This window comes from Saccharopolyspora tripterygii, from assembly GCF_054778355.1.
In genome coordinates this window covers 663,349-833,729 of record NZ_BAAGZP010000008.1, presented here as the reverse complement: position 1 = coordinate 833,729, position 170,381 = coordinate 663,349, and the positions used below count along the sequence as shown (strand labels likewise).

The following is a 170,381-nucleotide window of genomic DNA, read 5'->3' as shown; positions in this document are numbered from 1 at the left end:
CTTCCAGCTTGCACTTCAACAAGCGATCAAAGGTGTCACACATCCCTTCAGCAGCCCCAGTCAGGGGTTAGGATCTCGATGTTGTCGACGTCGCTGACGTCTTTGACCCAGCAATCACGCAAGTACTGCACTCTCGCCTGCTTGACGGGGCTTCCCAACGACGGGTGGAAGTCCACAAATAACTGGAGCGTCAGGTCACGCCCCCACGCCCAGCTCTTGACGTAGCCATCCGTTCGGTCCACCAACGCGGTAGCGCCACCGGTCCGCTCGACTATCGGCCGACACCCATGATCCGAACAGAGTCGAGCCCGAAGGCCCATTTACCACTCAAAAGTGTTGCACCACATGCCCAATACACCGCTCGGACGGCTGACGGCACCTGTTGAAATTTCGTCGCCCGCGTATCAATAGTCCCTTGGTGTCAGTTACCGGACGTCCTACCAAGCCGACGTCGGAGGCTGATCAGAACTGCTACCCCGCCCAAAGCAGTCAATGACCACTCGGGCGCGCTTCCGAGCCTTGTTGCAAACGTGACCCCAGAGCTGAGCGGTACCCGCGCCACGAGGTGCTCAGCAATGAATTGGCCAGTGGTCCACGTTTGCGAGCCATCGGGTTGGACCACCGCGCTCACACCGCTCGTGGACGCCACGACAACTGCGCGGCCGTGTTCGACCGCACGCAAGCTCGACATCGCCAACTGCTGGTAGGTCATCTCCGTGCGCCCGAACCACGCGTTGTTCGTCGGCACCGCGAGAAGCTGCGCACCTTCCCGCACAGCCTCCCTGAGCACGTAGTCGTAGGCAACTTCATAGCAAGTGGCGAGCCCGAGTCGCGTCGAGGACATGTCGAGGACACCCGGCTGGTCACCCCGCTGCATATCCTGCGAAAAGTTCTCGACGAAAGGTGTCACAGCGCCGGCGACCGGCCGTAACGGGATGAACTCCGAGAACGGCACCAACTGCTGCTTGGCGTATTCATCGATCGCTCCGACCCCTGGCACCCAGCGAATCATCCGGTTGCTGAGACCGCTCCTGTTGTCGGAGGCGATACCACCGACCGCCAGTGGAGCGTCCAACTCATCGGCAATACGGTCGAGCTGTCTGTCGTCACGAGTAGGACCGAAAGCGTTAGAGGATTCGGGGAAGATCACCATATCCGGTTTCGGGAGTCGCCCCGCGCCAACGTCGTCGACGAGCCGTTCGGCCTCGGTGATGTGATTGGCTCGCACCTCAGCGCTCTCGTCCATGAGCCCGACGCCGAGGTCAGGGGCATTGCCCTGAACGATCGCGACATTGACGGTTCGACCTTCGCTTCCCGTTGCCATCAACGGGAACGACGCCGCACCGGCCACAACCGGAATCGTGGCCGCCGCAACTGCGCCACCCCACGACGAGGTAGGACCCCGGAAGCGCAACAAGAACGCGGCAAGTCCGAAGCCGACGAGTGCGACGGCAAAGCCCACCAACGCCACTCCACCCAATGCAGCCAGCGGCAAGAACACACCTTCCGACTGCGTGAACCCGATTCGCCCCCACGGAAAACCCCCGAACGGCAGTCGCGACCGCAACGCTTCGGAACCCACCACCAGGGCGGCCATCCACACCGGCGCACCAGGCATGCGGCGAACCCAGCAGATGCCTGCCCCAGCGAGTCCGAAAAAGAACGACTCAAGGGCAACCACGCCGAACCACGGCCATACCCCGAACTCGGGTCCAAGGAAGTCGTAGAACCACTTCAGCAACGGCAGCAGGTAGGAGCTCCCGAACACGATGCCCAGGGCGAATCCGCCCCGCGCTCGGCACCCGTTCATGCCCAAGGCCAGCAAAGTGAACGACAACGGCGCAAGCCACCACAAGGCCCGCGGGGGAGTCGCCGCATACAACACAGCGCCCCCACCAGCGACGATGATTGCGCGACTCCAGACCGAATTGAAGATCGCCTCCGGCCAACTCCGGCCGCTCGTCGCCGTCCCCGGGTTCCGTTCTTCCCGTAGAAAGCCCGTAGGGAGTCGGAGCACGGGTTACCCCAGCAACGTCTGGTCGAGTTTCAGCGCTGGCCCCATCGCCACGGCTCTTCGTTCCGACCAACGTAGCCAAAGGACGCCACCGAGTTGCACAGTCGATGCCGCCCCGGTCAGAACGACGGGGCCCACCTCGAACCATGACCAGTCATAGGCAAAAGCCACAACCAGCCCCACCACGAAAAACGCCGCCGTTCGGAACAGCACTAACATGAGTTGGCGAGAGCTCATCGACTTTCCCGGCCTCTCGATCTTCTTCGGATTAAACAGGCGTCCTCGCGGATCAATGGCCTGCTCGACACAACGCCTACAACGCCCGTTCCCGTTGCTCGAGTTCAACCGCGTGGCGCATCGTGCAGCGGCCTCGCTTGCGGTCGCCAGCGAGGCCGTAGGCGTGGGCCACGGCGACCCATCGGCGCCAGTCCTGCGGACCGGCTTCCAGTTCCGTCTGCTTCTCGTCGAACCAGGCGTCGGCCGCCTCCCTCTCGACCCGTCCCGAGGGCCGACACGGCAAATGCGAGACGTCCGGCAGCTCGTCCTCGGCGTAGAGCCGCCGCGCCAGCCGCTCAGAGCTCGCACCGAATCTCAACTGATCGACGACCAGCACTGCCCCGAGCACAGGCAGCACAAAGACAGCCAACCCCAAGACAACGAACACCGGCTGTCCACTGACGATCATGACGACCGCCCGGCCAGCCATCAGCATCAAATAGGCGAGCAACAAGGCCGCCAGCACGAACGCGGACGTCCGAGGCTTCAGAATCCAGGCTGGGCTCGACGATCTCACGTGGCGACTACCTTTCACGTCGACAAGGAATCCGCATGTCTGTGCAGATCAACCCGAGAGCCGATACTACGCACTCTAGTACTGCTGTAACCGTACCCCGCAGCCGATAGTCCGGGACTCGAGTTCGAGACCACAGGTGGTGCACACCGTCGGCTCTCTTCCGCAAACCGCTATCGTGGCGGTACGCCACAGCACTGGTCCCCCAAGATCAGACGACACGGACCCGTCGCCCCGATTCGAACGCAGGCAGGCGCAAATGACACCACCGGCTGTCGGACTGATCAGCGGTGCGGTCTTGGTGGCCGCTACTGCGCCAGGCCTGCTCCGCAGATATCACGGAATGCTCGCCGCACCTGCCCTCGGCCTGATCGCATGGCTCGGTGCCGCCGGTGCCTCGCTCACCATGCTGCTCGCCGCGGGCCCACTGGCCCTGCTCGATGCGCACTTGTGGCTCGCCGCGCGCACCCAGCCATTCAGCGGGCCCCTACTAGCAGGGTGCATCGGCATGCTGCACCGACCGGGTACCGCGGCACTCACCGCCACGGTCGCGGCAACGGCGGCCGTGGTCTACCTGGCCTTCATACTCGCCCGGAACCGGTCCAAGCTGCGTAACCAGACACGTCTCTACTCGCGCACCGTCGAGCGACTTGGTCGCCACGACGCTCGCCTTGGCGCAATCGTCGTTCCCTATCCGAAACCGGTCTGCTTCTGCCTGTCCGAGGCGACGCCCCCAATCGTGATCAGCTCAGGTGCGTTGCAGACTCTCACCACCCGCGAGCTTGAAGCCGTGCTGAGCCATGAACGGGCGCACCTTTCCAGGCATCATCACGCGTTGACCTCGTTGGCATTGGGACTCTCCAGGGCAGTCCCCCTTCCCCTCTTCCGCGCGTTGCCCGAGCAGATCGAGCTGCTGCTCGAGCGACAGGCCGACGAACGCGCGAGCAAGTTGTGCGGGCGAGACCAGGTGGCCTCCGCCCTGTCGCGGATGATCGACCACGGCACGATGCCAGGCACTGCCCTGGGCGCCACCGGCGGAAGCATGGATACCCGGATGTCCTACCTGCTCGATCCGGACAACTCCCCACATCTGCGTGCTCATACGCTGGTGTCCTGGTTCCTCATCGCCGTGGTCACGGCCTTCGGCCCTGTGACCGTGCTGACTCTGGCCTGCGAACTGAGCCTGGCCCCATAAGTACGGCCAAGCCTCAACGGCGACACGTTTCCTGCATCCTCGACCTCGCGAGACTAACGCTGCCCACGTGCACCAATTTGAGCGAATCGAAGTTGAGTTTTCGGTGTACCGTAACTCCATGCCCGGTGCAACGAAAGGTCACTTGCATGCGCGAGAGAACTACCTGCGGGCGATCTACGACTTGACTGAGTGTGGCCGCAAGGTGACGACGACGGTCCTGGCTCGGGAGCTTGGAGTCAGCCCGTCCTCAGCCAGTGGCATGGTGAGCAAGTTGCGCGAGCGGGGATTCGTCGAGCATGCGCCGTACGGATCCATTTCGATGACGCGCTTGGGAATGAGCTCAACGCTGACTGTGCTGCGGCGCCGCGTTCTCATTGAGCAGTACTTGGTAGGCGAACTGGATTGTTCCAGAGAACGCGCGTATGCCGACGCCGTCGCGTTGGAGCGTGCGGCTTCCCAAACGTTGATCAGCCGGATGGCTCAGCACCTCGGCGAGCACCTCCCCAGGGCATGAAGCCTGCACCATCCCTCCTGCAAGCCTCGTGGAGCCTCAATGAGCACGACCCAAGAACCGACCACCGAAACCGCGCCCGACGCCGTCAGTGACGTGCTCGCGAGGGGGCGCGTGCGTGGCGTGGTGGCGATGCTCGGCCCGGCCTTCATTGCCGCGATCGCCTATGTCGACCCGGGAAACTTCTCCACCAACATCAGCGCCGGGGCCGAGTTCGGCTACGCACTGGTCTGGGTGGTGGTGTTGGCGAACCTGATGGCGATGCCCGTGCAGTTCCTATCCGCCAAAATCGGCATCGTCACCGGCAAGACCCTGCCCGAAGTGTGCCGTGACAGGTACCCGGCCCCGATCCGATGGGTCTTATGGCTGCAGGCCGAGATCGTCGCCATGGCGACCGACGTCGCCGAGTTCGTCGGCGCCGCGCTGGGGCTCTACCTGCTGTTCGGGGTCCCCATGCTTCCTGCGGCGCTGATCACGGCCGTGGTCGCGTTCATCGTTCTCGGCTTGCAGGCCCGCGGCTATCGACCGTTCGAACGAGCTATCGCAGCGATGCTGCTGCTCATCATCGGGGGCTTCACCTACGAACTTCTGCACATCGGACCCGACGCGGGCCAAGCATTCGCCGGCCTCGTACCGACGCTCCCAGGCACAGGCAGCGCCTACCTCGCCGTGGGGATCATCGGCGCCACCGTCATGCCCCACGTCGTCTACCTGCACTCAGCGTTGACGAGCCGCCGCGTTTCCTGCTCTGACGACGCAGACCGAAGAAGAGTCATCCGGTTCGAGCGCTGGGACGTCATCGTCGCTCTCGGCCTGGCCGGAGCCATCAACCTCACCATGCTCATGGTCGCGGCGAAGCTGTTCCACGGAAGCGGCAACACCGACGTCGGGAGCATCGAAGGCGCCCACGCGGGGCTCGCCACGCTCGCGGGAGGCTCCGCGGCTTTGATCTTCGCCGTGGCGCTGCTGGCCTCTGGGATCTCCTCGTCCAGCGTCGGCACCTTCGCCGGCCAGGTCGTCATGGCGGGGTTCCTGAACCTCCGGATTCCGCTGGTCCTGCGCCGACTGATCACCATGCTGCCCGCGATCCTCGTGATAGCCCTAGGCATGAACGCCACCGACGTCCTGAACTTCAGCCAGGTCGTCCTCAGCTTCGGCGTCCCGTTCGCGCTGCTACCGCTCCTGCTCATCACCCGGGACTCGGCCATCATGGGCTCTTTCACCAATTCCCGGAGGATGACGGCGCTCATGACCGTCATCACATCCGTGATCGTGAGCCTGAACGGCTATCTGCTCTACGACCAGTTCCTCGGCTAATTTCCTCGCGACCGCACCGTCAGCTCAACGCGCTTGCCCGTAGGACGTGCGTCGGCCCGTGCACTGCCGAACGGCATTATTGTAAATACATTGCGATGTGCGCATGCGTTTAGTTGCGGAGCGGGGAAGGCGCACGATGAGCCGCGGGCACGGGCACGGAACAGCAGCCGTCCGCGCTGGCGCGCGGTATCTGCCCCAGTTGCGGATCGCGCTGGGGCTCACGGCCACATTCCTCATCGTTGAGGTAGTTACGGCGGTCGTCACGGGGTCGCTCGCCCTGCTCTCCGACGCCGGGCACATGCTCACCGACGTCGCCGGCCTCGGCATGGAACTTGCAGCGATCTCAGCGGCCAATCGTGACCAGCGTTCGAGTGGCCACACCTTCGGCCTGCACCGACTCGAAATCCTCGCCGCACTGGCCAACGCCGTCCTCCTGACCGGCGTGGGGATCTACGTGCTGTGGGAGGCCATCGACCGCCTCGCCAATCCGGTCGAGGTGCCATCTGTCCCGCTGCTCGTGGTGGCCGACATTGGTCTCATCGTCAATCTTGCGGCCTTCGGGCTGCTGCGGGCCGGCGCCGACCAGAGCCTCAACCTGCGTGGCGCCTACCTCGAAGTGGTCGCCGACATGTTTACTTCCCTCGGCGTGCTGGCGGGCGGTTTCTTGATGATGGCCACCGAGTGGACATGGGTCGACCCGATGATCGGCGCCGTGGTCGGACTCTTCGCCGTGCCTCGCGCCATCCGACTCGGCCTCCAGGCAGCTGCGGGTACTCGTCCAAGCCGCCCCTTCGCACGTAGACGTCGAGGCGTTGCGGGCGGATCTGGCGAACATCCCCGACGTGCAAGAGATCCGCGACCTGCACGTGTGGACGCTGACATCCGAGATGGAAGTAGCCTCAGCACACCTCTCCGTCAACCGAGGAAGCGATCATCACGCCGTGCTCGACCGTGCCCAAAGAGTCTTGCGCCAGGACTACGCCATCCCGCACCCGACTGTTCAGATCGAACCGGCCGATCATCGCAACTACCCAGGAGCCGAGTGGTGATCAAACTGCGAAACGAAGCGCACTGCGGCGTTCGGCCTCGCACTATCCCAGCGCTGCTGCGGTAAAGCTTGCACTGTTCGGCGTCGCTCTCGCCATTGGAACAGCAGCTTGTCGCGCTTCCGGGACGGGACTCTCCTACTCACCCAGTATCGGTTCCACTTCACCGGTCGCTGCCCAAACCGTGACGGGCGGGCGAACTGGACGACACCGAAGCGCACCCATCTGGTCACCGCTGGCGCTTTCGGTCTTCCGCACAACCCGATTTTCCCGCGGCCATCGCGACATGGGGGCTTCCTACCTCACATTTGCCGCACCCAAGCCCACAACACGGATGAACGAAGCGTTCCGGCCCCGGCCCAGACTGACCGGACCGACCCGCCATCACTGCTGCGCACCGTTGTTCTGCAGCCACGCCAACGGGTTGACCTTGCGACTGTCGGCGTCCCACACCTCGAAATGCAGGTGCGGTCCCGTCGATTGGCCGCGGTTTCCCACTTCGGCGATGGCATCGCCCGCATCGACGCGTTCGCCTTCGGTGACCAACGCCCGATTGATGTGCCCGTAGACAGTGATCGTGCCGTCATCGTGCTGTAACCGGACCCACAGGCCGAATCCACTGGCGGGCCCGGCCTCGAGGACGGTGCCGCGCTTAACGGCGCGGATCGGGGTGCCGATGCTGTTCGCGATGTCGAGTCCGTAGTGCGTCAGTCCCCAACGAGCGCCGGGCTTCGAGGTCACACGGCCCTCCACCGGCCACACCACCCGGTTGCGTCGCGCCTCGCGTTCGGCTGCTTCTCGTTGCCGGGCCGCTTCTGCCTCCGCCTCTGCACGCTGCTCACCGAGGCGGACACTCTTGTTGAGGTCGGCCAGTTCCTCTGACACCGGTCGCTCCGTCGGTTGCGGAGCGGACAGCAGCCTCGAAGACTCGGACGCACCCGCCTGACGCTCCCCCTCTCCGAAGGCAACATGGCTGATCGACGCAAGCGGAGTGACCATGTCGTCAGCACCGCCCCCAGCGTGTTCCGCCGCTTGCGCCTCGTGTGCTGTGGACAGGCTCGCAGCGGCTACGGCGCCCCCCAAAACGGCAAAAAACGTCGCGTAGACCCGAACCGAGCTCGATGGCCTCGACCCAGCAGCTGATTCTTCACCCGCACGTTCAGACTGACCTCCGCGAAGCGAACGCGAGTGACCGGCAAGCAGGCCGGGCTCGGGGACGCTGTGACTTGACCGACGCTGATTCACGTACTGCCTTCCGAGTGATACAGGCGTTGTGCCTAGGCATGCGAAGCCACCGAGTTGCGACGCCGCATTGACAACAGCAGCGGTATCCGCCCATCCCTGCCTCTGGCAGGCGAGCTCCCCAGAGCCCCGACGCGCTGCTCAGGCGGAGAACCGAGCCACCCGATGGACCGCAGTCGACATCAGCAAAGCCGCATCGCTGCTGCCTCCGCACGCTGAACACAACCGCCCTCGCTCTTGTGACGGCGTGGCAAGTATTCGCCACGCACGTGATCCCTACTTGGTGACCCTCCGTCAAACGGCATAGCGCTCGACACCCGCAGACCACTCGTACGGCCCCCGAAACCGTTACCGAGCGCAACCCGCGGAAGGTTGCGGCAAGATTACGGCATCGCCGACGGCGTGTCTACTGCCACCCCTAGTAGACAGCTCATATTGTCTACTTTGGACTCTATTCCGAGGCAAGGCGCGCCTTTGCCGTCAGGCAATACATGCCGGCGTGGAAAACGCCAATGCCACGCATTGGCCACACACATCCGGGCGCACTGATACGCCGACCTCGACAGGCAGCGCAAGATCGACTACGAGGTCGCGGGAATCACACTGCGCAGGCCAGCCATTATGGAGCGACAAAAGCTGCTGCTGATGTGCGGCGTGCCACACGCGTGTGTAGAACTTCGTGGTCGGGGAACCAATATCCCGCCCCGGGGGCAGCACCGCGCGTTCCTCGCGCTAGCTGCACGTTTCAATGATCAGGATTGGCTGATTGGGATGGCACACCCAGGCGAAGACGCTTAGGTGACCAGTTCCGGGTGATCACCGTGTGTTCTAAGATCGGCCGCGCCACCACACTGCCGCAGCCACGACCACGGGCACTGCGGCCGCGGCGATCGCGAAAACACCGGCGAGGTGCTGGTGTGCGAGCACGTCGCGGAGCCACGGCAGGCCCAGCCCGCGGTAGTAGGGCTCGCCGATCGCCCTATCCGATTGCGTCAGGGAACCACCCAGGCCCGCGAGGAACACGGCTGTGCCGCCCAGAACCAACACCCTGCTTGCCTGGGAGGCTGCCCTGGGTACGGGGTCAAGTCCCCAGACCGACCAGAACAGCAGGCAACCGAGCAGCAGGAAGCCGCCACGCAGAGCCGGCTGGAGCCAGAACTCGTAGATCGCGGTTTCCAGCCAGCCCGAGAAGTACACGACGGAAAATAAGCCCGCCAGCACCGCGGCTGCGATGAGCGGGTTCGCCAGTGTTCGCACCAACGCTGTGCTTCGGATGATTCGCGCCCACTCTCGCGGCCCGGGCGCGGTGGCGTTATCGGAACGCAGTGTTCGCTGAAGGAGTGTCAGCGGGGCCGCCGCCATCAGCAACGCGGGGGCGACGACGGCCAGCAGCACCCAGCCTCCCATTTGGGCGCTGGGCAGTGCAGGCATGTAGCGGCCGATTCCCGACGAGGTCGCGAGCATCACCGTGGCACACCCCGCCAGCCACAACAGTGTGCGAACACCTGACCATGCCTCGCCTCGCTGGCGCAGGCGGCGCACCGCCAGCAGGTAGAGCACCGCCGCCACGACCGCGAAAACCCCGTAGATCAAGTCGAAACGCCAGTCCAGGACCAGATTCGCCAACGTCGGCGGCCCGTCGAGGTTGTAGCCGATCAACTCTTCGGTGCGCGAGGCGACGCCGGATTCTCCACCGGGCGGCGGTGTGCGCCCCAGCGCCACCGCGACCGCGACGGTGGCGAGCATCAACAGCACCTCGATCGACCCCAGCCGCAGCAGGCCCGCCGCCGAGCCGTCACTGGTTACCGCCTCTACGGCCCGGGATCGCTGGCGGTATCCCACGACGCCGAGCACCACCAACGCCGCTGACTTGCTCAGGATGAGCAGTCCGTAGTTCGTGCTCACCACAGCCGACGGCGTGATCCGGGTGGCCGCGTTGATCACTCCTGAACCGGCCATCGCGATCCAGCACACCAGCGCCAGACTCGAGAATCGTCGGGTGACCAAGCCCAGGTGAGCGCCTCGACGGGCAGCGTGCGCGAGCAGGGCCACCAGCCCGCCGACCCACAACGAGGCCGCCACGAGGTGATACAGCAGACTACTGGTGGCGATGTCATGAGCGCCGCTGGCCGAGTGCCCCGTGGCCACCACCGGCAACAGCCCAGCCACAGCGCACAGCAGCACCGCCGCAGTGCCCGTCCAGGACAAGGCCACCCGGCAGCCGATGGCCACCACGAGCGCGATCCCAGCGGTGAGAAGCCACGACTTGGCTTGTTCGATCGCGTCGATCAAACCGAACAACACCGCCGGGTCGGCCAACTCCAGCAGCGGGCGACCCGAGGCGTCAGCCGCCAGCAACGGCGCCACCCACAGGGCCGCGACACACCACAGCGCGGCCGACCAACCGGCGGCGCGTACCGCGGCGTAGCCATCCGCGGAGATCACCCCGGATCGTCCCGGTGGGATGGCGAAGACCGCCAACCACAGCGAGCCGAGGCACACCACGGCTCCGAGATCAGCGAGTACCCGCGCCACTGGAAGTCCGTAACGCACCAGCGCACCGGGATCGGGCAGACCGTAGATCGCATACGCGTCACCGGCGAACACGCCGGTCAGCACTATTCCCAGCAGGACGGCGAGGACACCGGCAGTGACTACCAGCGCACCGAGATCACGCGAGCGAGTCGACCCCCGCGATGAGGAAGGCGCGGTCCGGTTCGAGGTGGCGCCACGAGGTGTCTCCGTGCTGCCTCCCTGCGCGGTATCGGGACCCGATGATGGTTGCGACATGGCCCTACATCTCCGAAGAAAAGAACTGGTCTGGTCAGATCGGGAGGGTGAACCCGGCGATCGGGATGCGGAGCCACGCCAGCATCGCGCCCCACAAGCCGCTCAGGAGCAACGCTCCGACGGTGATCAGCAGGACTCCGCCGGTGATCTGAACTGCTCGCACGTTGCGGCGCAGCCAGGAAGTCATCGTCATCGCCCAGCCGGCTCCGGCCGCCAGCGCTAGAAACGGCAGTCCGAGCCCTGTGGCGTAGGCGATGACCAGCATCACTCCCCGCACGGTGGTGTCGGTTCCGGCGGCCAACGCGATCACACCCGTCAACGTCGGCCCCAGGCACGGCGTCCAGCCCAGCCCGAAGATCGCACCGAGCACGGGTGCTCCCGCGAGTCCGGCGCGGGGAAGACGATGCACGCGGTACTCGCGCTGCAACGCGGGAACGAGGCCCACAAACGCCAGGCCCATCACGATCGTGACCGCCCCGCCGATGCGTTGCAGCAGAAGTTCGTTGCGCAGCAACGCATCCGAGACACCCAGAACCACCACGGCCGCCAAGGCGAACACCACGGTGAAACCCGCCACGAACAAACCGGTCGCCAAAACCAGCCGGCCCCGCCCCGTGCGGCTTTCATACTCGCCGTCAGCACCGTCGGCGTGTCCCGTGCCGGCCAGTCCTGCCAAGTACGCCAGGTAGCCCGGCACGAGAGGCAGTGCACAGGGTGAGGCGAACGAAATGGTGCCCGCCAGCAGCGACACCAAGACGGCCAGCAACACCGGCCCGTTAATCACGAACTCGGTCATGGCTGAACCGGCTCCTCACTGGCAACACGCTGCACGACAGGAAGCAGGTCCTTCTCCAGCACGGCGGTCAAGAAGATCGCAGCCACGCGATGACGCCGGTCGAGTACTACGGTCGCCGGGACCACGCTGCGCGGAAAGCCCGCCAGAGCCAGCAGAGAGCGTCCAGCAGAATCGAAGATCGAGGGAAACGTGACTGCGAAGTTGCGCACGAAGTCCTGGGCGGCGCTGCGGTCATCCCGCACGTTGATACCGAGGAAGGCAACTCCCGAATCCTTGGTCTGGGCATAGACCCGTTCCAGTTCATCGGCCTCACCTCGACAGGGTCCGCACCAGGAGCCCCACACGTTGAGGACGACGACCTGCCCCGGAAAGTCCGAGACCGCCACGGGGCGCTGCGGATCGAGCACGCCGGGGCCCGACAGGTCACCGATGTGACCCCGGGTTCCGGGCGGGTCGTAGGTGATCCGGGTCTGTCCACCGGGGCTGACGAATGCGAACGTGGACCCGCGATCGGGCTGAGACTGACGCCCACAGGCCGCCGGGGTAAGGAGCCCCGCACCCAGCCCCGCCAGCAGGGCTCGCCGTCGAATCGGTACCGTAAGCACCGTTCAACTATGCGGTCTAGGTGATGGTGAGGTCACGGCGGGGTCCGCCGAAGGACTTCCACCTCCGACAGATCGGGGTCAGCAACGAGAGGTGACAGACATGAGCTCACGCCGCCCCGGCAGCCCTCATCGACGGCCGCTGTGGCTGCACCGGCTCGGTGCCGTGGCAACGCTGCTCATCCTCGGGGTCCTCACCACGCAGGCCCCTGCCTTCGCGCACGCGAGCCTGACCGGCAGCGATCCAGCCCAAGGGGCAACGCTGCCTCAGCCGCCCGCCTCGGCTCGGCTCACCCTCAGCGACCCAGTTGATCCCCAGTTCGTCAGCGTTGCCCTCACCGATCAGGACGGCGGCCACCCCCAGCTGCCCGCGCCGAGCGTGGCCCAGAACGAAGTGACCCAGGCCCTGCCCGAACTGGCCAACGGTGGTTACACGCTGGCCTACCGCATCGTCTCCGCCGACGGCCACCCCGTGACCGGCCAACTCCAGTTCACCGTGAGCGCCAACACCGCAGCCCCCGTCACGGGTGCACCACCGGTTCCGCAGCCGCAGCCGGCTTCCTCCCAGCCCGAGGGTGCCTCGTGGGGACTCTGGACGGCAGGAGTGGCCGGTGTCGCCGTGCTGATCGCCGGAATCGTCATCACGATGCGCCGCTTGGGACGAGACGACTAGCAGGCAAACCGTTCGATCACCGCCGTACGCGAGGAGTGATTGTAGTGAAGGCACGCAACGGCGATCTGCAAACAGCCGTCCTCGATGTGCTGTGGGCTGTGCAGGACGAACTCACCGTGCGCCAAGTCCAGCAGAGCCTGCTCGCGACCCGAGAGCTGGCCTACAACACGGTGTTGACCGTCCTGGACACACTGTTCAAGAAAGGGCACATTAAGCGTCGACTCGTTGGCCGTGCCTTCGTCTACTGGCCGACCGATTCCCGGGAGGCCCACACCGCCGAGGTGATGGCGCGCGCGTTGAGCAGAAGCGGCGACCGCTCCGCCGCGCTGTTGCACTTCGTCGGCCAGATCAGCGAAGAGGACCTCGCTGTACTGAGGACGGCCCTGGTGGACACCGATGAGGACGGAATGGACTCATATGCCCACCCGCGATGGGCTTGTTGAGCGGCGCGCTGCTGGTCCGCATCACCGCATCAACCTTGCTGCTGCGCGCCTTGGTGCGCATGGTCACCCACAGGCTCCCCGGCCCTGCGTTGGGAGCCACCGGCGGCAACCTCACCACCCGCATGACCTACCTGCTGCACCCCGCCACTGCTGCACACATCGGCCCGTCGGCGATGGTGCTCTCCCCCGCAGTGGCACTGGCCATCGCCCTCGGCCCCACCGCCCTGCTCACCCTGGCCTGCCAACTGAGCTGGGCCCCCTAGCCCCAGGCCACCCATCGAAACCCGGGACACCACCACATGACCAAGAACCTGAAGATCACCCTCGCCGTAATCGCCGCCGCGATCATCAGCTTCGGCCTCCTGCTGGCCTTCACCAACGGAAGTTCCACGCAGTCGGCCACCCCCGAGAGCCCTCAACCACAGGCCGCACCGGCCGAGATGCTCGTTCGCCCAGACAGTCACCGCTTGTCCACCTCCCCGGACGGCAAGGTCACGCTGGTCGAATTCCTCGACTTCGAGTGCGAAGCGTGCAAGGCGATGTTCCCGGTCGTCGAACAGCTGCGGCACGAGTACGGCGACCGCATCACCGTCGTCGCCCGCTACTTCCCGCTGCCCGGCCACCCGAACTCGGGACCAGCCGCCCTGGCGGTCGAGGCCGCCGCACAACAGGGCGCGATGGAGCCGATGTACCGCAAGATGTATGAAACCCAGGAGCAGTGGAGCCACAAGAACGTCTCCCAAGCAGAGACGTTCGTCGGATACGCCCGCGAACTCGAACTCGACATCAACCGCTTCCAGCAGGCTGTGAACGACCCCGCCACCATCGATCGCGTCCAGCGAGACCTCGACGACGGCACCGCCCTCGGCGTGCAAGGCACCCCGACCTTGTTCCTCAACGGACACCAGTTGCCGTCGATGCCCTCCTACGACGAGCTCAAGTCCCGGATCGACGCCGCCCTGGCCAGGTAACCATGTCTACGCCACCATCTAGCTCATCAGCCACAGTGGACACTTCCCGTGCCGACGCAGCCTCCCGCGCACTGCCCTACGTGCTCACCATCGGCGGGGGCATTGGATTTCTCGCCGCCTTCATCCTCACCATCGAAAAGATCGCGCTGCTGAAAAACCCCGGCTACACGCCGACATGCAGCATCAACCCCATCTTCTCCTGCGGGTCGATCATGTCGACCCCGCAGGCCGAAGTCTTCGGGTTCCCCAACCCGCTGATCGGCATCGGCGGCTTCGCCGTCGTCACCACCATCGGCGTCGCCAGCCTCGCAGGCACCCGCTTTCCCCGCTGGTTCTGGCTCGGCCTGCTCGCCGGCACCACCTTCGGCGTCGTGTTCGTGCACTGGCTCATCGCCCAAAGCCTCTACAGCATCCAAGCCCTGTGCCCCTACTGCATGATCGTCTGGGCCGTCACCATCCCGATCTTCTGGTGCACGGCACTCAACACCGCCCAACACACCCTCCCGCCGTCATCCGGCATACACGCGGCAGCGAAGAAACTGGCCCAGTACCACACCGCGATCCTCACAGTGTGGTATTTCGCCCTCGCCACCCTGGTGCTGCAAGCCTTTTGGACGTACTGGAGGACACTCCTCTGAACCGGCGTCCGGCCGTCGTGGTGTCACCGAAGACCTTCCGGCCCATGAGGCACATCTCACAGGTCACGGGTGGATTCAACGGACTGCCAGGGCGTAGGAGGTAAGCGCGGCGACGATCAGACCCGTGACGGCCAGCACGATGACGCTGGGCAGGGTGTTACCGAGGCTGAACGCCACACCCGGGTTAAAGGCCAGGCGCAACTGCAGCACGCCCAGGTCGATGACGCGTCCGTCGGCGAGGGTTCGTGCCGCTTGGACTTTGAGGCCCAGATCGCCCACGGCCAGCACCAGCGCCGTGCCGGTAAGGGCCAGCCGGGTCCGGCTGGCCCTCATTCCGCTGCTGGCGGCGGTGGTCATGTCCGGGCTCCGACGGCGGTGCGCACGGTGCCCGCCCGCGGTTGGGTGGCCGCAGCCAGGGGCCGGGCACGGCCAGCGCGCACACCGTTGCCGATGACGACAACTTCTGCCAGCTCGTGCACGGCGACCACCGCGGCCAGTCCCAGCACACCGAACAGCGCCAACGGCATCAGCACTGTGATCAGCGCCAGCGACAGGCCGACGTTTTGCAGCATGACCCTGCGCGCACGGCGGGCATGCTCCAGGGCTTGAGGCAGGTGGCGCAGGTCCTCGCCCATCAGGGCGACGTCGGCGGTTTCGATGGCCACGTCGGTGCCCATCGCGCCCATCGCGATCCCGAGGTCGGCGGTGGCCAGGGCGGGGGCGTCGTTGACGCCGTCGCCAACCATCGCCGTGGGGCGCTGGCCGCGCAGGGCCTCGATGCGGCGGGCCTTGTCCTCCGGGCGTAGTTCGGCGTGCACGTCGGTGATACCGGCCTCGGCCGCCAGGGCAGCGGCGGTGGCGTGGTTGTCCCCGGTGAGCATCGCGACCTGATAGCCGTCGGACCGCAGCCGGTCGACGACCTCGCGGGCCTCCGGCCGCAGCTCGTCGCGCACGGCGATCGCCCCGATCAGCGTCCCGTCGCGCTCGACGAGAACCGCGGTGGCACCGGCCTGCTGCATCCCCTGCACCTCGTCGACGAGCGACCCGGCATCGAGCCAGCCGGGCCGTCCCAGCCGGGCGGTGGACCCGTTGAGGGTGCCAGTCAGACCGGCTCCGGTGACCGCCTCGACCTCGCTGGCCGGGGTCACCTCGTCGACGGCGGCCAGGATCGCCCTGGCCAGGGGGTGTTCGCTGCGGGCCTCCAGCGCCGCGGCCACGGCGAGGACCTGGTCGCGGGTGGCGCCGTTGGTGGTGGCGACGTCGATGACGGCGGGCTGGTTGCGGGTCAGGGTGCCGGTCTTGTCCAGCGCAATCCCCCGCAGCCTGCCTAGCCCTTCCAGCGCCGCGCCGCCCTTGACCAGCACGCCGAGCTTGCTGGCGGCACCGACCGCGGCCACCACGGTCACCGGCACCGAGATCGCCAGCGCGCACGGCGAGGCGGCCACCAGCACCACCAGGGCCCGCTCGATCCACGTGACCGGATCACCGAGCAGGCTGCCCACCACGGCGATGAGCGCGGCGGCGATCATGATGCCGGGTACGAGTGGTTTGGCGATGCGGTCGGCCAGGCGCTGGCTGGCGCCCTTGCGGGACTGCTCGGCCTCGACGATCCGCACGATCCGGGCCAGCGAGTTGTCCTCAGCGGTCGTGGTGACCTCGACTTCGAGCACTCCGGTGCCGTTGATGGATCCGGCGAACACCTCGTCGTCGGGCCCGGCCTCCACCGGCACCGACTCGCCGGTGATGGCCGAGAGGTCCAGGGCGGTGCGGCCGGTGCGGATGACGCCGTCGGTGGCGATCCGCTCCCCGGGCTTGACGAGCATCGTGTCGCCGACCCGCAGCTCCGACGGCGCGATAACCTGTTCGGCGCTGTCGCGGAGCACGGTGGCCTGCTCGGGCACCAACGCCAGCAGGGACCGCAGGCCCCGACGGGTGCGGGCCAGCGAGTACTCCTCCAACCCTTCGCTGATGGAGAACAAGAACGCCAGCATCGCGGCTTCGCCGACCTCGCCCAGGATCACCGCGCCGACCGCGGCGATGGTCATCAGCGTGCCGACACCGATCTTGCCCTTGACCAGCTGCTTGAGCGTTCCTGGCACGAAGGTGTAGGCCCCGGCGGCCAGCGCCAGCCACTCCAGAACACTCGCGACGACGTCAGACGTTCCGGTCCAGCTGATGATCCACGCTGCCAGCAACAGGACACCGGACACCGCGGCGGCCTGCAACTCGAAGACCTGCCACAACCGCTCCGGTCCCCGCTCCTCAGCCTCCTCACCGGTGCGGGGCTCATCCCCGCCGCAGCCGCAGGCGTCACTCATCGCACGACCTCCTCGTTCTCGACGGTCCCGGACTTGGGGCCGGTGCCGTAGGTCGGGCACAACGCCACCGCGCTGCCAGTGGCCGCCAGTAGCGTCTCGGCCGATGCCAGCAGGTCCAGCAGCTCCGGACGCGCCAGTGCGTAGAACATCTGACGGCCCTCGGGGCGGCCGACAACGAGGCCGCAGTCCCGCAGGCAGGCCACGTGAGCCGACACCGTCGACTGCGCCAAGCCCAGCGCGTCGACCAGATCAGCCACCCGGGCCTCCCCGCCGGCCAGGCGCTGCACAATCGCCAGTCGGGTCGCATCCGAGAGGCTGTGGAACAACGCCACCGCCGGAGTCACATCCGGACTGGCGGCATTCGACGTGGGGCACACCCCCGTGCTATTCATCGCCATTACCCGATAATAAACTGACTTGGACGATGAATCGAGAGTGACGGTCACCATGCTGATGAACCGGATCGAAACCGCCCTGGTCAACTCCCCGCCCCGACGGTGGCTGCAGCGCTACGAAGCCCGCGTCCTGATCAACCTCGGCGGGCGCGTGCCCGGGGGCCGGGTTGCCGAACTGGGCTGCGGCCCCGGCTACGGCACCCGGCTCATCCTCGACCGGTTCGGCGCCGCCGAGGTCCACGCCGTCGACCTCGACACCGCCATGATCAACCGAGCGCGCAAGCGACTGGCCCGCCACACCGGCCGGGTCCAGCTCGCCCAGGGCAGCGCCGCCGACCTGCACACCGCCTTCACACCCTTCGGCGGCGGCGAGGACGTCAGCTACGACGCGGTGTTCGACTTCGCGATCATCCACCACATCCCCCGCTGGCGCGACGCCCTGGCCGAAGTCGCCCGCGTGCTCAAACCCGGTGGCAGGTTCTACTTCGATGAGGTCACGGCCACCGCACTGGCACGGCGTAGCTACCGGCTGCTGTTCGACCACCCGACGGACGACCGGTTCACCGCTGGGGAATTCCTCGCCGAACTTCCCCGCCACGGCCTGAACGTGTCCGAGAACTGGGGCACCTACATCGGCGGCGATTACCTGCTCGGCGTCGCGTGCCGAGACTGAGCGCTTCTGCGGCCAGTCCGGCGAAACCCCGGGCGTGCAAGTTGGGGCCTTAGCCCCGTCTAGCCCACTGCGGACAGGCCGAGGATTGACGAGGTGGCCACGCCCGCGGCGACGGCGAGCACGACGCCGGCGAATGCCCGGCGGACGGTGAGCGTCGGCAGCCGACCTGCCAACCGCGCCGCGACCAGCGACACGAGCATCGCGCTGCGTCGCCCAGGTTCGCGATCTAGCTATCTCGCTCCGCCTGGCTGCACAGCATCGAACACGACCGGCCCTTCCTGATCATGGGCGTAACCAGCCCCAATGACGAAGGCACACGGACACAACTCCGAGACTGGGCTGCACCAGGCGTCGACCTCGTCATCGACGAGCACCGGCTACGCGACCGACGCCGTCCCTGGACGCCATCGCGCCGACGTCCTGCAGATCCCATCGCAACCATTGCCGCGCGACCCCGACGACGCGGTCACCGTGCTGCGCCGTACCGGAGCCCGCCGTGCCCTGATCCTCACCAAGCACGGCGACGTACCGAGCGCGTCGCTCGTCGCCGATGTATGGATTGACCGGCTGTTGATCCTCACACGCGATCCTGAGAAGCCATCCCTCATCCCGGTCGGTGACACCGTCTCTGCAGTACCGAAGGGATGGGCGCTGGACGCGCTAACCCCAGTTTCCGGAGGAATCATCACGGAGTACCGGCGTGCGATTTCTGCATGATGTCATCGCGGCTCTCTGAGCCCGGCGCTGACCGCCTCTCAGCGGGTTCCGCTCTGTTGACCGACCTTCGTTGCCGGGCGGCAAGTGGATCATTGAGCTGAGCGACGTACGAGCTCTCCCCGAGGAACAGGCAGGACCTTCCAGACCACAAGCCCGCCGTGCTTTGCGGCGTAGTGTTCCGCAGTTGCTCGATCTCCGAACCGTACCTCCTGAGGTCGCCGAACGTGCACGATCTTGACCGCCATCAGGACCTCCTTTCTGACCGGACATTGGATCTCGCCCAGATACTCGCACACTAGTTCGATCGATCCGCAGCGAGCCCATGGCACGTAAGACGCGTGAGCTCACAACTCGGCACGAACGGTTGGCGTGCGGCTGATACCCGATCCCGATCATTGCTACCTACCCCTCAGGGGCCGGGGCAAGTGACCAGCACGAGCGGGGGATGGCCGAGGCAGGCAGGCCACCCCCACCCCGCTCAGATCACGACAGCCTCAGAGGCCGTTGCGACTCCTCTTGTTTCGGATGTGTGCCGGTCACGCAGAGAGGGCCATGTCCGGGGTGGCGCTGCTGTCGAACTCTCCCCGGGTGACGCCATCCAGGAAGGCGTCGACCTCGGCTTCGGTAAACAGAAGCTCTACATCAGCCATGGAGGGCTCCGACACAACGCTGCGGAAGGTATACATCCCGTCCGCGCGGCGCGTCATCGTCATGCAGAGGCCGGCGGTCACCCCGGAGCGCACGCCGGACAAGAAGGCGTCGAACTGCGCCTCGGTGAACACTAGACGCAGGTCGTTGGGTGCCCCAAAAGCCGTCTTGTCATCGCGGAGTTCGACCCACCCGTCCCGGCGGGCGACACGCACACACTCCTGGTTCGCGTGACTGGCACTCGCCTTGCGGAAGTCGCGTTCAGCGAAGGCTGGCGGCGTGCTGGTCATCAGCGGCTCTCTCCTCGAATGCTCACTTCCTGAAGTCCTGGAGGACCGACTTCAAGAACTTGCGGGTCTCCTCAAACCGTAGCGCGGCGTTGGAGACACGAGCCCAGGCCGCTTCATGCGCAGCGAGGGCCTTCTTGTCATCGAGATAGCGAATCTCCCCCTCGCCCTCGACATACACCAGCTCAAGCGGCCCAGCCGCACCAGGAGAGGGCACGTGGATCATCGTGAACGGGCTCTTGATCGGTGAGCGTTGCCCAGCCGGCGGACCGAAGGGCATGACCTGAAGCATGACGTTCGGCCGTTTCGACAGCTTGATCAAGTAATCGGTTTGCTCCCGCATGACCTCGGCGTCGCCACAGGTTCGCCGCAGGCAGGACTCGGAGAGCACGAATTGCACGCCCGGCGGTTCAGACTTGTCCAGGATGTCCTGTCGTGCCAGGCGGGCCGCGATCCGGTCTTCCAACGAGACATCATCGCTTCCTGGTTGTTCAGCATGCTGCGCACGAACGTAGGGCTCGCACTGCAGCAGCCCCGGAACGACCTCAACCTGAGCCGAACGGATCTGGTCGGCGTGCTTCTCCAAGTCCACGAGCAGCCGGAGATCCTCTGAGTACGCACGATTGTGGCCAGTGCTCCAAAAGCCACGCTTGTGGTTGTCGCGGCGCAGCTCCAGTAGGGACTCCTTGTAACCCTCGTCCTCGAAGCCCAGCTTGTCAGCGAGCATGACCAGATCACCGGGCGAGATGCTGCCACCACCGTTGATCAACAACGCGATACGAGACTGACTCGTCTCAATAAGCTTGGCTGCTTCGCCTTGCGAGATACCCGCACGCTCGACCATGTGCGCGATCTCCCGCCCAAGCAGCAGCTTCTTGGCGGTGCGAACCGTCGCCGGCATGGGCATGGACCTCCGAGTCGACCCTGATTACGAAGCACTTCGACCACAAAACTCGATCAGATACATGGTAAGGCGAGCCGTCACCCGAATGGAGCCCCGCCCACGGCTTGCTAACCAAGCTTTCATCTAGCATGCTTTGTTCTGCAAAGCTTACAAGTCGTCGGCTAGATCCAGAGGCTACAGGCTATTGAGGTGAGCATGTTCGCCAGTCCCGCACGGCCCTCGAACAAGCCCGTGAACACGGAAGACGTCCCGGCCAGGGATGCCATAGGGCGCCCGCGGCTGGTATCGAGTTACCGCCGAGGTGACCAGGTTGTCCTCGTGACCCCGCCGGGAGAAGCCGGCATCTTGTGTCCTGCTGCCGCTCGGACATTGGCCGACCGGCTGTACGCGTACGCAGATGCCATCGATTCCAGAACGCCCGGCCGTGTCCTCCGCTTTCCCCACCGTTGAGTCCAGCTCAAGCCGACCTCCTTCCAATTCGGCTTGAGCAGATGAGGACGGGCGGCGCTGCGTCGAGTCCCCAATCCCGCAGCGACTCCGCGCGCCGCCCGTTTCCTCCTCCGATGAGAGGTCTTTCGATGACTACGTCAGCTACACGGCGGTTTGGAACTTCAACCGAATCCGCCTCTACCGAACTCGATCTCGCTGCCGAGGCAACCTTCTTCAGCGAACTCCTTAAATGGCCTGTGAGCATCGACGTCACGCACAAGCGACTAGTCGTAAGAACCGGCGACGTACTCGACGCGCTCGTCCTCCCACGAACCCTCGCCGAGCCGGTGGCACTGGAGCTGTCGTCCAGCCTTATGACAGGGCCTGTGAGCAGAGATGAGAGCAGCGGCTGGTGGACCTTCATCACCGAGCCTTGCCAACGGCAGAGCGCGGAACTCCCCCACGAACTTCGTGTCAAGCGGGTGCACGCCATCCCGCCCCGCGGGCAACTCGTGATTCCACCAGTCACGGAGTCTGCATCGTGGTGGCAACAGCCCCAACCGGGCCGGCTCCTGCCGCCCTGGTCGGCAGTCGTCGCAATCGCCCGCAGGGTCATCGATAGGGGCAGTAACCCCTGATCCAAACACGTCTTCGGCGCGTCCCGAAGGCCTCGATGCCCAGTCGTCTACCGACGGCTGCTTAGCCGTCCTGTTCGATCCGCTGCCTCTTCGGCAGTCCCCGAACGGATCTGGCAGGACTCCGCCACGACGGCACCAGAGAGACCCCGAACTCGACCGGCGCCATCGTGGCACCCGGCCCGGCGGGCGGGCGGGTACCCCTTCGACCGCCTGCCCGCTGGGTTCCACGACTTTCCAAACTGGCTCACCACCAGATCGGAGTTGATCGACATTGTCCACGGCTGTGAGCCGTTTTTCAGCACGGCAGCCCGGTACTGATCGGGCGCCGTCGACCTCGCCGTCAGGGCACACGTGCATCAGCTGGGGAATCGTCCCGAACACTGGCGGCTGGGCCGAGTGCCGATGCGGCCACGTCTGGCCACCGGCCGTTCGGCGCCAGGGTGGCGATCAGCAATGAGCGTGCCCAGCACCAAACAGCCTGGATCCGCTCCTGCGACTAGCCACAAGCAGCGCTCCGTGGTTGGCGCTCCGATCATCTTCCTGGCCGACCCATGGCAGGACTGGAAACGCCATTACGCCCGGTTGCGCAACAATAAAGTGGTCAATCTCTGGGGTGGAGGGCGCCCGGTGGCCTTGGCCATGTGTGGGCTGCTCGGGCAGGCCGGAACCGATGTTCGCCACGCTGAGGACTGTGGCGGCTGTAAGCGTGCCCGCGACGCGGCGATATCCGCCACCGTTCAGAACTAGCGACTCTGTTCAACCGTGTTGCGTCTGGCCCCGTCGAACCCACCTACGACCGTGACGCATACTTGTCGCTCCTCACCGATTCTTCTGTAGGGACTGCAGAACTGGCATCGCTGCTACCTGTTCAGCACTCAGTTCCTTCCAATCGAGCCCGCTAGGCCGGCGCTGCGGCCCGCAGGCGATCACCTCGTCAGTCGTGACGATCAAGTCAACGCTGAAGTCGTGACGTGCCTCGGGAATGTCCTCGTCGATCACCTGGAGGGGATGCACGGTGGTGACGATCGTTGTGTCGGAACCGATCAGGCCAGCCTGCGAAAGCAGGGCGACTTCGATATCTGAGTACCCAGCACCTTTTCCGAGCCGGACACCATGCCGGTTGACTGCGACGCTTCCGCACACGATCAAGTCGACCGGCTGCAGCTCGTCCAAGCCGACATTGCGTGCGACTGACGGTGCGGTCCGGCTGGAAGCAGCTTCCTCGGCTGGGACTGCCAACTCTTCAAGATCGAGCAAGTAGAACGGCTGTGGCGGCGCGAGCTTGGGGGCTGCCATGTAGACCACCTTGCCCTCACGCAAGGCGCGAACGCGAGCGGGGAGCTGCGCTTTGTCCGGCACCGCCTTGACCACGTCGGCTGCCTTCCACGCAGGGAGTGCGGCGAGCTTATCAGCGGCACGTTCAGCACCGATGAAGTTCGGAATTCGCCCGTGCGCACTGCCCTCGCCAGCGACGACATCCTGCTGGTGCAGCAGGTTCCATACCTGCCGCCGGATGGCACCCTTGCGCACGTCCACCTCAGTCGTGATCATTGTGGACTCCTCGTCACGCTGTGGTCATCAGAGAGAACAGCCGATCATAGATATCTTGGACGACAGGCTCGCCGCGCCAACGGCGCAGCTTGCGCACAGTGTCGGAGACGATGTTCAACCCGCCGCCACCCCGGGTGGTCTCTAGGACGTCGATGGCATCGTGCAGGCTCGCCGCAGCCGCATCGAGGTCACGCTGGTGCAGGTGAGCGAGGCTGAGGTTGCCTAAGACGATCGCCCGGGACTTGCTCTGCTTGGTCATAGCTTGAGCTGCTGTTTCCAGGATGCGTTGGGCACGGCGGTGGTCGCCCAAAAACAGATAGCAGGATCCGGCCAATCGGTCGAACTGGGTCTCGGAGAAGAGATGCACCGCATCGTCGGTCGCTTTCACGATGCTGAGGCTGCTCTCCGCGGTGGTCAGTGCTGACTCGCACCGCCGTGTGTCGCCGAGCATGGCGTGGGCCTCGGCCGAGTGCAGCTGTGCCAGGCCGGTCAGGACATTGCTGGCCGAGCGCGTGACCTCGGCAGTCTGCTCGGTCAGCCGTAGCCCTTCGACGGGATCGCGCTCGCCGTAGAGCGCAAGATAGCTCGTGCGCAGCAGCGCATGCCCTTCGGCAGTCGGGCTGTCGATCTCGCGGGCCGCAGCGATCGCCTGCTCGAAGTAGTGCCGCGCGGTCCGGTGATCGCGACGCTGGGTGGCATCCCACACCAGCTGTCCCATCAACGTCGCAGCCGTGGTCTCAGCTGCGAAGAGGTCGCGCTGCAAGGCGCCGTCGCCGCCGTTGCGGGCAAGGAAGCCTATTTGACCGAGAGCCTGGCCGGTATCGGCCAGCAGGGATGTCGACGGCATCCGATCATACCGCTCGTCCAGGCCACGGACTTCCTGCCGCAAACTCTCCACGGTGACCAGATCAGTGCTGCTTGGGTTGCGGAGGGCATGCCCAACCCGTCCCCGGCTCGGATGCTCATTCGGGCCGGCTTCCGGAGCGAGGAGGTCAATCAACTCGGTGGGCGAAACGCCGAGCGCACGAGCGAGTCGGGGTTGCTTGCGCGGCGGAGGGGTGACCTCTCCGGACTCCCATCGATAGATCGTCGACCGATCGGTTCCCAAGCCAACAGCGGCGGCAAGCTCCTCCTGAGTCATCCCCATCGCGCGGCGCTGCCGCGCAAGACGTACCCGTTTGCCCGACATATACCCGCGCCCCCAATCGATCGGTGCAACCCCATGATCCTCGTCGGATTTTCGCAGTTCAAGAGCCATCTTGGCGGTACGCCAATCCACATCTAGAAAAGGTCCAGGCCGATGGCCGCGGAATCTCACCACGCAAGCACGCGATGCGGTGGCGTGCTTCGCGTGCGGGCTGGACGCTGCTGACTGCTTTGCCGAGGACGAACACCACCCATTGAAGCTCCTAGCCATCGGCGGAGACGCGGTACGCGGAGATGCTCCGGTCACCGGGTCGACGCCGATGTGCTCCATGCGGCGGGCGGAGTGCCCGTAGTTCCACACCGGACCGGTCGCGGTGCGGGTGGCCGTCCCGACCTAGCTCGCGAGCTTTCACGAGCGACCCGAGCGGTCGACGAACCCGGTCACCCCGTCGGCCGCCAGCCGATCCCACGCCGACCGCTGGGTGGTGGCGGTACCGAGCAACAGCGTCGGCACCGCGGCCGCAACGGCGCCAGGCAGGGTGTCGCGAAGCTGCGCGAGCTGGTCGGCGTTGATCGCCCCGAGGTCGTAGAGCTGGGCAAGTGGTCTCGGGCAGTGGGTACGGCTCACCCGCTTCTGATCAGCATTCAGCATTCGGTGATGTAACCGTCCAAGCCTCAAGCCAGGACGGGGCCAAGATCCGCGAATCGAAGATGAGGCTACGAACCATTTTGCCGCCCGATAGGGTCATGGCGTGATCGCCCTTGCCGAGTCCGTGAAATGGACCGAGGTCGTCAGCGCCGTGTCGGCAGCCGCTTCGGCGGCCCTCGCAATCGCGGCTGCGCTTGTGGCCTACTTCGCAGGCCGGGCGGCTTGGCGTAGCTACGGGGTGCAACGGAAACAGCTCCAACGCCTCGAAGAAGATCGACTAAACGACCTTGCGTCAAAATTTGGCGTATGGGTTGAATATGACGAATCCGACGCCAGTCACAAATTGTACTGCCACAATGGCGGAGCGCAGCCGGTATATGGCGTGTACATCACATACGATCTCAAAGATCCGTGCGACTACGATGAGGTTTGGTGCTCCAAACACCTTGTCCCTGAGCCCAGGACGGGCTTGTCAGGTGATTATTTTCTTGGTGACCTCGGCCCGACACAGGAACCGCGGCTGCTCAGCCACGTGACGGACGCGATACGCGAAGGAATCGAATATTGGGCGGACGTCGCGACTGAGAGGCGGAAATCCACTATATTTCCGGTCACAACCTGGGACGCGTATAAGGTGATTGAGATTACCGTGACGTTCACAGATGCCAAAGGTGTGTCATGGGAACGCAAGGGCGGTCATTTACGAATTGATTACGAGGTCCAATAAGTCAGCCTCGACGCGGAACCGCTCTTCGTCTTCCCGCAGATGCGCGCAAGCGTCGTGAGTTCGACGCTTGTCGAGCTGTGTTCCTGAGTAGCTGCATAGCAGCTCGGCGGGCTGGAGCTCCCGCGCTCGTGCAATCGACTGTATCCATCCAATCTCGCCAGCATAGGCGCAGGCCACAGGTCTTCACGCAGCAACCATGCATCATCCGTGCAGCGATTTTGCTCTGGTTCATCGTGCATACCACCGGTTGACTACCAGCTGAGCACCCACCGAGCGGACACCGACCGCTCGGCCAAGAGCGGTGCTCGGACCTGAATAAGGGGCTCGCTGCTTACGAGGAGACATTGTGACGCTCCCCCAGCGATTCGTGGGCGAATGCGCGCCGCGATCCCGTTGCGTAGACCGTCGGCTCGCACCGCGTGCCATCCCGCACCGCCCGGCCGGTGCAAGCGCGCCGCCCTCCGCGCATCGAGCGATCTGGAGGAACCGGTGCTGATGAGACGACTGCTGACGACCCGCCGTCGCTGGCTCGTACGTAGCGAGAACACACACGTGCACGACCGCATCCCTTGCCGGGATGGGCGTGGACAACGCGCGCAGATCACCGTCCACGAGCTGCCAAGCGGGAAGGTACGGGTCGAGTTTCCAGCGCATGGTCCCGTCGTCGTGCAACCGCTCGACGTTGGGCGTCTGCGTCGAGCGCTCCGGTCAGCCGCCGTGCCGCGTGAAGCGACCACGGGTTCCCCGCAAAGCAGCTTCAGCGCATAGGTCCTCCCGAGCTTCCACACCGCCGCCGGCTTCGCAGCCGCAGCACACAGGCCGCGGTGGGGGTGAAGCGCGCCCCGACCCTCACCTCCACCGCGCACCATCGATCAAGGAATCCGGAGTATGAGCGCCACCATCAACACTGCTTCCTCGCACTCACACCAGATCGAAACGTTTGCAGCTCCGGGAAAGCCCGGCATTGACCGTCATCCTCGCCATGCCGTCGTGATCGCCTCGGGCGGGCTCGATTCGACCGTGCTGGCCTATTGGCTCCATGCCCGCGGAACCCAGGTGAGCCTCGTGTCCTTCGACTACGGCCAGCGTCATCGAGTCGAACTGCGCTACGCGGCGGCAACTGCGTCGGCCCTGGCAACGCCTCACGAGGTGGTCGACCTCTCCGCGCTGGGGCGCGTGCTCCGCGGATCGGCGTTGACCGACTCTGGCGTAGGGGTCCCGGAGGGTCACTATACCGACGAGTCGATGCGGGCGACCGTGGTTCCCAACCGCAACGCCATCATGCTCGACATCGCGGTGGCACTGGCGGTGGTCACGCAGGCCGACGCGGTCGCGTTCGGTGCTCACGCCGGCGATCACCCGATCTACCCGGACTGCCGGAAGCGCTTTGTCAGGAGCTTCGCCCAAACGGCGAGCATCGCGAACGAAGGCTATCTCTCCAGCGACTTCCAGCTGGTCGCCCCGTTCCTGGCCAGCACCAAGGCCGACATCGTAAAGCTGGGCGCCACCCTCGGCGTTCCGTTCGAGCAGACGTGGTCTTGCTACCGCGGCGGCGCGCATCAGTGCGGCACGTGCGGAACCTGCACGGAGCGCCGAGAAGCGTTCCGTGACGTAGGCATGACCGACCCGACGACCTACGCCGAGGGGTGCACGTGATGACGATCGACAACCAGCCAAACCGTGCCGAAGGACCTGAGCGGGGCCGTCTTTCCCGTCCCGACGCGCGTGTGCTGGGGTGCGCGTCTGCCTCAGAGGATGGTGGGATCGTGCCCGCCACTCAGGCGAAGCCGACTTTAGCGCATTTGGCGACCGCAACACCAGCGGCCAATCCTGCGGCTCCGCAGTCGCACTCGTTGATGCCGCTGTTGAGCGAGAAGCATCTCCGTCGGGCGCTACGCCAATGCGGGCGGCGTTCGTCCAGCGCTGGGGCCGACGGGATGACCTGGGCTGGCCTTCGACGGCAGGCAGGAGAAGCACTTCCGGCTCTCGCCGCGCAACTCGCTGCAGGAACGTGGCGCCCTGGCCCGCTTCGAGAACTGACGATTCCCACCTACACCGGAAAATCCATGCCGACTGTGATCCCCCCGGTGGTGGATCGCCTCGTGCACCGAGCGGTGCGGAACGCGGTAGAGCCGGTGCTCGAAGCACGGGCCTTCGATGACTGGGTCTCGGGCTACCGGCCACGGCGGAACCGCAATACGGCACTGCGCCAAGCTGCGGAATTTCTCGCCGGCGGGTACCGATGCGTGACCGACATCGACGCCGCCAAGGTCTCCGAGGGAGTCGGTATAGATGAAGCGGTGGGATGGTTCGCCGAGTACGTCTACGACGGCACGTTCCTCCGCCTGCTCCACACCGTGCTCACCGGGTTGCCCAATCCCGTGGCGCCAGGGTCAGGGCTTGCACCGCTTCTGATCAACCTTCGTCTGTCGCAAGTAGATAGAAAACTCTCAGGGCTTCGGGTCGTGCGGTTCGCCGACAACTACTGCGCTTTCGTCGAAACGGTGGCGGACGCTGAAGGAGCCTTCCGGTGCATCAGCGACGCCATGGCCGCAGTACGCCTGGAACCCAACTCGACCAAGAGCCGCATTCGGCGCAAGTCCAATGCCGAAGATCTCTTCTTGATCGATGGATAGCGCCATGAGTCTCGATTGGATCGAAATCCCGGGCGGCACCTGCTTATTCGGAGACCAAGCACGCCCCGTCACGGTGCCCACGCTGCTGTGGACACGCACGCCGATCACTCAAGCGCAGCTAGGCGACGGCCCGCACCAGCAACGTCCGGCCACCGATATCGACCAGGCCACGTCTGCTCACATCGCGTGTCAGCTCGGAGGGAGACTACCCCGCTCAGTGGAGTGGGAATGGATGGCCTCCGGCGCCAAGCGGCGAGTGTGGCCATGGGGCAACGCGCCCTGGAGTCCGGATTTGGCCAACCTCCAGGCCTCAGGACATGAGGGCACAACCGACGTGACCGCCCATTCAGACGGTGCAACACCCGACGGGATGCTCGACGTGGCAGGAAACGTCTGGGAATGGACCGCCAGCTCCACCATGGGCGACGGATTCGTGATCCGCGGTGGCTCCTACGCCTCGCCAACCCTGTACACCCGGTGCACTTTCCTCAACTCCGCCCCGGCCGAACTCCGTTCTCCCGGCATCGGGTTCAGGGTGGTCCGCGAACCATGACCCCACCCGTACCTGCCGAACGCGGCTTGATCATCGCAGGCTGCTCACGGCGAAAGAAGCCGACAGCGGAACCCATACCTGCCCTGGATCTCTACGAGGGTGGCTGCATACCCGGACTTCGGGGTCGTCTCGGAGACGACACCCGATTCCGCCAGCGGATTCGGATCATCTCGGCGCTCTACGGCTTGCTCCACGCCGACTCGCCCGTCGTGACCTACGACCGCCGCCTGACCAACTTGGCCGACGCCGATGTCCTGCGCCAGCGCGTAGCTCCACATCTCGACGGTCAGTTGGCTGCCGTAACCCACGTGTTGGCAATCGTCGAACCCCTCTACCTCTTCGCCCTTAAGCCCGTGGTGCAGCACCTCGACGCGATCCGCCTGTACTGGATCGCTGCCCCGCGGGATTGGCATCGCGCCACAGCCGTCCTCGACACCTGGGGGTGGACATGACCTCCTCGCTCAACAACACCTTGCTCCACCGCGGAAACGACCACACGAGCCACACCCGAGAGTTCGAGCGGACCACCGGAGTCTCCTGGCATCACCCCGTTCCCGCCAATTGGGTCGGCGGTCGGCGCCTGTCGGTCGTCCTTCCCGCACGCAACGTTGCCTACTGTCTGCCGAAGGTTCTCGACGCGCTGCAGGCTCAGACGTATGGGCGCCGCTTCGAGGTGATCGTCGTCGACGACGCCTCGACCGACGCAACCGCGACGGTCATCGCCACGCATCCGGCCGTCACCACAGGGCTACGGCTTCCCACCTGCTGCGGCGCGGCCACCGCCCGCAACCTGGGCACCTACCTCGCCCAAGGAGAAACGGTGCTCTATGTCGATGCCGACATGCTCCTGCCGCCCGGGACGGTGGCTGACCTCGGGGCTCGGGCCACCGACCACGCCGTTCTCACCGGATTCCGCCACAACCTGCGGTACGGCGTTGTTCCGGACGCCGGCCCGGAGCTTGCCGCGGACCACCGGGTCACCTGGCAACCACCGGTGAACACCCCTTTGCTTTACAGCGGCGTCATCCTGCGAGAACCCATCGACGGCCGGCCGCTGGAGCACACCCTCGACTTTCGCGATTTGGGGCATGGGCGGATCTACTACGACTGGGATCTGCCTCGCATGGTCGTCACTGCGCTGCTGGCCGTGCCCCGCACCCCGGTCCTGGACGTCGGCGGATTCGACCCAGAGTTCGGGCGCATTGGCTGGGGCATGGAGGACACCCATCTTGGCGCCAGCCTCATCGCCGCCGGGCTCCTGGTGATCCCGCTGCGCCAAGCAGTCGGATTCCATCTCGATCCGCCCGACGCCGCCGAGCAATGGCAGCACAAACTCAGCACCTGGCACGCCACCCTGGCCCGCTATCGCGCCCTGCTTGCTGAGCCAGCCCGCTCCGGACGGAGCACCGCGTTCACCGCCTCGATGAACTCCCTGTTGCACTCCTGCGAGGTTTTGCGATGACAACCGTTCAGCACACCGCGGCCACCGCCACGACGCATCGAGTCTTCGCCACCGGTGCGTGCGGTCATACCCGCTACGTCCATGACCCGTTGACCGGGCTGACACACAGCACCGAGGACTTGATCGCCCTCGGGCGAGCCCGCTTGCCCGGGAGCTCGGTGGCGCGTTGGCCCACCATCCACCCCGGCGAGTTGGACCGTGACGTTCCAGTCAGCGTGTGCTGGTCCCCGCTGGTGCGCTGCAATCTCGCCTGCCCCCACTGCCTGGATGACAAGGCTGTCCCCGAACTCGCCCGAAAGGATCGGCAGCGGATCGCCACCGTGCTCGGCGAGTCCGGCATCTTGGCCGTGGACCTCTCCGGAGGAGAGCCGCTGCTGCTGCGCGACCTCGGCGACCTCGCGGCAACACTGACTAGCGCCGGATGCGCGGTGAGCGTGACCACCAACGGCTGGCATCTGCAGCGGCGTGCCGAAGTACTGGCCGGACAGGTCGACGCCGTGCGGGTCAGCCTGGACGGTCCCGAAGCAGATTTCCATGACCGCTGGCGCGGAGCGGGGAGCTTTCACCGCGCTGTCGCCGGCGTCCGAGCCACTGTCGCCCACGGCATCCCCACGCAGCTGCAAAGCGTCCTGATGGCCTCCACTCGCGGCACTGCACAGCGCATGGTCGATCTCGCTGCGGACCTAGGGGTCGAAGCGGTGACCTTCCTGCAGATGCTTCCGATCGGCGAGGGCACCGCGCTGGCCGGAGCCGAACAACTCACCGATGAGGAAGCCGCCGCCACCGTCGCCGACCTCGACATCCCCGAGGCCGTCACTGTCCGACTGCGGACCCGCGACGACGCAGGGGGCTTCACGGTCGTCCGAGCCGACGGGCGCGTGTGGCGCAACGACCCGACTGCCGACGGCATCACCACCCTGCGCACCTTCACCAACCCCTCCGACTTGGCCCTGACCGGGAGGGATGGTTCGGCATGAGTATGAGCAACCCCTCGGCCGCTCCAGAGCGCGTCTTCGAGCACCACCGACTGTGGCGGATGCACAACTCCATGATGCTGCAGGCGTGCGACCTGCTGGCCACCGCAGCTGGTCAACTCACCACCAGCGCCGGCATGGACAAGGTCAGCGCGGTAATCGGTATTGCACACGGCGGGACCACTCCTGCCCACCGCATCGCCGCGCGCCTGGACGTGCAGGCACACATCATCCGCGCCAGCCACAACACCACCGACGCGCCGTACAGCCCGGCAACCGGCACCGTGACCTGCGACCTCGGCTCCTGGCAACCCAGCCCGCCCACGCACCTCGCGGGAACCGTGCTGGTGGTCGACGACATCTGCGGCACCGGAGCCACTTTCGCCGCCGTCCTCGATGCCCTCCGACGCCGGGCCGAACCCGACACCCGGTTCCTCACCTGCGCCCTGTGCCGCAACCGCGGCGCCCCCACCCCGCCCGACCTCTACTGCTGGGACGTCGCCGACTGGGTCGCCTTCCCGTGGGAGGAGATACCCGCAGACCCCTCGACCACACCACTCCCACCTCCGAAGCAGGTGATCACGCGTGACTGAAGCACACGACCAACCTCCGCTGACCGTGGCGTTCCTGCTCGCGTCCTACACACCGAACGCAGCGGCAGGCATGGAACGCGCCACCGCGGCCTTGGCGCAGGGCCTGCGCCAGCTCGGCCACCGCGCGATCATCCTCACCGCCGCCGAGCAGCCGGAACTCGACCCGGACGTCATCCAGCTCAACACCCTCGCCGCCTCGTTCCCATGCGACGACGACGCATTGCGCTGGGCCATCCACCAGGCAGGTGACCGGCTGCACCGAGAGATCACCGCCACGTTCGATGCGCACGAGGTCGACGTCTCGGTGTACGTGGACGCTCTGTGGGGCCTGGGGCGGGTGGCCGTCCAGCATCGAGCGCGTTCGGTCCTTGCCACCCACGTCATCGGGCATGACGAGGACCTGGCCGTCGCGTTGGCCAGCGTCGAGCACGTCGTCGCCCCATCGAGCACGGTGCTCGACCAAGCCCGCGAGCGGGGCTACGACACCGATGGGTGGTGGGTGATCCCCAATGGCCTACTGCACGAGCATCCATGCCCGGACGAGGCGGCTCGGGAGACGCTGCGCAGGCAAGCCCCTATCCGCGTACTGGGGCGTCTCGGGCCGGAGAAGAACATCCCAGCTCTGGTTAACGAGGCACGATCGCTCGAACGTCCGGCCGAAGTTGTGGTCACCGATGCCGGGTTCGAGACCGCACCCGGCGCCCAAGGCGACGAGTGGTCCCGGTGTAAGCACGCCGCAGCGCACAGCCCCTGGGTGTACCTGCGATCAGGCGGTATCAGCTGGGCGCAGGTGCCCGACTGGCTTGCCGAGGCAGCCGTGGTAATCGTGCCCTCCCTGCGGGAATCCTTCGGCCTCGTCGCATTGGAGGCCATGTCGGTGGGCACGCCCGTGGTTTGCTTCGAAATCGACCACCTGCCCTCCCTCGTGGGCACTGGCCCCGAGGCCGGCGGCGTGGTCGTTCCGCGAGCACGTGGTGAACACGCCCTGTGGAAGGCTGCCGAGGACCTGCTGGGTGATCCGGTACGCTACCGGCACCTGTCCAGGGCTGCGTACTACCGGACGAGGGACTTCCAGCCCACCACAGTCGCCGAGTTGTTTGTAAAGGCGGTGCGGTGATGCCTGCTCAAGTCCCATTGTTGCTGGTCGACGGCCACAATCTGCTCTGGAGAGCAGCCTTCGGGTTTCCCGCGGAGATCCGCTCGCGGGACAAAACCCGTGACCTCACCGCCCCCTTCGGCTTCTTCGCCCTGCTACGGGTCGCGATCCGCGACGAGCTAACGGCGGCCCCCGAGGTGATCGTGATCTTCGATGGTGAGCACGGCTCGGTCGAACGCCAGGACTCCGATGCCGACTACAAGGCAAACAGGGAGCTCGACGACGGTGCGCGCAAGGCCCTGGAAGCGATCCCGGTAGTCCAGCGTGGACTCGACCTCTACGGCATCCCGTGGATCGAGATCGAGACCGCCGAAGCCGACGACGTCATCGCCACCCTCATCGCACACACGCGTGACCGACCCGCATGGATCTTCTCCACCGACCGCGACTACTACCAGCTGCTCGATGAGCAGGTCCGAGTGCTCAACACGGCGATGCACCCCGGCAAGAGGCACATCGGCCCCGACGACGTGATCGCCCGCTACGGCGTAGGTCCAGCGCAATGGCCCTACTTCTGCGCGCTGAAAGGCGATCCCGCCGACAACATTCCCGGCGTTCGCGGCATCGGCGCAGCCACCGCTGCCCGTCTTCTCGACGGTGGACTCAGCCTTGATGACCTGCCGGCCTCCGGTCGGCTCACCGGCGCCAAGGGGAAGCTCGTCGAGCAGCAGTGGCAGCAGGTCTTGGCCTGGCATGACCTCATCCGCATGCGCACCGATCTGCCGTTGCCGCTGGAGCCCACCGGTGACGCTAGCGCTGAGTTGCCCAAGCCAGCCGAAGTGATCGAGAAGCTGGAGCTGTGGTGATCGACTCAAACCCCGCAACCAGCCCGGCGTCCGTGCTCACGGTCATGGCCCACCCTGACGACGCCGAGCTGTGGGCCGGCGGAACGCTCGCTCATCTCGCTCAGGCAGGCACTGCCGTAATCATCGCGGTGCCCGAACATGCCGATGCCACGCGCAACGCGGAAGCTGCTGCAGCCGCACACGTGCTGGGGGCCACGTACCAGCCGTACCCGGCCGTCAATGCGAACACGCTGCACAATCTGCTCGACGCGACTCGTCCCGAGATCGTCATCACGCATCCGCTGGAGGACGTGCATCCCGATCATCGGCACCTGGCGGCCACGCTGACCGCGGCACTGCCCGAGATCGTGATCGCGACCGGCTTCCCACGCCGGGTCTACACCAGCGATACCTACAACGGGCTCACCGTTGACGGTCCGATCGCCGCACACCGCATCATCGACGTCACCGAAACCTGGAACATCAAGATGCGGGCGCTCGCCGCGCATGCCTCACAGCCCATCGCCGAGCATTTTGGTCCGATGGCCGAAACCCTGGGCCGTCTGTGGGGAAGCCGCATTGGCACCCGTTATGGCGAGAATTTCGCCCCGCTACCCGTTCTCGGCCGCATCCCAGCAGCCACCACGCTCTGACTCACCACAGCCACTCCTGGGGACATCACTATGGATATCACCGGGCAGACGCGCGTCCTCGACGAAGGCGTCTACCAATACAGCACTTTGACCACCACCGACCAGCTGGAACGCATCACGAGAGTGGTCTCCTCCGGAGCGCTCAGCGCCATCGCCGGAGACCAGGTCAGCGAGTTCGAGCAGCACGTCGCCGGGCACCTCGGCCGCCACGGCGCAGTCGCCACCGCTTCTGCCACGGCAGCCCTCGAACTCCTCCTGGAGTGCCTTCCCCAGCGCGAACACGATGAACGGGTCGTCATCCCCGAGGTCTGTTGGATCTCGGTCCCCACCGCCGTCCTTCGCAGCGGCCGAACACCGATCATCGCCCCCGCAACCAACGACCTCACCCCGCACTGGGAACAGATCGAAGCCCTACTTGATGAACGCACCACTGCGGTGATCCTTGCCCACCTCCGAGGCCGCCCAGCCCCGGACACCCAGCGCATCGCCGACGAGCTCACCCAGCGCGGCATCACGCTGATCGAGGACTGCGCCCAAGCCTGGGGTACCACCCTCTACAAACAGCCAGTCGGGCATCACGGCCTGGCAGCGGTGTTCTCGACCGAAACCCACAAACTCGTTGCCACCGGCGAAGGCGGGGTCATCGCCACGGACGACCGCCACCTACTGCACGCAATGCGGGCCGTCGGCGGCAATACCCGCCTCGCTCTCCCCGACACGGTCCAAGGCCGAGGCAACGTCCGAATGAGCGAGATCACCGCAGCGAGCGCTCTGCCCCAGCTCAACTACCTCGATGACCTGCGGCAAGTCCTGCGCCCACTCCAGGATGCGCTGATCGACCGGATCGAGGACGTGGCGATAACACGCAGCATCCTCCCCATCTCGGTCGAGCAGTCGCCCAGCCTCGGTGCCGACGCATCGAACGGATCACTCGTCGGCGTCTGGCTCCCCACCCCTCGTCACGCCCACCGCGTCGCCGACCAGCTGTTCCGGTCGGGCATCCGTCACTGGTGGCCAGGACCTGGTGACCCTCACCTGGCCCAGAACTGGCCGAGCACGCCGACCACGTCCCTCGGTCACGTCGTCGAGCCGGCCTGCTACCTCGACATCCAAATCCCCGTGCTCGACGAATCCCACCATCCGGCGTTCCTCGATCTGATCACCTCCGCCCTGCGTCTGACCGAAGACGAATGCGAGACCGCATGATCGGCCGCCATCAGCCGCCCCTGCACTGCGCAATCATCGGATGCGGCCAGGTCGCACAGGAATACCTCTCCACGCTCCAGCACACCGCCGACCTCACGATCACCGCGTGCGCTGACATCGATCGCAGCGCCGCAGACGCGTTCGCTGAGCGCCACAGAATCCCCAAAGCCGACGGCCCCAACGACATCCTCGCTACGACCGACATCGACGTCGCCGTCATCCTCACCCCGCCGGCAACCCACGTCGACCTCGCCTGCCGTGCGCTCGACGCCGGAGCCCACGTCTATGTCGAAAAGCCGCTCGGCCTCACCGCCGCCGATTCCGAGCTGCTGCTTCGCACCGCATCCATTAAAGGACTTCTCGTGGGCGCCGCGCCCGACACGGTGCTCGCCCCACCCGCGCGCGCAGCCGGCCACGCGTTGGCCACCGACGTCATCGGCACCCCCCTTGCTGCCGATGCAGCACTACTGGCACCGGGACCCGAAAGGTGGCACCCGGCACCACAACCGTTCTATGCCTCCGGCGCCGGCCCGCTTGGAGACATGGGCCCGTACTACCTGGCCATGCTGACCTACCTGCTTGGCCCCATCGACTACGTCGAAGCCACCACGACCTCGACCCGCAGCGAACGCACTATCCGAACCGGCCCTCAGGTCGGCAACACGTTCCGAGCGGACTCCCCGACCCACGTAGTCACGCTCCTGCGCACCCGCAGCCAAGCCCTCATCACGCTGACCACGAGTTTCGACATCACCGCCACTGCACGCCCGCACGTGGAGATCTACGGCACCGAAGGCTCGCTCGTGCTACCAGACCCCAACTTCCACGACGGCCCCGTGCGCTACCGCCGCCGCGGAGAACAGGACTGGCAGGAGCTTCCGCAGGATGCCGCGGCCGGCCCCACCGGCCGCGGACTCGGAGTGCTGGACCTCATCGACTCCATCCGCAACGACGCCTCGGACTGCCGCAGCGGCCACCGCGCTCACCACGTCGTCGAGATCATCGAAGCCATCGAGTTCGCAAGCACGAGCGGACATCCCGCCGAGCTCCGACTGCTACGAGAGGAGCGGGGTGCGAGCCTACGCTGACATCTCCACAGCGTGGCAACGGTTGGCCACCTACCTCGGCGCAGGCTTTCGCCCCGAACTCACGCACTTCACAACGTTGCGGACGTTCCTCGACACCGAGTGGGGACGCCTCGGGGATGCCTTCTACAAACAGAGCGTGGGGTACCTCTACGACTTGACCCACTTCCACTACATGGGAGTCAAAGACCCGTTCTTCGCCTTCCTACTGGAATTCGCACGCGAACACAGCATCACCGATGTCGCGGACGTCGGATGCGGAATCGCGCTGGACACCCAAGCTCTACTGCAGGCCGATCTCGACGTGCACGGCTACGACCTGGATAACCCGTGCTTGGACTACGCACGCTGGCGGCTGAATTGCGATCTCGACGAAGCCCACCGCATCCACGCACTTGACCAGCTCCCCGCCCGACGCCATCAGCTCGCCTACGCCGTCGACGTTCTCGGACACGCTGAGGACCCGACGGATCTGATCGAGCTGCTGTTCACTACAGCGGACTACGTCTTCCTCAACCTCGCCCCCCACGATCCGGACCATCGCTACGGCAGAGCTGACCTACACCCGGTCTTGGACCACCAACGCGTCCTTGCCGACCTAAGGAAACATGGCGACCTCATTCGCCTGGGCACACAACCGCCCAACGTCCTCACTGTCTGGTGCTCGCACTACCAGCGACAGCTGCGTACTCACGCAACGCCGACTCCAATCAGGTGAATCCCGTGGACGTGGCCACTGCTTCGGCGCAGGTCAGCTCAGCGCGTTCCGCATTGGTGCAGCATTCGTGCAGCAATTCTGCTCTGGTTAGCAAGGTTGCGGACCGGTTGACTTCCATTTGGTTGCGGCGAGGTGCACCCGGCCGGTTTCCCCCCACCCCGACACCTCGCCGCAGCCAGTCCCCGTCAAAGCCAACCGCTGAACCGGTGCCGCCACGTTATGAACGCCAACCACCATCCAGCAGCTACGCCATTCCCCGCAGAGGTCGATGCACTGCTCACCGCCGTCGCGCGGGATGGTTTCACCTTGCGCTACTGCAACGGAACGCGTCAGCCGACGCTGATCGTCGGCACCTATGACTGGGGGACCTTCGTTGACCTCTTCGTCATACGGGATATCGACGACGTCATCAGCGCCCGGGTACCTGCCACCGAGGTTCGCGACATCTTCGAAGCCGAGGTGATGGTCTGGCTCTACGCAGGCGATACTGAGAAGTCACTTCGCGCGCTGCTCGAACTGCCTCACCCTGACCATCCCGAAGCGCCGACAGGCCGCGCGCCTGCACCAGCCTCACTGCACGTTCCAGCCGCCAGGCAGTCGCCGGTGAGCATCCGCCCTCCATCCGAGTTGGCCGCCCGAGCCCGGCAGATACGCCTCGGGGCTTCGCTGCTCGCCAACACAACCAAAATTCCCAAGTGAACTGGGGTGGAATTCGTGAGCTACCGAATCGGTAAGAGCTTCTCCTTCGACGCTGCGCATTGCCTGCCGAGCCTGCCACCCGAGCACAAGTGCTCCCGCCTCCATGGGCACACCTACACCGTGGAAGTCGTGCTCTCAGCGGCGAACTTGGATCCACCGGGGTTCGTCACGGACTTCGGCGAGTTGCGTCCGCTCCGCCACTACCTCGACGCCACGCTAGATCACCAACACCTGAACAAGGTCCTCGACGTCGAACCGACCAGCGAGAACTTGGCCTGCCACATCGCCCATTGGTTCCAAGAGAACGTCGAGCCGACGATCCCTGCGCGTCTGGACACGGTACGCGTATACGAGAGCGCCACCAGTTGGGCCGAGTACGAGGTGCCACGGCCATGACAGCTATGAACGACGCGCTCACCCGCCCGCTGCTCGTGGCAGAACATTTCGGCCCCACGCTCCAAGGGGAAGGGCCGTCTACCGGGAAACCAGCCCTGTTCATCAGGCTCTCACGCTGCAACTTGTCCTGCCCCGGGTGCGACACCCCGTATACCTGGGACTGGACGCGTTTCAACCCACGCCTGGAAGGCAAGAAAATCACAGCGAAGGCCCTACACCGTTGGGCTATGAGCTACAAGACCGACCTAGTCGTCATCACCGGCGGCGAGCCGTTGCTCCAGCAGGATGCGCTCCAGCCTCTTGTTCGGTCTTTAGCAATCGCAGGGCGCCGGATTGAGATCGAGACCAAACGAACAATCACTCCGGATCCTGACATAATCGAATATGTCAGCCAGTTCAACGTGTCGCCGAAAACCGCATCCTTCGCGGGAAGCGATGCAACGCGCCTACACCGGATCAACCCCGATGCTCTTCGCAACTTCGCTTCTTCCCAAAAGGCCGTCTTCAAATTCGCCGTGTCGAGCGCAGAAGACCTGGACGAAATATCGCTCCATGCCGCCGAATTCGGCCTTGAACCCGTGTGGATCATGCCCGAAGGGACGACGCCCGAAGTAGTCCTGGGACGGATGCCCTGGCTTGCAGAGGAAGCGATCAGACGGGACTGGAATCTGTCTGGCCGACTGCACATCCTCCTGTGGGGCGACCAACGCGGCCGGTGATCAGTTCCCGGACTCAGCCCGGTCGAAGGTACTCCTGGCCACCTCTCGACAAACCGGAGACAGCCGTGAGTCAGCGCTGTCCGTAGAACTCGGCTCGTGACACTCACCGCACTAAATCGCAGCTGCGAGTGACGACCTCGCAGTTGCAGCGGGCACTTATCTCACCCCCGCTGTTCGACCTGACTGTCCGTCGACTCGGAGAGCAAGGGGCCAGGCGGTCCGTCCATCCTCGACGGACCACACCTGATCTACCGCGTGAAGGAAGGTCAAAGCTTCGCCGTTCTGTCTGCCCGATGTGGCACCGCTCAACGGCTCTTCAATCGTCGAACGGGCCGAGTCGTAGCAGCATGGAAGCGGATTAGGCGATCCGGACCCTCCCCCACCGGGTCCACTGGAAACGTAGGCGTGCCTACCCCAGTGACCGGTCGGCAACAGACACAGGTCAGCGTCGAGGTTCTGCGAAAGTCGCTCCACCTCGCACTCCTTTCGCGCAGAGAGCGAGTGGCCGGCCTCGCTCCACCACACCCACCACGAGATCAGGGTCTCGTTGTCCCCGTAATCCTGCGACTGCACAAAGCTGACATGCTCGGACGGATGTCCAGGATCCAAGTTGCAGCAATGAACGTTTTCCACTTGGGTTAAGGCTGTGTGGGTGTCGCTGCGGACGGCGTTGACCAGCCGGGTCGCCAGCCGTGGGCTGGAACGGACCTTGCGGAGGATCTTCCAGGACTTGAGCTGGGCGTTCGCGCGTTCGCCCGGCCCGCGTAGCCGGGCGTGCGCTGTGTTGACGGCCTTTTCGTTGGCCGACAGCCGCCGACGACGATCGCCGGTCTCGGGGTCTCGCGGTGGACGGCGGTACGGAACTTCGACATTCGCCTCCGCGCCGCGATAGGCGCTATCGGCGATCACCCGAACCCCAGCGTGTGCGAGTGCGGCGAGCAGGCCGTGTTCACGGGCCGCACCCATGTCGTGCCGCGCACCCGGCAGAGCAGGCGAGGTCCAGATCAACCGCCCGGCCGGATCCGCGAGGACCTGCACGTTGAGCCCGTGTCTCTTCTGTTTTCCGGAGTAGAACGGGCGATCCCGACCACCGCTCATACCGACCCGGTCGATCCGCAGCAGGGTTCCGTCGAGAAGAATCACGAACGCCTTCCGCCTGGCGGTTTCGACTGCCTCCGCCAGGGGCGAGGTCATCGTGGCGAGCACGTCGAGAGCTTCGCGGATATAGCGGAACACCGTCGCAAGCCCGATCCCGAAGCCACCCGCGAGGTCGGCGTAGGTCTCACCTTTACACAGGTAGGCCAACACCAACAACGCCTGCTGGCCAGCGTCCAGGCGCCGCCACCGAGTCCGGCGTACCCGCCTTTCCTGGCGTAACGCCTCGGCCAGCATCGTGAGCGAGCGACTGGACACCGACATCGACGACGGGTAAGAAAGCACCGAAGCTCCTGGTGGGACAGAGTTGATCTAGACAATCACTCGTCTACCAGGAGCTTCTTCATTCCCCACACCCACCCTCACCAGCACCGCAACCCTGCTAAGCCAAGTGGAAAACGCTCGCTGGAGCCAGCACGCAGCCTGCCACGACACCATACTTGACCTGTGGTTCGGCCCCGAAAGCTACGCCGAGCCCAAAGACCAAGCGCGCTGGCGACAACGACGCGCCACCGAAGTCTGCGCCACCTGCCCAGTACGCACCGACTGCCTGGCCGAAGAACTCATCCGCCCCATCAGCGAACAACACGGAATCCGCGGCTGACTCACACCCCGCGCACGCGAACGACTCCTGGCCCGATGGCGCCATTCCGGACACATACCCAGATACCGTCCACCCGACGGGATCGAAACCGTACGCCAACTACTGGAAAGGCATGAACTAGATCCGCTCCTGGGTATACCCTTTGAAAACTTTTCGTTCGGAATTGTCCTCAGGTAGTCCGCCGTCTCCAATGGCGTGGTGGCCTGTGCGAGCAGGTACGAATTGCGAGGGGTCGATTGGCGGCTGTGCTCTCGGCACAGTGAACCTTGCCCCTAGGTAATAGGGAATCAGATCTTCCAAGCGAGAGCTGCCTGCGGCCGATCTCGCCTTCAGGGAGACGTGGTGAACGCGTGTAAGGTGAGGAGCGCCTCACGTCTATTAAGCCGATCGAGGCGCGTGAGGCGCGATCCAGGTTAGCTATTTGTCGCGTTCAGGTCTTCTTGTTCCCCAAGGGCGGAGCAGCCGAGCCAGTTGTCACCTTGCGGTGCGCTGTCGGTAAACAAAGTATAGGTGAATCGCCGTTGGCCATCGACGATCGCCGTAGAGGTTACCCTAGAAGTTAGATTGTACATTACGTAGCGCACGCGACCATCTGGCTGAACACTTGATTTGCCACGAGTAATGGTCTGCTCGAAACACGCTCCGAAACCGTATTCGGTATCTGGATAGACTGGGTGAACACTGCCCGTTGACGCCGGATGTGCAATGTGGATAACACCTGATAATTCATCCCCACATAAAAGATTCACTTCCCCTTCTTCGCCGGAAGCCGTATAAACCAGCGCGCCTACCCAGCCATTTCCAACATAGTCAGGATCGTGATCAAAAGCATCGATACACTGCATCGGTGCTGGATCTGACGGTGGCGGGGCCGCTGCCGCCGGAGTCAAGATGCTCCCTGCAAGAAGAAGCACCGCCGTGCCGATTGCAGACCCCCAGGGCAAGAATTTACGATTCAAAACAACTCCAAAAGGAAATTTCGGACTTTTAATAGAATAGAATGCGCCGACCAATAAACGCACGACTCAAGCTATAGGGCCAGCCAACGATGGGCAACCATTTCAGCGGAGGTTCACCTATTCAGACCAAGGTGATCGGCGATGTTGCAAAATGTGCGAAGGGATGCGTCTGAGTTCGAAGTGAGTGCTGCAGTCGGCGTGGCAAAAATAAGTCGAGTTGATCGATGAACTGCCGAGGGGTATCAACCTGGTATAGACCTACGAGCGTAGGTCAAAGAGTTGGTCACAGAACGGGTCGGGCTGGCGGCGAGCGTGATCGCCCCAAGGCGAGAGAGCTCCGCTTTCGAGATTTCTCATCAACCTGGAAAGATTGGCCCTACCGGTAGGGATATCGAGATCAACGCCGATCACCTTGGGATTATCGGAGGTTGTGAAATATAGTCGCGCCCAGTTGAATTCACTTTGCTCACTCCAGGAAAACCCAGCGAGTCGGGTCTTGTTCTCCGGAGGTAGAGCTGCTGGTTCGCCAACAGCACCAAGAACGGTGGCGCGTAGAGCGTCGCTCGCTGTGTCCAATACAGGGTCATCGAGGAAATCACTGGCGTCGAGCACAGGGGCGCCATGTAGATCTCCAACGCTTGTCAGCGACTCGAATCGGTTTCGATCGTGCCTGCGAATGCTTTCTGAGCGCCTGATAATCCAAGCTACATCCTCGTAGCCAAGAGGCCGATCAGCTCCTTCGGAAACAGGGATGGCCAACGCGTACCGCCATGCGAGCTGGTTGTGCGGAGTCAGTCCGATCCAGAGGCTCTCATGAGTACCTCGGACAACCGCACAGATGGTTGTACCTACACCCTGAACGAGGTTCATGGTTGCTGAGCCGAGGTCGCGAACCAGCTCCAAGTAGGCCGTGTCCTGGTGCAGGGTTGGTCTCGTCATGCCAGTCCAGTCCTATCTTCCGCTATCATCGCTCACCTCGTAACGCTCCAGGTTTGCAACCTTACCTAGCGCAGCGGGTTCTGTGAGCTGAGTTCGAAGATGCAAAGCGAAGAGCGGACTGCGGCTGCGTCTCAAACCCTATTTGAGCAGCCCCATCTCGACATAGGCGTGCCAGTGCACACCGAGGTGCAGCTAGCGATCGGGATCACGCATACAGGACAAGGCGCTTCACGGTTGGAACCCGCTCCGGTGTCGGCAGGAGTGGTGGGAACTTCACGGCACCGAGCGGGAGATGAGGGGTATGGATCAACAGCGACGCTGGGGCTTGTTGGCCTGCTGCTGCAGTAGCCATTCGCGCGCGTGGGCCAGGAGGTCGTTGTCGTCGCGCCAGCCCTCGGGGTTGACAGGGATTCGGGCGACGATGCGGCGGTTACCCCACGTTGCCCCGAGGCCGATGCCGCGCAGTACGACCATGTGCACGTCGCCCGGTTCCCACCGGAACGTCCACCCGCCCTCTTCCACCCACGAGGTGGGGTGCAGAACCATGCGCGCTCTCCTGGTCACGAAAAGGCAGGGGCTTCCCTCGGGGGCCTGGTGTTCGGGGGAATCACCAGGCCCCCAAGGGGTGCCCCGTCGACGTGGTGTGACTGCGCGTCGACGGGACACTGAACGTTTTCCACTTGGCGTGGTGGGGTCGTGGCGCTGGTGAGGCTGGGTGCGGGGAGAGAAGAAGCTCCTGGTAGACGAGTGGATTGACTAGATCAACTCTGTCTCTACCAGGAGCTTCGAGGTGCTTTCTTACCCGTCGTCGATGTCGGTGTCCAGTCGTTCGCTGACGATGCTGGCCGAGGCGTTACGCCGTGAACGGCGAGTACGGCGGACCCGCTGGCGGCGCCTGGACGCTGGCCAGCAGGCCCTGTTGGTGCTGGCCTACCTGCGCAAAGGCGAGACTTACGCCGATCTTGCGGGCGGGTTCGGGATCGGGCTGGCGACGGTGTTCCGCTATATCCGCGAAGCCCTCGACGTGCTCGCCGCGATGGCGGTGTCCCTGGCTGAGGCGGTCGAGGTCGCGCGGCGGAAGGCGTTCGTCATCGTCGACGGCACCTTGCTGCGGACCGACCGGGTGGGCATGACCGGCGGCAGAGATCGCCCGTTTTACTCCGGAAAACAGAAGAGACACGGGCTGAACGTGCAGGTCGTGGCGGATCCGGCGGGCCGGTTGATCTGGACCTCGCCGGCGTTGCCGGGTGCGCGGCATGACATGGGACCGGCGCGTGAACACCGTCTGCTCGACGCACTCGAACACGCCGGAGTACGAGTGATCGCCGACAACGCCTACCGCGGAGCCGGATCGAATGTCGAAGTGCCGCACCGCCGTCCGCCTCGTGATCCCGACACCGGCGAGCGTCATCGGCGGTTGTCGGGAAACGAGAAGGCTGTCAACACAGCACACGCCCGGCTACGCGGCGCCGGCGAACGAGCGAACGCCCAGCTCAAATCCTGGAAAATCCTCCGCAAGATCCGCTCCAGCCCCCGGCAAGCGACCCGACTCGTCGACGCCATCGGCAGCCTCATCCACGCAGGTTGAACCCAAGTGGAAAACGTTCAATGATCTGGTTCACTCAGCTGCGGAGCATCCGGCAACGCATCCAGCCAAGTGCACTCCTCGGGTGAAAGCGTGAAGGTCGCTGAGCACTGGTCATCGGTCATGGCGAGGAGCATATCGGGGCGATCCGACACTTCTGGGTCAGCGAAAGCACTTCGCCATGGACATCCTGCTCATCGAACACCATTAGCATCAGCGGGCTCACGAGGGCTCCGTAAACCAAGTTGGGTTGGGGACCAGCCCGGCGCGACCTAGTTGCTGAACGCTTGAAACAGTCGGCCGGACCATCAATCGACTACTATCTGTCCACGTGCCATGACGAGGTGTGGCTGTCCCAGCACAGCGAGATCGGAACGTGGGTCGCCCTCGACTGCGATGATGTCAGCGCTGTAACCGGGGGCGAGGCTGCCCACGTTGCGCAGGCCGAGCGCCTCTGCAGCTGTCGTTGTGGCCATTTCGATGATCTCGTCTCGGGAGAACCCGAGGTATTCGTAGAGTCCGAGCGCTTCGGCGTAGCCGGTGAAGGTCGACCCGCGTAGGCCGGCGTCTGTGCCGGGGATCATGGGGACACCGAGGTCGCGCATCCAGCGCACGCGCTTAACGATTTGTTCGGCTCGGTCTGGGCCGAGCCGTTCGAGGAAGGCGCGCCAGTGCGGTGGCCAGGCGAGACACGCGTGGATTCCGCGCTCTGCCATGGTTTTGGCGACGTCGTCACGGGTTTCGTACCCACCGCCGTTGGTCATCCACGTGCAGTGCTCGATGGTGCTGACCCCTGCATCGACCGCTGCAGCGATGGCTTCGGTGCCGTGAGCGTGAGCTGCCGCCGGCAGCCCCGCGCTACTTGCTTCCGAGACCGCGAGGTGAAGCTGTTCTCCGGTGAACTGCGAGGCCCACATCGGCGGCGATGTCGGCGTGATCTGTCCGCCCGAGGCCATGATTTTGATCAGGTCAGCGCCACGGTCGGCGGAGTCACGAATACGTGCTCGGATGGCATCCTCGCCATCGACCTCGCCCCCGAAGAAGTGGCAGTGCCCGCTCGGGGGTGTGAGAGGTGCACCGGCCGCAAGGATGCGGGGTCCGGCGAGGGTGCCACGCTCGATCGCGTCGCGCACGTGGAAGACGAGACCGCCGCGGTCTCCGAGGTCGCGCAATGTCGTGACGCCGCTCCGCGCGGCGGCCTGGGCTCTGCCGACCATGGCCAGCAGAAGTTCGGTGTCATCCGAGTCGAGATAGTGCTGCAGCGGCTCACTGCTGGCGTCTAGGGCGAGGTGCACGTGACAGTTGATCAGCCCTGGTAGCACGGTGTGCTTGGCGTATTCGTGCAAGACGGCCTCATTGGAGGCTTGTCGGCTGACCTCGTCGCGGTGTCCGAGGGCCACGATCCGGTCATCGTCGACGAGTACCGCACCATTGGGCACGGATTGACCTGCTCGTCCGGTCAGGATCGTGTCCGCCGTGATCAATCGCTGCACGAATGAGCCTCCGTCAGGGTTGTTGGTTCAGAGTGCGCGGGCGAGTGCCAAGAGCTCGTTAATTTCCCCGTCGACCTCGTTCGGGCTGACGCCAGTTGGTGCGGCCACGAGGATCGCTGATCTCGTGCTCGGCTCGTCGCCTGCGAGTTGACGTTGAATGGCGACTTTGACCGTCTCGGCCTGCTCGTGCGCGGGACGATCAGTGTCATATCCGGCGTCGGCGAGGTGTGGGCTGAGTTGGACCATCCCGTCGCGAATTTCGACTACGCGGCGCCAGAAGCGACGGTGCAAGCGTGCCGGCACGATCTCGTCGCGATGGTTGTTCTTGCTCGCTTCGAGTTCATCGTTTGGGAATGCAGTGTGAAGGCACTGCCACAGCGGCCGAAGGGCATGGAACTGGCGGCGCCGTCGGAGCCAGAGTCGCGCGGCTGCCCAGCGAGCAGAAAGCCCGACGAAGCAGACGCCGAGAACGAAAGCCAGGATCCCGAGGGGAACCAGCAAGTTCACGGCAGTTTCGAGCTGAGTCGGTACGTCGCCACCCGACCAGCGGATCACGACGAAGGTTCCTCGGATCGCCGCGGCCACGGCCAAGCACGAGAACCCCACTGCAGCGACCCGAAATCCCCACCGGGCGCGTGGCGCCGACTCGGCAGCGTATTGGGTTGCCCAGTAGGCAGTTCGTCCTGCTGCGTAAGCGAAGTACAGCGAGCCGGCAAAGTAGAAGACAGCCACGCCGTGTTCGGTCATGTCGGCAGGCAATCGCCCTGTCTGAGAAAAGACGGTCTCTCGTAGCGCTGTGGGTGTCGCCAGCATGGCCAGTGTCATCACGACCGACGTGCCCGCAAGTACGACAGCCTCGCCCCAGGCTTTACGGACGGCTCCCTGCCCCACAGCCGAGAACAGGAAGAACAGCATCAGGCAGAACCAGGAGCCGTTGAGCGCGAGGTTGTAGATCAGCTTGCTGGCACTCTCCGAGACGATCTCGCTGAGGCCGACTAGCGTCCCGAATACCCGCAACAAAATCCAAGCAACCACGGCCCGGAGCGCGAGATCACCGGGTTCTCGTAGCAGCCGGTAGCCAAACCATCCCAGTGCCAACAGCAGTGCGACCGTTACGGGACTCATAGCCAGTCCTGCCGATCGCCGAGGGAGCGCTGGGCTCGACGAGCTCGCGGTGAGCTACCAGGGCTGGTGACTGCACTGACTACCGCGGCGCGTTCGAGCAAGAGAGTCGCGACGGTTTCGGCGTCGCGTTCCTGATCTGTGTCGTAGTGCGTTCGACGCAGCGCTCGGCGCAGGAGATCCGGCGGGACGTCCGGGAGAAGTTCTGCCCACACCGCGTCATCGCCGTCATCGGAGCTATGCCCTGCGAGAAGGTGTCCCAGTTCGTGCGCGATGATGTGCTGCTGATGCAGCACCGTCGTCTCCTGCTGATAGATGATGTAGTCGGCGCTGCTGGTCCGAAGCCACAACCCGAAGGGGCCAGGGACTTCGAGGCGAATGGCAAGGAGCCGGATGGTGAGGCCACGGTGCTCGCCAAGCCTCTGGCACACCTCGGTCATGTCGATCGGATGGCTGATGTCCAGAATGGATAGCTCCGCGCGAAGCTGCTGACGGAGCCTCCGTTCCCTCCCTTTCGGAGTGAACATGTCCTCACCTCCGATCGTTGGTCCAACCATGACGGCAGCCAACACGCGCACGCTAGCGATTCACTCGGACGTGTGCCCCTCGTCCTTGGTGCGGTGCTCTTCGAACTCCATGTACCGCAGCACGTTCCGCAAGCCCTCCGGCGTCAGGTTCTTGGCTCGGAAAGCCAGTTCCCGCACGTTGTTGTCTCCCAGCTTCGCGAGAAGCTCGTACTGGACGTTGAGCTCCTCACCTCGTGGGGTGTTGGAGAAGTAGTCCAGCGGTACATCGAAGAACTCGGCGAGGGCTTCCACGACCGCGTACCCAGGCTCACTTTCTCCCTTGAGCAGCTGGTAGAGGTACGCGCGGGAGATCTTGCGCCCCCGATGCGTCAGCGCCTCGGCGACTTCCCGAGGCGTGTATGTGTCGCCGGATTCGGATCGAACGCTATCGAAGAGGCGACGCAATTTGATCGCAAACGTCTCCTGCCGCGACTCGCCGCCCTCGGCCTCCATGATCACACCTCCTCCGAGCAGTAGCGAGTCCACTATAACGGAACGCCGGGGTACTTGTGCAATCGTCAGTCTGTTCCAGTTGACGACGATTCTGCCGATGTTTACATTCGAGCCAGCGAGTCCACTATAGCGGACTTGAGGAAGCTCCATACCGCTGATCTGGGGAAACAAGATCCGCGATGACCCTTCTGTCCGGCTCGGGCACCCCAGCGCACTTCCAATATCAATTTCCGTCGGGGGGCGGCATGCGAAATGTAACCACGGGAGATACGGAACTTTCTAGGCCAGGAAAGCGTTGCTCGACATCCACTATCCGGAGCTCGTTTTCCGAGCGAAACGATCATTTGTTGACACGGATTGTCAACCTGTCAACTCTGGCCTTCCACGCCCTCCTGGTCCCACAGTGGACATACCAGCAACGAAGGCCCGTTTTTGCTCCCTGTAGGACCGAAACCCGTTGGGAGTTATCCGTCCTGAACAACCAGGTGGTTCACACACGCCGTCAGGAGGACGTCATGGTCATCGAAGGTCCGAAACCCTGCCCACTGTGCCAGCATCGTGCGTTGGACAAACTCACCGGCTTGGCCGACCGGTGGGGGTGGGAGTCGAAAGCTCCGGAGCTGCTGCGAGAAGCCCGTCAGGCCGCGCTGTTGCTGATCGACCTCGACCGGTTCAAGCAGATCAACGATGTGTGGGGGCATCAAGCGGGGGACCACGCCCTAGTCAGGACAGCTCAGATCGTTCGTGACGCCGTCGACGAGGACGCGCTCGTCGGCCGGTACGGCAGCTACGGCGGTGACGAGTTTCTTGTGCTGCTACCGACCGGCAGCGATCACGCGGTACAGGTTGCGGAGACGATCCGCTCCGGGGTACGGGCCATAGTGACGGCCGTGACCTCGACGTCAGGTGAGCCTGCGACGTTGGCAGGAATGACGGTTTCGGTGGGCGTGGCAGTACGTGGCCCTACCGACGGATGGGATCTCTCTAGTCTGATCTCATCGGCTGACGGTGCCTTGCAGCAGGCCAAGCGCACCGGGCGAGACCGGGTGTGTGTCGCCAACCGGGCCGCGGCTGCTCCCACGAGTTCGCTTCGGGTCCCTGCGGCACGGTCGCACTCCGTCGCGCCAGAGGGGCGAGAGAAACAGCTGGTCGAGGTCTGTCGCGTGATGCGCGGGCGTTGGACGCCGGATGTGCTCATGGCGCTGTGGTCAGGACCGCACTGCTACGACGAGCTCCTTGACCGCCTTCGCAACGCCTCTACTTCGGACGGTGTCTGCGGGCGTGATCACCGCATACCGGCGAGCACCCTCGTTCGCACGCTTCGTCGCCTCGACCGCAGTGGCCTGATCCAGTGCACCGGGGCAGGGCTCGCGGCGTGCTACGAACTCAGTCCGCTGGCCTACGAGCTGGCGGCTGCCGTTGCTCCCTATGGCTCGTTGTCGAGCCAGCAGCGTGTGCACCCCTCAGAGCGCGCCGAACGCCCCTTGGTACAGGCCGGCTGAACACGACCTGCTCACCACGTTCCAGCAATCCCCCGCAGGCCATCTCCCGAATCTTGGAGGTCTCATGCCCCTCCGTGAGTCAGCCGGTCATGACACCGTCGGCGCCGGCGATCAGCATCACGACAATGTTCGCCCCGATGAGGCACGGTCCCAACGGCACAGTCGAGAGCGGTCGGCTGACCGTTCGCAGGCCGAGATGGATCAGTGCCGCGGCGAGCCAGGCCACCAACAATCCGCTGAACAACGCTGGCCAGCTGAACCAAGCGAGTACGGCTGCCCACGGCGCCGCGAGTTTGACGTCTCCGCCGCCCAAGCCGCTGGGGACCAGTACGTAGATCAGCGCGAAGAACACCAGGCACCCTGCCGCGCCCACGCCGGCGCGCACCAAAGGCTCCAGATCGGCGGTAAGCAGTGTGCCTGCCGCAACAGCGCTGCCGACCAACGCGGCCAGGATCGCGATCAGGCGGTTGGGCAATCGCTGGGTGAGGGCATCTTCCCAGGCCAGAGGCACCGCGACGACAGCGAAGGCCGCGGCCACGACGATATTGACTGGAGCGTGGAGTCGCCAGATCAGCAACCAGAGCACGCCGAAGGCGATCGCGAAGAGACCGGTTACCGATCCTCGGCGATTGCGCTGCCGCGTTGGCGGCGTTCCCGCCAGGCTGATGAGCACGCTGAGGAGTCCGCCGAGGCTTGCCCACAACAAAGCGACCAGCGCGGGGTGGAGCACGATGTCCCCCTCATCGACCATGGCTCCGGACGTGATCAAGCGTCGATGGTGCTGGTGTCGCCTGCAACTGCAGCAAGCTGGCGAGGCCGCCGGATACCTCGTGGGGTCGGCATTGTCTCCGTCGCCACGGTCGTTCTTCTCCCACTGATGGCGGGCTGCGAGCAAGCGGCGGACGCGCCTGCTCCTGCCACCGATGAGGTCGTGTCTCCCCCGGCCACGACCTCATCGCCCGCCGATCTCGCCGCTGCCCGAGCACGGGAGGTCTACATGCAGATGTGGCAGGCCATGGGCCAAGCCGCGGAAACCTCGGATTGGCGGTCGCCCGCATTGGCCGAGTATGCGACAGGCGATGCGCTGAGCACGCTGAGCCGCAGCTTGTATGCCGACCATGTCAACAAGCTCGTGACGCGTGGGCGTCCGGCGAACCATCCGACGGTGTCCTCGGTCGAGCCGCCCGGTAATCCGCGCACCGTGATGCTCTCCGACTGCGGAGATTCAGCGAACTGGCTCAAGTACCGGAGCGGTACTGATCAGTTGGCCGACGAGACCGGCGGTGGACGTCGATCCATCACCGCGGAGGTGGTCACGCAGCCTGATGGCAGCTGGCGGGTGTCCCGGTTTTCCGTGCAGGGGGTGGGGACATGTTAGGCAGGACCACCCTGGTCACCACCGCGGTCTCCGCATGCCTGATCGCCGGTGCAGGCACGGCGCTGGCAGGTGACGGATGGGGCAATGTCGAGTGTGGCCAGACCGACTACGCCGGCTGCCAGCTCGGCGCCGGGAGCGGCGGTGAACCCAGTGCCCCGTCGAAGCCGAACCAGCCTGGTTCCGGCAGCGGATCCGAGGACGACGGTGGCGAGGCTTCGCAGGACTCGCCTCCGAAGCCTCCGCAAGGAGATGTGATCGCGGGGGATCGGCCTCCGCTGGCCGACTGCCACTACGTTCCCAGCGATTACCAACCACCGAGCCAGGGCACGACTCCCATCTCCTTCGAGGACTCGGGCGGCGGTGCGGTCACCGTTAGGCCAGCCGTGCACCGCTCCCGCATCGCCCCGGCTTCACCGCGACCGGCGCAGCAGCAGCCGCGACCGTCGGGACAGTGGTACGTGTTTCAGTGCTCTGGTGAAGGGTGGGCTGATGGGCTCTTCCGGCCCCCGGTGTGGATCCCAGGTGGTCAGCAGCCGGGTCCGTCTCCGGAGCAGCTCGCGCAACAGGCATACAGCCAGTTGCGGTTGCCCTCTCCGCAGATCCAGGCATCTCCTGCCGACACGCAGCTGGTTCAGTTGCCGACGTGGCTGTGGCTGGATCGTGGGCAGTGGCAGCCCCAGACCGCCACGGCCTCGGTGCCGGGTGTCTCGGTGACGGCGACCGCCTCCCCGAGCTCGGTGCGGTGGTCGATGGGTGATGGCTCGACGGTGAGCTGTCCAGGTCCGGGAACACCGTTCCCGCCGGACACCGATCCCCGCGCCACCTCGCCGGACTGTGGCCACACCTACCGGCAGAGTTCCCAGGCGCATCAGAGCCACGCGTATCCGATCGAGGCAACGGTGACATGGACGGTCACCTGGTCCGGCCCAACCGGAGGCGGGACGCTGCCGGACCTGACCACCACGTCTATAGCGTCGTTCGAGGTGGCCGAGTCCCAAGCGTTGAACAACGCTCCCAATTAGCAGCAGAAAATCCACTATAGACAATTCAAACTTCGAAACTACCTATTTTCTCCCAATTCTGCGGAATCGGGGTGCAGGTACCGGCATGTTTGGAGACGCCTTATGGCTACTTCTACGGCGACGTCCTCCGGGACACAGAGCCCGTCGCGATCCTGGGCCGGACGCAGACCCGGGGAAACCTCCCGCTTGGCCCACGGCCCCCGGCGGCGTGTGCCTTACCTGGTGCTCGGTGTGTTGCTGGTTGTGATCTGTGTGGCGGGGTCGGTGATCACTGTGCTGCAGGTGGGCAAACGGGAACCGGTTCTGAGCCTGGCGCATCCGGTGCAGGCCGGCCACGTCCTGGCACCGTCGGACCTGCGAGAGGTCACCGTGTCCACGGATGCTGGGTCCGAGCTCGTGTTGGCGAGCCAGTCCTCCAGCGTGCTGGGGCGCCCGATGGCGTATGCGCTGCCCGCCGGCACGTTTCTGACTCGTTCTGTTCTCGGGCGCCCGCAGGTGCCTGCGGCGGGGCAGGCGATTGTGGCGGTGGCGGCCAAACCGGGGCAAATGCCGCCGCAGCTGGCACGCGGGACCGCAGTGTCGGTGATCGTCTCTCCTGGCTCGCAGGGCAGCGGTTCGGCTTCGCAGGGCGGGGTCTCTGGTGGCCCGTGGCCGGCGGTGGTCGTCGGTGTTGAGCCTGCGGGCAGTGACCAATCGACGGTGGTGTCGCTGCAGTTGCCCGCCGCTAGCGCGCGACAGGTCGCCGCGGTGCCACCCGGTGAGTTGTCGCTGGTCGCGGTCGCGGCAGGAGGGGGTCAGTGATGTTGATCGGACTGTGCTCGGTGAAGGGCTCGCCTGGCGTGACGACCGCGGCGTTGGCGATGGCCGCGCGGTGGCCTGTCGGCGAAGCGAGCGTGCTGGAGGCCGATCCGTCTGGCGGTGATCTCAGTGCCCGGTTCTGCCTGCCGACCTCGCCGGGGTTGGTGTCGCTGGCCGCGGCAGCCCGACGCCAGACCGCGGCCGACGTGGTAACCGACCACGTTCAGCGGTTGACTGGGGGGCTGCCGGTCGTGGTGGGACCGGTCTCTGCCGAACAGGCGCGAGCGGCGCTGTCAGCTTTGACCTCCCGTGGTCGTCCGGTATTTCAGGCTGCCGCCGGTGCCCCGGACTCGACGGTGTTGGTGGATGCGGGACGGTTGGAGCCGTCCTCGCCTGCGTTGCCGCTGGTGCGCGGTGCCGATGCGCTGGTGGTCATGGCGCGACCTCTGGCCGACGAGCTTTCACATCTGGCATCGCTGCTCAAGCCGATGGCGTCCTGGGCTCGCACGCCGGGGTTGGTGCTCGTTGGCGAGGGATACAGCAACCGGGACACGGAACGAGAGCTGGGTGTTCCGGTCATGGCCAGACTCCCCCATGACCGTTCGGGCGCGTCGATGCTGTGTGGCCATCCGCGGGGCCGCACACCGGATCGCTCTGCGCTCGGGCAGGCCTGTGCCCGGCTTGCCCGCACTGTGATCGACCACATCCAGGCCCACCGCACTAGTGATGCCGAGGCCGCGGTGCGGGCCACGAGCAACGGGCAGGTGTTGTGATGACCAGCGCAGAGCACGACACGGTGCACGAAACCCACCCCGCGGCTTCTGCATTGCGGGCCCGGGTGCGCACCGCGGTCTCGGAAGGTCTGGCCGAATGCGTCCGGCACGACGAACAAGCCGGGCGCCCACCACCAGATCAGGCAGCGCGGCGCAGTCTGGCCGAACAACTGGCTGCTGAGGCTGCCGACGCCTACGCCCACGAGGAGCTAACCCGTCCGAGCGGGGCCGGACTGGTGCCCGACGAGGTCGAACGCCAGGTTGTCACCTCGGTGTTGGATGAGGTGTTCGGCATGGGCGGCCTGCAGCCGCTGCTGGCCAACCCTGACGTCGAAAACATCAACGTCAACGGCGCCGATCGCGTTTTCGTGCGCTACGCCGACGGGCGACGTGCCCAGCTGCCGCCGGTAGCCGATTCCGACGAGGAACTGATCGGTCTGGTGCGCTCGCTCGCGGCACGTTCCGGGGTTGAGGAGCGCCGGTTTGACAGGGGCTCGCCCGGGGTGAACGTGGAGTTGCCGGACGGGTCGCGGATGTTCGCAGTTATGGCCGTGACCGGCCGCCCCTCGGTGTCCATCCGCCGGCACCGGTTCCAACAGGTCACCCTTGCCCAGCTCCGCTCGCTGGGCACGATCGATTCCGGGCTGGAAGCGCTGCTGTCCGCGATGGTGCGCGCCCGGTTCAACGTGCTCGTCGTCGGCGGCACCGCGATCGGGAAAACGACGATGCTACGAGGCTTGGCCTCGGCGATCCCGGCAGCCGAGCGACTGATCACCATCGAGGACAACTTCGAAATCGGCCTTGATCGCGACCCGGCACACCCGGATGTGATCGCGATGCAAGCCCGCGAAGCCAACGTCGAAGGCGAGGGAGCGATCTCGCAGGCCGAGCTGGTGCGGTGGGCGCTGCGCATGTCGCCGGACCGGGTCATCGTCGGCGAGGTTCGCGGCGCCGAACTCGTGCCCATGGCCAACGCGATGTCGCAAGGCAATGACGGCTCGATGGCCACCCTGCATGCCTCCACCTCCCGCGGGGCGTTCACCAAGCTGGCCACCTACGCCGCCCAGAGCCCGGAACGGTTGGGGCTGGAGGCAACGAACCTCCTGGTGTCCTCCGCGTTGCACTTCGTGGTGCACCTGGCCGAAGCCCGCGACGACAAGACCCGGGTGGTCTCCTCGATCCGCGAAGTCGTCGACGCCGACGACACACAGATCATCTCCAACGAGGTCTACCGCCCCGATCCCTCCGGCCGAGCTGTGCCCGGTGTGCCGCTGCGCAGTGAAACGGTGGAACGGCTCGCCGAGGCCGGTTTCGACGCGGACGTGCTGGAGCGTGGCGAAGGGTGGTGGCGGCCATGATCACCTCCGCCCTACTGGCCGCGCTGTGCGGGCTCGGCATGGCTCTCGGCTCGCTGCTCCTCTTCTGCGGCTTCCACAAGCACGTCCCCGAGGCGACCACCACGCCGTCACGATGGCGAGAACGCTTTCGTCAGCTCCGGGATCAGGCCTCGGCCCGGCGCGCAGTGATCAGCCTTGCCGCCGGGCTGCTGGCGGTCCTCGTCACTGACTGGGCGATCGGGGGCGTGCTGACCGCCGCGGCCGTGTACTCGCTGCCGCAGGTGCTGGGCCGGGACACCGAGCAGGCCCGTCGCCTCGCCCGAATCGAAGCGATCGCTGCCTGGACCGAGATGCTGCGCGACACCCTTTCTGCGGCAGCAGGTTTAGAACAAGCGATCCAAGCAACAGCCGATACCGCACCAGCGGCGATCAGCGACGACATCCGCGAGCTGGCGATGCGCATCGAGCGCGGCGACAAGCTCCCTGACGCTCTGGAAGGGTTGGCATCCGATCTGTCGGACCCCACGGGTGATCTGGTGGTCTCCGCGTTGGTGCTGGCCTGTCAGCGCCAAGCCCGCCAGCTCGCCGACCTGCTCGGCGAGCTGGCGATCGAGGCCCGAGAACAGGTGTCCATGCGGCTGCGGGTCGAAGCCGGCCGAGCACGCACCCGCACGAGCGTGCGCGTCATCGTGGCCACCACGCTGGCCTTCGCCGCCGGACTAGTCCTGCTCAACCGCGGTTACCTCGACCCGTACGACGGTGCAGTCGGGCAGACCATGCTCCTGGCCGTTGGGGCTCTGTTCGCCGTCGCGTTCGCTTGGCTGGCTCGCATCGCCCGCCTGCAAGAACCCGAACGCTTCCTCACCCGGCCCTCGGCCGCTGGGGCGCGAACGGAGGTGCGCTCGTGATCACCATTCTCGTTGTTCTCGCCGCCGGATTCGGTGTCGGTCTGTGGGCACTGGTGGTGTGGTTGCTGCCTCCGGCACCGTCGCTGGCCAGTGCTCTGGCCGCCAGCCGCGCACCGCAAGCGGGCAAGCCCACGTTCGTCGATACGGATGCTGGCGGGTGGGTTGCGCGGTGGGGCCGCCCCGCGGTGCGGCCTGTGGCCGCACTGGGCCTGCCCAGTCCCCGTCAGCGGCGTGATCTGCTCGTGCTCGAACGGGCACCGGAAGCGCTGTTGGCGGAAAAGGGTGTGCTGGCCGTCGCCGGTGTGGTGCTGCCCGGCCTGCTCCCACTGCTGCTGTGGGCGATCGGTGTGCCCCTGCCGTGGCAGGTTCCCGTCGTAGCCTGCCTGGCCTGTGGGATCGGCGGGTTCTTCCTTCCTGACCTGGATCTACGGCAACAAGCCCAGCGCAGGCGCACAGCGTTTCGTCACGCACTCGGCGCCTACCTGAACCTCGTGCGGGTGTCCCTGGCAGGGGGCGCCGGGGTCGACGGAGCGCTTACCGACGCCGCCGAGATCGGCCAGGGGTGGGCCTTCGGGCGGATCCGTCGTGCGCTGACCACAGCACGCATGACCCGGGCGACGCCGTGGGAGACGTTGCGGCAGCTCGGCGAGGAGCTGGAGGTGCGCGAACTGATCGAGCTGTCGTCCTCGGTGTCACTGGCCGGCACCGAAGGCGCGAAAGTGCGCGCTTCCCTGGCGGCCAAGGCCGCTGCCATGCGCACCCACGAACTCACCGAAGCCGAAGGCCAGGCGCAAGCCGACACCGAGCGGATGTCGTTGCCGGTGATCTGTCTGTTCGCCGGGTTCTTGCTGTTCATCGCCTACCCAGCCGTAGCCACCGTGCTCGGGTCTCTCTAAAGCACGAAGGAGAATCGCTGATGCTGACCTACATCGAGCTTGTCGTCGCCACCACCCGGGCGCGCATCGCCGAAATCCGGGCTGATGAGCGCGGGTATTCCACCGAAACCGTTCTGGTCACCGCGTTGCTGGTGGCCGGGGCCATCGCCGTGCTCGCAATCATCGTCGCCGCGGTCACCCGCAAGGCCAACGAGATCGGGGGCAACATGTGATGGCCGCACACCATTTCCACCCGCTACGCGCACGGATGCGGGGATGTCGCCAGGACGAACGGGGATCGGTCACCGCCGAGCTGGTGCTGGCCGTCCCGGCGTTGCTGCTGCTGATCCTGCTGATCGCGCAGTTCGCGATCTGGGCGCACGCCACCCACATCGCCCAAGCCGCCGCCTCACAGGCACTGTCAGCCGCCCGTGTGCACCGAGCCAGCAGCGCAGACGGCCAAGCCGAAGCCCAGTCGGTGCTCGGACAACTTGGTGCAGGACCACTAATTGGCCCGCACGCCGACGTGAATCGCGGTCCATACCAGTCCACTGTGGAGATTACCGGGCAGGCTGCGACGGTTGTGCCGTTCCTGGACTTGCCGGTGCGGGGCCACGCGGCCGGGCCGAGTGAACGGTTCGTCACCCCGGGAGGAAACGAATGACACCTCTGCGGTTGAAGCGCGACGAACGAGGTTCGGTGGCCACCGAACTGACCCTGCTGGTGCCCTTCTTGATCGTCCTGCTGCTGTTCGTGGTCTTCTGCGGGCGCCTGGCGGACTCGCGGCTTCGCGTCAACGACGCCGCCAATCAAGCCGTCCGCGCGGTGACGCTGGCCCGCAGCACCAGCCAAGCCCACAGTGCCGCGCATGCCACCGCGCAGGCCGCACTCAGTCAGTCCGGGGTTCGCTGCCAGAACCTCGTAGTCTCCGCCCGGCTCGCCGGCCTGCAGCCCGGAAGCACGGTCACCGTGACCCTGACGTGCACTATCGGGCTCTCCGATCTGGCGATGTTGGGGGTCCCGGGAACCACCGCGGCGACCTCCACCGCCTCCTCGGTCGTGGACCAGTGGCGCGGAACTGATCGCGGAGGTTCCTGATGCGCACTCGGTGGCGAGCCCTCGCCGGTGACGAGCACGGCCGGGTCACGGCATTCGTCGTCGTCATCACCACGGCCTGTCTGCTGTTCGCCGGTCTCGTGCTCGACGGCGGACTCGCCCTGGCTGCCAAGACTCAGGCGATCGGCCACGCCCAACAAGCCGCCCGCGCTGGAGCCCAGGAGCTGGACCTCGACGCCTACCGCGCTGGCGGCCAGCCTCAGCTTGACCCGGAGGCGGCGCCAACCGCGGCTCGCCGCTATCTCGGCGCCGTGGGCGCCACGGGCACCGTGACCGCAGATGCCACCACGGTCCGTGTGCACGTCGATGCCCAGCAACGCACTCAGATCTTGAGGCTGATCGGGCTCAGCGAGATCCCTGTGTCCGCCGAAGGCCAGGCTCGACCCGATCAAGGAATAGAGGGAGGCGCCGGATGAGGATTCTCGCCTGCCTCGCTGTGCGACTGCTGCGGCTTGTCGTCGCGCTGGCCGCATTCGCGGCACTGGCAGCTCTATTCCTCGGTGTGCCCTGGGGGCTCGTGACCTTCATCGGCTGGCCTCTCCCCGACCACCTTCCGACCAGCGGTGAGATCGAAGCCGCGCTGCTCAACCCGCTGTCGGTCACCCTGTTACTGGACATGCTGACCTTCATCGCCTGGCCAGCATGGCTGGTGTTCGCCGTCGACGTGGCGCGCTGTATCCCGGACGCGGTGCGCGGCGTTCGTCCGCCCGCAATCGGCCCGGTCCATGCTGTGGCCGGGCTCCTTGTCGCCACCGCGGTACTCGGATTGCTCCCACGGCCCCAGGTCGCCGCCGAATCCGCAACCGCGACGCCAGTGCAACCCACCGCAGCCATTACCGTCCTCGATCCCGTGACTGAGGCTGTGTCTGCCGTCGACTTCATTCCGCAAAGCCCTGTGCAGAACAGGAATTCAGCGAGCGCACGAGGCACGGTGAGGGTGCAGCCCCCGCACGACGGGGTCTACGACAGCCTATGGCGCATCGCCGAACGCGAACTCGGCGACGGCCACCGCTGGACCGAACTGTTCGCCCTCAACCAAGGCCGCCCACAACCCGACGGCGCCACACTCACCGACCCGCACCTCGTCCGCCCCGGCTGGATCCTGCACCTGCCCAACGCAGCCGATGAAGACACACCGCCTCCACAGCTGACTCCACCAGCACAAAACCCGACGATTCCCGCGGCACCCCTACCTGCACATCCGCCAGACGAGCCAGCCCCGGGCCGACCACACACCTCGGACAACTCCGTCGCCCCAGCTGCCTCCACCGCGATCACGCTCGCCAGCGGCGGGTTGGTGGCCGCCACACTGGCCGCCGCGGTCTCCCTGGGAGTGCTCACGCGACAACGCCGAAGGATGCGCACCTACAAGCCCGGCAGCGGCGACCGCACCCCCATGCCCGCTCCCGCACCAGCGGTGCACGCATTACGCCTGGCCCACGACCACGCCCCCCTCAGCGACGAGCCCTCCGATCCTGGCCCCATCACACTCCCCGTCCGCACTCCCAACGTAGGCCTCGACCCTGTCGAGGCCGATCCGACTCACTCCGTTGCGGACGTGGACGTGGGCGTCCGCGACGGCCGCGCATATGCGCTCGATCTTGCCGCTCTCCATGGGCTGGGGCTCACCGGCGCGGGCGCCCAGGCCACCGCCCGGTCCCTGCTCGTGCACCTGCTGGCCACTACCAGCGCGACCGTGCTGATCCCCGACCACGACGCCCGGGCACTGCTCGGCGACGAGGCACCCGAATCACCCCGGTTGCACACCACTACCGGCGTGGAGGATGCCGTCACCGCACTCGCCAACGGCAGTACCACCCGCACCACTCATCCCCCAAGCACCGAGCTCACGCAGGTGCTCGTTGCCAGCGTCGACCAGCCTCACCCACGCCTCCAAGCCGTCCTCGACACAGGAACGCCCAGCGGCGCCGCAGCAATTCTGCTCGGCCACTGGCCCGCCGGCGCGACGGTGCGCGTCCGCACCGACGGAGCAGTCACCGCCACCAGCCCCGCGGTCGCCGAACTTCGCGGTGCACAGCTATTCCATCTCGATGCCACCGACACCCGCGACCTCCTCAACTTGCTCACCGAAACCACGACCAGTCCGCCCCCGAGCCGCCCCGAGCCCAGCGACGAGGCTGAGCTGACCGGTTACGACCCCATCGACGAAAACGAACGTGACCCCGACACCGAACCCCTTCCGCTGGCCTCGACACCAGCCAGCAACCCGCGATACGGGGACCCCGGTGATGCCGACCGACCTGCTGGCAATCAACTCGCTGACACCGATCCTGCCCACGGACAACCGAAACAGCCCTTGTTCCTAGCTGTTTTGGGCCCGCCCACTCTCACCTGGCGCAGACCAGAGACACCCACCCGGAACCTCACAGCAGAGCTCGCGCCCAAACACAAAGCACTGATCACTTACCTCGCGCTACACCCCCGCGGCACCACCCGCGCATCCGTGCGCGAAGCACTCTGGCCCGAAGCCCGCGGACGACGCCCGTACAACGCCTTCTACGCCGCACTCTCCCAAATCCGCAAAACCCTCGCCGAGGCCACGGATGATCAAGCCGCCGACCTCATCGTCCAGCACGACGAACACGTTGCCCTCAACACCGAGCTCGTCGAGGTCGACTACTGGCAGCTAAACCAGGCCGAGCATGACCGACACATCGCCAGCACCGACGAGCAGCGCTTCGCCGCCTGGTTTCGCATCACCGCGCTCTACACCGGCGCCATTGCCGACGGCATGTCAGCACTCTGGCTCGACGGCCCGCGGGAAGCCGCCCACCGCACCGTCCTCGACGCCCTTGCCGGCATGGCCGCCCACTACCGCAGCCACGACCCCCACAAGCAACTCCAACTGCTCGAACACGCCAGGCTGCTCAACCCGGAGAACGAAGACATCTACCGCGACATCATGCGAGTGCAAGCCGAACTCGGCCTCACCGACTCCATCAGCCGCACCCTCCACCTGCTCACCACCACCCTCGCCGAGATGGGCGAGCGACCCGACCCCAGCACCCTCGCGCTTGCGCGCGCTCTCCAAGTGCGACAACACCGCGAAGCCAGTTGAATCGAACGCCGCCGTTGAGGCGCAGATCGCACCAAGCTTGAATCTCGAATTCTCCTGGACCATCTTCGAGATCCAAGCCCCAATTGGTCAGTGCAGATGCAGCGAGGATCAATAAGAAAACCCATCGTCACCTTTCAGGTATCACCCGTCTGATATGATCTCTGCGTTTCAGACAGCGGCTATCCGCCGACACATTCTCAGTCAGGAACAAGAAGGCCCTTCCACCTGGAGGGGCCTTCGTTATGCTGCACATGACGATTTTCTCGAACCGTCATGGCGAGGTTGCTCACTCCCCACCTTGCGTGCTCGCAAATGGTTCAGTGGCGTTGCACGGCAGCGACTCACGACCAGCCCTCCCGCCTCCGCGAGTGATCAAATCGGTTTGGCTACGCCCCACGCCCGCCCATACACCTATTCATGCGCCCGCCCATGCCCCCACTCATCTACCCGATAAACGAGAAACCGGCCCCCACCGCGTTTTTCCTAGTCAGAGCGACGCTAGCCCTTCCTGAAACCGCCCAGCCTCGGTACCCCACGGGAACCTGTTGACGACTGGGAAGGCATGAAAATGGAGGAGAAGCGTGAACTATTCACTGTTAGTGGCATCGATCCATGAGCTCCAACTATGAACGACCTCCTATTTTGACAACCACTACTTCTGCGAATGGTGGAATCCATCCCAGGCTGACAAGGCTCGGAAACTCCCCTCATCCCGCATGCGACCTCTCCATTTCGCCAACTACCCTTTGCGGCGAACCGAAAATTCGAATTCGGACAATATTTCCCAAAGAATCCCATCTGAAACTGTTGCAGCACCGGCAGAGCCGGCGTTACGGTATATTCTCCGGACCACGGAGAGTTCCGGTGAGGAAGAAGTAATCGCGGGTAGGGATTCGCACCCCGTTTGCCCGCAGCCGCAAACAGTGGAAGGAATTTTTATGACGAGTGTGTCTGTCGAAGCGTGGTCGCACGGTAACGGGTATTTGACCGTCGATACGCAAGAGTGGATCAATGACCGCGGCGAGTACGCCGATGACCTCACCGATGACTTGCGTGGATGGATGGAGGCCAACGGCCACGCGCACCCGCACGCTGACGCCATCACCGCATGGATCAGCGCGCGCACGGGCGAGACTCCGACCGGCCTGCATGGAGACGGCCAGCTGTGGGCGCACAACCTCGTTAACTTCTCTGATCACCTTCTTGATGATCTCGGATTCGTAGTGTTGTCGGCAGTTGAGTTCGGCGACCTGATGATCATTGTGAGTGATCACGGCGGGCGCTACGTCGCGCCGACTGTTTATCGCTCCGCTGTGGATGCCCTGGAAGAGTGGGCGGACTACTCGAACGCCGAGGGCGAATGCGCCAACGGGCACCGGTGGTGCACGCACAACACCGTGGACTTGCACGCCTGGGACGGCGCCGACATGCGCACGTACCGCGTGCTTGACCTGGTCCGCGTGCCCTTCGACGACCGCACTCGCGGCTATGTCGCGTGCCCGACCTGCGGCAAGGCTGTGCGGTTCACCTGCCGGTTCTAAGTCCGTGCGGCCGGCCCGCGCCGCATGTCCCGCACGCTGCGGCCGGCTGCGCCTCCCCCTCCTTTTCTCTGCGTTTTTTCAGCTTCTGCGAGGTGTGCTGTGTTCGTGCTGTCCGCCAACGGCGAAATGATCTCCACCGACTACGACGACACCGATTCCTCGGTGATCACATTCGAGAACGCCGACGACACCGGGTGGCGGTGCCAGGCATGCGGCGAGTCCCTGACCGAGGAAACCGACGGCTACACCGACGAGTCCGGCTCGCTGATCTGCGATGCCTATGACCCGTATGAAGACCCCGAGATTGATGAGGCGGAGTCCGCGGCGGATTTCCGCGAAAGTCCGCACCGACCCCAGCGGGTGGCCCTGTCGTGGGCCAACGGCGCCACGATCCACACCGATCCGGGCGAAGATTCGATCACGGTCACGATCAGCGTCGGCGACCCGCGCGGGGCGTTTGCCTTCACGGTGCGCCGCGTCCCGGATGAGGCGATGGACAACGGCGGCCGGTTGATCATGCACACCCCGTACCCAGGTGAGCCCCTGCCACACGTCGAGCTCACCACCGCCCACACCGGAACTTACTGGGTCGGCTGACTTTCCCGGGGTGCCCGCCCATCGACGGCGGGCACCCCGCTTCCCCAAGAACGAGGAGGAACCGAGACATGAGCACTCGTCGCCACCAGACGACATCGGCGAATACACCCACGAACGCGCCCGGTAGCCGCCAGTCCGTCACGCAGGCACACGCTAGTGAACACGCCCTGCCTGACGACTGGTGGACGGCCGGCGGGTACGACACCGAGGACGGGCGCATTGAGTACGACTGGAACCAGAGGTATTGGCGCGCAATCCTTCTGGACAGTTCCAGCGTCGTATTTCCGACTGAAGCAGAAGCGGTCGCCCATCTGAAAGAACACGGCCCCATCGTCGTCCGCAGCTTTCTCCGCTGCCGCTCTTAGCCGGGTGTTGGTCGGCCCAGCGCGACCAGCGGTGATCACCGGCTCCCGAACGTGCTTACCGCCACCTGCTGATGCCTGTTCATGCGTCACAGCGATGCCCTAGGCGCCTCAGTCAACCGCACCACGTAATTGCAAAAGCAAACGCACCGCGCAGTCATCGGCTCAGGCCGGCTCTAATCACTGTCGACAACCACACAGCGCGAGCACGCACGGAGGTTGTCCGCTGAGCTCTGTGAGCTACCCTAACCACGCCCTCCTTCCAAGAAGGGCAGCCCTTTCACAGGGTTTGCGGTAGGCCGGCGGACCGTGCGAACACCCTCCGGGTGGGTCCGCCGGCCCCTTTACGTTCTGGGCTTCCAAACCGCTCGCGCCGCGCACCGAACGCCATTCGTGCGCTCACGCAACTCGGCCTCTAGCTTCGCCTCTCCTCTCGCGTTTTCTACCTGGATCCCAGCCATGCAAACGCACTGTGAAAACCCGTATCGAACCGTGATCTCCATGGCCGGAGCGGTTCGTCAGAGTTCCGAGGACGCCACGGAGTGGCAACTACGGCGCCTTGCCGCCGACCTGGCGCGTGCGGTCTTCGATCTTGACGCGCGAATGCGGGCCGGTTTGACGTCTCCCAGCGCCTGGCATCCGCCTTTCGAATACCCCGATACGTCGGCTGAACAAGCCCAGAACGACCCCTAAGCCCACTCCACTCCGAGAAACCTCACTCAAAGCTAATTCTCCAAAGTCACCCCCCTCGCATTCTCTGCTGAGGAACGAGTGCACATCCTCACATGAGAAAGGAATCCCCATGGCACGAAACGTCAATCCGGCAGAAAATCACCGGGCTCCCGACCAGCATGCCACCGACATCGCTCAGGCGGTTGACGTCGCGTGGAACAAATCCAACCACTCCGGTCGACGCGACGTCGCCCTTTCGGTCGTGTCTGCGCTAGCCCTCCTCAACCAGCGCAACCCCAATAGTTCCGATCTCGCCGAACACCTGTGCGCGCAAAACGCCGAGGAATTTGCTAAGACACTGCGGGAGATCTACACCGCAGTCATCAACTCTCGCCCAGACCTCACTCACCTCATCTTTCCCCTCATGCAGTGGGTTTTCGATGACCCCGAACCTGCTTTGCAGCGCGCCGCAAAGCAGGTGGGGGACGCCGCGCTACACGCGAGGCAGCTCGATCTCACAGGCTTCGAACGTCGTTACGACACAGACCTACTCGGCGTGGTGCTCACGCTGCTCAAGTCCGACAGCGCAGGCAAGGCGAACGCACAGATTTACACCCCTATGCCGCTCGCGGACATGATGGCGCGAATGACCCCGCCCGAGGAGCACTCTTCGGTGTGCGACCCCGCCGTAGGTACCGGTGGGCTCCTCCGCGCAGCCTCGCAGGCAATGCGCGAGCTCGACCGCGACCCGACGACGGTGACCTGGTACGGCGCCGACGTTGACGACCTCGCGATCGCGGCGTGCGCAGTCAACAGCCTGATCTGGGGGCTGGGCCCGTGCATCGTCCTGTGCGTAGCCAACACGCTCTCGGAAGGCGACTGGGCACGCCGGGCCGAGGCTCAACGAGCCGAGGTCCTACAAGTCTCCGAGCGCATCCGCCACCACAAGCTGATGATCCACGCAGTCCGAGCCGCACAACAACTCACCGACCTCACAACCGACAAGCGTCACGGTGGTCAGTAGTGCAGTACATGCTGACTCCGTGCTTGGACAGGCCAGCGCTGGCCCCAGGCCGGTCGCGCACGGAGTCACCCGCAGTCACGAATCCGGCCGACTATCGACATCGCTGATTGTCAGGGCTGTGTGCGATAACAGGGGACGTGACCGAGAGTCCAGCGCACCGAGGCACTAAACGGCATGCGCGGGTGCGTCATAACCCGCAGGCGCCGCTCCTTTGGGTCGGCGATACGGACGACTGGAGGACCGCGCGCGGGGCGAACGTGACGCTCGTCTGCCCGGATCGACATTGCAACGTTGAGCTGGTTGCCGTCGAGAACACCCACTACCGGCACAACCCTCGGTTCTTCCGGTTCAAGTCGAAAGAAGCCGTATGCGATCACTGGCCGGCGCGAAGCCGCGGCGGCCCGGAAACCGCGCAACACGATTGGGTGAAGGCGCGGCTGGCTAGCATCGTCCGGCACCTCGGTTACCAAGCGACTCCCGAACACTGGCACACCAGAGCAGACGTCTTCGTGCATGACCCAGCGTTTTGCCTGGAGGTTCAGCTGCGACCAACGCAGTTCGGGTCACGAACAGCGAGCCGCCAGGCCAAAGGCACGGACGTCTGCTGGTTCATCTGCGATGGCCTAGACAGCCGTGCAGCCACCCAAGCGCTGTTTCACGGCCGCGGCGTGCGTTTTAGGATCCTCGATCACAAGACGCGCCGACCGATCGAGCCGTGGGCTAGCAAAGACAGCCACCTTGAGCTCAACCGACGCGCAATCATCCAGGTCTTCGGAACAGTTGGGCGCGCGCCAAGGCGAGGACAGGAACCCGACCCGACTACGGTTCGCGCAAACGTCGCTTGGTTCACCACTGGCCCTATGGATGGCTACCAGTTCCTCAAAGAAGTTCTCGCTGGACAACGGCGCTGGTACCCGGCCCGGTCCATCGGGCACACCACCGGGCTGTGGGTGCGGGAATCGGACATTGCCAGGTACCAGGACTTCCTTGAGCGAAACGAAGCCCACCACAAAGAGCAAGGCCGTGAGCCAGTCAGTGATGGTCGCAACGAGCTTTCTACAGCACCTGCTGAGCCAGGCAATGCACATGCAAGCGACCCGGTGGTCAGTACCGAGGCAATCAAGCCGCCACACGAGATTCCCCATTCTGAAGAACCCGATATCTTTCCAAACCTGAAGCCCAGCGAGCCACCGGGTAGCGAAATACCACCCTCCCACGCGTCAAGCACGCAGCCGAGGCCGTCAAGCACTCAGCCGCGGCGACGGCGCTGGTGGCAACTCTGGCGCCGTTCCAAGTAGCACATGTCCTGCCGCATTGATCATTATCCAAGGCGGTCAAGCCGCGGACGAACTCTGGATAGCCACAGGCTTGTCGTTTCGTCTCCATTGCTGTGCCGTTCGTGCGACGCCGCGGGCAAGCAAGTGATCGCCGACCAGCAGACCGCGCTACAGTCGGCACCATGGCACTGTGGAGCGGACTTGCCACATCCGGCCTCCCAGCGCTCTAAGGAGCGAGCCAACGGCAGCGTCACGGGGTAGACACCCGGTGGCGCTACGCCGGGTGTTCCGGCGTAGCGCCACCCTTGCACGTCGCCGAGGGCCATCCGTGCCCTGATGCGGCGCTTCGGTCTCGGCTCGCCGGTACGATATCGGCCGCCTGTCGTCCCGGAGCTTCGCGGTGGACGGAGCCCCAAGTGCATCTCGATCAGCCTTGATCGAGCATTTGCATTGTTCCGTTTGCTGCGATCACCAGAGGTGTTCGTTTGCCAGGGTTGCGCCAGCGGTGAGGGTTTCGAGTTTCGCCCAGGCGATGTCGGCTGCGACGGGGTGGAAGGTGGCGAAGGTGGACAGGCCGCAGTCGGTGCCGGCGATGACTCGTTGCTTTCCAACGAGGTTGGCGTAACGGATGATGCGTTGGGCAACGAGTTCGGGGTGTTCGATGTAGTTCGTGCAGGTGTCGATCACGCCGGGGATGATGATTTTGTCGTCGGGCAGGATTGTTGTTTCGAACACGCTCCACTCGTGTGCGTGTCGGGGGTTGGCGGCTTCGAAGACAAGGGCGCCGACGTTGGCCTGCAGGACGATGTCGATGATGTCGGCCAGGGCGACGTCGTGGTGGTGCGGGCCGGCGTAGTTGCCCCAGCAGAGGTGAAGTCTGACCTGCTGCGGGTCGACGGTGCGCAGGGCGTGGTTGAGGGCTTCGACGTGGATGGCGATGCGGTTGCGGAAGGCTTCGAGGTCGAGGTGTGTGTATTGCGCGTGGCGGCCCATGGCGAGGTCGGGGGCGTCGATCTGGACGGTCAGACCTGCGCGGGTGATGGCCTGGTATTCCTCGGCCATGGCGTCGGCCAGGGCGTAGAGGTATTCGTCGTCGGTGTTGTAGTGCTGGTTATCGAGGAACAGGGAGATGACGCCGGGTGAGGCTGCGGGGATCACGCCGCCGGTGACGTTGGTGTCGCTGAGGGCGTCGTTGAGGTTGGTCAAGTCGGTTTGCAGTTCGTCGTGGCCGATGTATTTGACCGGGCCGGTGCAGGCGGGCATTCCTGTGACCATCCCGTCGAGGGCGGTCTCAGCCAATCCGGGGTAGTCATCAAGGTCGGCGAGCGAGAGTGCGGCGGCTTCGCCGTCGAAGCCGGAGAGGCGTTCCTTGACGTAGGTGGAGTAGCCGATCTTGCTCATTTCGCCGTCGCTGGCGATGTCCACGCCGACGTTGTGTTGGCGGGCGACGATGTCGAAGACCGCCTGTCTGACGAGGTCGGGCAGTTGGGTGGTCTCGGTGTCGTTGAGGCACTGGGTTTCGCGGCGGCTGATGATGGCTGCGAGTTCGTCGGGCCGGGGCAAGCTGCCGGTGTGGGTGGTGAGGATCCGGTCGTTGCTGCGGTGCATGGTGCTTCTCCTTCTACCGGTGGCCGGAGGCCGGCACTGTGGTTGGTGCTCGGTCCGGAGATGTGGGGTGGCGGGCTGTGGCCAGGACTGCCAGGGCTGCTGCAGCGTTGATCGTGAGGAACAGGGCGAGAGTGGGCAGCGGGCTGCCGGTTGCGGTGGTCATCGCTGCTGCGGCGAGCGGGCCGAAGCTGGAGATCGTGCTGCCGAGTTGGTAGGTGGCGGAGAGGGCGGAGTAGCGGGTTTCTGCGGGGAACCGTTCGGCGAGGAACGCTGCGAGGGTTCCGTAGACCGCTCCGTGCCCGAGACTCATCGCCAGCACGTAAGTGCCCACGGTGACCAGCTCGTTTCCGGTGGGCAGCCAGAACAGGCCCGGGAAGATCGCGGTGGCCGCCAGTGCGTAGCCGGTGATGAGTACGCGTCGGCGTCCTATGCGATCGGAGACGTATCCGGCGAGGGGAACGGTGCCGCATTGCAGCGCCGCGGCGATCATCAGTCCGGTGAGGACGGTGGTGTCGTCGACACCGCTTTTGGTGGTGCTATTGAGCAAGTAGACCGTGAAGATGGTGACGGTGATGCCGTGTCCGAGTGCGGCGGCGGTTCCGGTGAGCATCACGCGTGGATTGGCGCGGATGGCCTGCAGAAGTGGGATGGAGGCGGTGTTTCCGGTCGCCTTCACCTGTTGGAAGGCGGGGGTTTCGGTGAGGCCGAGGCGCACGACGAGTCCGACGGCGATCAACAGGAGCGAGGCCAGGAAGGGTATGCGCCAGCCCCATGTCAGGAAAGCGTCATGGGGCAGCCAGGAGGCGGTGCCGAAGGCGAGGGTTCCGGCGAGAAATCCTGCTGGAAAGCCGGTTTGGGGCCAGCTCGTGAACCAGCCGCGGCGGTGGGGAGGTGCGTTTTCGGCGGCGATCAGGATAGCGCCGCCCCATTCTCCGCCGATTCCGATGCCTTGCAGCACTCGGAGAGCGACCAGCAGGACGGGGGCCCAGATGCCGATCTGGTCGTGGGTGGGCAACAGGCCGATCGCGGTGGTGGCCAGGCCCATGGTCATCAGTGTGGTCACGAGCATGGCCTTGCGGCCCAGGCGGTCGCCGAAATGACCGATGATCAAGCCGCCAAGGGGGCGGGCCACGAATCCAGCCGCGTAGGTGGCGAAGGCCGATAGAGTTTCGGCGGCCGGTGATTGGCCGGGGAAAAACAGCGGGCCGAGGACGAGTGCTGCGGCCGTCGAGTAGAGGTAGAAGTCGTACCATTCGATGGCTGTGCCCACGGCGCTGGCCCACAGCACGCGACGGATGTTGCGGCGGTTTTCCGGTGGTGGCTGTCCCGGTGATGCTTCGACGCTCACGGTGTCTTCTCCCCACTCGTTGTGAGAACGTCAATGAGCTCTGCAAGTCCGTGGATCACGTGATCGGCTCCAGCGCGGGAGAGAGCTGGTGCGGGGCGGTAGCCGCCCGCGAAGCCGACTGCGATGGCACCGGCGCGGCGCGCTGCCTGGACGTCGTGTTCGGTGTCGCCGACGTAGAACACGCGGCGGCTTCGGCGGTGTGCGGTGAATTGGCGGAGCACGATCGCCTTGTCGCCGGCACCACCGCAGACGAGCTCGAGGTGTTCGGCCAGCTGCAGCCGCGCCAGGTCGGACAGGACGAGCTCGGTGCTTGCCGCGCTGACGACACCGACGAGGCTCCCGTGTTGCACCAGGAAGTCCAGCAGTCCCTTCGCCCCGTGCTGCAGTGGCGCCGGTGAGGCGAGCATGAACTCGTTCCACTGGTTGGTCGCCGAGGCGACCTGACTCTCGTTCACGCCGAGTTCGCGAAACAGCTGTTCCAACGGCAACGTGAACCGCGCCGCGAACTCCCGCACGCCCGGTGCTGGCAGCCGCCTGCTGCGCAGCACCGCTGCCGCTGCGAGTGCGGCGCGTTCGATGTCATCGACCACGGTGCCGTTCCAGTCGAACAACACGACCGGCGCCTCACGGCCCCTAGCAGCGGAAATCCCCGTCATGGCCAGTAACGGTAGGAGCGTGTTGAAAATCCGAACCGTCTCGGAGGTGAACGACGGAGTAAATATTCTCTACAGCGCTGAAGCTCGCTATGTAACTTCTTTTCACCGTGCTTACGGTGCGGGCATGCAGGTCAGCGGATTCGTTCTCGATGCCTCAACTGAGGCCGGTCTTTCCGATGTCGTCGTCACAGACGGGCGTCAGTGGGCCAGAACAGACCAGAATGGACACTTCACTCTCCCCTCGTCGCTCGCGCGACACGTCTGGGTGCGTGTGCCGCGCGGCTGGAACACCACCCAATGGTGGAGCAGTCGCTCCGCGGAGCTGACATTCCGGTTACACCGGCAAGAACAGCCGTCGCTGCCGATGCGCTTCGCGCACCTCACCGATACCCATGTGTCCACTTTGGCCGGCGATCCATCCGACGCGGTCGAACTCGCGGTACGCCATGGCGACGGCACCGACACCGCCGCAGCACTGGACCGCACACTTCAGCAAGCATCAGACAGCGGCGCCGGCTTCGCCGTGATCACCGGGGATCTCACCGACCACGGGACCGCAGCCGAGTTTGACCACGTCCACACCACCATCTCCCGCGCTCCCCTACCGGTCTATGTCATTCCCGGCAACCACGATCACTACGGGCACCGACACGAACCGCGCGACACCGATTCACCGCTGGGCGGTGGGTTTCTGGGCGATGCCACGGTGGAGCGCTACGAAGAAGAGCTAGGGCCGCGGTGGTGGTCCCGCACCATCGCCGGCATGCACGTGATCGCGCTGGACTGGTTCAGCGCCTGGTGCGGAATCGACGATCAACTGCAGCTGGAGTTCCTCGCCGCCGACCTCGCGCGCGTCGAGCCCAACACTCCGGTATTGGTGCTCACCCACGACCAGCTGCCGACCTCGTGGCTGCGGCACCTGCACGCATCCGCACAGCACCTGCGATTGATTGGCGTGTTGTCGGGCCACTGGCACGCACCGAAAGTCATCGTCGACCAGGGGTGCGCGCACGTCAGCACCGGACCTGCAGGCTTCGGTGGCCTGGACTGGTCGCCTCCGCAGCTGCGCCTCCTCGACTGGGACGGCACCAGCCTGACCCCGCACACCCCCACACCGGTAACCAACCCGGGCTCGGACCCTGTGGTGACACCACCGGCTGACGCTCGGCACCAGAGCTTGGCTGTGGGAACGGGGCAGCATCTCGGTCGCATCACCTGCGCCAAGAACCGCTGGATCGTGCCCAGCTATGACGACACCACACAGCGCAACTACCTGTCCGCGATCGATGTCGACGGCACCCTGCACTGGCACCACAGCCTCGGCACCACACCGCTGACCGGCCTCACCAGCAACGACGACCAGATCATCGCGGCCAGCGTCTCCGGCCTGATCACCTGCGTCTCCCCCGACGGTTCGGTGCTGTGGACTTACCAACTCGGCAGCCACCTCCACAACCGCCTGCACAACGCACCCATCACCACCGACAACGGCATGGTCGTGACCGGCAACCTGGCCGACCTGGCGGCCCTGTCCATCAGTACAGGCGAACCCCACTGGCACCGGGACGACCTCGGGCCTGTGGACACGCTGCTGACCTACGGCATCGGAACCGCAACCGACGACACCGTGATCCTGCCCTTCGGTGGCCCGTACAGGGGCATGACCTCTCTTGAGATCGCCACCGGAACCGTGCGGTGGGCCGACGACAGCGGCACACCTCTCCCGCTCAGTGACGTTGTGCCGGTCGGCGTCGGCGATGCCTTGCTCGTGCGCAGCGGGCCCACGATCGAGCGCTTCCACCTGGAAACCGGCCAAATCCGCTGGCGCACGCCGCTGCAGGGCCGGTTCTCCACCGCCGCACCGCACCACGACGGGCACACCATCACCCTCGTCTCAGGCGACGGGATCGTGCATCGGCTCGATATCGACACCGGCATCATCAGCGCTCGCACTCCGATCCCGGCAACGCGACCAGCGCATGGCCCCTATCGCACCACCGGAACCGGCGCACCGACTGCACCGGTGCACTGCGCTCGGGGACTGGTCATCGTGCTCATCGACGGGTCGGTCTGGCAACTCCCAGAACACGGCCAGCCCACCATGCTCACTGATCTCAACCGCACGGTGACCACGCAGCCCGCCGTGCTCGGCGACCGACTCGCCATCCTCGACACCCGCGGCACCGTGCACATCGTGTCCCTGTGACCTGGAGATCCCATGACCAGCCTTGCCCACGACACCGCGCCCGCCCGCGGAGCGGTGACCACCCACATTCGGGCCCAACTGCCCGACTTCACCCCCAGCGGACGACGCATCGCCGAGGCCGTCCTGGACAATCCCCACGGCATCGTCCACCTCACCGTCACCGATCTCGCCGACCACACCAACACCTCGGTCGCCACTGTCGTGCGGTTCTGCCAAGACATCGGGCTGCGCGGCTTCCAGGACCTCAAAATCCGTCTCGCCAGCGAATCCGCACCGCCGGCCCAAGGCATCTACGACGACGTCACCGGCAACGACACGCCACCGGTCGTGCTCAACAAGGTCATCCACAGCACCGCCCGGGCCATCACCGAAGCGGCCAGCACCCTCGATAGCGACGCTTTCACTCACGCCGTCGAGCGCCTCAGCACGGCACATCGAGTGCTCTTCGCCGCGGTCGGCACCTCACCGCTGGCCCAGGACGCCGCCTACCGGTTCCGCACCATCGGCATGCACACCGAAGCCCCCACCGACACCCACGTCCAGCACGTCACCGCCGGCCTGCTCGATGCCGGCGACGTGTGCCTGACCATCAGCCACACCGGCCAAACACAAGAAACACTGGCCACCACCAGCGCAGCGAAAAACGCCGGCGCCAGCGTCATCGCGATCACCAGTTTCTACCGCTCCCCCTTGACCAAACTCGCCGATCTCGCCCTCATCGCCGGTTCACGCGAAACCAACTTCCGCATCGAAGCCACGACCAGCCGCTTGCTGCACACCACCGTGCTCGACGCACTCCACGTCGCCTACACCCTCACCAATCCCGAACGCGCAGCACACGTCCAACAGCGCAGCACCGACATCATCACCGAACACCGCATCTGAATGCGCTACCAGCGCTGAGCAGATGACGCAAACAGCGACTTTTCAAATGGTGAACACACGGTTAATGTCACTCGACGAGACCATTGATGCAGTCAATTCTGCGCGGATGTGTCGACCAAGTCACGGTCAGTCCGGGGGCGGACCCAGTACCCACAATCCGATTGGGTCATCGCGTTCAGCTCTACTGCAAAAGACGCAGTCATGTTCATGCTGATGCTGATGCTGGCTCCGCGGGCCGTCGACGCTGGATGAACTCATCATCAACCCGCGAGGTGTAATTTCGTGGACGATTTAGATGAAATGCTGGCTCAGCAACAGCAGTACTACCGCGAGCGGGCGCGTGACTACGACACGTGGATCAATAATTACCTGCTTCCAGCAGAGACAAAGTTCGAGGAACTGGTCAACTCTTCCCCACTCACCGGGGACATTCTCGAAATGGCATGCGGGAGCGGGTACTGGACCGAGCGGATCAGCCGCGTTGCCCACCATGTGACCGCACTCGACGGTTCGCAGGAAATGCTCGACATCGTCGACGGACGAGAGCTGCCCAACGTCAGCACCGTGCACGCGGACCTGTTTAACTGGAATCCACCCACCCAGTGGGACGGGATCTTCTTCGCGAACTGGCTCGCGCATGTCCCCGACGCACGCTTCGAACAATTCTGGAGAACCGTCTCAGCGGCTCTGCTGCCGACGGGCACGGTCGTGATCATGGACGTCGCACCCGCCGAGAAGTTCATTGAAGAAGAGATCGTGGACGACTCCTCGTTGCCAATTGCCCGGCGACGACTCAAGGATGGACGCAGGTTCGACATCGTCAAGAAGTACTGGGAACCCGAGGAATTGCTCGACCGGATCAGCCCACTTGGGTTCACCGGAAAAGCCACGCCTGTGGGCCAGGAAGCCGGCCGCGGATTTGTTTGGTACGAACTGGAGAAGCGAAATGAGCTCTAGCCTCCGAAACTACAACCCGCAACGCACCTACGACTCGGCAGCCCGCGACTACGATCGCACCTCGGTGGATTTCTGGCGCTTCAGCGCCCTCCGGACGGTCGACAAGGTCGCATTGACTACCGGCGATCACGTCCTAGACGTCGCCTGCGGTCCGGGCCCGGTTGCCCTGAAGGCCGCCGAGCAAGTCGGGCCAACAGGACACGTCGTCGGTCTCGACATCTCCGAAGAGATGCTCTCCCTCGCTCGCGCACACGCTGCAGAGGACGATCTGACCAACATCGAGTTTCATCAGCAGACCATGGACCACCCACTCTGCGCCGAAAACTCGAAAGACGCAGCCACGTGCGTATTCGGAATCTTCTTCGCCGAAGACGTTGGGCACACCGCGAGCCTGATGTGGTCCGCCCTCAAACCAGGAGGCCGACTCGCGATCACAACACTCGGCCGGAAGTTCTTCTCCCCGATGTACGAAGCCTTCATCACTGCGGCCCTCCGCGAGAATCCCAGTCTCGAAACGAACGTCCCATGGGAAAACACCGCGGACCCCGAACGGCTGCACCGAATGCTGACCGAGGTCGGAATACCAGGTGTCCGGGTGGAGCACGAAGTCGCACCACTGCGACTCCGGCACCCGGATGACTGGTGGCGGATCGTCATGGGAACCGGCATCAAACGCCTCACCATGGACCTCGACGGCCCCGCGCTCGCACGCGTCCACGCGGCAAACATCGAGTTCATCAAACGCCAAGGAATCGACACGCTAGAGCTCGGAGTCAACTACGCAACTGCGATCAAGCAGTAGCAAATCCGCGGTGTGCACGTCGCCGTATCCTGTACCAAGGTGCGGTAATCCGACGTATAACACGCACCAGTATCGACGCCACGTCGGAAGCCACCGAAACCAAACTGTGAGCCTTCGCCTGGGCCTCGGCAAAAGTAGCAGGTGCCAGTGTCAACTTTGGAGAAACAACGAGGAGGGTCGGGACTGCCCGGCCCTCCTCGCAAACTACCGGCGCTATAGCGATCCCAGCGCCGCAGCACGCCGCGCGCTGCGCGCTGCGCGCTGCCGACATTGTCCCGCCATGCTGGTGTTGATGTTCAGGTCTGACAGCAAGATCAATTGGTATTTCATTTTCACTATTGTCTCTGGGACAGCCGACGTTGTGCCACCTCATGCGAGAGTACTTCCAGCAGCGACACCATCTGGTAGCGGCTGTGTGGCGGCACGGTCTGCGACGCGTCGATGTGCCCGCCCGAGATCGCCTGACCTGTGCGGGCGCGCAGCGACGCCGCCGCATCGTTCATGGCCTTTTGCGCGGCTCGTACCTGGCGGTCCTTCTCCGTCTCCCGCGCCATGGCCTGGAGCGTAAGAGAACCAGCTGACCACCGCTCGACGTCCAACTGGCAGCACGTTATCGAGTGCACAGCCGTGGTGCGGACTGCTGCTGGTAGAACCCGATGGGGTCGACGGCTTGGTTGCCGACGTCAATCTGGAAGTGCAGGTGTGGCCCTGTGGATTCACCTCGATTGCCAACCTCGGCGACCGACTGACCTGCGTTGATGTGCTGGCCGGTTTGAACGAGGTTCCGGTGGTTGTGCCCGTAGGTGGTGATCACATTGTTCGCGTGCTCGATGCGGATCCAGAGCCCATAGCCGGTGGCTGGTCCGGCGTCGATGACGGTGCCGTCTGCGGCGGCGACGATCGGTGTCCCGATAGGTGCGGCCATGTCCTGCCCGCGGTGAGATTCTCCGCCGCGTGGTCCGAACCCCGAGCTACACGTCCCGTTCGTGGGCACCACCCACCCACTCTGTTGAGGTGCGTTCTGTTGCGCCGCTTTGTAGGCATCCGCTTGGTCGAGGACTTTGCGTACGTACCAGTCGGCGTTGTTATAGGTGAAGATCGCGCGGTAGAGGTCGCGGCCGTCCCCGGCGCCGGAGTCGCAGAGGTACGCGGCGGCGGCGTAGATCGCGTCGTGCGGGTTGTACCGCGAAGGTGGTGCGCTGCCACCTGGCGGGGGCGGGTGTTCCGCGATGACTGAGTTGAAAGTGGGTTGGAGGAACTGCATCGGTCCTCCGGCGTGGGCGAAGTTTTCTCCGCTGTGGACCCCCTCGACGTCCAGGCGTCCGTGGTCGGTTTCGATTTTGCCGATGGCGGCGAGGATGCTCCAGTCCAGTCCTGGGCAGGCCGGGGCGGCTTGTTGGTAGAGCGTGAGGTAGTTGCCGGGGATGTCGGCGAGTGCGGCGAGGCTGGGTTGGCTGTTGACGGCGGAGTTGCCTGCGCCGAGCACGGCGACGACTCCGGACACGGCAGCCGCGATGATGGCGATCAGGGTGACGAATGCACCAATTGCGGAGGCCGCGATTTTGGCCATGCACGGATCACCTCTTCGGGCTCCAGGTCAGCTCGCTGTGTTGCCAGGGCGGCATCGGCGCTGGGGGACTCAAGCGCGGAACGGGGCTGGGGTCAGTGCCGCTGGTGTCCATGGAGCTGGTCGTTGCTTCCAAGTGAGGCCAGGCCGAGAGAAGGTTGATCAGCCGATGGCGGCCGGCGTCGGTGTGATTCAGGGGAAGCCACATCTCGTGACCCGGGCTGCCGGCTGCGCGAAGGTGTTCGGCGGTGGTGGTGGCTATCGGTAGCTCGTCCCGCCGTGGATCAGTGCGCAGGTGCTCGGCGACATGTCGTCGCGCATGCGCCTCCCGGGCTTCGGTAGCGAAGACCGCGAGCAACGGGGTGACGATGTGGGTCGCGGTGGCGAGACTGATGTAACCGGGCAGTTTTGCGACGAACCGGCTGAGTTGATAGCTACCCGTGTCCCATTCAAGAAACCATTCGATCTCCCGGCCGGCCTCGTGCCAGCGGCCGTAGCCGTCGGGGCGCACGTGGTCGCCGAAGTGCCGGCCACAGCGGGCTTCGGACCACCACTCGGTCACGGCCTGGTCCTGGGTGGTGTCAGCGAGCGCGTCGGATAGCAGGGCGGTGAAGAAGCTGTTGACGCCCATGAGGTGGGCCAGCCGCAAGCTGTAGGCGATGCCAACTGAGCGTTCGGGGCGGAACTTCAGGTCCTTGGGGTCGATGCCATCTTCGTGGGCCAGTAGGTGGGCGCCGGTGGTGTCGAGGACGTAGTGCATGGGGGCTCGGCCGCGGCCGATGTAGGGCTGGAAGCGGTCCAGCACCCGCCAGGTGTAGAGCTTCTGCAACCGGTGATTGGCCGCACGGCGAGATCTGCCGAAGGCGATGGCCGCGATTTGTGGGGAGGTCAGCACCCGGTGCTCGGCCAGGACCCGAGCCAGCCACCGGTCGCGGGTGGTGAGGTGGGCGGCGACTTGGGCTTGATGCTCGGCAGAGGCCGCGAAGCGCAGGCTCGGCCGTTGTGGGATCGGGGCGCGCAGGTCGCGTTGCTGGTGATGTGTGAACACGATCGTTCCTCCTCTGGGATGCCCCGGGCATAAGGAAGGGCGGTCCTCCGAGATGCGAGGACCGCCCTAGGGCCTTGTGAGGTCAGGCCGCTCGGCGTGCGCGGCGCGGGTCTGTGCCGGTGGTTCTTGCCTGCTCGCGGGTATCTTCGACTCTGGATGCCAATGGGCGGGCGTGGGCCGCCGCGGCTTTGCGGACGGCTTTGGACCGCCCAGGAATGGCCGGCGGCAGTGGTTGGGTCGTCACTGTGAAGGGCTGGGTCTCCTCGCCGCCCACGACCAGCCGCGCGGTGGCGTGGTAGACGCCGAGGTGTGCGAGGTCGTGTTCTGAGACTCGCGGCGCGGTGTGGCGGGCGAGTTCACGAGCGTCCTGGGGGGATGCGGTGAAGAACACCTTGCTGCGGGCGTTGGTGGAGATGCCTTCCTTGAGGTCCTTGGGAAGCTGGCCTAGGTGCTGGTGGGCCAACGTCATGCTCAGTCGGTAGCCGCGGGCTTCGGCGAGCATGTCTTCCATCGCATAAGGCAGGTTCAGGAAGTTGTGCGCTTCGTCGACATAGAGTCCGGCGTCGCGGCGTTCGCGCTGGGGCATTGCGGCGCGGGCGGTGGTGGCCTGCCAGACCCGCGCCACGATCAGCGATCCGAGCAGCCGCGTGGTGTCTTCCCCGAGGCTTCCTTTGGGAATGCGCACCAGGCACAGACCACCATCCAAGATCGCATCCAAACCCACTGTGGATGGACCTGCGGCGACTGCCTTGACCACGAACGGCCGCAACAAGAAGGCGCGGAGTTTGTTCAGCAGCGGTGCGGTCGCCTGGGCGCGAGCCGCATCGGAGAGCTGGTCATACCAGTCCCAGAACCCTCGCAGTGTCGGGTCGTCGGACACGCGATCGCGGTGCCGAGCCCGCGTGGCTGGGTCGGTGAGCAGTTGCGGCAGGGTCGCGAGCGTGGGCGTGTCCGTGGCAGCCCGCAGGGTCAGGCATGCTGCGCGGAGGATGTCCTCGGTGCGCGGCCCCCAGGCCGAGGCGAACACCCGGGAGAAAACCGACACCAGGTTGTCGACTGCGGATTCCTTCGGCCCCTCTAGGGGGTTCAGGCACGGGTTCGGCCCGCGGGAGTCGGCGTCGAAGAGCACCACCTTGTCGGCGGCGTGTTCGGGAAGCCGCTGCAGGACGTCGGTGATCAGATCACCCTTGGGGTCGATGACCACTGCCCCGCGCCCGTATTCGGCGTCGGCGAGGATCATCCTCGCCAGGATCGTCGACTTTCCTGACCCGGTGGCGCCGAGGACGTGCAAGTGGTGTCGGGCGTCGGAGACCCGCAGGCCCACAGGGCGCGCGTAGCCGGTATCGGAGATTCCGACTGGGCGGATCAGCTCTCCTTCCGTGGGCGTGTTCGGCGGGGGTGGCACCGCCCGCGCTCCGGCGCGGGCCAAGCCCGGTAGTGCCTCGTCGGTGGGCAGGTGGGACACGGCCGCCAGTTCCGGCACCGACAGCAGGTCACCCCGGCGCAGGCGGCGAAATGCCAAGGTGCGCACGGGGTTGCGCAACCGTCGACGGCGGTAGTGGTTGTGCTCGGTGAACCCCGAGAAAGCGGACGCGATGGCGTGGGCGCGGCCCCGCACCTGCTCCCGCACCCGTGCGACCTGCTCGCCCGGAGTCTCGATCGGCACCGTCGTGGCCACCACGTACCGGATGAGCGTTTCCCACTGCGCCCCGCGCTGTTTACCGACGATGGCGCGGTTCTGTGCTTGGAACTCCAGGGATGTCTGCGGGTCCAGCTTCGGCTGGCTGCCCGACGGTTTCGCACCCGAGGGGCCTGGCGTGAGCAAGTCGAGCAGCCGGCCTGCCAGGTGGGTGGAGCGTCCGGCGTTGAGGTGACGGGCGGCTCGCCGCGCCTGCTTGACCCGACGACCGGTGACCGGACGAGTCACGACCTGCACACACGCGGTGTCGTGCACACCGAGTCCCACCGGAGCGCCCAGTAAGGCACGGATGGGGTCGGCGTCGAAGTCGGTTCGGATGGGCAATGCTTCCGACCGGGCCAGGCGCAGCGTGCCGGCAGTGACCAATTGCCTGCGACCCTCGGCCGGGGCCGCGGGCACCGGCGGGTCGGCTTCGTCGGTGGAGGTGTGCGCGCCCGGCCAGGCGGCTTCGACCGCCCGTTCCACCATGCCCGGGGGCACCGCGCCCGGCACCCACAGCCGGATCTGCACCCCGTCATGGCCGAATACATACTCCCAGGTCAGATGCGGTTGTCCGGTCGTCAGGCGATGCACCATCGGACGGACGAGCCCGACCAGGTTCGACCACACCGCTTCGGCACCCTCCGGGTCGACGGTAGGAGGCGCCAGAATGGTGATTACCCGGGACCGTTCGTGCAGCGCGTCCTGGCAGCGGAGGAACCACCACCCCCGCAGCAGCCCCAGCCCGGTTGCCACGAGCACGATCGCAGGGGCCGCGATCAACCCCCCGGTCTGCAGCCACGACCCCACCTGGTCCAGCACAGTCTGAATCGCGCCCCACGGATCGGTCACCAACCTCCCGAGTGGACTGTCTATGACGGACGGACTTGCGACATCCATGCGAAAAAATCTCCTTACTGTCAGGAGAGGTCATTGGACTCGTTACGCTCACGCGGCGTGCTCTTCAGACTCCGGATAAACGCGACGGCGAGCGGACGGGGCGCTGGTGATCGGACGAACTGCCGCGTCTCCGCGAGTGCGGCGGTATGCATCGACTTCGGTCTGCCACTCCGAAAACCGACGTCCGGCAAGCTTCTTCAGGAACCGTGGGATGTTGTTCGCGGGAACGCCGACCAGGTGCGGCCCGAGCACCGCGAGCAGGTCCGAGGCGTCCTGGGACGACCAGCCCGATTCGGCGATGGCTTCGGCGTTCGGGAAGACATCGGCCACGCGATCCACCTCGGGGTCCAGCAGCGCGTCCTGCGTCCCGCCATAGGAGTAGACCCACAGGAAGTTCTCAGGCGGGTCGGGCTCCACAATCGTCTTGAACCGCCGAACTTCCTTGGTGTAAGCGTAGAAATTGGTCTCCGGACATGCCCGCATGATGCGCAGCCAGGACTCCAGGTACGGGGTGCTGAAGAAGTCACCGGAGTCGTGGATTCTGATCCAGCTACAGCGAAATTTCGGTGCAGCCAGCTCGGCGAGCATGACCTGTTCCCATCCGGCCAGGTCGTCGAGCACGAACCGCAGATTCGACTCGTGCTTAGCCCGCACCGCAGGCCAGGTGTACGTGCCGTGGCGGGCGTAACAGACCTGTCGGCAAATCCCCGCGCTGGGGCAGGTGTTGTAGGTGCGACCATCGGCCAGGCGTCCGGCCCAGGCGGGCAAGGACCAGTTGTGCACACCGATGGCCCGCATTTCCCGATTCTGAGTCAGCAACCGTCGCGGGCGACCGACAGAAGACGTTTCTGACGGGACGTGGGCAGATGAAGACATACGCGTCCTCCATGGAAATAGGGACAATTCACGAAACGCGATGACATTCCATAGTGGATCGACAGATAAGGAAGGGTCTCGCGTTTACGCCGGATCGTCGTCCCAGTGAGGCTGGGGCGTGCCGTCGGACTGGAGTCGGCCGGAACGTCGGTGCCAGCGGCGCCTGCGGTAGCAGTCGAGGTTGACAACCTTGGTGTGGGCGCCGTCGGCGTCGACAGTGACGAGCTGGGCGTGCTCGACGTCCCGTTGGCGACGGACGTAGCGCACGCACGCGTGGATCAGTGCACGTATACCGAAGGCGACCACGCCACCGACGAGGTACCCAGCGATCACAATCACCACACAGGTACCCAGCTCACGGCCACCAATCCGGCCGCCAGCGCGAAGACAGGGAGTAAGTCGCGGACGAGGCTGCCCACGAACGAGCAGAAGGTGCCCCTGGTCGACTACCGCGGTGGCAAGCTGTGAAGACACGAAAGATTCCTCCAAGAGTCAGTCAAGAAGAAGGTCTTGCGAGCTCCCGATATCGCCCAATTCGCCTGCCTTGTTGGAGGATTCAGACAGCGAGGCCAGTTCGGCAGGGTCGGTTGTGATCAAGTTGTGCTCGCCGTCGGAGGCGATGGCCTGCATGGCGACCCGCTGAGTCCCCGTCGACAAAAGGCCCTGCCCGGTGCCAGCCGACAGCAGGAACTGCCGTTCGCCTTCCGACAGCGCGAAGGTACGGACGATGTCGTCGATGGCTTGCGGCGCCTGGTGCAGCAGGATCTGGGTGGCGGCGTTGGCAATGACAGCCTTGCCGAGATCCGTACCGAGGACATCGCCGACGTCCTGGGTTGCCACGGTGAGCCCGGCCCAGTGTTTGCGGGCGGATTTGGCCATGCGCCAGAGGAATTCGGCTCCGGCCTGTTGCTGCATGAGCAGCCAGGCTTCGTCGACCACGCACAGCCTTGGCCGACGGGTGGCGGGGCTGGACACCCGTCGCCACACCGCGTCCAGGGTGAGCAGGGTGCCGGCGGGTTTGAGTTCGTCGGGCAGGTTCCGCAGCGAGAACACCAGCAAGTGGCCCTCCGGCGGTGCGGTAGTGGGCCCGTCGAACAGCCCGCGGAAGGCGCCGTCGGTGAACGGGTGCAACCGGGCGGCTAGTTCGCCTGCGGTGTCACCGCCGAGGTGGGCAAGGGAGGCGCGCAGGTCGGACAGCAGCGGTGCGGGCCGGGTCCAGGTACGGGCGTCGTCGGCGACGATGCCGGCCTGCTGGTAAGTGGCGGTGACCGCCTGGTCCAGCACCGCCCGTTCGTCCGCGGACAACGGCTGACCGAACAGGACGGACAACAATGTGTGGACGAACAGACTGCGGCGGGTGACCGCATCGGCGGGTGCGGAGCGGCGCCCATCCGGACGGACATGGATCGGCAGATCCAGCGGATTGAGGTGAATGCCCTCGGCACCCAGTGGGAAATAGGTCCCGCCGACCGCGCCGGCCAGGCGCGCGTACTCGTCCTCGGGATCGATGATGGCGATCTCGACCTCCCGGTACAGGCTGCGGAGCGCTTCAAGCTTGACCAGGTAGCTCTTGCCTGCTCCGGAGCGGCCGAGGATGACCGAGTTGTAGTTCTCGCAGGCGAACCGGTCCCAGTGCACCAGCCCCTGGGAGCCGAGGTTCCAGCCGTAGAGCACCCCGGCTGCGGTCGACGCGGAGGTGACATCCGGCGGCGGAAGATCCGGGCTGGTGAACGGAAACGCCGCGCTCAACGCCGCGGTATCGAAGGTGCGGGTCATGCCGATCCGGTCCAGCCCCATCGGCAATGCCGTGATCCATCCCTGCAGGCTGCGGTAGGTGGTGGGCTTGGCGTCCATGAGCAGCGACGCGGTCAACGCGCGCAATGCGCCGATCTCCTCGACCAACTCGTCCTCGGAGGCAGCGTGCACCGTGAGGTACAACCCGAGGCGGAACAGACGGCCTTCGCCGCGGGCAAGCCGGTCGGAGAGGTCGTAGGCGTCCTCGGTCGCCGCCTCCACCTCCGGGTCCTGCAACCGGCCGTGGGCCGCAGAGTGCCGACGGCCGGATTCGAGCTTGCCGAGCTGCTTGCGCAACCGATCGGCCGCGATGCGCGGGTCAATCGGATCGATGTGCAACGACACGTCCAACCGGCCCGGATAGGTCAGCAACGGCTGCAACCAGCCCGGGTGCACTTCGCGCGGGTAACCGGTGACCGCGAACGAAGCGACCCAGTCCTGACCGATCTGCAGGTGCCGCGGGTGCACCTCGATCGCGTCCGGCGCGAAGGCACTCGCCGCCCCGGGTTGCTCGCAACGCTCCTTGGCAGTGATCACGAGAAATCCTCCTCGGTATCGAGGCCCCAGTCCGAGCCGATGGGCGTGGTGATGACCTCGCCGGCGCCCGCCATCTCCGCCGACGGCGGGAGCAGGCTGTCCGGGTTGGTGGCCGACGAGAGCACTGCCGTGGCCTGGGCGGCGTCCAGCGGGGTCACGCTGATGCCCGCGGGCGAGAGCAGTTCGGTGGCCTCGCTCATCCGCCGCAGCAGCCGGGATGCCGCCGCCTTGCGCGCTCCGTCCGACGGCTGATCACTGCCGCTACGCGGACGACCAAAGCGGCGGCGCCGGGCCAACGAGTCCTGGCCGGTGGTGCGCAGCGGTTCGCGGACGACCAACAGGATCTGACGGCGCAGCAGGTCTGCTTGTGCTCCGAGCTGGGCCAGGTAGTCGGCGTGATCCAGCGCCGCGGACTCCAGCGCCTGGTGCGGCAACCCCGCCGCACGCTCGCGCAGCTCCGCGATCTGGCCGGACAGGTCCAGCCGCTGGGCGCGGACGAGGATCTGCACGCTCGCGCCGAGGCTGTGCAAGTACCGGCCGAACGCCGCGGTCAACGCTTCCTGCTCGGCCGGGGTCCGCAACGAAAAGTTCACCGTCGAACACGCGGCCACCAGGCCCACGCCGTCGTCGCCGAGATCGACGATGCCGGCTTCGGCGATCCCTTGGGCGGGCAGGTCGAGCCCGCCCGCGGCGACGGCTTCGTGGCCGTGGGCCACCCCGGACAGCCACTCCGGCACCTCGGCGGGGGCCTGCCCTGCCGCGACCCGTCGACGCGGTTGGAGGCGCTGCCGCAACGCGGCCAGCAGCAGGCGATCCAGTGTCACACCGTCGCGGCGCACCACGGCCAGCGCGGTCACCGCGACCCCGATCGGGACCGCGACGGCGACGTAGGCGATCACCGGGATCACGGCGCGGGTGGCTTGCCAGCCGCCGTAGAGCACCAGGCCCGTCAGTGCCATTACCGCCACCTGCCGGGCGGTGAAGCCGGCCATAATCCGGTCCTCGCGGTCGACGTCGGCGGGAATCCGCGCGCTCACGTCCGGTCACCTCCTTTCCTTCCAGTGCTGGGCCGGGGCGGGTGGAGCTTCGGCAGGTTCAGCGGCAACTCCTGCTGACGCGGCCCCGGCCGCTGCGGCGGAGGCGGCGGTGCCTGGGGCTGACTGCGGGGTGGCTTCCGCGTGCGCTGCGCGTTCAGCGGAAGCTGGTACTGCCCGTCCCGCCCCGCCCGGGGCTTGTTCTCCGGCCACTCGCCATCAGCGGGCAGCTTCGTCTGACGTCCCCGCGTCGCTGGCCGGGTCGGTTTCGGCGGCTCCGGGGGTGGCGCGGGTCGCCGCACGCGCTGCACCTCGATCGGCAGCCGGTATTGCCCATAACGGCCGAGCCGAGGCTTGTTTTCCGGCCATTCCCCGTCGAGCGGGAATGGCATCTGCCGGCCACGCGGTCCCGTCGAGTCCTTCCGCTCTGGGGCAGGCTCCGGAGCCGGTTTCGGCTTGGGTTGCCGCTGCACGTTCAGCGGGAGCTGGTATTGCCCGTCCCGGCCGAGCCGCGGTCTGTTCTCCGGCCACTCGCCGTCCAACGGAAGCTCCAACTGTTTACCCTGCCGGGCTGGGCGCGAACGTGAGGACGATTGCGGCGTCGGTCGCTGCCCGGTCGGTTTCCGCACTCTCTTGACGTTCAGCGGCAACATGTACTGCCCGTTGGCAGTGGCCCGCGTTGTGGCATATGGATCCGGCGACTCGGGCGATTTCTGACCGCCACGGGAACGCGCGCTCTTTCCGCCGCCGCCTCCCCCCATCCCCCTGAGGAGACCGAAGGTCTTGTAAGTGATGAACCCTCGGACGAGACCGCCGACCAAAGAACGGCCTCCGCCGCCGCGCAGAGATCCGAGAATCCAGAATGGGATCTTGATGAGGACGTAGCACAAGGCGAGTGCGACCAGAAACTGAATCACAGCACTTCCCCCCTTGTTGTTAGTTGAACAGCGTGATGCCGCCGGGCCAAAAGAAGAGCTTGAGTGCCGCAACCAAGGCGAGCGATTGACCAACTTGAATGGCCATCACCCCGGCGAATGCTTTCCACCACCAGAACGCGATACCTTCGGTGTACGGAAGCGCGTGACACATGAGCAAGATCGGAGCAGCCGCGAGCAAAATGATGGTCAGCGTGATACGGACGATGTAAGTAAGCAGAACCGCGACAAGCATGACTATGAGAGCGAGCGCGATGAAGATGACGAAAAGCCCGCCCCCGTCGAGATCATGCATCAAGGCGTCGCGCATGGCGCGCCCCGCGGTTTCCGGGCTCACCCCATCACCCAGGATTGATCGTGAAATCACGTTACCGATTTCGATCACCTTGCCGCCGAAAAACAGCGACAGGTTGGACGCGAGAAACCCGACAATCACCCGGGGAAGGATTTCCTTGATGGAATGTCGGGTCTGCAGGGTTTCGTGGGCCATGACGATGATGCCGGCGACCAGGATGAGCGTCGCGTAGACCGCGGTGACGATCTGCTGCGAGTTGCCCCATATCTGTCCCATGACCGGCAGTTGATCCAACTGCGGGGTCACCAGCAGTGACTTCCCGAGCAGGTCCAGCAGGCTGTTCAAACCGGGCGTGACCAGATCACGGAAGAACGACTCGATCGCACCCGACACGCAGGCGGGAATGTCGGTAATCCCGCACGACGACTCCTGGGTCGGAGCTTGATTGGGGTTCGATTGATTTCCGGGCGGCTGGTTCGTCGGAGGCACCGGAACGGGTTGGGGAATGCAGCTTGGTCCCTGGCACGGTGGACGGGGTGCGGGAACGGGTGCGGACGGAGCAGGTGGCGGGGCGGGCTGGGCGCTGGCGGCACCTGTGAAAGCCAGACCCGCCGCCGAGACGAACACGAGCAGGGCGGCCACCGCGGTACACACGCGGCCCAGGCGGCCCGCCCCCGAGGTGGAGTACGCGGTGGCCGACATGGGATCAGGCCCCCACGATTCCGCGCAGGATCTCCACGATCAGCGGAGCCAGCGCCGCCAAGCCGTAGCCGAACCCGGCGGACTTGAAAGACTGCTTGGCCTTCTCAACCTCGCCGGGGTCGCCGTTGGCCAGCACGTAGCGGACGCCGCCGATGGTCAAGAAGACCGTAGCCAGCAGAGCGAGCAGACCCATGATCCAGTTGCGAATATTGTTGAGAACGTCGTCGATCGTGCGGGCCAGCGCGAGAACATGGGAGGTCTCGGCGACCGCGGGTATCGCGATCGCCAGCAGGCCGACGGCGGCCAGCCCGGCGATCATCAGCAGCCGGAGACCACCGCGCCGGGATGGCCATGGGGCAGACAAGAAGCGCATCAGAGAGACCTCCAGAGAGCGCGTGCGAGGCAGCGGGGCGCGAAGCGGGTAGGGCTCACCCGCGTCCCTGAAGTCCGGAATTCGGGGCCTGATCGGTCGCTGGGTCGCCGACTTTTTTCGCTACGCTCTGCGACTGAAATGAGTCCTCGGTCTGCTCCTCGGGGGACAGTCGCGCCGCGGCGGAATCGCCGGTCGGATCACTGTCGCCAGGGCTCGCTTCGGACCCCGCGAGCCAGGCGACGAGTCGGTTCTCGGCCCGGCGGCGGATGCTGCGCTGTCCCTCGTAGGTCAGCCCGGGATGATGCGGCCAGTCGGCCAGCTCGACGCCTTCCAGACGGGTCGCGCCGATCAGCTCAGCCTCGGACCGATTTAGGACCCCGGCCTCGACCGCGCGGGCCAGGACCAGGTCGGGATGGCCGGCTGGGGGTTTGGGTTCGCTGGAGTGGAACCCCGGCGGCTTCGGGGTCGGCCCGTCCATCCCGTCCAGCAGCGCGCGGTGCCCGGCACGGTAGGCGGCCCACCGCAGCCGGATGGCGATCCGCCCCTCGGTGAGATCCACGGTCTGCAGCGCGTCGAGGAACCCGCGCAGGATCTCGGCGTGGATGTCGCTGGGGTCGTCGGCGTAGCGCTCGGTCAGCCGGGCGGCCAGGGAGGTCAGCATCGGCAGCGCCAACCCGATCGCGGTAATCGTCCACGTGCCGCCCTCGACACGGGCGCGGTTGATCACGTGGGTCCAGACCTGGTCCCACACCCGGCGGGGGCAGCCGTGGGCCAGCAGCAGGTCCCGGAGTTCGTTAATCGGGATGATCCGGTCCGGAAGGTGGTCGAACAGGCGGCCGTCCACAGCCACGGGGTAGTCCCCCGCGGTCAGCCACCCGAAGGCTTGACGGGCGGCATCCAGTGGGTTGCCCGGCCACTCTTCGTGCTCGGAGTAAGTGGGGAGAGCCATTGCTCGGCTCCTCTCGAACGGCGGTTGATGACGCCGCCGAGAGGGCCAGGCGAGGAACAGCGCAGCGCACGGTTCCGTACTAAGACGAAACTAAGATGATCTTCTTGTTCCGAAGCAAGGAGATCGTCTTCTGGTCGATTTCAAGATCACGACTTAAACGAACACCAAGCCGGTGGGCTGCGGTGTTAGTCATATGCGGTTCCGCTGCTGACACCTCAAATGGGCGGAGAGACGGAACAAGAAAAAAGATCTTGAGACGTTTCGGGAGCGATCTTGAACAACGGCCGCCACGGGACCGTTGACGCCTGGCAGCCGCCGCGACTGTCGATCTTCATCAGCGCATCACGAGATCAACAAGCGTCTTGGAAGAACCGGAGACACCGGTGACGCTGGGTGTCGGTTCCAGTTGAGAGATGGCGGGAAAAATCTTGGCCCGGCGGTGACCGATCGGAGCCGTTTTCGCGGACTTCAGGGGTGTCCTTGGCAAGACCGACCGATCACCGGAGCACTCGATGCCTGCCCTCCCGCTCCCGGAGGTACCGCCTCCTGACACCCCCGATGACCACAGGCCGAACCTCCGCGTCGGGTCGGCCCGTGAAGAGCCCCGCGAACGCACCAGCTCGCCGGTGTCGGCGACGGTGCGGCTGTGTCTCGTCGACCCCGGCGCGGACGAAGATGCGATCGTCACCACCGCCGTCTCGATGATCACCACGACCTACACCGCGCCCGGCGACCGGATCATGTTCGCCGACGGCGAGCCCCCCGCGACGGGTTCGAGCCCGACGCGTCGGGACCGGCTCGTGGAGTCCGTCCTCCGACTTGGCCGCGGCGCGACCGCCACACCGGACCACCTCACTCGCGGCGATCATGGGTCCGACACGGCGGCTGGGTGTCTGCCCGGCGCCCGGGAGTCCGGGTCCGGACTCGGGAGCCGGTCGGGCGACCTAGCCGAGCCGGTCGTGAACCCGACCGATCAGCAACCGCTCGACCAGTCCTCCGGTCCGGGTTCCGACGGCTTCGGGTTGATCATCGCGGGCTGGTCCGACGACCCCGCGGACCCATTCGCGATGGCCGACTGGACACCGCTGCTCGCCCCCGGCGGCACCGCCGTCGTACTCACGCACGGTAGCGATCAGCACCAAGCGCGAGTCGGCCATTCAGGGCAGCTGTCGAGGGCCGCGGCATTGGCCGGTTTGATCTTGACCGACCGGCTGATCCTGGCCCACCGACCCCCGTCGCGCACTGGACTGGCAAGCCGGCGCAGCTTCCCGGCGATCGCCCTCGGCGGCCACCGCCGCATCCACACCATCGCCAGCGTCTTCCGCCGCTCGACCCAGTCCACGGAGGACCACCATGTCTAAGGCTCTCCTGCGTCCCGCCAGCGTTTGGGACACCGGCCACACCACCCCCGCTCGGCAGATCGCGGATCGGCACGTCGGGGCCACCCGCGCCGACACCGCCCTGACCCCGGACGTCGCGCGGCAGATCATCACCACCTACACCGCCCCCGGCGACGCCGTCTGCGACCCGAACCCAGGACCGGGACTGGTCCTGGCCGAAGCCCTCCGGTCAGGCAGGGACGCGATCGGCCTGCCCACAGAGCCCCGGTGGGAATCCGCCCTGGAGGCCAACCTCGATCTTGCCCGCCTCGCTGGCCCGGTCGGCACCGCGACCCTGCTGGATAGCGTTGACGACCCCCGCGCCGCCGAATTGCCGGGCGCCGTCGACCTCGTGCTCACCGGCCTGCGGCACACCCCGGCCAGCGACCCCAGCCGGGTGCTCGTCGGGTTGTATGAGGACCTAGATGCCGCCGCTGACTGGGTCTGGCCTGGCGGGCACATCGTGATCACCTGCCGCCCCTGGCGGCGCCACGGAAGGCTGCTCGATCTGCCCGGCAAAGTCGGCGACGCCGCCGACGCGATCGGCCTCGTCCCTGCCGACCACTGCATCGCTCTGACCGCACCTATTCGAGGAGATCGGGTACGCCCGAGAATCGTCAGCCGCGCGGGGCACCTCCCGGAGAATACCGATATTCACGGCCGTACCACAGCCATCTCGGTCCATCTTGACGTGCTGATTTTCCGACTTCCCAACACCGCACGTCGTGAAGAAACTCCGCAGCGAGGTGTCGTGTGAACAGTCTCTACTATCGTGCCGAGACCATCGCATTGCATCTTGGTGACGCGCTTCAGGTCATGGCATCACTTCCCAGCTCTTCGGTGGATTGTGTCGTCACCTCGCCACCCCATTGGGGATTGCGCGATTACGGGACCGCGGTTTGGATGGGCGGAAACCCGGATTGCCGACACACCTTGGGGACCACGCCCCATCAACGCCGGACCACCAAGAAACGGGCACCGTCGTGGCTTCATTCGAGCGTGAACAAGAACTGCAGGAAGTGCGGTGCTCTTGCGCACGATCGACAATATGGTCTGGAACCAACCATCGATGACTACATTGATCGACTGCGAGAGGTGAGCGCGGAGACCTGGCGTCTTCTCACACCACGGGGAACCTACTGGCTCAATGTCCGGGACAGTTTCAGCTACCACAACAGCGGCACAGGAAACACGCGCAGGACCACGGCCGATACGGGATCCGCGGTGGTGCGCCACAAGAGCCTGATGGGTATTCCGTGGCGGATTGCTCTGGCTTTGCAACAAGATGGGTGGATCATTCGCAACGCGATGGTCTGGCACAAGCCCAACGCCATACCGGACCCGGCATCAGATCGCTTCTCCTCACGCTACGAGATGGTTTTCCTCTTGGTCAAGCAGCCGGACTACTACTTCAACGCGGCCCACGCGCTCGAACCGTTGTCACCGAACCGTCCAGAGCATCGGAAGAACCATCGCGGAGGCAAGAAGCCGCACACAATCCGATCGCCCTGGAAACCACGAGGGGCCGGGAAGAACGTCGGAGACATCTGGTCGATATCTACGCGACCACTACCGGAGGCGCATTGCGCCCCGTTTCCGGTCGACCTTCCACAGCGTTGTATTGCGGTCGGTTGCCCTGACGATGGCGGTGTCCTGGACCCCTTCTCGGGAGCAGGAACTACCGGCCTCGCCGCCCGACGACTGGGCCGGTCCTTCCAGGGAATCGATCTGCGGGCCGATTACCACGACATCTTCCTGCGACGACTCCAGCAACAGAACGGGCGCACCGAGCTCAACGACGAAACGAATCCGGGAGCCAGCGTTGCTTGAAAGCAAGGTGTGCGACACCAGCACCACGGGTTTTCCCCAAGCACAACGGCGTAACCGGAAGGCTGTGCAGAGGTGTGTGACGCGGCAGTCGCGACTCAATCCAGTCCGCCGGCGTTACGCTTCCCGCCGCTACGCTCGCGACAGGGTTGAGGGGGCTGTCACATGAACCCGCACGATCCGCACGGCGATGCCGCTGCTCCGGACGCCGACACGATCCCGGCAGCGACGGAACTTGCCTCGGCAGCTCGTGAACTAGCTGGCGCTGTCCGCGCACTTGCCGAACATGCGCCGCATGACCCCGATGCATTGCTCACTGCGGAACAGCTCGGAGACCTCCTGCGGCTATCACCACGCACGTTGAAGGAGCAGGCGGCAGCCGGGCTCATCCCGCACCGCAGGTTCGGAAAGCACTACCGGTTCAGCCGCGAGGACGCCGCAGAAATCGTACGGCTCGCCAGGAAAATGCCCGTACCTCAGGGACATGGGAAAGGGAGCGGGTTTCGGGCGGCCTGACCCGGCACAGCCCCACACCAATGTCCACCCCGGCTCGTCTGCCGAGGTGGCTTCACAAGAGGGAAAGAGCAAGGAAGGAAGTGGTCATGGCCTACGGCCAACAAGACGACAGTGGAGGATGGCGCGCCCGGTTCAAGCGCCCTGACGGGACCTGGGGCAGCAAGTCCGGGTTTCCCTCCGAGAGAGCAGCCGAAAACTGGGGCAACGAGCAGGAAGCACTGATTCGCCGGCACATGTGGATCGACCCTCGCGATGGCGAGAAGCCGTTCGGCACGTTCGCACGCGAGTTTCTCGATGCCTTGGCACCGCGGCTGGAGCCCAGCACTCTCGCCAAGTACGAGTCCCATCTGGATTCGCAGCTGCTACCGCAGTGGTCCGCGTGGCCACTGATCGGGATCTTCAACAACTACGTGGAGATCGAGAAGTGGGTGTCGGAGCTCCACGATGACTACGCAGATTCGACCGTGGCGTCCGTTTTCGCAACGTTTTCCACGATGTTGAACGCAGCCGTCAGAGCTCGTTGCATGCCTGCCAACCCGTGCTCAGGGGTCCGAGTCACCTCCGGTGCCTATGAGTCAGATCGGCTGGTCGCGAACCCAGTCCAAGCTCTCCGCGCGGCTATGCGCCTGCACACCACCGCCGGGTTGTCGGGGGTCGTCCTTTGCCTCATGGACCTCTACACCGGGGCACGCTGGAGCGAGCTGGTCGGCCAGCAACGGCATGAGTACGACCGAGAAAACCGAGCGATCTGCATCCAGGAACCGCTCAAGGAGATCGGTGGGAACCTGTTCAAGGGGGGCCGCCGAGTCGGGCCAGGAGGTGCGCTCGAAGGCATCATCCCAGCATCGGCTTCACAGCGTCCGAAGCGACGAGGAAAAGCGGCGAAGAGGGGGCGAACGAAGAGCCCGGCCGGGACCCGGTGGGTACCGCTGCCGCCTGGCATTGCCACGGCGTACGAGACGCTGATGCATTCGCACGACAGCCCTTGGGTGTTCTGCACCCCGGACCGAGCGCCACTTCGCCGGTCGAACTTCCGGCAACGCTGTTGGCGTCCCGCGTGGGACGGGGTGCGGCCAGACGAGCCCCGACACAGTAGGCACGCCCCGGCGATCTTGTCCGATCTCAGCTTCCACGAAGGCCGGCACAGCCACAACACGTGGTTGACCGAGGACGGGGTGCCCGAGGTCGCTCGACGAGCCCGACTTGGGCAGAAGATGAAGGGCATTGCCCGGGTCTACGACCACGTCACTCCGGCGATGACCGAAGACCTACTTCAGTCCTTGGAGACGCGTTGGGTGAAATCCGTCGCCTCGTTGTCGGTCGCGGAACGCGCGCAACTCCTGCTGTGGATCCCGCGGCTTCGGGCCAGCCTGGCCACAGATGAAGACCTAATCGCCATTTCATCGCCATTCGCAAGCTAAAACGGCCCCGCCCCTTGGAGGAGCAAGGCCGCTGACCTGCATAAAGAATTGGTGCGCGATACTGGGATTGAACCAGTGACCTCTACCGTGTCAAGGTAGCGCTCTCCCACTGAGCTAATCGCGCTCGGCGAATCTCTCCGCCAGCGCTGAAGAGTTTAGCCCAGCGGACTTCCCCCGCTCGCACCCACCCCGTCTCGCCGGGGCGCGCCTCGCCACGTCCCAGTTTTAGGGGTCGTTGCAGAATCACCTTGCTTGGCGGTGCGGGTAGCGGAACCTCACACGCCGCCTGGACTCCGTGCGCCACTCCTGATGTATGCCAATACACGGCGTCGCGGCGTACTCGCCAGACGACGTGTGAGAACCCGCGGCGGTGCCAGCTGAGTCCCACACCTGAAACAGCGGCTCCGCCGCATTCTGAAACGACCCCTTAGTCCAAACCGAGCCATGATCATGTCCGAAATGTCGGCTCAGTTTGGACTAAAACTGGGAGTTGGTGAGGACCCGGAACGCAAAAACGCCGCTCCACCTCGGCGGTAGCGGCGCTTCGCGTCAAAGGAAGATCAGCGGTCGGCCATCTTCTTCTGCAGGTTCTCGTCCAGGCTCGCGAGGAACTCCTCGGTGGTCTGGTACGCCTGGTCATTGCCGACCAGGAGGGCCAGGTCCTTGGTCATCTTGCCGCTCTCGACGGTCTCGATGACGACCTGCTCCAGCGCGTTGGCGAAACCGACGACCTCCGGGGTCGAGTCCATCTTGCCGCGGGCCTGCAGGCCGCGCGTCCAGGCGTAGATCGACGCGATCGGGTTGGTCGAGGTGGGCTTGCCCTGCTGGTGCTGGCGGAAGTGGCGGGTGACCGTGCCGTGCGCGGCCTCGGCCTCCACCTTGCCGTCAGCGGTCATCAGGACCGAGGTCATCAGACCCAGCGAGCCGAAGCCCTGCGCCACGGTGTCCGACTGCACGTCACCGTCGTAGTTCTTGCAGGCCCAGACGTAGCCGCCCTCCCACTTCAGGGCGGTGGCGACCATGTCGTCGATCAGCCGGTGCTCGTAGGTGATGCCCTTGGCCTCGAAGGCGGCCTTGTACTCGTTCTCGAAGATCTCCTCGAACACGTCCTTGAACATGCCGTCGTAGGCCTTCAGGATCGTGTTCTTGGTCGACATGTAGACCGGGTAGCCGCGCTCCAAGCCGTACCGGAAGGACGCGTGCGCGAACTCCTCGATGGACTTGCGGTAGTTGTACATGGCCATGGCCACGCCACCGTCTTCACCGAACTTGGCCACCTCCATCTCGATCGGCTCGGAGCCGTCTTCAGGGGTGTAGGTGATGGTGACGGTGCCCGGGCCGGGGACCTTGAAGTCGCTGGCCTTGTACTGGTCGCCGTGGGCGTGACGGCCGATGACGATCGGCTTGGTCCACGTCGGCACGTACCGCGGGATGTTGGAGATGACGATCGGCTCGCGGAAGATGACGCCACCGAGGATGTTGCGGACGGTCCCGTTCGGGCTCCGCCACATCTTCTTCAGGCCGAACTCCTCCACGCGCGCCTCATCAGGCGTGATGGTGGCGCACTTGACGCCTACGCCGTGCTTCGCGATGGCGTTCGCGGCGTCGACGGTTACCTGGTCGTCGGTGGCATCTCGCTGTTCGATGCCGAGGTCGTAGTAATCGAGGTTGATGTCCAGGTAGGGGTGGATCAGCTTGTCCTTGATGAAGGACCAGATGATCCGGGTCATCTCGTCACCATCGAGTTCGGCGACGGTGCCCTGGACCTTGATCTTGCTCATGTGGCGGGGTGCTCCTCTCGCGAGAATGCAAGCGGTACAAGCGTACTGCTAGCGCCTTCGATTGTGCCTTGCCCCCGTCGCCCGCCACCAGGGTCACGGCACATCCGAAGCCAGATTCACAGGCAGCCACTCCCGGGGCAATGCGGAGCCGAGTCGTGATCTTCTTCTACTCTCGAACTCACATACGAGTGATCTTGTCGAGCAGTTCGTTCGGCGCGGCAGGCGATGCGGGAGAGACATGGCGACAGGACCGACGCACGCGATGAGCGGGTTGGCCGCCTGGGCTGCGGTGACAGCCCTGGCCGACACGCACGCGATAGGCCAATTATCCCCCAAGACCTGGGTGGTCGGGGCCACGCTCGCCGCAGGTGCCGCTCTGCTGCCCGACATCGATCACCCGTCGTCCACCGTCTCGGCCACCTTCGGCGCCATCTCCAAGGGCTTCTCCGCAGGTATCAGCGGGTTCAGCGGCTTCCTGTACCGGCTGACGCGGACCAAGAAGGACAGCGACCGCGAAGGGACCCACCGGGGGTTCACCCACACCGTCGTCTTCGCCGTCCTCGCCGGGCTGATCACCACCGCGATCGTGCAGACCAGCGAGGGCAGCGCACTGGGCGTGCTGATGTTCTTCTTCGCCGGCCTCGCGGTGCGCGGACTCCTGCACACCTGGAGCTCGCGGAAGGACGCGCTGCTGATCGCGGCCACGTCGCTGCTGCTCACGGTCGCCTGCTGGGCCTGGGCCGGTGACCAGCCGACCGATGCCGCCGCGTTCGGGCTGGCGGTGATGATCGGCTGCGTCGCCCACTTCATCGGCGACGCGATCACCGAGCAGGGCTGCCCGATGCTGTGGCCGGTGCCGCTGGGCGGCAAGACCTGGTTCCCCGTCGCACCGCCGAAGCTGCTGCGCATGCGCACCGGAGGCGCCGTCGAGCTGGTCATCATCGGTCCCGGCCTGACCCTCGTGGCGGCCGCGCTGACCTGCGTGGTCCTCTACCGCCTCGGCGCGGCCCCCTGGCTGACCGGTCTAGAGCTGCCGCCCGCGGTGATGGCCTGGATCGAGGCGAAGCCTTGAGCCACCCGGAGTAGGGTTTGGACCATTAGCACGCAAAACAAGACAAACGGCACAATCCCTCTGGTCTGACCGATAAGGTGCACCTGCAGCGCCACCTGGGCACTGCGCCTTGTCCCCGGAGGGAAGATGCGAGCTCGATTGCGTGTCGCGGCGGCCGTTCTGTCGCTGCCGCTGCTGGCGGGCCTCGCCGCGTGCGGCGAGATCCAGGAGGCCCAGCAGGGCCTGCAGAACGCCAACCAGCAACTCCAGGGCGCGCAGCAGAGCCTGGACTCCGCCCAGGCCTGCCTGCAGGCGATCAACGCGGCGAACTTCGTGCCGAACTTCGCCGACCCGCAGAAGGCCCAGGCGGACGCCCAGGCCAAGGTCACCGAGCTGCAGCAGCTGGCGAACAGCACCGCGGACCAGACGCTCAAGCAGAACCTGCTCGACGTGCAGGAGTCGGTGCAGCAGGTGGCCGACGGCAAGGTCGACATCGAAGCCAGCGCGGAGTGGACCTCGGCGCAGCTGGAGAAGTACCAGACCGTGACCACGACCTGCTCGCGCCTGGCCGGCTGATCCGCCCCGAGGTTCACCCGGTCCGCTGACGAGCCAAGTCCGCCGCAACTCCTTAGCCTGGTTCAAGCGGAGGTGATGGCTGATGAGAGCAGTCGTGGGCGACCAGCTGCACGTGCACAGCAAGCACGTGGACGAGGCCGAGAAGTACGCGGAGATCCTGGAGGTCCTCGGACCCGACGGCGAGCCGCCGTACAAGGTCCGCTACACCGACGGGCACGAGGGCCTGGTGTTCCCGGGCTCCGATTGCGTCGTCGAAACCCCCTCGCCTCGTCGAGGCGAGTAGGACGGGCCGGTCGCACCTGAAGCGACCGGCCTCAGTCCCAGGGGTCGGCCAGCGTCGAATCCACCTCGGCCCGGAACAGGGGTTCCGGGTCGACCCCCATCCCCTCGAAGTGACCGATCACCTCGAGGCTGACCGCGCCGTGCAGGCGCGACCAGGCGCGCACCGCCTTGCGCAACGCGGGCACCGGCAGCTGCGCGCCGCCGCGCCGCTCGCGCCAGGCCACCAGCTGCCGGTCCAGCGCGCCGCTCGGCTCCCCCTGCGGCGCGAGTTCGGCGAGGACCTCCAGGATCGGCCGGAACACCCGGTCGGCGAGCTCGAAGGTCTCCGCTGGCGCTTCGTAGCCCGGCACCGGGGTACCGAAGAGCAGCAGGAATCGCTGCGGCGCCTCGATCGCCCACCGCCGGAACCCCATCGCGATCTCGCGGAACCGGTTCTCCGGCGCCTTGCGGCGGTGCTCGTGCGCGATGGCCTCCAGCGCTTCGGCGAGGTCGCGGTAGCCGTCGGCCACCAGCTCGGTGAGCAGCGCGTCGCGGTTGGCGAAGTAGCGGTAGAGCGCCGGGCCGGTGACGCCCATCCGCTTGGCGATCGCGTTGACCGAGATCCCCGAGGGCCCTGATTCGGCGAGCTGCTCCATCGCGACCTGCTTGGCCTCGGTGCGCGTCTGCTCCCGGAACCGCTCGCGGGGACTGCGCGGCGCTGCTGACATGTTCCGCCTCCCTTGACACCAGCAGAGTAACAGGCTCATATTTGAGTTAGAGCTTCTAACGTTAGTTTCTAGTTGTCACGAAGGAGTCGTCATGTCAGGTACCGAGATCGTGCTCACCGGCCTCGGCGAGGTCACCGTCCGGCAGGCGCCGACGCCCGAGCCGGAGCCGCGAGGGGTCGTGGTCCGCACCGAGGCCACCGGGGTCGCGTTCGCGGAGGTGCAGATGCGGCTCGGCCGCTACCCGGCCCAGCCCGCGTTCCCGTTCGTCCCCGGCTACGACCTGGTCGGCGAGATCATCGCCACCGGCGCCGAGAGCTCCTGGCGCGTCGGGCAGCGGGTCGCCGCCATGCCGCGCACCGGCGCCTGGGCGGAGCACGTCGCCCTCCCCGACCGGGAACTCGTCGAGGTTCCCGCGGGCATCGACGCCGCGGAAGCGGTGGCGCTGGTGCTCAACGGTGTCACCGCGCGACAGCTCCTGCGCACCTCCGGAGTCCGAAGAGGACGAACGGTGCTGGTGCACGGGGTCGGCGGCGGAGTGGGGACGTTGCTCGCGCAGCTGGCCGTCGCAGACGGAATCCGAGTGCTGGGAACGGCTTCCGCGCACCGGCACGCCGATCTCTCCGACGTGGGAGCGGAGTTGATCGACCACCGCTCGGAAGACGTCGCGGCGAAGGTGACCGAACTCGCCCCGGACGGCGTGGACGCCGTCTTCGACCCGCTGGGACCGTCCAGCCTCCCGGCCTCCTGGCGACTCCTCGCCCCCGGCGGAACGCTGGTCAGCTACGGGAGTTCGGCGACCCTCAACGACTCAGGAGCGTGGTGGCGGCCCTATCTCGGGATCACCCGCCTGCTCGTCGGGTGGGAGATCGGCCGGCTGCTCGGCAGGACCGGCGGTCGCCGGGCGCGGCTGTACTACGTGCGTCCGGGCGAGCAGTTCCGCACCGACCTGGCCGAGCTGCTCCGGGCCGTCGCCAGTGGACGGTTGCGCCCGCTGATCGCCGAACGCCTGCCGCTGGAGAACGCCGAACAAGCGCTGGACCTGCACCTGTCCGGCAAGAAGACCGGCCGCATCGTCCTGCGACCCGGGTCGGGGAGCGCGTGAAGCCCGAAATGTTAGCTGGTTTGCACCATCCCGGGCTCCCGCCGGAGGCCCCGCGTCCTTAAGGTGGTTCAAACGGGAATCGCTAGGAGGCTGTGGAGTGTTGCAAGACGACCGGGACGCGGGGGCACCGGCCGATCTTCCTGCGGTTTTCGGCATCGGTTCAGGGCTTTCCACGGAGCTGCCACCCGGCGAGATCCTCACCGAGCGGATGTCGATGGCCGCCTACCCGACGCCGCTGTGCTGGATCAGCACCGACGCACCAGGACCGCAACTGGCCGCCGCTCTGCGCGCCGAGCACCGGCGCAGCGGCTTGTGGCCGCTCCTGCTGATCGACAGCGACGAGACCTTCGGCGAGCGCTGCACCGTCGGCGTGACCGCGCCCGAACCGCTCGAACACGTCGACCGCTGGCGCGTCTACGACGTCATGGTGCGGATCTGGGACGGGTTGGTGCAGGCCGACGACGAGCTCGGGCCGGCCTACGACCTGGACGTGCTGGCGCCCTTCGACTACTCCTGCCCCGGCCCGGCCCCGGCGGGCAACCTGCTGGCCGACCCGGACGTGCTGGCCAACCAGCAACTCCCGAAGATGGTCAACGCCGACACCCGGCTCGCGCTGGTGCCGGTCAAGCGCGGCGCGGACGTGCTCACGGTCCTCGGCTGGTCCGGGGCCGCCAACCACGTCTCGCGCACCGCCGGGCTCTCGGCGATGGTGCGCAGCTGGGAGGAGCGCTTCGGCGCCCGCATCCTCCGGCTCGGCCCGGACCGCCTGGACATGAGCGTCGCCGCCCCGCCGCAGACCGCCGAGCACGCGGCCGGAGTGGCCGCCGAGCACTGGACCTTCTGCCCCGACCGGATCCTGCAGGAGACCGGATCGATCTCGGCCTACGCCGCCGAGATCCGCGGTCGCCGCACGTGGTCCTTCTGGTGGGACTGACCTGTAGGACGCTTCCGGGGGTGGGGGAAGTTCTCATGAAAACCTCCCCCACGTCACCGTCAGCCGAAGAGGCCTCGGATGGTCATCGCGATCGAGATGATGACCACGCCGAAACCGCTGTAGAGCAGGATGTCCACCACGCGGCTGCGGATGGCCAGCAGGCCCGCGCGGTCGTCCGGGATCATCGCGCGCAGACCGGCCGCGACCAGCAGCGCCAGGCCGAGCACGACCGCGCCGCGACGCCAGTGCTGCAGGGCCACCAGCAGGAATCCGATCAGCCCGATGCCGCACACCAGGCCGAACGGCACGTGGATGGACAGGCGTGACCTGTCCGGGATCCAGTCGCTCACGTTCCTCCAGTCCCGGGGCCGGGCTCAGCCCAGGTTGCGCTCAGCCCAGGTTACGTTCGGCCGCCTCGACCACGTTGGTCAGCAGCATCGCCCGCGTCATCGGGCCCACGCCACCGGGGTTCGGCGACCGGAAACCGGCGACCTCCGAGACGTCCGGGTGCACGTCACCGGCCAGCCCGTCGTCGGTGCGGGTGACGCCCACGTCGAGCACCGCCGCGCCCGGCTTGACCATGTCCGCGGTGATCAGGTTCGGCACGCCCGCGGCGGCGACCACCACGTCCGCGCGCGAGATCTCCGAAGCCAGGTCCTTGGTGCCGGTGTGGCACAGGGTCACCGTGGAGTTCTCGCTGCGGCGGGTCAGCAGCAGGCCGATCGGGCGGCCGACGGTGATGCCGCGGCCGACGACCGCGACGCGCGCGCCGTTGAGCTCGACGTCGTGGCGGCGCAGCAGCTCGATGATGCCGCGCGGGGTGCACGGCAGCGGGGCCTCCTCGCCCAGCACCAGGCGGCCGAGGCTGATCGGGTGCAGGCCGTCGGCGTCCTTGGCGGGAGCCATCCGCTCCAGCAGCGGGCCTGCGTCGAGGTGCTTGGGCAGCGGCAGCTGCACGATGTAGCCGGTGCACTCGGGATCGGCGTTGAGCTCGTCGATCACCGCCTCCACGTCAGCCTGGCTGACATCGGCGGGCAGGTCCTTGCGAATCGACTTGATGCCGACCTTCGCGCAGTCGTTGTGCTTGGCGCGCACGTAAGACTGCGAACCGGGGTCGTCTCCGACCAGCACCGTTGCCAGACCCGGGGCCTTGCCCTGCTCGGCGAGCCGGGCGACGCGGGGTCGCAGCTCGTCGAAGATCGCGTCCTTGGTCGCCTTGCCGTCGAGAATCGTCGCGCTCACAGCTGCTCATCGTGGCAGATCGTCCGCCGCTCGACCTCGCCGGTCCGCAGTTGCCTCCACCACTTCTGCCGCCGGCGGCAACGTCCCGACCCGCCTCAGGTGCAGCAGCACCACGCCGAAGGCGGTCACCGACAGCGCGGCGCAGGTCGCTCCCGCGGCCGCCGGCCCGCCGAGGTCGAGCATCGAACCGGCCAGCGGACCCGCCATCGCAACACCCGCCGTGCCCGCGGTGGACACCCAGCCGAACGCCTCGCCCCGCCGCTCCGGCGGAGCCAGGTCCGCCGTCCTGCCGTTGGCGGCGGCCAGCAGAGGCGCGATCGCCGTCCCGCCGAGCGCCAGGACGGCCCCGATCGCCCACGGCGATCCGGCCGACACCGGTGGCAGCACGGGGACCAGCGCGCACAGGCCGAGCGCGCAGAGACCGGAGCGAACCCACAGGCGGGACCGGGGGAATCCGCCCATCACCAGGCCTCCTGCCAGCGAACCCAGGGCCCAGACCATCGCCATCACCCCGGCCAGTCCCGGTTCGCCCCGCTCCCGCGCCCAACCGACGAGCACCAGGTCCATCGAGACCAGCGCACCGACGCTCAAGCTGAAGAAGCACAGCATCGACGCGAACCCGCGCACCCGAACCACCCCGCCCGACGACCCCGGGCCGCCGGAGCCCAGGCCCCCGCGGATCCCCGCGCGCCACAGCGCCGTCGCGAACAGGCCCGGCCCGATCAGCGCCCAGACCCCCAGGACCACCAGCGCCGCCGAGGGGTTCCAGGCGGCCACGACGAACGTGGCCAGCATCGGTGCCACGACGTAGAGGAGTTCCTGCAGCGTGGCCTCGACCGCGTAAGCCGCCTCGCGAGCCTCGCCGTGGGCGATCCGCGGCCACATCGACCGCGCCACCTGCCCCAGCGGCGGCGACGCGAGCCCCGTGGCCAGCGCCGCGAACAGCATCAGCCACCAGCGCGTCCCGTCGACCCAGTGCGCGATCGCGATCATCGCCGCGAACCCCGCCGCCTGGACGAAACCGCTCAGCACCAGCACTTTCGCCACCGAGGTGCGGTCGGCCGCGCGCCCGCGCACGGGCCCGGCGATCGCCTGACCGATGGTCATCGCGGTGCACACCGCACCGCCGATCGCGTACGAGCCGGTCCACTCGGCGATCAGGAACGTCAGCACCATCACCTGCGCCGGGATGTAGAGGCGCGCGAGCAGACCGGAGCACATCAGTGACGGAGCGTGTGGGACGGCGGCCAGGAGCCGGTAGGGGCGCAGCACGTGATAACTGTGTCGTTCGGCACTGACGTACCGCTACTGGTTTTCCAGGCCCCTCATTGATCCAATACACCTGGTGGTGTGATGTTCATAGGCGGTTTCAGCAGGCAAGCTCTGGGGCGAGATCATCGACCTCACCCGGGGTGATCTTGAAAACCGCCACAAGACGATCACCGGCGGCGCGGATGTCACACACAGCGCACAACGCCGGGCCCGCGTCGAGTAGCGTTTCGACGGGGTGGAGTCGGGTTGCCTCGTCGAGAGGGGGAGGATGTCACCCATGTCGCGTCCGACAGCGATCAGTCCAGAAGAGCAGGAGCAGATCGCCCGCAAGATCGGTGTTCTGCTCTTACAAGGCGCTCCTGAGGACTGGCAGGAGATCACGGTGGAGTACCGCGCCACCGGCGAATACACCGACCTGCTGGGTGAGCTCACCGCGCAGGACGGCAGTTCACGCTCGCTCGAGCCGCCGACAGAGCTGCGCGAGATCTTCGAGCGCCTGCGCGAGGGCATGTACCGCCCCGACGTGGGCACCTGGTTGAGCGCGCTCTACGTGGTCGAGCGCCCGTCCAGTTACCGAATCGATATCAACTTCGACACAGAGCCTCAGTGGCAGCGCCCGCTGCCCCGAGCGGCCTACGTCGACGAGCTTCGCCGCTACCCGAGGTCCGAGGACAACATCCCGGACTGGATGCAGGAACGGGTCGACGGCACCTCCAGCCCGCAGGCCGAGGAGGCACCCGTGGTGCCGGACACGGTCGCGGGTCTCGAGGCGGAAGCCGACTTCTCCTCCGAGACCATCGGCTCCGGTCGCTTCCGGATCACCAGCGTCTTCGACGACGTCGACGACGAAGGCCGCCCGGTCGTGTCCGACCGGCGCCCGGTGCCCGCCGACGAGGTCGGCGCGCTGCGGCAGTACCTGGAGAACGCTCCGGTCGTGCTGGCCTCGCGGGAGAACGAGGAAGACCACTTCGACCCTGAGCGCACCCAGTCCGTCCCGGGTACCTGGCACACCGACGGGACCTGGTTGTGGCCGGGTTCGGTGGCCTACTACCTGGCCCAGTACGGCATGCCGCCGGAGACCGCCCTGGTCGAGCACGTCCGCAGCCGTCGCTTCACGGTCGGCGACGTCGACGACGCGACCCGCGAGGCGGCCGTCAGCGAACTGGTCGACCAGCCCGACGACCTCTCCGCCGGCGAGCCCGAGCCGGAGTCCAACGGTGCCGTGCTCGCCACTGGTGCCGGCGCCGGTGTCGCTGCGGGTGCCGCCGCAGCCGGGATCGGCGCGGTCGGTTCTTCTTCGGACGAACCGGAGGACGACGACCTCTACGAGCCGTTCGAGGACGAGACCGCTTCTGCGGCCTCGGGTTCCCGGCACGTGCTCGACGAGGAGGACGACGCGCCCGACGCGCAGGAAGTGCTGGCCCACCTGCACGACCGGCTGACCGACTTCCAGGTCGACAGCGATTCCTACCGGCTGGGCAGCCGCAGCGCGGACGCCCACTGCCTGGTGCAGGACGGCGAGGACTGGGTCGTCACCGGTGCCGAGGACGTGCGGTTCGCCCGCGTCGACCACGCTGCCGCGTACCTGCTCGGCCAGCTGCTGATGGAGCGTCCGGCGGAATCGGCTCCGGCCGCCGCCGCTGCACCGATCGCACCGGAGGTCCCGGATCTGCCGCAGCGCGGCGAACCGGAAGCCGGTCTCCCGCAACGCGGTCAGCAGGAACCGGTCGACCTCCCGCAGCGCACGCCGGAGCCCGCCGCCGACCTCCCGCAGCGCACGCCGGAGCCCGCCGCCGAGCTCCCGCAGCGCACGCCGGAATCGGCCGAGCTCCCGCAGCGTGGTCAGCAGGAACCCGCTGACCTCCCGCAGCGCACCCCGGAACCCGCCGCCGAGCTGCCCAAGCGCAGCCCGGAACCGTCGTCGGAGCTGCCGCAGCGCACGCCCCTGTCGTCGGAACTGCCCCAGCGCGCCGCGCGCGAGCCGGAGCAGTCCGGGCCGAGCACGGGTGGCAACCCGCTGTTCACGGCGAACCAGGAATCCGCACCGGCCGCTCAGGAGCCTGCACCGCAGACCCCGCCGTCGCCGCCCGCCGAGGAGCCGACCCGGTTCCAGCCGGCGCCGTCGATGGAGCGTCCGCCGCAGGCTCCCCAGGCTCCGCCGTCCCCGCCCGCGGGAACTCCGGCGCAGCCGCAGGCCGGTGGGGCTCCGGGCTCGAACCCGCTGCCCAAGCGCCAGCCGCGACGGGACAGCAACGCCCCGGTTCCCCCGGCCGCCGGTCCCGCGCAGGGGCCGGCCGGGGGTGCTGAGCGCCGTCCCGGTCCGGGTGGGCCCGGCATGGCCGGTCCGCAGCGGCAGGGTCCGCCGCCCGGGCCGCCGCGTCCTCAGCAGGGGCAGCCCCCGCAGGGACAGCCGCAGGGTGCGCCGAACGGCCAGCCGGCCAACGGTCAGGCCCCGCAGGGTCAGCAGATCCAGCCGCTCAACGGCGAGCCGCCGCTGACGCTGTACCGGGACCGCCGGATCGTCATGCTGCAGCCGGGCACCGAGCTGGACCGCTTCGGTGAGCCCAACGGCAACGTGATGTACACCGTGCGCACCCCGTACACGCACCGCTCGCTGCCGCCGCAGTGGTCCAACCGGGCTTACGCGGCGTACCGGGTGCAGCGCCCGATCCAGGCGCTGCGGGGAACCGCCGTCGCGTGGTTCGAGCAGCCCGGTGGCGGCACGGCGTTCGTGCTCCCCGCGGCGGTCAGCGATCTCCTCGCCGACGGCACGCTCGCGGAGATGCCGTCGAACGAGCGCCCGCCCATGGAGTGAGAAACCACGCGAGAGGGCCCTTCCCCGATTTCGGGGAGGGGCCCTCTTTCGTTCCTGCGCGGCGCGGCGGCTCAGTCGAGGTGCAGGCCGTGGGCCGCGGCGAAGGAGAGCGCGAGCGTGGTGTCGACCCGGGCACCGCGCAGGTGGGCCTGCACGAGCGCGTCCGCGTCGAGCCGGGCGTCCCGCAGGTCCGCGTTGTTCAGGCGCGCGCCCAGCATCCGCGCGCCGCTGAAGTCGACCTCGCTGAGGTCGCAGCCGCGCAGATCGCACTCGGTGAGGTTGGCTTCCCGGAAACGGGCCCCGTGCAGGTCGACGTCGCGCAGATCGCAGCGCCCCATGGCGACCAGGGTCAGGTCCGTCTCCCGGAACTTCAACGAGCGCAACCTGCAGTCGGTGAAGCTGGAACCGAGCAGGCTGCAGCCGTCGAAGCTGCTCTTGCCGAACACCGTGCGGTCGAACTTGCAGGACCGGAACGCGGTGGTGACGTGCTTCGACCCGTTGAGGTCGGTCCCGGTGAAGTCGCAGTCGGTGAACACGCAGTTGCGGGTGCTCAGGCCGGTCAGGTCCGCATCGGTGAACACGCATTGCTCGAAAGTCCTGCCGGACCACTCCTGATCCGTCAGGATCGCGTCCTGGAAGTCCTCACCGACCGCGTTCGTCATGGCTCCACCCTGGCACGAGCGCCCGACAGCACCGGAGGCACCGTGCACATCAACCGGGTGGTCCCCAACATCAAGACCGCCGACATCGCCGCCATGCGCGAGCACTACGTGCAGGTGCTCGGCTTCGAGGTGGCGATGGACATGGAGTGGATCGTCACGCTCTGCGCTCCCGGCGACCGGTCGCACCAGATCAGCCTGATGACCGAGGACGCCACCGCTCCCGAGCACCCGGACATCTCCGTCGAGGTCGACGATGTCGACGGCGCCTACCAGGCGGCGCTGCAGCGGAGCGTGGAGATCGTGCACCCGCTGACCGACGAGCCGTGGGGCGTGCGGCGGTTCTTCCACCGCGACCCGAACGGCACCGTCGTCAACACCCTGTCGCACCACTGAGTGGTAATAGCGGGTGGATTCGCGCAGCGGGATTCGCGCGGCGGAACTCGCCTACGGGACGACGACGACCGGGCGGACCGCCTCCACCACCAGCGTCGCGGGGACCGTGCCGAGCAGACCCCCTCGTCTGCGCGAGCGGCCGACGACGATCAGGTCGGCGCGGTACTGCTCGGCGACCTGCTCCAGGCCCACCGCCGGGTCGCCCCGGTGGTGCACGAAGTCCCAGTCGATGTCCACCCACTTGAGGTGCGACACGACTTCCTGCTTGAGCTCTTCGACCAGGGATTCGGCGGCTTCGCTGGCGACCGCCACTCCCATCGGCGACCAGTAGGCGACGCCGCCCACCGCCTCGACGTAGACGAGCACGAGACGCGCGCGCTCCCGCCGGGCGAGACCCGCCGCCCAGGCTGCGGCGTGGAAGCTGGCCGGGCTGCCGTCCATGCCGACGACGATGCCGCCCAGACCGTCCTTGCCGATCTCGAATTCACGCTTGGTGCTGTCGCCTTCGGCCACGCGGGAATGGTACTCAGTGCCGGGCCACCGCGAACCCTTCGCCGGGGCGCGAGACGATTCGGCAGCGCGTCTTCACCGCTGCGGGGGAACACAAGTCTCGGATCCCGGAGCCAGACGGCGTCTGAGGTTCCGCTTCCGGCACCGCCCGGCAAAGGGACCGCAGAGCAGTGGTCACTGGTAGCGCTCAGTGGAAGTCACGAGACTCCGAGGGCACGTGGATGTTCAGCTTCTGAAGCCGATCAGCCCGCAGGTTCACCACCGACTCCGTCCGCTCCACCACCCCACGCACCAACAACGCAGCACTGGTCCTCCCCACCTTCCGATACCGAGCCCACAGCCCGGGCGAGCAGACGACGTTGACCGTTCCGGTTTCGTCCTCCAGGTTGAGGAACGTGATCCCGCCGGCGGTGGACGGCCGCTGCCGGTGCGTCACGGCTCCGCCCACCAGCACCCGGGTTCCGTGCTCCACTTCGGACAGTCGTGCGGCCGGCAACGCGCCGAGCTCGTCGAGCCGGGCCCGGACGAACTGCAGCGGGAAGCTGTCCGGCGACACCCCTGTCGCCCACACGTCGGCCGCGGCCTTCTCGACCCCGTCCATCCCGGGCAGGGCCGGGGCGGCCGAGGAGACGGTGGTGCCGGGCAACCGGTCTGGTCGTTCGCGGGCCGCTGCCGCGGCGTTCCACAACGCTTCGCGACGGGTCAGGCCGAAGCAGTCGAAGACCCCGCCGGTGGCCAGCGCTTCCATCTGCGGTGCGTTGAGCCGCACGCGTCGCGCCACGTCCGCCATGTCGGCGAACGGTCCCCGCGCGGCGCGTTCGGTGGTCAGCTCTTCGGCGAGGTCTTCGCCGAGCTTGCGCACCGACGACAGGCCGAGCCGGACGGCCTGACCGCCGGTGCTGGCCGGTTCGGGCTCCAGGTCGGCGTGCACGCGGCTGGCGTTGATGTCCGGGCCGCGCACCACCACGCCGTGCCTGCGCGCGTCGGCGACCAGCGATTGCGGCGAGTAGAAGCCCATCGGTTGCGCTTTGAGCAGTGCCGCGCAGAACGCCGCCGGGTAGTAGCGCTTGAACCAGGCGCTGGCGAACACCAGCAGCGCGAAGCTCAGCGCGTGACTCTCCGGGAAGCCGTAGTTGGCGAAGGCCAGCATCCGCTGGTAGATGCGTTCGCTCAGCTCGTCGCCGATGCCGTTGGCGGCCATGCCCTCGAAGAGCCTGCCGCGCAGGCGTTCCATGCGTTCCGCGGAGCGCTTGGCGCCCATGGCCCGGCGCAGCTGGTCGGCCTCGGACGGGCTGAACCCGGCGACGTCGACGGCCAGCTGCATCAGCTGCTCCTGGAACAGCGGGACGCCGAGGGTCTTCTCCAGCGCACCCGCCATCAGCGGGTGCTCGTAGTTCCAGTCCTCCTCCTCGTTGCGGCGCCGGATGTAGGGGTGCACCGATCCGCCCTGGATGGGGCCGGGCCTGATCAGCGCGACCTCGACGACGAGGTCGTAGAACTCGCGGGGTTTGAGCCGGGGCAGCGTGGCCAGCTGCGCGCGGCTCTCCACCTGGAACACCCCGATCGCATCGGCCTCGCACAGCATCGCGTAGACCTCCGGGTCGGACAGGTCCAGCTCGCCGAGGTCGACGTCGAGGCCGTGGTGCTCGCCGGTCATGTCGATGGCGTAGTGCAGCGCGGAGAGCATGCCCAGGCCGAGCAGGTCGAACTTGACCAGCCCGACCGTCGCGCAGTCGTCCTTGTCCCACTGCAGCACGGTCCGGCCGGGCATCCGCGCCCACTCCACCGGGCACACCTCGCTGACCGGTTGGTGGCAGATCACCATGCCGCCGGAGTGAATCCCCAGGTGCCGGGGGAAACCCATCAGCTCGTCGGCGAGATCGCGCACCGCGGCGGGGATCTCGGAGTCCGCGGGCAACGGCCCCCAGTGCTCGATCTCCTTGCTCCAGGCGTCCTGCTGACCGGGCGAGTAGCCGAGCGCGCGGGCGACGTCGCGCACCGCCGACTTCGGCCGGTAGCCGATGACGTTGGCGACCTGCGCGGCGTGCGTGCGGCCGTACTTGGCGTAGACGTACTGGATGACCTCCTCGCGGCGGTCCGACTCGATGTCGATGTCGATGTCCGGCGGCCCGTCCCGCTCGGGGGCGAGGAACCGCTCGAACAGCAGCTGGTAGCGCACCGGGTCGGCGTTGGTGATGCGCAGCGCGAAGCACACGGCGGAGTTCGCGGCCGATCCCCTGCCCTGGCACAGGATCCGCTCCCTCCGGCAGAAGTCGACGATGTCGTGCACGACCAGGAAGTAGCCGGGGAATTCGAGCTCCTCGATCACCGCGAGCTCGTGTTCGATCTGCCGGTAGGCCTCGGGTGCCGCCTGCGGCGGCCCGTACCGCTCCAGAGCACCGAGGTAGGACAGCTCGCGCAGGTGGCTGGCCTCGGTGTGGCCGGGCGGCACCTCGAACGGCGGCAGCTGCGGGACGACCAGACTGAGGTCGAAGGCGAAGGACTTGCCCAGCTCGGCGGCCCGCTGCACCGCACCCGGGTAGCGGGCGAAGCGCTCGGCCATCTCGGCACCGGACCGCAGGTGGTTGCCCGCCCAGGCCGGCAACCACCCGTCCATGTCGTCCAGGCTGCGCCGCGCCCGGACGGCGGCGACGACGCTCGCCAGCCGGGCGCTCTCCGGCCGCGCCAGGTGCGCGCCGGTGGAGGCCACCGTGGACAGCCCGGCGCGGTCGGCGAGCTCGGCGAGGGCGTCGTTGCGCGCAGAGTCCGCGGGCAGCCCGTGGTCGGTGAGCTCCACGGTGACGTGGTCGCGCCCGAAGAGCCCGATCAGGCGGTCGAGTTCGGCGGCGGCCGCGTCCATCCCCCCGGCCGCCAGCGCCGCCTGGACCGCGCCCTTGCGGCAGCCGGTGAGCACCTGCCAGTGCCCTGCGGCGTCACCCGCGAGCTCTTCGAGCCGGTACTCCGGGCGGCCCTTCTCCTCGCCGCGCAGCTGCGCCGCGCTGATCGCCCGGCACAGCGAGGCGTAGCCGTCGAGGTCGCGGGCCAGCACCAGCAGGTGCCCGCCCTCGGGGTCGGGGATGCCGTTCTGCGGCTGGGTGAGCCCGAGGCTCAGCTCGGCGCCGAACGCCGTGCGCACGTCGTGCTCCTTGGCCGCCTCGGCGAACCGCACGACGCCGTAGAGCCCGTCGTGGTCGGTGAGTGCGATCGCCTCCAGGCCGAGTTGCGCGGCCTCCGCGATCAGCTCCTCGGGGTGCGCGGCACCGTCGAGGAAGCTGAAGTTGGAGTGCGCGTGCAGCTCGGCGTAGGGCACCCGGTCGCCGGTGGGAGCCGGTGTCCTGCCACCCGCGCGCTGCTCGACGCGCGGCTGCGACGGCGTTCCGCCGTCACGGCGCGGCGTCGTCCTGCCGGAGAGCGCCTTCTCCAGCTCCGACCAGCTCTGGGGTGGGTTGAACCAGCTCATGGGGGTAGTGAACTCCTGTTCGAAAGATCAGCGCTACCGAAATGCCGGACTTCCACTCGAACGAGTGTTCGCCTGTCACCGGTAGGCGCCCTGCACCCACCAGTCACCGCGCTCGTGCACCAGGAGCAGCGCCACGTCACCGGAATCCTCGTCGGCGGAACCCGCTTCGTCCGGCGCCAGCACGACCTGGAGCCGGACCAGGGCACGGGGTGGGGCATGCGATTCCGGGGCGGTCTGACCGGAACCACCGGCCAGCAGGTCCACCCACCAGCGCTCGGCCACCGGCCACGGGCCGGCCCACCCGGCCACCGCGCGGGACCTGCCGCCGCCGACCTCGACCCGGTGCGGCGGGGCGGAGAGCCCCGTCCGGCCGGTGATCCACACCGATTCGCCCGACGCGTCGAGCACCCGGGCCGGCCACGGCGCACCCGGCACCACCGTCGGCGAGGGAGCCGGGATCCGCCCCGGCCAGGGCGGTTCGGCGGGGAGCCCTGCGCGCCGCTCATCGCCCCACGGAACGAATCTCACCTGGTCGCGCGGGTCCCGTCCGCCGCCGAGGACTCCGGTCAGCACCGATTCCGGGCCGAGCATGCCCTGCACCCGCGCGAACGCCCTGCCCGCTCGCGCAGCGGCTTCGCCGGTGGCAGCGCTGAGCAGGTCCAGCTGCAGCCCTCCCGCGCCGACGACCTCTTCGGGGCGCAGGCTCAGCTCGTCGAGCCCGGCGGTGGGCTTGCCCTCGCGGTTGCGGCCGTTGAGCCATCCGTCGAGCTGCCAGCGGACCCGGTCGGCGGTGGCGGCCGGTGTCAGCGGCTCCGCGCAGCGCCAGATCCGGTGCAGCTCCTCGCCGTTGCCGGTGCGCGCCGAGATGCCCAACCGGGTGCAGGCCAGTCCGAGATCTCCCAGCTTGGCGTGCAGTTCGTCGGCGAGCGCCTTGGCCACGAACGCGGCCCGGTCCACCCGGTCCACCGGCGGGTCGAGCTCTTCGGTGACGACCAGCTCGGGCGGTGGTCGCCGCCGCTTCACCGGGCGCTCCTCCTGCCCCGTCGCCGCCCGGTGGGCCAGCAGCGCGGCGGGGCCGAACCTGGTCGCCACGTCCGCGCGACCGAGCCCGGCGAACTCGCCCAGGGTGCGAATCCCCAGCCTGCGCAGCAGGTCCACGAGCTCCGGCTGCTGGGCAGCCTGCTTCTGACCGAGCCGGTCGGCGAGCTGCTCGACCTCCTCGATCGGCAGCGGAGCGAGGAATGCCCGGCTTCCACCGGGTTCGACGTGCCTCGCGTGCCGCGCGGCGAGGATCGCGGCGAACAGGCCGTCGGCCACGCCGATCCGGCACTCGACCCCGGTCTGCGCGTCGATCTCGTCGACGAGCTTCTCCGCGGCGACCTCCTCACCGCCGAAGTAGCGGCCGGGACCCCTCGCCGGCACGGCGACCAGTCCCGGCCGGACGACCTCAACTCCGGGGACCAGCTCCTCGACCGCGGTCACGACCGGTTCGAAGAACCGCACGTCTCGCGCCGGATCGTGTTCGCAGACAACGAGTTCCGGGCACCGGCCCTGCGCTTCGCGGCGGCGCATCCCCCGGCGCACACCGCCTTCCCGGGCTGTCGCCGAGCAGGCGACGACCCGATTCGCGGCGAAAACCGCTGCGGGGACGAGCGGTTCGAGTTCGGCAGCGCGCGCAGCGGCCACCACCGGCCAATCCGGGCACCACACGACGATCCTGCGCGCGGACATGTCATTCACCCCGTCACCGCCCGCAGGTGAGCCCGGGCAGCAGGACGTTCCTCGACAGCCGCGATCGAGCCGTCGCAGGAGGGCAGCAGCAACCGGCAGGAGCGCGGCCTCGATGCCGCACCACGCCCTTCGGAGTGCACCGTGACGTCGCGTTCCCGCAGATGCCCGTGCCCGTGACCGAGCCCTCGCCAGCGCGCGCCGGAGCAGCGCAGCTGCACTTCCGCACCGGGCCAGCGGCCGAACGGCAACAGCACAGAACCTCGGTTGCGCGCCCGCGCGGAGAGCCTGCGGGCATCGGCGTCGAGCACCTGCCCGGTCTTGCCGACCACGACCAGGTCGACACCGTCCAGCAGCGCGGCGACCACACCCGCCGGGTCGGAACCCGGCTGCGGCACCACCGCGAGCCGCTCCAGCGACACACCGGCCTCGGCAGCGGCCACTAGGTTGATGCCGGGCAGACCCACCACGGCCGCCCAGGAACCGTTCGCCGTCGCCTCCGCCAGCAGCGCGAAGAGCAGCGACACCGAACCGTGCACCGCCACCGTGCTGCCACGGCGCAAACCTGGCCATGGCAGCACGGTGGCGAGTTCCGCCCGCGTCGGCAGCACCCGGCCCGCACCCGGGACACCGCCCGCCTCGACGCGCGGCACACCCACGGACACCCCGTCAGCCGTGGGCGCGCTCAGCGTCGCCGAAGGCACCGTCGCGGACATCGCCGCCTCCCCACATACGTGACCGCGGTGGGTGCCCGACCCCGGCGCGGGCACCCACGAACACAGCCGCTGCGGGGAAGGCAGCGGTGGAGTCAGCGCTGCGCCTGCACCCGGACCACAGCGCCGAACTCCATCGGAGCGGCCGACACCGGCCGTTTCCGATCTCGAACCTCAGTTCGAATAAATCCATTCAACCTCCACCGGGGCACCCCGTCAAGGCCCATAGCCGGATTGAGTGAACATTCGTTCGAAAGGCCAGGTACGCGATCCGCGTGACCAGGGGTTCGGGGAGTTCGACCGTTGCGGCCGTGGCGGAACGCGCTCGCCCGGACCCGTTCCCGAGAACGCGACGGGCCCCGGACTCGGAAGTCCGGGGCCCGTCGAGGAGGTGCGTCAGTGGGCGAAGTGCCGGGTGCCCGTCAGGTAGACCGGGACGCCCGCCGCCTCGGCAGCGGCGATGACCTCGCCGTCGCGGACCGAACCGCCCGGCTGGACCACGGCGCGCACACCGGCGTCCAGCAGGACCTGCAGGCCGTCCGGGAACGGGAAGAAGGCGTCCGAAGCGGCCACCGAGCCCTTGGCCCGGTCAGCGGCGCGGGAGACCGCCAGGCGAGCCGAGTCGACCCGGTTCACCTGGCCCATGCCCACACCCACGGTGGCGCCGCCGTCGGCGAGCAGGATCGCGTTGGACTTCACCGCGCGGCAGGCCCGCCAGGCGAACTTCAGGTCCGCCAGCGTCGCCTCGTCCACCGGCGAACCCGTCGCCAGCGTCCAGTTCTCCGGAGCATCGCCCTCGGCGTCGATCGCGTCCGAACCCTGCACCAGCACACCGCCGGAGATCGCGCGCATCTCGACCCGCCCGGTCTGCGGCGGCTGGGCCGTCAGGATCCGGATGTTCTTCTTCTTGTTCAGCACGTCCACCGCGCCCTCGGCGTACCCGGGGGCCACCACGACCTCGGTGAAGATCTCCGCGACCTGCTCGGCCATCGCCACCGAGACCTCGCGGTTGGTGGCGATCACGCCGCCGAAGGCGCTCACCGGATCGCACTCGTGCGCCTTGCGGTGCGCGGCGGCGATGTCGTCACCGACCGCGATGCCGCACGGGTTGGCGTGCTTGATGATCGCCACGCACGGCTCGTCGTGGTCGTGCGCGGAGCGCCACGCGGCGTCGGCGTCGACGTAGTTGTTGTAGGACATCTCCTTGCCGTGCAGCTGCGCGGCAGCGGCGAGACCGGTGGCCTCCCCGCCCGAGACGTACAGCGCGGCAGGCTGGTGCGGGTTCTCGCCGTAGCGCAGCGCCGAGCGGCGCTGCCAGGTCTCACCGATCCAGCCCGGGAACGCGGAGTCGTCACCGGTCGGGACCTTGCTCATCCAGGACGCCACCGCCACGTCGTAGGACGCGGTGTGCCGGAACGCCTCCGCGGCCAGCTCGACCCGATCGGTCATGCTGAAGCCACCCTGGCGGACCTCCTCCAGGACCCACTCGTAGCGGCTCGGGTCGACCACGACGGCCAGGTTCGCGTGGTTCTTCGCCGAAGCGCGCACCATCGCCGGACCACCGATGTCGATCTGCTCGATCACCTCGTCCTGCGCCGCACCCGAGGCCACCGTCTGCACGAACGGGTAGAGGTTGACCACCAGCAGGTCGAACGGGGCGATGTCGAGGTCCGAGAGCTGCTGGGCGTGCTCCTCGCGGCGCAGGTCGGCCAGCAGACCGGCGTGCACCCGCGGGTGCAGGGTCTTGACCCGGCCGTCCAGCGCCTCCGGGAACCCGGTGAGCTCCTCGACGGGCGTGACCGGCACGCCGGCATCAGCGATCGCACGCGCGGTGCCACCGGTGGAGACGATCTCCACCCCGGCCGCGTGCAGCCCGGTGGCCAGCTCCAGCAGGCCCGACTTGTCCGACACGCCGATCAGCGCGCGGCGAACCGGACGCCGCTCGTGGGAGTTCGCGGTCACGGGATACTCACCTTCCGTCCCTGCACGGTCCACCCGTGCAACGCCAGCTTTTGAAGAGTGCCGACCAGCAGCCGCCGCTCGACGGCCTTGATCCGCTCGTGGAGGCTCGCCTCGTCGTCCTCGGGCAGCACCTCGACGGCTTCCTGGGCCAGGATCGGCCCGGTGTCCACACCGGCGTCCACCACGAACAGGGTGCAGCCGGTGACGCGGACTCCATACTCCAGCGCGTCCCGCACCCCGTGCATGCCGGGGAACGAGGGAAGCAGCGCGGGATGGCTGTTGAGGTACCGGCCGTCGAAGCGGGCCAGGAAATCGGCCCCGACGAGCTTCATGAACCCGGCGGAGACCACCAGGTCCGGCTCGTGCTCGGCGCAGGCCTCCGTCAACGCGCGGTCCCACTCCTCGCGGGAGGAGTGGTCACCGACCTTGCGGACGAAGGTGGGGATGCCGGCGCGCTCCGCGCGGGCCAATCCCTCGATCCCGTCGCGGTCAGCACCGACCGCGACCACCTCGACCGGGTAGTCGGATTCGCTGGTGGCGTCGAGCAGGGCCTGCAACAAGGTGCCGGAGCCGGAGACGAGCACGACCACCCGCGCCGGGGCAGCGGTCGTGATCCGGTTCGGATGTGCGGCGGTGCTCGGCTGGTCGGGCGTACTCGGGTTCAGCGTTCGCTCCTGACATGCCTCGGCACGATCTCCCCCGCAGCGTAAGACCTGGTTGCGGGGTCGGCTCCGGCAGGGGCCGAGCGTGTGGCCCAGCGCTCACCGCCAGTCGCGGGAAGCGGACTCCTCGTCGCCGGGCTCGACGTCGAACTCATCGGCGGTGACCTCGGAAGCCGAGTCCGAGCCGGCGTCGGATTCCTGCCGAGCGGACGGGATTTCGGCGATCAGGTCGTCGAGATCGGTGTAGTCGAAGTCCTCGCCACGCTCGGCCGGCTCCGGTTCTGGATCGATGTCCTCGTCCTCGTCGAACAGATCGGTGGCGAAGGCGCTCAGCGCCGGGTCGTCGGGCTCCTCCGCGCCGCCCAGCCAGGTCATCACCACCGCCGGGACCGCGAGCCAGCACAGCGTCGTCAGACCCAGCCTCAGCGGGTGGAAGGAGACGTCCCCGATCGGGCCGTTGCCCAGCCTGCCGCCGGCGATCACCGCCAGCACCAGCACCGCCAGGGCGGCCACCGCAGCCGCGACCAGCACGACGACCAGGCGACGCCCCAGCGGACCGGGGACGCGCCGGGCGACCAGCCCCATCGCCATCCCCACCAGCAGCGGGAGGAGGAGCACCGCGGACCACCACACGGCCGCCCCCGAGCTCGGCAGCACCGCCAGCAGCGGCAGGTCCGGCAGTTTCCCCGGCGTGTGCTGCCACGGCTGGAGGACCTGCGGGCCGAGGGAGAAGCCGCTGCCCGTGACGAAGGACCAGCCCGCCAGCACCGCGTTCGGCAAGTACAGCAGCGAGAGCACCGTAGCGCCGACGGAGTCACCCGCCCCGCCCATCCGCGCCATCGAGCCGACCATCTCGGGGGCCGACACCGCGATGGCGGCGAGCAGCACGCCCGCACCGACCGCGACCACGATCGCGATGGTCAGCAACCCGATCCGCAGACCCGTCCACACGTAGGCGTCGGTGCGCTCCCACAGCAGGTAGAACAGGCCGCAGCGGTTGGCGACCCCGGCCGTCGCGGCGACAGCGGCGGTCAGGCCGCAGCTCAGGAACGCCTCGACCGGGACCGCGCTGAAGGGATCGACCAGCAGCAGCGCGAACAGCGCGCCCACGCACGCGTGCACCAGCGCCATGGTCGCGATCACCGGCCACGCCTGGTCCGGGCGGCGCAGCCGGCACCGGCGGGCGACGTGCGCCGAGGCCACGGCCACCAGCAGCACCACCCCGACGGTCGGCAACATCGGCAGCACGCTCAGCGGCGCGCCCGAGATCACCAGTGGCGATTGGTAGAGCATCAGCCAGCCCGGCATCGCGGCCATCAGGATCAGCAGCGGATCGAAGCTCGCCTCGCTGGCGATCCCGACCACCAGGGCGAGCAGCGCGGCGACGGCGAAGAACCCGATCAGCGGCACCGCGCCGACGACGGCGATGAACAACCACCGGCGCAGACCCGCCCTCCGGTCGGCACTTCCGGCGGCCACGACGTGGGGAATCGGATCCAGCGCAGACACGCGACCGAATGTCGCACCACCACTGCTCCGAAAGGCCCCGAACACGCCAGCGACTCCGCCCATCGGGCGATGGGCCTGGACCCTGCGGCAGTTTTAGTCCAAACTGAGCGGACATAACGGACATGATCATGGCTCGGTTTGGACTAAAACTGGGGCCTGGCGACGTCGCACCCCTTAGTCCCGAGGTCCTGAGGTCCTGAGGTCTCGGGGTGTCAGCTTCCCGGCGTGTCGGGGGTTGGGGTCTCGGGGTTAGAAGGTTGAGGAGTTGTTTCCCGGGTGCGGCATTTGGCGGGTTCCCTGGGGGCCGCCGCCCTGGTCCTGATCCGACTTCGGTTGCTGGGACGGCTGCTGCCTCGACGGCTGGCCGTTCTGGGGTTGCTGAGGGCCCTGCCCACCTGGGGGTTGGCCGTTGTGCTGCTGGGGCTGGCCTGATGGCTGCGCACCGCTGTGGCTCTGCGCGTTGTGCCCCGGCTGACCGGACTGCTGACCCTGGTGCCCCGTCTGACCGCCGGGCTGCTGGCCCTGCGGGTTGTGCTGCTGCCCTTGGCCGGGCTGCTGGGGTGGGCCGGATTGTCCTGCGGGCCTAGGGGTGTCGGGGTTGACCGCGGCGAAGCCGTCGGACGAGGGGTTCCAGCCGCCGGGAGGGGAGGCCGGAGCCGACTGCTGCGGGGCCGAGGGCTGCTGGGCGGGCTGACCACCGCTGGCCGGGTTCCACGGCGGCGGTCCGCCGAACTTCGCGCCGGGAGCGGGCTGCCCCTGCGGACTCCAGCCCGGACCGGGACGCGCACCGCCGGGCCCTCCAGCACCGCCGGGCGCACCAGGACCGCCGGGCCCTCCGGGACCGCGAGGACCGGGCTGGCCCTGCGGGAACCGCTGACCCTGCGGGTGCGGGCCCGACCCGCTCGCCGGACCCGACGAGCCCGACTTGATCACACCGCCCTCGATCAGCAGCACGGCGAGCACCGAGCCCACCTGCGCGAGCGCCAGCACCATCAGCACCGAGACCAGTCCCGACGCGGTGTTGCGGAGGACGTCCTGCAGCAGTGCGAGCGCGGCGTAGGCCGACAGCGGCACGGCCACGAACAGCGCGTCCGGGGTCTTGGGCACGAACCGCAGTCCCGCGAGCGCAGCGGACGCGATCAGGCCGAAGCCGGCCATGCTGCCCATCAGGGCTCCGACGCCGTCGTCGAAGAACCCGAGCAGGTAACCGACGGCACCGGACCCGGCGGCGACGAGAGCCAGGATTTCTCTCAGCTCGAAGGACCCACGACGCCCGTCTGCGTTCGACTGCTGCGGATATGGCGCGGACATGGCTGGATCGGACTCCTCGAAGGCACTCGATCGGGCGTGCTGATCGACGGTACCGAATACCGGCGGTCAGCAGGGCGGCCCGGCCGTGTTGCTCCGCCTCGACTGGCGAAGATCGCCGGGAAAGCCGTCGGGGCCGGGCCCCCGGAGGGAACCCGGCCCCGAAGGACGCACGAGGTCGTTGCGGGTCTCAGCCCTTGACGATCTCGCGCATCAGGTTGGCGGTCTCGCTCGGCGTCTTGCCGACCTTGACGCCCGCGGCCTCCAGGGCCTCCTTCTTCGCCGAGGCGGTGCCCGACGAACCGGAGACGATGGCGCCCGCGTGACCCATGGTCTTGCCCTCCGGCGCGGTGAAGCCCGCGACGTAGCCGACCACCGGCTTGGTGATGTTGGCCTTGATGTAGTCGGCCGCGCGCTCTTCGGCGTCGCCACCGATCTCACCGATCATCACGATGGCAGCGGTCTCCGGGTCTTCTTCGAAGGCCTGCAGCGCGTCGATGTGGGTGGTGCCGATGATCGGGTCACCACCGATGCCGACGGCGCTGGAGAAACCGATGTCCCGCAGCTCGTACATCATCTGGTAGGTCAGCGTGCCCGACTTCGACACGAGACCGATCTTGCCCGGGCCGGTGATGTCGGCCGGGATGATGCCGGCGTTGGACTTGCCGGGCGAGATGATGCCGGGGCAGTTCGGCCCGATGATCCGGGTCTTGTTGCCCGTGGCGTTGGCGTGCGCCCAGAAGTAGGCCGAGTCGTGCACCGGGATGCCCTCGGTGATGACCACGGCCAGGCCGATCTCGGCGTCGATCGCCTCGATGACGGCGTCCTTGGCGAACTTCGGCGGCACGAAGACGACCGACACGTCGGCGCCGGTCTCCTTCATCGCCTCCTGAACGCTGCCGTAGACCGAGAGCTCCTTGCCCTCGATCTCGACGGTCTGCCCGGCCTTGCGGGCGTTGACACCGCCGACGATGTTGGTGCCGGAGCGCAGCATGCGAGCGGTGTGCTTGGTGCCTTCAGAGCCGGTGATGCCCTGAACGATCACCTTGCTGTTGTCGTTGAGGAAGATAGCCATATCGCCTCACGCCCCCGCTGCGAGCTCGGCGGCCTTGTCGGCCGCACCGTCCATCGTGTCCACCACGGTGACGACCGGGTGGTTGGCCTCGGCCAGGATGCGGCGGCCCTCGTCGACGTTGTTGCCGTCGAGGCGGACGATCAGGGGCTTGGTGGCCTCGTCGCCGAGGATCTCCAGAGCCTGAACGATGCCGTTCGCCACGGCGTCGCACGCGGTGATGCCGCCGAAGACGTTGACGAACACGGACTTGACGTCCGAGTCGCCGAGGATGACGTCCAAGCCCGCGGCCATGACCTCGGCGGAGGCGCCACCGCCGATGTCGAGGAAGTTCGCCGGCTTGACGTTGCTGTGCTTCTCACCGGCGTAGGCGACGACGTCCAGAGTGGACATGACCAGACCGGCACCGTTACCGATGATGCCGACCTCGCCGTCCAGCTTGACGTAGTTGAGGCCCTTGGCCTTGGCCTTCGCCTCGAGCGGGTTCTCCGCGTCCTTGTCCACCAGATCGGCCTGCTTGGCCTGGCGGAACGCGGCGTTCTCGTCGAGGGTGACCTTGCCGTCGAGGGCGATGACCTTGCCCTCGGGGTCCTTCACCAGCGGGTTGACCTCCACCAGAGTGGCGTCTTCGGCGACGAAGGTCTCCCACAGCTTGACGATCACGTCGGCGACCTGATCGGCGACCTCGGCCGGGAACTTGGCGGCGGAAACGATCTCCTTCGCCTTGTTCAGGTCGACGCCCTCGATCGGGTCGATCGCGATCTTCGCCAGAGCTTCTGGCTTGGTGGCCGCGACCTCTTCGATCTCCATGCCGCCCTCGACCGAGGCCATCGCGAGGAAGTTGCGATTCGCGCGGTCGAGGAGGAAGGAGAAGTAGTACTCCTCCGCGATGTCGGAGGCGGTCGTGACCAGCACCTTGTTGGTGATGTGGCCCTTGATGTCCAGACCGAGGATCTTCTCGGCCTTGGCCTGGGCCTCATCCGGGTTCTCGGCCAGCTTCACGCCGCCGGCCTTGCCCCGGCCACCGGTCATGACCTGGGCCTTGATGACTACGGGCCCACCGAGTTCTTCGGCTGCTGCCTTGGCCCCTTGCGGGTCGGTCGCCACGGTGCCGGGCAGCGTCGGCACGTCGTGGGAGGCGAAGAGCTCCTTCGCCTGGTACTCGTACAGGTCCACGCGACTCTCCTGCGACGTCGGTGTCGGACTCGATGACGATATCGACCTGCGATGACGCATGGGGCGGCGCACCTGGTGAACTGCCTCACCTGAGGTAGGGCGTCAAGCCTGGATCGACCCGTCCAACGCGGGGAATCGCCTTCTGGGCAGGCGCGATATCTCCGTTCGCGTGACGAACGGAACAGGCGCCGTGACGGCGTGCAGCCCAGTTTCGGGCACCGTCGCGGTGCCCACAAGACGGCCGGCCGGGTGAACTCAGTCGGTGCGTCCGGCCGTGGCGCGAGCGGCGAACGCCGTGCCGAGCAGCACCACGACGCACCCGAGCCCGAGCCACAGGCCGAGCCCGGGAGCGGAGCCGGGCAGGCGCTCGGCGGTCAGCGGGTGTTCCAGCACCCGCACCCCCACCAGCAGCGCCGCACCGCACAGCAGCGCCGCGGCCTGGCCGGGACGGCACATCGGGGCGAGCGCGGTCGCGCCGACGACCGCGGCGAGCGCGAGCACGAGCCCCCACGAGGTGGTGCCGAAGTCGGTGAACACGCCGGGCGCGCTGTAGCCGGGAGCCGTCAGGACCGGCAGGCTGAACGCTCCGGCGCCGAGGACCAGTGCGACCAGCGACGGGGCGAGCACCGCGCGGCGCATCGCCATCTCGGTGAGGTCGACGTCGTCGCGCTCCACCGCTCCGGCGATCGCCGCGAACACCGCCGCGGCGGCGGCGAACAGCACCGACGCACCGGCGGCCCAGGCGCCGAGACCCGCTGCGGCACCGGCGGCCTGGACGGCGGTGAACACCGCGTCCAACGATCCCGCCGCGGCCAGCGGGACCGCGGCCCACAGCACGGTGAGCACCGGGCGGATCAGCAGCGCGAACTTCGGCAGCAGCATCCCGGCACCGGCCAGGCCCAGCAGGATCCCGGCGGGCAGCAGCAGTCGAGCCGGGTACTCCGAGGGGTCGCGGAGCCCGTAGGGCATCGAGACGTGCGGGGTGAGCGCGGCGAGAACCGCGACCGCCCCGGCCAGCAGAGCGAACACCCCGGCGAGGGTGAGCAGCCGGGTCAGCGCGGGAAGTCGCAGGTCGTCGACGTCCTCGGAGCCCTCGCCACGGCCGGCCCGCAGCCCGAGCAGCAGCAGTGCCGCGGTGGCCAGCAGCCCGAGCAGCGGCCCCCAGGCGAAGGTCACCTCGTCGAGCACCAGCACGGACACCAGCGGCGGCAGGACCACGGCGAACAGCGAGAGGGCGACGCCCAGCAGCCCGCCACGAGCGAAGTCCAGGTCGGTCGATCCGGCGAGCAGCCCGGCGGCGCAGGGGACGGCGATGGCCAGCAGCGCGCTGCCGATGAGCACCGGGAGCGGGCCGTCGAGCGCGGTTTCGGCCGGCAGGTAGGGGTCGTCGGAGGAGAACGGGGCCATCAGCACCGCGACGGCACCGAGGACTCCGGCGCACAGCGCCGTGGTGAGCAGGCCCTGCCGCTGCGTTCCAGCGCCGGACTCGCGGGCTCCCCACGCGGCGAGAACGCCCGCTACGAGCACGATCACGTGCCCGGCGGCCAGCAGCCACCAGCCGATCGCGGGTTCGAAGTTGATCAGCGAGGTGGCGCGGAGCAGCTCGGGGCGGGCCGCCATGCCGGCCTCCGTCGCGAACTGGACGTCCTGCGCGAGCCGTCCCGGCGCGAAGGCGGCCGGCCCGACGAGCACCGCGGCAGCGGCCACCGGGACGCCGTTGCGCGCGAGCACCGCGGACAGCGCGGGGGCGAGCAGCGCGAGCACCAGCAGCAGCGGCCAGGCCGGGTAGGCGGCGGCGACCGCGGGAGATGTGAGGCCGATCAGCGGCCCGAGGCCGGTGAGCGCGGCACCGAGGAAGGCGAGGGCGATCGCGATCCGCAAGCGGCCGGAGGTGTCCGGCGTCGGCTGCGGATCCGTGGCTCCGGCGGGGGCCGCCGATGCAGACGAACCGGACGGAAGGTCATGCCGCGCAGTCACACGCGCAGACGCTAGCAACCGGGTGAGGGTCGCGGGACAGCACCCGCAGTCGCAGCGCGGGTTTCGGAAGGTCCCGCACACCCGATCAGCGCCCGAACGGAGCATCTTCGACACGCCGACAAGACGCTCTTGAGGTGTGACTTGCAACACGAACAACCCACCCCGGGTGACCGGATCGGTTCCGAAATTCGGGTCCGCTGGGCCGTTCGGCATCACCGGTGGCGATCACGAACCCGCAGGTGGCTCCGCTGCGCGACGACCACGCGCAGTGTTCGCGCAGCGGCGGGGAACCGCCTTGCGACGGACCTCTCGACCACGCGCGGTCGACGACGCGTCACAGATCGGGATTTGCCCCTAGGGGATCAGCTTGGTTACTGTCCCCCGGTCCGTTGTCACGGTCTGATCACGAAGGACAACCTTCGGCCGGTTCCCCGACCGGCACCCGGAAATCCCCGTTCCGGGCCCGCTGGATCAGGCTCCCCGAGACGGAAGGGCAGGCATTGGCTCACCACCGCTCCCCCGGCGGCGTACGACCCGTTCCCGGCTATCCGGAGGTGTCCCCCGACGACTCCTCCAGCAAGCGGGACCGGAGCCGGGGTGCTTCAACAGCATCGGCCTGGCGCGGTCGCGTCGTAGTCGCCGCAGTCGCGGCGGGCGCATTCGCAGCAGCGGGCCAGTCGCTTGCAGCCGGCGAAGGCAGCGCCTCCGCCGACAACGACGACTTCAACCCCTCGGATGCCGCGGGTTCGTTCAACACCGCGATGGCCGGGGACTCCCCCGCTTACAACGGGATGGGCGGCAGCGCTCCCGCGCCCGCCATGCTCCCGGTCGCCAAGAGCTCCGACGTCAGCTCCGAGATGGAGAAGCTGACCAAGAGCGAGCGGATCACCGAGGCGCGCGAGGCAGCTCAGCGCGCGGCTGAGGAAGCCGCCAAGCAGCCGAAGTTCCACGTTCCCGCGATGGGCAACTTCACCTCCGGGTTCGGCGGCCGCTGGGGCACCACCCACTACGGAATCGACATCGCCAACGCCAAGGGCACGCCGATCATGTCGGTCGCCGACGGCGTGGTGATCGAGGCCGGACCGGCGAGCGGCTTCGGCCTCTGGGTCCGGGTCCAGCACGAGGACGGCACCATCACCGTCTACGGCCACGTCAACACCATCACCGCCGACGAAGGCGACAAGGTCAAGGCGGGCGACCAGATCGCGACCATGGGAAACCGCGGCTTCTCCACCGGCACCCACCTGCACTTCGAGGTGTGGAACGCGGGTGGCAAGAAGATCAACCCGCTGCCGTGGATGCGCGAGCGGGGCATCTCCCCGACCTGATCACGAGCATTTCCCCGAGGTTCGGCGACCATCCCGCGGTCGCCGAACCTTTTTTACGCGCTGCTGACGCCCCTCCCGCCGCGATCGCAGTAGCGTTGCGCCGTGGCCGAACAGATCCGCTTGACCGGAGCGCAGCAGACGCTCCTCGGTCCCCTCCACGCACGCGCCCTCGACAGCCGCCGCGACGACCCGGTGCTCGGCGACCGCGCAGCCGAAGAGCTGGCGGCGCGCATCGATTTCGACTTCTCCCGCCTGCGACTCGACTCCGGCGACATGATGGCTGTGGTCCTGCGCGCCAAGGAGATCGACGACAGGGCGCGGGAATTCCTCGCCGAACACCCGGATGCGGTCGTGCTGCACCTGGCGTGCGGCCTCGATTCCCGGCCGTTCCGCCTCGACGTGCCCGCGGAAGCCCTGTGGTTCGACGTGGACATGCCCGACGTCGTCGAGCTGCGCGACCGGCTCTACCCGCACGTCCGGGACAACCACCGCACGATCGCGTCCTCGGTGACCGAAACCGGCTGGCTGGACGAGATCCCGGCCGGTCGGCCGACCCTGGTCATCGCCGAGGGCCTGACGCCGTACCTGACCGAGGCGGACGGGGTCGCGCTGCTGCGGCGGCTGGTCGAGCGGTTCGGTCGCGGGGAGATGCTCTTCGACGTGGTCGCGCCGTGGACCGTCCAGGCCGCGAAGTACTCGGGATTCCTCCGCAGCACCGGCGCCAGCTTCCACTGGGGCGTGCGCGACCCGCACGACCTGGAGGTCAAGGTGCCCGGCCTGCACCTGCGCAAGGCGGTCGCGGTCACCACGCTCCCCGGGGTCGCGAAGGTCGCGCCGCGCGACCGGTTCATCGCGAAGGCGATGAACAACGTCGCACCGCTGCGCGACGCGATGCGGGTGGTGCACTTCGGCTTCGAGCGGGAGAAGCGGATCCCGATCGAGCTGACCGGACCGGCCGCGACGATGCTCGCCACGCTGTACCTGCGCGCCCTGGACAACCGCGCGCCGGAGCCGATGCTGCACGACCGGTGGGCGGACGACGCCGTGAGCCGCGTCGACTACGACTTCACCCGGTTCGGGATGCGCGCGAACAACGCGATCTCCGTGGCGATCCGCGCGAAGGCCATCGATGACCAGGTGCGCGGCGCGCTGCGCCCGGGCATGACCGTGCTGCACCTGGGCTGCGGCCTGGACAGCCGCTTCGAGCGGGTGGACCCGCCCGCCGACGTCCAGTGGTACGACGTCGATCAGCCCGAGGTCGTGGAGCTGCGCAGGCAGCTGTTCCCGGCCTCGAAGAACCGGCACGTCATCGGCAAGTCGGTGACCGACCCGGGCCTGCTGGCCGAAATCCCTTCCGATCAGCCGGTTCTCGTCGTGGCCGAAGGATTGGTGATGTACCTGACCGAGCAGGACGGGCACGCCCTGCTGCGACGGATCGTGGACCACTTCCCCGGCGGGGAGCTCATCTTCGACGCGTTCAACGCGCTGAGCATCCGGCTGAACAACAAGGCGAACCCCGCGGTGACCCGCTCCGGATCCCGACTGCACTGGGCCATCGACGATCCGCACGACCTCGAACGCGACATCCCCGGTTTGCAGCTGGTGTCGGAAGGGTCGTTCCTGGACGCCCCGGAACTCGCCGCCTACCCGCTCCCGGCCAGGATCGCGTTCCGGACCGCGTCCAGGATCCCCGCCCTCAACCGCCTCGGCAGAGTCCTCGACTACCGCTTCTGACCGCCTGAGGCCAATCGCGACCCGAAGGCCCCTCGCGCTGCGAAATCCCGGGCAAATCCCAGTTTTAGTCCAAACTGAGCCGACATTTCGGACATGATCATGGCTCAGTTTGGACTAAGGAGTCGTTTCAGAATGCGGCGGAGCCGCTGTTTCAGGTGTGGGACTCAGCTGGCACCGCCGCGGGTTCTCACACGTCGTCTGGCGAGTACGCCGCGACGCCGTGTATTGGCATACATCAGGAGTGGCGCACGGAGTCCAGGCGGCGTGTGAGGTTCCGCTACCCGCACCGCCAAGCAAGGTGATTCTGCAACGACCCCTAAAACTGGGAGCTGGTGACATTCGGGGCCCGGTGATGTCCAGGTCTGGGTGGTGTTCGGTCAGAGCTTGGTGAGGGGGACGCTGCCGATGAGCATGAGCTTGACCGTGCCGGCAGTGCCGAAGTCGATGGTAGCCGTGGCGCGGGGGCCTTCGCCGTCGGTGGAGACGACCGTGCCCAGGCCGTACTTGTCGTGGGTGACCTTGTCGCCCGCGTCGAGCTTGAGGGCGACCGTGTCCTTCCAGCCCTTCATGCTCGTGCTGCGCATGCCGCGCTCGGCCAGGCCCGCCTGCGCCGAATCACCGCCGGTGCGGTCGAAACCGCCACCGCCGCCCCGGCTGCCCCACGTGCTGCGGACCTGCGGAGCGGCGCGCTCGGGCTCGATGCGCCGCCAGTGCATCAGCTCCTCGGGGATCTCGGTGAGGAACCGCGACGCCGGGTTGGTCATCGGCTGCCCCCAGGCCGAGCGGATCATCGCGCGCGACAGGTAGAGCCGCTGGCGGGCGCGGGTGATGCCGACGTAGGCCAGCCGCCGCTCCTCGGCGAGCTCGGCCGGGTCGCCCAGGGCCCGGGTGTGCGGGAAGACGCCGTCCTCCCAGCCGCCCGAGAAGACCACCGGGAACTCCAGGCCCTTGGCGGTGTGCAGGGTCATCAGGGTGACCAGGCCGTCGCCGGTCTCGGGCAACGAGTCGGCGTCGGCCACGAGGGAGACGCGCTCCAGGAACGCGCCCAGCGAGTCGTCGGCCAGCGGGTCCTCGTCGTCGGCCTCCGGGCCCACGCCCGACACCACGGCCTCCGCGGACGGCGAGGCCTCGGCGTCCTCCGGCAGCGGGGCCCCGGCGCGGGCCTCGGTGAACTCGCGGGCGACGGTGATCAGCTCGGTGAGGTTCTCCAGCCTGGTGGCGTCCTGCGGGTCGTCGCTGGCGTCCAGCTCGCCGCGGTACCCGGTGCGCTCCAGGAGCGCGTCGAGGGTTTCGGCGACGTCGTTCTCCGCGGCGACCTGGTGCAGCTCGTCGAGCAGCTCGACGAACCCGGAGATCGCGTTGCGCGCGCGGGTGTTGAGCAGCGGGACCTGACCGGCGGCGGCCTTGCGCAGCGCGGTGGCGAAGGAGACCCGCTCCTGCTCGGCATGCACGGCGACCACGGCCTCGGCGCGGTCGCCGATGCCGCGCTTGGGCACGTTGAGGATGCGCCGCAGGCTCACGGTGTCGTCCGGGTTGTCGAGAACCCGCAGGTAGGCGAGGGCGTCGCGGACCTCGCGGCGCTCGTAGAAGCGGACTCCGCCGACGACCCGGTACGGCAGGCCGAGGCGGATGAACACCTCCTCGAACACGCGCGACTGGTTGTTGGTGCGGTAGAAGACCGCGATGTCGTTGAACGTGGCCTCGCCCTGGTCGACCAGCCGGTCGATCTCGCCGGCCACGAAGGCGGCCTCGTCGTGCTCGTTGTCGGCGACGTAGCCCACGATCTGCTCGCCGTCACCGGCGTCGCTCCACAACCGCTTGTCGCGGCGGTTCGGGTTGCGCTTGATCACCGCGTTCGCGGCCGACAGGATCGTCTGCGTGGAGCGGTAGTTCTGCTCCAGCAGGATGCTGCGCGCCTGCGGGTAGTCGCGCTCGAACTCCTCGATGTTGCGGATCGTGGCGCCCCGGAAGGCGTAGATCGACTGGTCGGCGTCACCGACCACGCACAGCTCGGCGGGCTCCACGCCACTGTCCGACGCCGACGTGCCGACCAGCTCCCTCACCAGCACGTACTGCGCGTGGTTGGTGTCCTGGTACTCGTCGACGAGCACGTGGCGGAAGCGGCGGCGGTAGTGCTCGGCGACCGCGGGGTGCTGCTGCAGGAGCTCCACCGTGCGCATGATCAGGTCGTCGAAGTCCATCGCGTTGGACTCCACCAGCCTGCGCTGGTAGGCGGCGTAGACCTGGGCGACCTTGCGCTCCATGTCGTTGCCCGCCCGCTCGGCCGCGTCCTCCGGCGTGAGCAGCTCGTTCTTCAGGTTCGAGATGTTGATGGCGAGCGTCCGCGCCGGGTAGCGCTTGGAGTCCAGGTCCTGCTCGCGGGCGATCATGGTGACCAGCCGCTTGGAGTCGTCGGAGTCGTAGATCGAGAAGTTCGACGACATGCCGAGCGTCTTGGCCTCGCGGCGCAGCACCCGCACGCACATCGAGTGGAACGTCGACACCCACATCACGTTGGCGCGGCGACCGACCAGGTCGGCGACGCGCTCCTTCATCTCGGCCGCGGCCTTGTTGGTGAAGGTGATCGCCATGATCTGACCGGGGTGCACCCCGCCCGCCAGCAGGTAGGCGATGCGGTTGGTCAGCACCCGGGTCTTGCCCGATCCGGCACCGGCCACCACCAGCAGCGGCGACCCGGAGTGGGTCACGGCATCGCGCTGCTGCGGGTTGAGGCCGACCAGCAGCGCGTCCGGATCCGGACCGGACCGGGAGCTGGGCGCGGAGGGCTGCGCGACCGAAGGATCGTCGCCGTGCCATTCGAGATCGAGGGGGGTGCTCATCGCTGGTCCACGTTACCGAACCCCCCGGACAGAACCCGAATCTGCCGGTCGCGCAACACGATCAAGGCCCGCGTTCCTCGTCCGGGTGAACCCGTCCACGTGATGGGACCAACTGCCCAGGCAGTGGATCGGCATCGGGGGTTGTGGCAGACTGGAGACGTGCGAACGCAGCAGTACGAGTTTTACTACGGGCCCGGGACTCCGGCGTCCGTAGCTGTGTGAGCGCTCAAACCACTACGACGCCCCGGAGTCCTCGGACTCGGGGCGTTTCGCGTTCCGGGACGGGACGGGGCCGGAGCCGGAGGATGACGTCCGATGAACGCCACTGTGGACGGTGACCAACCGCAGTCGGAGAAGCCCTCGACTGAGCAGGCCGCCGCGGAGGCCATCACCAACTTCCGCGAGGAGATCGACCACCTCGACGCCGAGATCCTGCGCCTGATCAAGCGGCGGGCGGAGATCTCCCAGCAGGTCGGCCAGGCGCGCATGGCCGCAGGAGGCCCGCGCATCGTCTACAACCGCGAGATGGACGTGCTCGCCCGGTACCGGGACCTCGGCCCGGAAGGCCGCGAGATCGCCATGATCCTGCTGCGCCTCGGCAGGGGCCGGCTCGGTCAGTCCTGAGCCGCCGAGGGCGCCTTCGACCAGGTCGAAGGCGCCCTTCGACGTCACACCGCGTGGTCGGCCGCCAGATCGCGCTCGCGCGTCTCGGGAGCCCGGAACACCGCGTAGAGGGTGACCACCGAGCACAGCGCGACGTAGATCGAGATCGGCAGCGACGAGTCGAACGCCGCGAGCAGGGCTGTCGCGATGATCGGCGCCAGCGAACCGGCCACGATCGACGCCAGCTGGTAGCCGATCGACGCGCCCGAGTAGCGGACCCTGGTGCCGAACAGCTCGGCGAAGAACGCGGCCTGCGGCCCGTACATCGCACCGTGGAACACCAGCCCGACCGTGGTCGCGAAGGTGATCACCCAGAACGACTTGGTGTCGAGCATCGTGAAGAAGAAGAACGCCCACACGCCCGTGCCGAAGGTGCCCAGCAGGTAGATCGGCCGCCGCCCGAACCGGTCCGACAGCGCGCCCCAGATCGGGATGCTGATGAAGTGCAGCACCGACGCGATCAGGGCCGCGTTGAGCGCGACCCCGCGCGGCAGGTCCAGGAACGTGGCCACGTAGGTCAGCACGAACGAGGTCAGCACGTAGTAGACGACGTTCTCCGCGAACCGGGCGCCCATCGCGGTGAGCACCTCGCCCCGGTACCGGCGCAGCACCTCCAGGATCGGCGGCTTCTGCTCGGTGCCGGCTTCCTCGGCCTTGCGCTGCGCCTCCAGGAACACCGGCGACTCGGCGACCGCCAGCCGCACCCACAGGCCGATCAGCACCAGCACGCCGGAGAGCAGGAACGCGACCCGCCAGCCCCAGGCCAGGAACGCCTCGTCGGACTGCACCGCCGCGAGCACCGCCAGCACCGCGGTGCCGAAGACGTTGCCCAGCGGGACCCCGGCCTGCGGCCACGACGCCCAGAAGCCGCGGCGTTCGCTGGAGCCGTGCTCGGAGACGATCAGCACCGCACCGCCCCACTCGCCGCCGATCGCGAACCCTTGGATCAGCCGCAACGCCGTGAGCAGCAGCGGGGCCAGCACGCCCACCGACTGGTAGGTGGGCAGCAGGCCGATCGCGAACGTCGCGCCGCCCATCATCACCAGGCTCAGCACCAGCAGCTTCTTCCGGCCGATCCGGTCGCCGTAGTGGCCGAAGACCAGACCGCCGAGCGGGCGCGCGATGAAGCCGACCGCGTAGGTGATGAACGCGAGCAGGGTGCCCATGAGCGGATCGCCCGCCGGGAAGAACAGCTGGTTGAACACCAGCGCGGCGGCCGACCCGTAGAGGAAGAAGTCGTACCACTCGACGGTCGTGCCGACGAGGCTCGCCAGCACCACCCTGGCGGTCGACGATCTGGCAGGAGCGGACTCGGTGGTCATGGCTGGCGTCCTCCTTGACGAGCCGGTGTGCACCTCGGGAAACCCTGGGTCAGTTCGCCGTCCAGCCCCCGTCCACTGACAGCGACGCTCCGGTGATCGACGTCGTCCCCGGCCCGCACAGCCAGGCGGCGAGCTCGGCGACCTCGTCGGGTTCGACGAGCCGCTTCACCGGGGTGCGGGCCAGCAGCACGTCCTCGATGACCTGCTCCTCGGGCACGCGGTGCAGCCGGGCCTGCTCGGCGACCTGGCGCTCGACCAGCGGTGTGCGCACGAAGCCCGGGCACAGGCAGTTCGACGTGACCCCGTAGGGGGCGCCTTCCAGCGCGATCGTCTTGGACAGGCCCTCGATGGCGTGCTTGGCGGTGACGTAGGCGCTCTTGAACGGCGAGGCGCGCAACCCGTGCACCGACGAGATGTTGATGATCCGGCCCCTGCCGCGCTGGTACATGCCCGGCAGCGCGGACCGCACGATGCGGAACGGCGACTCGACCATCACGCGCAGGATCGTGCCGAACACCTCCGGCGGGAACTCCTGCAGCGGCGCGACGTGCTGCAGCCCGGCGTTGTTGACCACCACGTCCGCGCCTTCGCCGAGGTCGCCGGCGTTGTCGGGGTCGCCGAGGTCGACCACCCGGGCCGTGCCGCCCAGCTCGGCGGCGAGCGCGGTGACGGCATCGGCGTCCTTGTCGGCAGCGATCACCTCGGCTCCCGCCGCGGCGAATCTCCTGGTGACGGCGGCTCCGATACCGCTCGCCGCCCCCGTGACCAGAACTCGTGCACCGTTGAGGTCGAGACCGGTTCGCTCGCTCATAGCGACAGAACCTAAGCGTGCCGACGTCCCCGAACCAGACTTGATTCACAAAGTTTTCGAACCGATTCGTGAATCAGGGGGATCCCCCATATCGGACAAGCCTCGCGGAGGAGCAGACTGGAGCCATGAGCATGGTTATCGGTCTGGTCGCACTCCTGGTGACGCTGGGCGCCGTGATCGCGGCGGGCGGGCACGCGGGCTACCTGGCGATGCTGACCTCCGCGGCGAAGAAGCGCCCCGGCGGACAGCCCGCCGCCGACTTCGCCAAGAAGCGCTACCCGATCGCCGGTGTCGGCCTCGGCGTGACGCTGCTGGCGCTGCTGATCAACACCGGTGACACGGTGGGGGCGGACGTCTTCGCGACCCTGCTCGGCCTCGGCGGCGGCGCCGGTTCGCTGAAGGCGCTGCAGACCTCGCAGAGCCGCTTCCGCAAGGGAGACTTCTGAGCCTGCCGCATCCTCGGTCCGCCTTTCGGTGACGTTCGTTCGAGTGGCCGAACGGGAATATCACCCGTCCGGTGGATCAAGTGTGCTGATCGGAGCACCGATCTCAACCACGCGAAGCTCGCCGTGAACCCATGCGGGTTGAGAAAGTCGAGACCTCCGATGCACACCGGCAGAACCACCGGCTGGAGCGGCCGACTCGATTGGCCGCCGCCGGCACCCACCCACGCACCTGCACCGTCACCGGTCCACGCCCCTGCACCGGGCCGGCACCGCAGGACCGACCCCGGCGCTGCCGGGCTCGTCGTGCCCGCGCAGCGCGTGGGGCCCGAGGACTCCTCGCCCCGGGTGGTGATCGACCCGCTGACCGACACCGCCCCGGTGGGCGGGCTGCACAAGTTCGACCTCGGCATGGTGCCCGCCTCGGTCACCCCGCCGCCGAGCTGGCGTCGCGCGGCGTGGTTCGCGATCGGCTCGTCGGCGGCCGCGCTGGGCGGCCTGATGTTCGCCACGACCTTGCTGGCCAACCACACGACCAGCATCGAGGGCCTGGAGCTGCCGAGCATGCCGCGCGGCGGCGAGTACCCGCAGCTGCGCGACCCCTACTTCCTGACCGGAGACCCGACCCGGCCCTCCGCGGCCGACGGCAGCAGCACCAGCGCCACGCCGTCCTCGGTCAGCCCGAACCAGCTGGCCGCGTTCCCGGTGCCCACGCCGACCCGGACGCCCGAACCGGGCGGAGCCGTCGCACCGGGCGAGGGATCCGATGAGGACGAGGACCCCGGCACTCCGGGCAGCGGAGCTCCCGGGACGAACCCGCCTCCTCAGCCGAGCAAGCCGCCCACCACGGAGGCCCCGCAGCTGCTGCAGCTGACCGACACCGACGCCATGCAGCAGCGCGGCGAGCAGTACTACGCGGCGATCTCCGCCGGTGATCTGCCGGGCGCGTACGCGATGACCACCGGTCCGCTGCGCGCCGAGGGCTACGAGTCCTTCGCCTCCCGCTACTCGCACGCGACGCGGGTGGAGGTCGTGCAGGTCTACGTGACGCCGACCAGCACCGCGCACACGCTGCGGCTGACCCTGCCGGACGGTTCGGTGGTCACCGAGCGCCGCGTGCTCCGCTACGAGATGGCCGACAGCCCGATGATCGCGTCGGACGAACCGGTCTCCTGACCACGGATCGTGAAGGCACTGCTCCGTTCGTGATCTTCGGTGCCATCCCTTCCGGTGATCTATCTGAGAATCCTTCCTATCTGGACGGAAGGCGAGTACGTCTTCACGCCGTGGAGCACACCAGGGATCGCACGGCACTCGACGAGACCGTCACGGTCGCCGAGCTGATCCGGCGCGGCCCGCAGATCCCCGGCACCAGCCCGTCGGCGGGCGATCTCGGTGGCGCCGCTGACCCCGGGTCGACCAAGCAACCGCTGGGCGGGCTGGTCGTCCTCACCGCGCTCGGCGTGCTGCTGCTGATCTCCGCCGCCGGGGCGGGCGCGCTGATCATGGACAAGCCGGCGCAGCTCCCGCGGCCCGCTCACTCCGCCGCCCCGATCAGCGGCGCGCTCGCGCTGCGCCCCGATCTCGTGCTCGACGCCACCTGGCCGTTCACCGGCAACGGCGGCTTCGCCGACACCACCGGAACCGATGCCGCGGTCCTCGACACCGCCCCCGGCGACGCGCACCTGGCGAATCCCGCGGCGGGCAGCGAGGACACGACCCTCGGCCTCGTCGAGGAGTTCTACCGCCGCGCGCTGGATGCCCCGGACCGGCTCGGCGAACTGCTCGCACCCGAGCTCGGGCACGCCGACGAGCTCCGCAGGGCGTGGGAGCCGGTCACCGGAGTGCGGATCACCGAGCTGCGGATGGAGCGCGACGGATCGGTGCGCGCGCAGGTCGAGGCGACGTACCCGGACGAGCGGCGGGTGCTGCTGGACCAGCACCTGCACGTCTCGCCCGGCCCGCTGCCGCGCATCAGCGGCGCCGAGCTGCGCGCCGCGCGGCAGCTGCCACCCGGTTGAGATGCACAACGATGCGGCAACGACCCGCAGCACCGCACCCGATCCGATCGGAAGGACCGCCGCCGGTACCGTGACGTGAGCCGATCGGTGCCGAGAGTCACAAGCTCGCGGAGGCCGAACCGGCCGGACCCCGATCACCAGCGGAAACAGCATCTGGACGGGACCCGGCCACCGCGGTCTCCGAGGTGCGCGGCGTAAGCTCGAAACGGGTCTTACCGATCTTTTCGACTTCGGACCTACGCACAACGGGCGTCGGCTAGGCTGCCGTATCGCGGTTCGGTAGCAACCCGAGTCGTGCTTTGAACGTGTACTTGTGGGGGGCCAAAGCCGGTCCGCCCTAATCCGCCGATGTTCGGTGGGCCAAGCCCGGGATCCCTGGGCAGCGGCGCCGCTGGGCATCGATAGCAGTACGGGGAGACGTCGGTGAGCGACGAAGGTCGCCTGGTCGCCGGACGCTACCGGGTGCAGCGACGCATCGGCAGTGGCGCGATGGGCGTGGTGTGGGAGTGTGTTGACGAGCGCCTGCACCGCACCGTTGCGGTCAAGCAGTTGCTGTTGCAGCCCGGTCTGGATCCGGGTGAAGCCGAGGAAGCGCGGCAACGGGCAATGCGGGAGGGCCGGATCGCGGCCCGGCTCCAGCACTCGAACGCGATCTCGGTGTACGACGTGGCAGAGGACGAGGGCCAGCCGGTGCTCGTCATGGAATACCTGCCATCGACGAGCCTTGCCGCGATGATGTCCGATCACGGCCCGCTGCCTCCGCGCGAGGTCGCGCGGATCGGCGCGGAGGTCGCGTCGGCTCTGGGCGCCGCGCACGCGGCGGGCGTGGTGCACCGGGACATCAAGCCGGGCAACATCCTGCTCGGCGACAACGGCCAGGTGAAGATCACCGACTTCGGCATCTCCCGGGCTCAGGGCGACGTCCAGGTCACCAAGACCGGGATGCTCGCCGGGACGCCCGCCTACCTGTCGCCGGACGTGGCGATGGGCCAGGAGCCGACTCCGGCGTCCGACGTGTTCTCGCTCGGCGCCACGCTCTACGCGGCGATCGAGGGGCACCCGCCGTTCGGTCTCAACGAGAACACCCTGGCGCTGCTGCACGCCGTCGCCGCGGGCAAGATCGAGCCTCCGCAGCAGGCGGGCCCGATGGCCCAGCCGCTGATGGCGATGATGACCGCGCGGGTGCAGGACCGGCCGGACATGCCGCAGGTCCGCGAGATGCTGCAGTCCGTCGCCGACGGCGGCTCGGTGAGCTCCATCCCGACGATGGCCGCGCCGATCCCGCCCGCGCTGGCACCGGAACCCCCGGACCAGGCGACGAGCGTGGTGGGCGCGGGCGACGCCGCGGGCACCACGGTCGCCTACTACGAGGACGACCCGTACTCCGAGCGGCCTTACGAGGACGCGACGTCGTACATGGGTGCCGATCACCGCGCCGACGGAGCGGTCTACGAGGAGCCCCGGCGCAGCAAGCGCCCGGTGATCATCTCGGCGATCGCGCTGGTCGCCGTCGCGGTGATCGCGGTCCTGGTCACCTCCGCCCTGCGGGGTCAGCAGCCCCCGCCGCCGCAGCCTGCGAACCAGCAGACCGAGCAACAGCTGCCTCCGGCCCCGCCGCCGGAGACCAGCAGCGAAGAGGAAACGACCACCAAGCAGACCCGCACCTCCACGCGGGAGACGGAGACCTCCTCCGAGGAACCGACGACGTCGCAGGAGCAGCCGACGACGTCCGACGAGCCGACGACGAGCGAGGAAGAGCCGACGACGAGTCAGCCGACCAAGACGACTCAGCCGAGCGGCAGCTTCACCACGCAGTGAGGTAGTTCGGATCCAGCTCCACGCCCTGCGGCCGGGACGCTCATCGACAGGTGAGCGTCCCGGCCGCAGGCGCATTCCGGCCCCGGGGTGCTGCCCGGGGGGCGGGGCCCAGTAACGTGGCTGCGGGCGTGACACCGTCGGGTGAAGACGACAGCGGGGAGTCGGTCCGCCCTCAGTGCTAACAACAACAGGCAGTCCTTAGACAGGCGAGCCCCGTCGGGGTGAGCCAGTACCAGGAGACACCGGTGAGCGCCGAAGGTCGTTTGATCGCGGGCCGGTACCGCTTGCAGCAAAAGATCGGCAGCGGCGCCATGGGCGTGGTGTGGAAGGCCGTGGACGAGCGCCTCCACCGCACGATCGCCGTCAAGCAACTGCTGCTGCAGCCCGGCTACACCCCCGAGGAAACCGAGGAAGCGCGACAGCGGTCGATGCGCGAAGGCCGCATCGCCGCCCGCCTCCAGCACCAGAACGCCATCGTCGTGTTCGACGTGGCCGAGGACGAGGGCCAGCCCGTGCTGGTCATGGAGTACCTGCCCTCGACGAGCCTCGCCGCGGTCATCGACGAGCAGGGCGTGCAACCGCCCATGCGGGTGGCCCGGATGGGCGTGCAGGTGGCCGGGGCTCTGGCCGCGGCGCACATGGCCGGCATCGTCCACCGCGACCTCAAACCGGGCAACATCCTGCTCGGCGAGAACGACCTCGCCAAGATCACCGACTTCGGCATCTCGCGCGCGATCGGCGACGTCGCGGTCACCAAGAGCGGCATCCTCGCGGGCACTCCCGCCTACCTGGCCCCGGAGGTCGCGCTGGGCCGCGACCCGGCGCCGGCTTCGGACGTGTTCTCGCTGGGGTCGACGCTGTACGCGGCCATCGAGGGCGGTCCGCCGTTCGGCACCGATGAGAACGCGATCAGCCTGCTGCACCGGGTGGCGCGCGGCCAGTTCGAACCGCCGCGCCAGGCCGGTCCGATGACGCCGGTGCTGATGCAGATGCTGTGCCCGGACCCGGTCGACCGGCCGACGATGGCGCACACCCGCGACCTCCTGCAGGCCGTGCTCGACGGCCGTCCGGTGCCCAGCGCGGCGCCGGGGGCCGGTGCCGGCTGGCAGCGCCAGCAGCAGCCGCCCGCGCCGACCCCGCCGCACGGCGGGCAGATGATGGCGCACCAGGGCGGCATGGGCGGCGCGAACCCGCCCACCCGCGTCGGTGGCGCGGGACCGGTCCCGGTCGGTCCGGGGACCTCCGCACCGCCGCGTCGCGGCGGCAAGCAGGTGGCGCTGTGGATCCTCGCGATCGCGGTGGCGATCATGGTCGGCGTGCTGGCCGCGAACGCGTTCGGATCCGGCTCGCAGGACCAGGGCGCTCCGGCGCCCTCCCCCGCGCCCAAGCCGGCGCCCGCGCCCGCCCCGACGACCACCTCGGCGCCGAAGACCACGTCCGCGGCGCCCACCAGCAGCCAGGCCCCGACGTCCAGCGCGACGAGCAGCAACAAGCAGGTGACCAAGGAGAAGCTGGTCTCCACGGTCAAGAAGTACTACACCCTGGTGCCCAAGGACCTCGACGACGCGTGGGAGCTGCTCGGCCCGAGCCTGCAGTCGCAGGGCAAGGAGCGCTACGAGGCGTTCTGGAAGCGGATCGACGACGTGAAGGTCATCGGCGAACCGGTGCAGTCCGGCGCCACCGTGGTGGTCACGCTCCAGTTCACCAAGGACGGCAAGAAGAGCACGGAGATGCACGTCCTCGGCATGGTCGCCAACAGCGACGGCGACGCGCTGATCAACACCGACAACCGGAGCTGATTCAGGCGGTCCTCGCCGTCTCCGCCAGGCAGTCGATCAGTGACCGGGTGGCGGGCAGGTCGGCGACGGCTTCGCGGACGGCGACGTGGATGCGGCGGATCGGCGCGGGGTTGGTGACCGCGCGGATCTCCACGCCCGGGTGCACCACGTCGAGGCCGAGGTGCGGCACCAGGGCGATGCCCAGACCGGCCGCGACGAACCCCTGCGCGGAGTAGGTGCTGTCGGTCTCCAGCGCGACCCGCGGCGTGAAACCGGCGCTGGCGTAGGCGTCGCGCAGCAGCCGCGAGCAGATCCCGCCGCTGGTCACCGCGCTGTTGATCCAGGACTCGTCGGCCAGCTTCGCCATGTCGACGCTCTCGTGCTCGACCTGCGGGTGGGAACCGGGCAGCACCACCCGGTACGGGTCGTCGGCCAGGTGCACCAGCCGCACGCCGCGCCGCTCCGGCAGCGAGTCGCCGACCACGATGACGGCCAGGTCCGCTTCTCCGGCGACCACCTCGTCGAGCAGCCCCTCCTCCTGGAGCTGCAAGTCCAGGGTGACCTCCGGGTGCTCGGCGCGGAACTTGGCGACGGCGCGCGGGATCAGCCCGACGGCCGCGGTGGTGAAGAACCGCAGGCGCAGCACGCCGGTGCGGCCCGCCCGGATGTCGGCGAGGTCGGCCTCGGTCTCGTTGAGCAGTTCGGAGATCCGCCCGGCGCGGTCGGCCAGCAGCGTGCCCGCCGGGGTGGGCCGCAGGCCGCGACCGGCCTTCTCCAGCAGCGGCGTTCCGGCTTCCCGCTCCAGGGTGGCGAGCTGCTGGCTGATGGCCGAGGGAGTGTAGCCGAGGTTGGCCGCGGCGGCGCTCACCGAGCCGCTGGTGACCACCGCGCGCAGCACCTGCATCCGTCTGACGTCGAGCATGCCCCAAACACTACAGGAACGCTTAACGGTTCGTTGAGAATAATTCGCTTGTTCTTACATCTCGGCTCTTGCACTCTGATCTCAGGACACGACGACACTGGGGAGCGGAGATGAACAACCCGGCCAGCTACGCCCGGCTCGGCGCGCTCGCGCTGTTCTGGGGAGCGAGCTTCCTGCTGATCAAGCTCGGCCTCGAAGCGATGTCACCGACGCAGATCGCGTTCGCCCGCATCGTGCTGGGCGCGCTGACCCTGCTGTCGATCTGCGCGGTGCGCGGCCTGAGCATCCCGAGCGACCGGAACCTGTGGAAGCACGTGGCGGTCGCCGCGTTCTTCGCCAACTCGTTGCCGTGGGTGCTGCTGGCGGCGGGCGAGCAGAGCGTCGAGTCCGGGCTGGCAGGCGTTCTCAACGCGACCACACCGCTGTGGACGGTGCTGTTCGGGCTGCTCGCCGGGCGCGAGGCTCTGCCACCGCGTCGCGCGGCCGGACTGCTGCTCGGATTCCTGGGCGTGCTGGTCATCTTCGCGCCCTGGCAGGGCGGCGGGCTGCTCACCTGGGGCGTGCTCGCCTGCGTGGCGGCGGCTGCCAGCTACGGCATCGGGTTCGTCTACACAGGACGGTTCATCGCCGGCCGCGGCACGCCACCGCTGGCCCTGGCGAGCATGCAGCTCACCGCGGCGATCGGCTTCTCGCTGCTCGCGCTGCCCATCGGCGGGCTGCGGCTGGTGCACTGGAACCCGTTGGCGCTGCTGGCGATCCTCGCCCTCGGCGTGGTCGGCACGGGCATCGGCTTCGCCCTGAACTACCGGCTCATCGGCGACGAGGGGGCGACCACCGCGTCCACCGTCACCTACATCATGCCGATCTTCTCGGTGCTGCTCGGCTGGCTGCTGCTCGGCGAGCAGCTCCCGCTCCGGGTCCTGCTGGGCATGGCCGTGGTCCTGGTCGGCGTCGCCCTGACACACCGCAAGGGGCCGGGCCAGGGGGCGTTCTGGGGACGCGTCCGGGACGCCTTCAAGCGCGGTTCGCAGCTCTACGCCGAGCTCGCCACGAACCACCCGATGAAGTGATCCCGGGGAAGTTTTCATGAAAACTTCCCGACCCCGGGGGCACCAGGGGAAGTTTTCATGAAAACTTCCGCGTTCCGCTCCCGTTCGGATGTCGCGGGAGGTTGGAAGGGTCAGACCAACCTGCGGTCCGATGCCCAGCGGGAGAGCTCGTAGCGGTTGGACAGCTGGGTCTTGCGCAGCACGCTGGAGACGTGGGTTTCCACCGTCTTGACCGAGATGAACAGCTCGGAGGCGATCTCCTTGTAGGCATAGCCGCGCGCCAGCAACCGCAGAACCTCCCGCTCCCGCCGGGTCAGCAGGTCCAGCTCCGGGTCCCCGACCGGCGCCGCGTTCGGACCCTCGGAGAAGGCGTCGAGCACGAAGCCCGCCAGGCGCGGCGAGAACACCGCGTCGCCCGCCTTGACCCGGGTGATCGCGTCCACCAGCTCGCGCCCGGAGATGGTCTTGGTGACGTAACCGCGGGCACCGCCCCGGATCACCGCTATGACGTCCTCGGCCGCGTCGGAGACCGACAGCGCGAGGAAGACGATCTCGCCCTTGTCGTCGCCGGACCGGGCCCGGACCTGGCGGAGGACTTCGGCGCCACCGCCGTCGGGCATGTGGACGTCGAGCAGGACCACCTCGGGCTGGTAGTGACCGATGCCGGCCACGGCCTCACCGACCGATCCGGCCTCGCCCACCACCTCGACGCCGTCGTCAGCGGCGAGCTCGGCACGAACGCCGGCGCGGAACAGCGCGTGGTCGTCGACGAGGAACACCCGGACCGGGCTGGTCCCCTCGCTGGCTTCTCCGGTCACAACATCCTCCGCACACGTCGTTTCCCCTGGCAGACTACGCTTCACGCGGCCGACCTGGGCATTTCCATGGCGACCTCGGTGCCCTGCCCGGGCGAGGTGCGCACCTTGACCGTTCCGCCGTGCCGCTGCATGCGGCCGCGGATCGAGTCGGCCAGCCCGTGGCGGTCGTCGGGGACCTCCGCCGGGTCGAACCCGGCGCCCCGGTCGCGCACGAACACCGACACCAGTTCCGGTTCGATCTCCGCGTAGGCGCTGACCTCGCTGACGCCGGCGTGCTTGGCCGCGTTGACCAGCGCTTCGCGGGCCGCGTTGAGGGCAGCGGTGAGCCGGTCGTCGACCTCGCAGTCACCGACGACGACCTGCTGGACGGTGATCGCGAAGTGGTCCTCCACCTCACCGCAGATCCGCGCCACCTCGGCGGCGAAGGTCCGCTTGTCCTCGACCTGGTTCGGCTCGGCGCCGTAACCGTCCGGGCCGTAGAGCCAGCCGCGCAGCTCGCGCTCCTGCCCGCGCGCCAGCCTGCGGACCTCGCGCCCGGAATCGGCCTGCTTCTGGATCAGCGCCAGCGTCTGCAGCACCGAATCGTGCAGGTGCGCGGCGATCTCGGCGCGCTCCTGCGAGCGGATGCGGCTGGCCCGCTCCACGTTGAGGTCGCGCACCATCCGGACCCACCAGGGCACGGTCAGCACGGCCACGCCCACCAGCGTGGCGCCGGAGGCCAGCAACCCGGTCGGCAGCGATTCCAGCGACGTCGTGCTGCCCACCAGCAGGGCCATGCCGAGCACCACCAGCACCGCGCCGGAGAAGACCCGGATCCACGCGCTGCGGGCTCCCGTTCCCAGCAGGGCGCCCGCGACTCCGGAACGAGCGCCCTGCCGCCACCTGCGGCGTTGTGAGTCGTCGGCCTCCCGCCACACGACCGCCGCCCCCACCAGGGCCACCACCAGCGGAACGGTCAGCCAGGTGGGCATCGACAGAACGGCGCCGAAGCCGACCAGCGCGCCGATGCCGAGCAGCACGATCCCGAACCCCTGCTGCCACTCCTGCTTCGTCGCCGGGCGCGAGCCGCCTCCCTGCGGCACGAACACCCACAGCAGCGCGTAGGCGAGGATCCCGGCTCCGCCGATCGCGGAGAGGATCGCGAAGACCATCCGCACCCACAGCACCCGCACGCCCAGGTGTTCGGCCACGCCCGCGCACACGCCGGCCAGCAACCGCCCGTCGCGGGTCCGGCGCAGCGGCAGGTAGGCGAGGCGCAGCTCCTCGGTGGGCGCGGTCGCCTGCTCCAGCCGGTCGGTCTCCCGCAGCGGGTCCACCTTGTTCTGGGGGCGCTGGGTCTGGTCGTCGGGGGCCATCACGTTTTCGATGGTCACACGGTCGAGGGCCGAAGGGCATCAGGGACCGCCCTGATGAACCCGGAACCGACCCGGTTCCGGGACGGACTCAGGGGCCTCCCCGATACTCGCGACCGGTGCCGGAACGGATAGTGGTCGTCATGAACAGCACGCAGCAGACCGGTGGTTTCGAGGCCACCGCGCGCGACTTCTGGGCCACCCGGCCCGTCCGCCCGAGCACGGGCAGCAAAGCCGCCGGGGTGTCGGCGGCGATCGCGCGGCGCTACGGCGTCGACCCGATCCTCGTGCGCGTCGGCTTCGTGGTGCTCTTCTGCTACGGCGGCGCCGGGCTCGTGCTGTACATGCTGGGCTGGCTGCTGTTCCCGAAGGAAGCCGCACCCCTGCCCGGTCAGACGACTCCGCGACGCGAGCCCACCCGGACCTGGATCGCCGTCACGCTGGTGCTCCTGCTGATCCCCGCGATGCTGTGGATGATCAACTCGATGGCGGTGCTGGGGCTGGCCGCGGGACCCGTCGCCCTGTACTTCCTGCATCGCAACCAGGGAGATCGCCAGGTCACCGGGACGTCGAACCCGCCGCCGCAGGCGACGCCGACCGGCGAGAACACCTGGATCTACCCGGGCACCGCCTCGCAGCAGCAGACGCCGCCCGCGTGGGACCCGCTGGGCGCCGCGCCCTTCGCCTGGGACCTGCCGGAACCGCAGGACCCGGAGCCTCCGGAGCCCCAGCGCCGCCGCTTCCGCTGGTACAACCCGCTGGCGCTGCTGGTCGCCTTCGTCGGCGCCACGGCCGTCGCGTCGCTGGGCGCACCCGGCTACTTCGCGACGGCGACCGCGCTCGGCCTGCTGGGCGCGGCGATGATGATCGGAGCGTTCCTGCACGTGGGCCGGTGGCCCATCGTGATCGCGGTGCCGCTGGCGATGGTCGCCCTGCTCTCCTCGGTCGCGCACCAGTACCGGATCGGGGACGACCTGAGCCTCGGCGACCTGCACGTCGCCCCCGTCGAGGTCGCCGACGTCCAACCGACCTACCACCGCTCAGCCGGAACCGTCGACGTCGACCTGTCCGCGCTGCGGATGAGCACCGGCCAGGTCCTGCGCACCGACGTCGGCGTCGGGGCGGGCACCGTCCACGTCCGCGTTCCCCCCGAGGTGGACGTGCGGGTGCGGTGCGGCGTCGACGTGGGCGACATCAACTGCCTCAACGGGTTCTCCAACGGCGAGGACCTGAACCAGGCGATCACCGACGTGGGCCAGGACGGTCCCGGCGGCGGCGAAATCGTGCTCAACGCGACCGCGGGCACCGGAACTGTGGAGGTCTTCCGTGACTGACGAGAGCAAGCCCTACGACGGCCCCGACCCGATCCTGCTGATCGCGGGCACCATCGCGGCGATCATCGCGGCCGCGGTCGCGCTCGACCTGGAGAGCCAGTTGCAGTGGATCCTGGCGGGCGTCGCGGTGCTCGTGGGCATCGTCCTGCTGGTGGTCTCGCTGCGCAGGCGCAGCGACTGAGATTCCCAATCGCACCTGGGAATTCGCGGTCCGGGGTGAGGTTTTCCGGGAATTTTTCCCGTTCCTCGCCCGTCCGCCCATCTGTCCTCTTCCAAAACTCGCCAACACCTCCCGAGCGCGGCTCCGATCTGCAGATACTGCGGTCTTGATCGATCCGAACGGCGTTGCTCCCACAATCCCGCAAGGAGCTGCAATGACCAGGAACCGCGTGCTCGCAGGCGGTGCCGTGCTCGCACTGTTCGTCTCGCTACCGTCCGCCGCGGCGGCGGTCCCGGGCGAGGCACCGAAGGACGCCAAGCCGCGCGCAGAGGTCTTCTTCGACGACTTCTCCGGCGACGAGCTCGACCGCTCGAAGTGGCAGGTCGAGGTGACCGGCGAGAACTTCGGCACCGTCAACAACGAGCAGCAGGCCTACGTCGACTCACCCGAGACGCTCTACATCGACCACGACGGCGGCACCGGCGCCGAGAACGGCGCCTTGGCGGTGCACCCGCGCTACAAGCAGGGCTTCCAGGCTCCCGACGGGGGCACCTACGACTTCGTCTCGGGACGCATCAAGACCGAGGACAAGTTCGAGTTCACCTACGGCTCCTACTCGGCGCGCATCAAGCTGCCGGAGAACGCCACGGCTTCGGGTCTGTGGCCGGCCTGGTGGTCGCTGGGCACCAGCATCAACGAGGGCAAGCCGTGGCCGGAGTGCGGCGAGGTCGACGTGATGGAGCACGTCGGCGAGCCGTGGACGAGCTCGGCCATCCACGGGCCCGAGTACAACGGCGACACGCCGATCAACAACCAGCAGAACTTCGAGGGCAAGGACCCGGCCGACTGGCACACCTACCGGGTGGACTGGACGCCGGAGGGCTTCACCTTCTTCGTCGACGACACGCAGACCTACACGGTCTCCAAGCAGGAGTTCGCCAACAACGGCTGGACCTGGGTCTTCGACGACCCGCAGTTCATGATCCTGAACTTCGCCCTGGGCGGCCAGTACCCGCAGGGCGTCAACGGCGTCACCGAGCCCTACCCGGGCCTCCCCCAGGAGAGCGTCGACAAAGTCAAGGCGGGCACCGCCCGCTACCTCGTCGACTGGGTCAAGGTCGAGCAGTGACCAAACGCTGAATGCAGGAGTCCCCCTTCGGCTTTCGTCGAAGGGGGACTCCTGCATTCAGAGCAAGAAAACCAAACCCACGTCAGGCAAGCACCGAAGGCGCTTTCTCACTGCCCCACCCCGGCAACCGGCACCGCCGGGTTCTCAGGCTCCTGCTGGGGTACAAGACCGAAGTTTTCATGAAAACTTCCCCACGACCCACGTCAGGCAAGCACCGAAGGCGCTTCCTCAGTGCCCCACCCCAGCAACCCGCACCGCCGCGGGTTCTCAGACGTCTTCTGGGGAGGACAGCCGTAGCGCCGCGTATCTGTTCCATACTCAAGTCTCGGATCCCGGACCCAGAAGGCGTCTGAGGTTCCGCTACCCGCACCGCCAAGCAAAGAGACCACAGAGCAGTTGATCACTGAGCCGCACCGCTAAGCAGAACGGCCACGGAGCCGTCAACCGAAGAACGTCCACAAAGGACGCTCACTCCCACTCGATGGTCCCCGGCGGCTTGGACGTCACATCAAGAGTCACCCGGTTCACATCAGAAACCTCGTTGGTGATCCTGGTCGAGATCTGCTCCAGCACGTCGTAGGGCAACCGGGTCCAGTCAGCGGTCATCGCGTCTTCGCTGGACACCGGACGCAGCACGACGGGGTGCCCGTAGGTGCGGCCGTCGCCCTGGACTCCGACGGAGCGGACGTCGGCGAGCAGCACGACGGGGCACTGCCAGATGTCGCGATCGAGGCCGGCGGCGGTGAGCTCTTCGCGGGCGATGGCGTCGGCCGCGCGGAGGGTTTCGAGCCGGTCGCCGGTGACTTCGCCGATGATGCGAATGCCCAGGCCGGGGCCGGGGAACGGCTGCCGGTGCACGATGGTTTCGGGCAGGCCGAGTTCGAGGCCGACTCGGCGGACTTCGTCCTTGAACAGCGCGCGCAGCGGTTCGACGAGGGAGAACTGGAGGTCGTCGGGCAGGCCGCCGACGTTGTGGTGGCTCTTGATGTTGGCGGCGCCGGAGCCTCCGCCGGATTCGACCACGTCGGGGTAGAGGGTGCCCTGGACCAGGAAGTCGATCTGCTCGCCTGCGGCGCCGGCTTCGGCTTGCAGGTCGCGGGCGGCCTGCTCGAAGACGCGGATGAACTCGCGGCCGATGATCTTGCGCTTCTCCTCGGGATCGGTGACCCCCGCGAGGGCGCCGAGGAAGCGGTCGACGGCGTCGATGGTGACGAGCCGGACGCCGGTGGCGGCCACGAAGTCCCGTTCGACCTGGGCGCGCTCACCTGCCCGCAGCAGTCCGTGGTCGACGAAGACGCAGGTCAGCTGCTCACCGACGGCGCGCTGCACGAGCGCGGCGGCGACGGCGGAGTCCACACCTCCGGAGAGGCCGCAGATGGCGCGGCGGTCGCCGATCTGCTCGCGGAGCGCGGTGACGGTGTCGTCCACGATGGACGAGGTCGTCCACTGGGGGCGGATTCCGGCGATCTCGTGCAGGAATCGGCGCAGCACTTCCTGGCCGTGCGGGGAGTGCACGACCTCGGGGTGGTACTGCACGCCGGCGAATCGGCGCTCGACGTTCTCGTAGGCGGCGACCGGGGTGTCCTTGGTGCCCGCGGTGACCTGGAAGCCCTCGGGCGCCTTGCTGACGGAGTCGCCGTGGCTCATCCACACCGGGTGGTGCCCGGGCAGGTCGTTGTGCAGGCGGCCACCGTCTCCGCTGATGGAGACCTCGGTGCGGCCGTACTCGCGGGTGCCGGTGTGCTCGACGGTTCCGCCGAGGGCGGAGGTCATGGCCTGGAAGCCGTAGCAGATGCCGAACACCGGGATGCCGGCGTTGAACAGCTCCGGGTCGACCTGAGGCGCGCCATCGGCGTAGACGCTGGAGGGTCCGCCGGACAGCACGATCGCTGCGGGGTTGCGGGCGGCGATCTCGGCCACCGGGGTGTCGTGCGGAACGACTTCGGAGTAGACCTGCGCCTCGCGCACGCGGCGAGCGATCAGCTGCGCGTACTGGGCGCCGTAGTCGACAACGAGAACAGGCCCGTTGGCGCTGTTGCTTGCGGAACCGGACACGTGGTCGCCGACCTCCTTGGCCATCGCAGTGCGGTCCGGTCATTGTCGCAGGTAACCGGGGCCACAACCGCATCGCCCCGGCGTTGGCCCGCCGGACGGCGCGCACCGCTGACGGCCCCCGCGGTCGCGGGAGCCGTCAGCGGTGCCCAGCGGTTCCTAGACGAGCGGGAGCTGGAGGGCCGCGGGTGCCGTCGGCGGGACAGCGGGGGACTTCGGCTCGACCGGGGTGACCTTGCGGTAGCCCTCGGACTGGTCCGGCCGGGTGTCGGCGTCGCCCTTGTTCGGCCACAGGGAGAACGCGCGCTCGGCTTGCGCGGTGATGGTCAGCGACGGGTTCACGCCGAGGTTGGCGCTGACCGCCGAGCCGTCGACAACCGACAGCGTCGGGTAGGCCCACGCCCGGTGGTACGGGTCGATGACTCCGGTCTCGGGGCTGTCGCCGATCGCGCAGCCACCGAGGAAGTGCGCGGTGAGCGGGATGTCGAACATCTCGCCCCAGGTCCCTCCGGCGATGCCGCCGATCTTCTCGGCGACCATGTCGTTGGCGCGCTCACCGGCTTCGATGTAGCTCGGGTTCGGCGAGCCGTGCCCCTGCTCGGAGGTCAGGAACCGCTTGCCGAACAACCGCTTCACGCTGGTGCTCAGCGAGTTGTCGAGGCTCTGCATGACCAGCAGGATCACGGTGCGCTGACTCCAGTTGCGCACCGAGAGCATCCGCAGCGACAGCAGCGGGTTCTCCCGGAGGAACTTCCCGAGCTGCTTCCACCGCGAGCCCTGGCCGCCCTTCGTCGCCGGGATCTGCAGCAGTCCCATGGCGTTGGCGCCCTTGGTGTAGCGGACGGGCTCGATGTGGGTGTCCTCGTCAGGGTGGAACGAGGAGGTGATGGCGACACCGGTCGAGAAGTCCTGCTCCGGGTTCAGCTTCGCCACCTGCGATCCGATGATCGCCTCGGAGTTGGTGCGGGTGAGCTTCCCGAGCCGCTTGGAGAGCTTGGGCAGGTCCCCGTTGTCGACGCTGCCGTGCAGCAGGTTCTGCGTGCCCCAGGTCCCGGCGGCGACCACGACCTGGTCGGCGCTGAAGATCTTCGGCTTGCGGTTGAGCTTCGCGCCGGTCCGGGAGGTGGCGATGCGCCAGCGCCCGTCGCGCGCCTTGCCGAGCCGGTTGACGGTGGTGAGCGGGAAGATCTCGGCGCCCGCCTGCTCCGCGAGGTAGAGGTAGTTCTTGATCAGCGTGTTCTTCGCGCCGACCCGGCAACCGGTCATGCAGGCACCGCATTCGGTGCAGCCGGTGCGCGCGGGTCCCGCTCCGCCGAAGTAGGGGTCGGCGTCGGTGCGGCCGGGTTCGTTGAAGTACACGCCGACCGGGGTGCGGTGGAAGGTGTCGGCCACGCCCATGTCCGAGGCGACCTGCTTCATGACCACGTCGTGCGGGGTTTCCGACGGCTGCTCGATCACGCCGAGCATCTTGGTGGCCTGGTCGTAGTAGGGCGCCAGCTCCGACTCCCAGTCGGTGATGTGCGCCCACTGCGAGTCCTGGTAGAAGGGCTTGAGCGGCCGGTAGAGGGTGTTGGCGTAGTTCAGCGATCCACCGCCGACACCGGCACCGGCCAGGATGAGCACATCGCGGAGCATGTGGATCCGCTGCACGCCGTAGCAGCCCAGCTGCGGGGCCCACAGGAACTTGCGCAGGTCCCAGGAGGTCTTCGGGAGCTCCTCGTCGGAGAACCGGCGCCCCGCTTCGAGCACCGCGACCCGGTAGCCCTTCTCGGTCAGGCGCAGGGCAGCGACGCTGCCACCGAAGCCTGAACCGATGACCACCACGTCGAAATCGGTACCGCTACCACCACGTTGTGCCATGCGCGACAGACTAGATGAAGCTACTCGGCAGTAGCTAGCCCCTGTTCCGGGTGGTGGGAGGGCAGGTTCCGCTGCCCTCCCACACCGCGGGGATCGGGCCTCAGCCGCGCAGCATCAGGCCGACCTTCTGGAATTCCTTGAGGTCGCGGTAACCGGTCTTGGCCATGGCGCGGCGCAGACCGCCCATGAGGTTCAGCGTCCCGTACGGGTCGCTGCTGGGGCCGAAGAGCAGCGTTTCGAGGTCCGCGTCGGTGCCGGCGAAGCCGACGATCTCGCTGCGCGGCAGGTTCGGGTGCGCGGCGGCGGAGGTCCAGTAGTAACCCTGGGCGGGCGACTCGGTGGACTCGCTCAGCGCCTCGCCCAGCATCACGGCGTCGGCGCCGCAGGCGATGGCCTTGGCGATGTCACCGGAGTAGGACAGCGCGCCGTCGGCGATGACGTGCACGTAGCGGCCACCGGTCTCGTCGAGGTAGTCGCGGCGGGCAGCGGCAGCATCGGAGATCGCGGTGGCCATCGGCACGCCGATGCCCAGGACCTGGGTGGTCGTGGCGGCCCGGGACTGGCCGAATCCGACGATCACACCGGCCGCGCCGGTGCGCATCAGGTGCATCGCGGTCCGGTAGTCACCGACACCGCCGGCCACCACGGGCACGTCGAGCTCGTTGATGAAGCGCTTGAGGTTCAGCGGCTCGCCGTCGCGGGCCACGTGCTCGGCGGAGATGATCGTGCCCTGCACGAACAGCATCTCGACGCCCGCGGCCAGCAGGTCCGGGGTCAGCTCCTCGGCGTGCTGCGGGCTGACCCGCGCGGCGACCGTGACCCCGGAGTCCTTGACCTGCTTGAGGGACTCGGTGAGCAGGTCCAGCCGGAGCGGGGCGGCGTGCAGCTCCTGCAGGCGCGCGATCGGCGCCTCCAGGTCGCTGGTCTCCTCGGCGAGGCGGATGACGTCGGCGATCTTGTCCTCGACGTCGCTGTGCCGGGCCCACAGGCCTTCGGCGTTGATCACGCCCAGCCCGCCGAGCTCGCCCATGCGCACGGCCGACGCGGGCGAGACGACCGCGTCGGTGGGGTGCATGATCGCCGGGATGTCGAAGCGGTAGGCATCGATCTGCCAGGCCAGCGACACGTCCTTGGACGAACGCGTGCGCCGCGAGGGCACGATCTCGACGTCCTCCAAGTCGTAGCCGCGCATCGCGGTCCGGCCCATGCCGATCTCAACCTGATCCCGCACCGTGAGTCCCTCCTAGCGGCGAATGTCCAGCGAAACATTCTCTCCGCAAGCACAGAACCCCCGCCGCCCGGGTCCCCCATCACCACACACCCGCACCACCACGCACCGAACCGGTCACGCTGCGTAGGGCTGGCGTCAATTTCTTAAGTATTTGCATGTCACCCGGGTGATGCCCAAATACCTAAGAAATTGGCATCAGCTCAGGTGACGGGGTGATCAGCGGGTGGTGTAGTTGGGGGCCTCGACCGTCATGGTGATGTCGTGGGGGTGGGACTCCTTGAGGCCGGCTGCGGTGATCCGCACGAGCTTCGCGTCCTGCAGCTCCGGGATCGTGGTGGCACCGGTGTAACCCATGCCGGAGCGGAGTCCGCCCACGAGCTGGTCGACGACCTGGGACAGCGGGCCGCGGAACGGCACCCGGCCTTCGATGCCTTCGGGGACGAGCTTGTCCTCGGAGAGCACGTCGTCCTGGAAGTAGCGGTCCTTGGAGTAGGACTTGGCCTGTCCGCGCGACTGCATCGCGCCGAGCGAACCCATGCCCCGGTAGACCTTGAACTGCTTGCCGTTGACGAGCACCAGATCTCCGGGCGACTCGGCCGTTCCGGCCAGGAGGCTGCCGAGCATGACGGTGCTGGCACCGGCGGCGATGGCCTTGCCGATGTCACCGGAGTACTGGATGCCGCCGTCGCCGATGATCGGAACGCCGGCGGGGTTGCAGGCCATGCTCGCCTCGTAGATCGCGCTGATCTGCGGGACGCCGACGCCGGCGACCACGCGGGTGGTGCAGATCGAGCCCGGGCCGACGCCGACCTTGACGGCGTCCGCGCCCGCGTCCACCAGCGCCTGCGCGCCCGCGCGGGAGGCGATGTTGCCGCCGATGACGTCGACGGAGTTGCCCAGCTCCTTCTTCAAGGTCGAGACGGTGTCCAGCACCGCGCGGGAGTGCCCGTGCGCGGTGTCCACGATCAGCACGTCCACACCCGCGTCGACCAGGGCCATCGCGCGCTCGTGCGAGTCGGCGCCGACGCCGACGGCGGCGCCGCACAGCAGGCGGCCGTCGGGGTCCTTGGTGGCGCTGGGGTACTGCTCGGTCTTGACGAAGTCCTTGACGGTGATGAGGCCGCGCAGCTTGCCCGCGCCGTCGACGATCGGCAGCTTCTCGATCTTGTTGCGGCGCAGCAGGCCGAGCGCGGCGTCTGCGGTGACCCCGACCTGGGCCGTGATCAGCGGCGCGGTGGTCATCACCTCGCGGACCTTGCGCGTGTAGTCGACCTCGAAGCGCATGTCGCGGTTGGTGATGATGCCGACCAGCGTGCCGTCCGGGTCGGTCACCGGGACGCCGGAGATCCGGAACCGGGCGCACAGCGCGTCGACCTCGGCGAGGGTGTCCTCCGGCGAACAGGTCACCGGGTCGGTCACCATGCCGGCCTCGGAGCGCTTCACGACCTCCACCTGGGAGGCCTGCTCTTCGACGGACAGGTTGCGCTGCAGGATGCCGACGCCGCCCTGGCGCGCCATGGCGATCGCCATCCGGGCCTCGGTGACGGTGTCCATCGCCGCCGACAGCAGCGGGACCCGCAGGCGGATGTTGCGCGAGAGCTGCGTCGAGGTGTCCACCGAGCTCGGGATGACGTCCGATTCGTCGGGGAGCAGGAGCACGTCATCGAAGGTCAGACCCAGCGTCGCGAACTTCGAGGGGAGGCCGGGTGCGGAGAGTTCGCTGGTCATGGCGAGGGATGTGCCTTCCTTCACGATATGGCCCACAAACCTTCAAGGTGCGGCTTGCTGGGATTACCACGGCGATCGCGTCGCGGGAGTCAGCTTGTGCTGATGAGCAACGCGGTGACGGGATACGGGATTCCCCAGATGATAGAGACCACAGGTCAGAACGCGATTGCCCCGTCCCGGCAGAGGTGCCCCAGACCACGGGCCGCGTCCGCAGGCGTGTGAAACCAGCCCCGAGAGCCCCGCGCGGGCGATGCGCCCGGTACCGTGCGGGCCGTGCCGCACGATCCGATGCCACCAGACCCGTTCGCGGGTGACCCGGAAGATCCGAGCATGGCACTCGGTGATCACGACGCCGAGGACGGTCCGCCGCTCGGCGACGAGGAGCGCGCCGAGCTGCTCGCCGACCTGACCGATCTGGCCGTCTACCAGGCGCTGCTCGAACCCCGTGGTGTGCGGGGCATCGTGGTGGACTGCGCGGACTGCGGCGAGTGCCACTACCACGACTGGGAGCTGCTGCGCTCCAGCCTTTCCCAGCTCCTGCACGACGGCCGCATGCGCCCCCACGAACCGGCCTTCGACCCGGATCCGGGCCAGTACGTCACCTGGGAGTACTGCCGAGGCTACGCAGACGGGATGACGGAGAGCGAAACCGCTCTCTAGCGCGTCTCTTCTTCCAGGCTGATCCGCATGTCGTGTGGGTGGGGAAGCTTTCATGAAAACTTCCCCACCCACACGACATCACCACCACGCAGAAGGACTCCCTCTCTCAAGGAAACAGGGAGTCCTTCGCTGCGATCACGGTGTTGAGGTCTGGGGCTGGTTCGGCGGCCAGAACCAGCCGCCCGAAGTGGTCTCCGAACTGCTGGTCTCGCTCGGCGACGTGGTCGGCGAGGTCGGCCCGGTGGTGCTCGACGGCGGAGTGGTGCTGTCCGTCGGCGGGATGCCCGGGTCCGGCGGGAGCGGCTGCGACGGGGACGGCTGAGTCGTCGGCGGCAGCGTCGTGGTGGGCGTCGAGGACTGCGACGAGTCTCCTTCGCCTTCACCGATGCGCTTGGTCAGCGACTCGTGCGCAGCCCTGAGCTCGGACAGGCCGTGCTCGGCGTCGACTTGCTGCATCGACTCCTTCGCCGACCGCATGCTCTCCTCGGCATCGGCGTAGTGCCCGTCGTTCACGGCGCTCTCCGCCGTGGCGAGGTCCAACCGAGCCGAAGCCGCCGCCTGCACGGCGGTGGTGTGATCGTTGTAGAGCACCTGGGCGACGCCCCACAGCATGTCGCCGGGCTGCGCGTCCCGCGCGGCCACGCCGACACCCGTGAACGTGATCATCAGAACCGCTGCCGCGGTGGCCACCGGGACGAGGTGCCTGCGCCGCAGGAAGCTGCGCGGCCTTCCGACCTCGGCGATCGCCGCAACGGCGGTGTCCGTGTCCACCAGGTCACCGATCGGAGCCGAATCGACGTCCTGACGCCACGCCACCAGCAGTTGTTCCAGGCTGGGGCCGTCGCCGCCCGTTGCGGGCACGTCGGGGTTCGTCCCGCCCAGCGCGTCGAGGAGGGCGTCGTCCTCCTGAAGCGCGGCCAGGTCGATCGGTTCATCGCTGAAGTCGTCGAGGTCACCGAGCTCCTCGTCCGCGTCACCGCGCGGGCGGAAGGTCAGCACCTCGGCACCGGCCTCTTCGCGGGAGTCCTCGGGCTCGTCCGAGCCGGAGTCCCGGTGGTTCTCGCTCAGTTCCGTTCCTTCGCCTGCGGATCCCTCAAGGGGAGCCGAGTCCCGCTCGTCAGCATGGGTCGAACGGTCCTGCTCCACGGCGGATTCCTCGGCGGGGTCGCCTCCCAGCTCCCCTCCGGGCCCTTTCCGCTCAGCCATTCAGACCACCTCCTCCGCGGACAGCGTCTTCCGCAACCGGGCTAGTGCGCGATGTTGTGCCACGCGCACAGCGCCCGGTGTCGAGCCGACCGCTTCGGCGGTTTCCTCTGCCGACAGCCCGACTACCACCCGGAGCAGCAAGATCTCCCGCTGCTTGGCCGGAAGGATTTGGAGCAACTGCGCCATCCTGCCCGAGAGCTCACCCTGCATCGCCCGCTGCTCTGGACCGGCGTCGGACTCCGGGGTGTCCGGCATGTCCGCGACCGGTTCAGAACGGTTGCGAGCTGACGCACGGTGCGCATCAGCCACCTTGTGCGCGGCGATGCCGTACACGAACGCCAAGAAGGGACGACCCTGGTCCTTGTAAGTGGGCAGCGCGGTGAGTACCGCCAGGCACACTTCCTGGGCGACGTCGTCCGCCGAAGCGAACGACCTCTCGTTTCGTCCGACCCTGGCGCGGCAGTACCGCACCACCAAAGGACGGATTTCGGCCAGCAAGCGCTCAATCGACTGACGATCGCCGTCGACGGCGGCGCTTACAAGAGCGTCCAGCCCGTCCCCCACATTGGTCATCGCAGACAGCAGCCCTGGTGTTACGCGTTCAAGCGATTCGGATTTGCCCGGCGAGTTTCGCGTGCACCGCACGCTGCGCCCTGGTCACCGTACCGGGCAGGAGGCGTTCGCAGAACAGGGACCGGGGATCGGGGGCCGTCGTCGTCACACATCCACATCTACCAGAAGCTGGGGTCGGTGACGTTCGTCGAGGCCACCGACGTCTTTGTGGTGCATGGGAAGGGATTCGGAGACGATCTTCACACGTCTGCCGAAGGTGCGCGGCGGCGGCGACGGCCGAGTGGAGATGGTTCTCGCCGCCGGCACCTGGAAGCCCGACCGATCGGAGGCGACTATGGCTCACATCACGGAAACTCCGCCGTTCGCCGCGAAACGCGGCGACTGCGGCGCGATGCGAGCCATAGCCACTCCCGAAGCGTCAGCTCACCGGAAGGCACTCTCGTCGGACGGCCACCGGCGTCCCCCAACTCCGTGCCGGTGGCGTCTGATCATCGGCTCAAGCGACGAGACCGCGGCGGAACCCGTGCGCCACCGCTTGAGCGCGGTCGCGGACGCCGAGCTTGCGGAACAGCCGGCGAGCATGGGTTTTGACCGTGTCTTCGGAGAGGTAGAGCTCGCGGCCGATCTGGCCGTTGCTCTTGCCCTGGCTCATGCCGCGCAGCACCTGGAGCTCGCGCTCCGTGAGCTGCACGCCGGGGTCGGACGGTTGCCGCGGTGCGGGCACCGAGGTGCTGGCCAGCGTGTGGGCCAACGCCGCGACGAGTTCGGGCCGGGAGGCGTCCCAGCGGAGGTAACCGCGGGCACCACCGGCGATGGCCGCGGCGATGCTCGCCGCGTCGTCGGGGGCACCGAAGACGATCACATTCGCTTGGGGGTGCGCGGAAACGAGCCGGCGCGTGGCCTCGACGCCGTTGGGCACGGCGCGCTGGGTTCCCACCAGCACGACGTCCACGGCCTGCCGCGAGAAACGGGCCAACAGCTCGTCGCCATGCGCGACGCAATCGATCCGGCTCACTCCGGGGACAGCTGACATCACACGAGTGAGCCCTTCCCGGACGCTACGTCGGTCATCGCAGATCAAGACCGTCGTCACGGGAACTCCTTCCTGCAGGCGAGTGACGTTCCACAAGCCCTATCGGACGCATGGGGCGAAACCTTGACACGATCCGGTGCTTAATCCGTCCAGAGTTGGGGTCCCTGACACTCGCGGGGGACGTTCACCGGAACGGAGCAAGCGCTTCCCGTTACCCCTTGAATGGTCTCGTCCACGCGCCATACCTGCGATGTTCACCCGATCGCTGAGAATGTGACGATCACTTCGCCCGTCCGAACGAACATCGTTTCCGGGCCCGCAAAAGGTTCTGTGATTTGGGTCACATCCAGCTCAACTCAGCCCAGGACGGTCGTGGAAACCCGCGAGACGGCGGCCTCCAGCGACCCCAGCAGCTCCACGTGCCCGGGCAGCGCTTCGGGCGACCAGCCCGCTCCCGCGACGAACGCGCGGGCCCGCTGGCGGGTGATCGGGATGTCGTCGAGGACGCGCGGAGCCGCGTAGTGCGGCTGATCCGCCCACAGGACGACGGCGGAGGGCGCGGAGCGCTTCACGGCGGCGGCCAGGCCTTCGCGCGGCAGCGCGGCACCGAACAGCCGGTGCCCCACCCGGTTCGCGGCCAGCGCCGCGGCCAGGGCCACCAGCTCCAGCTCCTGGGCCTCACCGGGGACCGGCGCGAGCACCACCGGTCGCGGGTTCTCCGGCTTCGGGGCCCGCGCGATCACCGAGCGCAGGGCGGTCGACACGCAGTCGTTGAGCAGCTGCAGCACTTCGACGCCGCTGCCGGAGCGCTGCCTGCGCTCGCCGACGGCGCGCAGCACCGGCTGCACCATCTCCTGCCAGGTGCGGACGACGCCGTCGCCGTCCATCGACTCGATCAGCAGCTGCTGCACCGACCACGAGTCCAGCGCCAGCGCGGCCCGGCCCAGACCGCGGACGCGCGGGCCGGCCCCGGAGAGCTTGAGGCCGCCACCTCCGGTGTGGGCCCCGGCCAGCGCGAGCTGGTCGTCATCGCCGTCCAGAACGCCGGACAGCAGCAGCGGGCCCTCGGCACCCGCGCCCTCCGGCGAGGAGCCGTCCACAGCGCGCTGCGGGGGCGGAGCGGCGACCGTGCGGGCGTAGCGGGCGGCCTCCATGGGCGAAGCACCGCGCAGCAGCGCCCGCTGCATCTGCTCCAAGCGGGCCACGTCGCCCGGCCCGTATCGCCGGTGCCTGCCGCTGGTGTGATCGCTGGGGCCGAGCCCGTAGCGGCGGTCCCAGGTGCGCAGCGTTGCGGGCGCGACGCCGAGCCTGCGGGCGACCGCGGCGACGCTGAGCCTCGGCTCGTCGTCCAGAGCGATCCCCTCCGGCCCCTGCGCTGACATCTCCGACGTGACCTCCGTCTCACCCGCAGCTGCGTCGCCGAGCGGGTCCGAGGTGTCCACCCCGGAAATTGGTTCAGGCCGCGTCGTCACGCGGGACATATTCCGGTTCTCGCCCGCTGAGGGCAAGCCGGTCGGACTTCGATCACCCCATTTCCAAGGATCACACCAATGATGAACAGCTTTTGGCGCGAAAGGGGTTGAACAAGTTTTGGCTCGGTCCTACGGTCGGATCATGCGAGGCTGCGGCGGTCCCGTCGCAGCAAGGGAGGGGATCCACCGGTGGGAGGTGGTTGTCGCAATGGCAGACACTCGACGTCTTCCAGGACCGAACGCTGATATCTGGGATTGGCAGATACGGGGCTCGTGCAGGGGGATGGACAGCGCGTACTTCTTTCATCCAGACGGAGAGCGAGGTCCGGCGCGAGCCAGGCGTGAGGCGAAGGCGAAGGAGGTGTGCCAGCACTGCCCTGTGCTAGCCCAGTGCAGAACGCACGCACTGGCGGTTCAGGAGCCGTACGGCATCTGGGGAGGCCTGTCCGAGTCCGAGCGCGAAGTCATCATCAAGGCGCGCAAGCGCCAGCAGCTGGCCGTCGCAGCCAGCTGACTCCAATCCCATGACCCGGTGGTGGGGGAAAGCACCGCGGGTCAGGTGGGCCGGGATCGAATGGCACGAGGGGCGTCATTCGCTCCCGGCGAAGACGAAGAAAGAGATCGGGGCGGTACCCAAGCCTGGGTACCGCCCCGATCTCTCGTGCTCATCGAGCGGCGAAGCCGCCCCTCTCCCCGCCCGACGGCGCTAGCGGCGCCGGACGAGGAGAGGGGCGGTTCTCACAGCAGGTCAGTGACCGTGGCCGTGGCCGTGTCCGTGGCCCGCGTCCTCGGTCTCCTCCGGCTTGTCCACGACCGCGCTCTCGGTGGTGAGCACCATGCGGGCGATGGAGGCCGCGTTGGCGACCGCGGAGCGGGTCACCTTCAGCGGGTCGACGATGCCTGTCTGCACCAGGTCGCCGTACTGGCCGGAGGCGGCGTCGTAGCCGGAACCCCACTCCAGGTCGCGGACCTTGGACACCACGACGGCGCCCTCCTGCCCGGCGTTGGAGGCGATCCAGTACAGCGGAGCCTCCAGGGCGCGGCGGACCAGCTGCACGCCGGTCGCCTCGTCACCGGTCAGCCCGAGGTTGCCCTCGAGCGACTTGGCGGCGTGGATCAGCGCGGACCCGCCACCGGGGACGCTGCCCTCCTCCGCGGCGGCCTTGGCGGCCGCGACGGCGTCCTCGATCCGGGACTTGCGCTCCTTGAGCTCGGTCTCGGTGGCCGCGCCGACCTTGATCACCGCGACGCCGCCGGCCAGCTTGGCCAGCCGCTCCTGCAGCTTCTCGCGGTCCCAGTCGGAGTCGGTCGCCTCGATCTCCTTGCGGAGCTGGGAGGCGCGCTCCTTGACGTCGTCGGCGGAGCCGTGGCCGTCGACCAGCGTGGTCTCGTCCTTGGTGACGGTGACCCGGCGAGCCGAGCCCAGCACCTCGGGGCCGACCTCGGACAGCTTCAGGCCGACCTCGGGGGCGATGACCTCGGCGCCGGTGACGATGGCGAGGTCGTCCATGAAGGCCTTGCGGCGGTCGCCGAAGAACGGCGCCTTGACCGCGACGACCTTGAGGGTCTTGCGCACGGCGTTGACGGCCAGGGTCGACAGCGCCTCGCCCTCGACGTCCTCGGCCACGATCAGCAGCGGCTTGCCGGACTCCACGACCTTCTCCAGCAGCGGGAGCAGGTCCTGGATGTTGGAGATCTTCTCCCGGTGGAGCAGGATCTGGACGTCCTCCAGGACGGCCTCCTGGCGCTCCGCGTCGGTGACGAAGTGCGGGGAGACGAAGCCCTTGTCGAACTGGACGCCCTCGGTGAGGTCGAGCTCGGTGGCCAGCGTCGAGGACTCCTCGATGCTGATCACGCCGTCCTCGCCGACCTTCTCCATGGCCTCGCCGACCAGGTCGCCGATGGCCTCGTCGCGCGAGGAGACGGTGGCGATCTGGGCGATGTTGTCGCGGCCCTTGACCGGGGTGGCCTTGGCCTTCAGCGCCTCGATCACGGCGTCCGCGGCCAGCGTGACGCCCTTGTTCAGCGACGCCGGGTTCGCGCCCGCGGCCAGGTTGCGCAGGCCCTCGCTGACCAGCGACTGAGCCAGCACGGTGGCGGTCGTGGTGCCGTCACCGGCGACGTCGTTGGTCTTGGTCGCGACGCTCTTGGCGAGCTGGGCGCCCAGGTTCTCGAAGGCGTCCTCGAGCTCGATCTCGCGAGCGATGGTGACGCCGTCGTTGGTGATCTGCGGTCCGCCGAACTGCTTGTCCAGCACAACGTGCCGGCCGCGCGGCCCGAGCGTGACCTTCACCGCGTCGGCGAGCTGGTTGACGCCGCTTTCCAGCGCACGGCGCGCCTGCTCGTCGAAGGTGATCTGCTTAGCCATGTTTGCTACAGCCCTTCAGAAGAGTGCCTGATCCCCGACATGCAGCCGCCCCGGCGGTCCCGCGGTCGGGACCGCCGGGGCGGCTGTGCCCACACTCGGTGGGCGCACGATGATCTGGGCGTCAGTTGACGACGGCCAGCACGTCGCGGGCGGAGAGGATCAGGTACTCCTCGCCGTTGTACTTGACCTCGGTTCCGCCGTACTTCGAGTAGATGACGACGTCGCCTTCATTGACATCCACGGGGATGCGGTTGCCCTTGTCGTCGATGCGACCCGGGCCGACGGCCAAGACCTTGCCCTCCTGGGGCTTCTCCTTGGCGGTGTCCGGGATCACGATGCCGGACGCAGTCGTCGTCTCGGCCTCGCTCGCCTGGACGACGATCTTGTCCTCTAGCGGCTTGATGCTCGCCACGGTGTGACCTCCACCTTCTGGGGCCTTCGAAGCGTTGGCTGGGAATGACGGCTCCGTTGCTCCCCGTCGTCGCGGGTGCCGGGGCGCGGTGGCGCCGTGCTGTTTGGCACTCTACCCAGGAGAGTGCCAACGCTCAACAGCCACCCACTCACCCGAACGCCGGAACGCGACTCGCTGCATTCAACGGCAACGTCCAGGCGCCCCGAAGGGCGGGGTTCATTCAACCCGCGCGGAGCTCCCCGCAACCGCCGATCGGGGTCGATTCACCCAACGGGTCGATGGCATCACTGAAGGTGGTGGCACTCGGTGTCGATCACCGCACCGGGTTCCACCTGCGACGTCGTCACCTCCGCTGCGCGCAGCGTGATCATCCCTGGTAGATCGGCATGCGGGGAATCTCACCAAAGGCCCCAGGAGGTTCACGCCAGCAGCGTCCGGTGTCCTAGGTTGCACGGCATGCCAGCCCGATCCAAGCCCGCGAACCGGCCGTGGGAACGACGTCCCCGACCCGCTCGCCCGCCTGGTCCGTCCGGTCCTCCGACCCGATCCAGCTGGCGTCCGAAGTAGCGGACGCCTCCTTCGAGACGAGGCCGCGATGGTGCGGCCGCCTGATTTTGCCGAGAATTCACCAAACCCTTCAGGCATCTGGGTAGTTTCCGACCTCCACGGACGACACCGTCGATCTGCGGATGTGTCCGCAGGAGACCTGGAGGGCTTGAGATGTCCGAATCCCACGTTCCGTTACCCGGCCGGTTCACCCGGCGCGCCGTGCTGCTGGGCGGTGCCGCCGCCCTCGGCGCGACCGCGCTGGGTGGATCAGCCGTGGCCAACGCGCTGGCGATGCCCGGCGCGGGCCTCCGCAAGCTGGCCGACCCCTTCACCCTCGGCGTCGCCTCGGGCGACCCGCTGCCGGACGGCGTGGTGCTCTGGACCCGCCTGGCCACCGACCCCACCAACGACGACGGCCTGGGCGGCATGCCCGACAAGGTCGTCCCGGTGCAGTGGGAGGTCGCCACGGACGAGAAGTTCAGCGACGTCGTGCAGTCCGGCGAAGCGCAGGCGGCACCTGATCTGGGGCACAGCGTCCACGTCGAGCTCGAAGGGCTCCAGCCCGGAGCCGAGTACTTCTACCGCTTCAAGGCCCAGGACGCGATCTCCCCGGTCGGCCGGACCCGGACCGCTCCCGCCGCGGGCTCGCTCGGCGAGCTGACCATGTGCTTCGCCTCGTGCGCGCACTACGGCGAGGGCTACTTCACCGCCTACAGGCGGATGGCCGAGGACGAACCGCACCTGATCCTGCACCTCGGCGACTACCAGTACGAGTACGCCGCGTCCGACGACGACGTCCGGAAGGTCCTCGGACCGGAAACCCGGACGCTGGCCAACTACCGGCAGCGGCACGCGCAGTACAAGACCGACCCCGACCTGCAGCTCGCGCACGCGACCGCGCCGTGGGTCGTGGTGTGGGACGACCACGAGACCGAGAACAACTGGGCGGACGAGACCCCGGAGAAGCCCGACGACGGCTTCCTCGACCGGCGCAAGGCCGCGTTCCAGGCGTACTACGAGAACATGCCGCTGCGCTCGGGTTCCAAGCCCGACGGGATCGACCTGCAGCTCTACCGGCGGCTCTCCTGGGGCTCGCTGGTCAACTTCCACATGCTCGACACCCGGCAGTACCGCAGCAACCAGGTGTGCGGCGATGGCGTGCAGTCCGGCTGCGACGACCGCGAGGACCCGAAGCGCTCGCTGACCGGCGCCGAGCAGGAGCAGTGGATCATCGACGGCTTCAACAGCACCTCCGCGCGCTGGGACGTGCTCGGCCAGCAGGTGGTCTTCTCCAAGCTGGACCTCACCCCGGGTTCGGAGGAGGGCTACAACATGGACGCCTGGGACGGCTACGTCGCCAACCGCGACCGCATCGCCGACGCCATGGCCGACAGCAAGGTCCGCAACGGCGTCGTGCTGACCGGTGACGTGCACCGGCACTGGGCGGCGGAGATCAAGCGCACCCACGACGACCCCGACTCGCGCGCGGTCGGGACCGAGCTGGTCACCACGTCGGTCACCAGCGGTGGCGACGGCAGCGACGACACCAACGAGGACGTCCTGTCGGAGAACCCGCACGTGAAGTTCTACGCCGACCGCCGCGGATACGTGCGGACGAAGTTCACCGGCACGCAGCTGACGGCCGACTACCGGGTCCTGTCGAAGGTGTCCGAAGAGGACGCCACCGCCTCGACCGCGAAGTCCTTCGTCATCGAGGACGGCAACCCCGCCCTCAACCCCGCCTGACCGCGTCCTGACGAGAACCGCGGGAGTCGCACGCGCGGCTCCCGCGGTTGCGCGTGAGGCCGCCCGAGAGGCGGGGTGGCAGACTGGCCGCGTGCGTGTGGTGTTGGTACTCCTCGGCCTGGTGGCCGGATTCCTGGCGATCCCGTTGCTGTGGGCGCGGGGACGCAGCGCCGGGCGGGTGCGGGGTGTCGACGACGTTCCCGCGAACGACGTCGCCCTCGTGCTGGGCGCCGGGGTCCGCTGGGACGGAGCACCGAGCCGGATCTTGCAGGGGCGTTTGGACCTCGCCCGGGATCTCCACCGGGCGGGCAAGGTGCGGCGGATCATCGTCAGCGGCTCGCCGGAGTCCCGAGGGCACAGCGAGCCCGTCACGATGGCGAACTACCTTCTCTCGCAGGGGATTCCGCAGGAATCGCTGGTGCTCGACGAGTCCGGTGTGGACACCTACTCGTCCTGCCGGACGGCCGCCGAGGAGCACGGCTCCGCGACCGTGGTGACCACGCGATTCCACCTGCGCCGGTCGATCGCGCTGGCCCGGCGGCTCGGGATCGACGCCCACGGCGTCGGTCACGACGCGGCGGCCGAAGGCCTGCGGCGGGTCAACGCGCGGGCCACCCGTCGCGAGTACCTCGCGACGGTCAAGGCCTTCTGGTTGCCGCGCTGATCCTCAGCGCACGACGATGGCGTGCACCGGAAGACCCGGGTTCGCCGGCATGTCCAGGGGTGACGGCTTGGCACCGGAGTGCAGCACGTGGGCTCCGAGCGCGGCGATCATCGCGCCGTTGTCGGTGCACAGCCGCGGACGCGGCACGCGCAGCGTGATCCCCGCGGTGGCGCAGCGCTCGCGCGCGAGCGCCGACAACCGCGAATTCGCCGCCACACCACCGGATATCACCAGCGTGTCGATGTCGTGGTCCTGCGCGGCGCGCACCGCCTTGGCGGTGAGCACGTCGGCGACGGCCTCCTGGAACGAGGCGCACACGTCGGGAACCGAGATCTCCCGGCCCGCGCGCTGCTCGGTCTCGACCCAGCGGGCGACGGCGGTCTTGAGGCCGGAGAAGGAGAAGTCGTACTTGGCGTCGCGCGGACCGGTGAGGCCGCGCGGGAACGCGATGGCCTTCGGGTTGCCGAGCTTGGCCTGCGCGTCGATCGGCGGACCACCCGGGTAGGGCAGGTCGAGAAGGCGGGCGACCTTGTCGTAGGCCTCGCCCGCCGCGTCGTCGATGGTGCTGCCGATCTCGGTGATCTTCTCGCCGACGCCCTCCACCAGCAGGAGCTGGCTGTGCCCGCCGGAAACCAGCAGCGCCAGGCAGCGTTCCGGCAGCGCGCCGTGCTCCAGGGTGTCCACGGCGACGTGCCCGCCCAGGTGGTTGACGCCGAACAGCGGCACGTCGAGCGCCGTCGCGTAGGCCTTTGCGGACGCGACGCCGACCATCAGCGCACCGGCCAGTCCGGGCCCGGCGGTGACCGCGATGGCGTCCACATCGGACAGCGAGAGACCTGATTCGTCCAGCGCGCGGCGCATCGTGGGAGCCATCGCGGTCAGGTGCGCGCGGCTGGCGATCTCCGGGACCACGCCGCCGAACCGCGCGTGCTCGTCCACGCTGGAGGCCACGGCGTCGGCCAGCAGCTCGACACCGCCGTCAGCGGAGAGCCGGGCCAGGCCGACACCCGTTTCGTCGCAGGAGCTCTCGATCCCCAGGACGATCCGGTCGCCCGGAACCGGCCGGCTCCCACGAGAACCGGGAGCTGCAGTGCCGCTCATGACGCCTCCTTCGGCGCTTCACGTCGCATGGTGTGGGCATCGGCCCCGGAGGGCTGGTAGTAGCGCGGGCGGAGTCCGACGATCTCGAAGCCGTGGTCGCGGTACATCGCGATGGCCGGTTCGTTGTCGGTGCGCACCTCCAGGAAGGTCGCCGCCCCTCGCTCGTCGGCTCGGGCCAGCAACGCGCGCAGCAGCGCCTTCCCGGCACCGCGCCCCTGGTGGTCGGGGTCGACGCCGATGGTGTGCACCTCGGCCTCCAGGTGCGGCGGCCGGCCGTTGACCGCCAGTCCCGCGTAGCCGATCAACCGCTCGCCCAGGTAGGCGCCGACGTAGTGATGGCCCTGGTCCAGCTCGGAGGAGAACGCCGCCTGCGACCACGGGTCGTCGTCGGCGAACAGCACCTGCTCCAGCTGAGCGCAGCGGCGCAGGTCCGCGCGTCGCAGCTTGAGGATCTTGACCTCGGCGGCCGGCTCGCTCACCTGGTGAGCACCGACTTCCGCTTGCCGGGCTCCTCGGCGTCCGGCCGCCGCAGGTAGAGCGGGACCAGCGGCTCGGGCTCGGCGTCGAAGGAGGCGGCGGAAACCAGGCCGGCGGGCGTGGGGAACCGCGGTTCGATCGCTTCGAGGCCGACGGCCTCGGCGAGCTCGCCCGCGGCGACCGGGTACCCGTCCACGGGCACGTCGGCGGGGCGGGCGACGTGCGGGCCGTCGACGCGGGTGGCGCCGTCGTAGGCGGCCCAGTAGGCCTCCTTGCGGCGCGCGTCGGTGGCGACCAGCAGCGGTCCGGTCACCCCGGCCGCGGCGGCGATGGCGTCGAGGCTGCAGACCGGGTGCACCGGCAGGTCGCGGGCCTGCCCGAGCGCGGCGGCGGTGGCCAGGCCGACCCGCAGACCGGTGAACGGCCCCGGCCCGATGCCGGCGACGATCGCCTCGACGTCGGCGAAACCGCGACCGGCTTCCTCCATGACGTCGACCAGCTGCGGCATCAGCAGTTCGCCGTGGGCGCGCGGGTTGATCGTGACGCGCTCGGCGAGCACCCGCGGGCGGTCGTCGTCGAAGGCGACCAGTCCTGCCGTGACCGCGGGCGTCGAGGTGTCCAGCGCTATGACGAGCACAGCTATTCAGCGTACGTCAGCGCTGGTCACGGACGGTCGTCGGGTCCGAGGCGGACCTGCGGCGCGCAGCGGTGGTCCCGGGACCGGAGCCCGGATGCGCGGCGGCCCCCGGGCTCATGCCGGGGGCCTGCCGCACGGGGGCGGATCAGCGCATCGCGTGCTGCTGCTTGGCGCGGGTGACGGCCATGACGTGCTCCATCAAGGTCGTCAGCAACTGCTTGTTGGAGTCCCGCTGCCGCGCGTCGCACAGCATGATCGGCACGTTCTCGTCGATGTCCAGCGCGCGCCGGACCTCTTCGGGATCGTAGATCTGGGTTCCGTTGAAGCAGTTCACGCCGATGATGAACGGCAGCCCGCGGCCCTCGAAGTAGTCGATCGCCGCGAAGCAGCTGTCCAGCCGCCGGGTGTCGGCCAGCACGATCGCCCCGAGCGCCCCGTTGGCCAGCTCGTTCCACATGAACCAGAAGCGCTCCTGGCCCGGCGTCCCGAACAGGTAGAGGATCAGGTCGGAGCTGATCGTGATGCGGCCGAAGTCGAAGGCCACCGTGGTGGTGGTCTTGCGCTCCACACCGGTCAGGTCGTCGACCCCGGTGCTGGCCTCGGTCAGCGTCTCCTCGGTCCGCAGCGGCACGATCTCGCTGACCGACCCCACCAGGGTCGTCTTGCCGACACCGAAACCACCCGCGATGAGGATCTTCGCCGCGACCGCGTTGAGGCTGGCTTGTTCAGAGTTTGCGGATTCCATCCAGCACCTTCTGCATCATGTCGAGACTCGGCCCGGCCGTCGGCGACGAATCCGGTCCGAAGACCACGTAGTCCCGCTCGATCAAGTCACTGATCAGAATCTTCACCACGCCCAGCGGGAGATCGGCCCGCGCAGCGACCTCGGCGACCGAGACCGGATATCCGCACGCCGACAGCACGCGCTGGTAGTTGGGTGAAAGCGCACGCGCGTTCGGCGGCAGCGGCTGGCGCGCCACGACGAGCGTGATCAGGTCGAGCTCGTAGCTCGTGGCCCGCGTACGCCCCTTGGTCAGGGCGTACGGCCGCACCACCGGTCCCGCGTCCTCGTCGAACCATCCTCGCCCGCCGGACATCGCGCTCACACATCAACGGGGGAACCGGCGGCACGGGGCGCGGAGCTCAGGTAGTTGCCGACGCGGGTGACCATGCGGTTCGCCTCGAAGGCGATCATCCCGAGATCGGCGTCCGCCGTGGCGATCAGCGCGAGGCAGGCGCCTTCGCTGGCCGCGGTGACCATCAAGAAGCAGTTCGCCATCTCCACGACGGTCTGGTAGACCTCGCCGCCGTCGAACTGCAGCGCCGCACCCTTCGACAGGCTCTGGAAGCCGGACGCGACCGCGGCCAGGTGCTCCGCGTCGGCCTGAGCCAGCTGCGGGGTCTTGCCCAGCAGCAGACCGTCGGAGGACAGCAGCGCGGCCTTGTCCGCACCGGCCAGCCGCTGAACGAGATCGTTGAGCAGCCAGTCAACTTCCTTGCTATAAGCCTTCAGCGTCATGCCTCGTTTCCTCCTGGCCGCGCAGCCTCGTCGTTCACGTCGTTGATGCGCGCTCGCTTGGTGCCTGTCTGGAAGGCGTTCATGCTGTTGCGGAACCTGTCGGGCGTCCGCGGCGGTCCGCTGCTGGGAGCGGGCTGCTGCGGTGCCGCCTCGGGCTTCTGACCCTGGTCGATCTGCGCGCGCAGCGGTGCCGCGAGGTTGGCCTTCTGGCCCCGCCTGCGCTGCGGGAGCGGTGGTTTGTCGGTCGAGCTGGAAACCGAAGTGTTCACCGAAACTCCCGCAGTGGTACCGCTCTTCGGCGGACCAGAGCCGTTGGTTCCGTTGACGACGCCCTCCGCCGAGTGGATTTCACCAGACGCGCCCGGCATGTTCGACGACAGGCCCGGCATGTTCGGCGGGGTCTCGCCCATCACCGGACGCTGCTGCTCGGCCCGGGGAGCGGGCTGGCGCGGCGGTTCCGGCGGGCGCTGCTGCGGCGGCGCCGGACGCCGCTGCTCGGCCGGGCGCTGTTGCTCGCCCGGTCGCTGCTGCGCCGTGATCTCGCCGGTGGACGGGCCGGATCCGTTGGTCCCGGGGCGGGTCCAGCGCTGCGTGGCACCGTCCTGGCTGACCGGGTTGTGCGGCGTGATCGGGCTGTCCGGCCCGATCGGGTCCGGCGCGACGTCGGGGTCGAGCCGACCCTCCATCCAGCGCTTGCGCGGCATCGCCGGCCGGGTCTCCGGCTCGGCGGCCGGAACGGCGGCCTGCGGTCCGCTCTGCTCGACGCGGTCCTGGCGCTCGGTCTGCGGGCCGCGCTCGGCGACGATGTGGTTCGGGATCAGCGCCACAGCGCGGATCCCGCCGTAGGCGGAGTCGCGCAGGGTGACCTTGATCCCGTGCCTGCCTGCCAGCTGAGCGACCACGAACAGACCCATCCGGGCTTCTTCGGTCAGCGCCATCACCGAGAAGTCGGGCGGGCTGGCGAGCATCTGGTTGAGCTCGTCGAGCTTCTCCGGCTCCAGACCGATGCCCTGGTCCTCGATCTCGACGATGATGCCCTTGCCGACCACGTTGCCGCGCACCTCGACGTGCGATTCCGGCGGCGAGAACGAGGTCGCGTTGTCCACCAGCTCGGCGAGCAGGTGGACGAGGTCGGCGACCGCGCGGCCCTGCACCGAGATCTCGGGCAGCTGCTGGATCTCGACGCGCGCGTAGAGCTCGGTCTCGGCGACCGCTCCCTGCACCACGTCGTGCAGCAGGACGGGGTTGCGCCACTGCCTGCCGGGACGCTGACCACCGAGGATGATCAGGTTCTCGGCGTTGCGGCGGGACTGGGTGGCCAGGTGGTCGAGCTGGAACAGCAGCTCCAGCTGGTCCGGGTCCTCCAGCTTGCGCTCGGCCTTGTCCAGCACCTGCAGCTGGCGGTGGACCATGACCTGGCTGCGGTGCGCGATGTTGAGGAACACCGAGCGGACGCCCTGCCGGGTCTCGGACTCGGCGACGGTGGCGCGGATGGCGGTGCGCTGCGCCTCGTTGAAGGCGTTGGCGACCTCACCGATCTCGTCGTTGCCGAAGCGCAGCCAGGAGACCTCGCGCTCGACGTCGACCTGCTTCCCGTTGCGCAGTCGCGCCACGACCGACGGCATCTCCTGCTCGGCCAGCGCCAGCGTCTGGCTGCGCAGCTTGTTGAGGCGTCGCACCAGCAGGTTCGACAGCCGCAGCGCGACCAGGAAGACGATCAGGACGACGAGCACGATGATCGCGCCGGTGATGCCCGAGGTCAGCAGCGTCTCGCCGGCGACGACGCCACCGAGCTGCAACGCGTACTGGTAGTGCGAGGTCGACAGCGCGTTGAGCTCGCCCGCGAGGTCGTGCGTGGAGTCGATCCAGTCGGTCGTGCTGACCGGGACCTTGATGACCTGCCCGGCCGCGGCCTGAGCACCGGCGACCTCCATCGCGTCCTGCACCGCGTCCACCCGGGTCCAGGACGAACCCTTCTGCAGGTCCTTGTAGGTCTGCTGCTCGACCGGCGTCATGCGCGGGGTCAGCGAGTTCAGGTTGTCGTGGAAGGCGCCGATCTGGTGCGCGTACTCGTGGTACTGCGCCGGGGACATGCCGACCGAGGTGCGCCCCAGCGCGAGCGCGTGCCCGCGGGCCATGGCGTCGGCGGCGTCCATGAGGTCGGCGGAAACCGAGCTCTCGTAGGAGACCTGGGCGTCGGGCGCGTACCGGACGTAGGTCCGCAAGCTCATGTTGTAGGCGTCGAACAGCCCGTTGTAGAACTTGTAGACGGCGTCCATCTCGCCGGGCCCGCCGTCGACCTGCTTGCGGACCTCCTTGACGGCGCTCAGCTGCGAGCGGAACTCGTCGAAGTTGCCGCGCGCGTCAGCGGGCACGGAGTCGGCGAACTCCTCGGCGACGCCGTCCATCTCGGCCAGCGAGGCGTCGAACTTCTTGCGGATCTCGTCGAGGTTGCGGCGCTCGTTGTGGTTGCTCAGGTAGACGAGGGAGAGCTGGCGCTCGTCCTGCAGGTTCGCGACGAAGCGGGCCGAGGGGTCCTTCGCGTCGGCGAGTCTGCCGACGTAGTTCTGCACGCCGAGTCCTTGGAAAATCAGGTACCCGGACAAGCCCACGCCGACGAGCAGGGCCGCGACACTCGGGACGAGTGCGATGGCCAGCAGTCGCCGCTGGATCGTGCCGGAGGCGAAGAGGCGTTTCAGCGTTGACATGGACCTCGTCTCAAACCTTCTCCGTTGGTTGGCCGCAGCGAGAAGAACCGGCGCCGACCCGGTGCGCCTCGAAACGGCCGGGCCTGCGGGCACGCTGAGAAATTCAGGGCGCATCGGCCCATCAGATGACGACGCAGCCTAGGACTGCGCTCATCCGTGGTCAACGCGCTTTTGGAAGCTATCGACACAATTGTTATATACGCTGGTCGGGCAGGATGCGCGGGAAGATTAGCAGACGCGTCCGGCAATGCTGAATTGCATTGCCGGATATCCCGACGATCTTCGAACTGCCACCGAACAGCCTGGGCAACTTCGGTGCTGCTGAACCGGTTCCGACTGATTGGCCATCCGACCAAAAGAGATTCCGCTTCGCAGTTAATTGCTCCATTCGGCCTAGCTCAAACGCTTCCCTTAGGGTGATTCAGAGGCCTCTCAAGCTTCAGGTAGGCTCTCGCGACGTTGGCCGGGAATCCGGCCTCACCGACTTTTCATGCACCATTTCCCCCGACCCCAGAGGAAGTCAGCACAACCCCGGAAAGTTATCTTCGAAAAGCTTCCCGGTCACTCGAAGTGACATTTGCGGCCACATGCCGCATTGTGATCACTCTAGGCCACCGGAAATGAATTTTCGATAACGCGATGCACACCCTCCGCCTCGCACGGGGTTAGCGACGGCTCTGAAGTCGGACAAGTCCTGCCTGGCCCGTTGAAGTACGTCGGCACGTCTTTTCCGCTCGGTGAATGGTCCCGGTCGGGGCCGTTCGAGTGCCGGCGCGCGAGAGGAGTTTGGATGGTTCCCCCCACCACCGACCACGAGGCGAGCTCGTCGGCGACCGGTACGCGCCGCCGCCGCTTCCTCACCTACGTCGCGGCGGCCCCGATGCTGACGATCGCCGGCAAGTACGTGATGGAGGGTGAAGCCGCCGCCGCTGCCTCCCCGGTCGCCGGTCAGCTGCCGCTCCCCCCGGTCTCGGGGCTCATGGACTTCGGCGACCTCATGGAGATCGCCAGCGCACCGACCATGGCGCTGATGAAGCTGGAGTTCCTGTCGGACAACAAGGTCCGCTTCGAGCTCCCGCGCCTCGAGGTCGGGCAGGGTCTCAACACCGCCGTGGTGATGATGCTGGCCGAGGAGCTCGGCGCGCGCACCCAGGACATCGTGGTGGAGCTGTCCGACGCCCGGCCGGAGCTGCTGTTCAACCAGTTCACCGCGGCTTCCTCGTCGGTGCGAACGTTCTGGAAGCCGTTGCGCCAGATGGCCGCCACCGCGCGCTCGCGCCTGGTGACCGCCGCCGCCAAGAAGTGGGGCGTCTCGGCGAACGGCCTCCTCACGCAGGGAACCGGCGTGATCGGCCCCGGTGGTCGCAAGGCGACCTTCGCCGAGCTGGCCAAGGACGCCGCCAAGGTGCTCGCGCCGTCAGTCCCGGCCACCCCGAAGGACTCGAAGGACTTCAAGGTCCTCGGCAAGGGCCACACCCGCGCCGACGCGACCGACATCGTCACCGGCAAGGCCCGCTACGTCTCGGACCTGAAGATCCCGGGTTCGGTCGTGGCCGTGGTGGTCCGCCCCCCGTCGCTGCGCGGTGAGGTGGCGTCCTACGACGACTCCGCGATCCGCAACAAGTCGGGCTTCAAGGGCACGGCCGAGATCTCCAGCGGTGTCGCGGTGTGCGCCGAGTACACCTGGCAGGCCATGGAGCTGGCCAAGCAGCTCAAGGTGACCTGGAAGGACGGCCCGATCACCGACACGTCGTCGGCGGACATCCAGGAGAAGCTGGCCGGCATGGCGGGCAGCCTGGACGACGCGGTCGCCGACGACGACGGCGACGAGATCGACGCCGGCTTCGACTTCGCCTTCGTCAGCCACGCGCCGATGGAGGTCAACTACGCCGTCGCCGACGTCAAGGACGGCAGCGCCGAGGTGTGGGTCCCCGCGCAGTCGCCGCAGGTGGCGCAGAAGGACATCGCGGCGAAGATCGGCGTCCTCGACGTCAAGGTGCACGTCACCCGCGCCGGAGGTTCCTTCGGCAGGCACCTGTTCCACGACGCGGCGATCGAGGCCGCCGAGGTCTCCAAGGCCATCGGCAAGCCGGTCAAGCTGATGTGGACCCGCAACGACGACACCAAGCACGGCCGGATGCGCCCCGCCTCGCACCACCGCATCAAGGCGTCCTTCCGCGGCGGCAAGGTCCGCTCCTGGACGCACAAGATGGCCAGCGTCGCGACCGACTTCAACCACGGCATCGGTGACCTGATCACCTCGACCGCCGTCGAGTCGGGCATCGGCAAGCTCCCGGCCGCGCAGCTGTACTTCAACCTGACCCAGTCGGTGCCCTACGAGTTCGGCACGACCACGATCTCGCTGAACGACCTGTCGCTGGAGGGCGTGCACACCGGCAGCTGGCGCTCGGTGCACTCGGCGACCTTCCGCACCGCGGAGGACCTGGTGATCAACCAGCTCGCGGAGAAGGCCGGTTCCGACCCGGCGAACTTCCGGCTCGAGAACGCCAAGACCGAGCGCGCCAAGACCGTGCTGCAGCGGGTCATGAAGGAAGGCAAGTGGGGGCGTTCGATGCCCCAGGGCCACGCCCAGGGCATCTCGATGCACGAGGAGTTCAAGTCGGTCGCGGCCTGCCTGGTCGAGATCAACGCCGTCGACCCGAAGAAGCCGCGGGTCACCAAGGCCGTGATCGTCGTCGACGCGGGTCTGCCGCTCAACCCGCGCGGCATCGAGGCCCAGATGATGGGTGGTCTGACCGACGCCATCTCCACGGTGCTGCAGGCCGGCATCCAC

General features: G+C 67.5%; 156 protein-coding genes, 1 tRNA gene and 2 pseudogenes (1 of these 159 running past the window's edge). 81 read left to right on the top strand and 78 right to left on the bottom strand.

Annotated features, from left to right (window positions below):
- Positions 1-421: 421 nt before the first annotated feature.
- Positions 422-1,885, bottom strand: a complete 1,464-nt coding sequence (gene lnt, locus ACYVF3_RS09530; protein WP_461153801.1) for an apolipoprotein N-acyltransferase — start codon at positions 1,883-1,885, stop codon at positions 422-424.
- A gap of 442 nt (positions 1,886-2,327) precedes the next feature.
- Complete coding sequence (locus ACYVF3_RS09525) at positions 2,328-2,726, bottom strand: hypothetical protein (RefSeq protein WP_461153840.1); 399 nt, start codon at positions 2,724-2,726, stop codon at positions 2,328-2,330.
- A gap of 421 nt (positions 2,727-3,147) precedes the next feature.
- Between ACYVF3_RS09525 and ACYVF3_RS09520 the strand changes: the two genes are divergently transcribed.
- The 4 genes and pseudogenes from ACYVF3_RS09520 (at position 3,148) to ACYVF3_RS09505 (ending at position 6,876) form a co-directional block, all read left to right on the top strand.
- Entirely contained in the window at positions 3,148-3,999 is an 852-nt protein-coding gene (locus ACYVF3_RS09520; RefSeq protein ID WP_461153800.1) for a M56 family metallopeptidase, read from the top strand.
- A 118-nt stretch (positions 4,000-4,117) separates the two neighbouring features.
- Positions 4,118-4,513, top strand: coding sequence for a metal-dependent transcriptional regulator (locus ACYVF3_RS09515; RefSeq protein ID WP_461153799.1), 396 nt, complete (start codon positions 4,118-4,120; stop codon positions 4,511-4,513).
- A gap of 39 nt (positions 4,514-4,552) precedes the next feature.
- Positions 4,553-5,827, top strand: coding sequence for an Nramp family divalent metal transporter (locus ACYVF3_RS09510; protein WP_461153798.1), 1,275 nt, complete (start codon positions 4,553-4,555; stop codon positions 5,825-5,827).
- Between the two features lie 136 nt (positions 5,828-5,963).
- Positions 5,964-6,876, top strand: a pseudogene (locus ACYVF3_RS09505) (cation diffusion facilitator family transporter).
- A gap of 381 nt (positions 6,877-7,257) precedes the next feature.
- Here the strand turns inward: ACYVF3_RS09505 and ACYVF3_RS09500 are convergent.
- The 4 genes from ACYVF3_RS09500 to ACYVF3_RS09485 form a co-directional block, all read right to left on the bottom strand.
- On the bottom strand, positions 7,258-7,758 hold the full coding sequence (locus tag ACYVF3_RS09500) for a M23 family metallopeptidase (RefSeq protein WP_461153797.1): 501 nt from the start codon (positions 7,756-7,758) through the stop codon (positions 7,258-7,260).
- A 1,185-nt stretch (positions 7,759-8,943) separates the two neighbouring features.
- The gene (locus ACYVF3_RS09495; RefSeq protein WP_461153796.1) at positions 8,944-10,734 is read right to left on the bottom strand and encodes a cytochrome c oxidase assembly protein; all 1,791 of its coding nucleotides are present in this window, start codon (positions 10,732-10,734) and stop codon (positions 8,944-8,946) included.
- 205 nt (positions 10,735-10,939) lie between these two features.
- Positions 10,940-11,701, bottom strand: a complete 762-nt coding sequence (locus ACYVF3_RS09490) for a cytochrome c biogenesis CcdA family protein (protein ID WP_461153795.1) — start codon at positions 11,699-11,701, stop codon at positions 10,940-10,942.
- On the bottom strand, positions 11,698-12,306 hold the full coding sequence (locus ACYVF3_RS09485) for a TlpA disulfide reductase family protein (protein WP_461153794.1): 609 nt from the start codon (positions 12,304-12,306) through the stop codon (positions 11,698-11,700). The genes ACYVF3_RS09490 and ACYVF3_RS09485 overlap by 4 nt, the downstream gene beginning before the upstream one ends.
- A 100-nt stretch (positions 12,307-12,406) precedes the next feature.
- On the opposite strand from ACYVF3_RS09485, the gene ACYVF3_RS09480 reads away from it, so the two are divergent.
- From ACYVF3_RS09480 to ACYVF3_RS09460, 5 genes are read left to right on the top strand one after another with little or no spacing between them, the layout of a single operon-like run.
- Positions 12,407-12,976, top strand: coding sequence for a copper resistance CopC family protein (locus ACYVF3_RS09480; protein ID WP_461153793.1), 570 nt, complete (start codon positions 12,407-12,409; stop codon positions 12,974-12,976).
- 44 nt (positions 12,977-13,020) lie between these two features.
- Positions 13,021-13,419 (top strand): BlaI/MecI/CopY family transcriptional regulator, encoded by a 399-nt coding sequence (locus ACYVF3_RS09475; RefSeq protein WP_461153792.1) that lies wholly within the window; start codon positions 13,021-13,023, stop codon positions 13,417-13,419.
- Positions 13,407-13,682, top strand: coding sequence for a hypothetical protein (locus tag ACYVF3_RS09470; protein ID WP_461153791.1), 276 nt, complete (start codon positions 13,407-13,409; stop codon positions 13,680-13,682). The genes ACYVF3_RS09475 and ACYVF3_RS09470 overlap by 13 nt, the downstream gene beginning before the upstream one ends.
- Positions 13,683-13,718: 36 nt before the next feature.
- A complete protein-coding gene (locus ACYVF3_RS09465) occupies positions 13,719-14,390 on the top strand; it encodes a DsbA family protein (RefSeq protein ID WP_461153790.1) in 672 nt (223 codons plus the stop codon).
- 2 nt (positions 14,391-14,392) lie between these two features.
- Positions 14,393-15,028, top strand: a complete 636-nt coding sequence (locus ACYVF3_RS09460; RefSeq protein WP_461153789.1) for a vitamin K epoxide reductase family protein — start codon at positions 14,393-14,395, stop codon at positions 15,026-15,028.
- A 75-nt stretch (positions 15,029-15,103) separates the two neighbouring features.
- On the opposite strand, the gene ACYVF3_RS09455 is transcribed toward ACYVF3_RS09460, so the two are convergent.
- From ACYVF3_RS09455 to ACYVF3_RS09445, 3 genes are read right to left on the bottom strand one after another with little or no spacing between them, the layout of a single operon-like run.
- On the bottom strand, positions 15,104-15,385 hold the full coding sequence (locus ACYVF3_RS09455; RefSeq protein WP_461153788.1) for a signal peptidase II: 282 nt from the start codon (positions 15,383-15,385) through the stop codon (positions 15,104-15,106).
- On the bottom strand, positions 15,382-17,346 hold the full coding sequence (locus ACYVF3_RS09450; RefSeq protein ID WP_461153787.1) for a heavy metal translocating P-type ATPase: 1,965 nt from the start codon (positions 17,344-17,346) through the stop codon (positions 15,382-15,384). Before ACYVF3_RS09450 ends, ACYVF3_RS09455 begins: the two co-directional genes overlap by 4 nt.
- On the bottom strand, positions 17,343-17,744 hold the full coding sequence (locus ACYVF3_RS09445; RefSeq protein ID WP_461153786.1) for an ArsR/SmtB family transcription factor: 402 nt from the start codon (positions 17,742-17,744) through the stop codon (positions 17,343-17,345). The genes ACYVF3_RS09450 and ACYVF3_RS09445 overlap by 4 nt, the downstream gene beginning before the upstream one ends.
- A 37-nt stretch (positions 17,745-17,781) precedes the next feature.
- On the opposite strand from ACYVF3_RS09445, the gene ACYVF3_RS09440 reads away from it, so the two are divergent.
- Positions 17,782-18,414, top strand: a complete 633-nt coding sequence (locus ACYVF3_RS09440; protein WP_461153785.1) for a class I SAM-dependent methyltransferase — start codon at positions 17,782-17,784, stop codon at positions 18,412-18,414.
- A gap of 59 nt (positions 18,415-18,473) precedes the next feature.
- Here ACYVF3_RS09440 and ACYVF3_RS09435 read toward each other — a convergent pair whose 3' ends face one another.
- A complete protein-coding gene (locus ACYVF3_RS09435) occupies positions 18,474-18,608 on the bottom strand; it encodes a hypothetical protein (protein ID WP_461153784.1) in 135 nt (44 codons plus the stop codon).
- Between the two features lie 109 nt (positions 18,609-18,717).
- Here ACYVF3_RS09435 and ACYVF3_RS09430 point away from each other — a divergent pair, with 109 nt between their 5' ends.
- Positions 18,718-19,131 (top strand): hypothetical protein, encoded by a 414-nt coding sequence (locus tag ACYVF3_RS09430; protein ID WP_461153783.1) that lies wholly within the window; start codon positions 18,718-18,720, stop codon positions 19,129-19,131.
- 536 nt (positions 19,132-19,667) lie between these two features.
- Here ACYVF3_RS09430 and ACYVF3_RS09425 read toward each other — a convergent pair.
- The 5 genes from ACYVF3_RS09425 to ACYVF3_RS09405 all read right to left on the bottom strand — a co-directional run bounded on the left by ACYVF3_RS09425 (position 19,668) and on the right by ACYVF3_RS09405 (position 25,386).
- Complete coding sequence (locus tag ACYVF3_RS09425; protein ID WP_461153782.1) at positions 19,668-20,069, bottom strand: DUF397 domain-containing protein; 402 nt, start codon at positions 20,067-20,069, stop codon at positions 19,668-19,670.
- Between the two features lie 22 nt (positions 20,070-20,091).
- Entirely contained in the window at positions 20,092-20,967 is an 876-nt protein-coding gene (locus tag ACYVF3_RS09420) for a helix-turn-helix domain-containing protein (protein ID WP_461153781.1), read from the bottom strand.
- Positions 20,968-22,856: 1,889 nt separating this feature from the next.
- The gene (locus ACYVF3_RS09415; RefSeq protein ID WP_461153780.1) at positions 22,857-23,588 is read right to left on the bottom strand and encodes a 5-formyltetrahydrofolate cyclo-ligase; all 732 of its coding nucleotides are present in this window, start codon (positions 23,586-23,588) and stop codon (positions 22,857-22,859) included.
- Between the two features lie 13 nt (positions 23,589-23,601).
- Complete coding sequence (locus tag ACYVF3_RS09410) at positions 23,602-24,846, bottom strand: helix-turn-helix domain-containing protein (RefSeq protein ID WP_461153779.1); 1,245 nt, start codon at positions 24,844-24,846, stop codon at positions 23,602-23,604.
- A gap of 297 nt (positions 24,847-25,143) precedes the next feature.
- Positions 25,144-25,386: a hypothetical protein gene (locus tag ACYVF3_RS09405; protein WP_461153778.1), complete on the bottom strand. Its 243-nt coding sequence runs from the start codon at positions 25,384-25,386 to the stop codon at positions 25,144-25,146.
- Positions 25,387-25,486: 100 nt separating this feature from the next.
- Between ACYVF3_RS09405 and ACYVF3_RS09400 the strand changes: the two genes are divergently transcribed.
- From ACYVF3_RS09400 to ACYVF3_RS09320, 17 genes are all read left to right on the top strand, one after another.
- Positions 25,487-26,110 (top strand): hypothetical protein, encoded by a 624-nt coding sequence (locus tag ACYVF3_RS09400; RefSeq protein WP_461153777.1) that lies wholly within the window; start codon positions 25,487-25,489, stop codon positions 26,108-26,110.
- 888 nt (positions 26,111-26,998) lie between these two features.
- Positions 26,999-27,766, top strand: a complete 768-nt coding sequence (gene queC / locus ACYVF3_RS09395) for a 7-cyano-7-deazaguanine synthase QueC (protein ID WP_461153776.1) — start codon at positions 26,999-27,001, stop codon at positions 27,764-27,766.
- Positions 27,766-28,746, top strand: coding sequence for a reverse transcriptase domain-containing protein (locus ACYVF3_RS09390; protein ID WP_461153775.1), 981 nt, complete (start codon positions 27,766-27,768; stop codon positions 28,744-28,746). The genes queC and ACYVF3_RS09390 overlap by 1 nt, the downstream gene beginning before the upstream one ends.
- A 4-nt stretch (positions 28,747-28,750) precedes the next feature.
- Positions 28,751-29,299 carry a formylglycine-generating enzyme family protein gene (locus ACYVF3_RS09385; RefSeq protein WP_461153774.1) on the top strand — a complete coding sequence of 183 codons (549 nt, stop codon included), beginning with the start codon at positions 28,751-28,753 and terminating at the stop codon, positions 29,297-29,299.
- 26 nt (positions 29,300-29,325) lie between these two features.
- Entirely contained in the window at positions 29,326-29,751 is a 426-nt protein-coding gene (locus tag ACYVF3_RS09380; RefSeq protein WP_461153773.1) for a hypothetical protein, read from the top strand.
- Positions 29,748-30,761 (top strand): glycosyltransferase family 2 protein, encoded by a 1,014-nt coding sequence (locus tag ACYVF3_RS09375; protein ID WP_461153772.1) that lies wholly within the window; start codon positions 29,748-29,750, stop codon positions 30,759-30,761. Before ACYVF3_RS09380 ends, ACYVF3_RS09375 begins: the two co-directional genes overlap by 4 nt.
- Positions 30,758-31,738, top strand: a complete 981-nt coding sequence (locus ACYVF3_RS09370; protein ID WP_461153771.1) for a radical SAM protein — start codon at positions 30,758-30,760, stop codon at positions 31,736-31,738. Before ACYVF3_RS09375 ends, ACYVF3_RS09370 begins: the two co-directional genes overlap by 4 nt.
- Entirely contained in the window at positions 31,735-32,328 is a 594-nt protein-coding gene (locus tag ACYVF3_RS09365; protein ID WP_461153770.1) for a phosphoribosyltransferase, read from the top strand. The genes ACYVF3_RS09370 and ACYVF3_RS09365 overlap by 4 nt, the downstream gene beginning before the upstream one ends.
- Positions 32,321-33,445 carry a glycosyltransferase family 4 protein gene (locus ACYVF3_RS09360; RefSeq protein WP_461153769.1) on the top strand — a complete coding sequence of 375 codons (1,125 nt, stop codon included), beginning with the start codon at positions 32,321-32,323 and terminating at the stop codon, positions 33,443-33,445. Before ACYVF3_RS09365 ends, ACYVF3_RS09360 begins: the two co-directional genes overlap by 8 nt.
- Before the next feature lie 20 nt (positions 33,446-33,465).
- On the top strand, positions 33,466-34,290 hold the full coding sequence (locus tag ACYVF3_RS09355) for a 5'-3' exonuclease (protein WP_461153768.1): 825 nt from the start codon (positions 33,466-33,468) through the stop codon (positions 34,288-34,290).
- Complete coding sequence (locus tag ACYVF3_RS09350) at positions 34,284-34,922, top strand: PIG-L deacetylase family protein (protein WP_461153767.1); 639 nt, start codon at positions 34,284-34,286, stop codon at positions 34,920-34,922. Before ACYVF3_RS09355 ends, ACYVF3_RS09350 begins: the two co-directional genes overlap by 7 nt.
- 30 nt (positions 34,923-34,952) lie before the next feature.
- On the top strand, positions 34,953-36,128 hold the full coding sequence (locus tag ACYVF3_RS09345; RefSeq protein ID WP_461153766.1) for an aminotransferase class I/II-fold pyridoxal phosphate-dependent enzyme: 1,176 nt from the start codon (positions 34,953-34,955) through the stop codon (positions 36,126-36,128).
- Entirely contained in the window at positions 36,113-37,216 is a 1,104-nt protein-coding gene (locus ACYVF3_RS09340) for a Gfo/Idh/MocA family protein (protein ID WP_461153765.1), read from the top strand. Before ACYVF3_RS09345 ends, ACYVF3_RS09340 begins: the two co-directional genes overlap by 16 nt.
- Before the next feature lie 22 nt (positions 37,217-37,238).
- Entirely contained in the window at positions 37,239-37,931 is a 693-nt protein-coding gene (locus ACYVF3_RS09335; RefSeq protein ID WP_461153764.1) for a class I SAM-dependent methyltransferase, read from the top strand.
- Positions 37,932-38,150: 219 nt separating this feature from the next.
- Positions 38,151-38,630 (top strand): hypothetical protein, encoded by a 480-nt coding sequence (locus ACYVF3_RS09330; protein ID WP_461153763.1) that lies wholly within the window; start codon positions 38,151-38,153, stop codon positions 38,628-38,630.
- 15 nt (positions 38,631-38,645) lie between these two features.
- Complete coding sequence (locus ACYVF3_RS09325; RefSeq protein WP_461153762.1) at positions 38,646-39,026, top strand: 6-pyruvoyl trahydropterin synthase family protein; 381 nt, start codon at positions 38,646-38,648, stop codon at positions 39,024-39,026.
- The gene (locus ACYVF3_RS09320) at positions 39,023-39,745 is read left to right on the top strand and encodes a 7-carboxy-7-deazaguanine synthase QueE (protein WP_461153761.1); all 723 of its coding nucleotides are present in this window, start codon (positions 39,023-39,025) and stop codon (positions 39,743-39,745) included. Before ACYVF3_RS09325 ends, ACYVF3_RS09320 begins: the two co-directional genes overlap by 4 nt.
- A 663-nt stretch (positions 39,746-40,408) precedes the next feature.
- Here ACYVF3_RS09320 and ACYVF3_RS09315 read toward each other — a convergent pair.
- A pseudogene (locus tag ACYVF3_RS09315) lies at positions 40,409-41,185 on the bottom strand (transposase family protein); the annotation flags it as partial.
- Positions 41,186-41,291: 106 nt separating this feature from the next.
- Here ACYVF3_RS09315 and ACYVF3_RS09310 point away from each other — a divergent pair.
- Positions 41,292-41,504 carry a WhiB family transcriptional regulator gene (locus tag ACYVF3_RS09310; RefSeq protein WP_461153760.1) on the top strand — a complete coding sequence of 71 codons (213 nt, stop codon included), beginning with the start codon at positions 41,292-41,294 and terminating at the stop codon, positions 41,502-41,504.
- 413 nt (positions 41,505-41,917) lie between these two features.
- On the opposite strand, the gene ACYVF3_RS09305 is transcribed toward ACYVF3_RS09310, so the two are convergent.
- On the bottom strand, positions 41,918-42,526 hold the full coding sequence (locus ACYVF3_RS09305; protein ID WP_461153759.1) for a hypothetical protein: 609 nt from the start codon (positions 42,524-42,526) through the stop codon (positions 41,918-41,920).
- Positions 42,527-43,708: 1,182 nt separating this feature from the next.
- The gene (locus ACYVF3_RS09300; protein ID WP_461153758.1) at positions 43,709-43,948 is read right to left on the bottom strand and encodes a hypothetical protein; all 240 of its coding nucleotides are present in this window, start codon (positions 43,946-43,948) and stop codon (positions 43,709-43,711) included.
- 244 nt (positions 43,949-44,192) lie between these two features.
- On the opposite strand from ACYVF3_RS09300, the gene ACYVF3_RS09295 reads away from it, so the two are divergent.
- Positions 44,193-44,990: a transposase family protein gene (locus ACYVF3_RS09295; protein WP_461153757.1), complete on the top strand. Its 798-nt coding sequence runs from the start codon at positions 44,193-44,195 to the stop codon at positions 44,988-44,990.
- A 305-nt stretch (positions 44,991-45,295) separates the two neighbouring features.
- On the opposite strand, the gene ACYVF3_RS09290 is transcribed toward ACYVF3_RS09295, so the two are convergent.
- The 4 genes from ACYVF3_RS09290 to ACYVF3_RS09275 are packed head-to-tail and all read right to left on the bottom strand — an operon-like array spanning position 45,296 to position 48,621.
- Positions 45,296-46,480 (bottom strand): amidohydrolase family protein, encoded by a 1,185-nt coding sequence (locus ACYVF3_RS09290; protein WP_461153756.1) that lies wholly within the window; start codon positions 46,478-46,480, stop codon positions 45,296-45,298.
- Between the two features lie 27 nt (positions 46,481-46,507).
- Positions 46,508-47,605, bottom strand: coding sequence for an MAB_1171c family putative transporter (locus ACYVF3_RS09285; RefSeq protein ID WP_461153755.1), 1,098 nt, complete (start codon positions 47,603-47,605; stop codon positions 46,508-46,510).
- Entirely contained in the window at positions 47,602-48,129 is a 528-nt protein-coding gene (locus tag ACYVF3_RS09280) for a hypothetical protein (RefSeq protein ID WP_461153754.1), read from the bottom strand. The genes ACYVF3_RS09285 and ACYVF3_RS09280 overlap by 4 nt, the downstream gene beginning before the upstream one ends.
- 60 nt (positions 48,130-48,189) lie before the next feature.
- Positions 48,190-48,621, bottom strand: a complete 432-nt coding sequence (locus tag ACYVF3_RS09275) for a helix-turn-helix domain-containing protein (RefSeq protein WP_461153753.1) — start codon at positions 48,619-48,621, stop codon at positions 48,190-48,192.
- Between the two features lie 515 nt (positions 48,622-49,136).
- Here ACYVF3_RS09275 and ACYVF3_RS09270 point away from each other — a divergent pair.
- Positions 49,137-50,123, top strand: coding sequence for a diguanylate cyclase (locus ACYVF3_RS09270; RefSeq protein WP_461153752.1), 987 nt, complete (start codon positions 49,137-49,139; stop codon positions 50,121-50,123).
- Between the two features lie 79 nt (positions 50,124-50,202).
- Here ACYVF3_RS09270 and ACYVF3_RS09265 read toward each other — a convergent pair whose 3' ends face one another.
- Positions 50,203-50,892 carry a prepilin peptidase gene (locus ACYVF3_RS09265; RefSeq protein ID WP_461153751.1) on the bottom strand — a complete coding sequence of 230 codons (690 nt, stop codon included), beginning with the start codon at positions 50,890-50,892 and terminating at the stop codon, positions 50,203-50,205.
- Between the two features lie 6 nt (positions 50,893-50,898).
- On the opposite strand from ACYVF3_RS09265, the gene ACYVF3_RS09260 reads away from it, so the two are divergent.
- Positions 50,899-51,501, top strand: coding sequence for a hypothetical protein (locus ACYVF3_RS09260; protein WP_461153750.1), 603 nt, complete (start codon positions 50,899-50,901; stop codon positions 51,499-51,501).
- Positions 51,502-52,132: 631 nt separating this feature from the next.
- On the opposite strand, the gene ACYVF3_RS09255 is transcribed toward ACYVF3_RS09260, so the two are convergent.
- Positions 52,133-52,309, bottom strand: a complete 177-nt coding sequence (locus ACYVF3_RS09255) for a hypothetical protein (RefSeq protein WP_461153749.1) — start codon at positions 52,307-52,309, stop codon at positions 52,133-52,135.
- Positions 52,310-52,754: 445 nt separating this feature from the next.
- Here ACYVF3_RS09255 and ACYVF3_RS09250 point away from each other — a divergent pair, with 445 nt between their 5' ends.
- From ACYVF3_RS09250 to ACYVF3_RS09180, 15 genes are all read left to right on the top strand, one after another.
- On the top strand, positions 52,755-53,324 hold the full coding sequence (locus ACYVF3_RS09250) for a hypothetical protein (RefSeq protein WP_461153748.1): 570 nt from the start codon (positions 52,755-52,757) through the stop codon (positions 53,322-53,324).
- Positions 53,324-54,094: a chromosome partitioning protein gene (locus ACYVF3_RS09245; RefSeq protein WP_461153747.1), complete on the top strand. Its 771-nt coding sequence runs from the start codon at positions 53,324-53,326 to the stop codon at positions 54,092-54,094. The genes ACYVF3_RS09250 and ACYVF3_RS09245 overlap by 1 nt, the downstream gene beginning before the upstream one ends.
- Positions 54,094-55,452 carry a CpaF family protein gene (locus ACYVF3_RS09240; RefSeq protein WP_461153746.1) on the top strand — a complete coding sequence of 453 codons (1,359 nt, stop codon included), beginning with the start codon at positions 54,094-54,096 and terminating at the stop codon, positions 55,450-55,452. The genes ACYVF3_RS09245 and ACYVF3_RS09240 overlap by 1 nt, the downstream gene beginning before the upstream one ends.
- Positions 55,449-56,339: a type II secretion system F family protein gene (locus ACYVF3_RS09235; protein ID WP_461153745.1), complete on the top strand. Its 891-nt coding sequence runs from the start codon at positions 55,449-55,451 to the stop codon at positions 56,337-56,339. The genes ACYVF3_RS09240 and ACYVF3_RS09235 overlap by 4 nt, the downstream gene beginning before the upstream one ends.
- A complete protein-coding gene (locus ACYVF3_RS09230; protein WP_461153744.1) occupies positions 56,336-57,235 on the top strand; it encodes a secretion system protein in 900 nt (299 codons plus the stop codon). The genes ACYVF3_RS09235 and ACYVF3_RS09230 overlap by 4 nt, the downstream gene beginning before the upstream one ends.
- 20 nt (positions 57,236-57,255) lie before the next feature.
- Positions 57,256-57,447: a hypothetical protein gene (locus ACYVF3_RS09225; protein WP_461153743.1), complete on the top strand. Its 192-nt coding sequence runs from the start codon at positions 57,256-57,258 to the stop codon at positions 57,445-57,447.
- The gene (locus ACYVF3_RS09220; protein ID WP_461153839.1) at positions 57,447-57,878 is read left to right on the top strand and encodes a TadE/TadG family type IV pilus assembly protein; all 432 of its coding nucleotides are present in this window, start codon (positions 57,447-57,449) and stop codon (positions 57,876-57,878) included. The genes ACYVF3_RS09225 and ACYVF3_RS09220 overlap by 1 nt, the downstream gene beginning before the upstream one ends.
- A gap of 35 nt (positions 57,879-57,913) precedes the next feature.
- Positions 57,914-58,312 carry a TadE family protein gene (locus tag ACYVF3_RS09215; protein WP_461153742.1) on the top strand — a complete coding sequence of 133 codons (399 nt, stop codon included), beginning with the start codon at positions 57,914-57,916 and terminating at the stop codon, positions 58,310-58,312.
- Complete coding sequence (locus tag ACYVF3_RS09210) at positions 58,312-58,746, top strand: pilus assembly protein TadG-related protein (RefSeq protein ID WP_461153741.1); 435 nt, start codon at positions 58,312-58,314, stop codon at positions 58,744-58,746. The genes ACYVF3_RS09215 and ACYVF3_RS09210 overlap by 1 nt, the downstream gene beginning before the upstream one ends.
- On the top strand, positions 58,743-61,409 hold the full coding sequence (locus ACYVF3_RS09205; RefSeq protein ID WP_461153740.1) for a hypothetical protein: 2,667 nt from the start codon (positions 58,743-58,745) through the stop codon (positions 61,407-61,409). The genes ACYVF3_RS09210 and ACYVF3_RS09205 overlap by 4 nt, the downstream gene beginning before the upstream one ends.
- A 938-nt stretch (positions 61,410-62,347) precedes the next feature.
- The gene (locus tag ACYVF3_RS09200; protein WP_461153739.1) at positions 62,348-62,950 is read left to right on the top strand and encodes a hypothetical protein; all 603 of its coding nucleotides are present in this window, start codon (positions 62,348-62,350) and stop codon (positions 62,948-62,950) included.
- 24 nt (positions 62,951-62,974) lie between these two features.
- Positions 62,975-63,547, top strand: coding sequence for a hypothetical protein (locus ACYVF3_RS09195; protein WP_461153738.1), 573 nt, complete (start codon positions 62,975-62,977; stop codon positions 63,545-63,547).
- Between the two features lie 68 nt (positions 63,548-63,615).
- On the top strand, positions 63,616-63,912 hold the full coding sequence (locus ACYVF3_RS09190) for a hypothetical protein (protein WP_461153737.1): 297 nt from the start codon (positions 63,616-63,618) through the stop codon (positions 63,910-63,912).
- Between the two features lie 799 nt (positions 63,913-64,711).
- Complete coding sequence (locus ACYVF3_RS09185; RefSeq protein WP_461153736.1) at positions 64,712-65,605, top strand: N-6 DNA methylase; 894 nt, start codon at positions 64,712-64,714, stop codon at positions 65,603-65,605.
- A gap of 257 nt (positions 65,606-65,862) precedes the next feature.
- Positions 65,863-66,903, top strand: coding sequence for a hypothetical protein (locus tag ACYVF3_RS09180; RefSeq protein WP_461153735.1), 1,041 nt, complete (start codon positions 65,863-65,865; stop codon positions 66,901-66,903).
- A gap of 447 nt (positions 66,904-67,350) precedes the next feature.
- Here the strand turns inward: ACYVF3_RS09180 and ACYVF3_RS09175 are convergent, their stop codons facing one another.
- Genes ACYVF3_RS09175 through ACYVF3_RS09165 form a run of 3 tightly spaced genes read right to left on the bottom strand, consistent with a single transcriptional unit; the run spans position 67,351 to position 70,452 of the window.
- Positions 67,351-68,490: a cobalamin-independent methionine synthase II family protein gene (locus ACYVF3_RS09175; RefSeq protein ID WP_461153734.1), complete on the bottom strand. Its 1,140-nt coding sequence runs from the start codon at positions 68,488-68,490 to the stop codon at positions 67,351-67,353.
- A gap of 13 nt (positions 68,491-68,503) precedes the next feature.
- A complete protein-coding gene (locus tag ACYVF3_RS09170) occupies positions 68,504-69,838 on the bottom strand; it encodes an MFS transporter (RefSeq protein WP_461153733.1) in 1,335 nt (444 codons plus the stop codon).
- Positions 69,835-70,452 carry an HAD family hydrolase gene (locus ACYVF3_RS09165; RefSeq protein ID WP_461153732.1) on the bottom strand — a complete coding sequence of 206 codons (618 nt, stop codon included), beginning with the start codon at positions 70,450-70,452 and terminating at the stop codon, positions 69,835-69,837. Before ACYVF3_RS09165 ends, ACYVF3_RS09170 begins: the two co-directional genes overlap by 4 nt.
- An 88-nt stretch (positions 70,453-70,540) precedes the next feature.
- Between ACYVF3_RS09165 and ACYVF3_RS09160 the strand changes: the two genes are divergently transcribed.
- The 4 genes from ACYVF3_RS09160 (at position 70,541) to ACYVF3_RS09145 (ending at position 75,344) form a co-directional block, all read left to right on the top strand.
- Entirely contained in the window at positions 70,541-72,700 is a 2,160-nt protein-coding gene (locus ACYVF3_RS09160; protein WP_461153731.1) for an outer membrane protein assembly factor BamB family protein, read from the top strand.
- A 12-nt stretch (positions 72,701-72,712) separates the two neighbouring features.
- Positions 72,713-73,585: a MurR/RpiR family transcriptional regulator gene (locus ACYVF3_RS09155; RefSeq protein ID WP_461153730.1), complete on the top strand. Its 873-nt coding sequence runs from the start codon at positions 72,713-72,715 to the stop codon at positions 73,583-73,585.
- A gap of 282 nt (positions 73,586-73,867) precedes the next feature.
- A complete protein-coding gene (locus ACYVF3_RS09150) occupies positions 73,868-74,542 on the top strand; it encodes a class I SAM-dependent methyltransferase (RefSeq protein WP_461153729.1) in 675 nt (224 codons plus the stop codon).
- Entirely contained in the window at positions 74,532-75,344 is an 813-nt protein-coding gene (locus ACYVF3_RS09145; protein ID WP_461153728.1) for a class I SAM-dependent methyltransferase, read from the top strand. Before ACYVF3_RS09150 ends, ACYVF3_RS09145 begins: the two co-directional genes overlap by 11 nt.
- A gap of 335 nt (positions 75,345-75,679) precedes the next feature.
- Here ACYVF3_RS09145 and ACYVF3_RS09140 read toward each other — a convergent pair whose 3' ends face one another.
- From ACYVF3_RS09140 to ACYVF3_RS09120, 5 genes are all read right to left on the bottom strand, one after another.
- Positions 75,680-75,898, bottom strand: a complete 219-nt coding sequence (locus tag ACYVF3_RS09140) for a hypothetical protein (RefSeq protein ID WP_461153727.1) — start codon at positions 75,896-75,898, stop codon at positions 75,680-75,682.
- A 56-nt stretch (positions 75,899-75,954) separates the two neighbouring features.
- Positions 75,955-76,914, bottom strand: coding sequence for a peptidoglycan DD-metalloendopeptidase family protein (locus ACYVF3_RS09135; RefSeq protein WP_461153726.1), 960 nt, complete (start codon positions 76,912-76,914; stop codon positions 75,955-75,957).
- 7 nt (positions 76,915-76,921) lie between these two features.
- Positions 76,922-77,959: a replication-relaxation family protein gene (locus ACYVF3_RS09130; RefSeq protein ID WP_461153725.1), complete on the bottom strand. Its 1,038-nt coding sequence runs from the start codon at positions 77,957-77,959 to the stop codon at positions 76,922-76,924.
- A gap of 82 nt (positions 77,960-78,041) precedes the next feature.
- Positions 78,042-80,537 (bottom strand): type IV secretion system DNA-binding domain-containing protein, encoded by a 2,496-nt coding sequence (locus tag ACYVF3_RS09125; protein ID WP_461153724.1) that lies wholly within the window; start codon positions 80,535-80,537, stop codon positions 78,042-78,044.
- Positions 80,538-80,585: 48 nt separating this feature from the next.
- Entirely contained in the window at positions 80,586-81,413 is an 828-nt protein-coding gene (locus ACYVF3_RS09120) for a GP88 family protein (protein ID WP_461153723.1), read from the bottom strand.
- Between the two features lie 195 nt (positions 81,414-81,608).
- Here ACYVF3_RS09120 and ACYVF3_RS09115 point away from each other — a divergent pair, with 195 nt between their 5' ends.
- A complete protein-coding gene (locus ACYVF3_RS09115; RefSeq protein WP_461153722.1) occupies positions 81,609-81,881 on the top strand; it encodes a hypothetical protein in 273 nt (90 codons plus the stop codon).
- Between the two features lie 24 nt (positions 81,882-81,905).
- On the opposite strand, the gene ACYVF3_RS09110 is transcribed toward ACYVF3_RS09115, so the two are convergent.
- The 5 genes from ACYVF3_RS09110 to ACYVF3_RS09090 form a co-directional block, all read right to left on the bottom strand.
- Positions 81,906-83,744: a VirB4 family type IV secretion system protein gene (locus ACYVF3_RS09110; protein WP_461153721.1), complete on the bottom strand. Its 1,839-nt coding sequence runs from the start codon at positions 83,742-83,744 to the stop codon at positions 81,906-81,908.
- Positions 83,741-84,781 carry a PrgI family protein gene (locus ACYVF3_RS09105; RefSeq protein ID WP_461153720.1) on the bottom strand — a complete coding sequence of 347 codons (1,041 nt, stop codon included), beginning with the start codon at positions 84,779-84,781 and terminating at the stop codon, positions 83,741-83,743. The genes ACYVF3_RS09110 and ACYVF3_RS09105 overlap by 4 nt, the downstream gene beginning before the upstream one ends.
- Before the next feature lie 933 nt (positions 84,782-85,714).
- The gene (locus ACYVF3_RS09100; RefSeq protein ID WP_461153719.1) at positions 85,715-86,710 is read right to left on the bottom strand and encodes a hypothetical protein; all 996 of its coding nucleotides are present in this window, start codon (positions 86,708-86,710) and stop codon (positions 85,715-85,717) included.
- Positions 86,711-86,714: 4 nt separating this feature from the next.
- Positions 86,715-87,083, bottom strand: a complete 369-nt coding sequence (locus ACYVF3_RS09095; protein WP_461153718.1) for a pilin — start codon at positions 87,081-87,083, stop codon at positions 86,715-86,717.
- 55 nt (positions 87,084-87,138) lie between these two features.
- Positions 87,139-88,032 carry a hypothetical protein gene (locus ACYVF3_RS09090; RefSeq protein ID WP_461153717.1) on the bottom strand — a complete coding sequence of 298 codons (894 nt, stop codon included), beginning with the start codon at positions 88,030-88,032 and terminating at the stop codon, positions 87,139-87,141.
- Between the two features lie 512 nt (positions 88,033-88,544).
- Here ACYVF3_RS09090 and ACYVF3_RS09085 point away from each other — a divergent pair.
- The 5 genes from ACYVF3_RS09085 to ACYVF3_RS09065 all read left to right on the top strand — a co-directional run bounded on the left by ACYVF3_RS09085 (position 88,545) and on the right by ACYVF3_RS09065 (position 93,175).
- The gene (locus tag ACYVF3_RS09085) at positions 88,545-89,393 is read left to right on the top strand and encodes a hypothetical protein (protein ID WP_461153716.1); all 849 of its coding nucleotides are present in this window, start codon (positions 88,545-88,547) and stop codon (positions 89,391-89,393) included.
- Entirely contained in the window at positions 89,386-90,168 is a 783-nt protein-coding gene (locus ACYVF3_RS09080; RefSeq protein WP_461153715.1) for a TRM11 family methyltransferase, read from the top strand. The genes ACYVF3_RS09085 and ACYVF3_RS09080 overlap by 8 nt, the downstream gene beginning before the upstream one ends.
- A complete protein-coding gene (locus tag ACYVF3_RS09075; protein ID WP_461153714.1) occupies positions 90,165-91,241 on the top strand; it encodes a DNA-methyltransferase in 1,077 nt (358 codons plus the stop codon). The genes ACYVF3_RS09080 and ACYVF3_RS09075 overlap by 4 nt, the downstream gene beginning before the upstream one ends.
- Positions 91,242-91,403: 162 nt before the next feature.
- Complete coding sequence (locus ACYVF3_RS09070; RefSeq protein ID WP_461153713.1) at positions 91,404-91,754, top strand: helix-turn-helix domain-containing protein; 351 nt, start codon at positions 91,404-91,406, stop codon at positions 91,752-91,754.
- 86 nt (positions 91,755-91,840) lie between these two features.
- A complete protein-coding gene (locus tag ACYVF3_RS09065) occupies positions 91,841-93,175 on the top strand; it encodes a tyrosine-type recombinase/integrase (RefSeq protein WP_461153712.1) in 1,335 nt (444 codons plus the stop codon).
- Positions 93,176-93,224: 49 nt separating this feature from the next.
- On the opposite strand, the gene ACYVF3_RS09060 is transcribed toward ACYVF3_RS09065, so the two are convergent.
- Positions 93,225-93,299 (bottom strand) — tRNA-Val (locus tag ACYVF3_RS09060).
- 436 nt (positions 93,300-93,735) lie between these two features.
- Complete coding sequence (locus tag ACYVF3_RS09055; RefSeq protein ID WP_461153711.1) at positions 93,736-94,956, bottom strand: NADP-dependent isocitrate dehydrogenase; 1,221 nt, start codon at positions 94,954-94,956, stop codon at positions 93,736-93,738.
- 238 nt (positions 94,957-95,194) lie between these two features.
- Here ACYVF3_RS09055 and ACYVF3_RS09050 point away from each other — a divergent pair, with 238 nt between their 5' ends.
- From ACYVF3_RS09050 to ACYVF3_RS09040, 3 genes are all read left to right on the top strand, one after another.
- Entirely contained in the window at positions 95,195-96,028 is an 834-nt protein-coding gene (locus ACYVF3_RS09050; RefSeq protein WP_461153710.1) for a metal-dependent hydrolase, read from the top strand.
- A 126-nt stretch (positions 96,029-96,154) separates the two neighbouring features.
- Positions 96,155-96,583, top strand: coding sequence for a hypothetical protein (locus ACYVF3_RS09045; RefSeq protein WP_461153709.1), 429 nt, complete (start codon positions 96,155-96,157; stop codon positions 96,581-96,583).
- Between the two features lie 82 nt (positions 96,584-96,665).
- A complete protein-coding gene (locus tag ACYVF3_RS09040) occupies positions 96,666-96,866 on the top strand; it encodes a DUF1918 domain-containing protein (RefSeq protein ID WP_461153708.1) in 201 nt (66 codons plus the stop codon).
- A gap of 31 nt (positions 96,867-96,897) precedes the next feature.
- On the opposite strand, the gene ACYVF3_RS09035 is transcribed toward ACYVF3_RS09040, so the two are convergent.
- Positions 96,898-97,572, bottom strand: a complete 675-nt coding sequence (locus ACYVF3_RS09035) for a TetR/AcrR family transcriptional regulator (RefSeq protein ID WP_461153707.1) — start codon at positions 97,570-97,572, stop codon at positions 96,898-96,900.
- A gap of 91 nt (positions 97,573-97,663) precedes the next feature.
- On the opposite strand from ACYVF3_RS09035, the gene ACYVF3_RS09030 reads away from it, so the two are divergent.
- Together ACYVF3_RS09030 and ACYVF3_RS09025 are read left to right on the top strand one after the other, a co-directional pair.
- Complete coding sequence (locus ACYVF3_RS09030; RefSeq protein WP_461153706.1) at positions 97,664-98,674, top strand: zinc-binding dehydrogenase; 1,011 nt, start codon at positions 97,664-97,666, stop codon at positions 98,672-98,674.
- A gap of 97 nt (positions 98,675-98,771) precedes the next feature.
- Positions 98,772-99,608 (top strand): DUF4253 domain-containing protein, encoded by an 837-nt coding sequence (locus tag ACYVF3_RS09025; protein WP_461153705.1) that lies wholly within the window; start codon positions 98,772-98,774, stop codon positions 99,606-99,608.
- Positions 99,609-99,667: 59 nt separating this feature from the next.
- Here ACYVF3_RS09025 and ACYVF3_RS09020 read toward each other — a convergent pair whose 3' ends face one another.
- Genes ACYVF3_RS09020 through ACYVF3_RS09010 form a run of 3 tightly spaced genes read right to left on the bottom strand, consistent with a single transcriptional unit; the run spans position 99,668 to position 102,122 of the window.
- Positions 99,668-99,958: a DUF3017 domain-containing protein gene (locus tag ACYVF3_RS09020; RefSeq protein ID WP_461153704.1), complete on the bottom strand. Its 291-nt coding sequence runs from the start codon at positions 99,956-99,958 to the stop codon at positions 99,668-99,670.
- A 40-nt stretch (positions 99,959-99,998) separates the two neighbouring features.
- A complete protein-coding gene (locus tag ACYVF3_RS09015) occupies positions 99,999-100,850 on the bottom strand; it encodes a bifunctional methylenetetrahydrofolate dehydrogenase/methenyltetrahydrofolate cyclohydrolase (protein ID WP_461153703.1) in 852 nt (283 codons plus the stop codon).
- 6 nt (positions 100,851-100,856) lie between these two features.
- On the bottom strand, positions 100,857-102,122 hold the full coding sequence (locus ACYVF3_RS09010) for an MFS transporter (RefSeq protein WP_461153702.1): 1,266 nt from the start codon (positions 102,120-102,122) through the stop codon (positions 100,857-100,859).
- Between the two features lie 277 nt (positions 102,123-102,399).
- On the opposite strand from ACYVF3_RS09010, the gene ACYVF3_RS09005 reads away from it, so the two are divergent.
- Positions 102,400-104,937, top strand: a complete 2,538-nt coding sequence (locus ACYVF3_RS09005; protein WP_461153701.1) for a glycohydrolase toxin TNT-related protein — start codon at positions 102,400-102,402, stop codon at positions 104,935-104,937.
- Positions 104,938-105,008: 71 nt separating this feature from the next.
- Here ACYVF3_RS09005 and ACYVF3_RS09000 read toward each other — a convergent pair whose 3' ends face one another.
- Positions 105,009-105,599: a pentapeptide repeat-containing protein gene (locus tag ACYVF3_RS09000; protein WP_461153700.1), complete on the bottom strand. Its 591-nt coding sequence runs from the start codon at positions 105,597-105,599 to the stop codon at positions 105,009-105,011.
- Between the two features lie 42 nt (positions 105,600-105,641).
- Here ACYVF3_RS09000 and ACYVF3_RS08995 point away from each other — a divergent pair, with 42 nt between their 5' ends.
- The gene (locus ACYVF3_RS08995; protein WP_461153699.1) at positions 105,642-105,992 is read left to right on the top strand and encodes a VOC family protein; all 351 of its coding nucleotides are present in this window, start codon (positions 105,642-105,644) and stop codon (positions 105,990-105,992) included.
- A 51-nt stretch (positions 105,993-106,043) separates the two neighbouring features.
- Here the strand turns inward: ACYVF3_RS08995 and ACYVF3_RS08990 are convergent, their stop codons facing one another.
- The 11 genes from ACYVF3_RS08990 to ACYVF3_RS08940 all read right to left on the bottom strand — a co-directional run bounded on the left by ACYVF3_RS08990 (position 106,044) and on the right by ACYVF3_RS08940 (position 122,069).
- Positions 106,044-106,505 (bottom strand): universal stress protein, encoded by a 462-nt coding sequence (locus tag ACYVF3_RS08990; protein WP_207918820.1) that lies wholly within the window; start codon positions 106,503-106,505, stop codon positions 106,044-106,046.
- 184 nt (positions 106,506-106,689) lie between these two features.
- On the bottom strand, positions 106,690-109,962 hold the full coding sequence (locus ACYVF3_RS08985) for an error-prone DNA polymerase (RefSeq protein WP_461153698.1): 3,273 nt from the start codon (positions 109,960-109,962) through the stop codon (positions 106,690-106,692).
- Between the two features lie 75 nt (positions 109,963-110,037).
- Positions 110,038-111,693, bottom strand: a complete 1,656-nt coding sequence (locus ACYVF3_RS08980) for a DNA polymerase Y family protein (RefSeq protein ID WP_461153697.1) — start codon at positions 111,691-111,693, stop codon at positions 110,038-110,040.
- Between the two features lie 5 nt (positions 111,694-111,698).
- Positions 111,699-112,406: a hypothetical protein gene (locus tag ACYVF3_RS08975; protein WP_461153696.1), complete on the bottom strand. Its 708-nt coding sequence runs from the start codon at positions 112,404-112,406 to the stop codon at positions 111,699-111,701.
- A 393-nt stretch (positions 112,407-112,799) separates the two neighbouring features.
- Positions 112,800-114,365, bottom strand: coding sequence for a bifunctional phosphoribosylaminoimidazolecarboxamide formyltransferase/IMP cyclohydrolase (gene purH / locus ACYVF3_RS08970; protein WP_461153695.1), 1,566 nt, complete (start codon positions 114,363-114,365; stop codon positions 112,800-112,802).
- Positions 114,362-114,949, bottom strand: coding sequence for a phosphoribosylglycinamide formyltransferase (purN, locus tag ACYVF3_RS08965; RefSeq protein WP_461153838.1), 588 nt, complete (start codon positions 114,947-114,949; stop codon positions 114,362-114,364). Before purN ends, purH begins: the two co-directional genes overlap by 4 nt.
- Before the next feature lie 177 nt (positions 114,950-115,126).
- Entirely contained in the window at positions 115,127-116,536 is a 1,410-nt protein-coding gene (locus ACYVF3_RS08960) for a cell division protein PerM (protein ID WP_461153694.1), read from the bottom strand.
- Between the two features lie 249 nt (positions 116,537-116,785).
- A complete protein-coding gene (locus ACYVF3_RS08955) occupies positions 116,786-117,847 on the bottom strand; it encodes a DUF5336 domain-containing protein (RefSeq protein WP_461153693.1) in 1,062 nt (353 codons plus the stop codon).
- A 187-nt stretch (positions 117,848-118,034) separates the two neighbouring features.
- The gene (sucD, locus tag ACYVF3_RS08950) at positions 118,035-118,919 is read right to left on the bottom strand and encodes a succinate--CoA ligase subunit alpha (protein WP_461153692.1); all 885 of its coding nucleotides are present in this window, start codon (positions 118,917-118,919) and stop codon (positions 118,035-118,037) included.
- A 6-nt stretch (positions 118,920-118,925) separates the two neighbouring features.
- Positions 118,926-120,092, bottom strand: coding sequence for an ADP-forming succinate--CoA ligase subunit beta (gene sucC / locus ACYVF3_RS08945; protein WP_461153691.1), 1,167 nt, complete (start codon positions 120,090-120,092; stop codon positions 118,926-118,928).
- A 255-nt stretch (positions 120,093-120,347) separates the two neighbouring features.
- On the bottom strand, positions 120,348-122,069 hold the full coding sequence (locus tag ACYVF3_RS08940; protein WP_461153690.1) for a hypothetical protein: 1,722 nt from the start codon (positions 122,067-122,069) through the stop codon (positions 120,348-120,350).
- Between the two features lie 500 nt (positions 122,070-122,569).
- On the opposite strand from ACYVF3_RS08940, the gene ACYVF3_RS08935 reads away from it, so the two are divergent.
- A complete protein-coding gene (locus tag ACYVF3_RS08935; RefSeq protein ID WP_461153689.1) occupies positions 122,570-123,397 on the top strand; it encodes a M23 family metallopeptidase in 828 nt (275 codons plus the stop codon).
- A gap of 102 nt (positions 123,398-123,499) precedes the next feature.
- Positions 123,500-125,131, top strand: a complete 1,632-nt coding sequence (locus ACYVF3_RS08930; protein ID WP_461153688.1) for a class I SAM-dependent methyltransferase — start codon at positions 123,500-123,502, stop codon at positions 125,129-125,131.
- A 377-nt stretch (positions 125,132-125,508) separates the two neighbouring features.
- Here the strand turns inward: ACYVF3_RS08930 and ACYVF3_RS08925 are convergent, their stop codons facing one another.
- Positions 125,509-127,971: a UvrD-helicase domain-containing protein gene (locus ACYVF3_RS08925; RefSeq protein WP_461153687.1), complete on the bottom strand. Its 2,463-nt coding sequence runs from the start codon at positions 127,969-127,971 to the stop codon at positions 125,509-125,511.
- Positions 127,972-128,286: 315 nt separating this feature from the next.
- Here ACYVF3_RS08925 and ACYVF3_RS08920 point away from each other — a divergent pair, with 315 nt between their 5' ends.
- A complete protein-coding gene (locus ACYVF3_RS08920; protein WP_461153686.1) occupies positions 128,287-128,595 on the top strand; it encodes a chorismate mutase in 309 nt (102 codons plus the stop codon).
- Positions 128,596-128,639: 44 nt separating this feature from the next.
- On the opposite strand, the gene ACYVF3_RS08915 is transcribed toward ACYVF3_RS08920, so the two are convergent.
- Together ACYVF3_RS08915 and ACYVF3_RS08910 are read right to left on the bottom strand one after the other, a co-directional pair.
- Positions 128,640-129,956 carry an MFS transporter gene (locus ACYVF3_RS08915; protein WP_461153685.1) on the bottom strand — a complete coding sequence of 439 codons (1,317 nt, stop codon included), beginning with the start codon at positions 129,954-129,956 and terminating at the stop codon, positions 128,640-128,642.
- A gap of 49 nt (positions 129,957-130,005) precedes the next feature.
- The gene (locus tag ACYVF3_RS08910) at positions 130,006-130,767 is read right to left on the bottom strand and encodes a 3-hydroxybutyrate dehydrogenase (RefSeq protein WP_461153684.1); all 762 of its coding nucleotides are present in this window, start codon (positions 130,765-130,767) and stop codon (positions 130,006-130,008) included.
- Between the two features lie 125 nt (positions 130,768-130,892).
- Between ACYVF3_RS08910 and ACYVF3_RS08905 the strand changes: the two genes are divergently transcribed.
- From ACYVF3_RS08905 to ACYVF3_RS08885, 5 genes are all read left to right on the top strand, one after another.
- On the top strand, positions 130,893-131,213 hold the full coding sequence (locus ACYVF3_RS08905) for a hypothetical protein (protein WP_461153683.1): 321 nt from the start codon (positions 130,893-130,895) through the stop codon (positions 131,211-131,213).
- A gap of 303 nt (positions 131,214-131,516) precedes the next feature.
- Positions 131,517-132,386: a hypothetical protein gene (locus tag ACYVF3_RS08900; RefSeq protein WP_461153682.1), complete on the top strand. Its 870-nt coding sequence runs from the start codon at positions 131,517-131,519 to the stop codon at positions 132,384-132,386.
- A 110-nt stretch (positions 132,387-132,496) separates the two neighbouring features.
- Positions 132,497-133,231, top strand: a complete 735-nt coding sequence (locus tag ACYVF3_RS08895; protein WP_461153681.1) for a hypothetical protein — start codon at positions 132,497-132,499, stop codon at positions 133,229-133,231.
- 423 nt (positions 133,232-133,654) lie between these two features.
- Entirely contained in the window at positions 133,655-135,049 is a 1,395-nt protein-coding gene (locus ACYVF3_RS08890) for a serine/threonine-protein kinase (RefSeq protein ID WP_461153680.1), read from the top strand.
- Between the two features lie 245 nt (positions 135,050-135,294).
- Positions 135,295-136,848: a serine/threonine-protein kinase gene (locus ACYVF3_RS08885; RefSeq protein WP_461153679.1), complete on the top strand. Its 1,554-nt coding sequence runs from the start codon at positions 135,295-135,297 to the stop codon at positions 136,846-136,848.
- Between the two features lies 1 nt (position 136,849).
- On the opposite strand, the gene ACYVF3_RS08880 is transcribed toward ACYVF3_RS08885, so the two are convergent.
- Positions 136,850-137,749 (bottom strand): LysR family transcriptional regulator, encoded by a 900-nt coding sequence (locus tag ACYVF3_RS08880; protein ID WP_461153678.1) that lies wholly within the window; start codon positions 137,747-137,749, stop codon positions 136,850-136,852.
- 110 nt (positions 137,750-137,859) lie between these two features.
- Between ACYVF3_RS08880 and ACYVF3_RS08875 the strand changes: the two genes are divergently transcribed.
- A complete protein-coding gene (locus ACYVF3_RS08875) occupies positions 137,860-138,819 on the top strand; it encodes a DMT family transporter (protein WP_461153677.1) in 960 nt (319 codons plus the stop codon).
- 110 nt (positions 138,820-138,929) lie between these two features.
- Here ACYVF3_RS08875 and ACYVF3_RS08870 read toward each other — a convergent pair whose 3' ends face one another.
- Together ACYVF3_RS08870 and ACYVF3_RS08865 are read right to left on the bottom strand one after the other, a co-directional pair.
- Positions 138,930-139,616 (bottom strand): response regulator, encoded by a 687-nt coding sequence (locus tag ACYVF3_RS08870; protein ID WP_461153676.1) that lies wholly within the window; start codon positions 139,614-139,616, stop codon positions 138,930-138,932.
- A gap of 41 nt (positions 139,617-139,657) precedes the next feature.
- Positions 139,658-140,989, bottom strand: a complete 1,332-nt coding sequence (locus ACYVF3_RS08865) for an ATP-binding protein (RefSeq protein WP_461153675.1) — start codon at positions 140,987-140,989, stop codon at positions 139,658-139,660.
- Between the two features lie 122 nt (positions 140,990-141,111).
- On the opposite strand from ACYVF3_RS08865, the gene ACYVF3_RS08860 reads away from it, so the two are divergent.
- The 3 genes from ACYVF3_RS08860 to ACYVF3_RS08850 all read left to right on the top strand — a co-directional run bounded on the left by ACYVF3_RS08860 (position 141,112) and on the right by ACYVF3_RS08850 (position 143,591).
- Positions 141,112-142,302 (top strand): PspC domain-containing protein, encoded by a 1,191-nt coding sequence (locus ACYVF3_RS08860; RefSeq protein ID WP_461153674.1) that lies wholly within the window; start codon positions 141,112-141,114, stop codon positions 142,300-142,302.
- Positions 142,295-142,483, top strand: a complete 189-nt coding sequence (locus ACYVF3_RS08855) for a hypothetical protein (RefSeq protein WP_461153673.1) — start codon at positions 142,295-142,297, stop codon at positions 142,481-142,483. The genes ACYVF3_RS08860 and ACYVF3_RS08855 overlap by 8 nt, the downstream gene beginning before the upstream one ends.
- A gap of 193 nt (positions 142,484-142,676) precedes the next feature.
- Complete coding sequence (locus ACYVF3_RS08850; RefSeq protein WP_461153672.1) at positions 142,677-143,591, top strand: glycoside hydrolase family 16 protein; 915 nt, start codon at positions 142,677-142,679, stop codon at positions 143,589-143,591.
- Between the two features lie 468 nt (positions 143,592-144,059).
- Here the strand turns inward: ACYVF3_RS08850 and guaA are convergent, their stop codons facing one another.
- The 4 genes from guaA to guaB form a co-directional block, all read right to left on the bottom strand.
- Positions 144,060-145,646: a glutamine-hydrolyzing GMP synthase gene (gene guaA / locus ACYVF3_RS08845; RefSeq protein ID WP_461153671.1), complete on the bottom strand. Its 1,587-nt coding sequence runs from the start codon at positions 145,644-145,646 to the stop codon at positions 144,060-144,062.
- 156 nt (positions 145,647-145,802) lie between these two features.
- A complete protein-coding gene (locus ACYVF3_RS08840) occupies positions 145,803-147,503 on the bottom strand; it encodes a GMC family oxidoreductase N-terminal domain-containing protein (RefSeq protein WP_461153670.1) in 1,701 nt (566 codons plus the stop codon).
- A gap of 100 nt (positions 147,504-147,603) precedes the next feature.
- Entirely contained in the window at positions 147,604-148,734 is a 1,131-nt protein-coding gene (locus tag ACYVF3_RS08835) for a GuaB3 family IMP dehydrogenase-related protein (protein WP_461153669.1), read from the bottom strand.
- A gap of 216 nt (positions 148,735-148,950) precedes the next feature.
- Positions 148,951-150,462, bottom strand: coding sequence for an IMP dehydrogenase (guaB, locus tag ACYVF3_RS08830; protein WP_461153668.1), 1,512 nt, complete (start codon positions 150,460-150,462; stop codon positions 148,951-148,953).
- Between the two features lie 288 nt (positions 150,463-150,750).
- On the opposite strand from guaB, the gene ACYVF3_RS08825 reads away from it, so the two are divergent.
- Positions 150,751-151,122: a DUF5319 domain-containing protein gene (locus tag ACYVF3_RS08825; RefSeq protein ID WP_132677023.1), complete on the top strand. Its 372-nt coding sequence runs from the start codon at positions 150,751-150,753 to the stop codon at positions 151,120-151,122.
- A gap of 135 nt (positions 151,123-151,257) precedes the next feature.
- On the opposite strand, the gene ACYVF3_RS08820 is transcribed toward ACYVF3_RS08825, so the two are convergent.
- From ACYVF3_RS08820 to ACYVF3_RS08805, 4 genes are all read right to left on the bottom strand, one after another.
- On the bottom strand, positions 151,258-152,328 hold the full coding sequence (locus ACYVF3_RS08820; RefSeq protein WP_461153667.1) for an anti-sigma-D factor RsdA: 1,071 nt from the start codon (positions 152,326-152,328) through the stop codon (positions 151,258-151,260).
- A complete protein-coding gene (locus ACYVF3_RS08815) occupies positions 152,329-152,901 on the bottom strand; it encodes a sigma-70 family RNA polymerase sigma factor (protein ID WP_145744404.1) in 573 nt (190 codons plus the stop codon). It abuts the gene before it with no gap.
- Positions 152,902-153,397: 496 nt separating this feature from the next.
- Positions 153,398-153,994 (bottom strand): response regulator transcription factor, encoded by a 597-nt coding sequence (locus ACYVF3_RS08810; protein ID WP_029536209.1) that lies wholly within the window; start codon positions 153,992-153,994, stop codon positions 153,398-153,400.
- Positions 153,995-154,290: 296 nt separating this feature from the next.
- Positions 154,291-155,415 (bottom strand): MerR family transcriptional regulator, encoded by a 1,125-nt coding sequence (locus ACYVF3_RS08805; protein WP_461153666.1) that lies wholly within the window; start codon positions 155,413-155,415, stop codon positions 154,291-154,293.
- Between the two features lie 199 nt (positions 155,416-155,614).
- Here ACYVF3_RS08805 and ACYVF3_RS08800 point away from each other — a divergent pair, with 199 nt between their 5' ends.
- Positions 155,615-155,920 (top strand): WhiB family transcriptional regulator, encoded by a 306-nt coding sequence (locus ACYVF3_RS08800; RefSeq protein WP_093414062.1) that lies wholly within the window; start codon positions 155,615-155,617, stop codon positions 155,918-155,920.
- Positions 155,921-156,154: 234 nt separating this feature from the next.
- On the opposite strand, the gene groL is transcribed toward ACYVF3_RS08800, so the two are convergent.
- Both groL and groES read right to left on the bottom strand, forming a co-directional pair.
- Positions 156,155-157,774, bottom strand: coding sequence for a chaperonin GroEL (groL, locus tag ACYVF3_RS08795; RefSeq protein WP_461153665.1), 1,620 nt, complete (start codon positions 157,772-157,774; stop codon positions 156,155-156,157).
- 121 nt (positions 157,775-157,895) lie between these two features.
- A complete protein-coding gene (gene groES, locus ACYVF3_RS08790) occupies positions 157,896-158,186 on the bottom strand; it encodes a co-chaperone GroES (RefSeq protein WP_145744409.1) in 291 nt (96 codons plus the stop codon).
- A gap of 720 nt (positions 158,187-158,906) precedes the next feature.
- Here groES and ACYVF3_RS08785 point away from each other — a divergent pair.
- Entirely contained in the window at positions 158,907-160,481 is a 1,575-nt protein-coding gene (locus ACYVF3_RS08785) for an alkaline phosphatase D family protein (RefSeq protein WP_461153664.1), read from the top strand.
- 91 nt (positions 160,482-160,572) lie between these two features.
- Positions 160,573-161,145 carry a SanA/YdcF family protein gene (locus ACYVF3_RS08780; protein WP_461153663.1) on the top strand — a complete coding sequence of 191 codons (573 nt, stop codon included), beginning with the start codon at positions 160,573-160,575 and terminating at the stop codon, positions 161,143-161,145.
- A gap of 3 nt (positions 161,146-161,148) precedes the next feature.
- Here the strand turns inward: ACYVF3_RS08780 and tsaD are convergent, their stop codons facing one another.
- The 7 genes from tsaD to ACYVF3_RS08745 all read right to left on the bottom strand — a co-directional run bounded on the left by tsaD (position 161,149) and on the right by ACYVF3_RS08745 (position 167,587).
- Positions 161,149-162,246, bottom strand: coding sequence for a tRNA (adenosine(37)-N6)-threonylcarbamoyltransferase complex transferase subunit TsaD (gene tsaD, locus ACYVF3_RS08775; protein WP_461153662.1), 1,098 nt, complete (start codon positions 162,244-162,246; stop codon positions 161,149-161,151).
- Positions 162,243-162,725, bottom strand: a complete 483-nt coding sequence (gene rimI, locus ACYVF3_RS08770; RefSeq protein WP_461153661.1) for a ribosomal protein S18-alanine N-acetyltransferase — start codon at positions 162,723-162,725, stop codon at positions 162,243-162,245. Before rimI ends, tsaD begins: the two co-directional genes overlap by 4 nt.
- Positions 162,722-163,360, bottom strand: a complete 639-nt coding sequence (gene tsaB / locus ACYVF3_RS08765; protein ID WP_461153660.1) for a tRNA (adenosine(37)-N6)-threonylcarbamoyltransferase complex dimerization subunit type 1 TsaB — start codon at positions 163,358-163,360, stop codon at positions 162,722-162,724. Before tsaB ends, rimI begins: the two co-directional genes overlap by 4 nt.
- 145 nt (positions 163,361-163,505) lie before the next feature.
- Positions 163,506-164,105 carry a GTP-binding protein gene (locus ACYVF3_RS08760; RefSeq protein ID WP_461153659.1) on the bottom strand — a complete coding sequence of 200 codons (600 nt, stop codon included), beginning with the start codon at positions 164,103-164,105 and terminating at the stop codon, positions 163,506-163,508.
- Complete coding sequence (locus ACYVF3_RS08755; protein WP_145744699.1) at positions 164,086-164,457, bottom strand: DUF742 domain-containing protein; 372 nt, start codon at positions 164,455-164,457, stop codon at positions 164,086-164,088. Before ACYVF3_RS08755 ends, ACYVF3_RS08760 begins: the two co-directional genes overlap by 20 nt.
- 5 nt (positions 164,458-164,462) lie before the next feature.
- The gene (locus ACYVF3_RS08750) at positions 164,463-164,879 is read right to left on the bottom strand and encodes a roadblock/LC7 domain-containing protein (RefSeq protein WP_461153658.1); all 417 of its coding nucleotides are present in this window, start codon (positions 164,877-164,879) and stop codon (positions 164,463-164,465) included.
- Entirely contained in the window at positions 164,876-167,587 is a 2,712-nt protein-coding gene (locus tag ACYVF3_RS08745; RefSeq protein WP_461153657.1) for a nitrate- and nitrite sensing domain-containing protein, read from the bottom strand. Before ACYVF3_RS08745 ends, ACYVF3_RS08750 begins: the two co-directional genes overlap by 4 nt.
- 790 nt (positions 167,588-168,377) lie before the next feature.
- Between ACYVF3_RS08745 and ACYVF3_RS08740 the strand changes: the two genes are divergently transcribed.
- On the top strand, positions 168,378-170,381 hold the 5' portion of the coding sequence (locus ACYVF3_RS08740; protein WP_461153656.1) for a xanthine dehydrogenase family protein molybdopterin-binding subunit. Its footprint extends 219 nt past the window's final position; the window shows 2,004 of its 2,223 coding nt (coding positions 1-2,004); it begins with the start codon at positions 168,378-168,380; its stop codon lies off the right edge, out of view.

Excerpts from the sequence above, each read along its gene's own strand:
- ACYVF3_RS08975 (WP_461153696.1), bottom strand. The coding sequence starts at position 112,406 with ATGTCCGCGACGGTGCCTTCGGCGACGCTGAGCGCGCCCACGGCTGAC.
- queC (WP_461153776.1), top strand. The coding sequence starts at position 26,999 with ATGAGCGCCACCATCAACACTGCTTCCTCGCACTCACACCAGATCGAA.
- ACYVF3_RS09100 (WP_461153719.1), bottom strand. The coding sequence starts at position 86,710 with ATGTCGGCCACCGCGTACTCCACCTCGGGGGCGGGCCGCCTGGGCCGC.
- ACYVF3_RS08805 (WP_461153666.1), bottom strand. The coding sequence starts at position 155,415 with ATGTCCCGCGTGACGACGCGGCCTGAACCAATTTCCGGGGTGGACACC.
- guaB (WP_461153668.1), bottom strand. The coding sequence starts at position 150,462 with ATGACCAGCGAACTCTCCGCACCCGGCCTCCCCTCGAAGTTCGCGACG.
- ACYVF3_RS08785 (WP_461153664.1), top strand. The coding sequence starts at position 158,907 with ATGTCCGAATCCCACGTTCCGTTACCCGGCCGGTTCACCCGGCGCGCC.
- ACYVF3_RS09415 (WP_461153780.1), bottom strand. The coding sequence starts at position 23,588 with ATGATCACGACTGAGGTGGACGTGCGCAAGGGTGCCATCCGGCGGCAG.
- ACYVF3_RS09185 (WP_461153736.1), top strand. The coding sequence starts at position 64,712 with ATGGCACGAAACGTCAATCCGGCAGAAAATCACCGGGCTCCCGACCAG.
- ACYVF3_RS08860 (WP_461153674.1), top strand. The coding sequence starts at position 141,112 with ATGAACAGCACGCAGCAGACCGGTGGTTTCGAGGCCACCGCGCGCGAC.
- ACYVF3_RS09330 (WP_461153763.1), top strand. The coding sequence starts at position 38,151 with ATGAACGCCAACCACCATCCAGCAGCTACGCCATTCCCCGCAGAGGTC.
- ACYVF3_RS09125 (WP_461153724.1), bottom strand. The coding sequence starts at position 80,537 with ATGGATGTCGCAAGTCCGTCCGTCATAGACAGTCCACTCGGGAGGTTG.
- ACYVF3_RS09245 (WP_461153747.1), top strand. The coding sequence starts at position 53,324 with ATGTTGATCGGACTGTGCTCGGTGAAGGGCTCGCCTGGCGTGACGACC.
- ACYVF3_RS09270 (WP_461153752.1), top strand. The coding sequence starts at position 49,137 with ATGGTCATCGAAGGTCCGAAACCCTGCCCACTGTGCCAGCATCGTGCG.
- ACYVF3_RS09140 (WP_461153727.1), bottom strand. The coding sequence starts at position 75,898 with ATGGCGCGGGAGACGGAGAAGGACCGCCAGGTACGAGCCGCGCAAAAG.
- ACYVF3_RS09520 (WP_461153800.1), top strand. The coding sequence starts at position 3,148 with ATGCTCGCCGCACCTGCCCTCGGCCTGATCGCATGGCTCGGTGCCGCC.
- ACYVF3_RS09240 (WP_461153746.1), top strand. The coding sequence starts at position 54,094 with ATGACCAGCGCAGAGCACGACACGGTGCACGAAACCCACCCCGCGGCT.
- ACYVF3_RS08980 (WP_461153697.1), bottom strand. The coding sequence starts at position 111,693 with ATGTCCGCGCGCAGGATCGTCGTGTGGTGCCCGGATTGGCCGGTGGTG.
- ACYVF3_RS08875 (WP_461153677.1), top strand. The coding sequence starts at position 137,860 with ATGAACAACCCGGCCAGCTACGCCCGGCTCGGCGCGCTCGCGCTGTTC.
- ACYVF3_RS09080 (WP_461153715.1), top strand. The coding sequence starts at position 89,386 with ATGTCTAAGGCTCTCCTGCGTCCCGCCAGCGTTTGGGACACCGGCCAC.
- ACYVF3_RS09120 (WP_461153723.1), bottom strand. The coding sequence starts at position 81,413 with ATGTCTTCATCTGCCCACGTCCCGTCAGAAACGTCTTCTGTCGGTCGC.
- ACYVF3_RS09405 (WP_461153778.1), bottom strand. The coding sequence starts at position 25,386 with ATGCTGAATGCTGATCAGAAGCGGGTGAGCCGTACCCACTGCCCGAGA.
- ACYVF3_RS09055 (WP_461153711.1), bottom strand. The coding sequence starts at position 94,956 with ATGAGCAAGATCAAGGTCCAGGGCACCGTCGCCGAACTCGATGGTGAC.
- ACYVF3_RS09090 (WP_461153717.1), bottom strand. The coding sequence starts at position 88,032 with ATGGCTCTCCCCACTTACTCCGAGCACGAAGAGTGGCCGGGCAACCCA.
- ACYVF3_RS08755 (WP_145744699.1), bottom strand. The coding sequence starts at position 164,457 with ATGTCCGGCGGGCGAGGATGGTTCGACGAGGACGCGGGACCGGTGGTG.
- ACYVF3_RS08880 (WP_461153678.1), bottom strand. The coding sequence starts at position 137,749 with ATGCTCGACGTCAGACGGATGCAGGTGCTGCGCGCGGTGGTCACCAGC.
- tsaD (WP_461153662.1), bottom strand. The coding sequence starts at position 162,246 with ATGAGCGGCACTGCAGCTCCCGGTTCTCGTGGGAGCCGGCCGGTTCCG.
- ACYVF3_RS09190 (WP_461153737.1), top strand. The coding sequence starts at position 63,616 with ATGAGCACTCGTCGCCACCAGACGACATCGGCGAATACACCCACGAAC.
- ACYVF3_RS09220 (WP_461153839.1), top strand. The coding sequence starts at position 57,447 with ATGGCCGCACACCATTTCCACCCGCTACGCGCACGGATGCGGGGATGT.
- ACYVF3_RS09095 (WP_461153718.1), bottom strand. The coding sequence starts at position 87,083 with ATGCGCTTCTTGTCTGCCCCATGGCCATCCCGGCGCGGTGGTCTCCGG.
- ACYVF3_RS09225 (WP_461153743.1), top strand. The coding sequence starts at position 57,256 with ATGCTGACCTACATCGAGCTTGTCGTCGCCACCACCCGGGCGCGCATC.
- ACYVF3_RS09390 (WP_461153775.1), top strand. The coding sequence starts at position 27,766 with ATGACGATCGACAACCAGCCAAACCGTGCCGAAGGACCTGAGCGGGGC.
- ACYVF3_RS09340 (WP_461153765.1), top strand. The coding sequence starts at position 36,113 with ATGCGAGACCGCATGATCGGCCGCCATCAGCCGCCCCTGCACTGCGCA.
- ACYVF3_RS09510 (WP_461153798.1), top strand. The coding sequence starts at position 4,553 with ATGAGCACGACCCAAGAACCGACCACCGAAACCGCGCCCGACGCCGTC.
- ACYVF3_RS08985 (WP_461153698.1), bottom strand. The coding sequence starts at position 109,962 with ATGAGCTGGTTCAACCCACCCCAGAGCTGGTCGGAGCTGGAGAAGGCG.
- ACYVF3_RS08910 (WP_461153684.1), bottom strand. The coding sequence starts at position 130,767 with ATGAGCGAGCGAACCGGTCTCGACCTCAACGGTGCACGAGTTCTGGTC.
- ACYVF3_RS08955 (WP_461153693.1), bottom strand. The coding sequence starts at position 117,847 with ATGTCCGCGCCATATCCGCAGCAGTCGAACGCAGACGGGCGTCGTGGG.
- ACYVF3_RS09460 (WP_461153789.1), top strand. The coding sequence starts at position 14,393 with ATGTCTACGCCACCATCTAGCTCATCAGCCACAGTGGACACTTCCCGT.
- ACYVF3_RS09135 (WP_461153726.1), bottom strand. The coding sequence starts at position 76,914 with ATGGCCAAAATCGCGGCCTCCGCAATTGGTGCATTCGTCACCCTGATC.
- ACYVF3_RS09145 (WP_461153728.1), top strand. The coding sequence starts at position 74,532 with ATGAGCTCTAGCCTCCGAAACTACAACCCGCAACGCACCTACGACTCG.
- ACYVF3_RS09375 (WP_461153772.1), top strand. The coding sequence starts at position 29,748 with ATGACCTCCTCGCTCAACAACACCTTGCTCCACCGCGGAAACGACCAC.
- ACYVF3_RS08745 (WP_461153657.1), bottom strand. The coding sequence starts at position 167,587 with ATGTCAACGCTGAAACGCCTCTTCGCCTCCGGCACGATCCAGCGGCGA.
- sucD (WP_461153692.1), bottom strand. The coding sequence starts at position 118,919 with ATGGCTATCTTCCTCAACGACAACAGCAAGGTGATCGTTCAGGGCATC.
- ACYVF3_RS09065 (WP_461153712.1), top strand. The coding sequence starts at position 91,841 with ATGGCCTACGGCCAACAAGACGACAGTGGAGGATGGCGCGCCCGGTTC.
- ACYVF3_RS09235 (WP_461153745.1), top strand. The coding sequence starts at position 55,449 with ATGATCACCTCCGCCCTACTGGCCGCGCTGTGCGGGCTCGGCATGGCT.
- ACYVF3_RS08915 (WP_461153685.1), bottom strand. The coding sequence starts at position 129,956 with ATGACCACCGAGTCCGCTCCTGCCAGATCGTCGACCGCCAGGGTGGTG.
- ACYVF3_RS08850 (WP_461153672.1), top strand. The coding sequence starts at position 142,677 with ATGACCAGGAACCGCGTGCTCGCAGGCGGTGCCGTGCTCGCACTGTTC.
- ACYVF3_RS09300 (WP_461153758.1), bottom strand. The coding sequence starts at position 43,948 with ATGGTTCTGCACCCCACCTCGTGGGTGGAAGAGGGCGGGTGGACGTTC.
- ACYVF3_RS09480 (WP_461153793.1), top strand. The coding sequence starts at position 12,407 with ATGAGCTCACGCCGCCCCGGCAGCCCTCATCGACGGCCGCTGTGGCTG.
- ACYVF3_RS09365 (WP_461153770.1), top strand. The coding sequence starts at position 31,735 with ATGAGTATGAGCAACCCCTCGGCCGCTCCAGAGCGCGTCTTCGAGCAC.
- ACYVF3_RS09410 (WP_461153779.1), bottom strand. The coding sequence starts at position 24,846 with ATGGCTCTTGAACTGCGAAAATCCGACGAGGATCATGGGGTTGCACCG.
- ACYVF3_RS09260 (WP_461153750.1), top strand. The coding sequence starts at position 50,899 with ATGGTGCTGGTGTCGCCTGCAACTGCAGCAAGCTGGCGAGGCCGCCGG.
- ACYVF3_RS09490 (WP_461153795.1), bottom strand. The coding sequence starts at position 11,701 with ATGACCGAGTTCGTGATTAACGGGCCGGTGTTGCTGGCCGTCTTGGTG.
- ACYVF3_RS09210 (WP_461153741.1), top strand. The coding sequence starts at position 58,312 with ATGCGCACTCGGTGGCGAGCCCTCGCCGGTGACGAGCACGGCCGGGTC.
- ACYVF3_RS09205 (WP_461153740.1), top strand. The coding sequence starts at position 58,743 with ATGAGGATTCTCGCCTGCCTCGCTGTGCGACTGCTGCGGCTTGTCGTC.
- ACYVF3_RS09035 (WP_461153707.1), bottom strand. The coding sequence starts at position 97,572 with ATGTCAGCAGCGCCGCGCAGTCCCCGCGAGCGGTTCCGGGAGCAGACG.
- ACYVF3_RS09345 (WP_461153766.1), top strand. The coding sequence starts at position 34,953 with ATGGATATCACCGGGCAGACGCGCGTCCTCGACGAAGGCGTCTACCAA.
- ACYVF3_RS09465 (WP_461153790.1), top strand. The coding sequence starts at position 13,719 with ATGACCAAGAACCTGAAGATCACCCTCGCCGTAATCGCCGCCGCGATC.
- ACYVF3_RS09430 (WP_461153783.1), top strand. The coding sequence starts at position 18,718 with ATGACGAAGGCACACGGACACAACTCCGAGACTGGGCTGCACCAGGCG.
- ACYVF3_RS08760 (WP_461153659.1), bottom strand. The coding sequence starts at position 164,105 with ATGGAATCCGCAAACTCTGAACAAGCCAGCCTCAACGCGGTCGCGGCG.
- ACYVF3_RS09195 (WP_461153738.1), top strand. The coding sequence starts at position 62,975 with ATGTCCCGCACGCTGCGGCCGGCTGCGCCTCCCCCTCCTTTTCTCTGC.
- ACYVF3_RS09445 (WP_461153786.1), bottom strand. The coding sequence starts at position 17,744 with ATGGCGATGAATAGCACGGGGGTGTGCCCCACGTCGAATGCCGCCAGT.
- ACYVF3_RS09200 (WP_461153739.1), top strand. The coding sequence starts at position 62,348 with ATGACGAGTGTGTCTGTCGAAGCGTGGTCGCACGGTAACGGGTATTTG.
- ACYVF3_RS09005 (WP_461153701.1), top strand. The coding sequence starts at position 102,400 with ATGTCGCGTCCGACAGCGATCAGTCCAGAAGAGCAGGAGCAGATCGCC.
- ACYVF3_RS09175 (WP_461153734.1), bottom strand. The coding sequence starts at position 68,490 with ATGCACCGCAGCAACGACCGGATCCTCACCACCCACACCGGCAGCTTG.
- ACYVF3_RS08800 (WP_093414062.1), top strand. The coding sequence starts at position 155,615 with ATGGCAGACACTCGACGTCTTCCAGGACCGAACGCTGATATCTGGGAT.
- ACYVF3_RS09285 (WP_461153755.1), bottom strand. The coding sequence starts at position 47,605 with ATGAGTCCCGTAACGGTCGCACTGCTGTTGGCACTGGGATGGTTTGGC.
- ACYVF3_RS09275 (WP_461153753.1), bottom strand. The coding sequence starts at position 48,621 with ATGGAGGCCGAGGGCGGCGAGTCGCGGCAGGAGACGTTTGCGATCAAA.
- ACYVF3_RS08750 (WP_461153658.1), bottom strand. The coding sequence starts at position 164,879 with ATGACGCTGAAGGCTTATAGCAAGGAAGTTGACTGGCTGCTCAACGAT.
- ACYVF3_RS09515 (WP_461153799.1), top strand. The coding sequence starts at position 4,118 with ATGCCCGGTGCAACGAAAGGTCACTTGCATGCGCGAGAGAACTACCTG.
- ACYVF3_RS09470 (WP_461153791.1), top strand. The coding sequence starts at position 13,407 with ATGGGCTTGTTGAGCGGCGCGCTGCTGGTCCGCATCACCGCATCAACC.
- ACYVF3_RS09000 (WP_461153700.1), bottom strand. The coding sequence starts at position 105,599 with ATGACGAACGCGGTCGGTGAGGACTTCCAGGACGCGATCCTGACGGAT.
- ACYVF3_RS08825 (WP_132677023.1), top strand. The coding sequence starts at position 150,751 with ATGCCACCAGACCCGTTCGCGGGTGACCCGGAAGATCCGAGCATGGCA.
- ACYVF3_RS09450 (WP_461153787.1), bottom strand. The coding sequence starts at position 17,346 with ATGAGTGACGCCTGCGGCTGCGGCGGGGATGAGCCCCGCACCGGTGAG.
- ACYVF3_RS09385 (WP_461153774.1), top strand. The coding sequence starts at position 28,751 with ATGAGTCTCGATTGGATCGAAATCCCGGGCGGCACCTGCTTATTCGGA.
- ACYVF3_RS09280 (WP_461153754.1), bottom strand. The coding sequence starts at position 48,129 with ATGTTCACTCCGAAAGGGAGGGAACGGAGGCTCCGTCAGCAGCTTCGC.
- ACYVF3_RS09420 (WP_461153781.1), bottom strand. The coding sequence starts at position 20,967 with ATGCCGGCGACGGTTCGCACCGCCAAGAAGCTGCTGCTTGGGCGGGAG.
- ACYVF3_RS08820 (WP_461153667.1), bottom strand. The coding sequence starts at position 152,328 with ATGGCTGAGCGGAAAGGGCCCGGAGGGGAGCTGGGAGGCGACCCCGCC.
- ACYVF3_RS09525 (WP_461153840.1), bottom strand. The coding sequence starts at position 2,726 with ATGCTGATGGCTGGCCGGGCGGTCGTCATGATCGTCAGTGGACAGCCG.
- ACYVF3_RS09040 (WP_461153708.1), top strand. The coding sequence starts at position 96,666 with ATGAGAGCAGTCGTGGGCGACCAGCTGCACGTGCACAGCAAGCACGTG.
- ACYVF3_RS08840 (WP_461153670.1), bottom strand. The coding sequence starts at position 147,503 with ATGGCACAACGTGGTGGTAGCGGTACCGATTTCGACGTGGTGGTCATC.
- ACYVF3_RS09030 (WP_461153706.1), top strand. The coding sequence starts at position 97,664 with ATGTCAGGTACCGAGATCGTGCTCACCGGCCTCGGCGAGGTCACCGTC.
- ACYVF3_RS09455 (WP_461153788.1), bottom strand. The coding sequence starts at position 15,385 with ATGACCACCGCCGCCAGCAGCGGAATGAGGGCCAGCCGGACCCGGCTG.
- ACYVF3_RS09370 (WP_461153771.1), top strand. The coding sequence starts at position 30,758 with ATGACAACCGTTCAGCACACCGCGGCCACCGCCACGACGCATCGAGTC.
- ACYVF3_RS09155 (WP_461153730.1), top strand. The coding sequence starts at position 72,713 with ATGACCAGCCTTGCCCACGACACCGCGCCCGCCCGCGGAGCGGTGACC.
- groL (WP_461153665.1), bottom strand. The coding sequence starts at position 157,774 with ATGGCTAAGCAGATCACCTTCGACGAGCAGGCGCGCCGTGCGCTGGAA.
- ACYVF3_RS09050 (WP_461153710.1), top strand. The coding sequence starts at position 95,195 with ATGGCGACAGGACCGACGCACGCGATGAGCGGGTTGGCCGCCTGGGCT.
- ACYVF3_RS09085 (WP_461153716.1), top strand. The coding sequence starts at position 88,545 with ATGCCTGCCCTCCCGCTCCCGGAGGTACCGCCTCCTGACACCCCCGAT.
- ACYVF3_RS09425 (WP_461153782.1), bottom strand. The coding sequence starts at position 20,069 with ATGACCAGCACGCCGCCAGCCTTCGCTGAACGCGACTTCCGCAAGGCG.
- ACYVF3_RS08920 (WP_461153686.1), top strand. The coding sequence starts at position 128,287 with ATGAACGCCACTGTGGACGGTGACCAACCGCAGTCGGAGAAGCCCTCG.
- ACYVF3_RS09045 (WP_461153709.1), top strand. The coding sequence starts at position 96,155 with ATGCGAGCTCGATTGCGTGTCGCGGCGGCCGTTCTGTCGCTGCCGCTG.
- ACYVF3_RS08905 (WP_461153683.1), top strand. The coding sequence starts at position 130,893 with ATGAGCATGGTTATCGGTCTGGTCGCACTCCTGGTGACGCTGGGCGCC.
- ACYVF3_RS09070 (WP_461153713.1), top strand. The coding sequence starts at position 91,404 with ATGAACCCGCACGATCCGCACGGCGATGCCGCTGCTCCGGACGCCGAC.
- ACYVF3_RS09320 (WP_461153761.1), top strand. The coding sequence starts at position 39,023 with ATGACAGCTATGAACGACGCGCTCACCCGCCCGCTGCTCGTGGCAGAA.
- ACYVF3_RS08815 (WP_145744404.1), bottom strand. The coding sequence starts at position 152,901 with ATGACCAATGTGGGGGACGGGCTGGACGCTCTTGTAAGCGCCGCCGTC.
- ACYVF3_RS08925 (WP_461153687.1), bottom strand. The coding sequence starts at position 127,971 with ATGAGCACCCCCCTCGATCTCGAATGGCACGGCGACGATCCTTCGGTC.